At 58.1% G+C, this 227,403-nt stretch carries 209 protein-coding genes, 2 tRNA genes and 12 pseudogenes (2 of these 223 only partly in view); 110 read left to right on the top strand and 113 right to left on the bottom strand.

All coding sequences use genetic code 11. From position 1 onward, the window contains the following. A protein-coding gene (locus ACZ1HM_RS09570) for an ATP-dependent Clp protease proteolytic subunit (protein ID WP_472742580.1) crosses the window boundary here: on the bottom strand, nt 1-285 show its 5' end (the start). 348 nt of this gene lie to the left of the window's left edge; only the first 285 of its 633 coding nucleotides appear in the window; its start codon is at nt 283-285; the stop codon falls past the left edge of the window. A gap of 127 nt (nt 286-412) precedes the next feature. On the opposite strand from ACZ1HM_RS09570, the pseudogene ACZ1HM_RS09565 reads away from it, so the two are divergent. The 3 genes and pseudogenes from ACZ1HM_RS09565 to ACZ1HM_RS09555 all read left to right on the top strand — a co-directional run. After that, nucleotides 413-886, top strand: a pseudogene (locus ACZ1HM_RS09565) (FAD-binding domain-containing protein); the annotation flags it as partial. A gap of 55 nt (nt 887-941) precedes the next feature. Continuing rightward, entirely contained in the window at nt 942-1,631 is a 690-nt protein-coding gene (locus ACZ1HM_RS09560; protein ID WP_472744684.1) for a hypothetical protein, read from the top strand. Between the two features lie 343 nt (nt 1,632-1,974). Then, complete coding sequence (locus ACZ1HM_RS09555) at nt 1,975-2,532, top strand: DUF6434 domain-containing protein (RefSeq protein ID WP_472742579.1); 558 nt, start codon at nt 1,975-1,977, stop codon at nt 2,530-2,532. Here ACZ1HM_RS09555 and ACZ1HM_RS09550 read toward each other — a convergent pair. Together ACZ1HM_RS09550 and ACZ1HM_RS09545 are read right to left on the bottom strand one after the other, a co-directional pair. Then, nucleotides 2,522-2,740, bottom strand: coding sequence for a hypothetical protein (locus tag ACZ1HM_RS09550; protein WP_472742578.1), 219 nt, complete (start codon nt 2,738-2,740; stop codon nt 2,522-2,524). The two genes, ACZ1HM_RS09555 and ACZ1HM_RS09550, sit on opposite strands and share 11 nt — an antisense overlap. Next, nucleotides 2,674-3,708: a zinc ABC transporter substrate-binding protein gene (locus ACZ1HM_RS09545; protein ID WP_472742577.1), complete on the bottom strand. Its 1,035-nt coding sequence runs from the start codon at nt 3,706-3,708 to the stop codon at nt 2,674-2,676. Before ACZ1HM_RS09545 ends, ACZ1HM_RS09550 begins: the two co-directional genes overlap by 67 nt. 99 nt (nt 3,709-3,807) lie before the next feature. On the opposite strand from ACZ1HM_RS09545, the gene ACZ1HM_RS09540 reads away from it, so the two are divergent. The 6 genes and pseudogenes from ACZ1HM_RS09540 (at nt 3,808) to pcaG (ending at nt 8,416) form a co-directional block, all read left to right on the top strand. Further along, complete coding sequence (locus ACZ1HM_RS09540) at nt 3,808-4,287, top strand: transcriptional repressor (RefSeq protein WP_472742576.1); 480 nt, start codon at nt 3,808-3,810, stop codon at nt 4,285-4,287. Next, complete coding sequence (locus tag ACZ1HM_RS09535) at nt 4,284-5,015, top strand: metal ABC transporter ATP-binding protein (protein ID WP_472742575.1); 732 nt, start codon at nt 4,284-4,286, stop codon at nt 5,013-5,015. The genes ACZ1HM_RS09540 and ACZ1HM_RS09535 overlap by 4 nt, the downstream gene beginning before the upstream one ends. After that, on the top strand, nt 5,015-5,809 hold the full coding sequence (locus tag ACZ1HM_RS09530) for a metal ABC transporter permease (RefSeq protein ID WP_472742574.1): 795 nt from the start codon (nt 5,015-5,017) through the stop codon (nt 5,807-5,809). Before ACZ1HM_RS09535 ends, ACZ1HM_RS09530 begins: the two co-directional genes overlap by 1 nt. Nucleotides 5,810-5,923: 114 nt before the next feature. Next, complete coding sequence (pobA, locus tag ACZ1HM_RS09525; protein WP_472742573.1) at nt 5,924-7,093, top strand: 4-hydroxybenzoate 3-monooxygenase; 1,170 nt, start codon at nt 5,924-5,926, stop codon at nt 7,091-7,093. Further along, a pseudogene (gene pcaH, locus ACZ1HM_RS09520) lies at nt 7,093-7,826 on the top strand (protocatechuate 3,4-dioxygenase subunit beta). Before pobA ends, pcaH begins: the two are co-directional and overlap by 1 nt. Then, nucleotides 7,826-8,416, top strand: a complete 591-nt coding sequence (gene pcaG / locus ACZ1HM_RS09515; RefSeq protein ID WP_472742572.1) for a protocatechuate 3,4-dioxygenase subunit alpha — start codon at nt 7,826-7,828, stop codon at nt 8,414-8,416. Before pcaH ends, pcaG begins: the two are co-directional and overlap by 1 nt. 48 nt (nt 8,417-8,464) lie before the next feature. On the opposite strand, the gene ACZ1HM_RS09510 is transcribed toward pcaG, so the two are convergent. From ACZ1HM_RS09510 to ACZ1HM_RS09465, 10 genes and pseudogenes are all read right to left on the bottom strand, one after another. Further along, on the bottom strand, nt 8,465-9,292 hold the full coding sequence (locus tag ACZ1HM_RS09510; RefSeq protein WP_472742571.1) for a tryptophan 2,3-dioxygenase: 828 nt from the start codon (nt 9,290-9,292) through the stop codon (nt 8,465-8,467). Continuing rightward, nucleotides 9,292-10,908, bottom strand: a complete 1,617-nt coding sequence (locus ACZ1HM_RS09505) for an AMP-binding protein (RefSeq protein ID WP_472742570.1) — start codon at nt 10,906-10,908, stop codon at nt 9,292-9,294. The genes ACZ1HM_RS09510 and ACZ1HM_RS09505 overlap by 1 nt, the downstream gene beginning before the upstream one ends. A gap of 1 nt (nt 10,909) precedes the next feature. Then, nucleotides 10,910-12,058: an acyl-CoA dehydrogenase family protein gene (locus ACZ1HM_RS09500; RefSeq protein ID WP_472742569.1), complete on the bottom strand. Its 1,149-nt coding sequence runs from the start codon at nt 12,056-12,058 to the stop codon at nt 10,910-10,912. 57 nt (nt 12,059-12,115) lie between these two features. After that, on the bottom strand, nt 12,116-12,916 hold the full coding sequence (locus ACZ1HM_RS09495) for an enoyl-CoA hydratase family protein (protein ID WP_472742568.1): 801 nt from the start codon (nt 12,914-12,916) through the stop codon (nt 12,116-12,118). Then, nucleotides 12,906-13,358 carry a MarR family winged helix-turn-helix transcriptional regulator gene (locus ACZ1HM_RS09490; protein WP_472742567.1) on the bottom strand — a complete coding sequence of 151 codons (453 nt, stop codon included), beginning with the start codon at nt 13,356-13,358 and terminating at the stop codon, nt 12,906-12,908. Before ACZ1HM_RS09490 ends, ACZ1HM_RS09495 begins: the two co-directional genes overlap by 11 nt. Continuing rightward, nucleotides 13,355-14,073 (bottom strand): annotated as a pseudogene (locus ACZ1HM_RS09485) (SDR family NAD(P)-dependent oxidoreductase). Before ACZ1HM_RS09485 ends, ACZ1HM_RS09490 begins: the two are co-directional and overlap by 4 nt. Further along, nucleotides 14,070-16,361 (bottom strand): bifunctional salicylyl-CoA 5-hydroxylase/oxidoreductase, encoded by a 2,292-nt coding sequence (locus tag ACZ1HM_RS09480; protein ID WP_472742566.1) that lies wholly within the window; start codon nt 16,359-16,361, stop codon nt 14,070-14,072. Before ACZ1HM_RS09480 ends, ACZ1HM_RS09485 begins: the two are co-directional and overlap by 4 nt. A gap of 89 nt (nt 16,362-16,450) precedes the next feature. Then, nucleotides 16,451-17,041, bottom strand: a complete 591-nt coding sequence (locus ACZ1HM_RS09475; RefSeq protein WP_472742565.1) for a LysE family translocator — start codon at nt 17,039-17,041, stop codon at nt 16,451-16,453. Nucleotides 17,042-17,056: 15 nt separating this feature from the next. Continuing rightward, entirely contained in the window at nt 17,057-18,115 is a 1,059-nt protein-coding gene (locus ACZ1HM_RS09470) for an ABC transporter ATP-binding protein (RefSeq protein ID WP_472742564.1), read from the bottom strand. 1 nt (nt 18,116) lies between these two features. Continuing rightward, the gene (locus ACZ1HM_RS09465; RefSeq protein ID WP_472742563.1) at nt 18,117-18,935 is read right to left on the bottom strand and encodes an IclR family transcriptional regulator; all 819 of its coding nucleotides are present in this window, start codon (nt 18,933-18,935) and stop codon (nt 18,117-18,119) included. A 201-nt stretch (nt 18,936-19,136) separates the two neighbouring features. On the opposite strand from ACZ1HM_RS09465, the gene ACZ1HM_RS09460 reads away from it, so the two are divergent. The 10 genes and pseudogenes from ACZ1HM_RS09460 (at nt 19,137) to ACZ1HM_RS09415 (ending at nt 30,822) form a co-directional block, all read left to right on the top strand. Further along, complete coding sequence (locus ACZ1HM_RS09460) at nt 19,137-20,354, top strand: ABC transporter substrate-binding protein (RefSeq protein ID WP_472744591.1); 1,218 nt, start codon at nt 19,137-19,139, stop codon at nt 20,352-20,354. 107 nt (nt 20,355-20,461) lie between these two features. Continuing rightward, a complete protein-coding gene (locus ACZ1HM_RS09455; protein ID WP_472742562.1) occupies nt 20,462-21,376 on the top strand; it encodes a carbohydrate ABC transporter permease in 915 nt (304 codons plus the stop codon). After that, on the top strand, nt 21,376-22,224 hold the full coding sequence (locus tag ACZ1HM_RS09450; protein WP_472742561.1) for a carbohydrate ABC transporter permease: 849 nt from the start codon (nt 21,376-21,378) through the stop codon (nt 22,222-22,224). Before ACZ1HM_RS09455 ends, ACZ1HM_RS09450 begins: the two co-directional genes overlap by 1 nt. A gap of 79 nt (nt 22,225-22,303) precedes the next feature. Then, the gene (locus tag ACZ1HM_RS09445; RefSeq protein ID WP_472742560.1) at nt 22,304-24,304 is read left to right on the top strand and encodes an alpha-galactosidase; all 2,001 of its coding nucleotides are present in this window, start codon (nt 22,304-22,306) and stop codon (nt 24,302-24,304) included. Between the two features lie 21 nt (nt 24,305-24,325). Further along, the gene (locus ACZ1HM_RS09440; protein WP_472742559.1) at nt 24,326-25,096 is read left to right on the top strand and encodes an SDR family NAD(P)-dependent oxidoreductase; all 771 of its coding nucleotides are present in this window, start codon (nt 24,326-24,328) and stop codon (nt 25,094-25,096) included. Between the two features lies 1 nt (nt 25,097). Continuing rightward, nucleotides 25,098-25,999, top strand: a pseudogene (locus ACZ1HM_RS09435) (2-dehydro-3-deoxygalactonokinase). After that, the gene (locus ACZ1HM_RS09430) at nt 25,996-26,601 is read left to right on the top strand and encodes a 2-dehydro-3-deoxy-6-phosphogalactonate aldolase (protein WP_472742558.1); all 606 of its coding nucleotides are present in this window, start codon (nt 25,996-25,998) and stop codon (nt 26,599-26,601) included. The pseudogene ACZ1HM_RS09435 and the gene ACZ1HM_RS09430 overlap by 4 nt, the downstream one beginning before the upstream one ends. Then, nucleotides 26,598-27,443: an SMP-30/gluconolactonase/LRE family protein gene (locus ACZ1HM_RS09425; RefSeq protein WP_472742557.1), complete on the top strand. Its 846-nt coding sequence runs from the start codon at nt 26,598-26,600 to the stop codon at nt 27,441-27,443. Before ACZ1HM_RS09430 ends, ACZ1HM_RS09425 begins: the two co-directional genes overlap by 4 nt. Then, a pseudogene (locus tag ACZ1HM_RS09420) lies at nt 27,440-29,352 on the top strand (beta-galactosidase). Before ACZ1HM_RS09425 ends, ACZ1HM_RS09420 begins: the two are co-directional and overlap by 4 nt. Before the next feature lie 57 nt (nt 29,353-29,409). Continuing rightward, nucleotides 29,410-30,822, top strand: a complete 1,413-nt coding sequence (locus ACZ1HM_RS09415) for a pyridoxal phosphate-dependent decarboxylase family protein (protein ID WP_472742556.1) — start codon at nt 29,410-29,412, stop codon at nt 30,820-30,822. Here ACZ1HM_RS09415 and ACZ1HM_RS09410 read toward each other — a convergent pair. Next, nucleotides 30,819-31,694 (bottom strand): hypothetical protein, encoded by an 876-nt coding sequence (locus ACZ1HM_RS09410; protein ID WP_472742555.1) that lies wholly within the window; start codon nt 31,692-31,694, stop codon nt 30,819-30,821. The two genes, ACZ1HM_RS09415 and ACZ1HM_RS09410, sit on opposite strands and share 4 nt — an antisense overlap. Nucleotides 31,695-31,910: 216 nt before the next feature. Here ACZ1HM_RS09410 and ACZ1HM_RS09405 point away from each other — a divergent pair. Beyond that, a tRNA-Thr gene (locus tag ACZ1HM_RS09405) sits at nt 31,911-31,986 on the top strand. A gap of 249 nt (nt 31,987-32,235) precedes the next feature. Here ACZ1HM_RS09405 and ACZ1HM_RS09400 read toward each other — a convergent pair. The 9 genes from ACZ1HM_RS09400 to urtA all read right to left on the bottom strand — a co-directional run bounded on the left by ACZ1HM_RS09400 (nt 32,236) and on the right by urtA (nt 41,367). Beyond that, nucleotides 32,236-32,436 carry a hypothetical protein gene (locus tag ACZ1HM_RS09400; RefSeq protein WP_472742554.1) on the bottom strand — a complete coding sequence of 67 codons (201 nt, stop codon included), beginning with the start codon at nt 32,434-32,436 and terminating at the stop codon, nt 32,236-32,238. Between the two features lie 989 nt (nt 32,437-33,425). Next, nucleotides 33,426-34,343, bottom strand: a complete 918-nt coding sequence (locus tag ACZ1HM_RS09395; protein ID WP_472742553.1) for a DMT family transporter — start codon at nt 34,341-34,343, stop codon at nt 33,426-33,428. 485 nt (nt 34,344-34,828) lie between these two features. Further along, nucleotides 34,829-35,161, bottom strand: coding sequence for an FmdB family zinc ribbon protein (locus ACZ1HM_RS09390; protein ID WP_472742552.1), 333 nt, complete (start codon nt 35,159-35,161; stop codon nt 34,829-34,831). Nucleotides 35,162-35,220: 59 nt separating this feature from the next. Beyond that, entirely contained in the window at nt 35,221-36,450 is a 1,230-nt protein-coding gene (fmdA, locus tag ACZ1HM_RS09385) for a formamidase (RefSeq protein WP_472742551.1), read from the bottom strand. 21 nt (nt 36,451-36,471) lie between these two features. Further along, nucleotides 36,472-37,161, bottom strand: coding sequence for an urea ABC transporter ATP-binding subunit UrtE (gene urtE, locus ACZ1HM_RS09380; protein ID WP_472742550.1), 690 nt, complete (start codon nt 37,159-37,161; stop codon nt 36,472-36,474). Between the two features lie 11 nt (nt 37,162-37,172). Further along, nucleotides 37,173-37,919 (bottom strand): urea ABC transporter ATP-binding protein UrtD, encoded by a 747-nt coding sequence (gene urtD, locus ACZ1HM_RS09375; RefSeq protein WP_472742549.1) that lies wholly within the window; start codon nt 37,917-37,919, stop codon nt 37,173-37,175. A gap of 18 nt (nt 37,920-37,937) precedes the next feature. Then, a complete protein-coding gene (gene urtC, locus ACZ1HM_RS09370) occupies nt 37,938-39,074 on the bottom strand; it encodes an urea ABC transporter permease subunit UrtC (RefSeq protein ID WP_472742548.1) in 1,137 nt (378 codons plus the stop codon). A gap of 12 nt (nt 39,075-39,086) precedes the next feature. Then, nucleotides 39,087-40,013: an urea ABC transporter permease subunit UrtB gene (gene urtB / locus ACZ1HM_RS09365; protein ID WP_472742547.1), complete on the bottom strand. Its 927-nt coding sequence runs from the start codon at nt 40,011-40,013 to the stop codon at nt 39,087-39,089. An 82-nt stretch (nt 40,014-40,095) separates the two neighbouring features. Then, on the bottom strand, nt 40,096-41,367 hold the full coding sequence (gene urtA / locus ACZ1HM_RS09360; protein WP_472742546.1) for an urea ABC transporter substrate-binding protein: 1,272 nt from the start codon (nt 41,365-41,367) through the stop codon (nt 40,096-40,098). Between the two features lie 224 nt (nt 41,368-41,591). On the opposite strand from urtA, the gene ACZ1HM_RS09355 reads away from it, so the two are divergent. Then, on the top strand, nt 41,592-44,888 hold the full coding sequence (locus ACZ1HM_RS09355; protein WP_472742545.1) for a hybrid sensor histidine kinase/response regulator: 3,297 nt from the start codon (nt 41,592-41,594) through the stop codon (nt 44,886-44,888). 18 nt (nt 44,889-44,906) lie between these two features. Continuing rightward, nucleotides 44,907-45,809, top strand: coding sequence for a response regulator (locus tag ACZ1HM_RS09350; RefSeq protein ID WP_472742544.1), 903 nt, complete (start codon nt 44,907-44,909; stop codon nt 45,807-45,809). Nucleotides 45,810-46,237: 428 nt separating this feature from the next. On the opposite strand, the gene ACZ1HM_RS09345 is transcribed toward ACZ1HM_RS09350, so the two are convergent. Next, a complete protein-coding gene (locus tag ACZ1HM_RS09345; RefSeq protein WP_472742543.1) occupies nt 46,238-46,420 on the bottom strand; it encodes a hypothetical protein in 183 nt (60 codons plus the stop codon). Between the two features lie 236 nt (nt 46,421-46,656). Then, complete coding sequence (locus tag ACZ1HM_RS09340; RefSeq protein ID WP_472742542.1) at nt 46,657-47,508, bottom strand: nuclear transport factor 2 family protein; 852 nt, start codon at nt 47,506-47,508, stop codon at nt 46,657-46,659. A gap of 115 nt (nt 47,509-47,623) precedes the next feature. Between ACZ1HM_RS09340 and ACZ1HM_RS09335 the strand changes: the two genes are divergently transcribed. Then, nucleotides 47,624-48,103 carry a MarR family winged helix-turn-helix transcriptional regulator gene (locus ACZ1HM_RS09335; RefSeq protein ID WP_472742541.1) on the top strand — a complete coding sequence of 160 codons (480 nt, stop codon included), beginning with the start codon at nt 47,624-47,626 and terminating at the stop codon, nt 48,101-48,103. Nucleotides 48,104-48,486: 383 nt separating this feature from the next. Here ACZ1HM_RS09335 and ACZ1HM_RS09330 read toward each other — a convergent pair whose 3' ends face one another. Continuing rightward, complete coding sequence (locus ACZ1HM_RS09330) at nt 48,487-49,440, bottom strand: hypothetical protein (protein ID WP_472742540.1); 954 nt, start codon at nt 49,438-49,440, stop codon at nt 48,487-48,489. An 82-nt stretch (nt 49,441-49,522) separates the two neighbouring features. Between ACZ1HM_RS09330 and ACZ1HM_RS09325 the strand changes: the two genes are divergently transcribed. Continuing rightward, on the top strand, nt 49,523-50,425 hold the full coding sequence (locus tag ACZ1HM_RS09325) for a LysR family transcriptional regulator (RefSeq protein ID WP_472742539.1): 903 nt from the start codon (nt 49,523-49,525) through the stop codon (nt 50,423-50,425). Nucleotides 50,426-50,745: 320 nt separating this feature from the next. On the opposite strand, the gene ACZ1HM_RS09320 is transcribed toward ACZ1HM_RS09325, so the two are convergent. The 5 genes from ACZ1HM_RS09320 to ACZ1HM_RS09300 all read right to left on the bottom strand — a co-directional run bounded on the left by ACZ1HM_RS09320 (nt 50,746) and on the right by ACZ1HM_RS09300 (nt 55,554). Further along, complete coding sequence (locus tag ACZ1HM_RS09320) at nt 50,746-51,210, bottom strand: GNAT family N-acetyltransferase (protein ID WP_472742538.1); 465 nt, start codon at nt 51,208-51,210, stop codon at nt 50,746-50,748. A 342-nt stretch (nt 51,211-51,552) separates the two neighbouring features. Further along, nucleotides 51,553-52,809, bottom strand: coding sequence for an organoarsenical effux MFS transporter ArsJ (arsJ, locus tag ACZ1HM_RS09315; RefSeq protein ID WP_472742537.1), 1,257 nt, complete (start codon nt 52,807-52,809; stop codon nt 51,553-51,555). Further along, entirely contained in the window at nt 52,806-53,804 is a 999-nt protein-coding gene (locus tag ACZ1HM_RS09310) for an ArsJ-associated glyceraldehyde-3-phosphate dehydrogenase (RefSeq protein WP_472742536.1), read from the bottom strand. The genes arsJ and ACZ1HM_RS09310 overlap by 4 nt, the downstream gene beginning before the upstream one ends. Continuing rightward, nucleotides 53,801-54,646 carry an arsenate reductase/protein-tyrosine-phosphatase family protein gene (locus ACZ1HM_RS09305; protein ID WP_472742535.1) on the bottom strand — a complete coding sequence of 282 codons (846 nt, stop codon included), beginning with the start codon at nt 54,644-54,646 and terminating at the stop codon, nt 53,801-53,803. The genes ACZ1HM_RS09310 and ACZ1HM_RS09305 overlap by 4 nt, the downstream gene beginning before the upstream one ends. A 47-nt stretch (nt 54,647-54,693) precedes the next feature. Further along, entirely contained in the window at nt 54,694-55,554 is an 861-nt protein-coding gene (locus tag ACZ1HM_RS09300; protein WP_472742534.1) for a LysR family transcriptional regulator, read from the bottom strand. Between the two features lie 107 nt (nt 55,555-55,661). Between ACZ1HM_RS09300 and ACZ1HM_RS09295 the strand changes: the two genes are divergently transcribed. From ACZ1HM_RS09295 to ACZ1HM_RS09260, 8 genes are all read left to right on the top strand, one after another. Then, nucleotides 55,662-56,816: an ABC transporter ATP-binding protein gene (locus ACZ1HM_RS09295; protein ID WP_472742533.1), complete on the top strand. Its 1,155-nt coding sequence runs from the start codon at nt 55,662-55,664 to the stop codon at nt 56,814-56,816. Nucleotide 56,817: 1 nt separating this feature from the next. Beyond that, complete coding sequence (locus ACZ1HM_RS09290) at nt 56,818-57,783, top strand: carbohydrate ABC transporter permease (protein ID WP_472742532.1); 966 nt, start codon at nt 56,818-56,820, stop codon at nt 57,781-57,783. Continuing rightward, nucleotides 57,783-58,745 (top strand): carbohydrate ABC transporter permease, encoded by a 963-nt coding sequence (locus ACZ1HM_RS09285; protein ID WP_472742531.1) that lies wholly within the window; start codon nt 57,783-57,785, stop codon nt 58,743-58,745. Before ACZ1HM_RS09290 ends, ACZ1HM_RS09285 begins: the two co-directional genes overlap by 1 nt. Before the next feature lie 97 nt (nt 58,746-58,842). Beyond that, nucleotides 58,843-60,090, top strand: a complete 1,248-nt coding sequence (locus ACZ1HM_RS09280) for an ABC transporter substrate-binding protein (RefSeq protein WP_472742530.1) — start codon at nt 58,843-58,845, stop codon at nt 60,088-60,090. Between the two features lie 61 nt (nt 60,091-60,151). Then, nucleotides 60,152-60,979 (top strand): phosphodiesterase, encoded by an 828-nt coding sequence (locus tag ACZ1HM_RS09275; protein WP_472742529.1) that lies wholly within the window; start codon nt 60,152-60,154, stop codon nt 60,977-60,979. Continuing rightward, entirely contained in the window at nt 60,976-61,209 is a 234-nt protein-coding gene (locus ACZ1HM_RS09270; protein ID WP_472742528.1) for a metallophosphoesterase, read from the top strand. Before ACZ1HM_RS09275 ends, ACZ1HM_RS09270 begins: the two co-directional genes overlap by 4 nt. 40 nt (nt 61,210-61,249) lie before the next feature. After that, nucleotides 61,250-61,756 (top strand): metallophosphoesterase family protein, encoded by a 507-nt coding sequence (locus ACZ1HM_RS09265; protein WP_472742527.1) that lies wholly within the window; start codon nt 61,250-61,252, stop codon nt 61,754-61,756. Nucleotides 61,757-61,859: 103 nt separating this feature from the next. Further along, nucleotides 61,860-62,798: an aldo/keto reductase gene (locus ACZ1HM_RS09260; protein ID WP_472742526.1), complete on the top strand. Its 939-nt coding sequence runs from the start codon at nt 61,860-61,862 to the stop codon at nt 62,796-62,798. Here the strand turns inward: ACZ1HM_RS09260 and ACZ1HM_RS09255 are convergent. Then, complete coding sequence (locus ACZ1HM_RS09255) at nt 62,795-63,088, bottom strand: hypothetical protein (RefSeq protein ID WP_472742525.1); 294 nt, start codon at nt 63,086-63,088, stop codon at nt 62,795-62,797. The two genes, ACZ1HM_RS09260 and ACZ1HM_RS09255, sit on opposite strands and share 4 nt — an antisense overlap. A gap of 216 nt (nt 63,089-63,304) precedes the next feature. Here ACZ1HM_RS09255 and phnC point away from each other — a divergent pair, with 216 nt between their 5' ends. From phnC to ACZ1HM_RS09225, 6 genes and pseudogenes are all read left to right on the top strand, one after another. Beyond that, complete coding sequence (phnC, locus tag ACZ1HM_RS09250; RefSeq protein WP_472742524.1) at nt 63,305-64,114, top strand: phosphonate ABC transporter ATP-binding protein; 810 nt, start codon at nt 63,305-63,307, stop codon at nt 64,112-64,114. A gap of 59 nt (nt 64,115-64,173) precedes the next feature. Further along, nucleotides 64,174-65,085 carry a phosphonate ABC transporter substrate-binding protein gene (phnD, locus tag ACZ1HM_RS09245; protein WP_472742523.1) on the top strand — a complete coding sequence of 304 codons (912 nt, stop codon included), beginning with the start codon at nt 64,174-64,176 and terminating at the stop codon, nt 65,083-65,085. A 64-nt stretch (nt 65,086-65,149) separates the two neighbouring features. Beyond that, complete coding sequence (gene phnE, locus ACZ1HM_RS09240; RefSeq protein WP_472742522.1) at nt 65,150-66,025, top strand: phosphonate ABC transporter, permease protein PhnE; 876 nt, start codon at nt 65,150-65,152, stop codon at nt 66,023-66,025. Further along, nucleotides 66,022-67,336: pseudogene (gene phnE / locus ACZ1HM_RS09235) on the top strand (phosphonate ABC transporter, permease protein PhnE). The gene phnE (ACZ1HM_RS09240) and the pseudogene phnE (ACZ1HM_RS09235) overlap by 4 nt, the downstream one beginning before the upstream one ends. Next, nucleotides 67,336-67,965, top strand: coding sequence for an LbetaH domain-containing protein (locus ACZ1HM_RS09230; RefSeq protein ID WP_472742521.1), 630 nt, complete (start codon nt 67,336-67,338; stop codon nt 67,963-67,965). The pseudogene phnE (ACZ1HM_RS09235) and the gene ACZ1HM_RS09230 overlap by 1 nt, the downstream one beginning before the upstream one ends. A 102-nt stretch (nt 67,966-68,067) precedes the next feature. Further along, nucleotides 68,068-69,282 carry a glycerophosphodiester phosphodiesterase family protein gene (locus ACZ1HM_RS09225; protein ID WP_472742520.1) on the top strand — a complete coding sequence of 405 codons (1,215 nt, stop codon included), beginning with the start codon at nt 68,068-68,070 and terminating at the stop codon, nt 69,280-69,282. Between the two features lie 98 nt (nt 69,283-69,380). On the opposite strand, the gene phnF is transcribed toward ACZ1HM_RS09225, so the two are convergent. Next, on the bottom strand, nt 69,381-70,100 hold the full coding sequence (gene phnF, locus ACZ1HM_RS09220) for a phosphonate metabolism transcriptional regulator PhnF (protein WP_472742519.1): 720 nt from the start codon (nt 70,098-70,100) through the stop codon (nt 69,381-69,383). An 81-nt stretch (nt 70,101-70,181) separates the two neighbouring features. On the opposite strand from phnF, the gene phnG reads away from it, so the two are divergent. Genes phnG through phnN form a run of 8 tightly spaced genes read left to right on the top strand, consistent with a single transcriptional unit; the run spans nt 70,182 to nt 75,794 of the window. Next, nucleotides 70,182-70,637 carry a phosphonate C-P lyase system protein PhnG gene (gene phnG, locus ACZ1HM_RS09215; RefSeq protein WP_472742518.1) on the top strand — a complete coding sequence of 152 codons (456 nt, stop codon included), beginning with the start codon at nt 70,182-70,184 and terminating at the stop codon, nt 70,635-70,637. Next, nucleotides 70,637-71,200 carry a phosphonate C-P lyase system protein PhnH gene (gene phnH / locus ACZ1HM_RS09210; RefSeq protein WP_472742517.1) on the top strand — a complete coding sequence of 188 codons (564 nt, stop codon included), beginning with the start codon at nt 70,637-70,639 and terminating at the stop codon, nt 71,198-71,200. Before phnG ends, phnH begins: the two co-directional genes overlap by 1 nt. After that, the gene (locus ACZ1HM_RS09205) at nt 71,200-72,288 is read left to right on the top strand and encodes a carbon-phosphorus lyase complex subunit (protein WP_472742516.1); all 1,089 of its coding nucleotides are present in this window, start codon (nt 71,200-71,202) and stop codon (nt 72,286-72,288) included. The genes phnH and ACZ1HM_RS09205 overlap by 1 nt, the downstream gene beginning before the upstream one ends. Further along, complete coding sequence (locus ACZ1HM_RS09200; RefSeq protein WP_472742515.1) at nt 72,285-72,878, top strand: HAD family hydrolase; 594 nt, start codon at nt 72,285-72,287, stop codon at nt 72,876-72,878. The genes ACZ1HM_RS09205 and ACZ1HM_RS09200 overlap by 4 nt, the downstream gene beginning before the upstream one ends. Next, nucleotides 72,875-73,786 (top strand): alpha-D-ribose 1-methylphosphonate 5-phosphate C-P-lyase PhnJ, encoded by a 912-nt coding sequence (locus ACZ1HM_RS09195; protein ID WP_472742514.1) that lies wholly within the window; start codon nt 72,875-72,877, stop codon nt 73,784-73,786. The genes ACZ1HM_RS09200 and ACZ1HM_RS09195 overlap by 4 nt, the downstream gene beginning before the upstream one ends. Beyond that, entirely contained in the window at nt 73,783-74,565 is a 783-nt protein-coding gene (gene phnK / locus ACZ1HM_RS09190; protein WP_472742513.1) for a phosphonate C-P lyase system protein PhnK, read from the top strand. Before ACZ1HM_RS09195 ends, phnK begins: the two co-directional genes overlap by 4 nt. 3 nt (nt 74,566-74,568) lie before the next feature. Beyond that, nucleotides 74,569-75,252, top strand: coding sequence for a phosphonate C-P lyase system protein PhnL (gene phnL / locus ACZ1HM_RS09185; RefSeq protein ID WP_472742512.1), 684 nt, complete (start codon nt 74,569-74,571; stop codon nt 75,250-75,252). Next, nucleotides 75,249-75,794, top strand: coding sequence for a phosphonate metabolism protein/1,5-bisphosphokinase (PRPP-forming) PhnN (phnN, locus tag ACZ1HM_RS09180; protein ID WP_472742511.1), 546 nt, complete (start codon nt 75,249-75,251; stop codon nt 75,792-75,794). The genes phnL and phnN overlap by 4 nt, the downstream gene beginning before the upstream one ends. Here the strand turns inward: phnN and ACZ1HM_RS09175 are convergent. Next, nucleotides 75,776-76,447, bottom strand: a complete 672-nt coding sequence (locus ACZ1HM_RS09175) for a DUF1045 domain-containing protein (RefSeq protein ID WP_472742510.1) — start codon at nt 76,445-76,447, stop codon at nt 75,776-75,778. The two genes, phnN and ACZ1HM_RS09175, sit on opposite strands and share 19 nt — an antisense overlap. Between ACZ1HM_RS09175 and ACZ1HM_RS09170 the strand changes: the two are divergent. Next, nucleotides 76,446-77,640 (top strand): annotated as a pseudogene (locus tag ACZ1HM_RS09170) (alpha-D-ribose 1-methylphosphonate 5-triphosphate diphosphatase). The gene ACZ1HM_RS09175 and the pseudogene ACZ1HM_RS09170 sit on opposite strands and share 2 nt — an antisense overlap. A gap of 11 nt (nt 77,641-77,651) precedes the next feature. On the opposite strand, the gene ACZ1HM_RS09165 reads toward ACZ1HM_RS09170, so the two are convergent. The 6 genes from ACZ1HM_RS09165 to ACZ1HM_RS09140 form a co-directional block, all read right to left on the bottom strand. Next, nucleotides 77,652-77,858, bottom strand: a complete 207-nt coding sequence (locus ACZ1HM_RS09165; RefSeq protein ID WP_472742509.1) for a hypothetical protein — start codon at nt 77,856-77,858, stop codon at nt 77,652-77,654. 693 nt (nt 77,859-78,551) lie between these two features. After that, nucleotides 78,552-79,625, bottom strand: a complete 1,074-nt coding sequence (locus ACZ1HM_RS09160) for a hypothetical protein (RefSeq protein ID WP_472742508.1) — start codon at nt 79,623-79,625, stop codon at nt 78,552-78,554. Nucleotides 79,626-80,106: 481 nt separating this feature from the next. Continuing rightward, complete coding sequence (locus tag ACZ1HM_RS09155; protein WP_472742507.1) at nt 80,107-84,075, bottom strand: toprim domain-containing protein; 3,969 nt, start codon at nt 84,073-84,075, stop codon at nt 80,107-80,109. A 186-nt stretch (nt 84,076-84,261) separates the two neighbouring features. Beyond that, nucleotides 84,262-84,492, bottom strand: coding sequence for a helix-turn-helix transcriptional regulator (locus ACZ1HM_RS09150; protein ID WP_472742506.1), 231 nt, complete (start codon nt 84,490-84,492; stop codon nt 84,262-84,264). Nucleotides 84,493-84,656: 164 nt separating this feature from the next. Further along, complete coding sequence (locus tag ACZ1HM_RS09145) at nt 84,657-85,400, bottom strand: hypothetical protein (protein ID WP_472742505.1); 744 nt, start codon at nt 85,398-85,400, stop codon at nt 84,657-84,659. Continuing rightward, nucleotides 85,393-86,577, bottom strand: coding sequence for a tyrosine-type recombinase/integrase (locus ACZ1HM_RS09140; RefSeq protein ID WP_472742504.1), 1,185 nt, complete (start codon nt 86,575-86,577; stop codon nt 85,393-85,395). Before ACZ1HM_RS09140 ends, ACZ1HM_RS09145 begins: the two co-directional genes overlap by 8 nt. A gap of 832 nt (nt 86,578-87,409) precedes the next feature. On the opposite strand from ACZ1HM_RS09140, the gene ACZ1HM_RS09135 reads away from it, so the two are divergent. Further along, nucleotides 87,410-87,802, top strand: a complete 393-nt coding sequence (locus ACZ1HM_RS09135) for a DUF1348 family protein (protein WP_472742503.1) — start codon at nt 87,410-87,412, stop codon at nt 87,800-87,802. A 204-nt stretch (nt 87,803-88,006) separates the two neighbouring features. Here ACZ1HM_RS09135 and ACZ1HM_RS09130 read toward each other — a convergent pair whose 3' ends face one another. From ACZ1HM_RS09130 to ACZ1HM_RS09120, 3 genes are all read right to left on the bottom strand, one after another. Next, nucleotides 88,007-89,113: a mandelate racemase/muconate lactonizing enzyme family protein gene (locus ACZ1HM_RS09130; protein WP_472742502.1), complete on the bottom strand. Its 1,107-nt coding sequence runs from the start codon at nt 89,111-89,113 to the stop codon at nt 88,007-88,009. Nucleotides 89,114-89,453: 340 nt separating this feature from the next. After that, a complete protein-coding gene (locus ACZ1HM_RS09125) occupies nt 89,454-89,852 on the bottom strand; it encodes a thioredoxin family protein (RefSeq protein WP_472742501.1) in 399 nt (132 codons plus the stop codon). 14 nt (nt 89,853-89,866) lie between these two features. Continuing rightward, on the bottom strand, nt 89,867-90,580 hold the full coding sequence (locus tag ACZ1HM_RS09120) for a cytochrome c biogenesis CcdA family protein (protein WP_472742500.1): 714 nt from the start codon (nt 90,578-90,580) through the stop codon (nt 89,867-89,869). Nucleotides 90,581-90,762: 182 nt separating this feature from the next. Between ACZ1HM_RS09120 and ACZ1HM_RS09115 the strand changes: the two genes are divergently transcribed. The 4 genes from ACZ1HM_RS09115 (at nt 90,763) to ACZ1HM_RS09100 (ending at nt 93,502) form a co-directional block, all read left to right on the top strand. Next, nucleotides 90,763-91,671, top strand: coding sequence for an MBL fold metallo-hydrolase (locus ACZ1HM_RS09115; RefSeq protein ID WP_472742499.1), 909 nt, complete (start codon nt 90,763-90,765; stop codon nt 91,669-91,671). Nucleotides 91,672-91,673: 2 nt separating this feature from the next. Continuing rightward, nucleotides 91,674-92,618 (top strand): MBL fold metallo-hydrolase, encoded by a 945-nt coding sequence (locus ACZ1HM_RS09110; protein WP_472742498.1) that lies wholly within the window; start codon nt 91,674-91,676, stop codon nt 92,616-92,618. Further along, nucleotides 92,615-93,238, top strand: a complete 624-nt coding sequence (locus ACZ1HM_RS09105; protein WP_472742497.1) for a Crp/Fnr family transcriptional regulator — start codon at nt 92,615-92,617, stop codon at nt 93,236-93,238. Before ACZ1HM_RS09110 ends, ACZ1HM_RS09105 begins: the two co-directional genes overlap by 4 nt. Before the next feature lie 75 nt (nt 93,239-93,313). Continuing rightward, on the top strand, nt 93,314-93,502 hold the full coding sequence (locus ACZ1HM_RS09100; RefSeq protein ID WP_472742496.1) for a YgaP family membrane protein: 189 nt from the start codon (nt 93,314-93,316) through the stop codon (nt 93,500-93,502). Here ACZ1HM_RS09100 and ACZ1HM_RS09095 read toward each other — a convergent pair. Further along, a complete protein-coding gene (locus tag ACZ1HM_RS09095) occupies nt 93,480-93,653 on the bottom strand; it encodes a hypothetical protein (RefSeq protein WP_472744683.1) in 174 nt (57 codons plus the stop codon). The genes ACZ1HM_RS09100 and ACZ1HM_RS09095 overlap by 23 nt on opposite strands. Here ACZ1HM_RS09095 and ACZ1HM_RS09090 point away from each other — a divergent pair. Then, the gene (locus ACZ1HM_RS09090) at nt 93,640-93,978 is read left to right on the top strand and encodes a rhodanese-like domain-containing protein (RefSeq protein ID WP_472742495.1); all 339 of its coding nucleotides are present in this window, start codon (nt 93,640-93,642) and stop codon (nt 93,976-93,978) included. The two genes, ACZ1HM_RS09095 and ACZ1HM_RS09090, sit on opposite strands and share 14 nt — an antisense overlap. Then, a complete protein-coding gene (locus tag ACZ1HM_RS09085; RefSeq protein ID WP_472742494.1) occupies nt 93,975-94,403 on the top strand; it encodes a rhodanese-like domain-containing protein in 429 nt (142 codons plus the stop codon). Before ACZ1HM_RS09090 ends, ACZ1HM_RS09085 begins: the two co-directional genes overlap by 4 nt. On the opposite strand, the gene ACZ1HM_RS09080 is transcribed toward ACZ1HM_RS09085, so the two are convergent. The 14 genes and pseudogenes from ACZ1HM_RS09080 to ACZ1HM_RS09015 all read right to left on the bottom strand — a co-directional run bounded on the left by ACZ1HM_RS09080 (nt 94,400) and on the right by ACZ1HM_RS09015 (nt 106,491). Continuing rightward, complete coding sequence (locus tag ACZ1HM_RS09080; RefSeq protein WP_472742493.1) at nt 94,400-94,849, bottom strand: methyltransferase family protein; 450 nt, start codon at nt 94,847-94,849, stop codon at nt 94,400-94,402. The two genes, ACZ1HM_RS09085 and ACZ1HM_RS09080, sit on opposite strands and share 4 nt — an antisense overlap. After that, nucleotides 94,849-96,066, bottom strand: coding sequence for a 5-aminolevulinate synthase (hemA, locus tag ACZ1HM_RS09075; RefSeq protein ID WP_472742492.1), 1,218 nt, complete (start codon nt 96,064-96,066; stop codon nt 94,849-94,851). The genes ACZ1HM_RS09080 and hemA overlap by 1 nt, the downstream gene beginning before the upstream one ends. Beyond that, nucleotides 96,066-96,479, bottom strand: a complete 414-nt coding sequence (locus ACZ1HM_RS09070; protein WP_472744590.1) for a DUF302 domain-containing protein — start codon at nt 96,477-96,479, stop codon at nt 96,066-96,068. The genes hemA and ACZ1HM_RS09070 overlap by 1 nt, the downstream gene beginning before the upstream one ends. An 80-nt stretch (nt 96,480-96,559) precedes the next feature. Further along, nucleotides 96,560-97,824, bottom strand: a pseudogene (locus ACZ1HM_RS09065) (FCSD flavin-binding domain-containing protein). Between the two features lie 25 nt (nt 97,825-97,849). Then, the gene (locus ACZ1HM_RS09060) at nt 97,850-98,539 is read right to left on the bottom strand and encodes a c-type cytochrome (RefSeq protein WP_472742491.1); all 690 of its coding nucleotides are present in this window, start codon (nt 98,537-98,539) and stop codon (nt 97,850-97,852) included. Between the two features lie 7 nt (nt 98,540-98,546). Beyond that, nucleotides 98,547-99,845 carry a c-type cytochrome gene (locus ACZ1HM_RS09055; protein WP_472742490.1) on the bottom strand — a complete coding sequence of 433 codons (1,299 nt, stop codon included), beginning with the start codon at nt 99,843-99,845 and terminating at the stop codon, nt 98,547-98,549. Next, nucleotides 99,829-101,091 carry a sulfite dehydrogenase gene (gene soxC / locus ACZ1HM_RS09050; protein WP_472742489.1) on the bottom strand — a complete coding sequence of 421 codons (1,263 nt, stop codon included), beginning with the start codon at nt 101,089-101,091 and terminating at the stop codon, nt 99,829-99,831. Before soxC ends, ACZ1HM_RS09055 begins: the two co-directional genes overlap by 17 nt. A gap of 21 nt (nt 101,092-101,112) precedes the next feature. Beyond that, nucleotides 101,113-102,810: a thiosulfohydrolase SoxB gene (gene soxB / locus ACZ1HM_RS09045; protein ID WP_472742488.1), complete on the bottom strand. Its 1,698-nt coding sequence runs from the start codon at nt 102,808-102,810 to the stop codon at nt 101,113-101,115. Between the two features lie 93 nt (nt 102,811-102,903). Next, entirely contained in the window at nt 102,904-103,734 is an 831-nt protein-coding gene (gene soxA, locus ACZ1HM_RS09040) for a sulfur oxidation c-type cytochrome SoxA (RefSeq protein ID WP_472742487.1), read from the bottom strand. Nucleotides 103,735-103,767: 33 nt separating this feature from the next. Beyond that, nucleotides 103,768-104,097 (bottom strand): thiosulfate oxidation carrier complex protein SoxZ, encoded by a 330-nt coding sequence (gene soxZ / locus ACZ1HM_RS09035; protein ID WP_472742486.1) that lies wholly within the window; start codon nt 104,095-104,097, stop codon nt 103,768-103,770. A gap of 23 nt (nt 104,098-104,120) precedes the next feature. After that, the gene (soxY, locus tag ACZ1HM_RS09030) at nt 104,121-104,540 is read right to left on the bottom strand and encodes a thiosulfate oxidation carrier protein SoxY (RefSeq protein WP_472742485.1); all 420 of its coding nucleotides are present in this window, start codon (nt 104,538-104,540) and stop codon (nt 104,121-104,123) included. 23 nt (nt 104,541-104,563) lie between these two features. Continuing rightward, nucleotides 104,564-105,019, bottom strand: coding sequence for a sulfur oxidation c-type cytochrome SoxX (gene soxX, locus ACZ1HM_RS09025; RefSeq protein ID WP_472742484.1), 456 nt, complete (start codon nt 105,017-105,019; stop codon nt 104,564-104,566). A 151-nt stretch (nt 105,020-105,170) separates the two neighbouring features. Further along, nucleotides 105,171-105,731, bottom strand: a complete 561-nt coding sequence (locus ACZ1HM_RS09020) for a thioredoxin family protein (RefSeq protein WP_472742483.1) — start codon at nt 105,729-105,731, stop codon at nt 105,171-105,173. A gap of 19 nt (nt 105,732-105,750) precedes the next feature. Then, entirely contained in the window at nt 105,751-106,491 is a 741-nt protein-coding gene (locus tag ACZ1HM_RS09015) for a cytochrome c biogenesis CcdA family protein (protein ID WP_472742482.1), read from the bottom strand. A gap of 83 nt (nt 106,492-106,574) precedes the next feature. On the opposite strand from ACZ1HM_RS09015, the gene ACZ1HM_RS09010 reads away from it, so the two are divergent. From ACZ1HM_RS09010 to ACZ1HM_RS09000, 3 genes are all read left to right on the top strand, one after another. Further along, on the top strand, nt 106,575-106,937 hold the full coding sequence (locus ACZ1HM_RS09010) for a hypothetical protein (protein ID WP_472744589.1): 363 nt from the start codon (nt 106,575-106,577) through the stop codon (nt 106,935-106,937). Between the two features lie 96 nt (nt 106,938-107,033). Next, nucleotides 107,034-107,327 carry an ArsR/SmtB family transcription factor gene (locus ACZ1HM_RS09005; protein WP_472744588.1) on the top strand — a complete coding sequence of 98 codons (294 nt, stop codon included), beginning with the start codon at nt 107,034-107,036 and terminating at the stop codon, nt 107,325-107,327. 38 nt (nt 107,328-107,365) lie between these two features. Beyond that, the gene (locus ACZ1HM_RS09000; RefSeq protein ID WP_472742481.1) at nt 107,366-108,418 is read left to right on the top strand and encodes a YeeE/YedE family protein; all 1,053 of its coding nucleotides are present in this window, start codon (nt 107,366-107,368) and stop codon (nt 108,416-108,418) included. Nucleotides 108,419-108,655: 237 nt separating this feature from the next. On the opposite strand, the gene ACZ1HM_RS08995 is transcribed toward ACZ1HM_RS09000, so the two are convergent. Further along, on the bottom strand, nt 108,656-108,853 hold the full coding sequence (locus tag ACZ1HM_RS08995; RefSeq protein WP_472742480.1) for a hypothetical protein: 198 nt from the start codon (nt 108,851-108,853) through the stop codon (nt 108,656-108,658). Between the two features lie 746 nt (nt 108,854-109,599). On the opposite strand from ACZ1HM_RS08995, the gene ACZ1HM_RS08990 reads away from it, so the two are divergent. Further along, nucleotides 109,600-110,073: a sulfatase/phosphatase domain-containing protein gene (locus tag ACZ1HM_RS08990; RefSeq protein WP_472742479.1), complete on the top strand. Its 474-nt coding sequence runs from the start codon at nt 109,600-109,602 to the stop codon at nt 110,071-110,073. Between the two features lie 435 nt (nt 110,074-110,508). Beyond that, nucleotides 110,509-111,057: a MarR family winged helix-turn-helix transcriptional regulator gene (locus ACZ1HM_RS08985; protein WP_472742478.1), complete on the top strand. Its 549-nt coding sequence runs from the start codon at nt 110,509-110,511 to the stop codon at nt 111,055-111,057. Here ACZ1HM_RS08985 and ACZ1HM_RS08980 read toward each other — a convergent pair. The 7 genes from ACZ1HM_RS08980 to ACZ1HM_RS08950 all read right to left on the bottom strand — a co-directional run bounded on the left by ACZ1HM_RS08980 (nt 111,054) and on the right by ACZ1HM_RS08950 (nt 121,585). Beyond that, nucleotides 111,054-112,397, bottom strand: coding sequence for an aminotransferase family protein (locus tag ACZ1HM_RS08980; protein ID WP_472742477.1), 1,344 nt, complete (start codon nt 112,395-112,397; stop codon nt 111,054-111,056). The two genes, ACZ1HM_RS08985 and ACZ1HM_RS08980, sit on opposite strands and share 4 nt — an antisense overlap. Nucleotides 112,398-112,415: 18 nt before the next feature. After that, nucleotides 112,416-112,784 (bottom strand): nuclear transport factor 2 family protein, encoded by a 369-nt coding sequence (locus tag ACZ1HM_RS08975; RefSeq protein ID WP_472742476.1) that lies wholly within the window; start codon nt 112,782-112,784, stop codon nt 112,416-112,418. Beyond that, nucleotides 112,771-114,273 (bottom strand): tripartite tricarboxylate transporter permease, encoded by a 1,503-nt coding sequence (locus ACZ1HM_RS08970; protein WP_472742475.1) that lies wholly within the window; start codon nt 114,271-114,273, stop codon nt 112,771-112,773. Before ACZ1HM_RS08970 ends, ACZ1HM_RS08975 begins: the two co-directional genes overlap by 14 nt. Then, entirely contained in the window at nt 114,274-114,819 is a 546-nt protein-coding gene (locus ACZ1HM_RS08965; protein ID WP_472742474.1) for a tripartite tricarboxylate transporter TctB family protein, read from the bottom strand. Nucleotides 114,820-114,824: 5 nt separating this feature from the next. Next, on the bottom strand, nt 114,825-115,757 hold the full coding sequence (locus ACZ1HM_RS08960; protein ID WP_472742473.1) for a tripartite tricarboxylate transporter substrate binding protein: 933 nt from the start codon (nt 115,755-115,757) through the stop codon (nt 114,825-114,827). 646 nt (nt 115,758-116,403) lie between these two features. Further along, complete coding sequence (locus ACZ1HM_RS08955) at nt 116,404-120,654, bottom strand: DUF4214 domain-containing protein (protein ID WP_472742472.1); 4,251 nt, start codon at nt 120,652-120,654, stop codon at nt 116,404-116,406. Nucleotides 120,655-120,967: 313 nt separating this feature from the next. Next, a complete protein-coding gene (locus tag ACZ1HM_RS08950; RefSeq protein ID WP_472742471.1) occupies nt 120,968-121,585 on the bottom strand; it encodes a helix-turn-helix domain-containing protein in 618 nt (205 codons plus the stop codon). A 97-nt stretch (nt 121,586-121,682) separates the two neighbouring features. Between ACZ1HM_RS08950 and ACZ1HM_RS08945 the strand changes: the two genes are divergently transcribed. The 7 genes from ACZ1HM_RS08945 to ACZ1HM_RS08915 all read left to right on the top strand — a co-directional run bounded on the left by ACZ1HM_RS08945 (nt 121,683) and on the right by ACZ1HM_RS08915 (nt 126,544). Further along, entirely contained in the window at nt 121,683-122,873 is a 1,191-nt protein-coding gene (locus tag ACZ1HM_RS08945) for an LLM class flavin-dependent oxidoreductase (RefSeq protein WP_472742470.1), read from the top strand. Then, nucleotides 122,866-123,543, top strand: coding sequence for a glutathione S-transferase family protein (locus tag ACZ1HM_RS08940; RefSeq protein WP_472742469.1), 678 nt, complete (start codon nt 122,866-122,868; stop codon nt 123,541-123,543). The genes ACZ1HM_RS08945 and ACZ1HM_RS08940 overlap by 8 nt, the downstream gene beginning before the upstream one ends. After that, nucleotides 123,543-124,028, top strand: coding sequence for a flavin reductase family protein (locus tag ACZ1HM_RS08935; protein ID WP_472742468.1), 486 nt, complete (start codon nt 123,543-123,545; stop codon nt 124,026-124,028). The genes ACZ1HM_RS08940 and ACZ1HM_RS08935 overlap by 1 nt, the downstream gene beginning before the upstream one ends. Continuing rightward, nucleotides 124,025-124,663: an alpha/beta hydrolase gene (locus tag ACZ1HM_RS08930; protein ID WP_472742467.1), complete on the top strand. Its 639-nt coding sequence runs from the start codon at nt 124,025-124,027 to the stop codon at nt 124,661-124,663. Before ACZ1HM_RS08935 ends, ACZ1HM_RS08930 begins: the two co-directional genes overlap by 4 nt. A gap of 13 nt (nt 124,664-124,676) precedes the next feature. Continuing rightward, a complete protein-coding gene (locus ACZ1HM_RS08925; protein WP_472742466.1) occupies nt 124,677-124,907 on the top strand; it encodes a hypothetical protein in 231 nt (76 codons plus the stop codon). A gap of 11 nt (nt 124,908-124,918) precedes the next feature. After that, nucleotides 124,919-125,290, top strand: coding sequence for a nuclear transport factor 2 family protein (locus ACZ1HM_RS08920; protein ID WP_472742465.1), 372 nt, complete (start codon nt 124,919-124,921; stop codon nt 125,288-125,290). Between the two features lie 408 nt (nt 125,291-125,698). Next, nucleotides 125,699-126,544 (top strand): MurR/RpiR family transcriptional regulator, encoded by an 846-nt coding sequence (locus ACZ1HM_RS08915; protein WP_472742464.1) that lies wholly within the window; start codon nt 125,699-125,701, stop codon nt 126,542-126,544. Nucleotides 126,545-127,168: 624 nt separating this feature from the next. On the opposite strand, the gene ACZ1HM_RS08910 is transcribed toward ACZ1HM_RS08915, so the two are convergent. Next, complete coding sequence (locus ACZ1HM_RS08910) at nt 127,169-127,369, bottom strand: hypothetical protein (RefSeq protein WP_472742463.1); 201 nt, start codon at nt 127,367-127,369, stop codon at nt 127,169-127,171. 1 nt (nt 127,370) lies between these two features. Next, nucleotides 127,371-127,538 carry a hypothetical protein gene (locus ACZ1HM_RS08905; RefSeq protein ID WP_472742462.1) on the bottom strand — a complete coding sequence of 56 codons (168 nt, stop codon included), beginning with the start codon at nt 127,536-127,538 and terminating at the stop codon, nt 127,371-127,373. A 136-nt stretch (nt 127,539-127,674) separates the two neighbouring features. On the opposite strand from ACZ1HM_RS08905, the gene ACZ1HM_RS08900 reads away from it, so the two are divergent. From ACZ1HM_RS08900 to ACZ1HM_RS08890, 3 genes are read left to right on the top strand one after another with little or no spacing between them, the layout of a single operon-like run. Continuing rightward, nucleotides 127,675-128,283 (top strand): amidohydrolase family protein, encoded by a 609-nt coding sequence (locus tag ACZ1HM_RS08900; RefSeq protein WP_472742461.1) that lies wholly within the window; start codon nt 127,675-127,677, stop codon nt 128,281-128,283. Between the two features lies 1 nt (nt 128,284). Continuing rightward, nucleotides 128,285-129,268, top strand: coding sequence for an amidohydrolase family protein (locus tag ACZ1HM_RS08895; RefSeq protein ID WP_472742460.1), 984 nt, complete (start codon nt 128,285-128,287; stop codon nt 129,266-129,268). Further along, a complete protein-coding gene (locus tag ACZ1HM_RS08890) occupies nt 129,237-129,356 on the top strand; it encodes a hypothetical protein (protein WP_472742459.1) in 120 nt (39 codons plus the stop codon). The genes ACZ1HM_RS08895 and ACZ1HM_RS08890 overlap by 32 nt, the downstream gene beginning before the upstream one ends. A gap of 1 nt (nt 129,357) precedes the next feature. Here ACZ1HM_RS08890 and ACZ1HM_RS08885 read toward each other — a convergent pair whose 3' ends face one another. The 7 genes and pseudogenes from ACZ1HM_RS08885 to choX form a co-directional block, all read right to left on the bottom strand. Further along, nucleotides 129,358-129,750, bottom strand: coding sequence for a hypothetical protein (locus tag ACZ1HM_RS08885; protein WP_472742458.1), 393 nt, complete (start codon nt 129,748-129,750; stop codon nt 129,358-129,360). A 201-nt stretch (nt 129,751-129,951) separates the two neighbouring features. Next, the gene (locus ACZ1HM_RS08880) at nt 129,952-130,737 is read right to left on the bottom strand and encodes a caspase family protein (RefSeq protein ID WP_472742457.1); all 786 of its coding nucleotides are present in this window, start codon (nt 130,735-130,737) and stop codon (nt 129,952-129,954) included. Next, the gene (locus tag ACZ1HM_RS08875) at nt 130,727-130,873 is read right to left on the bottom strand and encodes an OmpA family protein (protein ID WP_472742456.1); all 147 of its coding nucleotides are present in this window, start codon (nt 130,871-130,873) and stop codon (nt 130,727-130,729) included. Before ACZ1HM_RS08875 ends, ACZ1HM_RS08880 begins: the two co-directional genes overlap by 11 nt. Next, on the bottom strand, nt 130,858-131,802 hold the full coding sequence (locus tag ACZ1HM_RS08870) for a YceI family protein (RefSeq protein WP_472742455.1): 945 nt from the start codon (nt 131,800-131,802) through the stop codon (nt 130,858-130,860). The genes ACZ1HM_RS08875 and ACZ1HM_RS08870 overlap by 16 nt, the downstream gene beginning before the upstream one ends. Before the next feature lie 219 nt (nt 131,803-132,021). Then, nucleotides 132,022-133,037: pseudogene (choV, locus tag ACZ1HM_RS08865) on the bottom strand (choline ABC transporter ATP-binding protein). After that, nucleotides 133,034-133,867 (bottom strand): choline ABC transporter permease subunit, encoded by an 834-nt coding sequence (gene choW / locus ACZ1HM_RS08860; protein ID WP_472742454.1) that lies wholly within the window; start codon nt 133,865-133,867, stop codon nt 133,034-133,036. The pseudogene choV and the gene choW overlap by 4 nt, the downstream one beginning before the upstream one ends. Nucleotides 133,868-133,947: 80 nt before the next feature. After that, nucleotides 133,948-134,871, bottom strand: coding sequence for a choline ABC transporter substrate-binding protein (gene choX / locus ACZ1HM_RS08855; RefSeq protein ID WP_472742453.1), 924 nt, complete (start codon nt 134,869-134,871; stop codon nt 133,948-133,950). A 204-nt stretch (nt 134,872-135,075) separates the two neighbouring features. On the opposite strand from choX, the gene fnrL reads away from it, so the two are divergent. Beyond that, nucleotides 135,076-135,822 (top strand): transcriptional regulator FnrL, encoded by a 747-nt coding sequence (fnrL, locus tag ACZ1HM_RS08850; RefSeq protein ID WP_472742452.1) that lies wholly within the window; start codon nt 135,076-135,078, stop codon nt 135,820-135,822. Nucleotides 135,823-136,168: 346 nt separating this feature from the next. Here fnrL and ACZ1HM_RS08845 read toward each other — a convergent pair whose 3' ends face one another. Then, on the bottom strand, nt 136,169-137,008 hold the full coding sequence (locus tag ACZ1HM_RS08845; RefSeq protein ID WP_472742451.1) for a universal stress protein: 840 nt from the start codon (nt 137,006-137,008) through the stop codon (nt 136,169-136,171). A gap of 213 nt (nt 137,009-137,221) precedes the next feature. On the opposite strand from ACZ1HM_RS08845, the gene ccoN reads away from it, so the two are divergent. The 10 genes from ccoN to ACZ1HM_RS08795 all read left to right on the top strand — a co-directional run bounded on the left by ccoN (nt 137,222) and on the right by ACZ1HM_RS08795 (nt 148,213). Beyond that, nucleotides 137,222-138,823, top strand: coding sequence for a cytochrome-c oxidase, cbb3-type subunit I (gene ccoN, locus ACZ1HM_RS08840; protein ID WP_472742450.1), 1,602 nt, complete (start codon nt 137,222-137,224; stop codon nt 138,821-138,823). 11 nt (nt 138,824-138,834) lie between these two features. Further along, complete coding sequence (gene ccoO / locus ACZ1HM_RS08835) at nt 138,835-139,593, top strand: cytochrome-c oxidase, cbb3-type subunit II (RefSeq protein WP_472742449.1); 759 nt, start codon at nt 138,835-138,837, stop codon at nt 139,591-139,593. 13 nt (nt 139,594-139,606) lie between these two features. Beyond that, nucleotides 139,607-139,810 carry a cbb3-type cytochrome c oxidase subunit 3 gene (locus ACZ1HM_RS08830; RefSeq protein WP_472742448.1) on the top strand — a complete coding sequence of 68 codons (204 nt, stop codon included), beginning with the start codon at nt 139,607-139,609 and terminating at the stop codon, nt 139,808-139,810. Next, nucleotides 139,807-140,694 (top strand): cytochrome-c oxidase, cbb3-type subunit III, encoded by an 888-nt coding sequence (gene ccoP, locus ACZ1HM_RS08825; protein ID WP_472742447.1) that lies wholly within the window; start codon nt 139,807-139,809, stop codon nt 140,692-140,694. The genes ACZ1HM_RS08830 and ccoP overlap by 4 nt, the downstream gene beginning before the upstream one ends. A 263-nt stretch (nt 140,695-140,957) precedes the next feature. Next, on the top strand, nt 140,958-142,364 hold the full coding sequence (ccoG, locus tag ACZ1HM_RS08820) for a cytochrome c oxidase accessory protein CcoG (protein WP_472742446.1): 1,407 nt from the start codon (nt 140,958-140,960) through the stop codon (nt 142,362-142,364). Further along, nucleotides 142,364-142,828 (top strand): FixH family protein, encoded by a 465-nt coding sequence (locus ACZ1HM_RS08815; RefSeq protein WP_472742445.1) that lies wholly within the window; start codon nt 142,364-142,366, stop codon nt 142,826-142,828. The genes ccoG and ACZ1HM_RS08815 overlap by 1 nt, the downstream gene beginning before the upstream one ends. Continuing rightward, nucleotides 142,825-145,011 carry a heavy metal translocating P-type ATPase gene (locus tag ACZ1HM_RS08810; RefSeq protein ID WP_472742444.1) on the top strand — a complete coding sequence of 729 codons (2,187 nt, stop codon included), beginning with the start codon at nt 142,825-142,827 and terminating at the stop codon, nt 145,009-145,011. The genes ACZ1HM_RS08815 and ACZ1HM_RS08810 overlap by 4 nt, the downstream gene beginning before the upstream one ends. Continuing rightward, nucleotides 145,008-145,196: a cbb3-type cytochrome oxidase assembly protein CcoS gene (gene ccoS / locus ACZ1HM_RS08805; RefSeq protein ID WP_472742443.1), complete on the top strand. Its 189-nt coding sequence runs from the start codon at nt 145,008-145,010 to the stop codon at nt 145,194-145,196. Before ACZ1HM_RS08810 ends, ccoS begins: the two co-directional genes overlap by 4 nt. 7 nt (nt 145,197-145,203) lie before the next feature. Beyond that, the gene (gene hemN, locus ACZ1HM_RS08800) at nt 145,204-146,556 is read left to right on the top strand and encodes an oxygen-independent coproporphyrinogen III oxidase (RefSeq protein WP_472744587.1); all 1,353 of its coding nucleotides are present in this window, start codon (nt 145,204-145,206) and stop codon (nt 146,554-146,556) included. 61 nt (nt 146,557-146,617) lie between these two features. Then, nucleotides 146,618-148,213, top strand: coding sequence for a gamma-glutamyltransferase family protein (locus tag ACZ1HM_RS08795; protein WP_472744586.1), 1,596 nt, complete (start codon nt 146,618-146,620; stop codon nt 148,211-148,213). Nucleotides 148,214-148,293: 80 nt separating this feature from the next. Here the strand turns inward: ACZ1HM_RS08795 and hpaH are convergent, their stop codons facing one another. Genes hpaH through hpaE form a run of 4 tightly spaced genes read right to left on the bottom strand, consistent with a single transcriptional unit; the run spans nt 148,294 to nt 152,442 of the window. Then, on the bottom strand, nt 148,294-149,094 hold the full coding sequence (gene hpaH / locus ACZ1HM_RS08790) for a 2-oxo-hept-4-ene-1,7-dioate hydratase (RefSeq protein WP_472742442.1): 801 nt from the start codon (nt 149,092-149,094) through the stop codon (nt 148,294-148,296). Continuing rightward, nucleotides 149,091-149,951, bottom strand: a complete 861-nt coding sequence (locus ACZ1HM_RS08785; protein WP_472742441.1) for a fumarylacetoacetate hydrolase family protein — start codon at nt 149,949-149,951, stop codon at nt 149,091-149,093. Before ACZ1HM_RS08785 ends, hpaH begins: the two co-directional genes overlap by 4 nt. Next, nucleotides 149,948-150,931, bottom strand: a complete 984-nt coding sequence (hpaD, locus tag ACZ1HM_RS08780) for a 3,4-dihydroxyphenylacetate 2,3-dioxygenase (protein ID WP_472742440.1) — start codon at nt 150,929-150,931, stop codon at nt 149,948-149,950. Before hpaD ends, ACZ1HM_RS08785 begins: the two co-directional genes overlap by 4 nt. After that, entirely contained in the window at nt 150,931-152,442 is a 1,512-nt protein-coding gene (hpaE, locus tag ACZ1HM_RS08775) for a 5-carboxymethyl-2-hydroxymuconate semialdehyde dehydrogenase (protein ID WP_472742439.1), read from the bottom strand. Before hpaE ends, hpaD begins: the two co-directional genes overlap by 1 nt. A 144-nt stretch (nt 152,443-152,586) precedes the next feature. Between hpaE and hpaR the strand changes: the two genes are divergently transcribed. Then, the gene (gene hpaR / locus ACZ1HM_RS08770) at nt 152,587-153,024 is read left to right on the top strand and encodes a homoprotocatechuate degradation operon regulator HpaR (protein WP_472742438.1); all 438 of its coding nucleotides are present in this window, start codon (nt 152,587-152,589) and stop codon (nt 153,022-153,024) included. Between the two features lie 355 nt (nt 153,025-153,379). Next, complete coding sequence (locus tag ACZ1HM_RS08765) at nt 153,380-154,726, top strand: aminotransferase class III-fold pyridoxal phosphate-dependent enzyme (protein ID WP_472742437.1); 1,347 nt, start codon at nt 153,380-153,382, stop codon at nt 154,724-154,726. A gap of 18 nt (nt 154,727-154,744) precedes the next feature. Here ACZ1HM_RS08765 and ACZ1HM_RS08760 read toward each other — a convergent pair whose 3' ends face one another. From ACZ1HM_RS08760 to ACZ1HM_RS08715, 10 genes and pseudogenes are all read right to left on the bottom strand, one after another. Next, complete coding sequence (locus ACZ1HM_RS08760) at nt 154,745-155,407, bottom strand: class II aldolase/adducin family protein (RefSeq protein WP_472742436.1); 663 nt, start codon at nt 155,405-155,407, stop codon at nt 154,745-154,747. After that, on the bottom strand, nt 155,404-156,459 hold the full coding sequence (locus tag ACZ1HM_RS08755; protein ID WP_472742435.1) for a 2-hydroxyacid dehydrogenase: 1,056 nt from the start codon (nt 156,457-156,459) through the stop codon (nt 155,404-155,406). Before ACZ1HM_RS08755 ends, ACZ1HM_RS08760 begins: the two co-directional genes overlap by 4 nt. Beyond that, a complete protein-coding gene (locus ACZ1HM_RS08750; RefSeq protein ID WP_472742434.1) occupies nt 156,456-158,018 on the bottom strand; it encodes an FGGY family carbohydrate kinase in 1,563 nt (520 codons plus the stop codon). Before ACZ1HM_RS08750 ends, ACZ1HM_RS08755 begins: the two co-directional genes overlap by 4 nt. Nucleotides 158,019-158,049: 31 nt before the next feature. Continuing rightward, complete coding sequence (locus ACZ1HM_RS08745; protein WP_472742433.1) at nt 158,050-158,778, bottom strand: SDR family oxidoreductase; 729 nt, start codon at nt 158,776-158,778, stop codon at nt 158,050-158,052. 1 nt (nt 158,779) lies between these two features. After that, nucleotides 158,780-159,714, bottom strand: a pseudogene (locus ACZ1HM_RS08740) (formylglycine-generating enzyme family protein). After that, nucleotides 159,698-161,965: an arylsulfatase gene (locus ACZ1HM_RS08735; RefSeq protein ID WP_472742432.1), complete on the bottom strand. Its 2,268-nt coding sequence runs from the start codon at nt 161,963-161,965 to the stop codon at nt 159,698-159,700. The pseudogene ACZ1HM_RS08740 and the gene ACZ1HM_RS08735 overlap by 17 nt, the downstream one beginning before the upstream one ends. A 22-nt stretch (nt 161,966-161,987) precedes the next feature. After that, nucleotides 161,988-162,992, bottom strand: coding sequence for an ABC transporter substrate-binding protein (locus ACZ1HM_RS08730; protein WP_472742431.1), 1,005 nt, complete (start codon nt 162,990-162,992; stop codon nt 161,988-161,990). Nucleotides 162,993-163,034: 42 nt separating this feature from the next. Continuing rightward, nucleotides 163,035-163,826: an ABC transporter ATP-binding protein gene (locus ACZ1HM_RS08725; RefSeq protein WP_472742430.1), complete on the bottom strand. Its 792-nt coding sequence runs from the start codon at nt 163,824-163,826 to the stop codon at nt 163,035-163,037. A gap of 7 nt (nt 163,827-163,833) precedes the next feature. After that, nucleotides 163,834-164,658 (bottom strand): ABC transporter permease, encoded by an 825-nt coding sequence (locus ACZ1HM_RS08720; RefSeq protein WP_472742429.1) that lies wholly within the window; start codon nt 164,656-164,658, stop codon nt 163,834-163,836. 2 nt (nt 164,659-164,660) lie between these two features. Further along, complete coding sequence (locus tag ACZ1HM_RS08715; RefSeq protein ID WP_472742428.1) at nt 164,661-165,452, bottom strand: ABC transporter permease; 792 nt, start codon at nt 165,450-165,452, stop codon at nt 164,661-164,663. A 237-nt stretch (nt 165,453-165,689) separates the two neighbouring features. Here ACZ1HM_RS08715 and ACZ1HM_RS08710 point away from each other — a divergent pair, with 237 nt between their 5' ends. Beyond that, nucleotides 165,690-166,727, top strand: coding sequence for a LacI family DNA-binding transcriptional regulator (locus ACZ1HM_RS08710; RefSeq protein ID WP_472742427.1), 1,038 nt, complete (start codon nt 165,690-165,692; stop codon nt 166,725-166,727). Nucleotides 166,728-166,730: 3 nt separating this feature from the next. Further along, nucleotides 166,731-168,260, top strand: a complete 1,530-nt coding sequence (locus ACZ1HM_RS08705; protein ID WP_472742426.1) for a sulfatase — start codon at nt 166,731-166,733, stop codon at nt 168,258-168,260. Between the two features lie 14 nt (nt 168,261-168,274). Here ACZ1HM_RS08705 and ACZ1HM_RS08700 read toward each other — a convergent pair whose 3' ends face one another. The 6 genes from ACZ1HM_RS08700 to ACZ1HM_RS08675 are packed head-to-tail and all read right to left on the bottom strand — an operon-like array spanning nt 168,275 to nt 175,717. Further along, nucleotides 168,275-169,228: a formylglycine-generating enzyme family protein gene (locus ACZ1HM_RS08700; protein WP_472742425.1), complete on the bottom strand. Its 954-nt coding sequence runs from the start codon at nt 169,226-169,228 to the stop codon at nt 168,275-168,277. Continuing rightward, nucleotides 169,221-170,213: a sugar-binding transcriptional regulator gene (locus tag ACZ1HM_RS08695; protein ID WP_472742424.1), complete on the bottom strand. Its 993-nt coding sequence runs from the start codon at nt 170,211-170,213 to the stop codon at nt 169,221-169,223. The genes ACZ1HM_RS08700 and ACZ1HM_RS08695 overlap by 8 nt, the downstream gene beginning before the upstream one ends. Beyond that, on the bottom strand, nt 170,206-170,871 hold the full coding sequence (locus ACZ1HM_RS08690; RefSeq protein ID WP_472742423.1) for a class II aldolase/adducin family protein: 666 nt from the start codon (nt 170,869-170,871) through the stop codon (nt 170,206-170,208). Before ACZ1HM_RS08690 ends, ACZ1HM_RS08695 begins: the two co-directional genes overlap by 8 nt. Beyond that, nucleotides 170,871-171,923, bottom strand: coding sequence for a zinc-binding dehydrogenase (locus tag ACZ1HM_RS08685; protein ID WP_472742422.1), 1,053 nt, complete (start codon nt 171,921-171,923; stop codon nt 170,871-170,873). Before ACZ1HM_RS08685 ends, ACZ1HM_RS08690 begins: the two co-directional genes overlap by 1 nt. A gap of 4 nt (nt 171,924-171,927) precedes the next feature. After that, nucleotides 171,928-173,436, bottom strand: a complete 1,509-nt coding sequence (locus ACZ1HM_RS08680) for an FGGY-family carbohydrate kinase (protein WP_472742421.1) — start codon at nt 173,434-173,436, stop codon at nt 171,928-171,930. After that, nucleotides 173,411-175,717 (bottom strand): molybdopterin-dependent oxidoreductase, encoded by a 2,307-nt coding sequence (locus tag ACZ1HM_RS08675; protein WP_472742420.1) that lies wholly within the window; start codon nt 175,715-175,717, stop codon nt 173,411-173,413. The genes ACZ1HM_RS08680 and ACZ1HM_RS08675 overlap by 26 nt, the downstream gene beginning before the upstream one ends. A gap of 82 nt (nt 175,718-175,799) precedes the next feature. On the opposite strand from ACZ1HM_RS08675, the gene ACZ1HM_RS08670 reads away from it, so the two are divergent. Both ACZ1HM_RS08670 and ACZ1HM_RS08665 read left to right on the top strand, forming a co-directional pair. Continuing rightward, entirely contained in the window at nt 175,800-176,723 is a 924-nt protein-coding gene (locus tag ACZ1HM_RS08670; protein ID WP_472742419.1) for a transketolase, read from the top strand. A gap of 11 nt (nt 176,724-176,734) precedes the next feature. Then, nucleotides 176,735-177,739: a transketolase family protein gene (locus tag ACZ1HM_RS08665; protein ID WP_472742418.1), complete on the top strand. Its 1,005-nt coding sequence runs from the start codon at nt 176,735-176,737 to the stop codon at nt 177,737-177,739. Nucleotides 177,740-177,745: 6 nt separating this feature from the next. Here the strand turns inward: ACZ1HM_RS08665 and ACZ1HM_RS08660 are convergent, their stop codons facing one another. The 5 genes from ACZ1HM_RS08660 to ACZ1HM_RS08640 form a co-directional block, all read right to left on the bottom strand. Continuing rightward, nucleotides 177,746-179,365, bottom strand: coding sequence for an FGGY-family carbohydrate kinase (locus tag ACZ1HM_RS08660; RefSeq protein WP_472742417.1), 1,620 nt, complete (start codon nt 179,363-179,365; stop codon nt 177,746-177,748). 213 nt (nt 179,366-179,578) lie between these two features. Then, entirely contained in the window at nt 179,579-180,046 is a 468-nt protein-coding gene (locus tag ACZ1HM_RS08655; protein WP_472742416.1) for a DUF427 domain-containing protein, read from the bottom strand. A 32-nt stretch (nt 180,047-180,078) separates the two neighbouring features. Then, entirely contained in the window at nt 180,079-181,386 is a 1,308-nt protein-coding gene (locus ACZ1HM_RS08650; protein WP_472742415.1) for an alpha/beta hydrolase family protein, read from the bottom strand. A 136-nt stretch (nt 181,387-181,522) separates the two neighbouring features. After that, nucleotides 181,523-182,152: a LuxR C-terminal-related transcriptional regulator gene (locus tag ACZ1HM_RS08645; protein ID WP_472742414.1), complete on the bottom strand. Its 630-nt coding sequence runs from the start codon at nt 182,150-182,152 to the stop codon at nt 181,523-181,525. Beyond that, complete coding sequence (locus tag ACZ1HM_RS08640) at nt 182,149-184,164, bottom strand: sensor histidine kinase (RefSeq protein WP_472742413.1); 2,016 nt, start codon at nt 184,162-184,164, stop codon at nt 182,149-182,151. Before ACZ1HM_RS08640 ends, ACZ1HM_RS08645 begins: the two co-directional genes overlap by 4 nt. A 175-nt stretch (nt 184,165-184,339) precedes the next feature. Between ACZ1HM_RS08640 and ACZ1HM_RS08635 the strand changes: the two genes are divergently transcribed. Together ACZ1HM_RS08635 and ACZ1HM_RS08630 are read left to right on the top strand one after the other, a co-directional pair. Next, the gene (locus tag ACZ1HM_RS08635) at nt 184,340-185,098 is read left to right on the top strand and encodes a hypothetical protein (RefSeq protein ID WP_472742412.1); all 759 of its coding nucleotides are present in this window, start codon (nt 184,340-184,342) and stop codon (nt 185,096-185,098) included. After that, the gene (locus ACZ1HM_RS08630; protein ID WP_472742411.1) at nt 185,046-187,565 is read left to right on the top strand and encodes a DUF4214 domain-containing protein; all 2,520 of its coding nucleotides are present in this window, start codon (nt 185,046-185,048) and stop codon (nt 187,563-187,565) included. Before ACZ1HM_RS08635 ends, ACZ1HM_RS08630 begins: the two co-directional genes overlap by 53 nt. Nucleotides 187,566-187,718: 153 nt before the next feature. On the opposite strand, the gene ACZ1HM_RS08625 is transcribed toward ACZ1HM_RS08630, so the two are convergent. After that, nucleotides 187,719-188,402: a type 2 periplasmic-binding domain-containing protein gene (locus tag ACZ1HM_RS08625; protein ID WP_472742410.1), complete on the bottom strand. Its 684-nt coding sequence runs from the start codon at nt 188,400-188,402 to the stop codon at nt 187,719-187,721. 256 nt (nt 188,403-188,658) lie between these two features. Between ACZ1HM_RS08625 and ACZ1HM_RS08620 the strand changes: the two genes are divergently transcribed. The 9 genes and pseudogenes from ACZ1HM_RS08620 (at nt 188,659) to ACZ1HM_RS08580 (ending at nt 196,846) form a co-directional block, all read left to right on the top strand. Beyond that, on the top strand, nt 188,659-189,075 hold the full coding sequence (locus tag ACZ1HM_RS08620) for a hypothetical protein (RefSeq protein WP_472742409.1): 417 nt from the start codon (nt 188,659-188,661) through the stop codon (nt 189,073-189,075). Then, nucleotides 189,072-190,376, top strand: coding sequence for a glutamine synthetase family protein (locus tag ACZ1HM_RS08615; RefSeq protein ID WP_472742408.1), 1,305 nt, complete (start codon nt 189,072-189,074; stop codon nt 190,374-190,376). Before ACZ1HM_RS08620 ends, ACZ1HM_RS08615 begins: the two co-directional genes overlap by 4 nt. Beyond that, nucleotides 190,376-191,439 (top strand): annotated as a pseudogene (locus ACZ1HM_RS08610) (ornithine cyclodeaminase). The gene ACZ1HM_RS08615 and the pseudogene ACZ1HM_RS08610 overlap by 1 nt, the downstream one beginning before the upstream one ends. A 2-nt stretch (nt 191,440-191,441) precedes the next feature. Beyond that, the gene (locus ACZ1HM_RS08605; RefSeq protein WP_472742407.1) at nt 191,442-192,206 is read left to right on the top strand and encodes an N-formylglutamate amidohydrolase; all 765 of its coding nucleotides are present in this window, start codon (nt 191,442-191,444) and stop codon (nt 192,204-192,206) included. Then, nucleotides 192,203-193,366: a branched-chain amino acid ABC transporter permease gene (locus ACZ1HM_RS08600; protein ID WP_472742406.1), complete on the top strand. Its 1,164-nt coding sequence runs from the start codon at nt 192,203-192,205 to the stop codon at nt 193,364-193,366. The genes ACZ1HM_RS08605 and ACZ1HM_RS08600 overlap by 4 nt, the downstream gene beginning before the upstream one ends. Then, nucleotides 193,363-194,037, top strand: a complete 675-nt coding sequence (locus ACZ1HM_RS08595) for an ABC transporter ATP-binding protein (protein ID WP_472742405.1) — start codon at nt 193,363-193,365, stop codon at nt 194,035-194,037. The genes ACZ1HM_RS08600 and ACZ1HM_RS08595 overlap by 4 nt, the downstream gene beginning before the upstream one ends. A 40-nt stretch (nt 194,038-194,077) precedes the next feature. Further along, nucleotides 194,078-195,229 (top strand): ABC transporter substrate-binding protein, encoded by a 1,152-nt coding sequence (locus ACZ1HM_RS08590; protein ID WP_472742404.1) that lies wholly within the window; start codon nt 194,078-194,080, stop codon nt 195,227-195,229. 12 nt (nt 195,230-195,241) lie between these two features. Beyond that, nucleotides 195,242-195,955: an ABC transporter ATP-binding protein gene (locus ACZ1HM_RS08585; RefSeq protein ID WP_472742403.1), complete on the top strand. Its 714-nt coding sequence runs from the start codon at nt 195,242-195,244 to the stop codon at nt 195,953-195,955. A gap of 3 nt (nt 195,956-195,958) precedes the next feature. Next, entirely contained in the window at nt 195,959-196,846 is an 888-nt protein-coding gene (locus ACZ1HM_RS08580) for a branched-chain amino acid ABC transporter permease (RefSeq protein WP_472742402.1), read from the top strand. Between the two features lie 213 nt (nt 196,847-197,059). Here ACZ1HM_RS08580 and ACZ1HM_RS08575 read toward each other — a convergent pair. Continuing rightward, a tRNA-Ser gene (locus ACZ1HM_RS08575) sits at nt 197,060-197,149 on the bottom strand. 225 nt (nt 197,150-197,374) lie between these two features. Here ACZ1HM_RS08575 and ACZ1HM_RS08570 point away from each other — a divergent pair. From ACZ1HM_RS08570 to ACZ1HM_RS08540, 7 genes and pseudogenes are all read left to right on the top strand, one after another. Beyond that, the gene (locus ACZ1HM_RS08570; RefSeq protein WP_472742401.1) at nt 197,375-198,259 is read left to right on the top strand and encodes an SPOR domain-containing protein; all 885 of its coding nucleotides are present in this window, start codon (nt 197,375-197,377) and stop codon (nt 198,257-198,259) included. 18 nt (nt 198,260-198,277) lie between these two features. Further along, the gene (locus ACZ1HM_RS08565; RefSeq protein WP_472742400.1) at nt 198,278-199,429 is read left to right on the top strand and encodes a D-alanyl-D-alanine carboxypeptidase family protein; all 1,152 of its coding nucleotides are present in this window, start codon (nt 198,278-198,280) and stop codon (nt 199,427-199,429) included. Then, a complete protein-coding gene (gene tmk, locus ACZ1HM_RS08560) occupies nt 199,426-200,055 on the top strand; it encodes a dTMP kinase (protein WP_472742399.1) in 630 nt (209 codons plus the stop codon). Before ACZ1HM_RS08565 ends, tmk begins: the two co-directional genes overlap by 4 nt. 145 nt (nt 200,056-200,200) lie before the next feature. Continuing rightward, a pseudogene (locus tag ACZ1HM_RS08555) lies at nt 200,201-201,312 on the top strand (DNA polymerase III subunit delta'). A 15-nt stretch (nt 201,313-201,327) separates the two neighbouring features. Next, nucleotides 201,328-202,134, top strand: a complete 807-nt coding sequence (locus ACZ1HM_RS08550; RefSeq protein ID WP_472742398.1) for a TatD family hydrolase — start codon at nt 201,328-201,330, stop codon at nt 202,132-202,134. Next, complete coding sequence (locus tag ACZ1HM_RS08545) at nt 202,134-202,934, top strand: MBL fold metallo-hydrolase (RefSeq protein ID WP_472742397.1); 801 nt, start codon at nt 202,134-202,136, stop codon at nt 202,932-202,934. Before ACZ1HM_RS08550 ends, ACZ1HM_RS08545 begins: the two co-directional genes overlap by 1 nt. Before the next feature lie 22 nt (nt 202,935-202,956). Further along, nucleotides 202,957-203,886 (top strand): AEC family transporter, encoded by a 930-nt coding sequence (locus ACZ1HM_RS08540; protein ID WP_472742396.1) that lies wholly within the window; start codon nt 202,957-202,959, stop codon nt 203,884-203,886. A gap of 33 nt (nt 203,887-203,919) precedes the next feature. Here ACZ1HM_RS08540 and ACZ1HM_RS08535 read toward each other — a convergent pair whose 3' ends face one another. From ACZ1HM_RS08535 to ACZ1HM_RS08525, 3 genes are all read right to left on the bottom strand, one after another. Continuing rightward, nucleotides 203,920-206,040, bottom strand: coding sequence for a DUF4214 domain-containing protein (locus ACZ1HM_RS08535; protein WP_472742395.1), 2,121 nt, complete (start codon nt 206,038-206,040; stop codon nt 203,920-203,922). 130 nt (nt 206,041-206,170) lie between these two features. Continuing rightward, the gene (locus tag ACZ1HM_RS08530) at nt 206,171-207,409 is read right to left on the bottom strand and encodes a CoA transferase (protein ID WP_472742394.1); all 1,239 of its coding nucleotides are present in this window, start codon (nt 207,407-207,409) and stop codon (nt 206,171-206,173) included. Beyond that, nucleotides 207,406-208,239, bottom strand: a complete 834-nt coding sequence (locus ACZ1HM_RS08525) for an HTD2 family dehydratase (RefSeq protein WP_472742393.1) — start codon at nt 208,237-208,239, stop codon at nt 207,406-207,408. Before ACZ1HM_RS08525 ends, ACZ1HM_RS08530 begins: the two co-directional genes overlap by 4 nt. A gap of 381 nt (nt 208,240-208,620) precedes the next feature. On the opposite strand from ACZ1HM_RS08525, the gene ACZ1HM_RS08520 reads away from it, so the two are divergent. After that, a complete protein-coding gene (locus tag ACZ1HM_RS08520) occupies nt 208,621-209,781 on the top strand; it encodes an iron-containing alcohol dehydrogenase (protein WP_472742392.1) in 1,161 nt (386 codons plus the stop codon). 60 nt (nt 209,782-209,841) lie between these two features. On the opposite strand, the gene ACZ1HM_RS08515 is transcribed toward ACZ1HM_RS08520, so the two are convergent. Continuing rightward, nucleotides 209,842-211,011: a 4Fe-4S double cluster binding domain-containing protein gene (locus ACZ1HM_RS08515; protein ID WP_472742391.1), complete on the bottom strand. Its 1,170-nt coding sequence runs from the start codon at nt 211,009-211,011 to the stop codon at nt 209,842-209,844. A gap of 128 nt (nt 211,012-211,139) precedes the next feature. Beyond that, a complete protein-coding gene (locus tag ACZ1HM_RS08510) occupies nt 211,140-212,699 on the bottom strand; it encodes a sensor histidine kinase (RefSeq protein ID WP_472742390.1) in 1,560 nt (519 codons plus the stop codon). A 16-nt stretch (nt 212,700-212,715) separates the two neighbouring features. On the opposite strand from ACZ1HM_RS08510, the gene ACZ1HM_RS08505 reads away from it, so the two are divergent. The 3 genes from ACZ1HM_RS08505 (at nt 212,716) to ACZ1HM_RS08495 (ending at nt 214,499) form a co-directional block, all read left to right on the top strand. Then, the gene (locus ACZ1HM_RS08505; RefSeq protein ID WP_472742389.1) at nt 212,716-213,108 is read left to right on the top strand and encodes a response regulator; all 393 of its coding nucleotides are present in this window, start codon (nt 212,716-212,718) and stop codon (nt 213,106-213,108) included. Beyond that, nucleotides 213,105-213,377 (top strand): response regulator transcription factor, encoded by a 273-nt coding sequence (locus tag ACZ1HM_RS08500; RefSeq protein ID WP_472742388.1) that lies wholly within the window; start codon nt 213,105-213,107, stop codon nt 213,375-213,377. Before ACZ1HM_RS08505 ends, ACZ1HM_RS08500 begins: the two co-directional genes overlap by 4 nt. Nucleotides 213,378-213,479: 102 nt before the next feature. Further along, complete coding sequence (locus tag ACZ1HM_RS08495) at nt 213,480-214,499, top strand: porin family protein (RefSeq protein WP_472742387.1); 1,020 nt, start codon at nt 213,480-213,482, stop codon at nt 214,497-214,499. Between the two features lie 56 nt (nt 214,500-214,555). Here ACZ1HM_RS08495 and ACZ1HM_RS08490 read toward each other — a convergent pair whose 3' ends face one another. The 4 genes from ACZ1HM_RS08490 to ACZ1HM_RS08475 form a co-directional block, all read right to left on the bottom strand. Then, a complete protein-coding gene (locus ACZ1HM_RS08490; RefSeq protein ID WP_472742386.1) occupies nt 214,556-217,138 on the bottom strand; it encodes a DUF4214 domain-containing protein in 2,583 nt (860 codons plus the stop codon). Between the two features lie 248 nt (nt 217,139-217,386). Further along, on the bottom strand, nt 217,387-222,351 hold the full coding sequence (locus tag ACZ1HM_RS08485) for a DUF4214 domain-containing protein (protein ID WP_472742385.1): 4,965 nt from the start codon (nt 222,349-222,351) through the stop codon (nt 217,387-217,389). Between the two features lie 272 nt (nt 222,352-222,623). Next, a complete protein-coding gene (locus ACZ1HM_RS08480; protein ID WP_472742384.1) occupies nt 222,624-224,186 on the bottom strand; it encodes an acyl-CoA carboxylase subunit beta in 1,563 nt (520 codons plus the stop codon). After that, complete coding sequence (locus ACZ1HM_RS08475) at nt 224,174-224,374, bottom strand: acyl-CoA carboxylase biotin carboxyl carrier protein subunit (RefSeq protein WP_472742383.1); 201 nt, start codon at nt 224,372-224,374, stop codon at nt 224,174-224,176. Before ACZ1HM_RS08475 ends, ACZ1HM_RS08480 begins: the two co-directional genes overlap by 13 nt. A 172-nt stretch (nt 224,375-224,546) precedes the next feature. On the opposite strand from ACZ1HM_RS08475, the gene ACZ1HM_RS08470 reads away from it, so the two are divergent. Continuing rightward, nucleotides 224,547-226,106 (top strand): long-chain-fatty-acid--CoA ligase, encoded by a 1,560-nt coding sequence (locus ACZ1HM_RS08470; RefSeq protein ID WP_472742382.1) that lies wholly within the window; start codon nt 224,547-224,549, stop codon nt 226,104-226,106. 57 nt (nt 226,107-226,163) lie between these two features. On the opposite strand, the gene ACZ1HM_RS08465 is transcribed toward ACZ1HM_RS08470, so the two are convergent. Next, on the bottom strand, nt 226,164-227,057 hold the full coding sequence (locus ACZ1HM_RS08465; RefSeq protein WP_472742381.1) for an AraC family transcriptional regulator: 894 nt from the start codon (nt 227,055-227,057) through the stop codon (nt 226,164-226,166). A 154-nt stretch (nt 227,058-227,211) separates the two neighbouring features. On the opposite strand from ACZ1HM_RS08465, the gene ACZ1HM_RS08460 reads away from it, so the two are divergent. Beyond that, on the top strand, nt 227,212-227,403 hold the 5' portion of the coding sequence (locus ACZ1HM_RS08460; protein ID WP_472742380.1) for an SDR family oxidoreductase. Its footprint extends 759 nt past the window's final position; the window shows 192 of its 951 coding nt (coding positions 1-192); its start codon is at nt 227,212-227,214; the stop codon falls past the right edge of the window.

Raw genomic sequence — 227,403 nt, 5'->3', positions numbered from 1 at the left:
GGGGCGGATGTACTGCATGGTGTCGTAGATCGACAGGCCCGCCGTCACCTCACCACCTGGTGAGTTAATGTACATGCTGATTTCCTTGGAGGGGTTTTCCGCCTCCAGGTGCAACAGCTGGGCCACGACCAGGTGGCTCATGCCAGAATGGATGGGGCCGTTGATAAAGATAATCCGCTCTTTCAGCAGGCGGGAAAAGATATCATAGGCGCGTTCGCCGCGGCTGGTCTGTTCGACCACCATCGGCACAAGGTTATTGGTGAAATTGTCAACGGGATCGATCATGATGCTTGCCTGTCTTTTGGTGTGCAGGACCATACCTGCACATCCGTTAGCATCAGATTAGTCGCGGGGTTGGGGAGCTTCAAGGGGGGTGCTTGCCCCCGCGCCCTTGGGTCCTATCTGCCCTGCGATGAACGATAGACTGATCCATCCCGCCGCAACATCTGCCACGGCCCAGGCGGCATTGGCCCGCTTTGTCCCCCATGCCGGGCGCGCCTATGCCGCAAAGCGCAACTTTGATTTTGGGCCGGGCAAGCACGACAGCGTGTCCTGCCTGTCGCCTTTCGTGAAACTGCGCCTGCTTGATGAGACCGCGATCGCGCGGGCTGTGTTGGCAGAGCATACCGCGCAGGATGCGGAGAAGTTTCTGGCAGAGGTATTCTGGCGCACCTACTGGAAAGGCTGGATGGAGCTGCGCCCTTCCGTGTGGCACATGTATCTAAATGATCTCAACCGCTTGCATGACGATGTTCAGACACAATCCGGCTTGCGGCAACGCTGGGAAGAGGCCTGTTTGGGCCAAACAGGGATCGCGCCCTTTGATGCCTGGGCGCAAGAGCTGGCGCAGACAGGTTACCTGCATAACCACGCGCGCATGTGGTTTGCCTCCATCTGGATTTTTACGTTGGAGTTGCCCTGGCAATTGGGGGCTGACTTTTTTGCGCCACTTGCTGGACGGGGATGCGGCGGTGAACACGCTCAGCTGGCGTTGGGTTGCAGGGCTGCAGACGCGGGGCAAAACCTATCTTGCCAGTGCAGACAACATCGCGACATTCACCGCTGGCCGCTTTGCGGATGTCAGCGGGCTTGCGCCCTTTGCTGTGCCTGCGGAGGGGCCAGAAAACCCTCCAGCGGGGGAGCTGCCTGCGGTACCCGCGCTGCAAAAAGCCGCGCGCACGGGTGTTTTGCTGCATGATGATGATGTGGATATGGCACCTGTGCTGGCGGCTTTGCCTGATCCGGTGGCGGTTGCCTATCTGGATGGGACGGCGGCGCAAAGCCCGTGGCAAACCGCCGCGCATGTGAGCCGCTTCCGGCAGGCCGCAGCAGCGGCATCGGCATCAGAGGGGCATGAGATCACTGTGCTGTCAGGAGCAGACGAGATCGCAGATTGGGCGCGGGCACAGGATCTGGACCAGATCCTGGCCCCCTATGCGCCCGTTGGTCCGGGGGCCGATACGCTTTTGCGCTACAGCGCGCGGCAGGATGCGGTGCATGTCGCACAACTGCGCCGACCGTTTGATAGCTTTGCCTGGCCAATGGCGACCAAAGGTTTTTTCCCGTTTCGCAAACATATTCCAGCGTTCCTGCAAACCTTCGTTTGCGGGGGATTGCGTTTGATTGGGTAAAGTTTGCCCGGCAACCCGTTGAAGTGTTTAAACTTTGATTGATCATTCGGCGCAGATCAAAGCCTCCGCGCCCTCAGCGAGGTGAACAGAGCCGCGCCATAGAACCCACGCCGTGTCGCAGACCCGTTACAATCGCGGTGCATGTTGCGGAGGCCGCCCATTTTGATGCGGCTAACATGCAAAACCGTCTTTGACGGGATTACCCTGTTGAATTTTGATAGTTTCGGCCCCGTCAGTCCCCCCTGCGGGGCCTTTTCTATTGCGCCACATCGCCTAAGTTTGACCTATGACAGATGCACATGAAACCCGACCGCCCCTTGCCTCATTGAGTACAGGACGAGAGGTGCGCAGGTGGTATTGGACCAAAGATGAGCTTTTGGCCGAAACCCGGCGCTTGGGGCTCAAGACAACGGGTGCCAAGTTCCGCCTGCTGGACCGGATCGCGCATTTTCATGACACGGGTGAGCGGGCCTTTCCCGGGGATGTCCGGGTCAAGACGACGTCAAAGTTTGATTGGCATTCCGAACCGCTCAGCCCGGAGACTGTGATCACCGACAGCTACAAGAATTCCCAGAACGTGCGGCGGTTTTTTCGCGCGCAGGTGGGGGAGCATTTCAAATTTGACCGGGCTTTTATGGCCTGGATGAAAAGCAATGTGGGCAAAACGCTGGCCGACGCTGTGGATCAGTTTCACGCCCAGGCGGCGGAAAAGGCGCAGCCTGGTTTTCAAACTGAGATTGCCGATCACAACCAGTTCAATCAATACACCCGCGATTTCATGGCCGATAACCCGGATATGGGCATGAAAGAGGTGCGCCATTTTTGGGCGCTGAAGCGGGCGTTGCCGTCAGAGGACGGGCGGCATCGCTACCACCCGTCCGATCTGAAGCTTACTCCGTAAGGCATCCTGCGAGGCTGGTGGCCATCTCGCGTAGCAGGGCGGGATAATGATCCGGCCCCAGAGGCAGATCGACCCCCAGAGGATCAAGGATCGCGATCTTGGTGCCCTGCCCTTCGACAACGGTGTTCAACAGGCCCTGGTTCATCTGAGGCTCTGAGAACGCGCAGACGGCGGCGGCATCTGAGACCTGCGCGCGCAGCTCAGCCATGCGCGCGGCCCCCGGCGTTGCGGCGTCGCCCGCCAGAACTGAGGCGACAGCCCCAGGCCAAAGCGGTCCTCAAAATAGTGGTAGGCGTCATGGAAGACGATAAAGGGCTGGTCTGCGGCAGGGGCCACGGTGGCTTGGATCTCAGCCGAGAGTGTCGCCAGGCTTGCCTGCCCTTCGGCGGCATTGGCCTGGTAGGTTGCGGCATTCTCCGGATCAACCTCTGACAGCGCTGCGGCGATTGCGGCCAGAGCGACAGAGCCATTCATCGGGTCCAACCAGATATGCGGGTCCGTTTCGCCGTGCGCGGCGTGATCATGGCCTGCGTGATCGTCGTGACCCTCGTGATCGGAGTGGCCATCCTCTTTTGCATGGTCATGATCGTCGTGGTCGTCATGCTCTTTGTGCCCATCATGGTCATGATCATCATGCGCGTCTTTTTCGGCTTGGTCGTGGTCATGATCATCTTTTTCGGCGTGATCATGGCCGTCGTGATCGTCGTGACCATGCTCTTTATCATGGTCGTGCTCCGCGTGATCATCATGGCCATGCTCTTTGTCGTGGTCGTGATCATCATGACCTTCCTCATCGCCGTGACCGTGATCATGGTCGTGCGCTTCAAACCCGGCCCCTTCGCGGAATGGCAACAGCGTCATGCCTGGCGCGTCCATCAGCTCCAGCTTGACCGCGTCGGGGGCAAGGTTTTCGATGGGTTCCTCAAGCCAGCCGGTCAACGCGGGGCCAACGATGATCACCAGATCTGCGTTGCTCAGGGTGCGGGCCTCTGAGGGGCGCATCGCATAGCCGTGGGGCGAGGCTGAGGCCGGGATGATCAGATCAGGCGTGCCCACCCCTTTCATCACCTGAGAGACAAGCGAATGTACAGGCGCAATATCGGTGGCCACATTCGGCACATCCGCCAAAGCAGTGGTGGCCATCAACATGGAAACGGGGGCAAGCCAACGGAACATCTGAGGTATCCTTTTTAGAAAATGACGGACTGTTATAACATTACATTTGCGCCTCAGTATGTGATAACATATCAGAACGTCAACACAGGAGTTGCCCCAATGTCCGCCCTTGGCTTTGTCCCGCATGACCACAAAAGCTGCGTCTCGTCCACGATGGCGCGGGCGGAGGCGCATTGTGCCGCGGAAGGCCTGCGGCTGACACCTGTCAGACGCCGCGCGCTGGAGCTTTTGCTGGCAGAGCATCGTGCGATGGGGGCCTATGATCTGCTGGCGGGCTTGGCGGCCGAAGGTCTGGGCGATCAGCCCCCTGTGGCCTACCGCGCGCTGAATTTTCTGGTCAACGCCGGGTTCGCTCACAAGATTGAGGCGTTGAACGCCTATATCGCCTGCGCGCATCTTGGCAGCTGCACAAGACCGGCTTTCCTAATTTGCACGGCCTGCAAATCCGTGGCCGAGGCGGACACAAATCCCACCTTGGGGCGGCTGAATGATGCCGCGGCACAGGCCGGATTTGTCATCAAAAGAACCGTTGTTGAGGCCGAAGGCCTTTGCCCGCAATGCCAGGATGCTGCTGCATGAGATTGATCGAAACGCAGGCGCTGACGCTGGGCTATGACGGCAAGACAGTATTGAAGAACGTGACCTGCCACATCGACGAGGGTGAGATTGTCACCATCGTGGGGCCAAACGGGTCCGGCAAATCGAGCTTGCTGCGCGCGCTCATCGGGGCGCTTGCGCCAACCTCTGGCACTGTCAAACGCGCGGAGGGTCTGCGGGTGGGCTATGTCCCGCAAAAGCTGCACATTGACGCCACGCTGCCGCTGACCGTGCGCCGCTTTCTTAACCTGCCCAAGCGCCAGCGCGCTGATGACGTGCATGAGGCCTTGGCCACCGCGGGCGTGGCCGAGCAGGCCAATGCGCAAATGACCCAACTATCGGGCGGGCAGTTTCAACGGGTGCTGTTGGCGCGCGCGTTGCTGAGCGCACCGGACATTCTGATCCTAGATGAGGCGACACAGGGTCTGGACCAACCGGGGGCGGCAGCGTTTTACCGCCAGATTGATGAGGTGCGCCGCGACAAAGGCCTGGCCGTGCTGATGGTCAGCCACGATTTGCACGTTGTCATGGCCGCCTCTGACCGGGTGTTGTGCCTGAATGGCCATTTGTGTTGCCAGGGCACGCCTGAAATTGTCGCAGATGCGCCGGAATACCGCGCCCTTTTTGGCACGGGCACACAAGGCGCGCTGGCCCTTTACCGTCATGATCATGATCACAGCCATGATCCGCATCATGGGCACAAACACTGATGTTGGATGATTTTCTGGTGCGCGCCCTGCTTGCAGGGATCGGCGTTGCGGTGGCGGCGGCCCCGTTGGGGTGTTTTGTTGTGTGGCGGCGCATGGCCTATTTTGGCGACGCCACAAGTCATGCGGCGCTCTTAGGCGTGGCGATTGCCTTGGCCACCGATTTGCCAGTGATGGCTGGGGTCTTGTGCATCGCGTTGGCGATGGCGCTGATTATCACCAGCCTGTCTGAACGGTTGGTGAGCACGGATGCCTTGCTGGGTGTGTTGGCCCATGCCGGATTGGCCTTTGGTCTTGTGGCCATTTCCATGGTGCCGGGGCAAAGGGTGGATCTTTCTGCCTACCTTTTTGGCGATATTCTGGCCGTCTCAAAGCAGGATGTCGGGATCATCTGGGGCGGTGCGGTGCTGATACTGGTGCTGTTGGTGCGGCGGTGGCAGGCGCTGCTGACCGCCACGCTGAACCCAGACCTTGCCACGGCCTCTGGCGGCAAACCGGTGCAGGAGCGGCTGGTGTTGACCCTGGCCTTGGCGATCATGGTGGCGGTGGCCATCAAGGTGGTGGGTGCCTTGTTGATCGCGGCAATGTTGATCATCCCCGCTGCCTCCGCTCGGCCTATGGCGCGCTCTCCTGAAGGTATGGCCATGGTGGCAACGCTGTTGGCGGCATTGGCGGTGTTGGGCGGATTGGCCGCTTCGCTGTGGATCGACACGCCGACGGGCCCAAGCATCGTGTCGGTATCCGCGCTGTTCTTTTTGATCTCAACCTCTTTGAGCGGCGTGCTGCGGCGCAACTAATCGGGCCAAGCGCGTTCTTTTGGCCCTATCCTGAGCGTTTTTTCAGTGGCTTAGCCAATATCTGCTATTTCCGAGTTAGGTAGGTGATGTAGTGTTGCCCCAAGGGAGGACCGGATGAAGACGCAGGTTGTGATCATCGGCGGCGGGCCGTCGGGGCTGTTGCTGGGCCAACTGCTGCACAGCATTGGCGTGGACGCTGTGGTGCTGGAGCGCAAGACCAAAGAGTATGTGCTGGGGCGCATCCGTGCGGGCGTTTTGGAACGCGGAACGGTCAACCTGCTGGCGCAGGCCGGCGTTGACGGCAGGCTGAAACAACAGGGGCTGCCCCATGACGGCACGCTTGTCGCTCATGATGAGGGCGCATTCCGCGTCGATTTCAAGGAACACACCGGCCATGCGGTGATGGTCTACGGCCAGACCGAAGTCACCCGTGACCTTTATGAGGCGCGCGAGAGCGCGGGGGCGGCGACGTTTTTCAACGTGGAGGACGTGACGATCATCGGCGCAGACACCGACGCGCCGCAGGTGGATTTCCGCCAAGGGGATGCAAGCCACAGCATCCGCTGTGACTATATCGCTGGCTGTGACGGGTTTCATGGCGTCAGCCGCAAATCCATCCCTGAGACGCAGCGGCGCGCGTTTGAAAAGGTCTATCCCTTTGGTTGGTTGGGCATCCTGTCGGAAACGCCGCCCGTGGATGATGAGCTGATCTACGCCAATTCGGAGCGGGGTTTTGCCTTATGTTCCATGCGGCACGCAAACCTCAGCCGGTACTACATCCAATGCTCCATGGCCGATCATGTTGAGAATTGGTCAGACGCGGATTTCTGGCATGAGCTGAAACGGCGGCTGCCCGCCGCTGTCTCAGACAAGCTGATCACCGGCCCGTCGATTGAGAAATCCATCGCGCCGCTGCGGTCCTTCGTGACCGAGCCAATGCGCTGGGGGCGGTTGTTTTTATGCGGCGATGCCGCGCATATCGTGCCGCCCACCGGGGCCAAGGGGCTGAACACGGCCGCCTCGGACGTGCATTACCTCTTTGAAGGACTAAAAACGTGGTATGGAAAGGGCGATCCGGCTGGGCTGGATGGCTATTCTGCCAAGGCGCTGGACCGCGTTTGGAAGGCGGAGCGGTTTAGCTGGTGGTTTTCAACGCTGATGCATCGCTTTCCTGATCAAAGTGATTTTGATTTGCGGATGCAGCGGGCGGAGCTGGAATTTTTGCGCACGAACGCGGCGGCCCAAAAGGCCTTTGCCGAAAACTATGTAGGATTGCCGTACTGATGACTGACACCCCCAAAGGCGGCTTTGCCGCGCGGCAGCCGCAACATCATCCGGTTGCATTGCATCCCCCTATCGCACCTCCGTCAAGCGCAGTCCGCAAGCGGCGCCCTTGTCCTTTCCCAGCAGCCCAAGTGAAGAAACCGGGCCCGTCTTTGGCCCGGGCCTGTTGGGGCCGCTGGATGCGGATTTGTTGCACAACTTTGGCCCGCAGGATCAATCAGCGATTGGCCCGCGCATCATCGTGCATGGCAAGGTGCAAGATCAATTCGGACGCGCCGTCCCTGGCGCGTTGATTGAGGTGTGGCAGGCCAATGCCGGTGGGCGCTACCGCCATGCAAAGGAAAGCTATCTGGCCCCGCTGGACCCTAACTTTGGCGGCTGCGGGCGGGTGATCACCGATGCGGAGGGATGTTATGAATTCCGCACAGTTCTGCCCGGCCCCTACCCCTGGCCCAATGGCCCGAATGATTGGCGCCCCGCGCATATCCATTTCAGCGTCTTCGGCAATAGCTTTGCCCAACGGCTGATCACACAGATGTATTTTGAGGGCGATCCGCTGATCTGGAAGTGCCCTATCGTCGGCAGCATTCATGACGCAGCAGCGGTGGAACGGCTGATCGCGCCGCTTGATATGGCGCGAACCGTGCCGATGGACGCGCGCGCCTACCGCTTTGACATCACACTGCGTGGCCGCAGGCAGACGATGTTTGAAAACCGGATGGAGGGGCTGTGATGAGCGATCACCCAGAAACGGCAAGCCAGACGGCAGGCCCCTATGTTCACATTGGCTGCACCCCAAATTTTGCAGGCATCAATGGCGTTTATGCCGAAGACCTCGGCTCACGTATGATCACCCGCGAGGTGCAGGGAAAACGCATTTCGCTGACGGGACAGATCTTTGATGGGACGGGCACGCCGCTGAAGGACGCGATGGTTGAGGCATGGCAGGCCGATGCCAATGGGCTTTTTGCGGGCCAGGCGGGGGCCGATCCGAATTTTCTGGGTTTTGGCCGCTGTGCCTGCAGCCCTGAGGATGGCAGTTTCCGCTTTGAAACCGTCCGCCCCGGTGCGACGCCCTGGCCGCAGGGCGGCATGCAGGCCCCCCATATCACCCTTTGGATTGTGGCACGCGGGATCAATCTGGGTCTGCACACGCGCGCCTATTTTGCGGATGCCCCTGAGAATGACACCGACCCGGTGTTGAACCGGATTGAGCATGCTGTACGGGCAAAGACTTTGCTGGCCGCTTCTGATGATGCGTTAATGTACCGCTTCAATATCCACCTGCAAGGCGCTGAAGAAACGATATTTTTTGACGTTTGATTGGTTAACGAGCGCTGGTGCTAAGCTGTTTTGCGAGGTGCTTGCCCCCTAAAGCACACCGCGCACGTTCCATAGCTCTGGAAACAGCTCGACCTCCAGCATCTTGCGCAGATAGGCCACGCCGGATGTGCCCCCTGTGCCGCGCTTGAAGCCGATGATGCGTTCCACTGTCGTGACGTGGTTGAACCGCCAGCGCCGGAAATAATCCTCCAGATCGACAAGCTTCTCAGCCAGTTCGTAAAGCTCCCAATGGGTCTGGGGATCTTGGTAGATCTTTTGCCACACATCCTGGATCGCCGGGTCCGCCTGCCATTTGTCCGACCCGGGCGGCCCTGCAAGCGGCAGCTGCCCCAACCGGTCGCAGGCCACATCAATGGCTACTTGATACAGGCTGGGTTCGCTCAATTCCCGCGTCAGCGCGGCATGAGCCTCGGGCCGGTGGGCGTGCACCTTCATCAACGCGCCGATGCGGTTGCCCAACAAGTATTCCACCAATCGGTACTGATGAGACTGAAAGCCGGACGAATTCCCAAGCGAAGGACGGAAGGCGGTGTATTCGCTGGGCGTCATGGTCCGCAGCACGTCCCAGGCGGAGTTCAACTGCTCAAATATCCGCGCCACGCGGGTGAGCATCTTAAAGGCGGGCTGCAATTCCCCCTCTCGCATGACCTGCCGGGCGGCATGCAATTCATGGATCGCCAGCCGCATCCACAGCTCAGAGGTTTGATGCTGAACGATAAACAACATCTCATCATGCGCCTCTGACAGCGGATGCTGTGCGGACAGGATCGCCTCAAGCCCCAGATAATCGCCATAGGACATGTCCGTGGCGAAATCCATTTTCGCCCCTTGGGCGGCTTCTTCGAAATCGGTCATTATTCTCCTCTCAGCGCAAAGCGCTGGATCTTGCCGGTGGCCGTTTTGGGCAGTGCGGGAATGAACCGAATATCACGAGGATATTTATAAGGGGCTATCGTGGCCTTCACATGCTCTTGCAGCTCTTGGATAAGGGCGGCATCGCCCTGCACCCCCGCCACCAGCACCACATGGGCTTGCACAATGGCGCCGCGCGCCTCATCGGGGGCCCCCACCACGCCGCATTCGCTGACAGCGGCATGGCTGAGCAATGCGGCCTCAACCTCAGGTCCTGCGATGTTATAGCCAGATGAGATGATCATATCGTCGTTGCGTGCGGCGAAATGCAGATAGCCTTCGGCATCCATGCTGAAACTGTCGCCGGTGATGTTCCAGCCGTCTTGGACATAATCGCGCTGGCGCGCATCATTTAAGTAGCGGCACCCCGTCGGCCCGCGCACGGCCAGCCGGCCCACCTCACCGCGGGGCAACTCTTGCCCTTCTGCATCAATAATCTTGGCCTCATAGCCCGTCACGGGTTTGCCCGTGCAGCCCGCCTTGTGGTCATCAAAGCGGTTGGAGATGAAGATATGCAGCATTTCAGTGGCACCGATCCCGTCCAGCATCGGCTTGCCGGTTTTGGCTTTCCAATCATGATAGACCGGAGGCGGCAACGTCTCGCCTGCGCTGACCGCCGCGCGGAGTGAGCTGAGGTCCGCCCCATCCTCCATCGCCTGCAGCATGGCGCGATAGGCCGTGGGGGCGGTGAAACAGACGGTGGCTTTGAATTTCTCAATGATCTCAATCATGTTGGGCGGGCTGGCTGTTTCAAGCAGCGTGGCCGCCGCCCCAAAGCGCAGCGGAAAGACCGCCAAGCCCCCTAACCCAAAGGTAAAAGCCAAGGGGGGTGAACCCACAAAAACGTCATCTGGGCTGACCTGCAGCACTTCCTTGGCATAACCATCGGCAATGATCAGCAGATCGCGGTGAAAATGCATGGTGGCCTTGGGGCTGCCCGTGGTCCCAGAGGTGAAGCCCAGCAAGGCAACATCGTCCTGCGCCGTGGCAACGGCGTCAAATTGCACAGGTTTTTCAAGGGCCAGCCGGTCAAGCTCTGCGTCATGGTTGGAGGTGCCGTCAAACCCCACAACCGTTTTAAGATAGGCGGAAGACTTGGCGCATAGCGTCATTTCATCCATCAGCCGCGTGTCACAGAGCGCATGGGTGATCTCAGCCTTGTCCACAATGGCCGACAATTCGCCCACCCGCAGCATCGGCATGGTGTTGACCACAACCGCGCCAGCCTTTGTCGCGGCCAGCCAGCAGGCGACCATGGCGGGGTTGTTTGCCGAGCGGATTAACACGCGGTTGCCGGGTTTCAGCCCAAGGTTTTCCACCAGCACATGGGCCAGCCGGTTGGTCCAATCGCTGAGTTCTTTGTAGGTCCGCCTGCGTCCATTGCCGATCAGCGCAGTGTGATCGCCAAGGCCGCTTTCCACCATCTTATCAGTGAGTTCTACACCTACGTTCACGCGTTCTGGATAGTCAAAACCGCTCAGATCCAGGTCAGGCCAAAGCCCAGGGTCCGGCAAATGATCCCTTGAGAATGTGTCGACATGCGCAGACGGTCCCAGCATCTCAGCCTCCTTGCAATGTTTGGCGGGCAATCACCACACGCTGCACATCTGACGCGCCTTCATAAATGCGCAGCGCGCGGATCTCTCGGTAGAGGCTTTCAACCATCTGCCCGTGGCGCACCCCGTCACCACCATGCAGCTGCACGGCCTTGTCGATCACCTGCTGGGCGTGATCCGTGGCAAAGAGCTTGGCCATCGCAGCCTCACGCGTGACCCGCGCGGCACCGCTGTCCTTAGCCCAAGCCGCGCGGTAGACCAGCAGCGCAGCCGCATCCACATCCAGCGCCATATCCGCAATATGCCCCTGCACCATCTGCAACTGGCTCAGCGGCGCGCCCTGCACCTGGCGGGTGGTGACACGGGCAATCGCCTCATCCAGCGCGCGGCGCGCAAACCCAAGTGCGGCGGCCGCCACGGTGGCGCGGAACACATCCAATACCGACATCGCAATGGCAAAGCCCCGCCCTGCCTCTCCGATTTGGGCACTGGCCGGGATCTTGACGCCGTCGAAATGCAATGTGGCCAGGGGATGCGGTGCCATCACCTCCAGCCGTTCCTCCACGATCAGACCAGCTGTGTCCGCAGGCACCACAAAGGCCGACAGCCCCTTAGCGCCCGGTGCCTCACCCGTGCGGGCCACAACGGTATAGACATCAGCAATGCCACCGTTCGATATCCAGGTTTTGCGCCCGTTCAACACAAATCCCGCACCGTCCCGCTCTGCAGTCATGGTAGAGGCCGCAACATCCGAGCCTGACTGCGGTTCCGTCAGCGCAAAGGCTGAGATGGCTGTGCCGCCCCGGGTCTTGGGCAACCACGCCGCTTGCTGCTCAGCCGAGCCAAAAAGCGATATCGCGCCTGTGCCCAAGCCTTGCATGGCAAAAGCAAAATCCGCCAACCCATCATGCCGCGCCAGTGTCTCGCGGATCAGACAGAGCGTGCGGACATCCAACGCCTCTCCGGCCATTGCGCCTGAATGGCGAAGCCACCCGCCCGCGCCCAAAAGGGCAACCAGCTCGCGGCAGGCGGCATCGGTATCGCTGTGATCAATACCCCCAAGGTTCTGGCCCGCCCAGACCTCAAGCGCGTCCGCCAACGCGCGGTGGTGGTCCTCAAAAAACGGCCAGGTCAGAAAACTCCGGTCAGGCATGGGGCGCACCCCCGGCTTCATCTTTCCAATATAACTTCAATACCGCCATCACAGCCTTCAATTCCCTTCGAAAACCGGGTGCTCCTTGGCCACAAAAGCCTGATAGGCCCGCTCAAAATCGCCGGTCTGCATGCAAATCGCCTGCGCTTGGGCTTCAGCCTCAATCGCCTGTTCGATCGACATCGCCCATTCCTGGGCCAACATCGTCTTGGTCATCATATGCGCAAAATTGGGGCCCGCTTGGATCTTCTGGGCAAAGGCCAGCGCCTCAGCCTCCAGCGTCTGGGCAGGCACCAACCGGTTGAAAAACCCCCAGCGCTCGCCTTCCTCTGCGCTCATGGACCGGCCTGTATAAAGCAGGTCCGCCGCACGGGTCTGACCAATAATGCGCGGCAGGATTGCGCAGGCACCCATGTCACAGCCCGCCAGACCCACACGGGTGAAAAGAAACGCGGTCTTGGCCTCGGGCGTTGCCATCCGCAGATCAGAGGCCATTGCGATGATCGCACCAGCGCCCACGCAAATCCCATCCACCGCCGCAATCACCGGCTTGCCACAATTGACAATCGCCTTGACCAGATCGCCCGTCATCCGGGTAAATTGCAGCAGTTCTTTCATGCTCATCTTGGTCAAAGGGCCAATGATATCATGCACATCCCCGCCGGAGCTGAAGTTGCCGCCGTTTGAGGCAAAGATCACCACATCAACATCATCGGCATAGACCAGATCACGAAACCAATCGCGCAGCTCAGCATAGCTTTCAAAGGTCAGCGGGTTTTTTCGGTCTGGCCGGTCCAGCCGAACGGTGGCAATGCGATCTTCAATCTGGCAGCGGAAATGGGTGACGTCACTGCGCATCAGCAGGCTCCCTTTCATGGGCGGCGATGGCATTCAGCCGCGCGGCCATTTCACGGGCCTCTGAGTCAGGGATCGCGGCCAGCATGGCGTCGATCCACTGCTCATGTTTGGCGGCCTGGCGGGCAAATTCGGCCTGCCCCGCTTGCGTCAGGCGCAACACGGTCGCGCGGCGGTCTCCGGGGACGGCGACACGTTCTACCAGCCCCTCATCGCTGAGACGGTCTGCAATGCCCGTCACATTGCCGTTGGACACCCGCAAAACCCCGCTGAGCTTGCTCATCTTCAGGCCCTGCGGATGGCGGGACAAGGCCGCCATCACATCAAAGCGGGGCAGCGTGGTGCTGTGATCCCGGCGCAGGTTTTCGCGCAGCTCTCCTTCGATGCCGCGCACGACTTTCAGAAGGCTTAACCACAGACGCAATCTGTCTTTGGATGCGGTCATATCTCACCACCAGAGACGACCAGATCATGGCCGTTGATCATTGAGGCATCAGCCGAGGCCAGAAAGCGCACGGCTGCCACGACCTCATCACAGGTGATCATGCGGCGCATGGGGTTGTTGGAGACCAACATCGCCTCTGCTGTGGCCTGATCGACATTCATATGCTTCATGATGTTCTTGGCAGCCCCTGCCGCCATATCCGTATCGACAAAGCCTGGACAAACGGCGTTACAGGTAATCCCGGTTTTGGCGACCTCGACAGCGACCGACCGGACCAGCCCCAGCACCCCATGTTTTGCAGCCGCATAGGCCGCCAGGTTCCCGCCGCCTTTCAGGCTGGCAATGGAGGCCATGGCAATCAACCGCCCCCCGCTGGCATGTCCTGAAGTGCTGCGCGGAAGGTATAAAACACCCCGGTGAGGTTCACGGCGATGGTGTCATCCCAGACCTTGGTGGGCATGTCCTTGACCGGGATGCCATAGCCTGCGCCCGCGTTTGCCACGACAACATCATAGGGCTGATCAAAAAGCGCTTTGACCGCGTCTTCGTTGGTCACATCAACCTGCAGGCACCGCATGTCGCCTTTTGCATTGGTTTCCTCCAACGCCTCCATCCGGCGGCCTGCGATGGTGACCTTGTCCCCTGCCGCTGCGAAATCCTGTGCAACGGCCCGACCAATGCCCGATCCGCCGCCTGTAACCAAAACCTGTCTCATATCTTCTCCATTTCCGCGGCGCGATCTGCCAGCCGCCATGATTGATCTCGGCCCGCTTCATAGGGTTTGGGCCATGCCGCCTGACGATCACCGATGGCGGTGGCCTGATGCAAGGTCCAATAGGGATCCGCCAGGTGCGGACGCCCGACACAGACCAGATCCGCCCGCCCGGCCATAAGGATGGAATTGACGTGATCGGCCTCATAGATGTTGCCCACGGCCATGGTCTTGATCCCGCATTCGTTGCGGATGCGGTCAGAAAAAGGCGTCTGGAACATGCGCCCGTAGACCGGCTTGCCCAGGGTTGAGGTTTGCCCTGCAGAGACATCAATGATGTCGGCCCCGGCACCTTCAAACAGCGCGGCGATTTGCACCGCTTCTTCGGGGGTCACCCCATCGTCCCCTGCCCAATCGGAGGCGGATATGCGCACGGACATCGGTTTGTCCGCGGGCCAAGCCGCCCGCATGGCTGCAAAAACCTCAAGCGGATAGCGCATGCGGTTCTCAAGCATGCCGCCGTAGGCGTCGGTGCGCTGGTTTGACAGCGGAGAGATGAAGGAGGAGATGAAATAGCCATGTGCCGCATGCAGCTCAATCATGTCAAAGCCCGCCCGCTCAGCCATTTGGGCCGCCGCCACAAAATCATCGCGGATGCGGTCCATGTCTGCACGGGTGGCAGCAGCCGGGACGGCGTTTTCATCTGACCACGGGATGGCCGAGGCTGAGATGAGCGGCCAGTTGCCTTGGGCCAAGGGCTTGTCCATCCCTTCCCAACCGATGCGCGTCGAACCTTTGCGCCCCGCATGGCCAATCTGGCAACAGATCTTGGCCTCCGTTTCGGCATGGACAAAATCGGTCAATCGGCGCCAGGCGGCTTCGTGCTGAGGGGCGTAAAGACCGGGACAGCCCGGCGTGATGCGGCCCTCCGCAGAAGGACAGGTCATTTCGGTATAGATCAACCCGGCCCCGCCCTTGGCCCGTTCGCCGTAATGGATAAGGTGCCAATCGGTGGGGCATCCCTCCACCGCTTTGTATTGCGCCATGGGGGAGACGACGACGCGGTTGGCCAAGGCCATGCCGCGCAGCTGGAACAGGGCAAACATCGGCGGGCGTACGGGCCCAATGGCCGCCGCACCTGACTGCTCCATAAACCAGCGTTCGGCGGACCCAAGCCATTTTGCGTCTCTTTCACGCAGGTTTTCATGGCTGATCCGCTGTGACCGTGTCAGCAGCGAATAGTTCAACTGGACCGGATCAAAATCGAGGTAACGCTCCACATCCTCAAACCATTCCAATGAGTTGCGGGCCGCAGATTGCAGGCGCAGCACCTCTAGGCGGCGGTCTTCTTCATAGCGGGCAAAGGCGTCGGTGATGGTGGGGGCGGTACAGACCAGATCGGCCAGCGATATCGCAGATTCCAACGCCAGCTTGGTGCCTGAGCCAATGGAAAAATGCGCCGTCGCAGCCGCATCGCCCATGAGGGCCACGTTCTTATGGGTCCATTTTTCGCACAACACGCGCGGGAACTTGATCCAGGCTGATCCGCGAATGTGCTTGGCATTGGTCATCAGCGCATGACCGTCCAGATGCTCTTTGAACACCTCTTCGCAGATGGCGATGGTTTCCTGCTGGGTCAGCTCCCCAAAGCCGAAGTTGTCAAAGGTTTCCTGGCTGCATTCGACGATGAAAGTCGCGGTGTCTTGGTCGAATTGGTAGGCATGAACCCAGAGCCAGCCCTTGTCCGTTTTCTCAAATATGAAGGTAAAGGCATCATCGAACTTTTGATGGGTGCCAAGCCAGATGAATTGGCATTTGCGCAGGTCGATGTCGGGCTGGAACACCTCCTGAAACTCCATCCGGTTTTTTGAATTTAAGCCGTCGCAGGCGATCACTAGATCATAGTCTTCCATGTAGGCTGAGGCGCTTTCGACCTCAGTTTCAAAGTGCAACGTCACCCCCAGGGCGCGGGCACGGGCCTGCAACAAGACCAGCAGCTTCTTGCGCCCGATACCGCAAAAACCGTGGCCTGAGCTGACCGTCTTTTGCCCTTTGTAGATGAGCGCCATGTCATCCCAATAGGCAAAGTTTGCGCGGATTTCAGCGGCGGAGACCGGGTCATTCTCATGCAGGTTTTGCAGTGTTTCGTCAGACAGAACCACGCCCCACCCAAAGGTGTCATCGGGCTTGTTCCGCTCAAGCACTGTCACGTCTGCATCAGGATTTCGCAGCTTGAGTGAGATGGCAAAGTAGAGGCCCGCAGGTCCGCCACCCAAACAAATCACACGCATCTGAAGCCCCCGTCCAGTTCCTGACAGGAGCCTAGGACGGGGAATACATTTCTTCAAGCAAAAATATTTTATATCTAAAATTATCTCTCTTAAAGGAAGATCAACACCACCGTTGCCGCCATCAGACCGGCCATCGCGGTCATGAAGACTCGCCAGCGCGCCTCAGATTGCAGCAATCCTGACAAAAGCTGACCTGTAGAGGTCCAAAATAGGCAAACGCCCAGGTTAATGGCCGCAAAGACTGCAAAGAGCCGCAGGGCCTCGGCCGTCGGGCTTAGGCCAATGCCAAAACCGGCAGAGGCGGCGATGGTCACGGCCCAGATTTTGGGGTTCACGGCCTGAAAAAGAACCGCCTGCACAAACGTGAAGGGCTTGCCGCTGTCGGCGGACCGGCCCGCGCGCCCGGCTTGCGCCGTCTTCCACGCCAGCCACAGGATCCAAAGCGCTGCGGCCAGTTGGAAACTAAATTTGAGGATGGGGGCGGCCAGCAATACTGCCCCGATGCCGATACCGCTTGAGGCGGCGATGATGCCCGTCCCGATCGGCACGCCCAACATATGCGGGACCGTGGCGCGAAACCCGAACCTTGCCCCTGATGCGGTCAGCATCACGACATTAGGTCCGGGCGAGAAGAGCCCAGCAAAAACAAACAGGATCAGCGGAAGCGATGCGCTCAGCACGGGCGGCGGCCTGTTCTAGCGGATCCGCATCTCCGTTTTGGCGTCAAAGAGCATGGCGCGGCGCGGCTCAAAGCTGATGTCGACAGTGTCGCCTTCGCTGGCCCGCTCATCGCCACGCTCTTCGCAGATGATCCGTTCGTCGGTGTGCGTGGCCAGGTGCAGATAGCTGACACCGCCCAGCGCCTCTGAAATATCCGCAGACAGGGCACCTTTGCCGATTGTCACCTCAATATGCTCGGGCCGGACGCCCAGAATGACCTCACTGCCCTCGGCAGGCAGGTTGACCTCAACCTTAACCGAGCGGCCCAGCGCGGGCACGTCCACTTCGCCGCCCTTAACGGTGCCATTGAGGAAGTTCATCGCAGGCGAGCCGATGAAACCTGCCACAAATTTGTTGTCCGGGTCGCGGTAGAGGTGCAGAGGCGCGCCGACCTGTTCAATATAGCCCGCGCGCAGAACGACGATCTTGTCGGCCAGGGTCATCGCCTCAACCTGATCGTGGGTCACGTAAATCATGGTTGCGCCGATTTCCTTGTGCAACCGGGCAATTTCTACACGCATTTCCACGCGCAGCTCAGCGTCGAGGTTGGACAGCGGTTCATCAAAGAGGAACACCTCAGGCCCGCGCACAATCGCCCGGCCAATGGCCACCCGCTGACGCTGCCCGCCCGAGAGGTTGGCTGGCTTGCGTTTGAGATATTGATCCAGCTTGAGAATGTCAGAAGCGGCCTGGACCTTTTTGTTGATCTCCGCCTTGGGCACGCCGTTCATCTTAAGGCCAAAGCCCATGTTTTCAGCCACCGTCATATGCGGATAAAGCGCGTAGGTCTGGAACACCATCGCCACGCCGCGCTCTGACGGGTCTGCCTTGGTCACGTCACGAGCGCCGATTTGAATGGTGCCGTCTGAGGTTTCCTCCAGCCCCGCGATCATGCGCAGCAAGGTGGATTTGCCGCAGCCTGACGGGCCGACGAAGACGCAGAATTCGCCGTCCTCCACCTCCAGATCGATCCCGTGGATGACCTGAACATCGCCATAACGCTTGATGGCTTTTTGCAGTGTGACCCCTGTCATTTTATGCCCCTATGTATTGGTGCGGCCCATCCTGGCCGGCAGGTTCAATGAGATGGACGGGAAAGCGCCAGGCTTCGGCGTCCGCAGCGATAGCACGCGCGGCAGCCTGCAAATCTGGCACCAGGGCGTCCAGTTTTTCGTAACTTGTGTGCTGGGTAGAACCGGTGATCGACAAACCGCCAAGCACCTGTGCCCGCGAGGATAGAATAGGCACCGCGATGCAGATGATCCCCGGCTCGTGTTCTTCGCGGTCGTAAGCGTGCCCACGTTGGGCGATGTTGTTCAGCTCATCCTTCAAGCTGGACGCATCTGCCAGTGTTTGCGGTGTGAAGCGGTGATAGCTTTGCTGCTCCAGCTGCGCCTGTTGCTGGCCTTCGGGCAGGAAGGCCAACATCGCCTTGCCGACGCCGGTGCAATAGGCCGGGCCAATCTTGCCCGCGTCTGAATACATCTCAACAGGCTGTGTGGCATTGCGTTTATCCACATAAAGCACCTGCCCGTGGTCCAATTGCGCCAGATGCACCGTCAGGCCCACCTTATGGCTGAGCGCATCAATATGTGGGCGCGCCAGTGGTCCGATGCTGGTTTGTTTCCAGGCCGCATGGGCCAACCGCACAAGCCGCAGACCCACCGAATAAGTTTGGTGTTCGGGATCATAGGCCAGCAGGCGCTGGTTGGTCAGGGTTTGCAAGAATCGGTAGAGCGTGGCCTTTGGAAAAGGCGAGCCTTCGAGCAACGTGCCAAAGCGCACGGGCCGGCCAAATTCGGCCACCTGCTCCAAGACATCCATTGCTTTGCCCACTGTGCCGTCACCGGACATTGTGGCACCTCCCATTTCGTGGCGTCCGACCTCCCCGTCGGTGCGCATTCTCCGCATCGCCACTTGACAAGGATGGCAGGGTGCGATGTAGTTTTCAATATATAAAACCTTGTTCCAAATAATGGAACTCAAAAGTGATCTCGGGAGGAACCAATGACATCACTGAAATCGAAGGTGCTGGGCGTATTCGCTGGCACAACCATGCTTGCCGGTGCGGCCTTTGCTGATGGCCATGCAAAGCTGAGCGGCGACCTGGTCATTTTCTCTGATATGTCCAACCCAGCGCCCCGTGCGGTGATGGAAGGCATGGTTGAACGCTTTGGTGAAATGCATCCTGATCTGAACATTGAGCTGACGGTCATCGACCGCGAAGCTTATAAGACGCAGATCCGCAACTTCCTGACCGCTGACGCGCCAGATGTTGCCAACTGGTATGCCGCCAACCGCATGCGTCCTTACGTGGATGCGGGCCTGTTTGAAGACGTCTCTGACGTTTGGGAAGGCACGCTGAGCGAAGAGCTGGCGTCGACCAAAGGGGCGATGACACTCGACGGTAAGCAGTGGGGTGTGCCCTATACCTACTACCAGTGGGGCGTCTACTACCGCAAAGACATCTACGAAGAGCTGGGCCTGTCTGAGCCTTCCAACTGGGAAGAGTTCAAGGCCAACTGCCAGGCGGTGATCGATTCGGGCAAAAAATGCTTCACGCTGGGCTCCAAATTCCTGTGGACGGCAGCAGGCTGGTTTGACTACCTGAACATGCGCACCAACGGCTATGACTTCCACGCGGCCCTGACCAATGGTGAGATTTCCTGGACAGACGACCGGGTCAAAGCAACCTTCGCCAACTGGAAAGAGCTGCTGGACATGGGTGCGTTCATTGACGATCACACCGCATACAGCTGGCAGGAATCCCTGCCCTTCATGACCAATGGCGATGCGGCTGCGATCCTGAAAGGCAACTTTGCCGTCGCCCCCCTGCGCGAAGCGGGTCTGGACGACAGCAAGCTGGACTTCCACCAGTTCCCAGCGATCAACGGCGATGTGGCCCTGGCCGAGGATGCGCCAACAGACACGTTCCACATCCCGTCCAACGCCAAGAACAAAGACAACGCCCGCGCGTTCCTGAAGTTCGTGGCCTCTGCTGAGAACCAGACCATCATCAACTCTGGTGACGCGCTGGGTCAGTTGCCTGTGAACAACCAGTCCTCCGTGGACCAAGACAAGTTCCTGCTGGAAGGCTTTGAAATGCTGTCCTCCAACAGCCCAGGCGGTGTGGCGCAGTTCTTTGACCGTGACGCGCCTGCGGAGATGGCCAAGGTTGCCATGGAAGGCTTCCAGGAGTTCATGGTGAAGCCTGACAGTCTGGACCGGATCCTGGCCAAGCTGGACCGTGCCCGCGAGCGGATCTACCGCTAAGACCTTTGGGCGCGCGCGGTTCGCTGCGCGCGCCTGCAAGCACCTTTGGTGCTTTTGATCTCAGACCGATTTGGTGCGCATGCACCCTTGCCCGCTGAGGACAGCTCATGTCAGACGCCGCCGCAGACCGTAGTTTTTGGGAACGCAATCAGCAGACGCTTGCGCCGTGGTTGTTCCTGGCTCCGGGGATTTTGTTCTTTGTCTTTTACGTCATCTATCCGGTGTTCCAGTCGTTTAACCTGTCGCTCTACGAATGGGACGGACTGGGGGCCAAGGAATACGTCGGGCTGCGCAACTACGAAGACCTCTATTGGGAATACGTCGACCAAGACGCTTTCTACGTCTCTTTGAAAAACAACATCATCTGGCTGTTCCTTTATCTGGCGGCGATCCCTGCGGGGCTTTTCATTGCGTTGTTTCTCAATCAGACGGTGACGGGCATCCGGCTTTATAAGTCACTGTTTTTCTTTCCTTTCGTGATCTCTCAGGTCGTTGTGGGCCTGGTGTTCACGTGGTTTTATGACCCCGCTTTTGGCTTTTTGAACGTCTTTCTGGGATGGTTCGGCGCGGGCCCCATCAACATGCTGGGCGATGAACGATACGTCACCTACGGCGTGATCATCGCAGGCCTGTGGCCACAGACCGCTTATTGCATGATCCTCTACCTTACCGGCCTGAATGCCGTGGACCCAGAGCAGATCGAGGCCGGGCGTCTGGACGGGGCCAAGGGCTGGCGGATGCTGTGGCATGTGGTGCTGCCGCAGCTCAAGCCTGCGACCTTCATCGCTTTTGTGGTCACGATCATCGGCGCGCTGCGTTCGTTTGACCTGATTTCTGTCATGACCAGCGGCGGGCCTTTCGGGTCGTCCCGCGTGTTGGCCTATTACATGTTTGAGGTGGCCCTGTCTGAATACGGTTTCCGCATGGGCTATGGGGCGGCCATTGCTGTGGTGCTCTTTGCGATCATGATGGTCTTTATTGCCTACTTCCTCTTCTCCATGTACCGCGAGGAGAAACGCTGATGTTCCCTACCCCGCTTGATAAACGTGGGCCCATGGCCAAGCCGATCTATCAGGCCGTGTTGCCTGTGGCGCTGCTGGCCTGGTTGTTGCCGCTGCTGGCTGTTGCGATCTTTTCGATCAAACCGGGTGCGGATTTCACCAATGCCAACTACTGGGGCGTGCCCTCGTCCTTCAACTTTGTTGAGAACTACGGCCAGGTGTTTTTCAATTCTGACATGCCGCGGTATTTGCTGAATTCTTTCATGATCACCATCCCCACGGTGATTGGTGCGGTCGCACTGTCGGCCATGGCCGGGTTTGCCTTGGGCGTTTACCGGTTCAAGGCCAACATCTGGATCTTTTTCATGTTCGTGGCGGGCAACTTTGTGCCCTTCCAGATCCTGATGGTGCCGGTGCGTGATCTGACACTCGACATGGGGCTTTATGACACCAAGCTGGGGCTGATCCTGTTCCATGTGGCGTTCCAGACCGGGTTCTGCACGCTGTTCATGCGCAACTTTATCCGCGCCCTGCCCTATGAGCTGATTGAGGCGGCGCGGGTTGAGGGGATCTCAGAAATTCGCATCTTCTGGTATGTGGTTCTGCCCTTGATGAAACCTGCGCTGGCGGCGCTGTCGGTGCTGATCTTTACCTTCATCTGGAACGATTATTTCTGGGCGGTGGTGCTGACCCAGGGTCCAGACAGCCAGCCTGTGACGGCAGGCATCACGGCATTCAACTCAGAATTCCGCGCGATGTATCATCTGATGAGCGCAGGCTCACTTGTGGCGGCTCTGCCCCCGGTGGCGATGTTCTTTCTGATGCAAAAGCACTTTATTGCAGGTCTAACACTGGGTGCCGTGAAGTGATCAAAACATGGAGGCTGGACGGCCCGCGTCAGACCTTGGCTCTGGCGTCGGTTGAAGATCGCTGTCCTGAAGTGATCTATTGGGGGCACCCCTGCCGTTGGACGAAAACCTGAGCGATCTGGCGGCGTCCACGCAGCTTGACGTCACCGGCGGCATGTTGGACCGCAACCCGGATCTGTCGATCTGCCCTGAGGCCGCGCGCAGCTTTCATGGCCAGCCGGGCCTGATTGTGCGGGATGCCGACGGCACGCCGCTGTTGCCGCAGTTCACCCTGGCCGATGCCCAGCAAGACGCGCATGAGCTGCGGGTCGTCTGCGCGGATCTGATCAGCCGGTTGACCTATACCGCGACCTTCACAATGGACCCCGTGACCCATGTGATCGCGATGACCGCAACGCTGACCTCTGACAGACCGCTGCATCTGCATTGGCTGGCAGCGCCTGTGTTGCCTGCCCCGCAGGCGGCGGATGAGATGATAGATTTCGCCGGGCGCTGGTGCGGAGAGTTTCAGACCAACCGCACGCCCTGGTCTGCGGGCATCCGCTACCGCGAAAACCGCACGGGCCGTACGGGCCATGAACATTTCCCGGGCCTCTTTATCCCCTGCCGGGGGGCCACCAATGCCAGTGGCGAGGCTTATGCCTTTCACTATGGCTGGTCCGGTGGTCACCGGATGATCGCAGAAGAGCTGCCAGACGGGCGTCGCCAAATCCAGTTTGGCCATGCCGCACGCATGGAAACCGCGCCTGCAACTGAGTTCAAGACAGCGCCGCTCTATGCGGTCTATTCGTCTGATGGGTTGAACGGATGCGCGGTGTCCTTTCAGCGCCACTTGCGCGACCGGATCGTGCCCTGGACCAAACCCGGCATCCCGCGCCCGGTGCATTACAACTGCTGGGAAGCGGTCTATTTCGATCACAACCTTGATAAGCTCAAAGAAATCGCCAGCCTGGCTGCCGGGCTGGGGGCGGAGCGCTTTGTGCTGGATGATGGCTGGTTTGGCCAGCGCGACGATGACACCTCATCGCTTTCAGATTGGGAGGTGGATCCGCGCAAATACCCTGACGGGTTGGGGCCGCTGATTGATCACGTGCACCGCGAAGGCATGTCTTTTGGCATCTGGTTTGAGCCTGAGATGATCAACCCAGACAGCAACATCCACCGCGCCCATCCCGATTGGGCGCTGGGATCGGATGATCAAATCCTCGGGCGCCAGCAAAAGGCGCTGAATATGGCGATGCCTGAGGTGCGCGACTTTATCTATGAACGCATGGCCGCGATCCTGTCTGCGCATGAGATCGAGTATATCAAGTGGGACCATAACCGTGTCCTGCCGATGCCGGATGCCGATCAGACGCGTGGGTCTTATGCCTTGCTTGATCGTCTGCGCGCCGATTTCCCGCAAGTGGAAATTGAAAGCTGCGCGTCGGGCGGTGGGCGCATTGACTTTGGTATCCTGACCCGGACCCAACGCGTATGGCTCAGCGATAGCAACGACGCGCTGGAGCGGTTGCGCATGCAGCATAACGCGGCACTTTTCCTGCCCTCTGCTGTCACAGGCAGCCACGTTGGGCCGCGCCATTGCCACACCTCTGGGCGCACGCTTGATATAGAATTCCGGGCCTGGGTGGCAGCACAGCGCCACATGGGGTTTGAAATGGACCCGCGTGAGCTGGACGCGCGCGAAACTGAGGTGCTGCGCGATGTCACGGCATGGTGGAAAGCCAACCGCGATTGGATGTACAGCGCCGATATCTTGCGCCTTGAGGCCGCGGACCCGGCCATTGTGGCCGAACAGCAGTTGGCCCAGGACGGCAGCAGGTTTGTCACCTTTGTGGGAAAGGCCGCGACATCTGCGCAGATTGCGCCGCGTCCCTTGCGTCTGACCCGGCTTGATCCTGGCGCACGCTATAAGATCACGCTGCGCAACCGCGCCTCTGCGTCTGAGCTGTCACGCGGTGATCATATTCTCAAGAACGGGCCGCTTACCTTGACCGGTGCGGCGCTGATGAACGCGGGCTTCACCCTGCCCTGGAGTTTCCCCGAAACGATGTGGGTGTTGGAAGGCGAACGGCTGTGAGCCTCGCCAAAGGAGAATGACATGACCCAAACAGCAACGTTTCACGACCTCAAAGGCAAATCCGTCTACATCACCGGCGGTGGCTCTGGCATAGGCGCTTCGCTGACGGACGGCTTTCTGGCACAGGGGGCCAAGGTGGCCTTTATCGGCCGCTCGGATGCGTCGGGCTTTGTGGCCGAGATGGAGGCGAAACACGGGGTGGCCCCGCATTTCTTTCAAGGCGACATCACCGATATGGACCGCCTGCAAGGCACCATCGCTGAGGCCGCAGAGCGGCACGGGGCCATCGACGTGCTGGTCAGCAATGCTGCGAATGATCAGCGCCACAGTGCCACGGAAATCACCCCTGAAACCTGGGACAACCTGCAGGCCATCAACCTCAAGGCCTACTTCTTTGCCGCGCAGGCGGTGGTGGCTGGGATGCAAGGCAAAGGCGCGGGCAGCATCATCAACTTCAGCTCGATCAGCTATATGATGGGCAATGCAGGATACCCTGCCTATACCACCGCAAACGGGGGGATCACCGCCATGACCCGGTCGCTTGCCCGTGAGTTCGGGCCGGACGGGATCCGGGTAAACGCGCTGGCACCGGGGTGGGTGCTGACCCAAAAGCAGCTTGATCAATGGGCCACACCCGAAGGGCTGGCGGCGCATCTGGAACGCCAATGCCTGAAAACCCATTTGGTGCCGCAAGATATTGTCGACGCCACCTTGTTCCTGGCCTCAGAGGCCAGCCGCATGATGACCGGCCAATGTATGGTCGTGGACGGCGGCGTGGTGACGACCGGTTAATATGGCAGAGGCGATCACACCCGAATGGATTGCCGTTGACTGGGGCACCAGCAACCTGCGCGCTTGGGCGATGCGGGGCAGTCAGGTTTTGGCCACAGCACACTCCGGTGACGGCATGGGCGGTCTGGAAAAATCCGGGTTTGAACCCGCTTTGACTGCGCTGCTGGCCGGGTGGGACGTTGGCCCTGGTACAGACATTCTTGCCTGTGGAATGGTAGGCTCGCGCCAAGGCTGGGTCGAAGCCCCCTACCGCGCAGTGCCCTGCACGCCGCTGGCGGATGAAACTGTGCCCGCCCCGGCACAATCGCTAGCGGTCCGCGTCATCTCAGGTTTGCGCCAGGACAGCCCCCCGACGTGATGCGCGGCGAGGAAACGCAGATCGCGGGTTTTTTGGCGTTGAATGACGGATGGGACGGTGTTGTCTGCCTGCCCGGCACGCATACCAAATGGGCGCAGGTATCAGCGGGCGAAGTCGTCAGCTTTCAGACCTTCATGACCGGTGAGCTTTTTGCCACGCTGTCGCGCCAATCTGTACTGCGCCATTCGGTGGCGGGGGACGGTTGGGACGACGCCACCTTTGATGAGGCCGTCAACGAAGCGCTGAGCAAACCCGAAAAGCTTGCCGCACGGCTCTTTTCCATTCGCGCCAGTGATCTGCTAGAAGGGGCCACCCCTGACAGCAACCGCGCGCGGCTTTCGGGATTGCTGCTGGGGGCTGAACTGGCCGCGGCCCGCCCCTATTGGCTGGGCACGCAAATCGCAATAATCGGCGATGATCGCCTGGCGACCCCCTATGCCCGCGCCTTGCAGGCCCAGGGCGCGCCTGCGACCATCACAGATGCCGAACGGATGACGCTCGCCGGGCTGACCGCGGCGTTCCGACCTCAAAAGGACACGGTATGACATTGCCACTGATTGCCATCTTGCGCGGCCTGACCCCAGCCGAGGCTACGGCCGTGGGTGCCGCCATTGTTGAGGCGGGCATCACTACGATTGAGGTGCCGTTGAATTCACCAGATCCGTTGCAAAGCATCGAAGTTCTGGCAAAAGAGCTGGGCCCGGACGTCACCGTGGGCGCGGGCACGGTGCTGAGCGTGGCGCAAGTGGACCAGGTGGCAGACGCAGGCGGGCAGATCATCGTCTCGCCCAATTGCAATGCGGCGGTGATCGGCCAAACCAAGGCACGCGGGCTACAAAGCTGGCCGGGCGTCTTCACCCCGACTGAGGCTTTTGCCGCGTTGGAGGCCGGGGCGGACGGGCTGAAGCTTTTTCCCGGCGCGATGGCGGGCACGGGCGGGCTGTCTGCGATGCGGGCGATCTTGCCCCAAGGCACGTTGGTTTATGCGGTTGGCGGCGCGGGGGCGGACAACTTTGCCGAATGGATTGCCGCCTCAGCCGATGGGTTTGGCATCGGGTCTGCGCTTTATAAGCCGGGGCTTTCTGCACAAGACGTGGGCACGCGGGCGCGGGCCATCGTGGCCGCCTACCGCCAGGCCACCGCATGAGCGTTTTTGACCCCACCCAATGTGATCTGGGCGAAGGACCGCTGTGGCACCCTGAACGGCAAGAGCTGTTTTGGTTCGACATCATGGCAAAGCGTCTATTCGCGCGCGGCAACGGGCCGCTGCGGCAGTGGCAGTTCGATGAACATTGCTCAGCTGCGGGGTGGATTGACCGGGACCATCTGCTGATGGCCTCAGAAACCGGGCTGTGGCGTTTCGGCATCGAGGACGGATCCCAAGAGCTGGTCTGCGCCTTGGAGGCAGAGAACCCCGTCACACGGTCAAACGATGGCCGCGCGGACCCCTGGGGCGGGTTCTGGATTGGCACCATGGGCAAGATGGCCGAGCCGAAGGCGGGCGCCATCTTCCGGTTCTATCAAGGGGAGCTGCGCCAGATCGCGCCGCAGATCACCATCAGCAATGCCATCTGCTTTGCCCCAGACCGCAGCTGTGGCTATTACACCGATACGGTGACGCAACAGGTGATGCGCCTGTCGCTTAATCCAGATACCGGATGGCCTGACGGGCCTGCAGAGGTGATCATTGATCTGCAAGGCACGCGTCTGAACCCCGATGGTGCGGTGACGGATGCGGACGGTCAGATCTGGATTGCGATGTGGGGGTCCTCTTGCGTGGTGTGCTTTGGGCCGGACGGCGAAGAGCGTTCACGCATCGAGGTGCCGGGCAAGCACACCACCTGCCCCGCTTTCGGTGGCCCTGACCTGCGCGATCTGTTTGCCACCTCTGCCACGCAGGCGTTGAAAGACCCCTCTGCCCCGCAAGGTGCCACTTTTGTCACCGGGGATGTGGCGCAGGGCGTGGCGGAACCTCGGGTGATCTTGTGAAACGCGCGCTTGGGGTTTGCTATTACCCTGAACACTGGCCCGAAGACATCTGGGCCAAGGACGCCGCCCGCATGGTGGCGGCAGGTATTTCCTGGGTGCGGATCGGGGAGTTCGCCTGGTCCAAACTGGAGCCTGCCCCCGGTGCATTCAGCTGGGACTGGCTTGACCGCGCGGTTGAGGTGCTGGGCAACGCTGGATTGCAGATCGTCATGGGCACGCCGTCGGCCACGCCGCCGCGCTGGATGCAGGAAAAGTTCCCGGACATGCTGGCCCATGACGCCGCAGGCCGTGCGCGCACCTTCGGATCAAGGCGGCACTATTGCCACAGCCATCTGGGATACCGCACAGCCGCCGCAGATATGGCTGCTGCGATGGGGCGGCGCTATGGGCGCAACCGGCATATCGCGGCCTGGCAGATTGACAATGAATACGGCTGTCACGACACGGTGCTGAGCTATTCAGACGCCGCGCGGCGCGCGTTTCGCGATTGGCTGGCGCAAAGGTATCAAAGCATTGATGCGCTGAACCGGTCCTGGGGCAATGTGTTTTGGTCGATGGAATATGACCATTTTGACCAGATAGAACTGCCCAACCTCACCGTCACACAGCCCAACCCGGCGCATGAGATGGCGTTCCGCCGCTTTGCCTCGGATCAGGTGGTGGCCTGGAATGCAGCACAGGTGGCGGCATTGCGGCCGCACACGGATGCGCCGCTGATCCATAACTACATGGGTCGGGTGCTGGAATTTGACCATTTCGCACTGGCCGCGGACCTCGATATCGCGTCATGGGACAGCTACCCTATTGGGTTTCTGTCGGACCGGCTGGAAGGGGATGCCACGCACAAGGCCACCTACCTGCAACAGGGCGATCCTGACATGCAGGCGTTTCATCACGATCTGTACCGCGCCTTGAATCAGGGCCGTTGGTGGGTGATGGAACAGCAGCCGGGGCCGGTGAACTGGGCACCTTACAACCCCGCCCCCTTGCCCGGCATGGTGCGCCTGTGGTCGTGGGAGGCATTTGCCCACGGTGCAGAAGTTGTCAGCTACTTCCGCTGGCGCCAGGCCCTTTTGCGCAAGAGCAGATGCACGCAGGCCTGCTACGCGCAGATGATGCTGAGGCCCCGGGAATGGCAGAGGCCGCAGAGGTGGGACGCGAACTTGCCCAAATGCCAGAGGTGGCGCTTGCGCAGGCACCGGTGGCCATCCTTTTTGACTATGCCTCGGACTGGGCTTGGAAGACGCTGCCGCAGGGGGCGGATTTTGATTATTTCCGCTTGGTCTTTGACGCCTATAAGGCGCTGCGGCGGCGCGGGCTTTCGGTGGATTTTCTGCCGCCCCATGCCAGCATCGATCAGCTTTCAGCCTACCGGGCGGTATTTGCGCCGGGCATCGCCGAGATGTCGGGTGGTCTGATGGACAACCTGGCAGCCGCCAAGGTGCCCGCCTTGATCGGCCCGCGCAGCAATCTGATGAGTGCAGAGATGTCGACAGCCCTGCCCCTTGGGCCTGCCATACCAGGCCTTGATGCGCGGGTTAGCCGGGTGGAAAGCCTGCCGCCTGGTGTATCACGGCCTGTGTCGGGTGGTGGGGCGCTCAGACACTGGGTGGAACATGTTGAGGGGCAGGCACGGTCTGTCTTTTCCCAAAACGATGGCAATCCCGTTTGCGTCGCCAAAGACCACCTGCACTATCTTTGCGGCTGGCCGGATCAGGCGCTGTGGGATCGGTTGGTCAGCCAGCTTTGCCAGGGTCTGGCGCTGTTGTCATTGCCGGAAGGCCTGCGTTTGCGCGACACGGAGACCCATCAGTTTGCGTTTAACTACGGACCAGAACCCGTTGATTGGCATGGCGAAACACTCCCTCCAGCAGGGGTGTCCTGGTATCCTAAACCCGCACCCCTTTGACAGGGAGGCTCCCGTTAATTAACATATTAAGTAACAGGAGCCGACGGGGAGCATCACATGGATTGGGAAGAGTATCGCGCACGGGGGGCTGCAGCCGCCGATTGGGCCGCCGATTACCATGCGGACCTGCGCAACAGATCCGTGCGCGCCCAGACCAAACCGGGTGACATCCTGGCCCAACTGCCCGCCAGCGCCCCTGAGACGGCAGAGCCCATCGACAGCATTATCGGTGATATCGACACCAAGATCATGCCAGGGATGACGCATTGGCAGCATCCCCGCTTTTTTGCCTATTTCCCCGCAAATGCGGCCCCAGTTTCCGCCTTGGCCGAAAGTTATGTCAACACCATCGCGGCACAATGCATGTTGTGGCAAACCTCGCCTGCGGCGACCGAGCTTGAGACCCGCGTCTGCGATTGGATGCGTAAGGCAGTGGGGTTGCCAGAGGGCTATGCCGGGGTGATCCAGGACAGCGCCAGCACGGCCACGCTGTGTGCGGTGTTGACCATGCGCGAAAGGGCTTTGGCGTGGCAAGGCAACACCCAAGGGCTGAGCGGTCAGCCAAGGCTGCGGATCTATGCCAGCGCTGAGGTGCATACCTCTATCGACAGAGCCATTTGGATTGCCGGCGTGGGTGAGGAAAATCTGGTGCGCATCCCCTCCTCCGGCCCGTCGCGGGCGATGCAGATTGACGCGCTCAGGGATGCCATCGCTGCAGACCGTGCGGCGGGGTATCAACCTGCGGGCATTATCGCCTGCGTGGGCGGCACCAGCGCCGGGGCGACGGATGATGTCAGCGCCGTGATGGACGTGGCCGAAGCCGAAAACCTGTATGTCCATGTCGACGCCGCCTGGGCCGGAGCGGCGATGATTTGCTCCGAATACTGGCCGATGTGGCACGGCGTGGAACGCGCCGACAGCATCGTTCTGAACCCCCATAAATGGCTGGGCGCGCAATTTGATTGCACGACGCATTTTGTCAAAGACCCCAGCAGCTTGGTCAAAACGCTGGCCATTCAGCCTGAATACCTCAAGACCCATGGCGCGGATGGCATTATCAACTATTCGGAGTGGTCCGTACCCTTGGGCCGCCGGTTTCGCGCGCTCAAACTGTGGTTTCTGTTGCGCGCACATGGGTTGGAAGGCCTGCGCGAGATGATCCGCAACCACGTTACCTGGGCCGAAAACCTTGCCGCGCGCATCGCCGAGACGGACGGGTTTGAGATCACGACGGCCCGCATGCTGTCGCTCTTTTCGTTTCGCTATGCGCCTGCTGGGGTGCAAGACCCAGATGCGCTAAACCAGCGCCTGATTGAGGCAATCAACAGCGACGGCAGGATCTACCTGACCCAAACCCGGATTGATGGGCAATTTGTCATTCGTTTTCAAGCCGGTGCCTTCAGCGCCACCAAAGAAGACGTCGATATGGCCTATGATGTGATCACCGAAATCGCGGGCAAGATCGCCTAAGGGGCGATGAGGGTGACACCCGGCATCCGCTCGATGACACTTACGTCATCGTCATAAAGATCCGTAAGCTCATCCATCAACTCTTCGGTCCAGCCGGGCATGTCGAGCTCTTCTTCGATTTCGTCCTCCAGCGCGAATTTGTCCAGGAAGGCACCGATCACCCGCCGCTTTTGGATCTCTGACATCTCGGGGTGGCTGTGCAGGTAGCTGCGCAGCCGCTCCATCCCCTCTTTGCTCATGATGGAGGACAGAAGATCAAACCCGCCTTTGACCTTCTCTTGCGGGTCCAGCCCCGCAATTTCACGCAAGACTTGCGACCACAGCAAAGGCAAATCTTCCGCACACCAGACCGTGATAGGAATATGCGGCACGGCCTCACGGATCCGGGCAACAGTATCTGACCACCGGATGTCATGCGGTGTCTTGTCGTCCCAAAAATAATCCTCATCCTGCCTGGTCGCATTTGCAAATAGCAAGGGGATCAAAGTAGCCGGGTTGCGGATGCCCAAGAAAATCTCAAGCTCATCATCCGGAAAGAGCTGCGCCATCGACGCCATCCTGTCAGCCGCCGCCGGGTAAAGCACACCGTACTGGATCGCCGTACCTGCGGTGCGAAAGAAATTTGCATCTGACAGGATCACACGGTCCGCGCTGGCCCCATCCAGGATCACATCCAGCAACACATCACGTGCGTCTGGTCCCGCAGGTGCCTTGCCCATCGCGTTCAACGTATCCCGCAGTGTGCCGCGATAGCTGTTGGGCCCGGGCACGGCGACGCCACGCGCGCGCAGCATGTCCACGTTGCGCAGCACCGATTTGATCAGCCGTTCTTGTTCTGTGAAATGTGCACCTGTTTGCAATGCAAGTTGCATATTGTCCTGCTCTTATCCACTTGCTTAGCCCTGTAGATAACGATTTTCAGCCCATCTGTAAAACCTGATCACGGCCCCAATTCGGGCGCGTTTACATTTGGCAAAAAATCCTCAGATTTTGGACGTGACAATGCTTGCATCCACATAAATCATCTACTAAAGAACGCGGCACGTCAGAGGTGGCAACGCGTCTGACCCGCGTCTGTGATGACGTTGGCCCCTATAGCTCAGCTGGTAGAGCAACTGATTTGTAATCAGTAGGTCCGCGGTTCGAGTCCGTGTGGGGGCACCATAAAATCATTAGAAAATATTTAATTACAATTTCTTAGACAAACCGCACTGTAGATCGTCGACCAATATGTCGACCTTTGGTTCCGACTTAGAAGGCAATCCCCCCGCCAAACCAAAAACCCCCGCCAGATCGACAGGGGCTTTGGGGTGGAGCGGCGTCCGTGGCCGTGCTGAGGTCTGTCGCTGGTGGGTGCTATGCCTGTGGACTGCCGTAGTGGCGATGCGCCGCCCCTGCCAGAATCTTGGGCGCTCAAGTGGCGGGGTTCAACCGCTCCTGCTTTTCCATGTGCAGCCGCTCGTATGTCTTGGCGGCGTTTACAAAGGTCTGGCGTTCGGACTCAGGTACCCAGATTGTCAGCCGGGTCATGCCTGTGGCTTCCCGGCGGGCCTCATAGTCGCGGTTGTTGCGGACCTTGCGGGCTTTGCGTTCTTTGACGGGTTTGCGTGGCATACGGTGTTCTCCTGCCCTGGATCATACCAGATGCACCCCAGAGCGAGAAAGCCCCAACCGCATTGGCAGGGGCAGTCAGATAACCTGCGAGGGGGCTTACACCCGGCTGTGCTCCAGATTCTCTATCACCCCCTGAACCCGATAGGCTGCGGCCTCAGCTCTCAGGGCGTGGCCGCATATGGCATCAGCTTCCGCCCCGTCCATCTCAGCGATGATAAAGCGCATGGACGCTGCAATCCCGGTCAGGTGGTTATGCACATCAGCGGCGCCATTAAGCGCGGTAAGGCGGGCGTAGTGCTCTGGGGTGTTGATCGCTGCATGGGCGTCGGTTTGGGTCTGATGGTCATCATTTCCTCTCCTGTTTGGATGATGCCACCACCTTAACCGATACAGGGGATAGAGTAATTAAAATATATTAATTACAATATTTTATTAGATTCCCAGATTGTTGGATAGCTTCAAGTTCAACGGCATCAGGGGCTTAGGATGCGGTGCGGATTAGATAGTCTGAGGATGGCAAGGCAGGCTTGGGGATGGCCGGGGGTGCGGGGTGGCCGTGATGCGCCTCAGTGGCCCGCTCTGCGCTGTCTGGGGTGGTTGCGCCGGCCCGGCCCGCCTGCGCGCGCCCCAGCGCCTTGGCGCGCCCCTAGAATGTCTTAGGGGGCACCCCAACTTTTCTGTTGGACCCCTCCCCCCGGTCATTTCCCCCAAGGGGCGCCTTTGTATATGATATCACCCCCTCTCCCTGGCCGCACACATTTCTGGGGCAATTAGAGGTTAGATTTTCTAACTTCTGTGGCTGCAAGTTACGGGCAGTGGAGCCTTCGGTCCAAAGGAGAAATCTGGCGGCTGGCCAAAATGCCGCGGTCGCAGCCCGCATTGCAGCCATTCGCTGAGAGCGCTCAATCTAAATCTTTCAGGATGTCCGTTGTGCGGGACTTTGCAGCCATTCCCTCTATCAATTCGAGTGTCCGCTTGCGGTCCCAGAATCAAGCTCGACGGACAGCCATCACGCCTGCAACAACGATGAGAGCGATGCCAGCCAGTGCTACGTTGTCGGGCCTTTCGGAAAAGAACAATGCACCCCAGACTAGAGCAAACCCAACATAGGCAAAATCGAATGTCCCAACAGTCGAAGCGGGTGCCGCCTGATAGGCAACAGCAGTTCCAACAGAGGCTACTAGAATGAGACTGGCAAGAATGGCTGTGGTTAGCCATTCGTCCAGTCCCATAACCGTCCAATCGGGTGACAGGAACGCAGACGTTTCAAGGGAAAACCTCCAGCCAAGCAGCAACCCCGTGACGCCAACAACGACAAAGGTTGCATTCAATCCCAATGCAAGCGTGGCCGGATGTTCATTGCGGCACTTGGTGCGGGTCAAAATCATCGCCAAGGCATAGAGAATGGCCGAAAAGATCGGAAGCAATGCGGCCCAGACAAAAGCTTCACTACCGGGGCGCAAGACCAGCAGTATCCCAACAAAGCCAAGTACAACGCCCACCCATTGAGACCGCCCGACAGTTTCGCCCCCAAACAGCGCGGCAAAGGCTACAATGAAAAGTGGTAAAGTGTAGTAGGCCGCCGCCGCAACAGCCAACGGAAGAAGCGGCAATGCAAGATAATAGGCGATCCACATGGCGGTCAGTAGAAGAGATCGAATTGCAATCCACCCGACCGACTGTGGGGCGAGGCGCGTCCTGTTAAGAAAAACGAGCGCACCGACAAGAAGAACCGGAAAAGTAAGCGCTGACCGAACAGCGAACAGCTGCCACAGCCCCATACCTCCGTCCCCACCAAGAGACTTGATCAGGGCGTCACCCAGTGACAACGCAAGCACCGTTCCAACAATCGTAGCCACACCCAAAGGCACGTTGTCGGGTCGATGAATGTCAGAACTGCTGGCCATAGCTGGACGCTAGACCGAAGTGACTTGATTGACCATCAATTGCAGACATTCACGTACGGAGCAGCATCGGTGAGAATGGGCTCTTTGCTGCCATTAGGTCAGTCGCAGCATTCGCGGCGAACTGCCAAGACCGTGTCCACACGAACGGCCCAAAAGGAGACATCCAGCCATCACCTGCGACGCTGCGGCGCGGCCCGTCGAACCTGACATTCGCTGCGCGAGCGAAATTCGACGTTAGTCGAACTCACCCAGTGCGGACAGCACTGCCGTTGCCCCTTTCAAAACGAACGGCTGCAATGAAAGCTTTGCGACAGCCGCGAAAAACAGCAAAAAAAGTGCAGAAGCTTGCTACGTCGCGGCATTCGTCAATGCGCTTAGCCGAAGCCGACATTCTGTTCAGCCAATAGCTTGGTCACTGCTGGTAAGGAGAATGACTTTTGTCTCAAAGAGCACTGACGAGGGAGGACGCCTCATACACCTCTTTCTCAGTGAGAGATCATCCAGGGCCTTTTCGTCGGAAAGCTTTTTGATCCATCTGGGCGGTACAATGTCTTGCTGGATTTCTTCGAACCACCGCTGCAACAGCCGCAACCCGGCCCGTGGGTGTTGGTGCGCTTGGGGCTGTCGGCCGCGCGTTCGTTGGTTTCGTGAGCCCGCCGCGTGGCACTGGAGACGGCGGACAAGGCTGGAACGCTGAACATCACGCGGGGCGCGCTGGTGCCGCAATCGGGACAGGTGCAGGGCTCAGAAAAGCGGCTCATCGGCATCATCTCTTCAAAGACGCCGCAATCATCGCAGAGGTATTCATAAACGGGCATGGGAAGGCCTTTGCATGTTGAGGGGCGGCCACCAGTCATTGGTGGCCGCTGGTTCTGGCTCAGAGATCAGGAGCAAGCGGGATGTCAACCGATCCATCCAGATACGTCGTCGGACCATCGGCATTTGGCATCATATCCCACTGGAAAATGTCATTGGGCAGCCAGAGCGTTGCGCAGGCGTTTGGAATATCCACCACGCCGGAGATGTGACCCTGCACCGGTGCGGTGCCGAGGATCGCGTAGGCCTGCGCGCCCGAGTAGCCGAATTTCTTGAGGTACTCGATCGCGTTCAGGCAAGCTTGCCGGTAGGCTACATGCACATCAAGGTAGTGCTGCCCGCCGTCCTCATCGACGCTGATACCTTCAAAGATCAGATAATCATCGTATTTGGGCGTGATCGGCGAGGGTTTGAAAATCGGGTTACGAATGGCGTATTTGGTCATCCCGTCTTTGATCAGGCTGACCTTGAGTTGCAGCCACCCAGCCATTTCGATGGCGCCGCAGAACGTGATCTCACCATCGCCTTGGCTGAAGTGCAGATCGCCCATCGAAAGGCCCGCGCCGTCCACATAGACCGGGAAATAGCAGACCGAGCCGCGGCTGAGGTCCTTGATATCGCAGTTGCCGCCATGTTCGCGCGGCGGCACGGTGCGCGCCGCTTCGGTCGCGGCCTTATCGCGTTCCTCGCCCTTCATGGCCCCCATGTGCGCACTTTGCGTGTTGGGTAGTGCGGCCAGCGGTGGCACGCGCTCGGGGTCGGTGTCGAAAAGCGCCGTCTCGCGGGTGTTCCACATATCCAGCATCTTGCGGTCCGGCAGACAGCCGATCAGGCCGGGGTGGATCAACCCCGCATATCTGACGCCGGGCACATGGCGGCTTTCGGTGAACATGCCTTTGAAGTCCCAGATGGATTTCTGCGCCTCGGGGAAATGTTCGGTAAGGAAACCGCCGCCATTCTGCTTGGAGAAGAAGCCGTTAAAGCCCCACTGGCTTTCGTCCTTGGCCCCGATATCGAGGATCTCCACGACCAGCAAATCGCCGGGTTCCGCGCCTTTGACGCCGATCGGACCTGACAGGTAATGCACTTGCTCAAGCTCAACGTCGCGCACATCACTGGCGTCGTCATCGTTCTTGATCTGGCCGCCGGTCCAGTCATAGGTTTCGATCTTGAACTCATCCCCGGGTTCGACCCAGACATTGATCGGGATGTCGGGGTGCCACCTGTTGTGCACGTTCTCGTTTGTGTGCGGGCTCTCGTTCAGATCGACCGAGATCAAGGTATCCGTCATAGTATCCTCCTTGTTGGTTGCTTAAACGGAAAGAAACTTCGAGACCTTCGCCTCATCGATGCCCTCGCGGGGGCTGTCGTGTACAAAGGTGCCGTTCTCCAGAACCATGACCCGGTCTGCCACATCCAGCGCAAAGCTGAGCACCTGTTCGGAGACGATGATGGAAAGCCCTTTCTGGTCACGGATCTGGCGCAGGGTGCGGGCCATGTCGCGAATGATCGAGGGCTGGATGCCTTCGGTCGGCTCATCCAGCAACAGCACCTTGGGGTTGGAGGCCAGAGCGCGGGCGATGGCCAGTTGCTGCTGCTGGCCACCCGACAGGTTGCCGCCGCGCCGGTCCTTCATCTCCAGCAGCACCGGAAAAAGTTCGTAGATGTCATCCGGCACTGTCTTGTTGCCGGTCACGGTCAGCCCCGTTTCCACGTTTTCCCTGACGGTCATGGCGGAAAAGATCATCCGCCCCTGCGGCACATAGGCGATGCCCTTGGCTACGCGTTGGTGCGACTTGAGGCCCGTCACCGGGGTCTCTCCGACTGCGATCCTGCCGGATCGTTCCTGCATGATCCCCATCAGAGTCTTCATCAGCGTGGTTTTGCCCATGCCGTTGCGGCCCATGATGGCGACGATTTCACCCGGTTTGACGCTCAGGTCCAGCCCATGCAGGACCTCGCTTTCGCCGTAAGAGGCTTTCAAGGCGGAGATGTTCAGCATGTTGATGCTCCTTAGTGGCCCAGATAGACTTCGATGACTTTCGGATCGTTCTGCACCCGCTCCATGGAGCCTTCGCTGAGCATCTTGCCCTGATGCAGTACGGTGACCCGCGTAGCGATGTCCGCGACGAAGCCCATGTCGTGTTCGATCACGATGACTGAGCGGTCCTGAATAATCCGGTTGAGCAGTTCGGCGGTCTTCTTGCGCTCGGCGACAGACATCCCTGCCACCGGCTCATCCAGCATCAAAAGCTCGGGGTCCTGAATGAGCAGCATGCCGATCTCGAGCCACTGCTTTTGTCCGTGGCTAAGATAGGCCGCCTTTTCGTCAAGCTGATCGCTAAGAAAGATCGTTTCCGCGATTTCCTCGATCCTTCCGTTTACCTCTTTGTCCCGTTTGAAGGCGAGGGCGCCAAAAACACTATGCCCCTTGGGGAAGCTGAGTTCGAGGTTTTCGGAGACGGTCAGGTCCTCATAGACACTGGGCGTCTGGAACTTGCGCCCGACGCCAGCATGCACAATCTGGTCTTCGCGCATGTTCAGCAATTCCTTGCCGGCGAAGGTAACCGAGCCTTCTGTCGCTTTGGTGCGCCCGCAAATGAGGTCCAGTACTGTTGTTTTGCCCGCGCCGTTGGGGCCGATAATCACGCGGCATTCATTGCGCTGCACCGCAAAGCTGAGGTCATTCACCGCCTTGAAACCATCAAAGGACACGGTGAGCCCTTCGACCTGCAGGATATAGGGGGCTGTTGCATTCATCTTACATGCCTTTCCGGATCATTCCGCAGGGGTGCTATCGGTCGCGGTTTTGGAATTGGGGGCGGTCCCTTGCATCTTGCGCAGCTGCGCGGTGAACCATGGTTCCAGCTTTTCCGACCAGACACCGGCCAGACCGTTTGGAAAGAACATGACCACAGCGATGAAGAGACCACCCAGGCCTAGGAGCCATAACTCTGGGAAGGCTTCCGAGAAGGAAGTCTTGGCCCAGTTGACCAGCAGTGCGCCATAAACCGCGCCGAGAATCGACAGCCGCCCACCCACGGCGCAGAAAATCACCATCTCGATTGACGGGACGATGCCAACGAGTGTGGGCGACATGAAGCCCACTTGCAGGGTAAACATTGCTCCGCCGATCCCGGCGAAAGCGGCACCAAGACAGAAGATAAAGATCTTGAAGTTGGCGACGTTGTAGCCCGAGAACCGCACCCGGTCTTCCTGATCGCGCATGGCGATAAGGAGTTTGCCCAGCTTGGATTTTCGAACGTACTGCGCGACAAATAGAACGGCAAAGAGCAACACACCATTCACAAAGTAGAGCGTCGTTTTTGCCTCGTCGGTGCGAATGTCCCAGTCCAGAAGGGTGCGCAGATCGGTGATGCCATTGACACCACCGGTGTAGCCCTGCTGCCCGATAATTAGGATTGTCAGGATGGCGGCGAAGGCCTGTGTGATGATTGCGAAATAGACACCGCCCACACGCCGGGTGAACATGGCAAACCCGATAATGAAGGCAAAGATCACCGGCACCACCACCACCGCCAACAGGGCGAAGGCCAGCGAATAGAAAGGCTGCCACCAGACGGGCAATTCCGTCAGCTGGTTCCAGTCCATGAAGTCAGGGATGCCCGGCGTGGACTGGATCGAGGTGTTTTCAGGTGTTGACGCCTCAAGCTTGAGAAACATCGCCATGCAGTAGCCGCCAAGGCCAAAGAACACGCCCTGGCCAAGGCTGAGGATGCCGCCCGCGCCCCAGCACAGCGACAGGCCGATAGCAACGAAGGCATAGGTCAGGTATTTGCCAAAGAGGTTGAGGCGGAAGCTGTCAAGAACCGCGGGCAGGAGCAGGAAGATCACCGCAGCAAGGATGGCAAAGCCGATCATCTCTTTGCGGGACATGAAGGAGGAAAGGGACATTGGTGCGGCTCCTTACTTGCGCAGTTTCAGAGCAAAGAGACCTTGCGGGCGGATCATCAGGATCCCGACCACCACCAGCAGGGTCAGCACCTTGGCCATCGAGCCGGAGAGGAAGAACTCCATGATCGATTGCGCCTGAGAGATCGAGAAGGCAGAGGCGATGGTGCCCAACAGGGACGCAGCACCACCAAAGACCACCACAAGGAAGGTGTCCACGATGTAAAGCTGTCCGGCCGTCGGCCCGGTTGACCCGATCATGGTAAAGGCAGAGCCCGCAACACCCGCAACGCCGCAGCCGATGCCAAAGGTCAGCCGGTCGGTCCATTCGGTGTTGATGCCGACCGCCCCGGCCATCACTCGGTTCTGATTGATCGCCCTGACCTGCCGCCCCCAGTTCGATTTGAACATCAGGACGTAAACGCCCACGGAGATACTGACCGCGAGGATCATCACGAAAATACCATTGACTGGCACCTCGATCAGGTCGGTCAGCGGCAGTGACCCCATCATCCAATCCGGGATCGACACCCCCACCTCGCGCGCGCCGAAGATGCTGCGATAGAGCTGTTGCAGGATCAGGCTCAGCCCCCGGGTGGCTAGCAGCGTATCAAGGGGCCGCTTGTAGAGGTGGCGTATCATCCCCCATTCCACCAAGAGGCCCAAGGCCCCTGAGGCAAGGAACGCAAAGATCATCGCGACAAAGAAATAGATACTGTAAAGCCCCGGAATATAGGCCGAAAACAGGTTCGACATCAGGTAGGTGACGTAAGCCCCGAGGATCATGAATTCGCCGTGGGCCATGTTGATCACGCCCATCTGGCCAAAGATGATCGCAAGCCCGAGGGCCATCAGCACAAAGACGGAAAACAGGATGAGGCCGGCAAAGCCCTGCATGGCAAAGATGGCGCCCAACTCGGGCCAGGAATAATCGGCGAACATAGGACCTCCGGCATCAAGGGATATTCAGTCGTCAGGGGAAAGAAGCGGCCCGGTGAGGGAAGCAAACCGGGCCGCGCGCGTGTTACTGATAGCCTTCGGGGAAGGGATCAGGCTCAACCAGTTCAGCGGTCTCAAAGACCACTTCGTACTGGCCGTCGGCTTGCGCCTTGCCGACGCGTGTCTTGGACCACAGGTGATGGTTTTCGTGGACCTTCACATAGCCTTCGGGCGCGGTCGTCAGCTCAATGCCCGGGCTGGCCTCACGGACCTTGTCCACGTCAAAGCTGCCCGCCTTCTCAACCGCTGCTTTCCACAGCCATGGGCCGAGATAGGCCGCCTGGGTGACGTCGCCCACGACGATGTCGTCGCCCCACATTTCCTTGAATGCCTTTACAAAGGCGATGTTGTTTTCGTTCTCCAGCGACTGGAAGTACTTCATGCAGGCATAAGAGCCCGCGATGTTTTCGCCGCCGATGCCGCGGATCTCGTCCTCGGTCACCGAGATGGTCAGAACGATGGGCTTTTCCGCTGCCGGGTCGATGCCCGCCGCGGTCAGCTGCTTGTAGAACGCCACGTTTGAGCCACCCACGACGATGGCATAGATCACGTCGGGCTTGCGCAGGCGGATCTTGTTGATGACCGAGTTGAACTGCGTGTGGCCGAGCGGGTAGTATTCCTCGCCCACGACCTTGCAGCCTTCCATGAAGTTCTCGATGTGCTTGCGCGCGATCTTGTTGGAGGTGCGCGGCCAAATGTAGTCAGAACCGAGCAGATAGAAGCTCTTGGCACCCTTGGTCTGGTTGACCCAGTCGAGACCCGCGATGATCTGTTGCGTGGCTTCCTGACCGGTGTAAATCACGTTCGGGCTTTCTTCGAGGCCTTCATAGAAGGTGGGGTAGTAGAGGAAGCCGTTGTGCTGTTCAAAGACCGGCAGAACCGCCTTGCGGCTGGCGGATGTCCAGCAGCCCATAACACTGGCCACCTTGTCGTTAACCAACAGTTTGCGCGCCTTTTCCGCGAAGGTCGGCCAGTCGGATGCGCCGTCTTCCTGAATGTATTCGATCTTGCGGCCCAGAATACCGCCCTGGGCGTTGATCTGATCAATCGCCAATTTTTCGGCCTGTACCGACCCGGTTTCGGAAATGGCCATAGTGCCGGTGATTGAGTGAAGGATGCCGATGGTCACGGTGTCATCTGTCACCGCCAGGCCGGTGGTGTTGACTTCGGCCGTTGGGAAATCCGCCGCCCGCAGTCCCTTGGGCGCAAACAGCGATGCCGTCAGGGCAGCACTGCCCGCCAGCATCGCGCGGCGGCTCATGCCACCATTTAACTTGGTTGGATCGTTCTTAGACATATCGCCTCCTTGTCATTGTGCTGAACAATCAGGCGATTCCACCTCGCCCGGCTCCAACTCAGGATCACGGCGAATGCTGCGGTGCAGTATACGTCAAATGACGTATACCGCTGCGCGTTTTGCGCATTAGTATTTTGCAAGGTTGAAGAACGGACACAGGGAGGCCGGGCCGCGCCAAGCACGCGGCTGGGGCGTTTGTTCATCACGCGCTGATGAGGTGAACGATGACTGTTGCACTGGGGGCCACCCGAGAGAAGCGGACCTACAACCGTTGGGTGGCCGATGAAACCATGGAAGACTTCGCCCTGCGCTTTACCGCGCGCCGTGCGCGCCGCTGGAGCTATCGGCGGGTCGCGAATACCGCCATCGGCTCAATCTCCTTTCTGGCGCTTGAGGCAATCGGCGCGGTCCTCACACTGACCTACGGTTTCGACATCGCGGTTGTAGCGATCATGGGGGTGGGTGCGATCCTGTTTCTGACGGGCTTTCCAATATCCTACTACGCAGCACGCTATGGCCTTGATATTGACCTGATGACGCGCGGTGCCGGTTTTGGCTATCTCGGCTCGACGATCACCTCGCTGATCTATGCCTCCTTTACCTTTATCTTCTTTGCGCTTGAGGCGGCGATCCTTGCCCTCGCGCTGGAATTCTGCCTCGGGGTCCCTCTGTTTCTGGGGTATCTTGTCAGCTCGCTTGTCGTGATCCCGCTGGTGATCAACGGCTTTTCCAGGATCTCCAGTTTTCAGACCGTCACCCAACCGTTCTGGGTGCTGCTGCACGTGCTGCCTTTCGTTTTTCTGGCCTTTGTGGGCTATGACATTGACGCTTGGACCTCCTTCAGTGGCTCGGCAGAGGCACCCGACGCCGCGCGGCTCTTGATGTTCGGGGCGGCGACCGGGGTGGTCTTTTCGCTGGTGGCGCAAATCGGCGAACAGGTGGATTTCCTGCGCTTCCTGCCCGAACCCAAGACCGAAGCCGACCGGCGCAAATGGTGGCTGTCAGTGATTGCGGCGGGCCCCGGCTGGTCGGTGCTGGGCGTGCTGAAGATGCTGGCGGGATCCTATCTTGTCACGCTTGCTGTCCGCGAAGGCATCCCCCGTGATGCAGCCACGGACCCGACGCAGCTTTACTATGTTGCGTTCGGCCAGATCCTTGAATCCCCCGCACTTGTTCTGGCGATCACGGGTATCTTTGTCGTGCTGTCGCAGATGAAGATCAATGTGACCAACGCCTATGCAGGCTCCATCGCATGGTCGAACTTCTTTTCGCGTCTGACGCAATCGCATCCCGGACGGGTGGTCTGGCTGGTGTTCAATGTGGGCATTGCGCTGATGCTGATGGAACTGGGCGTGTTTACCGGGCTGGAGCATGTGCTGGGCGTCTACTCCCACGTGGCGGTGGCGTGGATCGGAGCGCTGGTGGCAGATTTGGTCGTGAACAAGTCACTCGGCCTCAGCCCCAAGGGGATCGAATTTCGCCGCGCGTATCTTTATGACGTCAACCCAGTTGGGATCGGGGCGATGGGCCTTGCCTGCATGCTGGCCTTTGCCTCTTATGCGGGGCTTTTCGGAGAGCTGATGCAGGCTTTCTCGGCCTGCGTGGCCCTGGTGTCGTCCTTTGTGCTGGCACCGGTCATCGCATGGGCAACCAGCGGTGCCTATTATCTGGCGCGCCAGCCTGATGACCTGCCGCAGCACATGCACAGCTGCGGCGTCTGCGAATACCGGTTTGACGCCGAAGACATGGTTGCCTGCCCGTTTCATGGCGCACCCGTCTGTTCGCTCTGCTGCACGCTCGAGACCGCTTGCCACGACACCTGCAAGCCCCACGGCACCGTCGATCACATGGCACGGCGCTGGATATTCAGCGTCTTTCCCGGCCACATCGCGAAAGCGATGATGACACGGCTGGCGAAATTTGTCGGCGTGACAGCCATCATGTCGCTGGTCTTCGGCTCACTCCTGCTGGCGATCCGGGCATTTTCGGGGGCGGCAAACTTCGACGGGATCCTTTGGGTGATCTTTGGCGCGATGATGATCGTGATCGGCATCACGGTTTGGATGTACCTGCTGATCGGGGAAAGCCACCGTTCTGCGGTTGCCGAAGCCGAACGTCAGACCGAACGCCTGCGCAAGGAAATCCGCGCCCACGAGCGCACCGACCTGGCGCTGCAGGAGGCCAAAAACAAGGCGGAGGCTGCGAACCTTGCCAAGACCCGCTACATGTCCGGCCTCAGCCATGAACTGCGCACACCCCTGAATGCGATCTACGGCTTTGCGCAACTTCTGGAAAAGGAACAGGACCTTGAACAATGGCGCCCTTCACTGACCAGCATCCGGCGCTCCAGCGAACATCTGGCCGGGCTGATCGACGGTCTTCTTGATATCGCGCGGATCGAGGCCGGGCGCATCGAGATCATGCGCGATCAGATCAACCTGCGCGTTCTGCTGGGCCAGATCGTGTCGATCTTTCGCGAAGACGCGCGCCGCAAGGGCATTGATTTCAACGTCGAAACCAAGGGCCGTTTGCCCAGCTTCGTGCGGTCGGATGAAAAGCGTCTACGCCAAATCCTGATCAACGTGCTGTCCAATGCGTTGCGCTATACCGATGCCGGATCGGTCACGCTGAGCTTTACCTACCGCAGCGAGACCGCGATCATCCGCGTGACTGATACCGGCATCGGCATCGCGCCCGAACACCTTGACCGGATATGGCGGCCCTTTGAACGGGGCGAGAGGCGCGATCAACAGGGCTCTGGCCTTGGGCTTACGATTACCAGACTGCTTGTCGAAATTCTGGGGGGCGAGATCGAGGTGGAAAGCACGCCCGGCGTAGGCAGCACCTTTTCCATCCGCCTGATGCTGCCCTCTGTCACCCCAAGCGCCTTTGATCCGCAAAGCCTTGATGCGCAAGGCGTGCCCCTGCCCGTGCTCGGTTATGAGGGGCCTCGCAAGACTGTGCTGGTGGTTGACGACGATCTCAACCACCTCGCATTGGCTGAGAGCTTTCTCAGCAAGAGCGGCCTGATCGTAGTTGTCGCCCATTCCGTCGACATGGCAGAGGCCATTCTTGTCGATGCGCGCCCGGACATTATCCTGCTGGACATCGACATGCCTGGGCGGGACGGGTGGCACTTTGCCCGTGCGCTGCGCGACGGGGGCTATCCGACGACGCCGATTGTCATGATTTCGGGCCATGCCCATGAAGAAGGGCTGCACCGCAACGAGCTTGGCATTCACGACGCGTTCTTTGCAAAGCCGTTCAATCTTGATGACCTTCTGGTGCAAATCGCCGAACTGCTGCGCGTGAAACTCGTCCCGCAGCAGGAGGACACCGGCACTGCAGTGCGCGCACTGACCCCGGATGAAAGGGCGCGTCTGATCGATACGGCAAAGATCGGCCATGCCAGCGGTTTCCGCAGCATGCTGCAAGAGCTTGAAAGCGCGGGCGCGGGGATCCCGATCTGCGCCGCGCGATGGCAGAGCGGCTTGAGCGGTACGACATGGAAGGTCTGGTGAGACTGCTGGAGGTTGGCCATGAACCTGCCTGAACACGCCGACAAAAGCATCGCTCTGGTGGTTGATGATAACCCTGAGTCCCTTGGCATGGTGGCTTCGGCGCTTGAGGCGCAGGGCATGACGGTTCTTGTGGCGCGCGATGGCCGTGCGGCGATCAACCTTACCAACCGCGTGCAACCGGATGTGATCCTGATGGACGCGGTGATGCCTGATCTTGACGGGTTCGAGACCTGCCGACTGCTTAAATCCGGCCCCAACCCGACGCTGGCCCCCATCATCTTCATGACCGGCCTCAAGGAGCAGGAGAATGTGGTCAAAGGGCTGAAAGCGGGTGGTGTGGATTACATCACGAAACCCGTCGAGATCGACGAGATGCTGGCCCGCCTGACTACGCATGTGGTGAATTCAAAACTCCTGAAGAGCGCGCGGCAGGCGATAGACGCCTTTGACCGCGCGGTGCTGGCATTTGACGGTGCCGGAAATTTCGCATGGGGCTCAGAGATGGGGATGGTTGTCATAAACGGCGGCCCTCTTGATCTGCGGGACCCTGCGTTCAAGGCATGGCTTTTGTCCTGCGCAGGTCAGCCGGTTTCGGCCTGCGATCCTTTCAGCGGTGGTGATGTCGATTTTCTCTATATCGGCGTCTCGATCGCGCAGGAAATACTGGTCAAAGCCGTCTCGCAACAGGGGGCGAGCAACGAGGAAACCCTGCAGCAGGCGTTCAACCTGACCCAACGGGAGAGCGAAGTGCTCTACTGGTTAACGCTCGGGAAAACAAATCGGGACATCAGCACCATTTTGTCGCTGAGCGCGAGAACTGTGAACAAGCATCTTGAGCAGGTTTTTCAGAAGATGGGTGTCGATAATCGGACATCAGCGGCTGTCATGGCAGATCGAAAGATCAACGATATCCGTCAATAATACCGGCCCGCGAGAACCTGCTCGGATTGCTCATTCCTTAGATAAAAGGCGGAAGTAGGTCATTCTCTCACCTCAAATTCATGACAGGTCGAATTCGGGTCAGACGAAAATCCGCTTTTGCCGATCACGCCTTAGCTTTGAGTTCATGTGTGAAAAGTCCGCTTCGTGCCGTCCTGACCAAGGTCAATGACGGCTTTTTGTGATTTCCCACCGTTGGTGCGGTGTGCAGCATTTTGAACTTTGGGCTCCAGGCGGTCATTCGCGGCACTCAGCATCAACGTCTTCTGAGCGGACGAAGCGGACATCGATGTCCGCAGCACAAATGGCGGCTTTCGGAAATCGAGAGTTGCCAAAAGTGAGCAATAACGCCTTCGGCTGAATTCCCATGTTCTTTTCGCTGTGCAGTCCAGATGACAATAGAAGAGCCCTCAGAGCTCACCAGCATCCGAGGCGCGCAGTTGGATCAACATAACCGCCTGCAGCGCCGCCGCGCCAAAGCCAATGAACACAATCGGGGTATTGCCGCCAATCAGGGCATGGGTGCCATCCAAGAAATCCACAACGATGCGAAATACCAAAAAGCTCTCCATCATCGGGCGCGATTTTTTCACAAGGGCATATGCCCCCATGGCGGCTGTGCCAAGATTTCGGGCGCAGAACAGCCCGGCCGGTCCGGCCAGACAGAACGCGTCCTCGGCACTTGCCGCTGCCCAGTGCCCCCACATCGCCGCGGGTTGGTGTAGATGACGACCGCAAACACCACCGAAACACAGGTGACAAACCACAGATAGTAGTAAATCCAGCTGGGATAGGTTTGATCAGACATCGCGGTCGTCCCTTCTGGGCCTCAGAACTTGCCTGGATAGCCATCCGGCAGGTTTTCGGTCGGGATCGGTGCGATGATGTCCCAATGTTCGACGATCAGGCCATCCTCCAACCGCCAGAGATCATAGAACGCTGTGGGCTGTTCCCCCAGAGCGCCCTCGGCACCTGTCAGAACGAAATTGCCCTCTGCCACCGCAATACCGACGCGATCATAGCGCATCTTCTGTCCCTTGGCGGCATTGGCGGCCATCAGCTCTTGAAGCCCCTTGAGTCCGTCGCCTGCATCCGGGTTGTGTTGCAGATACTTGGCCGGGTTGATGTATTGCGTGATGTCGAGCCTTTCGCCTCCGATGAACATCTGTTCCAGCAAGTCGAGCACAAGTGCCTTGTTGGCCTCGGTCCGATCCCGATCAGTCACGTCCGTGGCTCCATCGACCTGACTACGACCTGCTGGGTTTGGCACATCTCGCAAAGGGATAAGGTTGTCCCAATGCTCGGCGATCAGGCCGTCTTCAATACGAAAGATATCAAAGGCAACCAGGGGCTTTGGCCCAAAACTGTAGATTGTCGAATGTGTTGCAACCAGATCGCCTTCGCCAATGATGCGGTGCATTTCAGCAGGTCGAAACGGCGGCGCATCTGCGTCAACGGGCCTGCTCAGGAACTTCTTTATAACCGCCGAACCGGATGGCAACATCGGGTTTCTTTGAATGTAGTCTTCAGCGAAATAGGTGTCGACGGCATCCGCGTCGCGCGCCGCAAAGACGTCTGCCATCATGTTGAGAACAAGGTCCTTGTTGGCAGCTACATCTGCAAAGGCGGTGGATACGCTGAACACAACGACCGAGGCCATGGTGGCAAGTGACTTGAACATACTTAATCTCCTTAGAGCGAATCTATCTTTCTGGAAAGATATTTTCGCTAACGCCAGATGACAAGTCTTTCTGGAAAGATTAATTTGATCGCGCAGACAGGAGGCGCAATTGACAATGTCAGATGAACCCAGTTGGCCCAAAGAGCGGCCTGCAGAGGCGCGGATTGTCCCCGGCCTCTTCCGGAGCCGAAACTACATCTGGGATAACGATCACCGCATCGTTGAAAGCCATGGCGTAAGCTGGTCACAGTTCCTTGCGCTGTCCTCCTTGCGGTCGGCATCACCGGACTACGTGTTGTCACCCACCCAGCTTTATACCGCCGCGCAGGTCACATCCGGCGGGATGACGAAAATGATGCACGGGCTCACCGATGCAGGGCTTATCGAGCGCATCGACAACCCTGATGACAAACGCAGCCGCCTGGTGCGCCTGACGCCACGAGGGGCAAGTCTGGCTGAAAAGATCGTTGAAGAACTGATCTCGCAAAACAAAGCGCTGATTGGTGGCATTCTTTCCCCAGAAGAAGCCGAACAGCTTGCGTCTCTTCTGCGGAAACTCAGTGTTGGTCTTCAATTCCGATTGTCGGACAAGTAACAAATGCCCTGCAGCAAAAACCATGCGTCCAAATCGGGGGCATCTGTCGCGACCAGCGGTGTGACTACAAGCGTTGGCAAATCTTGCGCCACAAAACCTAGGCAGAACTCGGTTCGGTTATTGTTTTTTCGTCCTTGGTAAGAAAGCGGACGTTGGCGCTCACCGCAGCATTTGGGCTTGTTCTCTGGCTCGCGCAGTTTAGGACGGCCCATTCCTGCCGTTGGCCAGTTGGGTCAAGATGCTACGGTGGCAGCCCGCATTCCTGCCATTCGCCGCGCGTGCGAAATCGGCATATGGTCGAGCTCACAGTCTGCGGGACGAAGCGGCCAACCGATCCTTTCGTATGAATGGCCGCTTCTGGAGGTTAAGAAGACTCGGATTGGTTACAAACCAGTATCGTAACTGGTCAGCCGGAAGCTGCTTGGATCAACCAGTTCCGCCATCGCAGCGAATTCCTCTGCCCAGTTTTGTGCCTGCGCGTTTAGAGTTTCCATATCGGGGCGGCTGGTCCAATAGTTCACGCAAAGCCAAGAACCGTCTTCGCCTTGCCCTACGGTGCGATACAGCAGCGTGTCGTTCTCGTTCATTTTCTGCGTAATGGTCTCAAAGAACGCGCGGACATCTGCTGGGTCGGCGCTTTCGGCCTGATTGAACAATACGATCTCGACATGTTTCGGCACCCTCAGATCGCCTACACCTACTTTCTGGGTCATTCCACCCTCCAAACGTTTGAGTGGCATTTGCAACGCTGTTGGACGGTCGTCCGGTTTGGCGAGCGGTAGTCCATCAACCGGCCTTGCTCCGAAGTACAAGTGTCCGGCAGAGACATGGAGCACCTCGTATTCCGTGGTCGGAGAATTAGCCGCCACACCCATGACAGAACACCCGGTCTCAAACACATCCTGTCCTTCTCCGATGGACCATTCCTTGGCGCCACAGATTCCCGCCTCGGCAGAGTTCAGAATTCCTGCGAACCCCTCCATTTGTGGTGTGACGGTAAGGTAGTCGTTGACAATCAGATCAACCTCTCGCGCGCCCGGTGCCACGTCAGAGGCACCAAGGATGTTGACGTCGCCGCCAAATTTCAGCTCCAACAGCGGCGCGCTGCATGTGGGGTCAGCAAAGGTCGTGAAATGCGCGTCGATGCGGCCCGGCGCGAAAGTGATCGAGCGTTTCAGATACCAAGGGGCTATCCCATCCTGCCCCACTTGGGGCCGTAATTCGCAGGCAATGCTCTCCCAAGTTCCTCCGAGGTCGAGTGTGCTGTCCTTTGCTGATGCGGGTGCTCCTAGCGCAACTGTTGTCGTCAGGTATAGAAGAGTTCGGGCGAGCTTCATGGTTGTGTCCTCTTTTGTGTCATTTGGCACAAAGGCTGACAGGCAAGATGGCGTGAGACAAATTAATGCTTATTATAAGGACATGAATCAGAATCATGTTAATCTTGCATCCCTTGATCTGAACCTCATTACAGGATTGAGCGCTCTGCTGGACCGACGATCGGTGACCGAAGCGGCAGACGCGGTCGGTCGTACGCAATCAGCCATGTCGCACAGCCTGTCGCGTTTGCGGGAACACTTTCGCGATCCTATCCTAGTGCGCGACGGCAGGGAGATGCGGCTCACGCCTTTCGGCGAAAACCTGCATCCTCGAGTCACGGCGGCAGCAGAGGCCGCAAAACAAATGTTCGCGGCAAGTTTCGAATTTGACCCGGCAACGACAACACGCCGCATTCGAATATCGGCGCCGGATCTCTGTTCATCCCTGTTTACGAATCTCATCACCAACCTCGGTGAACGCGCGCCGCTTGCCTCCATTGAATTCGTCCAAACTAGCTCTGCGCGAGATGCTGTTCTAAGATCCGAGGCGGATATCGGGTTAGGGTTCGGCCATGCGAAATCAGACGCGAATTTGTTGCTACACTCGATTGCTCCACTCGATTGGTGCGCATTCGCGCCGAAAGCCCATCCCTTCTGCAATAGACCCTCGGCGGATGTCTGGAGCGCTTCCCGCCATGTTATCGTGGGTCAGGGTGGCACGCGGGAAGGTCCGGTGGAAAAGGCGCTGCGAAAGAATGGGATCAAACGCCATGTTGTGGTCTGCGTATCGAATTTCTCGGCGGCGCTTATTTTGGCTTCAGAAACGGGCGCCCTCTTTACGACGCTACGCGCACCATTCGAGGAAACGGCCGCGCGCCTCGACATGTCGGCTCTTCCTCTTCCATTCCACATGCCCGATGCGCCGGCAACTTTGATGTTCCGCGCCGACTACGGCAACCCGTTTGACATCTGGCTGCGGGAACTCTGCGTAATGTCGCTAAGCTGACATTGATGTGCGGTGCAGCACCCTGCACGTTGGGCTCTTAGCCGACCTCGGAGGCAATGCAGCATCCTTGGCGACGAAACGAGCCCGTCGCGAGCGGCCCAAAGGAGACATCCAGCCATCACCTGCGACGCTGCGGCGCGGCCCGTCGAACCTGACATTCGCTGCGCGAGCGAAATTCGACGTTAGTCGAACTCACGCATCGCGGGACAAAGCAGCCCTCAGCCTTGCGGAAACGAATGTCTGCTCCGACCTGAGGCTTCAACAGGCGTCCGCAACACTATGGCAAAAGTCACTGCCGGTCTTTCGTGGTGCAAGGTATTTCACGGGTGCACATTAAGCGGCTTTCTCATCAAGACGAATGGCCCTTCCGGGTATGATTGCAGTTCCACAAATTCATAGCCAAGAGCCGCGTAAAACTCCCGCGCTGTTAGTGAGGAATGAAGCATCATTTCCGAGATTGCTCTTCGTCGCGCTTCTTTTTCAGTTCTCGCAACCAGCACTTTGCCTAAACCTTGCCCTTGAAACGCTGGGTCAACGAACAAAGATCGCAAATAGTTACCTTTCAGCCCCACAGTGCCAACAAGACTGGCACCCGAGAAACACAACAGAATAGCCTCATTTTCGAGTCTTTCGACGAGCGGCTCCGGTTCAAAAATCGCGCACAGCATATCAATTGATTTTTGACCATAGTCCCTGGCATTTGAAACGCGGATTGTGCGCTGGATCAACCCGCTGAGCGGTACCACATCGGCAACGGTAGCCTTAAGGAATTTGAGCGACTTCATCACCTCAACTATATTCCGGGACATGGGACATCGACAAGCCGACAAAGATGGCGGATTCATGAACTCCATGGCGTGTCCTGTCGGCTATCGGATTAAATGACGCCATCGCGATTGCAGAGGTTCGTGCGTAGCGCAGCATTTGTCACATTGGGCTATTCGCGGCCGTTAGATCGGTCGCAGCATGTTAGTCCTTCAAGCCGAACCGCTCCGGTCAAGACGGCCCATTGCGGACGTTGAGGTTGCCTTGCAATGCTGCATCGCAAGGTTCCCGAAAGCAGACATTGCCTTACGACGCAGAGTCGATCTTATGTAAATTATAGTCCAAAGTTGTAGGATTTGCCGTCACGATGGCTTTAGCCGTCCTGCAAGTATGCTCGCGAAGCCGACCATGGCGGTTGCCGTCGCAAGCATCATAGGCAAGCCGCCCATTTGATAGGTCGCGCCAGACAGCAAGGTTCCCAACAGGCGGCCACTAGCATTCGCCATGTAGTAAAACCCGACATCCATCGTAACGCGTTCCGATTTGGTAAAAGCCAGGATCAAGTAGGAATGAAGCGCCGAGTTGATCGCGAAGAGCGCACCGAACGCGAGCAATCCGGCAACCAGAATGACACTTAGCCATGGCTGCGGGCCGCCCGATACGAAGGCTGCAACCATCAACGCAGCCGGAACAATCGCGAGCAACCATGACCACATTTTGGCCGCATACACCAGGTCTGCCTCATCCCGGGCGGAAGCGCGCAGGATCCTTGGCGCGAGCGCCTGAACGACGCCGTAGAGGATCACCCAAATGGCCATGAAAGTTCCGATCAGGAAAAAGGCGGCCCGGTTTCCGGACACGGTGCCGTCCGACAACACCGCATAGAAATAGATCGGGATGCCGACGACGAACCACACATCGCGCGCGCCGAACAGAAATACCCGCGCAGCCGAGAGCCACTTGATGTTGGCGGATTTGGAAAAGACCTCTGAGAACTTCGCGCCTTTGCGCCCCTTGGGCAAACCGGGCGGCATGGCGACCAACACGGCAATCAGAATGACAGCAAGGATCGCAGACATCCCCAGAACGGCCCAGACGAAGCCGAGGGTTGCCAGAAGCGCCGCGCCTAGCAGGAACCCGAGGCCTTTCACGGCGTTCTTCGAGCCAGTCAGCAACGCCACCCAGCGGAACAGCCCGCCGTCTTCCGACGGGGCCAAGAGTTTGACTGCGGATTTCGATGACATTTTGGCCAGATCCTTGGCCACGCCGCTCGCCCCTTGCACGATCATCACAATGGCGACAGACAGGCCGACAGTCCAGGTCGGATCAAGCTGCGCCAAAGCAAGAAGGGCCAGAACCTGAAGCCCGAGGCCGGCATAAAGCGTCGAGGTCAGCCCAAATCTGGCCGCAATCCACCCCGCGCAAAGGTTCGTCACCATGCCCGCAATCTCATAGAGCACGAAGAGATAGGCAAGCTGAACCGGGCTAAACCCCAACATATGAAAGTGCAAAAGCACCAACATCCGCAGCGCGCCATCCGTGAGCATGAACGCCCAATAGGCCGCCGTCACAGCGATATAGGCGGACAAACCCTCTGGCCGCCCAGAGGTATCGGTCACACCGTGGCTCCAACCATCATTGTCACGTCGACAAGCCGATAGGCATATCCCATCTCATTGTCGTACCAGGCATAAACTTTCACCTGCGTCCCGTTGATCACCATGGTGGATAGCGCATCGACAATGCTGGAGCGTTCGTCATTGGTATAGTCGGTGGAAACGAGCGGCCGTTCCTCATAGCCCAAAATGCCCTTCAACGGCCCATCAGCCGCAGCTTTGAACAGCGCGTTGACCTCTTCAGCCGTGGTCGCGCGTTCGACCTCAAACACACAGTCCGTCAGTGAGGCATTCAAAAGCGGAACGCGCACTGCATGCCCGTTCAAACGCCCCGTCAATTCCGGATAAATCAGCGTGATCGCGGTCGCGCTGCCTGTCGTCGTCGGGATGAGCGAGTTCAATGCCGAGCGCGCGCGGCGCAAGTCTTTGGCCGGACGATCCACGATAGTTTGGGTGTTCGTAACGTCATGGATCGTTGTGATCGAGCCGTGTTTTATTCCCAATTTCTCGTGAATGACCTTCACAACCGGCGCAAGGCAGTTCGTCGTGCAGCTTGCAGCCGTTACAATCCGATGTTCGCTCGCGTCGTAGATGTCGTGGTTCACGCCATAGACAATGTTGGCCGCATCGCCTTCTTTGACCGGGGCTGACACGACGACTTTCTTCACGCCTGCATCAAAATACGGGGCAAGCTTTGCCTCTGACTTGAAGACCCCAGTGCAGTCGATCACCACATCGACACCGCCCAGCGGAAGGTCATTGATGTTCTTCGTTCCAATAAACGGGAGCCGCGTGCCGTCGATCGTTACACTATCCGCATCATGCGAAAAGCTGGCCTTCCAGCGGCCATGAACCGTGTCAAACTCCAGCAGATGGGCGTGCATCTCAGGATCGCCCACGGCGTCGTTGATCCAGGCAATCTTGGCCCCACGCGCCAGCAGCGGTTTCAGGGCAAGTTTTCCGATCCGGCCAAGGCCGTTCAGGGCGTAAGTCGTCACGCAGAGGCTCCCTCTTTGGATTGTGCGATGTCATCAATGGCGCGTTGCAGGGCGATCCGGTCAAGCGACGCGATTGGCAAGGCCTTGAAGGCTTTGATCCGGGTCAACAAAGCGCCATAGCACTGCTGAAATGCCAAGCTCTTTTCCGCATCAGTCCCTTCGGCCTTCACCGGGTCCGGCATCCCCCAATGGGCGCTTATCGGTTGGCCGGTCCACGCCGGACACTCCTCATTTGCAGCCTGATTGCAGACGGTAAAGACAAAGTCGAAATCAGGCGCATCGTCGCCCTGGTAGTCGGCGATGTTCTTCGCTTGCAAAACAGACAGGTCGTGGCCCTTCTGCTCCAGAACGTCGAGGGCGAATGGGTTCAGCTCTGAGCGGGGCTTGGTGCCTGCCGAATGGGCCACGAACCTATCCCCAGCCTCTTTGCGCAAGATCGATTCTGCAAAGATCGAGCGCGCGAAATTGCCTGTGCAGATGAAAAGAACATTGAATTTGCGATCCGGGATTGGGCCACCTTCACCCGCTGCGCTTGATGTGAGGGGTGAACAGATCTCGGGGCGACCACGACAGCAATCGCGCAGCAGGTAGTCGACTGTTTCGCCCGCGGCCTCCATGTGTATTGCATAGCGCAGCGAGGTTCCAACACGCTCTTGTGTGATCAGACCCGCCTGCATCAGCGCGTTCACATAGGTCGAAAGTGTGTTGGGCTTTAGATCAAGCGCCTGCGCCAGCTCGGTTGCAGGCACGCGATCCGGGTAGCGGCGCATCAGCAACCGAAACACGGCCAGCCGGTGCGGATGACCAAGTATCGAAAGGCGGCTGGCGACAGTTGATTCCATAATTCATGAATTACGGAAATATAGACGCTTGCGCAACCAGATTCACGTCACGCAATGGAATTGATGAATTCGGCAACCAACTTTAACCTAACCCTGTCTTTGGTGGCGATCAGGTGGGTCTTGTGGCGTTGGGCCATTTCACGGATCGGGACTTCGGCAACAGAATTGTTGATCAAGCTGCTGTTGCGCAGAAAAATAGCAACGCCGATGCCTTGAAGTACAGCCTCGTACATCAACGGGAAGGTTGTCATCGTGACTATTCGTTTCAGCTCAATTTCATTTTTGCGACAGGATTCTTCCAAGAGCCTACGCGTCAACGCGCCGTGTTCAGGAACGATCAGCGTTTCGGATTGCATGTCTCTTAGAGATACAATGTCATTCCCAGCGAATGGATGACCCATAGGGCAATACAGAACATACTGCGTTTCTTCTATAAAAATGCTCTCCCACATATCTGAGACAGGGGCGTCCGTGATTAAGCCAACGTCAGCGAGCCGATTGCGCAGCATGCCTGTAGCGGTCGTCCAGTCATACAGACCAAAGTTAACTTGTATGTCCGGAAAGCGCTGCCGGAAATTGGAAATAATTTTTAGAGCAGGTTGAGGGGCGTTTGCGATTACGTTCAAGCGCCCGTTTTTCATAGCGTTGAACCCTTCTACGCGTTCGGACACTTCGGCTTCCAAAGATACCATCCGGTCCGCCAGATCATATAACTCCCGCCCCGCTGGCGTAAGCTCGACCCCATCGCGCCCGCGGCGCAAGAGCAATGTGCCCACCGCCTTTTCAAGATTTCCAACATGTTGTGTGATTGTGGATTGCGTCACGCCCATTCGGGCCGCCGCAGCGGAAAAGCTACCCTCGCGGACAACATAGGCGAAGGCGATGAACTGATGGTGGTTGGGGCGCATAGAGCCTCCTTTCGCGCAACCCATAGACCCCATCGGTTTCACTAATATGACGTCACAAAATTGTGGCTCAGCACCAGTAGCCCTGTGTCAACGAATGGGGGAATTGCATGGCTAGCCTGTCGATCTCATCGGTGACCAAACGCTTTGGGGACACCGAGGTGCTGAAAGGTGTGACACTGGACGTCGCAGATGCGGAGTTCGTGTCGCTTGTTGGGCCGTCAGGGTGCGGGAAGTCGACATTGCTGCGCATCATCGCAGGTCTTGAGGATCCGACCAGTGGCGAGATCGCGATTGATGGCAAGGCCGTCACCGGGACGCGCGCGGCAGATCGAAACCTGTCGATGGTGTTCCAATCCTACGCGCTCTATCCGCATCTGACCGTGGCCGAAAACATCGCTGTGCCTTTGCGGATGCGGGCTTTGACGGCCACGCAACGGCTCCCTTTGATCGGCCCTTTTCTTCCGGGTGCCAAAGAGCAGCGGTCTGAAATCACCAATGCGGTTCAAAACGCGGCCGAAATGCTTGAGATCGGCCCACTTTTGGACCGCAAGCCCGGTCAACTTTCGGGTGGGCAGCGTCAGCGTGTCGCCCTGGGCCGTGCTTTGGTGCGGGAGCCTGCTGCGTTTCTGCTAGATGAACCGTTGTCAAATCTGGATGCCAAGCTGCGGGTCCAAACGCGTGCCGAGATCGCGCAGCTGCACCGTCGCCTCAACGCGACATTCATCTACGTGACTCACGATCAGGTCGAAGCGATGACGATGTCAGACCGGATAGCGGTCATGATGGGCGGAGAGATCCTTCAATGCGACGCGCCCAGTGTCATCTATGAAGATCCAAATGACATCCGCGTGGCCGAGTTCATTGGTTCGCCAAAGATCAATATCCTGCCGATTGAACTTGCCAATGGCGAATTGACCCTGTTTGGCCACGTATTGGGCCATGCCAACGAGGCGGCTCAGTCTGGCATCTATCAATTGGGCCTGCGCCCCGAAGCGCTGAAACTCACGCAGTCAGAGCCGGTGATGACCGGAACGGTCGCGCATATGGAGAACCTCGGGTCCGAGGTTTATGCGCAAGTCGCGTTGGCCGATCAAACCTCGCGCGTGACCCTACGTGCGGCTCCTGCGGAGCGTCACAATTTGCGACAGGGTGCCGAGGTGGGCCTTGGCTTTGATCTGCAGGACGGTTTGATTTTCGACTCGGTTGGTAAGCGTCAGCGGCGCGTCGAAGTCGCTGTAGCGCATCAGCGAGAGGTAGCCTGACATGGCTGCGATTGACGCGCCAGCCGCTGGGCGCGCGCCGCGCGAAGTGAACCGGCAGGCCCGGACGGCCTGGGGTTTGGCCACGCCGGCGCTGGCATTGATGTTCTTGATCCTTTTGGTGCCGGTTGTCGTTGCGGGCGTCTTGTCGTTTACGAACTACTCGCTTGGAAACTCCGGCTTTGACTGGGTGGGGTTCAAGAATTACGACCGCCTGTTTTCCCGCTCGACTTATGAGAAGATGTTCATCGCGACCTTTACCTATGTGGCGGTGGTCGTGCCGGTCTCTGTTGCCCTGGGGCTGGGCGCAGCGCTGCTCGTGAATTCGCTGGGGCGGATCGGGGATATCTACAAGACGATCTATTTCCTGCCGGTTATGGCGACATTGCTCGCGATGGCGATTGTTTGGGAATTCATGCTGCATCCGACGATCGGCGTAATCAATCAAATGCTTGAGCTGTCCTGCGGGACCTTTCTTGAGGTGATCCCTTTCCTAGCCAATGGCTGCGCCGACGGTTTCCCGCTGTGGCTCGGGGATCGGGACTACGCCATCTGGGTGCTCTGTTTCATCGGCATCTGGCAAGGGTTTGGCTTCAACATGGTGCTCTACCTCGCGGGGCTAACGGCGGTACATCGCGAGCTTTACCATGCCGCAGAAATGGATGGGGCCAAAAGCGCATGGGAACGGTTCCGGCTCGTTACATGGCCCGCGCTTGGGCCGACAACTGTGTTTGTGGCGACAATCTCTTGCATCCGCGCCTTTCAGGTTTTTGACACGGTCGAGGCGTTCTGGCCCCAAGGCGGCGGGCCGAACAAATCCACCTATGTGATGATGTTCGCGATCTTTGAGAAAGGCGTGCAGCAGAACCTGATCGGCATCGGCTCGGCCATCACCATGCTGTTTCTGGTCTTCGTGATGTTTCTCACCCTGATCCAGCGCTGGCTGGTCGAGCGGAAGGTGCATTACTGATGACCCGCGATATCTGGAAACACATGATCCTGATCCTCGGCGCGATCATCGTACTGGCGCCGTTCTACATGATGCTCAGCTATTCCTTCAAAAGCCCCGGCGAGATTGATCGGGGTGTGGGCGGCTTCTTTGGTTCGCAGGAGATGATGGTCGACCCGCGCTGCGTCAAACTGCGCGACCCAAACCGCGATGAAGTAGCAGCCGCCGCTCCGCAATATCCCGGCAAATCTGACAGCGAGATCCGCGCGGCCATCATGGCGCAGGCCGAAATCGACTGTTCCATGCGCCCTGTTGTATTCAACTATTCCAAAGCCTTCATCGAGGCGCCACTGCTGCGCTATTTGCTGAACGGGGTGATCGTCACCGCGTCGATCTTCGTTATTCAGGTGCTGGTCGCCCTGCCCGCATCTTATGCGTTGGCCAAGCTAAAATTCTGGGGCCGGGAGGCAGTGTTCGGGCTGGTTCTGTTCTGCCTGCTGATCCCGGTACACGCGATTGCCCTCCCGCTTTACATCATGCTGGCCAAGGTTGGGCTGACCAATACCTATGCCGCGTTGGTGGTGCCCTGGACGATCTCGGTCTTTGGGATTTTCCTGATGCGGCAGTTCTTCATGACCGTGCCGGATGATCTGATCGATGCCGCGCGCATGGACGGGATGACCGAGTTCGCCATCGTCTGGCGCGTGATGCTGCCCACTGCCATCCCTGCCCTGCTCGCCTTTGCCATCTTCAGCATCGTCGCCCATTGGAACGACTATTTCTGGCCGCGCATCGTGGTCACCGGCAGCCGGGACCTGTTCACCCCGCCTCTTGGCCTGCGAGAGTTCAAAGGGGACGCGGATGGATCCTTTTTTGGGCCGATGATGGCCACCGCCACCATTATCGTCACACCGCTTATCGTCGCATTTCTGGTCGCACAACGCCGCTTTATCGAGGGGATCACGCTGTCTGGAATGAAATAGGGTGGGATTGCTCCCACCCTACTTGTCGCCCTTTCGGGCTCATCACCGGGGTCTGCCAATCGCCAAACCGTCAGCCCCAACAACTGGAGTACATGTAATGAAATACACGCTGACCGCAATGGCTGTGGCCCTTTCTGCCACCGCCGCTTTTGCTGAAGACAAGGTGACAATCGAGTTCGCCTATCCTTATAGCCACCTGTTTGACGTCACCTATGAGGCGATGATGCCTGCCTTCAAAGAAGCGCATCCTAACATCGAGGTGAAGTTCCGCGCGACATACGAGTCCTATGAGGACGCCACTAACACCGTTCTGCGTGAAGCTGTCTCCGGCAATCTGCCAGACGTGACTATGCAGGGTCTGAACCGTCAGGCACCGCTCGTGGACAAGGGCATCGCCCAGTCGCTTGAGCCGTTCATCGCCGCCGAAGCCGATTTCGAGAAAGACGGCTACCACGAAGCGATGCTGGCGCTGTCGACATTCAATGACGAAGTGCACGGGCTTCCATTCTCGATCTCTCTGCCTGTTGGTTACTACAACATGGACATCCTCAATGAAAGCGGCATCACTGAGCTGCCAACAACATGGGATGAAGTGATCGCGGCCTGCAAAACCATGAAGGCCAACGGGATCGACAACCCGATCTTCTGGGGTTGGAACATCACGGGCAACTGGTTCATGCAAGCGCTGTTGTGGTCGCAGAATAGCGCGATTGTCGACAATGGCAAAGTCACAATGGACAGCCCCGAAGCGCTTGTCGCACTGGAGCAGATGCAAGAGATCTTTACCGAATGCGAGATGAAGAACCTCGAATGGAAAGCGGCCCTCGCGTCCTTTTCTGCTGGTGAAATCGGCATGATGTTCTGGTCTACGTCGGCTCTGGGCGCAGTTGAGCGCAGCCAGGGCGATTTTGAATTGGTTACCGGCCCTTTCCCGGGGTTGGAAGGCGCGCCGAAAGGCCTGCCCGCAGGCGGCAATGCAGCGATGCTGACATCTACCTCCGACGATCCGAAAGTGCGCGAAGCCGCCTGGACCTGGCTGAAGTACATCACCTCGGGTGACGGTGCGGCCGAAGTGGCCAAGACCACGGGTTACATGCCGCCGAACAAAGCTGCGAACGAAATCATCCTCGCGGATTTCTACGAGCAGAACCCGAATAAACAGACCGCCGTGGACCAACTCCCGCTGCTGCGCGACTGGCTGGCCTATCCGGGCGACAACGGCTTGGCGATCACGCAGGTGATCTATGACGGGCTCGAGCGGATCGTCACAGGCGATGCGACCGACATGAAAGAGCTGCAAGAAGAGCTGGTCGAGGAAATCGCTGACCTGCTGCCGAACGGTTAACCCCTTTTGTTGGCCGCCCGGCACCTCTGGGCGGCCAATGAGCTCTTTGAAAGGCGCTGGAATGAAACTCGTCCATATCTCAGACATCCACCTTACCTGCCCCGGCGAACGAATGGGTGGGCTCGACCCCCATCGCCGTTTTGCGCAGGCCTTGGACGAAGTCCGCGCAAAGCACGCCGACTCCGACCGCATCATCATCACTGGCGATCTCACCCATTGGGGCGAACCGGACGCCTATGCAGCGCTCAAAGACGCACTTGTCGATTTGCCTTGTCCAGTGCGTTTGCTGGTTGGCAACCATGATGACCGAGGAAACTTTCTGTCAGCTTTTCCGGATCATCCGCGCGATGAAAACGGCTATATAAACTACGCTGAAGAACTGTATGGCACCCGTCTGATCTATCTCGATACCACTGCGCCGCGCACCCATGCGGGCCATTTTGGGGCGGACCGGCTTGCTTGGCTCGACGCGCAGTTGCAAGATTGCACCCGCGCGCGACTGTTCATGCATCACAACGTCATGACACTCGGCCAGCCCGCCGAGGATAAGATTGCACTGGATCAAACTGACCGTCCGCGTTTCGCGGCGTTGCTCCGGCGTCATGGGGCCAAAATCGACTATCTGCATTTCGGCCATATCCACGCGATCTGCACTGGCACCTTTTTCGGCATTCCGTTTGCTTCCGTCCGTTCAACCGGCAATCAGTCCCTGCCCGACTTCACTGAGACCGAACTCCTACATGGTGGGCCCATGGCGCCGTCTTTTGCGATCATATCAGCGGCTGACGACATGACTGTCATTCACGACATTCCCTTCACCTACGACGGGCCGGTCTTTTCCTCCGGTACGGGCTGGGATGACTGGGCCAAGCCTGTCGCAGCGGAATGAAATTTATTCATCTGACGGATACGCATGTTGTCGGCTCCGGTCTGCTCTACGGTCGAGACCCGGCAGAGCGACTGACCGAGGCAGTTGCATCGATCAACGCCGAACATGGCGATGCGGAGTTTGTGATTGTCACGGGTGATATGACCCATTGGGGCGATGCTGCGGCGTACGCGCGATTTGCAGCCGAGATCGTAAAGTTGACCATGCCTTTTTCATCTTTTGGTTGGTAATCACGACGACACGCCGTCGCATATGCAGGCTTTTCCAGATTTGCCGCGCGACGAAAACAAATTTGAGCAACGGGCCATTGTGACACCGCATGGGCGATTTCTGCTCCTTGACACAACGGCACCTCAAGGCCATGCCGGAGCTTTTTGCGACAAGCGCTGTGACTGGCTGTCCCGCCAGCTGGAGGCGCCCGGCCCCGTCTATCTGTTCATGCATCACCCCCCGTTCGAAGTCGAGATCAAAGCGATGGACACGATCATGATGCATGATTTCGAAGCGTTCCATGATGTGATCGTTCCGCAAAAGGCCCGCATTCGCCACCTGTTCTTTGGCCATGTGCATCGGGCGATCTGGGGCACTTGGCGCGGCATTAGCTATTCGTGCATGCGGGGACTGAACCATCAGGTGGCCTTGGATCTCGACGCGCAAGCAGAAAGGATCAGGGGCAATTTTGAACCGCCCGCCTACGGGGTTATTCTACTTTCCGACGACCAGGTTACAATCCACCTCAACGACTTCACCAGCTCGCCAGAAAACTTCAACCTTTGAAGAATGGAGGCAAAACAGAAGTCAGGTGCTGCGCAAACTGTCATAAATCGGTCATGAGAAAGACTTAACGGAGCATTCCGGAACAATTGAAAAGGGTGAGCTCATGTTCAGTTTGAAAGCACAAGACGGCTCTGATGCCGCTCCTATGTGTTTTGGCTGTATGCAGTTCGGGGGTACCGCTAACGACTCTGCAAGCCGCGCCATGTTCGATGTATGCCGCGAAGCGGGTATCACCTTTTTCGATACGGCGCATACTTACACCGGCGGTGCATCGGAAGACATCTTGGGCAGCCTGATCAAACAGGACCGGGACACTCTGATCATTGCAACCAAAGCCGGCTACACCGGGGGAAGTGGTCGCGAGAATATCCTTACGCAGTTTGAGGAAAGCCGGTCCAGGCTGAACCTCGACATGGTCGACATTCTTTACTTGCACCGTTGGGATCCCAACACCCCCCTGCTGGAGACATTTGAGACGCTGTGTGAGCTGCAATCCCAAGGCAAGATCCGACACATCGGCGTATCCAATTTTGCCGCGTGGCAAGTGATGAAGGCGCAGGCCGTTGCCGAAGGGCTTGGTACGCGCATAGATGTCATCCAGCCTATGTACTCGCTAATCAAACGGCAGGCAGAGTTGGAACTTTTTCCAATGGCGCTATCCGAAGGCATTGCTGTGGTGCCCTATTCGCCGCTTGGCAGTGGCCTTCTGACAGGAAAATACCTTGCAGGCGGCAGCGGGCGCCTTTCCACAGATACCAGGTACGCCGCACGCTATAGACAAACATGGATGGTTGAGACGGCAAAGGCTTTGTCGAACTGTGCCGATGAGATGAGAGTTGATCCGGCCACTTTGGCTGTCGCATGGGCCGGGCACCACGCTGCTATCGCAGCGCCAATCATTAGCGCCCGGAATGCAGAACAGTTGGTACCATCGCTCAAAGCAATGACTGTGCTGCTGAATGCTGAACAATATGCTGCTGTTGAGGCGTTGTCACCACGCCCAGCCCCCGCAACCGACCGCTTGGAAGAAGCTGTGGCTTAAGCTGGTCCCGTTCGCGCAGGTTCCCAGTGTTCGCCCATGGCAACGATGCAGGACGTGCCGTTTGCGTAGTTCTGGACGATCATCCAATCTCCGCTCCGGCGGGTGACCCAAACCTCCAGCATGGTTTCCGGATCGCGCAGTCCCATGCCCTGACGTTCCGCGCCCAAAACCTTAGTGAGCATGTTTATCATCCGTGCGCTGTCATCGCAGCTGACATCGGCCATTTTCGCATCGGCAAGTGTTGGCAGGGCGGCAGTAATCGCCAGAATAAGAAAAGAGCGTGTAAGCATGACAACACCATAATCGGATCGAACCCAATTTTGTAACAGAATTATGACGCCCTGTGGATAACTGTCGCTGACCAGGACATATGGGCGTCGGTTGAAATCAAGCCGCGAGAACTATCTGTCACAATTCTTTTGCCATATTGCCAAGAAACTGAATCAAATCCGTCACACAGGTGTAGCGTAACACCCATATTCAGCGCCCTCAAGTACGGGGGCGATATGCTGACAATTGATACACTGACAAAGCGGTTCGGGAACAAGACGGCTGTTGATGCCGCCAATATCTCAGTAGACAAACCAACCATGATCGGGATCATCGGCCGATCCGGGGCCGGCAAATCCACTCTACTCCGGATGGTCAACCGCCTGAGCGACGCCACCAGCGGGACAATCACGTTCGAAGGTGAAGAGATTAGTGCTCTGCGCGGTGCCGCCAAACGGGACTGGCAGTCGCGCTGCGCGATGATCTTTCAGCAGTTCAATCTGGTGCCGCGAATGGATGTGGTGTCGAACGTGCTGCACGGCATTTTGAACAAGCGCTCGACCTTTGCAACGATGTTCAACCTTTATCCGCAATCGGACATTCACAAAGCCATCGAAATTCTCGACCGGCTGGGCATCGCCGAGCAAGCACCTAAACGCGCTGAGGCCCTTTCAGGCGGGCAGCAACAACGCGTCGCCATTGCACGGGCACTGATGCAGGACCCCAAAATCATTTTGGCGGACGAACCCATCGCATCGCTCGATCCAATGAATGCGCAAGTTGTAATGCAGTCTCTTCGCGAAATTCACGAACAAGACGGCCGCATGGTCATTGCCAACCTGCACACGCTGGACACGGCTCGGCGCTATTGCGACCGAGTGATCGGAATGCGCGATGGACGGATCGTTTTTGACGGCACACCTGCGCAACTGACCACGGGTGTCGCGCGCGATATCTACGGCGCAGGTGCGGATTTTTCCGAGGCCGCCACATCCACCGAAATTGAAACACTGGACAGGTCAGCGGCGGAGAAAGCCTACGCCTGAGCCAGCTGCCACCCGCGCCTTCTCGCGGGCCACCTTCATCTCATCTAACGGAGAAAACGATGAAAAAGACCCTCGCATTGGCGCTTGCCGCCACCACTACCCTGAGCGGTGCTGCTTTCGCCGAAGGCATCAAAGAATTCCGCATCGGCATTCTGGGCGGCGAAAACGCTCAAGATCGCATGAACTCATACCAGTGTCTGGCGGACTACACGACCGAAGCACTTGGCGTTGAAACCAAGCTGTTTGCTCCTGCCGATTATAACGGTGTGATCCAGGGCTTGCTGGGCGGCAACATCGACATGGCTTGGCTGGGCGCATCGGCTTATGCCGCGACCTACCTGCAAGACCCCGAAGCGGTTGATCCGGTGCTGATCAAGGTCAACGTAGACGGCTCTGTCGGCTATCATTCCATAGGTTTTGCACGCAAAGACAGCGGCATCGCTTCGCTGGACGACATGGAAGGTAAAGTCTTTGGCTTTGGCGACCCGAATTCCACATCCGGTTACCTTATCCCCTCCATCGAGATCCCGCAGTACAAAGACGGCGTGACCATGGAGAGCGGCGAATACTTTGGCGAGGTCAAGTTCACTGGCGGCCATGAGCAAACCATCGTTGCGGTTAACAACAGCGACATCGACGCCGGTGTGACCTGGGCCGACGGTCAGGGTAACTGGGAAGACGGCTACAACTCCGGCGCGCTGCGCAAGGCGGTTGATGCGGGCCTCGTTGACATGAACGATATGGTCCAGATCTGGAAATCCAAAGTGATCCCGGAAGGACCAATCGTTCTGCGCAAGGCTCTGCCGGCAGACGTGCGCGCCACGATGACAGATCTGGTCGACGGCCTGTATGAAGCGGACCCGGATTGCGCATATGGCGTGGCCTCTGGCGACACACTGGGCTTCCAGCCGGTGACCCACGACACCTACATCTCGATCGTCGAAGCGCGCAAAGCGAAAATCGGCGGCTAAGTCATTTTCATGACGTGCCCGGCAGGCCTTTGGGCCTGTCGGTATTTTTGTATCCGGGGGCAGCATGGCTGACATTTCCGTAGGCGACGCGACGCAAAGCGTGGGCAGCATCCAGTCAAGTTATAGGGCGCAGATTCAAAGGCGCAGGCTTTATGGTGGTCTGACGCTGCTCATCTTTATTGTCCTGATGGTATCCGGGTTCAACATCGCCGACGAACGCAACGCCGGCGGTTTCTGGGAAGGTCTGCACCAGATCGGGGACTATCCTGCCGATGTGCTGTCAGAGGCATGGGAAAAACGTGCCGACCTGCCCGGTTTGATCGCCAAATACTTCCCGGCCCTTATTGAAACGATCAACATTGCCGCTGTCTCGACCTTGATCGGTGTCGCCGGCGGTATCTTTTTGTCTCTGCTGGGCACGCGCGGCTTGGCCAAATGGCCACGTCTCATCCCGCTTTTTCGCCGCATCTCGGACATTATGCGCGCGGTTCCTGAAATCGTAATCGCTCTGGTTCTCATTTTTGTCCTTGGTGGAGGACCAGTACCTGCAATGATCGCTATTGCCATCCATACAGCTGGTGCCTTGGGCAAGATGTTCTCGGAGGTCACAGAAAACGCCGACCTGAAACCGGTGGAGGGCCTCGCCTCGACAGGCGCGACATGGTCGCAGCGTATGCTGCTCGGCGTGCTGCCGCAGGTCGCACCAAACTACATCAGCTATTCCCTACTGCGGTTCGAAATCAACATACGCGCCTCTGCAATCCTTGGTTTTGTGGGCGCAGGCGGCATCGGATACGAGCTGCGCAATGCCATGGCCTGGGGGCCGGGACGGTTTGACGAAGCTGCTGCGATCTTCATTCTCCTGTTCGGAACAATCGTCTTCTTTGATCAAGTGTCCAGCCGCTACCGCAACAAATTCACCGAAGGGCAAGGCCAATGACCGCAACAGACTTGAGCCTGACAAAACACAACGCCGACAAACTGTTTCAGCGTAAGCGTCTGATCAGTTTTGGCATCCCGACCGTCATTTTTGCCTATTTCGTCTACATCTTTTTCGCGTTCGATATCCCCGGTCTCGCAGGGCGTGCCAATCTGGACAACGCGGTCACTCTCGCCTCTGACAGCTGGTCGCATAAGGTGCATGTCACACGCGACAATCGTTCGGGTGAGATCAGCTATGCCGTTGAGGGAGAGCGCAAAGGCCGGTACCCGGAAGGCCAGCGCCCCGATTGGGTCAGTGGCGATGAGGTCGTCACTATCGATTTAGGGGGCGGTCACTTTGTGCGCTACCTGCCTGAAAACCGGACAGAGATTGAGGTTCCCGGTTTCCCCCAGATCGAAGTGCGGGCCGAAGGCCGCAGCCTGACCAGCAATTTGCCGGAAGATTTGCCGGAGTGGATTTCGGCGTCAAACCGGCGCATTGGCATCACAACGTCCGAAGGCCGCATCACGCTGACCGGGGCGCGGACCGAGGTATTCAACTATTTCCCAGTGGTGGGAACTGTTTTGGTTTACACTCGACAGCCCGTATCACGGGCAAGGTCTTGGCACGATCCTGTTCGGCGAACAAATCGATCCGACGCGCTCCAATATCGCAGGTGCCATTTCCGACTGGTGGAACAATGCCATGTGGCGACACAAGGACGTCGCCTGGGCAATTGGCGAGACGATCCTGATGGCCTTCCTTGGCACGATGGGCGCTGCGATCATCGCGCTGCCGCTGGCGTTCATGGCGGCGAAACGCTTTTCACCTGTGATGATGTTGCGTGCTGCAACCCGCCGCGTCTTTGATTTTGTCCGCGGTGTGGATGCGTTGATCTGGACTGTGGTCCTGTCGCGGGCTTTTGGCCCCGGCCCCCTGACCGGGGCGCTGGCCATCCTTATTACCGACACAGGGACATTCGGAAAGATCTTCTCTGAAGCGTTGGAAAACGTGGATCAGAAACAGATCGAAGGCGTGTCCTCGACCGGTGCCAAACCACTGCAACGCTACCGCTTTGGTGTGATCCCGCAGGTGGTGCCGGTGTTGCTGGCGCAGATCCTCTATTTCTTAGAATCCAACACGCGTTCAGCAACCATCATTGGCGCAATCACCGGCGGCGGGATCGGTTTGATGCTGACCCAAGCAATCCAAACCCAGAAAGATTGGGAAGAGGTCGCCTATTACATCGTTCTGATCGTTGTTATGGTGATGTTCATGGACTGGTTCTCGGGCTGGCTGCGGGGCAAGTTGATCGGACGTAAAGACTAATGGCACGTCTGAGCGCGACAGAGCCTTTCATCCATCTGGATTGCGAAATCACCGACAGTACGTTTGGTGCCTTTGTCGAGATCGGCAAAGGCAGCCGGGTGAACAACTCCGCTTTCGGTGATTATTCCTATTGCGACCGCTATGCCGACATCGCCAATGCGCAGATCGGCAAATTTGCGAATATCGCCGCGTTTTCTAGGATCGGCGCAACGGACCATCCGCTGCACACCGCGTCTTTGCATCATTTTATGTATCGCTCTGATGACTATTGGCCCGATGCGGGACGCGACGCGGAATTCTTTGCGCATCGCAAGTCCCGCACGGCGTATATTGGTCACGACACCTGGATCGGGGCTGGTGCAATGATCAAACCCGAGGTCACATTGGGCCACGGGGCGGTGGTTGCCGCGGGCGCGGTCGTCACCAAAGACGTCGATTCCTACACCATCGTCGCAGGCACCCCGGCCAAACCTTTGCGCTTGCGCCAGCCGCGCGAGATTGCAGATCGGTTGATTGCTTTGGCCTGGTGGGATTGGTCTCATGAGGCGGTGAGGGACGCGCTTCCAGATTTTCGGGCGATGCCGGCGGAAGCCTTTCTTGAAAAATACGAGGACCAGGGGCGCGTGTAGCAAAACCGTTGCGCAGCTGTTGTCCATGTTTCATGTGCCCGTCACGCGATCGTCATTTCCCTCAAAGATACGTGGACCGCACGACATCCAAAGGAAAAACCCATGCTTCGTACATTGCTTGCGGCGACAGCTGCACTCACCGTATCGCCCGCACTTGCGCAATCCGTTGACCGCGTGGACTACGGCCCGCGCCCCTTCTATCTGATCGACCGGATGGAAGACGGACCGCTCAAGTCCAAACTTCAATCCTGCGCCGCGCAAGAGGCCAAGCCGTCGCTCTTTTCCATTGGCCATCGTGGTGCGCCGATGAAATTCCCGGAGCATACTGCCGAGTCCAACCTTGCCGCTGCCCGCATGGGGGCAGGTATTTTGGAATGCGACGTCACGTTCACCAAAGACCTTGAACTGGTTTGCCGCCACGCGCAGAACGATTTGCACACAACGACCAACATCCTGACAACTGGCCTTGCAGACACCTGCAAAGTGCCGTTTAGCCCGGCAAATGGTGATACGTCGGCCGCTGCAGAGTGCCGCACATCCGAGATCACGCTGGCTCAGTACCGGACACTGACGCCCAAGATGGACGCAGCGGATAAGACCGCGGCGACGGTCGAAGCCTATCAGGGCGGCACAGCAGACTGGCGCACCGATTTGTACAGCGTCGAAAAAGCGACGATCATGACCCATGCCGAGTCGATCGAGCTGTTCAAATCGCTGGGCGCGAAGTTCACGCCCGAGCTGAAAACGCCATCGGTCGAGATGCCCTTCAACGGGTTTAGCCAAGAAGACTACGCGCAAAAGTTGGTGGACGAATACAAAGCCGCAGGCATCCCAGCCAGCGATGTCTGGCTGCAATCCTTCAATCTTGAAGACGTGCTTTATTGGATCAAAGCCGAGCCCGAATTTGGCGCTCAGTCTGTTTATCTGATGGATGATTACAACATCGAAGGGTACTCCCCGATGGACCCGGCCACATGGCCCAACACCATGGAAGACCTGAAAGCCATGGGCGTGAACTATATCGCGCCGCCCACTTGGATGCTGGTGACATTGGATGGGGAAGAGATTGTGCCCTCTGAACTGGCAATCCAGGCTAAAGCCGCAGGTCTCAAAATCATCACCTGGACGATCGAACGCTCGGGTCCGCTGGTGCGCGGCGGCGGCTGGTATTATCAGTCCATCGCTGATGTGACGGACAGCGATGGCGTTATGTACGAGTTAATCGACGCGCTGGCGATGGATGTCGGGGTCGAAGGGATCTTCTCAGACTGGCCCGCGACAGTGACGTATTACGCGAACTGCATGGGTCTGGAATAGCCGACACTATGGTAGTTTAACGAGTGTGGCCCCTATCATCTCGATGGGGGCCGCTATTTTTCTGCGGCATGGATGGCCTAGAAACGAGGAGCATGATCTTAAGGCTCCAGCGTCAACGTGACCCGATCCCCAGCAAACCATGTTCGCCCATATTCAACTGGTACACTTGTATCGTCTACATTTACACTGGTCGACTTCAGCAGCGGGTCTCCTTCCGCAACTTGCAAGTGCAAGGCTTGCGTCGCGGAGGCACGGACCGCAGTGAGACGGGTTGACGCACGGGTATAGTCCGTGACGCCAACAGTTTCCAAAGCTTCTGTAATACTCGTATGCGAGCTGAGGGCTTTTGCCACGCCGGTAAGACGGACGGCAGGAAACACGCTTTCAACGACGGCTATGGGCTGCCCGTCGGCCAAGGAAAGTCCGTGATACGCGCAAATTGCTTCCGCCGGAGCGATGCGTAAAGCCTGCGCCTCGCCCACCGTCGCAGCGCGGGTTTCAATCTGCAAGACCCGCTTCTCTGGGCGGCGTCCGGCAGCAATTAGGTTTTCGTGGAACCGCACCCGCTTCCCAATCGCGTAGTCCGTCGGGGTTGCGGCAACAAACGCGCCAGATCCTCGTCTCGTTCGGATAAGCCCCTCTTCGACCAAAGCCGAAATGCCATGCCTCACGGTGTGCCGGTTGACGCCGAACCGCTCTGCCAGGGCCGCCTCGGTCGGGAGTTTGTCACCGGGCGCATATCGACCCTCGGCCAAGTCGCTGCGGAGCGCATCAGCGATGGCCGTCCAGATCGGGGTGTTCGCTGAAGTGTCACGCAATTTTCACAAATCTTTTCTGTCATGAGTGGGGGAATCTGTTATGATGTGTATAGTTGTATAGGATATGAAGAAGTTGTCGAGATGAAAGACACATTCGACGGAAACGCTGAGCGAAAAGCTTGGATGGGTCTACTTGCCAAGGCGCCGGAGAGCCGCATTGCCGCTTTGCTGGATGCCGCTATGGCGCGACCCGAATTCACATGGCTGCGCGCACCCGAGATCGGCAGCACCATGGTTCGTGGCCGCGCCGGTGGGACGGGCGCTCCGTTCAATATCGGAGAGATGACCGTAACGCGTTGCGCGCTAACACTCACAACCGGTGAAGTAGGCCATGCCTATATCCAAGGCCGCCGCAAGTCTGATGCTGAAGCCGCCGCCCTTGTTGATGCGCTGATGCAGGGGGCAAGTGCCGAGGCGATCCGCAAGGCCGTTCTTGTGCCGCTTGAGGCGGAGCAATCCGCCGCAAAAACCGCCCGTGCCGAAAAGGCCGCGGCGACAAAGGTCGAGTTCTTTACCATGGCGCGGGGAGAAGACTAATGCAAGCAACCGCCCTGGCAGGTGGGTTCGACAATCCCGCCACCCAATCCGCCCACGCGTTCCGCAGTGTTATGGAATCCATGTCGCGCCCCGGCACGGTTCAGGATATTCAGGGTGCCGCACCGCCCGCGCCGCTTTCCGTTGCGGCCGGCACCGTTCTGTTGACCCTTTGCGACACCGACACGCCCGTCTACCTCGCTGGCAAGGTTGACACGGACGATGTCCGCAAGTGGCTGGCCTTTCACACAGGTTCACCGCTGACAGGCCCATCACATGCAATGTTTGCTGTTGGCGACTGGGACGCATTGATGCCTCTCAGCAGCTATCCCATCGGAACACCGGAATACCCCGACCGCTCGACAACCCTGATTGTGGAATGTGCTGAGCTCGAAGCGGCGGGCGCGACGCTGCGCGGACCCGGGATCAAATCCGAGGCCGCGCTGTCCCTGCCAGAAACCCGAGCCTTCCAAAGCAACCGCGCACTGTTTCCGCTCGGGCTCGATTTCATCTTCACCTGTGGCGACAGGTTGGCGGCACTGCCGCGTAGCACGGAGGTCCTCTGATGTATGTGGCTGTAAAAGGTGGCGAGCGAGCAATTGAAAGCGCCCATGCCTGGCTTGCAGAGGAACGCCGTGGCGATACGGATGTTGCCGAACTAAGCATTGCGCAAATCCGTGAACAGCTGAAATTGGCCGTGGATCGCGTGATGGCCGAAGGCTCGCTTTACGATCCTGACCTTGCCGCGCTCGCGATCAAGCAATCGCGCGGTGATCTGATCGAAGCGATCTTTCTGATCCGAGCCTATCGGACGACGTTGCCGCGTTTCGGCGCTTCGGAGCCTGTGGATACGGGTGCGATGGCCTGCGACCGGCGCATATCAGCTACATTCAAGGATTTGCCAGGTGGACAGGTTTTGGGGCCGACCTTTGACTACACGCACCGACTGCTCGATTTCAAACTAGCCGCTGATGGCGAGGTTCCCGAAGCACCGACACGGGAAAGCGTCCCGGGCGATGTGCCCCATGTGACAGAGTTCCTGAACCGCGAAGGCTTGATCGAAGAAGCCCTACATGATGACACGCCGCCGCCCGACCTGACTCGCGAGCCACTGGAGATGCCGGCCGACCGCGCTCTGCGCCTGCAGGCACTGACCCGCGCCGATGAAGGCTTCACGCTTGGTCTCGCCTATTCCACGCAGCGCGGCTATGCGCGGAACCATGCCTTTGTGGGAGAGTTGCGGATTGGGGCGGTTGCCGTTGAAATGGACATCCCCGAGTTGGGCTTTGCCATCGAGATTGGTGAATTGATCCTGACCGAATGTGAAACCGTCAACCAGTTCAAGGGATCAAAGACCGAGCCGCCGCAGTTCACCCGCGGCTATGGACTGGTATTTGGTCAATCCGAGCGCAAGGCGATTTCCATGGCACTCGTTGACCGCGCGCTCCGGTGGGAAGAATTGGGCGAAGACAACGTCCGCGCGCCCGCACAGGATACGGAATTCGTCCTCTACCACGCCGACAATATCCAGGCGACGGGCTTCCTCGAACACATCAAGCTGCCCCACTACGTCGACTTCCAATCCGAATTGGAACTGGTGCGGAAGCTACGACGCGAGGCAGGGGCGGATCGGGTTCAAGAGGCGGCAGAATGAAACACGTTGTCTTTGACATCGGTGCTGTTCTGGTTGAATGGCAACCTGAATTAGCTTGGGCCGACGAACTTGGGCTGGACGGCGCGCACGATTTCATGAGCCGCATAAGCTTTGACAAGATCAATGTTGCCTGCGACGCAGGGGCCAGCTTTGCAAAGGCAAGCAAGCAGATCGCAGACCCGGACGACGCTGCGCGGCTCGAACGGTATGTTGACCTCTATCACTTGACGGTACCAAGCAAGATCACTGGCACGTGGGATTGCCTATACGACCTGAAAGAGCGTGGCATCAGCTTGCATGCCATCACCAACTGGTCCGCTGAAACCTGGCCGGAGGGCCTGAAGGTTCATCCAGAATTGGGCGAGACTTTCGAGACGACGATCGTGTCTGGACAAGTCGGCATGATCAAACCCAGCGTAGCCATCTTCCAACTTCTTTGTGACCGCGCCGGTATTGCCGCGGAGAGTTGCATCTTCATTGACGATGGTTTGCACAATTGTGTCGGCGCTAAGGCTGCCGGGATGGACGCGATCCACTTCACAAATCCTGAAGCGCTCAGAGCCTCCCTAGAGGCAAAGGGGGTCCTATGACCGATCAAGCTTACAACTTCGCCTATCTCGACGAACAGACAAAGCGGATGATCCGCCGCGCGATCCTTAAAGGGCTCGCTATCCCCGGGTATCAGGTGCCCTTTGCCAGCCGCGAGATGCCGATGCCCTATGGCTGGGGGACCGGCGGTGTGCAGGTATCGGCCGCCGTTCTTACGCCAGACGACATATTCAAGGTCATTGACCAGGGTGCCGATGACACGACGAATGCTGTCTCAATCCGCTCGTTCTTTGAACGCACCGCTGGAGTCGAGACCACCACCACGACCTCAGAGGCGAGCGTCATCCAGACCCGCCACCGCATTCCCGAAGAGCCTCTGACCGAGGATCAGATCCTTGTCTATCAGGTGCCGATCCCCGAGCCTCTGCGATTTCTGGAACCGCGTGAGAGCGAGACGCGCAAGATGCACAGCCTTGAAGAATACGGTCTGATGCATGTGAAGCTTTATGAGGATATCAGCCGTCACGGCCACATTGCGACCTCCTACGCCTATCCGGTGAAGGTCGAAGAGCGCTATGTGATGGACCCTTCCCCGATCCCGAAATTCGACAATCCAAAATTGGGCGACATGGCCGCGATCCAGCTTTTTGGCGCGGGGCGCGAACAGCGCATCTACGCGCTGCCGCCCTATACGCAAGTTGTTAGTCTCGACTTCGAAGACCACCCGTTTGAAGCCAGCAAAGCCGATCACGCATGCGGTCTGTGCGGTGCCACGGACAGTTATCTGGATGAAGTGATCACAGATGATCAAGGTGGGCGCATGTTTGTCTGCTCTGATACCGATTATTGCGAAGGGCGCCGCGCAGTAGGTTTTTTCGGCTCAATCTCAGCTGAGAACCAAGGACCCGCCACGATCACCACTCAGCGCAACCTGGAGATCCAAACATGAGCACAGATCTCATTCCACTGTTGTCGGTTCAGGGAATTTCCAAATCCTACGGCGCGCATATCGGCTGCGCGGATGTCTCCTTTGACCTTTATCCCGGCGAAGTCATGGGGATCGTGGGCGAGAGCGGATCGGGCAAGTCGACGCTATTAAACTGCATGGCGGGGCATCTGGCCCCCGACGCCGGACAGGTCGTGTTCGACACCCGCGCTGACGGGCCCAAAGACACCGTTACCATGTCGGAACCCGAACGCCGGATGCTCGGGCGAACCGATTGGGCTTTTGTTCATCAGCACGCCCGTGACGGGCTGCGCATGGGCGTCTCGGCGGGCGGCAATGTCGGCGAGCGGCTGATGGCTGTTGGCGAACGGCATTACGGCGACATTCGCGGTAAGGCGACGGATTGGTTGGAGCGGGTCGAGATTGATGCAGACCGCGTCGATGATCGCCCAACAACCTTTTCCGGCGGCATGCAGCAACGTCTGCAAATTGCCCGCAATCTGGTGACCGGGCCACGTCTGGTCTTCATGGATGAACCCACTGGCGGTCTCGATGTGTCGGTGCAGGCCCGGCTGCTGGACCTGCTGCGCGGATTGGTGCGGGACATGGGCCTGTCGGCGATCATCGTCACCCACGATCTGGCCGTGGTGCGTTTGCTGGCTGACCGGCTGATGGTGATGAAATCGGGCCGTGTGGTCGAGGCGGGTCTGACGGACCAGGTGCTGGATGATCCGCAACACGCCTATTCCCAACTTCTTGTCTCTTCCGTTTTGCAGGTGTGAGCGATGATCGAGCTTAAAGACGTCTCAAAAACCTTCACGCTGCACAATCAGGGCAGCGCTGTGATCGAAGTCATCAACGATGTGTCCTTGTCCGTTGCACCCGGGGAGTGTGTAGCGCTGACCGGAGCGTCAGGTGCGGGTAAATCGACCCTGATGCGGATGATCTACGGCAATTACCTTACACAATCCGGATCTATCCGGATCGGCGATGTGGACATCGTGCAGGCCGAGCCCCGAGAGATCATTGCCCTGCGCCGCGAGGTGCTGGGCTATGTCAGCCAGTTCTTGCGCGTCGTTCCGCGCGTCCCGACGCTAGACGTTGTCGCAGACCCCTTGCGGGCCCTGGGTGTGCCTGCCGAAGATGCGCAAGAAAGAGCGCAAAACTTGCTAGCCCAGCTCAACATCCCACAGCGGCTCTGGTCTCTGTCCCCGACAACCTTTTCTGGAGGCGAGCAGCAACGGGTCAACATCGCGCGCGGTTTTGCCCACGCATATCCCTCTATGCTCTTGGACGAGCCCACGGCAAGTCTGGATGCGACCAACCGCGAAGTTGTGTTGTCCCTGATAAAAGAGGCCAAGGCGCGTGGTGCGGCGATCATTGGCATTTTCCACGACGAGGCTGCACGTGCGCGTGTCTGCGACCGCGAAATCGACGTTAGCGCGTTCACACCGGGACTAGCGGCATGACCGAGGGCCGCCTCATCGCAGTTGTTGGCCCCTCTGGTGTGGGAAAGGACAGCGTGATGCAAGGCGTGGCTGAGGTCATGCCGAAACTACATCTTGTCCGACGTGTTATCACGCGCGCTCCGGGTCTGGGCGGCGAGGACTACGACGCTGTTTCCGAGGCGCAGTTTCAGGATCTCGTCAGCGACGATGCATTCGCCGTTCATTGGGGTGCGCATGGGCTATTCTATGGCATTCCGCAAACAGTGAGATACCAATTGAACAAGGGTACCGACTGCCTTGCCAACTTCTCGCGGAAAGCGCTTCAGGCAGGTGCGGATGCATTCCCCAACTTCGTCGTTCTGAACATCACGGCCGAGCCCGAGACTTTGGCTGCCCGGTTGGCAGGACGCGGCCGCGAGTCGGAGGCCGATATTGCCAGACGGCTCGCGGAGGCGACGAAGCCACTACCGGCAGATGTGGATGTCATCACGCTGTCCAATGACGGGCCGCTGAATCAGACCATTGCGCGTGCGGCTCAGCTGCTTCAGCCGGTGAGCGTATAGCGATGGATCAGTTCAAAGCGCCCATCCTGCCGTTCGCCGCAAAGCGCGATCTGGTCAATCACGAAGGGTGTGGGCAAATCCGGCAGGTGGCCCTGCAGCGTATCCGTCCAACCGCTCAAACCCTCGGCGGGCAATCGCCCCGAGAGGGTCAGATGAAACCGAAACTCTTCGAAAACATAAGGGTAGCCCCACTGCGCCAGCAGCGTTTCTTGCCGGGGGTTCAGACCCGCCTTGCGGCGACGCGCAAGCTCTGCTTCGCTCGCAGGCGCGCGAAACCCGTCGAGGTCACGCACGCAGGCCTCAGCGACACGTTGCAAGCCATCCAGTGGCCCAAACGGCGTGAGCGCCAGAAATCGACCCAACTGCGTCAATTTCAATCCGTTACAAGCTGCAGGAGAAAGCGTACCCGCCAAGCCGGACACAGCCGCTTCAAGAGCCTCAAGCGTTTGACCCTCTTTCAAGCGGAAAGGCGGTTTCAGGGTTCCGTGAAAGCCATATTTGCGTGGTGTCATCGTGATGTCATGCAAACCCGGCACATCGAATTGCGACACCTCACGGCCTGTCACAACATCCCAGCCCAGCCATTTCGCGCCGAAATCGGCGAGTGGGCCATCGGGCGGCACATAGTAAATTGCGAAACGAGCGTATGACATGAATTCCCCTTTTCCTGCATCGTCTTTGACAAACGCATGTGACACCCAAGTGTCAGCAGACCTATGTCTTGCCAATGCCCAGCTTGTTTTACCAGATCAGGTCATGCTTGGGTCGATCACAATCGAAGCAGGCATAATTTCGGAAATCAGGGAAGGGGACAGCAACCCGTCAGGCGCAGTGGATTGCGGTGGTGATCTGGTTCTTCCTCGGGCTTGTGGAGTTGCACACCGACAATGTCGAGCGCCACATCGAGCCGCGCCCCGAGGTCGATTGGCCCCATCTGCCTGCGCTTCTGGCCCATGATGCAGAACTGGCCTCTACCGGGATCACAACGGTATTTGATGCTATGCGCGTCGGGTCCATCCATTCAGGCAAAGGCCGCTACATCGACTATGCCCGCAAACTGGCCGACGAGCTCTTGGCCGCGCGCGCGGAAGGTATGTTCAAGATCAGCCACTTCCTTCACCTGCGCGCCGAGATCTGCTCTGAGACGTTGCTTGAAGAATTGGCCGCCTTTGGCGCGCAAGATCGCGTCGGTATTGTCAGCCTGATGGATCACACACCCGGACAACGGCAGTTCCGTGACCTGACGGCGCTCAAGACCTATGTCGCCAAGAAGCGCGGTATGAACGATGCCGAATTTGCCGAGCATGTCCAAAACCTGCTTGGCCTCCAAGAGCGGTTCGGTGCCAAGCACGAAAAGGGCGCGGTTTCAGAAGCAACGCGTCTGGGTGCCGTTTTGGCCAGCCATGATGACACAACGGCAGAGCATGTCGCAATATCAGCCACCAACGGCGTTGGATTTGCCGAATTCCCAACAACGGTCGAGGCCGCACAGGCCTGCCGAGAACACGGTATCGCCGTGATGATGGGTGCGCCGAACCTAATCAGAGGTGGATCACACTCGGGCAATGTCGCGGCTGAGGAGTTGGCGAAACAGGGCCTTTTGGATGTCGTTTCATCCGACTACGTCCCTTCAGCGCTACTGCTTTCTGCCTTCCGTCTCGCTCAAATTTGGGATGATCTGCCGCGCGCGGTTGCAACTGTGACCCGCAACCCGGCCCAAGCTGCACGCCTTGATGATCGCGGCGTGCTACAAGTCGGGATGCGGGGAGATGTGCTTCGGGTTCGCCAAACCGAAGCGGCGCCCCTTCTGCGTGGGGTGTGGAGCCAAGGAACAAAAATTGGTTGAGCAGGGTGTCGTCACTCTGAGTACAGTTTTGATCGCGCAAACAGCCATCGGGTAATCTCTGCTTCAGAAGCCCCCGAATACTCAGCTGCCTCGTTCGGGTCGAACCTATCTTTGGCGACGTCAAACAATCTGGGCGATTTTCGCCCTTTCGGCTTGAACCAGATGGCAGCAATGGCGTTTCTGCCGTCGGTCTCGGCGACGTAGTGCGTGATGTTCATGGCAAGCAGCTTTGTAGCAGTTTAATGAAGATTAACCGCGTTCAGGCTGCATGCCAACGGCAGATCGTTGATGCCAATTTTTGCTTAGTTTTTCGGATCTAAACCCAATCGGATCGATTGAAATCCGAAGCGATGCGTCGCGAATCGACCTATTGTTTGAAGGTCGTGTTCACTCCACCAAGCTGAGGCCTTTTAGATAGGCAAAGCCCTGAGGGATGTCTGATTTGCGACGAAGCTCCAGCACCAGATGCGGATCGGATGTGCATTCTGACAGTACGTGGAACACCTCTAGCCAATGAGTTGCGCAACCGGTTGTGCAAATTCAGCGTTTAAGCGGTCATATGTTCACTATTTCTTTAACCCGATGGTCGACGAACAAATTTGGTGTTTTCGAAGCGCTACATAAGCAGTCTTATCAGATTCCGACTTGTTAGAATCCGACGAAACGAGATCAGACTTGTTGACCTTGCCCGAAACTCAAACGCAACTTGGCAACGAAGGTCCGCTCTTGTGAACTTGAAAATTGCCCTTTGTACCCGCAGCGAATGACCGGTTTCCGCCCTTCCTGAATGGCACGCATGTGCTGCCTTCAGTTCCAGCTAGGCAAACAAATAGAACACGCCCTCCCTGCAATGCAGCGCAGGCATCCATTGATGTGTGGCTTGCGCTGCGTTTAAAGAGTTCGGGGGGCAGCTAGAGTTCAGGCTTTATGCCTTCTCTCTTAAACAACCACGCGGCGTACCCTTGCCCTTGAGCGCCGGGGGAATGCTTGTCAGGTTCTTGGCTTAACTGCCCGGCCAGCGCCATCGACACAAAGTCGTAATAGCTTAGATCGCTCCGGTTGCTGGTGACGCAAAAGCTGATCCAGCCTGCAAGCGGGTGGCCCTTATGACGGTGCAAGACATAGCCGTGCCAGCTTTCGGGCGTGCCAGCGTCTGCGCCTTCATCTTTGAACATCCCCAAAAGTGTTTCTGCGCTCCAGTCACCGCCCATCGGATAAACGCCGGGTAGCTTGTCGCTGTTGGGCTTCTGCCGCGCCTTCTCAATGTCATCAGTGCTCATTGGCCCCAACAGCGGGTTGTAACGCAGTGTGATAGCCCGTGGCCCCACCTGAAGGCTTGCACTCTGATCGGGATTAGGCGCGCATGGCTTTGGGGTGCCTGGGGGCATGATGCGGGATTGCTCAAATTCCATCGCCACCTGCATCGCCTTTGATGTCCACGCAACGCTGTCAGGCCCCGCCCAATCGTTCGATGCTTTGGATGGGACAAGCAAACCCAACTCGCGCGCTGCAGCTTTCACGGCAGCGGCAATCTGTTTATCAGACGGCACCTGGCCCTCTTTCTTTGGCACGGCCTCAAGGGCTTTGGCTGCCATCAAATCGACACGTGCCTTGGCGGAATACCCCCCGACATTGATGATATCTTCTGCCGCCGCGCGTTGATCGGCTGCCAGATCGCCCTTCATGGCCTTACGACATTTCCCAATGTCTGAGACCACCAAATGCACCGCTGCCAGTGTGAACGGTGCGAGCGGGTCGGCGCTTTCGGTCAATGCGTTCAAGCGCTGGTGCGCTTCGAGCGTCCGTTCGGCCAAATCAGCAAGTTGACCTGGTGCGGTGTTTCGGCCCCTATCACCCAGAAGCCCTTGGCACTCAGCGATGGGCTGGACCCGTTCCACCAGTGCGTCGACAGCATCCGTTTCCTGCGTGCCAGTCTCAAAGACGAGTTCGAAGATGCGGTACAACGCTGCATGGATCGTACTCATGTTTTCTCTCACCTCCTTTGCGTATTCGTTGGGAAACGGCGACCCAAGCCCAACGTCAAAGCCAAGGGCCTGCGCTAGCTGTGTGCGGATTTGCGAGTCGAATGGCACACGGGGTTTTTCATTCAAGATGTTTTCGAAGTTTCTGCTCATAGCAATATTTCCTCATTTAGGATTTCTACTTTTAGTCCCCGCCGCCCTCTTAGCGGTCAGGGATGACGAGCCTTGGAGCCCGTCAACATATTGTCGGCACAAGGTGGGGGTGCCCTAATCGCCATGAAAACAAAGGGTTTAGGCGGTGTGTAGGAATCCTCTGACGGGCGGGTCAGGGTTAAATTTGGAAAATCTAAGATAGGTATGTTGTTGGGGGTGGTGTGGGGCGTGGTTTTACCCGCCGCGCCGCCACGTCTTGGAATGTCTACACGGAAAGGGGTTAGGTTTCCTACGCTGCCAAGGCTTAGAAAACCTAAATTCTGCATCGGGGTCATGTCACACCCCCGTCATTCTTAGAAAATCTAAAGCACCTGATGATTTCTGCAGACGAGCCAATTCTATGTTTTATGATTTCTATGGCGTTGAAGTCTGTGGAGGCAGCAACCCAGGCTGTGACTTTTCGGGGCTGTGGGTGAGCAGCTGTGCTCTCTTGCTTGTAATCAACTGAAAAGACTGAAAGACTAGATTTCTTATGCTCAGCAAGTTTGGCCGAACTTCCTATAAATATAGTATATAGGGTTTCCGGCCAATCTTTGCCCTCAGCCTTGCCCAGCTCTAAAGCCGCAAAAACCCTCGCCCTTTCACGGCGTGCGCGCCCTGCATCTTCAGGGTTTGCGCTTGTCTGATCCTTCCATGCCGGGGCTAATTCTTTGAATACATCCTTGACGGTGGAACGTCCTCCCCAGATTAGCTCAGCACCTTCGTGCTGGGACACGTATTGCTGATCAAGCCGCCATGCCTCAGATGGAGAGTGCGGTAGAAACCCAAAACGCCGGACAAACCTTTCCAGCGCGGACCCAGCATTGAGCGCATCTCTGTAATCGATCACGACATCCGGCGTGCAGATGGGCGTGTTGCCAAAGCCGACGATCAGCTTGCTGTCGTCTTCTGCGTTGATCGGGCGAATACGCTCTGCAGTCTGAACCAGCTCTGCATCTTCAAGCTGCTCACGGATCGCTTCAACAAGTGGGCATGGATGGTAAGCCTGATTGACTTCAAGAGCCACGCCGCGCCTGTCTACGATTGTGGCTTTGCGGGTGGGCAAGCTTGAGTCTGCAGGTATCTCCGCGATGGGTTGCCCCTTCTGAGCTGCGAAGGCCCGCGCCGAGTCCTCCAGTGCATCCACCGGCAACGCGAACCTTCCTACTGTTACAACCGTGCGGAAATCTTGAAAGTCGTTCCTCCCGCGTAAGTTGTTGAAGTGTGCCCCCACGACATGCCACTGCGACAATTCCTCTGGGGGTGCCCACAGCCCTGTCGTGACATCGTGAACAAACCCAAGCCCCTGCAGCGCCGGGATGGTCGCGACCAGCAGCAGAGATCCACGCGAGGCGAGCGCCGCTACCGTGTCCTTGACCAGGCCTCGCGCTCTGTCGCCGTCGCTTGCCAGCAGCCTGCTATTGGAGAAGCTCTTGTTCGCGATCTGCAGCACCGTGGCCCGACGTTGCACATCGTGCTCGCGGACCCTCATGGGGCCCAGCACGGCTTCTGTAAGGTCTGCGTTCGCGGTAGCGTCAAGCACTTGCGTCGGGCGGTCCATGTACCGGGCTTCTTTCTGCCGCCACACATGCACGCACTGACTGCTCTCCCCGGCTTCAGCCCGCACGGCAATCGTCTCCTGCGCCCCGTGCACCAACTCCGTCTGCAGCGCCTCTATGAGCGTCAGGAACCGATAGACGCGCCCAGCATCCTCTCTGTCCAAGAAATCATCCCAGCGCTTCGCCAGCGATTCCACAGGCTCGTTGGGTGCCCGTACGGGTAGCCCTGACCCCTGACACGCCCGCAACGCCCCAGAGGCAGCCTGTAGGCCCTCCATGGTCACTCCGTACCCCCTGAGCGTCGTAACGCTCGCAGAGGCGCTCCCTGAGCGCGGGATGAACTTCTCGCGGCCCTTGGTTGCCCCTACCCTTGCTTTGGCTTCCTGCCACGCTGCCTGTGCATCGCTCAGCGCCGCTGTGAGCACGTCCTTCAAGATCGGTACAAGGGGCTCAACAAAAGCCACGAGATCAGCGACCAAGTCCGCCTGCCGTTCAGCGGGCATACCCAGCGGCAATGTCGGGGCGGCAATGTCTTCAAGCGTCAGTCGGATGTGCTCGACAGCTGAACCGTGACAGGCTTCGTCAATGACCACGGCATCCACGGATACACTGCCAGGCAAAGGTAGAAACCCATAGCTATGCGAAGCAAAGATCATCGCGCCATCAGGGCTCCGCACAGCCTCCTTCAGCTCAGCCTCCTGAGACAGGAAGCCATCGATCTTGCAATGGCCAGAGTGCGGGCACTTTCCGCAAACATCCCGCAAGACGTGCAGACCCTTTTCGCCAGCCTTGCCAGCTTGCGCGAACATCCGGCAATTCTCAGCATTGCGGCCCTCAACCAGCACCGCGCGCGGGGATGGGCAGCTCACATCCCATGACGCCTGCGCTGCGACATACGCATCCCGGGATTCAGCAGCCTTCAACAACGTGGGGGAAAGCCCCAGAATAACGCCGCCCGCACCCGCAATATGGACGGCACCTGCCTGACCTTTGCGGCCAAAGAAGGCTGTGGTCTTGCCCAAACCGGCCGGAAATTTGGTAAGCTCGCGATCTTCAGGGCTAAACGTGATCGCGGCATGTCGAACCGTTGGCAGCCTTTTCAATCCGTACTTCTTTTGGACCCTCTTGCGCGCAAGGCGGCGCTGCCGGTGCATCTCCCGCTTGGTGATCTCTCCATCTTCGAGCTTCTTGCTCAGCTCTTCGTAAACGCGGCCCAACTCTCTTGACGGTGCGCGATGCGCAATCGCGCGCGCCACCCACGAAATTGCAGAGTCGAGCATGTTTGCGCGGGCTTGCGTTTTGGATTCCTCGCGCTCCACCTCAGGCTGTTTGACCCGGTGCGGTAGATCGATCGCTGCGGAAATTGGTGAGGGTGCCGGCTCATGGAAATCAAGCTGTGGCATCAGTGCGGCCTTCGCCGCAACCCAGCCTTCAGACTTCAAAACGTCGAGCCAATCCCCGCCACATTTAGTGGTGGGTGGATGCAGCACAGCCGAGGTCAGACCCATAGAGATTGCGTGCCCGATATTGGTGATCAGTGACTTTGCACCGCTTGAGCCTGGCTCATCATGCTCAGCAGCGATTCCGACACGCACATCTTCGGGAACCACCACAAACGCGCTGCGAAAGTTTGATATCGATAGCACGGCCCAGCACTCATGGCCGGTCATGCTCCACATCGCTAAGGCGGTTTCTGGGCCTTCAGCGATTAAGACCGTCCGCTTGTCGTCGCCCTCCTTGGCCGGGAAACGCACCGGAAACCCACCACTTGATGCAAAGCTCCACTTTGCTTTGAGCGCACCCAGTTTGGCCTTGTTTCCAAACGCATCAAGCAAGACTCTTTGCCCGCCTCTGACAGTGCCAAACTCATCAGAGCACCAAAAAACAACGCTTGCATATTCGGTCCAGCTCGGCGCGTGGGGCACGCCTGTCAATGCGTGGGCCGGGATGAATCCTGCTGTGATGTTTGGTGGAAGCTCATGGATTCCGCGGCTCCGTAAGTAGATCTCACCAATCGTGTCAGCCAGTGGTATGGTGCGGCTTTGCACGGCAGCGACGGTCGCGGCTCTCTCAGCGGCCTCATGCTTCTCGGCTTCCTGATCAGCGCGCTTTTTCGCAGCCATACGGGCCAATTCGCTGTCAATCTGTTCTTGGTTGCGCTTGCCGCCGTCTACGCCAAGGAAGTCACCCAATGATTTTAGGGTTTCACCGAATTGGGTGCTGAGATTATAGCCCTCGTGATAGGCCCACATTGCAATGACGCCGCCATACTCATTGGTCTTGAAATTATACCATCTCCCAGCCTTAGATCCGCTGAGTTTGACAGAGATAAAGCTGTCGCCTTTGACTCTCCCGAAGCGTATGAGATCGTTCCCACGCGAAAGAACTCGCAGGCCATTTGCCATGAACACGTACTCGGCCAACCATTCAATCCGAAGGAGGGCTTCGTTTATGACGCGGCTTTTGAAATCTTCACGATCCGCGTTTGTGACGGTGTGAGCCTTCGCAGCTTCGGCTTCGATGTTCTTGCGCGCGGGTTCATTGAAGATAAAGCTCGTGCCTATGTACCGGCCTTCTGCGTCGAAGTGGGGGATCGTCTCGAAGACTGGCTCTGCGCTGGCATCAGCCCGCCGTTTGGCGTCCAGTGCGCGCGCCCGCTGAGACAGGTCATACTCCAGCAAGTCCCCAAGGTCAGCCGCCATTAACCGCACCCCCACAGCATGATGTGGCCGGGACTCTCCGAGACGCGAGATGCTGCGCTCTCAGGGGATAGATCGTAATTTTTCTGCATCACCGCGTCCGCTGCGTGTCCTGTTTCGCATGGTTTTTCGTGGAGTTTTTTGCGGTCACAGAATTTAGGGGTCGGAACTCGTGCTGGAGTACCGGCCCTATTCGTCTGAGGCTCTGGCGGCTTGGGTTTTCTGGTCGATCCAGCGGTCGAGTTCGTCAACCTCAACGCGTGTCGAGTTATTCACCTTGACGAATTTCAACTCGCCTGCTGCCTGCGCTGCGTAAAGGGTGCTGCGGCTTGTCGCGGAGTAGATCGCGCCGTCCGGGATGCTCAAGAGCCTGGGCGTGATTGAAACCGCAATTCCGTCTAGGATTGGCTGTGCTTGCATGCTCTGTTCTCCTGCGTCTCTACATGTTCAGGGAGAACATGCGCGGTCAGAGAACCTGTTTCGAAAGGAGTTTATCGCTCAGGCGAAATTTTCAGCCAAAAGGGATGACATTTCAAATTTAATGAACGTTTTCAGATACTTAAATTGCGCACCTAAACAACAATTCACTTTTTGAGAGAATTTTTAAACTCCGTCTGCGCCGTTTTGGCATAATGCTCTGGCTTGGCTTCAAGTTTGAGCGCGGCAAAAATGTCCGACACAAGGTCAAAGAAGGGACCACCGGCAACGGTTGTACTACCTTCGCTGCTGTGCGGTGCGGGAATCGTTTTGGGGATTACCGCTGGGTGTTGCTCCGTCAACTCGAAGAAAATATCCGCCAGATAGCGTGCCAGTGGCATTGCAACATGATCAGTTGGTTTCTTGACCCGGTAGGGCGCTTTTTCTGGCAGTTGATCAACTATCTCTGCCGCCTTGCTGAACGTATCCGACAAGGTCCTAGCTTGCTGCATCAATTGGGCGACTGTTTCGGCAGACAGATCATATGGGTTTCCTGCGGCCTGATTTAAGGCCTCCAAACCGTAGCGTCCGATATTGTAAGGAGAGATACCCCGTTGATTTATTTTCTTTCTCTTGGGGTCGTCTTTCTGATTTTCATACTGAGATTCCGGCTTCTCGATCAGATGCGCAGCCTCATTCATCATTGCGGCAAAAGCCAATAGAAGGTCTCTGTCAGTTTGGGGGTTGGTGCGGTGGTACTCCAACATGTCGACGTTCTTGTGAATTGCCACACACAGCATCACGCCTTCTAGTTTGTCTCGCATTGTCTCGGCAGGAGCGTCTGCAAAGTGCCTTCGCAGCACGTCTAAAACCTGTTCGGAACTTTTGGTATCAGGCAGACTCTCAGGCATTTAGCTGAACTACCCTATCGGCGCTCTGCCCGGTGACATGCGCGGCCCAGCTTTCCATCAGTGGTCGGCGGGCATCTAGCAGGTCTGAACGCTGATATGCCCTAGAGACATTGCCTCCGACTTTGTGTGCAAGCGTCACCTCAGACAGTTCAAATGAAACGCCTTGATCCGCCATCCATGAACGCAAGGATGACCTGAACCCATGTGGCCGCGCTTCGAATTTCCTGCGTCTCAGCCACATGGAAAGAGTCATGTCTGAGATAACTTTGCCCCTTGGACCGCAAAATAACTGCCCTCCAATGCTGTTAGCTTGCGCCAGTTCGATCACTTTCATCGCTTCGCCAGATAAAGGGATACGAAAGTCAGACACCTTGCCTTCCGCGCCCTTCATATGGGCAGCAGGGATGGTCCAAATATTGTCGTCAATCTGATCCATGTGGCAGTGGCGAACCGAACCAGATCGCGCACCAGTCAGGACCAACAAGCGCAAGGCAAGTTCTGTGGTGCTTTCGCCAAGTGCCCCATAGAAGTCCGGCACATCTTTCCATTCCATCGCCGGGATGTGCTTTGTCGTTTGACTCTGCGCGCCCAAAAGCAGCTTTGCTCTCCGCACCGTCTGCCGGGAAACATCCCGCCCGCCCGCCTCTGCATAATCGAAGATCATTGCCAATCTGTTGATCGCCTTCTTGGCTGTTTCCGGCTTTTCATGCCAGATGTCTTTCAGCGTATCCTGAATGTCATCTGTGCCGATTTGCTCAATTGGCTTGCCTCCCAGCTTTGGCAGCACATGCAGGCGCAGAGGGCTATCCCAGCGGGCAGACTTGCCACCATTGCGCAGTTTGGGTTTCAGCGCCTCAAACGTCAGATCAGCCCAGACATTGAGCGTGTTCTCGGTCTTTCGCGCCTTCTCGACCTCTTGGCGTTCGCGTACCAGTTTGGGGCTTTCCCCCTGCTTGAGCACCTGTTCCCATTCGTCTCGGAGATCACGCGCCTCAGCCAAAGACACGGCGGGCCAACCACCTAAGCCCATAACCTCACGCGCTCCTGAGAAGGTGTAGCGAAAGTACCAACGGCCTGAGTCCTTGCCCTCTTTGCGCAGGTAGAGCCTCCCGCCATCTGCGAGAGTCGTTTGCTTGCCAGCCTTGATTGCTTTGTCTGTCAGCTTGTTTTTTGCCATGTGAGCGCTCACAAAATCCGTACACCACTATGTCGACCAATTTGTAGACCATTTGGTCTCTGCTGTACATGCACACCTGTGGACACAAGTAGATAAGAGACAGAATATTTCTCATATTTATCATTCCAATGTGGATCATTATGAACAACCTTGGATACGTGTTCTATGCCGTGTGGGGGCACCATTATTTTCCAAGCAGTTAGAAGATAGCCGAGCTTTCCTGCACCCTACCGGGCTGACGTGGGCTGCCATTTTTCGGTGAGTTCGGCCTCTGATCACTTCCATAATCAGAAAGCCCATCCACATGGTGGGAAGGTTTTAGGTTCGACGCGATTTCTCTTCCTGGGAGAAGTCTGTCTGAAATCGGTGCCTCCCCGTTAGACGCAGGCAAAGACAATGCCGTAACCTTCTATTTCAAATCGGTACTCGTCCCCCGGACGGTAACAGGCTCATGCGCTCTTTATGCTTCGCCACATAGGTTCGCGCGGCGTTCGCAAGCCTCTCCTTGTCGCCTTCTGGCAACCAAATATTAAGGCACACCAGACCATTCATATTCTACCGCTGCTCACATTTCCGGTTCGTCCTTTTTGATTGCGGCTCTCCTTGGCTTGTTTTGGCCTGGCACCCCTCTTCGTTTTCAGCGGCCCATTCTCGCTCATTTTTGGATGTTGGTAGAGTTTCAGCGAAGGCTCGGTTTAGCAGACCTGCGTCGCGCAGAGAGTTCGGATCAACTTGCGGACGAAGCCTCGCTGCCATTTCTTTTGCCGCATGGCGGCTTCTTGTCTCTGGGTTGCTCCAAGGATACCGTTTTCCAAGCAGAAAGGAGAAACCAATGGCATTTCCACAAAGTGATTTAGATGCGCTGGCGCAGCGTTATACCGATGCTTGGAATTCGAAGGCCCCCGAAAAAGTCGCTTCCTTCCACACGCAAAACAGCAGCATTATAATCAATCGGGGTGAGCCATCAGTAGGTCATCCAGGGCTTACCGAGATGGCGGCTGGTTTCCATGCGGACGTGCCCGATTTGCACCTTACATGTAACGGTATTCGCGGCGCGGGAAATCACGTGATTTATCTGTGGACATTCACAGGGCATCACGCTGAAACCGGTAATGCACTGAAGGTGCAGGGATGGGAAGAGTGGGAACTCGACGACGATATGAAAGTCACGTCCGCATTGGGTTGGTTTGACGGAGCAGATTACGAACGACAAGTCGCTGGCTAACACGAACCATACAGCACGGCTTAAGAAGTCGACCTAAAGCCGACATTTGAGCAAAGCGGAACCTCTGTTACTACGGGCAAAAGTGATTTTTCGCTGCTGACTGCCCCAATGACCGCTCTGCGGACGAGGCAGACCTTCGTTGCGCCTGCGCTAAGATCGGCTTTGCAGCAAGAGGCTCGATCCCGGCGTGTTGTTTTACCGCGGCTACGCCTTGTAAATCGCTATGGGATCGCCAAGTGCTTCAAAGTCGGGTTCGACCCCGAGGCCAGGTTCATCCGACGCAAACAGCTTTCCATCGCGAACTGTTGGACCTCCGATGCCGGTCGAACGTGTATTGTAGTTGTGCAGGTCGGTTGAATTCACCAGATAGTCCTCCGGCGTCGAGGCCGCAAAATGAGCGACTGCAGAAGATGTGATTTCACCCCCCCAAGTATCCTCAGATACGACAGGTATCCGGTTTTCGACCAAGAAATCCCGGACTTTTCGTGCCTTGGCCAAACCGCCGAGGTTTGAGATTTTCAGACAACAGATTTCCGCACCCCGGTCCTGTACGATACGTTGCGCTGCCAACAAACCTGTAACGCATTCATCCAGTTTCATTGGCTGAGCCACGTGCGGTCGAACGTGCTGGCATTCTTCGTAGGTCCGACATGGTTGCTCGAAAATGTAGTCGAGGTCGCGGGTGGCGCGCGCAACCCGGATGGCATTATCAACGCGCCAACCTTGATTGGCATCCGCCATCGCTTTCTCACCTGTTTTCAAAAGTGGTACGGTTGAACGGATGCGCTCAATGTCCAATTCCCAATTCGCACCGACCTTGATTTGGAACTGACGATATCCCGCCGCTCGATGCGCCTCGAGCTCATCGGTTGTTTCCTTGACACTTTTCTGTGGCGCTACCCGATACATGGGCGCGCCATCAGTCTGTTTGCCGCCCAACAACATCCATACCGGCAGATCAGTAGACTTGCCAAAGATGTCATAGCAAGCCGCAATGACTGGCGACTTGGCGTAGCCATGGCCCTGAACGGCATGATCCATCCTTCGGTCAATCGTTTCGATCTGTCGGGGGTCCTGACCGATCAAGTGCTGTGCAAGAAGCTTCATTGTTGCGGCGACGCCTTCGGAATGAGCGACCATGTAATTCTCGCCACATGGAGTAAATTCGCCACACCCTGACAACCCACATTCAGTACCGATAACCACGACCGTTGCCTGCGCTATCGAGATTGCATTTCCAGCACCCCAGCCATAGCTCCCACCGACGTAGGGAAGCTCCGTTCTGTAAACCCTTACCTGATTGATCTTCATCCGTTCACATCCCCAAGGCGATGAATTCGCTCTTGGTAGTGGTGTCTACATCACTTAGAAAAAGCAATAGTAGACGTTCGCTGCAGCTTTGTACGCAAGTAGGTTAGGGCTCTTTGCTGCCATCAGCCGCTGCGCAGCATCATTACCGATGCTCCAAGCTCGCGGCGTCACGGACGGCCCAGAGCCGACGTTCGACATGCCGTTTCGATGCTGCGCCTGCACCCCGTTTTCAAGACATTCGTTGCCTATGCAAAGAACCAAAACGGGAAGGCACACAGCTTAACATGCGACGACGCCCAAAGACTAAGAAATCAGGCGGTATGGGCGGTCTTTTTCCCGCTTACAAGCCTTTGTCCATCAAAGCCTTAATCTGCGATGTCCCCGTTCCTGCGACGATGCGGCCGAGTTCTTCGTCACCGCGCAACAGGATCAACGTTGATCGCCGCGGAATGCTGCGAAACACTGTCACTTCGTGACTTTTGTAGGTATCCCAGTCGACCTTAACAAAGGTCATCGCCGCATCATATGCCGGGTCATCCGCGCGCAACCCATTGATAACGCGTTCCTGACGCTTACAGGTACCGCACCACGTTGCAGAGTAGTCAACAAAGACAGTTTTTCCATCCTCCAGCGCGCTTTCGATAACCCCAGGCGTGTAGTCCACAAAGTCAGCTGCCAATGCAGATAGCGGTGAGAGAACAGTTGCAATTGCCGCTGCGATCAAATGGCGTCGTTTCATGAGAATTCCCTATTTTATAGTGCTACAGAAAGGTCTTGTAGCCAGATTGGCATGATATCCAAAAGCCATCCCTCGATGACGTGATGGAACTGGAAGAAGAGCATAGCGCCGATGGCGACAAAGGTAGCGCCAATGATGGGTTTCGAACGCTCAGCGACACCGCGCAAGGCCTGAGCGCGGGTTCTGATTGCTTCTCGCGCGCCCAGTCCCAAACCGATAATCAGCGTGGAAACGCCCAAAGCAAAAGCACACATGATCAGCGTCACATAGCCCAGGTTTTCGCCCTGAGATGCAAGCGCTATCGCACCGCCCAGCGTAGGTCCGATACAAGGTGACCAAACCGTACCCAAGAGCAAACCACCCAGAAACTGACCCCGCAGCGATCCAACATCCACATCATTCATGCGTGCATCTGCACCCGCCGCCACTCCAGCCGTTGCCATTTCAAACCGGGATGCCAACATCGGGACAAGCAGGATCAGGCCAAAGACCATCATGAGCACCGCACCAATTTGTGCGAGCCGATCTTGTGTCAGACCGATGCCTGCACCGAACGCTGTAACGAGAACTCCAAAAACGACAAACGAGACACTCATTCCTGCTGCCAAAGCGAGTGGACCCGCTTTGTTGGCATTGAGCGCACCGACAAGCACAATGGGCAGAACAGGCAAGACGCATGGGTTTATCAGCGTCAAAAGGCCGGCAAGATACGCAAAGATGAATTCCATGATCGGGGGTCTCGGGTCTTTCGTTGTTACGTCCCTACTTAGACGATGCTCGCGATTTGTAAGTGACATTGTCACACATGATGACTTCACATTTCTGTGCGCTCCGGCACCTGCTGCAATTTCTTGCGTTGATCGTAAAATACATTCATATTCGCATAAAAGAATTTAATGGGGAGGTTGTCATGACCCTAACACGTCGATCCTTTGTCCAAGCCGTTGCTGCCGCACCCTTGGTGACCGCACTTCCAAGTTTCGCAAAGGCAGAACTTTCCTTTGGTTCTGCGACGCTGACAACAGTAAGCGATGGTAGTTTGATGCTGCCAGGCGAGTTCATTTTTGAGCCGATGCCAAAAGATGAATTGGCCCCGATCCTCACGGAGTTTGATCTGTCTGCTGATCGTCTGACACCAGAATGCAATCTTGCGCTTTACCGTGATGGCACAAACACCGTCCTGTTCGATGTCGGATCTGGCCCAGATTTCATGCCAACGGCTGGAACCATAGTTGACAGTTTGGATGCGCTTGGGGTGGCGGCAGAAGACGTCACGCATGTCGTGTTCACGCATGCTCACCCTGATCACATATGGGGGCTTCTTGATGAATTCGATGACCCGCTTTTCTATGAGGCGACCTACATGATGGGGCGCGCAGAATGGGATTATTGGTGGAACCCTGAAACTGTAAACTCTATTGGCGAGGCACGCGCGGCCTTCGCGGTAGGTGCCAAACGGCGGATGGAAGCCATTGAAGATGCGGTTGTGCTCTTCGACGACGGCGACGAAGTCTTGCCCGGCATTGCAGCGCTTTCATCACCGGGTCACACACCAGGACATATGGCCTTTGAGGTGCGCCAAGGCTCGGAAGCGGCACTTATCGTCGGTGATGCGATTGGCAATCACCATGTGGCGTTTCGCAAACCGAGCTGGGAAAGCGGTTCGGATCAGGACGCGGCACGCGCCGTTGAAACCAGGAAAATGCTGTTTGATCGCCTAACATCCGAAAAAATGGCCGTTATTGGCTTCCACCTGCCCGGAGGTGGATTGGGACGGGTTGATCGCGATGGTGATGGCTATCGCTTTGTGGGGGTGTAGGGATGTTTCGTTGGCTCGCTCCGCTTCTTATTGGCCTCTCCCCTGCCCTTGCAGATGAGAATATCCCGGATCAGTATCCAGGTTCTCCTCTTTATTCCAAGCCTGTCGAGGTCATCCCCCACGTATGGTCGGCGATCGGTGCCACAGCCCCACCGACCTACGAGAACTCGGGCCACAACAACAATCTCAGTTTTATTATCACCGGCGACGGCGTGATCGTTGTGAATGGTGGTGCCGCCTACGTCCTCGCGGAGGCGTTGCATGAAGAAATCAAATCCATCACCGATCAACCGGTAAAATTGGTTATCGATGAGAATGGCCAGGGCCATGCCATACTCGGAAACTCCTACTGGTCCGAACAGGGCGTTCCAATTCTTGCACACGTGGATGCCGCGCATGAGATTGAGGAGCGCGGCAATCGTATCCTTGAAGGGATGAAACGGTACAACCGGGATAAAGCCGAAGGGACATTTGTTGCGCCTCCGACAGAGACATTTGAAGACCGCCATGTCATCGAGATGGGGAATTTCACGATAGAAGTTTTGCATCTTGGACCAGCGCACGGACCTGGCGACACTCAGGTTTGGCTTCCTGAACAAAGTCTGGTGATTGCTGGGGACATGGCCTTTCATCAACGCATGCTTCCGATATTCGAAGACACAATTGTCTATGACTGGATCGAAACTTGGGAGAATGAATTTGAAGCCTTGAATGCAACCTACGTTATCCCAGGTCACGGAACACCCACCAACATGGCGCAGGTCCGGCGCTACACGCGGGACTATCTGGTTTACCTGCGCGAAAAGGTAGGTGAACACTTGGACAATGGCGGCGACTTGTCAGAAGCCTACTATGTAGACCAAAGCCCTTATGCGCATCTCCATACATTTGAGGAACTCGCAACGCGAAACGCGGGCCGTGTATATGAGCAGATGGAGTTCGAGTGACAGACAAACCCACCGACGACTTAACGTCTTACCTGTCACAAGGTGATGCGCTTGAGGTGCCGGATGGAACATGCTTGTTCCGACCTGGCGATGAAGGACGCGCTTTCCTGATCGTGAAATCAGGCTCGGTCCGGGTTGAGCAGACAAATAGCGCCGGTCGCACAGTCGTTCTATACCGCGTCGAGGCCGGCGACAGCTGCGTCCTGACAACGACGTGTCTGCTCTCTGGGGTTCCTTATTCGGGATACGGATATGCCGAGGGGGTTGTAAACGCAGTCGCGATATCGCCCGACAGGTTTAAGAAACTACTTGGGTCGGACCCTCGCTTTCAAGAAATGGTGTTTCGGGGTTTTGCCTCTCGCGTGGGTGAGTTGACGAATGTCATCGATGAACTGCTCGAACACAGAACGGATCTCAGGCTCGCCAGATGGCTTGCAAACAGACAACGCTCTGACCTTCAAATGACGCAGCAAGAATTAGCCCAAGAGCTGGGAACAGCGAGAGAGGTCGTCTCGCGCAGCTTGAAAGCATTTGAAACGAAGGGATGGATTCAGCTTGGCCGGGGAACCGTCAAGATCTTGGACCCTTCAGCGTTGCGCGCGCACGGGGATGCTACATGATTTGTGACACAGTCACTGACGCTGCCGGTGAGAGCTGCTTGTTTAAGAGCAGTTCAAACACAGGAGAAAAGCACAATGACACGCAACCTTGGACAATTCGACCGTATCGCCCGCTTCGTACTCGGAGCGTTACTGGTGGTGTTGGCGGCAATGGGCACCATCGGTATTTGGGGATATTTGGGTCTCATTTTCGTTGGCACCGCTTTCGTCAACTTTTGCCCCATCTACCGCATACTTGGCCTCAAGACTTGCCAAGACTGCTAATACGTCGCCTGCTTTGGGCCTTAGGGCTTGTCGCAGCCTTTGCGGTCGCATTTTTCATTGCGGCCGCCGCTGCTTTTGCTGAAACACGAGTTTTTTCCGCACCAGAAGCAGCGGCGAAAATAGCATCTGGTGACTTGGTGGTTTTGGACATCCGGTCGCCTCAAGAGTGGGACGAGAGCGGTGTCGCAGATGGCGCGTGGCCTGTATCGATGCACAATGAGGACTTCCCCAAGCGCCTGCAGGCTATATTCGCACAATACCCTCCCGAGAGAGTAGGCCTCATCCGCGCAACAGGCGGCAGGTCAGCCTATGTTATTGAGGTCCTTGCGCGCAATGGGATCACGGGTTTGGCTGACGTGTCCGAGGGCATGTTTGGCAACGAAAAGGGGGCAGGTTGGATCGCACGCGGCCTACCAACTGTTTCTCCAGATGCAGCGATGCTGAGATACAACTCAGCGGTGGAGACTTGGGAATGAAACTTTGCCTATGTACCGGCCTATTGATGTCGGCCCTTGTCGCAATGCCAGCCGTTGCAGATGACGCAGTTCGCGAAGCCATGCAAGACTACTCTGAATTTGCGCCCTATGATGCCGGCATCATTCTCCCCGAGCAGATCACCGAAGACATCTTTGACAGCGTGACATTCATAGACACGCGCACAGTTGCTGATTTTACCGAGGCAACAATTCCGGGAGCGAAGCATGTTGAATGGCGCGAGGTCTTTGGTCAGATCGACGAAATTCCAACAACTGGTAAGGTCGTTCTGTTTTGCAATACCGGTGCTCTGTCTGCGCAAGCTGCGTTCGGATTGCGGGTTTTAGGCAGAGAAAACGTTCTGGTCCTTCAAACTGGCTATCACGGCTGGCTCGAAAATGCCGCATACGTCCCGAACCAGTCTTAGATCCATCGCTTTGAAACACTGAGATAGTGTTCCGCGTCTTCACCAAATGTTTGGACAAGTAACGCTTCTTCTTGGGCCGCAAAACGCTGATCGAGGACACGCCACAGGCCATACGCGCACAACAGCCCAACTAACGACCCGTGGCCTGCGGCCGATGCAACGGTCAAAAGAACCAGTGCGAGGTAGATGGGATTTCTGGAGAGCCGATACGGTCCTTCCACGATAAGCGACTTGGGCGTGTGATGCGGCTCGATCGGCGTGCGCTTGCGCCAAAACCAAATTGCCGACCAGGCGATTATCGCTAAGGCACCGACCAACAAAACCCATGAGGTGTATTCTAGAAACGTGGACTGAACATGAACTTGTGGCGCAAGCCATTTCGCAAAGTAAATGACCGCGATGCTGCACGCCCACCAGATCGGCGGCAAATCTGGGAAGCCTTTCACTATTGGGCGGCCAACGGGCGTCGCGCCAGTTGGCACTGCGTCCACAAGTCTTCCAGCGCATTTAGCAGTCTATCTACGTCCTCTTTTGAATGAACCGGAGACGGCGTAATCCGCAATCGCTCCGTGCCTTTTGGGACCGTCGGATAGTTGATGGGCTGGATGTATATGCCGTGCTCATTCAGCAGCGTATCCGAGATGAATTTGCACTTCACTGGATCGCCAACCATCACCGGTATGATGTGGCTTGGATTGTCGATATGCGGGAGCCCCAAAGCGTCAAGACGCATGCGCACTTCTGACACGCGCGCCTTTTGCTGCTCTCGTTCTTCGCAACTTTCCTTGAGGTGCTTGATAGAAGCCGCGGCACCTGCCGCGACGGACGGCGGCAAGGCGGTGGTAAAGATAAAGCCGCTGGCGAATGATCTTACGAAATCACAAAGCTCTTCAGACGCAGCGATATAGCCGCCTACCACCCCAAACGCTTTGCCCAATGTCCCCTCAATGACCGTCACGCGATCCATCAACCCTTCCCGTTCGGCGATGCCACCACCACGTGGGCCGTAGAGCCCAACTGCATGAACCTCATCGAGATAGGTCATCGCACCGTATTTGTCCGCCAGATCGCAAATCTCTTTGATCGGGGCCACATCACCGTCCATGGAATAGACGCTTTCGAAGGCAATCAGTTTTGGCTGATCCATTGGAAGACTTGCCAACTTTGCTTCCAGATCTGCGAGGTCGTTGTGCTTCCAGATCATCTTTTGGGCTCGGGAATGGCGGACGCCCTCAATCATCGAAGCGTGGTTCAATGCGTCAGACAAAACAACACAGTTCGGTATCTTTGCAGCCAAGGTCCCCAACGCCGCCCAATTGGAAACATATCCTGAGGTAAACAGCAGTGCCGCTTCCTTGCCGTGCAAATCCGCAAGTTCGGCTTCAAGCAGGACATGATCATGCGTCGTACCAGAGATGTTACGCGTACCGCCTGCTCCGGCCCCAGTTCTGTCCAACGCTTCGTGCATCGCCGCCAACACCTTTGGGTGCTGCCCCATGCCCAGGTAGTCGTTTGAACACCAAACCGTAACTTCGCCCGGACCATTGTGACAGGTCGCCGTTGGAAACGCGCCTCGATGGCGCTCCAACTCGGCAAAATCGCGGTAATTGCCTTCCGCTTTGAGGTTCAAAAGTTCGCCTGCGAAAAAAGCATTGTAGTCCATCAAAATTCACTCGCCTCTTTCGCGATCTCTCGGAGCAAGGTCTCAACTCTCTGCATGGGACCCGCCGGGTAGCTTTTATGACCGATCATGACCTCGCCATCTATTTCGGTGACGAAAATCCCATAAGGACAGTGCTGGATATTGGTTGGGTCTGCTTCCATTACTTCTCGGGACACAACGGCCGAGCAGAACAGAAAGATATTTGCCGCATCGAATATCTTGGCGCCGCTACCAACGTCGGCCCCTGTACGGCTCAGCATGTCTCCTACATGACTGATAAAGTCGATAACCAGTCCTCGGTCGACGATCGCGCTTTCAACAGCAAAGGACGCATCGTCAAAACTGCCATCGTAGGGAAGCAGTATTGGGGAGTCCGCCAACACTGGTGAGGCCAACAAGACCAAAGCAGCTATCGTATGTCGCAACTGATTTCCCCCTATGTGAGTACCTCCGGGCCGCCTTACGGCCCGAAGGACAACTTGCTGTCGACTGCTTAGCCGAACATGTCCGCTGTGATACCGGAATACCAACCTTCGGACTCTTCGTATGTGGCCTTACGAACGTCAGAGCTTTCGCCGGTCTGCGAGATGAACCCGTCAACTTTGGCAATTTTCTCTTCAGTCGCTTCGTAGGTTGCCCCAACTTTCACACCGTCATTTGTGTCGATCAAGGACCAGCATGTGTTGGAGAATTTGGCCGGGAACACCTTCGAGCCGGTGAGCGCGCCGCGCACCGCATTCGCGCAAACCTTGGCCTGGCTATTGGCAGAGAAGCCGGATTTCGGCATGTCGCCCTGCTGCGAGGCATCGCCCAAAACATACACGTCAGGGTCTGCCTTGGTGGACATGTCGGCCGCATTAACCGGTGCCCAGTTGCCGTCGGTAACGCCTGCGATGTCTGCAATACGTCCCGCTTTCATCGCTGGGATGACGTTACACACGTCGACGTTCTGAACTTCACCATCAATGCTGAGCGTCATGGCACCTGGATCAACTTCGACAACGCCGCCGCCAAAGTCTTCGCCAACCCACTCAATCATACCGTCATAGTGGTTTGACCAACCTTCCTGGAACAGGCCCATCTTTGAGAACTTCGGCTTGGGGTCTGCAATCAGGATTTTTGCCGTAGGATTGTTGGCTTTGAGATAATGCGCGATCATCGAAACACGCTCATATGGTCCTGGAGGGCAGCGATATGGGTTCGGCGGGGCGACCATCGCGAAAGTGCCACCTTCCGGCATCGCCATGAGTTGCGCTTTCAAAAGCTCCGTCTGAGAACCGGCCTTATACGCATGCGGCATCGCATTTTGCGACGACACGTCCCAACCCGGAACAGACATATCAACGAAGTCGATACCTGGGCTCAGGATCAGTTTATCGTATTTGATGCTGGAACCACCGGCGAGGGTCACTGTCTTGGTATCGCGGTCAACACCGACCGCCCAATCGTGCACGACGTTCACACCATTTGCAGCCAGACCACCGTAGGAATGGCCCAGATCGTCCATTTCCTTGAACCCACCGAGGTAAAGGTTCGAGAAGAAGCAGGTGTAGTAGGTGCGTGTTGGCTCGATCAGCGTAACGTCAATCGCGCCTTTGCTATCTTTGGCGATATAGCGGGCAGCTGTTGCCCCCCTGCCCCGCCACCTACGACAACCACGCGTGGTTTTGCATGGCCATCAGCCAGAACCATCGGCGCAGCCAGAGCAGCTGATGCCGCCGCAGTTGTGCCGAGGAACGCTCTTCTGTTCATCGTCATTTGGGTTCTCCTCCCTGTTTGCGCCTCAGTTTTCGAGGCTTTTAAAGTACGCCGCCAAAGCAGCGATTTCGTCATTGGCCAGGCGGCCAGTGACCATCTGCATCACCGGATTTTCGCGATGCTTTTCTTTGTAGGCATGCATTGCCGTCACAAAATCCTCGGTTTCCCAGCCGACGATTCCAGGAATACCGTCGTTGTCACCGTCAGCTTGATGGCAGGTCGTGCATTCCGACGAGAGATACTCGCCGTATTCAAGATCCCCTTCGAGTGCCAAGATGTCGGCGGAAACTGTGAAGCCCTTATCGACTTGTGCAGCCATGCTGCCACCCGAGAAGGTCCCAAGATATGCGATCAAATCAATGCGGTCTTCTTCACTCTTGAGGCCGCGAAAGCTCATCTTTGTCTTTGGGATTACTGCTTTCGGAGCTTCGAGAAACGCATCAAGCGTTTCAGGTGTCCAATGCAGACCATCATCCGCTGCGGCCTTCATAGCCTTCGAGTATTTGAACCCGGCCACACCGCCAGCTTTCGCTGACATTATGTTGTTGAGAGGAGGTCCAACTCTGTTTCGCGCATCCGGGCCAACCATATGGCAGCTGGCGCATTTCTTATAAACTTGTCGACCACGATCCGGATCGCCCACAGACCCAGCCGCTGCGCCCATGGCAAGCATGGACGCAGCAACCGACAGGGAGAACTTGATAATGTTCTTCATGTGCACCTTATTCCCCAAACGTCTTCAGGTACTCGGTGATGGCTGTCAGATCGGATTCTTTCTTGAGGCCAGAGAACGCCATCTTGGTGCCTTTCATGTAGCTCTTTGGCTTGGCCAAGAATTCCGCAAGGGCTTCTTCATCCCAAACCCGGCCTTCTTCCAAAGCTGCCATGAATACTTTTGAGTATTTGAAGCCCTCAACAGACCCCATCGTCCGGCCAATCAAACCATTCAATTGCGGGCCTGATCCGTTTTTCGCACCGTCTCCAACCTTGTGGCACGCCGAACATTTCTTGAAGACTTTCTTACCAGCGGCGACCAACTCTGCGTTGTCGTCCGATGCTTCAGTTTCCTCAACAGCAGGCTTTGCGGCTGCAGTCGGAATGAATGTTGGGCCGTCCGCTGTGAAACTTGGGAGTTCTTCGCTGGAAGCGTGGTTCATCACCGAGTTAGATCCCCCTTCCGGTGGGGTCTCCACCAGGAAAACGGTCCGCATTGTCACATCGACTTTGTCCTTGCAGTTTTCCATGCAAGGCTCAGACCGCCACTGGGCGTATTCCTGCTCTGGTCGGTCATCAATCACGAAGCCTTCCATGTTGTACATGTTGAAATCAGCAAAGTTCTCGTGATTCAGCTCAAAGTCATCATCGACCAAATCGTTGGAATAAAGGATGTACGCCACAATCGCGTAGGTCTCATCGGCGGTGAGTGTCCCGGCTTCGCCAAACGGCATCGACCGCGAGATATAGTCCCAAGCCGTCGACAGATGCGGCCAGTATGATCCTACGGTTTTGACCGGATCGTCATCGGCAAGTGTGTCGAAACCGCCCGCGAGGACAGGCCAGTTATCGACACCTTCAGCGAAATCGCCGTGGCATGATGCGCACCGGTCAGCAAAGACTTCCTCTCCTGTCCAGACATCGCCTTTGCCTTCGGGAAGGCCGCGGCCATCTGGAAGGACATCAACGTCCCACGCGGCGATTTCTTCAGCTAAAGCGGTCCGCCCGATGCCATATGCACCCTCAGAGCTTGGCGCAGGCGCAGTAAGGTTGGCTCCGGTTGCAACCCGTTCGGCGGCGGCGGCTTGAACTTCCGCAATCCTGAGTTCCAATTCTGCAACCCGCGCGGCTTCCGCTTTCGCCTTTTCCTGGGCTGTTTTTTCATGCGCTTCGACTTGCCCAATTCGATCCTGCAACAGCGCGATCTCTGCCTCGCCGGAGTTACGATGCATAGACGCCACTGCCAGGCCGCCGACCAGAGCGATACCGCCGACAGTGGGTAAGAGAATATTAGGAGACTTCGACATTCTCGGCGATCCCTTCAGCGTTCACGTACCAAGTCTGGATACAGTTGTTGTGATAAACGGCGTTTTCGCCGCGTTCTTCGCGCAGCTGGTCTTTGGTGGGCTGCACATAGCCGGTTTCATCCATAGCGCGCGCTTGGAGCAGCATGGGCTTTCCGTCCCATTGCGTGTCGAGATAGAAACGGGTCAGTGCTTTGGTATCGCCCTGCTTACCCAGGCGCGCCGTCTCCCAAGTGATGCCCCCATCTTTGGACACATCAACGCGCGTAATCTGACCGTGCCCAGACCAAGCGAGGCCTGAGATCACCATAGGGCCCGCCCCATGCTTGATTGGCATTTGTGGACTGGGAGACGTGATTACGGATTTCGCGTCCATCACCCAGGTCCATTTGCGCGCCGTACCGTCCTCATAAACGTCAGTGTATTTGGATGTTTCCTCACGGCTCTCAACGGCCATATCGGTCACTTCGATACGGCGCAGCCATTTGACCCACATGTTGCCTTCCCATCCCGGGACGACAAGGCGAACTGGATACCCGTGTTCCATACGCAGGGCTTCGCCGTTGGCCTTGAACGCGACCAACACATCATCGAGCGCCTTTTCCATCGGGATCGAGCGGCCGTTAGAGGAGGCGTCCGCACCTTCGACATAGACCCATTTGTCCGCCGAAATGTCGGCACCAGCCTCTTTCAACAACGTCCGCAGCGGGATCCCGGTATATTCCATATTGTGGATCATACCGTGCGTGAACTGCACACCATTCAGCTGTGCACCTGCCCACTCCATACCAGTGTTGGCAGCGCATTCGCAGAAATAGACGTGGTTCTCTCGTGGGAAGCGCTCAAGGTCGTCATATGTGAAGACCAAAGGGCGATCGACCAGCCCGTTGATCATCAAGCGATAGTCTTCCTTACGCAGTTCAATAGCACCGGAATGGTGACGCTCAAACGCGCAACCCTGCGGCGTGATTGTCCCGTCCAGAGCATGGATTGGTGTAAAGTTGATCGAGCTGATCGGCGAGGCTGTCAGCCATTCCACATTGCGGCGTACGACATGGCTTTCAAAACTGATCGGCATTCCGTAGGGCGTTTCGTCCACGCCTGCACCGGTATATGACGCCCAGTCTTGAAGCTCCGTGATCAGCGGGTCGGGGCCTTCGGCCGCGGCTGCGCCAGCGACTGACCCCGCAGCAACTGCTGCACTGCCTCTCAGGAAGGCCCGACGGGACGGTTTAAACATCTCATCCATTTCTCAAGGTCTCCGATTTCTTTAGACGCCAACAACGTCGACGCTGTTGTTTTCTTGCACTGTGACAGTGCCAAGCTTGCGGACATGACTTTCCACCACGTCCCAAATCTGTGGGCCTTCGGTGCCCTCATTGACGCTGGCCCAACCTGCCACCACGTAGTTGCGCGCCGGATCAATCGGCTCGCCGGTCTTCAAAAGCGTCATGTTTGAAATTCGCTCGCCCTGCGGTTTGGACACGTCGATCCGGTATCCAAGGCCACCCGTGCGCACCATGTCCCCGCCCTGCTGGTAGTAGGGATCGGGGTTGAAGATGTTGTCGGCCACATCCTCGAGGACGACCTTCAAAAACTCTCCGGTGAACTCAGTGCGGTATGCCTCGCCATAGCTCATCGACGTTACCCCAAAGATATCTTCACGCGTGATATCTTGTCCCGGGATCAAGGAAGGTCCCCAACGCACACCCGGGCTCAAGGCGATCTCAGCGTCCCGCTCGCTCAGGAGCGCATCGCAGATCAGATCGTCCCAGGACCCATTAAAGTTCCCACGACGGTACAGCAGGCTGTCGGTCTGCCCAATGACCTCCGTCATTTCCACTTCATAGGGCGCGCGTTCGGCATCAATGATCGCAGCCACTTCTGCGTCCGGCTCGATAACGTCCGAGAGTATAGGGATCAGTTTCGTCCGATAACCCATCATTCGGCCATCTCGGATATCAAGATCCACGCGGCTGACGAACTTACCGTTAGATCCAGACGGCAAGATTATTGTGCTGCCAACCACCACGGGTTCTGGAAGTGCGTCATGCGTGTGCCCTGACAAGATAACGTCAATGCCCGGCACGACGCTGGCCATCTTTTTGTCTACGTCAAACCCATTGTGGCTGAGGACAACGACGCATTCCGCGCCTGCTGCACGAACCTCTTCCACCATCGCAGCCATGTTTTCATCACGAATGCCAAAGGAAAACTCGGGGAACATCCAACGTGGGTTCGCAATTGGCATGTATGGGAATGCTTGGCCGATGACAGCAATCTTGCTGCCCCCGCGTTCAAACATTTTATACGGTGGGAACAGCTCTGCCGGCTCGTCCCATTCGGCGTCAAAAATGTTCTGACCTAGGGCTGCAAAAGGCAGTTGCTCGACCAACTCCTGGACACGTTCGCTGCCAAGTGTGAATTCCCAGTGGAATGTCATCGCATCCGGTGCGAGTGCGTTCATGACATTGAACATATCCTGCGCCTGGGTTTTCCACGTGGTGTAAGACCCATGCCAAGTATCACCGCCATCAAGGAGGATCGCATCTGGTCGATCGGCGCGAATGGCTTTGATCACCGTCGCGACGCGGTCCAAACCACCCACCCGGCCATAGCCCTGCGCAAGGGAGGAGAAATCGCCTGAACTGAGGGCGTAATGGCTCGGGCTGCCATCGGCGATGCCATAGAGTTTTCGGAAATCAGCGCCCGTTACATGCGGCACAGCTCCTTTATTCTCTCCAACGCCGATATTGATGGAAGGTTCGCGGAAGTAGATTGGTTTGAGCTGACCGTGAATGTCAGTGATGTGGATCAAGGACACATTGCCGAATGTGTCGAACTCCAAAAGCTGATCTTGTGTCAGGGATTGCTGGGCCGCAACACGCGCCCAATTTCCAAAACCGGACGCTCCATAGATGGCCGAAGCCGCCATACCTACTTGCAGAAAATCGCGACGCGAAATCATGTTTGTCTTGGCTCCCTAAGACATATGCGCATAAGTGAATATAGCGCCGATGAAAAAGGCCCCGCGCAATGACGCGGAGCCTTCTTTGTTTGATTAGTTACGGACAGATGGCGTTTCGACAGAAAGACCTTGCCCGCGTGATGCCAGATACAACTCAAGCGCTTTGAACTCATCGCCACCCTCGGCGAAGGGCGTTGCACGAATGTTTTTCATGCAGCCTTTGAAGCGACCGTGGATCGAGTTCAGCTTGGCGTTTTTCAGACGGTACGTCGGAAAGCCATTGATCTGGCCCTGGCTCAGATGGTCGGCGCGGATCATTACGCCGTAGTTGTCTTCATGGCAGCTGGAGCAAGCCATATCGAGCTGGCCGACGCGCGTGTAATATAGATCTTTGCCTTGCTCCCAGAACGAAGCCGCGTCGCCATCGATTGACACGTTCATTGGCATCCCTCGGGACTGCAGTCCGATCAGTGCAGTAACAGCCGTCATCTGCCCACCGGACCATTTCCAAGCGTCTGCCCCCATGCGCTTGGTGCGACACTCATTCACCAGATCTTCCATGGCAACAAGTTCGCCGCCCTCTACACGTGGAAGCTGTGTACGAAGTCCTGCGAAATCCTCGACGTCCTCATGGCAAGAGGAGCACGATTTACCTTCAGCACCTTCAACTTTGTCCCAAAGATCAATGCCCTGATCCACGAAAATCATCGCCGGATTGTCGAAGTCATCCATTTCAAGAGCTTGCGTCTCTTGTGAACGGAAACGCCAACCCGAGTAGATCGTATCGACGTTTTCCATATGTGCGGGTGCCGCAGTTTCGGTGATCATCGCTTCGCCATCGATGCTCAGCGAGTTGCTGTCCTGAGCAAACGCAGCGTTGGCCAGACCGAGCGCTGCAATTGTCATCCATGGTGTCAGTTTCATTCTCGTCCCTCCCTAGGCGAGACCCGCGTCTTCTTACGAGACGGTGATCTTCTTGCTTGTGTCGTAAATGTCTCCGTCGTCATCGTACCAAGTGAACGTGAACTCACCGGACTCTGGCACAACCGCTTCAAACTCGAAGAAGGGGTTGGTGGAGATCGCGGGCTCAAGCGTCACATCAATGACGTTCTGGCCATTAAAGTCGGCTGTGAAGCGATTGATGATCGAGCGCGGAATAATGTTGCCATCGTCGTCTTTACGCTGGCCGCTTTCCATTTTGTGGCTGATCAGAGTTTTGATGGTAATCGTCTCACCAGCTGCTGCTGTCTTCGGGACTTTAACCCGGGGCTTTACACCAGATGCCATGATGTCTCTCCTCTATCTCTGCTTCAGCCGCCGCAGCCGCCGATTGTCACTTTTACTTCGGCCTTGGCCATCTGGAACGAACCGTCTTCCATCTTTGCGACGGCAACTACATTTTGCGTCGTCGCAAGACGGATACGCGTCGACGCGCTCCGGGATGCACTCAATGGCCCGAAGTTGAATGTCGCTACGTTTGGCACTGGGTTGCCATCAGCGAATAACGTGATCTGCACAGCGCCTGGCGCATCAACGCCAATAGGAACAGTGTTGCCGTTCTCCGCAATTTCCGGAGCGGTCAGCGTAATCGCGCCGCTCCCCACCTCTGCACCGCCGGTGAAGGCGGCAATTGCATCATCGGTCAGCGAAGCAAATGCAGGCAAACCTGTGAAGCTTGCCGCGAATGCACCGGAGCCGATTGCGAGTATTTTTCGCCGTGTCAGTTCCATTTTTGAACTCCGTGTTTGGAAGATCACTCTTCTTTCAGTGTCATCAAATAGGCGACCACATCTTCGACCTGCTGTGCGGTCAGGATGCTTTTGCCTGCAAAATTATCGAGCGGACGCTCATATCCACCGTCGACGTAAAAGGCCGGCATGATTGTCCCTTCGAACATCATCTTCGAATTTGTGACGATCCCGCGCAGCTCTGCTTCGGTCCAGCGATCAGCGACACCGTCCATCGGCGGGCCAACTTCGCCATGAAAGCTTTCTTCGGACAGGTCAGCGTTCGTGTGACATGCCAAGCAGTTACCCTGCTTGCGGTTCGCAAAGACCTTGCGCCCCATTGCCGCGTCACCAGCCACCCCTGTTAAAGAAGCCTCAACTGTTCCATCGGTGAAAGCAACATTCATTGGCTTAATCTCTTCTGCAAATGCAGATGACGCCAACAGAAACGAAGCCAGCCCAAGTCCCAATGTACGTGTCATGCGCCCTCCCTAGGTCGATTCCAGCCTTGGTTTTTTAGCACACTACGGCACCCAATCTCATTGACGCAACAACAAATTCAACTAAATGAATTTTAATATCTGTTCGCAAGCGCAGCATTTTGCGCAGGTTTGTTTTGCACGCGCGGCAAAACTAGCCCTTTTGGTCTTCAAATTTGCGCGCGTGATACTTCTGGAACGGCTCGTCACCTTCATAGCCCTTTTCCACCACCCAGTTCAGCATATTGAACGTCGTCCAACGGCCAAACGCACCCGGCATATTGGCGACTGCGGCTTGCGTAGCGATCTGATCAGAGCCGACTTGCTCTGGAAAAAAGTAGATGCTGGGTGTGAAAAGCGCGCTCCAACGTTTGGCCATATCTTTCTCAGGGAGCGTCGTGCCATCAAAGTCCGTCACCTCGACGTCTCCGAACATGTTGATTTGCACGACAAAGAAGTTTTCTTCGATATAACTTGCGATCTCGGGAACAACGAACACCTCTTCGTGCATCTTCTTGCAGTAAATGCACCCGCGTTGTTCGACTAGAACCATCAACCGCTTTCCTTCCGCGGTTGCCTCTGCCAGATCTTCGCTCAGGTCTTTGAACGTGTCCCGCATCCAAGGCGCTTTATGCAAACCATCGTCGCCCAACTCTGCAGCCAAGGCGGCAGATGCAAAGACAATAGCCAGCAAAGTTATCAGAAATCGTTTCATGTGAGGTCCTCCCTAACATTCATCCAATGGTGCTGAACCATGGTATGTTCTCCAGCATCCACTGAGCGATAATATTGATGGAATTGGTGGCAATGAGCACACCGAACAGAATGAGCAGCGCGCCCATCAGTTTTTCAATGAGCCCCAGGTGACGTCGAAACTTTGCCATCCAGGTCATAAAGGGCCCAATGAATAAAGCCGCCGCGATGAACGGCAGGGTCATCCCAAGCCCATATGTGAACAACAGCGATGCCCCCTGCCCCGCCGAGTCCTGACCCGCAGCAGTAAACAAAATGGCCGCTAGAACCGGACCAACGCATGGCGTCCACCCGAAGGCAAAAGCGAGACCAATCACAAAGGCCCCGACGTATCCGACATTGCTGGTATCCCCAGTATCCGCACGCAACTGGCGGTAAAGAACTCCAATTCTGATCACGCCCAGAAAGTGCAGCCCCATCGCTATGATGATCGCAGCCGCGATCCATCGTAAGATATCAAAATACTCTCGCACCAAACTTCCGAATGCGGTTGCGGTCGCCCCAAGTCCGACAAACACAGTGATAACCCCTAGGGCGAAACAACATGCTGCTAAGAATGCGCGCATACGCACCGCGCCCGACACCTCGGTATCAGCGGAAATCTGGTTCATGCCCACACCGGCAAGGTAGCTCAGATAAAACGGAACTATCGGCAAAATGCAGGGTGATAAAAAAGACAGCAAACCCGCCACCAATGCGCCAAAAAAAGTGACATCAAACATGTCGTGCTGCCCCTTGTCTTGAGATATTCACAAATTAGATTATGATATATTGAAGACATGCGTCAACGGAGGTGACCGCACAGATGCTGAGGGTGCTCCTTGTAACACTGTTAGGAATGCTGCCACTCGCAGCGGAAGCTGAACCGCAACTGCTCATGGCAGAAGAAAGCGGATGTTACTGGTGCGCAAAGTGGAATGAAGAGATCGCCCACATCTATCCCAAAACGGCCGAAGGTCGTACCGCACCCCTGCAACGCTACGACCTTCATTCCGAAACGCCCGATGTCGAATTCGCAAAGCGTGTGCATTTCACGCCCACCTTCATTTTGGTGGATGACGGCAAAGAAGTTGGCCGCATTGAAGGATATCCGGGCGAGGACTTCTTTTGGGGCTTGCTAACACTTATGTTCGAGCGCGCCGATATTCCCTTGGATCAAGCGAGTTAACTCATTATGACCGTTCATATGACAGCTGAAGTTGACACCCAAGCCGAACCGACATCGCGTTTGCCCGTGTTCGACAAGAACATTTGCCCCGAGGATATGGAGAGGATGATGGAAAACGCGATGCGCGCTTCCAACTTCCTGAAAGCCATTAGTCACGAGGGGCGGCTGATGATCCTTTGCCACCTCGCATCAGGCGAAAAGTCGGTCACCGAGCTCGAAGAGCTGCTCTCAGCCCGTCAGGCGGCGGTTTCACAACAGCTTTCGCGTTTACGTCTTGAAGGGCTCGTGACCCCGCGCCGAGATGGCAAAGCGATTTACTACAGCTTGACAGATGACCGTCCAAAGCAAATCATGGAAGTGGTCTACGACCTGTTCTGCAGGGAAGACTAGCCAAGCGTCTCGCCAGCGTTTGGTTCGGGAGGGAACAAATGCTGGAATTGCTCGGAGAAGCGAATTCAACCGCGCTTATTGGACTTGTTGGTGGCATCGCACTTGGCCTTGCCGCGCGAATAGGGCGTTTTTGTACCCTCGGCGCAATCGAAGACGTGCTGTACGGCGGTGATGACCGTCGGCTTCGGATGTGGGCAGTTGCCATAGGCGTTGCGATCATCGGTACACATTTGGCTATTGGCTCAGGCTTCTTCGACGCCGCCGAAAGCGCATATCTCGACAGAGTATGGGACCCAATCGGTACGATTGTCGGCGGTTTGATGTTTGGCTACGGCATGGCCTTAAGCGGGAATTGTGGGTACGGCGCGCTCGCCCGGCTTGGTGGTGGGGACCTGCGATCGTTCGTTATTGTCCTGGTGATGGGATTATCTGCCTACTTTGTGATGTCAGGGCCCTTAGCCCATGCGCGCGTTTGGCTCTTTCCCGCTGAGACAGGAGCAACGTCGCCACAAGGCTTATCGCTGTTGCTATCAACCGTTGGCGTCTCACCGATTGTTACGGGACTTGTTGCGGGCGGTGTGCTTCTGGCAGTGGCACTTTCCAAAGCAGACATGCGGGCGTCTTACGGCCATATCTTTTGGGGGTGTGTTGTTGGTCTTGCCGTTGTCTCGGGTTGGGTCGGGACATACTGGGTCGCAATGACAGGTTTTGAATCCGAACCTATCGAAACCCACACATTTGCAGCGCCAATCGGCGACACGATTTTCTACACAATGACGGCATCCGGAAATGCGCTTTCGTTCAGTGTTGGATCCGTTGTGGGTGTGGTCATCGGCGCGGCACTTGGATCTTACTCTAAGGGTCATTTCCGCTGGGAGGCCTGTGAAGATCCCCGAGAGTTGCGCCGCCAGATCTTGGGCGCGGCCATTATGGGCCCTGGTGCGATCCTAGCAGTCGGCTGTAGCGTCGGCCAAGGCATATCCGCTTTCTCGGTACTGGCCTTCAGCGCTCCGCTTGCGTTCGCATCCATCTTTCTCGGTGCTGCTTTCGGGCTGAAACAGCTCATCACTGGATTTGCTCCTGCTGAGTAGTCTGGCACATGCAGATCGCTGCCCTCACTGGGCTGTCAGCGCCAATGCCGGATGCTGCAGTCCCATCCCGCTATGCGGACATGTGCTTGGACCAACCACATTGGATCCAAATTCGAGCTTCTAAAGCGACAGATGTCGTTACTCGCGGGATTTTGGCACTTTAACGAAGCGATTTGACGGCAGCGCTGTCATCGTCCGAGACATCTCGGCCGCGTCGACAATTGCCCTACCAACCCATCAAGGCATCCGGCCATCGTCAAACTGGAAGCGATACAGATCGGCGCCCCACATCCGAAGCTCAACAGCGTTCTTGAACCTGTAATCCAAATCATTGCGCGCACCTGCGACTGATCTATTTTCATTGGTGATCAGGCCTGCAAAATTTCTCCGGAATGCGGCGGAAAGCCCTGCATCACCTTTCCAGAGTTCCTTCAATACTTCCCGGTCCTAGGAATCCGCAGTCAGATGACAGAGAGACTTTTCACAAAAAGTCTCTATCTCACAAACGCTTATCTCTCACTCGGACAGAGACCATAAAGTTCGGCTGAACCGTCTGGTCCCAGAGTGTACACCGCGATGACTGTTCCAGTCTCAGAGTCCCCCCGGGGCGAGCACCACTATCGCCGAAGTCACCGATCCTTTCGACCGCTTCAACACGGCTATCTTTCGTCAAGCCGTTGTCAGCGGCACCTCGACAATATGCACTGACTGTTGGGGACTGGGTCACGTCGATCTGACTAGAAGGCAGTGCGTGCGGCGTACACTCAATACGACAAACGCAAGCTACTCAAATCTATGAAAAGACCGGAGATCTGCGCGCAGTACAGGTACTGTTGGATCAGACAAGGATGGACAGTACTTCCCCATTCCTTAGCGTTTAGCTTCAAGATGCACTGGCCATTCTGGAAGCAACTGAAACCTAACATCACCGGGCCGTCGTCGCAGGCCGCCCACTACTTCCGTTGCTCACTTATTCAAGCGCTGAAGCGCTGTTTGCCCAAACCGGACTTTCGTTTTCGCGATACCTTGATGCGGTCGAAGCATCGCCTACTGGCGCTCAGCGCGGCGCACAGGACTGCAAGGTTTGGATCTCATATGATGTCTAGGTCCTTTTCAGCCGCTGATGCGAGCCGGTCGAAAATCGAACCAAGTTTTTCAACGTCACCCGGTTTCAGTTCAGCTTGGAGGGCCCGCTGACTTACGAAGGTCTGTTGCGCGTTCCCATGATCGTGAAAGGGCCAGGCGTTCCTGCAGGTAAGGTTGTCGATCAACCGGTGTCGACCATCGACATTGGACCCACCCTTTTTGACCTAGGCGGTGCCGCGCCCATGCTGCCACAGCATGGCAAAAGCCTGCGACCTCTGGGTGAGTCCGCAGACGCCACTCGCAACTTTGCCATAAGCGAATGGGAGCTGTTGCCAAACCGGGTCGGCGTTGCGCTGTCATTGCGCTGTGTGCGCACGCGCACCCACAAGCTGACAATGGACATGTGCAGCGAAACAGGTGAACTCTATGATCTGATCAATGATCCGGACGAGATGCAGAACGTGTTTGAGAACCCGGATTACTCAGAAATACGGCAAGAACTCACCGCTTTTCTCCTTTCCCGTCCTGACGATATCGGCCCAAACCGAGTGCCCATTGGACCTGCATGAATACCCTGGTTTGGCTTCGAAGTCAGTAACTTCGACGTTGGAGGCGACCTTCGCAGGAAGCCCTTACCGGACGTTCTTCCCACTTTCATGATGCTGCGGTGGCAATCCGCCTACCGGTCATTCGCCGCACTTGCGAGCAATGGCGCTGTCCGAACCCACTGATGGCGTACGATGCCAGGGTGACGTTTTCTGGCATCCAGGTCTTCATGGCTTGCATCGCGGCGACAGCAAAACATAACGCTGAGGAAAACCTGGTTTTCTTTGCAGGTGCTAGATCACCAACGTCGTTTGAACGATAAGAACCTTCAGCGCAATCTAGCTAGGCTTTGCTCACTTGTTGTTTGTCCAAAGATGCGAAACCTGCGAAAATGACCCTGCCCGGGGTCGCAGCACTTTGGAAAACCATCTTTCAGCCACACAATACCAAGACGAGATATGGCCAACTTCGATCAGCAAAAAGAAGATGCGGATATTCTAGACGTCGATCAGGCCGATAATATTTTGGGTCTTTTGGGGTTCTTGTTGGCGCAAGCGGTAACGCTGAACGAGAAGAAAGGGCAATACTGGACCCGCGAGTTTGGCTTTAATCTGACTGAATGGCGCGTTCTTGCGCTGGTCGCTTGCATGGCGGAACCAAACATTCAGGCGATCCGGCAAAAGCTGTATCTCGACAAGGGTTTGATGAGCCGCATGACCAAGCGGCTTGTTGATGAAGGGTATCTTCTTGTCTCGCAATCGAGTGCGAACCACCGGGTCAAGGCCTTGAGCCTCACGCCGAAGGGCGAGAATTTGTATCGCGCGATGTTTGCCGTCGCAAAGGAGAAGAACGATCTGTCCGCAGAACTGCTGGAAAAATCCGAGGCCGAAGAGCTGAAACGGCTATTGGTGAAGTATGAGCGTCGGTTGCGGGAGGCTGTGGATCAGTTGGATCAAGAGCTTACGAAAGACAGCATCTTGCAAAGCACCCGTCGCGAAGCGCTTTAGTCTGGCAGTCGCAGACTCTTTTGATCGATTTGCGCGATGGACTCGCTCAGGGCTTGGCAAACCTGGGTCACTTCCTCAGCTGTTATTACTAGCGGCGGCGTCAGGATGATCACGTTTGCCCTAAGCCCCAGCAGAATGCCGTGTTTGCGCCGCATATACCTTGGCAGATCGGCGAAAAGCCAAGGCGCGTCTTTGATCAGAGGTGCCCGCGTTTGCTTGTCAGAGACCAGCTCGATCCCCATCATCAAACCGCGCCCACGGATGTCGCCGACAAAAGGATGGTCCAGAAGCGGTGACAGTTCTTCCAGAAACTGAGCCCCGCGGGCGTTTGCATTGTCCAGCAGGTTTTCCCGCTCGATGATGTCGAAGTGTGCCGAAGCCACAGCCGCGCCAACAGCGTGACCCGCGTAGGAATTGCCCGGGCCCAGCCCGTTCACCGCGTTTGCGACATCTTCGCTCATCATGACGGCGGCCATCGGCACGTAGCCACTGCACATGCCTTTGGCCAAAACGATCATATCTGGTGCAAGCCCGAGTTCCGATGACATAAACCAAGCACCCGCGCGGCCAAATCCCGTGACCACTTCGTCAGCCACAAAGAGGATGCCATGTTCCTGCAAGACGGCGGTCATGGCAGGCCAGTAGTTGTCTGGCAACGGGATCATGCCGCTGGGACCGGGCATGAGTTCCGCAAACATCGCAGCAATCATCTCTGCCCCATGCTCCGCAATCACGCTGCGCAGTTCATCGACGCAATAATCAACCATGTCCCGCCCACCGTAGAGTTCGGTGTGGTACGGGCGTGGCGGCGTCAGAACGATGGTATCAGGGGAGCTTGGCGGAACACCCGGTTTCCCGCCGGTAAGTTCCACGCCGGCCAGCGTGCTGCCGTGATACGCATCGCGGTGGATCAGTATCTTGCGGCGCTGGGGTGCGCCCTGTTGCGCGTGATAGATACGGGACAATTGCAGCGCATGGTCGTCCGCTTCGCCGCCCCCAGTTTCAAACCGCACCTTTGCGATATTTGCCGGTGCGCGCGCGACCAGCTTTTCGGCAAACTCAATCGAAGGTGTGTTGGTGTAGTCGAACCCGAATGCAAACGTAGCCAGCTTCTCCATTTGCCCTGCAGCGACCTGAGCCAGATCCTTGCGCCCATAGCCCACCTTGTTCAGCCACGCCCCGCCTTGCGCGTCGAGATAGCTGTTCCCATCAACATCCCAAACCCGGCAGCCCACGCCATGGGACAAAACCAGCGTATGCGCTCCGCCACCACCACCCGGGTGCTGCACGACATTTGCGTCGCGGGCGATCCAGTCCTTCATTGTGTTGGGATTGGTCATTGGATCACGCCCCTAAGCTCAAAATGTCGAAAAGGTCTTGCTGATGATCTGCCACCGACCATCGCGCTTCAAAAGATGCATGTAGTCGGTGAAATTGAGATCACCGAAGTCATATTGCGTCACCGTGACCGCAGCGGCATGGCCGGTGAGTTGGATATCACCAATCTCGTATCGTGGGTTCTGGCAACGCGAAGCGATCGACGGCGTATCACCAACCTTCTGAATGAAGATCTCGGGCGCGCCTTCCACCAATCGCTCACCGACATAGCCGTTCATGACCGCATCGGGCGCGAAGACATCGCGCAGAGCATCAACGTCGGCTTGCAAATAAGCCTCCGCGTACTGCGTGACGACAGCCGTGATTTTTGCCCGGTCATCCGCCGACATTGGCACGGCCTTTCTTTCTTCCTGTGACCGCATTGCGCAGCGCCAGTGCTACAAGGGCGACAATTGTCATCAGAAACACCAAAGAGATCGGGCGGCTGACAAATACCGTCAAATCGCCCCCGGCAGCACCTATGCCCTGACGGAAATACCGCTCCATGATCGGACCCAGCACAAGGCCCAGAATGATCGGCACCATCGGGATATTGGCCCGGCGGAGCGCAAAGCCCAAAACACCAAAGGCAATAGCGATGATCGTGTCGGTAAGGCGGTAGTTGGTCGAATAGGAGCCGACAAGCGCAAGGCACAGAATGATGACGCCCAGCAAGCGGTCGGGAATGTTCGACAGTTTCGCGATCCAGCGTGTACCCGCGAGCAAAAGCAGCACGATAACAACGTTCATCACCAGCAGCGTCATATAGAGGCCCGCGACAAACTCTCGGTTTTCCTGAAACAGCGTTGGGCCCGGGTCAATCCCGTGAATGATGAACACAGTCAGCATCATCGCGGTAAAGGCCTCACCCGGGATCCCCAGCGACAACAGGGGCACAAGGGCTGCGGGAGGCACCGCGTTGTTCGCGGTTTCCGAGGCGATGATGCCTTCCGGCGCACCTTTGCCAAATTTCTCTGGCGTTTTTGAGGACGCCCGCGCGCTGGTATAGGCGAAGAACTGCGCGAGGAATTCGCCCACGCCAGGCAAAACGCCCATGCCGACGCCAAATCCGGCAGAGCGGAACAGCGTGACGGGATATTTGAACACCTCGACAAAACCGCCCAGCAATCCGCGGTCCATTTCCGAATTGCCCTTGTCCACCTGACGGTCAGAGAAAATCAGTGTGAACGCCTGCCCAATGGCAAAGAGCCCAAGGATGACTGCAATGAGTGGCACACCGGCCAGCATCCACGTTGTATCAAATGTATATCGCGCGGACCCATAGGCCGTCTCCAACCCAATGGTGGAGATAAAGAGCCCCGCACCCAGCAAGGCGAAAGACGCCAACTCGCTGCCACGGTGTGCGACGACCACCAGCACCATCGCCAAAAGGGCCGCCATGCCCAGATCAATTGACGTCAGATACCGCGACAGGGACGCAATCGGCCACGCCGCGACCATCAGCACCAGCACGGCAAAAACCCCGCCCACGAAACTAGACGCATAGGCCAGCGACAGAGCGCGCTGCGGCTCTCCGTTTTTGGCCATGGGATAGCCGTCATATGTGGTCAGCACGTTCACGCCCGTGCCCGGCGTATTGATGGTGATCGCGGGAATGGCTCCGCCGTACCACCCGGCAGCGTAAAGCCCCATCAGCAGTGTAATGCCCGCCAGCGGGTCCATGCTGTAGGTGACGGGCAAAAGAAGCGCGATGCCAACGCCCGGTCCGATGCCGGGGATCGCGCCCAAGATGATCCCCAGAACGCTGCCACCAATCAAAGCGATCCAAACCATCGGATCGCCCAGTTGCTGGATCCCAAGTAGGATTGTGTCGATCACCTAAAGCACCCCTTGCAGCCAGAACGGCAGGTCAATCAGTTTGAACAGCTCAGGTCGCGGGAACCAAACGGAGAACCCGACACGGAAGATCAGTACCATCGAAACACTGGCCGCAATCGCAATGGCGGCCAGACGTCCACCCCGGAACCCGGCGATGAATGCCACGACGCCCGCAAAGACAAGGATCGACAGCGCGAACCCGATGATTTTCAAAAGGAACACCGTGCCTATCATGCATCCCGACAAGAGTGCGACGCGACCATAGTCCCCACCAACCTTTGTCCAATCGATGCTGTCGCGCTTGGCCGCAAAAAACGCGGCCAAACTTGCCAAGACGGTGAGGACCAGAAAAACGGCGGGGGTCAGGCCCGGCTCCGCCCACCAGCCGACATCCGCATTTCCACTGACCGTCACACCATCGACAGTCTGGGTGCCATGCAACGCAAGCAGGAGGGCGGCCGCAGCCGCCATCCCACCCAGCAGATATTTGCCCCCGTGCCGTTCTTCTTCGAACGGAGACTCTGCCTGTTTTTTGTCCTCAGACACGTGCGTCAGTTCCCAAGCAGGTCCGAGATACGATCGTAGAAGACATCCGCGTAGGCAGCCGCTTCATCCGCAGGCGTCCACTTGATGACCGATCCTGTTTTTGCTGCCAGCTCTTGGGCTTCTTCGCTCTCAACCACCTCTTTGGCGATGCGCGTAATCACCTCGCGCGCTTCTTGTGGCGTGTCCTTGCGCACGAAAATGCCCGCCCAACCGGGTGTTGCAAAGCCGGGAACCTGCTCGTCCAAGGTGGCCACATCTTCGTAGATCGGGATGCGCGCGGTGGTCAGCGCAGCAAGGCCCTTCGCCTCACCACTGGCCATGCAGGGACGCATGGTTGCGCCGCCTAAAAGGACGTCAACTTCGCCGTTGAACAGCAACTGGCACGAGGCTTCGTCATAGCCCGCAATCGACGCGAACTCGAAACCCAGCGTTTCGGCCATCTTGCGCACCTGCAAGGCGGGCGGCGCGTTGAGGCCGACGACACCCAGCGTGACATCGTTCGATTTGGCGTGCTCTGCGAGCTCTGCCAAGTTGTTGAACGGGGCGTCCTTGTTTGCGGCAAGCACCTGCCCATAACCGATGACCCCTGCGATTGGTTCAAATTCAGCCCGGTCGTATTTCGCGTTGCCGCGCATGATGTGGACCGAGATGATGTTGGCGGTGAAAACACCAACGGTATAGCCGTCTGCAGGCTGGCTGAACACGTGCGTGGCACCAACAAGGCCACCGCCACCCGCGATGTTGACGGTGCTTGCGGGCACGCCAGTTTCATCCCGCATAGCATCCGCAATCATCCGGGTCAGCGTGTCTTCGATATCACCCGGAGGCCACGGCACCACGAATTCCACGGGCCGTTCAGGGTATTCCGCCAGCACTGGCGTTGCTGCCGTCATCATGGCCAAAGCGATCGAGTAGCCGATTTTCCTTAGATTGATCATTTTGAACTCTTTCCTCCCATTTGAAGTTCAGTCTTTCGTCATCGCGTGAGCGATTTTGGTGCGTTTCGTGCAGCGAATTTCTGTGTTGCGAGGGGTCGTGCCCACCAAAGCTGCGTCCGTCTTAGCGACTCTGAGGTATGCTACCTTTTGAGTTGACAAAGTCAACTGTGGTCCGTTGCATGCCCACCAGAGCGCACAGCGCAATTCCAAACAGAGGCCGCTTAGAGTATGGCTCATGGCCGGCGAGTGGCCGTTTTAGCTGCCGTTACTGCCCGCTTCCGGCGCATAAGAACTGTTTGTTAACTTTTCAGAAATTGAGAGAAGAAGACCCCCGGCCGACCGCAGAGGCAGCAAAGCAACCTGGTGTTATGGTGCCTTGTCAACGTCGCGTTGTCGTTGTGGGAGGGCATGACGGATCGTAGGATCAGTCAGGGCAACACCAAACCTACCGACCATTCGGGCACTACGCCCTGCTTGGAACAAAGGCAGCATCGTCGGTCAGAAACAACCACAGAGGCCAAAACACGCGCGGTCAATTTGCGTTCGGCTTGAATTGGCAGAAAATTTTGGCGACCGCGCACTCTTCAATATGGCGATCGACTGCAGGCTGTGCGGCTAAGCGTTTAACTTGGCGTTCTTTTCCAGGTTACACGAACGGATCATCCAACACCCCAACAAGAGGCATCAAGAACTCGCCCGTGGTGCTGCTGAGCGCCGCCTGGTGATACGCGTCAATTGCGGCAACGGCGCTTTCGAGGCTTTGCTGCGATCCGTCGTAAAGTGCCATCGCTGCAGACGCATTGCCGACATCGGACATACCCTTGTGCACGGCATAGTAGGCACCAAGATCGGTCTTGTTCGACAGATAAGCCTGATCTGCCAATTGCTGTGCGATAAAGTCCGGCGTCGCGTCATTTGGAGGAGCGGCTTTGGCCCCGCCAAGGATCGCGAGAATGAACTGATCCCGCCCGACAGAACCATCGTCGAGAACGCCAACCCAGAAGTCAAAGCCGACCTGATCGGCCACACGGCCCAGAACATTTGCATAGACCGCAGTTGCAAAGTCCGCATTGCTGAGTGTGCTTGGGTATGTTGCGCGGGTTTCGTCCTGATCAATGAAAAGGCTGGCCGTCTGCTCAAGCGACGTGCCATTGGCAAAGGCCGTGCCCCAGAAGTTCAGGCCAACGGCATCGGGGGCCCGATTGAAATACGCGATGTAGAGTTCGATGAAGCTTTCGAATTGGGTCTCAGAAAGGCTCGTGGGGCCGCCAAAGATACTCAGGTTGAAAGGACCTCCAAAGCTGTCGGTATCAAAGTCGAGAAACTCGATATCGTTAAGCTGATCGGTGCCGTTGCCACCTGTACTGCGGTCGGTCAACGTTGTGCCCGCGGCACTTAAGGTCAGGGTATAGGACGCCTGATTGCCGGAATAGAGCGCGGTATCCGTGCCGCTTCCGCCGTCAATTGTGTCATCCCCGCTCGCGCCAGTTGCCGTGTCATCGCCGCCCCCGCCCAAGATCATATCGTCTTGCGTGCCGCCATTGATAAACTCGGCCCCATCGCCGCCACGCACGAAATCATCACCCGCACCGGTGAAGATGCGGCTATCGTCCTCAGTGCCGCCATTGGGATTGATCCGCACGACCGTGCCCGGCAGCGCATCGACCACGATGATATCGTCATCGCTGCCCGCCACGTTGGGCCAGTTTGCCAGCAGATCAGTGACCTCAACCGGTCTGCGGGAATAATCGAGGCTCATTAGAAGGGAGCCCGCAGTCGAGAACACCTGCATTCCTGTTGCTGCACCGGTCAGATCACTGAGCGCACCAAGGTTCGATTTGTCAAACGTGCCTGTCAACTCGATCAACAAGTTGTCCCCGGTCACCCCTTCGAAGAACAGAACCGACGTGCCGGTTGCGCTAATCAGCGCCGTGTTTGCATCACCCAAAGCGGCATTGATGGGTTGTTCAGACAGGGTATTGGGACGGGCATAGATCGTTGCGATACCGGGTGGAATTTCGTCATTGTTTTCCAAATCGGCCACCACACGCCGCGCTATTGCCGACTGGTCAAGGGCTTCGACGGTTTCACCGTTCTGCACCTTTCGCGTCAACGGGCGAAATAGCAGGCTGAACGGATCCGCTGCGTCGTAGTTCACCTCATAGCCAAGGTCTTGCATTGCGGCGATCGTCAATGCGCTGATCGGGTTGTCTGATCGCCCAAATGGTGCGGGGCCATCATCCGTCCTGCGCAAACCAACACTTGGCGTCATCAGTTCCGCGTCCAGGTTCGCCTCGCTCCAATATTCAGCGGCAAGCGCGCCATCATCGCCGTCTTCGAGGACGTTTTGGCCATTCAGGTCGTCGGACAGTTCCTCCATTTCGCGCAGTGCGTTTGATCCGGTATAAGTTGCCACACCGTCGATGTTGCGAACCAGACCAAGCTTTTCCCAGAGCGCACCAAACCCCAGCGCTCGTCCGATGGTATTTTGCGCAAGTTCATCAAGATTGAGGAGTTCTCCTAACTCTTCAGAGTTCAGAACAATACGCGAGTGGGTCGGCAATGCGCCCGCGCCGGAGGTCGCGTCGTCACGTTGGTCAAGCACACTCGAAATGGCTAGAATTGTCTGCTCAACGCCTGCAACTGTCAGATCAATGTCCTGCACGGCAACTTCAATCAGGATATCATCGACAAATCCGTACCCTTCGACAAATCCGTAATCGAGATCGCCAGTGATGACTTCTTCCCACCGTTCAACCGCCTCCTCGAAGGCGTCGAAATATGCGTTGGGCACGTTATCCGACGTGTATTCGATGGTGATGTCAAAGCGGTCATTACCCACACGACCTAAATCGTTCAGCTCAAGCCGGTAGTCGCCTGTGTTATCGCCAAATCCGCCTGCGGAAAGATAAAAGGTGCCCGTTACATCGGTGACAAACTGCAGTTTGCTGTTTGTGCCTGTGCCGCCATCGTCGTTATCGGTGTTCTGGATCAGGTTGCCATTACTGTCATAGACACCCCAAAACAACGGATCACTCAAGGCCGATCCGTCTTCTGTTGATACAAGCTCGATCTCGTACAGGCGGTTGGCACTCAGGCTCGCCTGAAACCAGTCTTGGTCCTGTGCAAAATCAACGGAGCCTACCGCGCTGCCATTCGGTGCGATTGAGCCTGAAGTAGAGATATCGGCGGCAAAATCGTCGCGGACCCCGATGTCACTGATCGCAACCGTATAGGTGCCAAGCCCGCCAAATCCGTCCTGAACGCCGATGAAATAGTCGCCCGCGCTGGTCGGTGTGAAATAGGATGTGCTGTCGTTATCCATAAATTGAGCATTGAGCGTTTGGACCGATCCGATTGGCGTTCCGGCGAAATTGCTGTCCGTAAATATGCCTAAAAGACCTGGATCGCGCAGCGTGCCATTGTTTGAATCGCTTCCCAGAATATCAACTCGATAGGTCGTGTTATTATCCAGCGTGACGCGGAAACCGTCGATGTCGCCGCTGGTTTCAATCTCGCCCGTGGTGGTGCTGCCGACTGAAACAGTGCCAAGGCCGGAAGCGCCGCCGGGCAGGAAATCATCTACAAAGCCGTTGGTTTCGATGGTGAGCGTGTAATCCCCAGTACCCAAATCAGATGTTGAGGCAACCTCGACCTGATAGGTGCCGGATAAACTTACAACGACGCGCTCGGCTAGCGCATTCGCCTCCACGCCGCTGTCCCTGTCAGCACTATTTGCAACAAGCGCTCCATCACCGCGGTAGAGGCCGATAATTTCGGGATCAATAAGCGATCCACCTCCGGTGGCGACACCTTCCAATGAAATGTCATATAGAACGCCCGCCTGAAGCGTGATGTCAAAGCGGTCGCGGTCGCCTGCTGTCTCGATTGACCCGATTGCGGGGGTGCCTATGTCGATGCTGCCGAAATCTGTGGCCGTGACACCGGGCAGGAAATCATCATCGGGAGTATTGGCAACGCCCAGCAGGGTCACACTCGCCCCGCCGATGTTGACCACGCGGTTGCCACTAAGGTCTTCGGAGATTGTCTGCGCGTCGATCTGCGACTGGGTAAAGGCAGAAAGGTCCAATACGTCATTACCGACGTCAAAATCGGTGATCGTATCATCACCGCTGAGTGCATTGATGATAAAGATGTCCGCACCGCTGCCACCTGTTATCAGGTCATCGCCCGTGCCACCGTCGATGGTATCATTGCCCCCGCCACCATCAATAGTGTCGTCCCCGGCCAGCGCGTTCAGCACGTTGCTGCCGCTGTTGCCTGTTAGGACATTGCCGACCTCATTCGCGGTGGCATTGATCGACGCAGAGCCCAGCAGGGTCAGGTTTTCGATGTTGAACCCATCGTCGTTCCAGTCCCGCAAGACCCAAGAGATTGATGCGCGAATTTCATCCACATCGCCGGTCGCCGTGTTGCCGGAACCCATCGTGTCGTAGGTGAATTCCTGTACATCATCGCCGAGGTTATCGACGTAATAGACGTCTGCCCCGCCTTGGCCCCAGAGCAGATCGGCACCCGTTCCGCCGTCCAACGTGTCGTCCGAAGATCCTGGACCGCCATAAAGCGAGTCGTTCCCAGTACCGCCCTCAGCAAAAGTGTTATTGCCAAAACCGTTGATGGAGTCGTCCCCGGCACCCCCAATCAACGTATCCGCCCCGATCAGAGAGGTTTCTTCGTCAGCGGTTAGACCCGTAGTGCCGATGATGGTATCGTTGCCCGCGCCGCCATCGATGCTGTCAGCCCCAAACCCGCCGACGAGGCTGTCAGCGCCACCCAGCCCATTGATGGTGTCGTTTCCACCGGCACCGTCCAATGTATCGGCAAGCGCCGAACCCTCAAGAAACTCATTCGCTGATGTTCCCGTTTCGACAACCATTTCGATTCCAATATATTATGTTAAAAAAGGGCAGTGGTGGACCTTGCGCGCCTAAGCACAGACATGTCCAGCTATTTGTGCCCGGCCCGACCAACGATGTTTCGCTTCCAGCCGAGAGTTAAGTGTCAAATGTCACAGAACTCGAAGTTCACGTTTGATGGGCGCGGTAGCTGGTAAAGTCGTCCTTTTCACCAGCGGTCAGCAAAACGGCCAGCATCGCGCGCGGCCTCTGTGACCTAGCTTCCCATCACGCTCCCATAGGTCCAAGCACGGAACGCGCTGCATGGCACCACTCGCCCTCGCGTCGCCACACCTACCAACTGATCCGCACGGGTGACATGGCCCAAACCATTGTCGCTTCTTCATTCGTTCGGTTGCGGAACCGGTGCGCAATCATTGAGGGGTAGGAAAAGCTGTCGCCCTTGCGCAGAACAATCAGCTCATCCCCCAGCCGCAGCTCCACCTCTCCGCTCAGCACAATTGCGTGCTGTTCGCCTTCGAAAACATAACCCTCCATTGGCTCAGGCGGCGCACCCGTGCCGGGCGCGAACCGGGACAGGATCAGGTAACACTGCCCCGACAACGTGCTTGAAAGCAGCTCATCGCGAAAGCCCAGCTCCGCCTCGCTTCGGGTGTACATGTCAGATAGTAGCCGGCGGTTATCTGCGCGCACAACGTGGTTTCGCTCAAGTGGCCCCTCACCTGTTCTGATCGGTGAAAACCATCCGCGGTCCACGTTCAAAGCAGTGCTGATTTCCTCCAGCAACACGTCTGAGGCTTTGGCCGTGCCCAATTCAATCCGGCTGAGATAGGCCGTTGAGCATGACACTTGTGCACTGAGCGCATTCAGCGTGAGGCCCCGCGCTTTACGGATTTCGCGGATCTCAGCGCCCAGCTGCATGGCTGCGTCGGGTGGCGAATTTTTGTTCATGCAAAACACTAGTTGATTTTTGACGTCAAATTCAATCAAGTTGAATTACGGGTGAAAATTCAACTGCACCTGAGTCGGTCCATTGGGAGGTGGCACCATGCGTTTTGATTTGATCGCCAATTTCAGCCCTGGTGAGACAATCCCCTGGACCCGTACGCTTGAGATGATCCTTGAGCAGTGCGCCCTGGCCGAGGACGCCGGTTTCACCACCGCCTGGTTCACCGAGCACCATTTTGCCCACAACGGATATATGAACGCGCCGCCCAACCCGGTGCAGATGTGCACCCATGTCGCAGCGCATTGTAAGAAGCTGCGTGTGGGGACCGCGCCTATCATCTTGCCCGACTGGCATCCGTTGCGAGTGGCCGAAGATGTGGCGATGCTGGATAACATGACGCTGGGCCGCGTGGATTTTGGCGTGGCCAAGGGGATCAACGAACGCTCTACCATCCAATTCAACCCCGATGCGGACCGCCGCGACAACGCCAAGGTGATGCGCCTCTATCAAGAAAGCCTTGAGGTGATCCTGAAGGCCTGGACGAACGAAGCCTTCACCCACAAAGGCGAGTTCTATGAATTCCCCGTGCCGGGCTGGAAAGAGACCAACCGTTTCTTTGACCCGCTTGATCCGCGCTATCATGGGCCGGATGGCGAATACAAAGCCATGTATGTCCACCCCCGCCCCTACCAGGACGGCCATCCGCCCGTTTGGCTGATGTCTAACGCGCCGCCAACCTTCAAGCTGGCAGGTGACAAGGGCTGGGGCGTAATCTCAATGGCGGCAGGGGTTGAACGCACACGCGCCTGTTGGCAGCCTTACCGCGACGCCTTGGCCGCCAGCACCGGGCGCGATGTGGCCCTGGGCGAAGGCGTCGGGGTTTGTACCGCGTTTTATGTGGGCGAAAGCATGCAAGAGGCAGAGGCCACCATCCGCCCGTCCATCAACGCCTATTACGAATTCCTTGGCGGATCGCGCCCCGCAGGGGAGTGGACCAAGCACGGCTATCTCGACATTGGTGAGGAAATGACACCCCAGGATGAGGATGGTGACTGGTTTGATTTTCTAAACAAACGCGGGATCATCATGGTGGGGGATGCGGAATTTGTCGCGGACCGGATCGCGGAACGGCAGGAAACGACGGGCCTCGATCACCTGATGCTAATGCAGCAATACACCGGGGTGCCTTACGAAAAAATTCTTGCCAGCTGGCACCGGCTTTTTGACCATGTGGTGCCCCGATTTGGCACGCAGTCCATCGCACAAAAACGGGAGCTGGCAGATGCTTGAAATTTGGGGACGCCCCTATTCGTCCAACGTGATCCCGGTCATCTGGACCGCGAATGAGCTGGGGGTGCCCTATACCCTGCAACTGGCCGGGGGCAGCTTTGGCAAACTCGATACTGACGCCTATGCCCAGATCAACCCCAACCGGATGATCCCCGCCATCCGTGACGGTGATTTCGCGCTATGGGAAAGCCTGGCGATCGTCAGGTATCTGTCTGACCGCTATGGTGCTGGCACGCTCAGCCCGGCGGATCCACAGACACGCGCGATTGCCGATCAATGGATGGAATGGTCCGCCTCCAAGGCGTTTATGCCGGTGATCTATCTGTTCTTTGCCACGGTGCGCACGCAACCCGCTGACCGGGACCCCGCCAAAATCGCAGCGTTCAGAGACGAAGCGCATGCGGCGTTGACCATCCTGGACGGGCATCTGGCATCGCAGCCTTACGTCTGTGGTGCGCAATTCAGCATGGGGGACATCCCACTGGGCTGCGTGGTCTACCGTTATTTCAACGTGGATGTGGACCGCCCCGCCCTGCCCCATGTTGAGGCATGGTATCAGCGGCTGGCAGAACGCCCCGCCTACCGCGATCATGTCATGCGCCCCTTTGGCACGACCCCCGATGAATGGGCAGCACTTGAGCGGGCCTGCGCCTCAGAGGGTGTGATCTGATGGATGCCAAAGCCTACCGCCGCGCGCTGGGTAGCTTTGCCACTGGGGTCACCATTGTCTCAACCTTTGACGCGCAGGGCGCGCCATGGGGGCTGACCGCGAATTCCTTTACCTCGGTTTCGCTTGAGCCGCCCTTGATCTCGGTCTGTATCGCCAAAACCGGGCGCGTGTTCCCGACCCTTGCAGTGGCTTCGCGCTTTGCGATCAACATACTGGCCGCAGACCAACAGGATTTGGCGCGGCATTTTGCCAGTGATGTTGAGAACCGGTTTGACGGCACGCATTGGGTCGCCAACCCCGGCGGAGCACCGCTTTTGCCCGGCACGTCTGCGCAGTTGGAGTGCAAGGTGCACGCCCGTTTTGACGCCGCCGACCATGAAATCCTGCTGGGGTTGGTGGACAGCTACACCCAGACGCCCGCAGCCCCCCTGATCTACTGCCGTGGCACTTTCTTTGCAGCCCCTCAAGCGGAGGTTTCCCTATGACCGATCCCCTAACCTATCACGAAGGGCATCCGCCCGAATGGTTTGACGCCCAATATAACCTGCGCGCGGGCAGACCGGATTACGAAGAAACAGTCATTCCAAGCTGGATGGCCGCCAGTGCACGCGCGCGCGATACGCTCGATTGCGTGCTGGACGTGCGCTATTCGGAGGGTGAAAAGCAAAAGCTTGATGTGTTTTTATGCGGGGATGCCGGGGCCCCCACCCTGATCTGGATCCACGGCGGCTATTGGCAGCGCGGTGACAAATCAATCTACAGCTTTCTGGCAAGCCCCTTCGTTGAGGCCGGTGTGAATGTAGTGGTCGTGGGGTATGACCTGTGCCCCTCGGTCAGCATGACCCATATTTCAGAGGAACTGCGCGAGGCTGTCACCTACATCTGGCAAAACGCTGCCGCCTTGGGCGTAAACCGCGACCGGATCACGGTTATGGGCCATTCCGCAGGCGGGCATCTGACGCAGATGATGATGGCCACGGACTGGCCTGCACGCCATGCCGCGCTGCCCGCCGATCTGATCAAGGCTGGCATCCCTGTGTCCCCCTTAAGCTACCTTGAACCTGTGCGCCTGACCACTGGCGCTGAATGCCAACCTGCGGATGGACCCCTCAGAGGCTGACCGCGAGAGCCCGATGACAAATCATCCGCCTCAGACAAACGCGCCGCAAATGGTTGTGGTTGGCGGCGCTGAAACGGCTGAGTTTCACCGACAATCGCAGATGTATCTGGACAAGTTCGCGACCGCTACCCGGCCGATGGAGATGTATGTTGTCCCGGACGTGGATCACTTTGATGAACTGAATGTGCTGGCGGACCCTGCCAGCCCGTTTTTTGCAAAAACCTGCACCATGCTTGGCCTGTAAAGGATAGATGAATGACGGATTTGACCCGAGACCTAGTAGATGCAGTGGGCGACGCGTTCAATGCAAACGATATCGACGCGGTGATGCAGTTCTTTGCCGCCAACGCCACCTTTGATCACGCGGTTGGGCCAGACGCCCATGGCGTGCGTTTTGAGGGCGCGGAGGTGATCCGCAGCGTCTTTGCCGGATTGTTCGAGAAGGTCGAGAACGTGCATTGGGAAACGCTCGACTGCGCGTTGACGGATACCAAAGCCTATTGCGAATACCGCCGCACGGCCCGCCATAAGGACGGCACGACAGAGGCGTTTTTGAGCGTGGACATCCTGACCTTCAAGGACGGGCTGATTGTGCATAAGGACACATACTACAAGCAACGCACTTAAGCGGCTTTGTCTCTGCCGCGCATTTGCGAAAACGTGGATGGCAGGATGCTGGCCCTCTTGCTGTTTTGATCTTGGTCAGAGGCCAGGATGGCCGGATCATATCACGGCCACGGACAGGACGTCGGCCGTTTTGGCCGTCAGATCCAGGGCATCCTTACCCTCGCCTCGACCACGCTATCCCAATGGACCTAAACGCCCGAGAACCTCCAAAAGTCACGAACGGACGGCCTCGCATGTTCACAATTCCCGCCTTGCCATCTGCACCAACAAGGTCCACAGGCTTAGGACCGTCTGGCGCATCACTGTGTTGGCCCAGTCAGCGCACGTAAATCAGCCTCGGGAAACACAAAGTTCAAAGTCGAAAAAAATCATATTGACTGAAAATATTTTTCCAGAAACGATCAGCACATGACAGTACGTGACCAAATCGAAACCGCGTCGGCACAACTGACCCAATCCGAACGCAAACTGGCGACAGCGCTTTTATCAGATTACCCCTATGCGGGTCTGATTTCCATCCAGGAACTGGCAGAGCGTGCAGAAGTCTCTGCACCGTCCATCTCACGCTTTGTGACGAAGATCGGATTAAGTGGATATCCCGACCTTCAAAAGCGGCTCTTGTCCGAGCTGCGACAAGGCGATCGTTCGCCCGTTGATCTTCACGCCAACAGCTCGCGGATTGAAGGGGGCTATCTTGCCGGGTTCCTAACCCGTGCTGCTGAACAAATGGCCATGGCGGGCGGGGCTGTCACAGAGGGACAGTTTCAGCGTGTCTGTGACCTGCTGGGCGATCCCAAGCGCAATGTGTTCGCCGTGGGCGGGCGCATCAGCGACACCATTGCCCAGCATTTGTCTTTCCACCTCAGGCAATCGCGCGAAGCGGTCTATCATCTGCCGCGTGATCCAGAAACATGGCCTGAGTATCTTTTGCGCATGAAGGCGGGCGACATCTTTTTTCTGGTCGATTTTCGCCGCTATCAGCAAAACCTTTGCCAGCTGGCCGAGCAGGCCAGCGAAAAACAGGTGCAGGTCATTTTGGTGACAGACAAGTGGCTATCGCCCGCCACCCGAAACGCATCTGAGGTGTTGGCCGTGCCCATCGACACAGGCACCATCTGGGACAGCTATTCTGCAGCGCTTGCCGTGACCGAAGCCCTCGTGACGCGGGTTGCCGAGCAAAACTGGGAAAAGACGAAAAAGCGGATTGAAGCCTGGGATGCCATGCGCCCCACCTCTTCCCCAGATGAGCCGTGAGCGGCCTTTGATCTTTGCCGCCCCCTGCGGCTGACGCCGGACTGTGGGTCAGCAGACTTGTAACAATCAGGGATTTCGCGACCGTGAAGCATCTTAGCGGGTGTGCCCGTTGACGGGCCAATGATCCTGCCTGCATCGCCCGACTGCTCAACATCGAATACACCGCCGCAGACGCCGCCGCTCGCCTGTATCTTGGCCTTGCCGCAATATTGCATGCGATGCGTCACAGCGTCGAAGACGGGCTGACGGCCCCTGCCCGAACGGAGGAAGGTCTGTCCCTTTCATAGCCCAATGCGTTGGGCGCGCGCGGGTTCGTTCGGGTGCCTAAGACACTGGAGGCGGCCCTTGCTGCGTGCGCGGCAAATGCGTCGGCGAAGGGGTGGTTTTCAGATGGCTTTCCCGCCGCTTGATACGCGTATTAGCAAAGCGAAATGGACCATGTGGCAGAGATGGACGTCATGGCACGCTGCGCGGCGTATTGCGCGACTTTATGGCGTGTGACTGCATCGCCCCGCAATGGGAAACCCGGCGTGCCGGTATTTATATCAACGGGTTACGTGCTGTTCTTAAGGGAAAGTGTGATCCCCGTCAGGCTGCACGTTGATACAACTCCCGCTCGATATCCTACGCAGTCTCTGCCAAAGAGATCGATATTTCCACAAAATCATCCGCGCCGTTCTCTAGGCACATATAGGCATGCACATCCGCGTCCCGGCGCGTGACGACAGAACACCACTGCACCACCGTCCCCTCCCCGGTGGCTCCGTAGCAGCCGGATGATGGATAGCCCCCCAGCTGCCAAAACACATCGGCTTCGTCGGGCATTTCAAGATAGAAAAAAGCCGTCCACGGGGCGGGCATCATCTTCCAGAAATGACTTGATCTCATCCACAGACGCCAGGGCCACAACCTCATGCGCATCTGACAGCTTCTTACTGAGTGCATGAAGGAACACTTGATCATCGTCGATCAGAACGATCCTGAACTTTTTCATCCCACGCTCCACTTAACCTGTTAATCGCGCGGTTTAGTTCCGAGGGAATGACGGCTAAAAAACTACGGAAAAGCACTGATTGAAGTCACCATACGGGCGCTGCTAAGCATGACGGAGACCCGCAAACGGAACCGCCATGGCCGCTGATATCATCATCCACAACGCCCGCATCACCACATTCGATCCCGCACAGCCGAAAGCTGAGGCGCTGGCCATATCCGGGCGACACATTCTGGCCGTGGGCAGCGATCAAGACATGCAAAAGCACGCCGGATCAAAGACCCGGCACATTGATGCGCACCACGCCACCGTGTTGCCGGGGTTTATTGACAGCCACGTCCACCTGTTTGTGGGTGCTGTCGAAATGGACTGTCTGAGCTTGTACGGTGTCAGCGGCCTTGAGGCGATGAAGGCCGCGATCCGTCCTTATGCAGATGCCAACCCAGAGGACGCGATGGTTTTCTGCATCATGGCTGATTACGATATTCTGGGCGCGGGCACGCCTTTGACCCGTCATGCGCTGGATGCGATCCTGCCGGACAGGCCGCTGGCCATGTTCGCCGCCGATCATCACACCATCTGGGCAAATACGCCCGCGCTGAAGGCTGCGGGACTGCTGCAGGGCGGCAAGGTGGATGCCGGATCAGAGATCGTGATGGGCCCCGATGGCCTGGCGGATGGCACCCTGCTAGAGCACTGGGGCCTATGGGCCTGTTCTGGCGCTCACCCGGCACGGGGGGCGTGAGATGTTGGGGCTGACCACGGGCAAAGACCCTGAGCCGCTGGTGAGCGCATCCGCGCGCCAAAAGGACAAAGACGTCATCGCCCGCGGCTTGGCCCATTGCGCGGCCCAAGGTATCACCGGATTGCATCTGATGGATGGCAACACCTATCAGTTGGAGCTGCTGTCAGAACTTGAGGCCGAAGGCCGCCTGCCCTGCCGCTGTGATGTACCGTTTCATATGAAGGGCACCGACCCGCTCAGCCGCATTGCGGACGAAGCACCGCAGATGCGGGCGCTTTATCAAGGCGACAAGCTGCGCTGCACGCATGCGAAGATGTTCATTGATGGCGTTGTTGAAAGCGGCACCGCGCTGATGTTGGAGCCCTACCCCGGTGCGTTGGGGGCCAATGGAAATGCAGGCGAAGAGGTCTTTACCCAAGACCACTTTGTCGCGTCCTGCAAAGAAGCCGACCGCTTGGACTTTCAAATCGCTGTGCATGCCATCGGGGATGCGGGCGTGCGGCGCACGATTGATGCCTTTGCTGCCGCACAGGCCGCGAACGGGGCCCGCGACAGCCGCCACCGCATTGAACATGTTGAAGTGATCCACCCCAGCGACATCCCCCGCATGGCCGCTTTGGGGATCGTCGCATCGCTCCAGCCCGGGCATTCACCGGCGGGGCATATTTTCCCCACCGAAAGCGTCAGCAAGTATCTGCACCCCCATCAAATCCCACAGACCTATGCCACACAGACCCTGCGCGATGCGGGCATACCGATTGTCTTTTCCACCGATTGGCCGGTGATGCCGGTGGATGTGATGCCCAACATCAAAGCCGCGATTGCGCCGCTGGATCTGGGCCCCGACTGGCCCGATCAAACGCAAACGCTGGAGGATACGCTCAAAAGCTATACCCACGACAACGCACTGGGTCGGATTTCGCGAAGACACCTTGGGCACCTTAAAGCCCGGCATGTTGGCCGATGTGGTTGTCATGAGCCATGATCTGCACGCCCTTCCCCCAGATCAGATTGACGCGGCGCAGGCTGTCGTGACGATCTGCGATGGGCAGGTCACCCATGATATCACTTGAGCTATTTGCAGCCGCCCTCAGCCCAGGACCGCACGTTCGCTTTGAAGACGCCGCCAAAAGGGTGCGGCTTGCTAAGCGCCCGGTTTTGGGGATCGTTCAAATAGGTCACCCCCTGATCGCATAGGGCTTCGGGGGTCCATTGATGGCAGGCGGCGCAGTCTTGCTCTTTCCACAACGTCTCTGGCAGCCCTTCGATGGGCGGAAAGTCTGGGAAGGCTTTTACCAGCTCAGCGATGCTTTTGCCTTCTAGGGTTTCGCCACCGTTGGTAAACGGCATGGTCCAGGTCAGTTCAGGCCCCATCGCAACGCCCGCAGCCCGAGACGTGGTGGCGGCGGCAACGACCGTGTCATCGCCTGATTGCCCGGCAGCGCGGCGCGCTTTTTCTGCAATCACGCTTAGCTCAAACGCGGCGTATTCGGCGTAGACCCCTTGCGGGAAACGGTCGAGATAGGCACTGGAAATCCTGCGCAGAACCGCTGGCCTGCGCGGCCGCGATCATCTGCTCTTGCGTTGCTGTTGTGTTTTGGGCGGGCGCGGATGGCGTCGTTGCATCTTCCGACAGGGTAAGCCCTGCATTAAAGACAAAGTTCGACGTCAGCGACGATGTATCCCAGGGCGTTTGCTGGCCCCCGTCTCTTCCAGCACCTTGATGCGCACGTTCTTGAAAACCTGTTCAATCGGCAGACCGGATGCCGGAATTTCGCGCGCCAGTGCTTTGGTAAAGGGGCTGTTACCATCGGTGCCATCCAGCGCCACCGCACCTGGCGCAGTGGAGTATGACAGGAACGTGCCAGTGGGCGCGCGCATTTCAGCCAGACCGTTGTCGATCATATCTGGAATGGTCGCGAAAGGATTGTTCCGGCACGCATCAAAGATCACGATGTTGGTTTGGTTCCGGGCTGAGAACATCTGCTGCAAAACCGCCTGAGCATTTACCGCCACCAGGCTGAGGTCTGCGGCATCGGTCAGGCTGGCATCCACTGGTAGCAGGTAGTTGTTGCCAAATGACTGCACCGCGTGACCTGCATAATAGAAAAGCCCCGTTGCATCCCTGCCCGCGTCGCGCAGATCACGCCCAAAACTGGCGATGGCGCGGTTCAGCTGGATCTGATCCGCGTCCATGATCAGCGTCACCTCAAAACCTTGCTGGCTGAGCGTGCGGGCCATCAACTCAGCATCTGAGACGGGATTGTCCAACGGCTCAAGCGCGCCGTAGCTGGCGTTGCCAACGATCAGCGCGACCCGAGGGCCAGAAGTGTCGGCAGCCACTTGCGTCGACATCAGCAAAATGCCCCATGCCATAACCGCCCAGAGGGCAGAGATGCCCCGTGCAACCACCGATTTGCGCATTTTCAACCCAAGCACCATGTCAGTTGCCAATCACCTTAAATTCAATCCGGCGGTTTTTGATGCGGCCTTCTTCGGTGTCATTTGTGGCAATGGGCGTGCTTTCCCCATAGCCTTTGCTGACCACGGCAGCCGCCTCTACGCCTTTCCCAATCAGATACCTGCGCACAGAGCCTGCCCGCAATTCGGACAGGCGCTGGTTTGCCCGTCTGTTCCAACTGAATCGGTATGTCCACCAACCTCAACCACCATATTCGGGCAACGGGCAAAGATGTTGGCAAGCGCGTTCAACAGCGGCTCACTTTTGCTGTCCAGGCGGGAACTGCCGGAATTAAAATAGATATTCCCGGTGCGCGACAGAATTTCAAAGCGCCCCTTGCACGCCTCCCGGTCAAAATCGCCCGCGTCCTCCAATGCGACGGAGGCGGCGTTGCCCGTGGCGGTTTGGGACGGGGCTGTTTGGGCGGTCGTGCTGTTGCGGGCAAAGACAAAGTCAAAGGACACGATCCCGGCTGGCACGATCTCAACATTGGCGGCGTCTTGAAGTTTGCCCAAACCTTCCATCAGGTTGAAATCCTCCACGGAAAGCGCGATGGGCGCTGTGCTGGAAACGGACACCAGATCAGGTGTCATTAGCGTGATGGCAACATCTGCGCTTAGCGATTTGCGGACCCCGTGCAGATCCAAGGTATAGCTCAGCGGCAGCGTTTTGCGCCGCACGTCGGTCAGATCCTGCAGCAGCGCGGCGTCAAGCTGCGTGGTGATGGTGGCCTGAGGGTGGTTGAAGGTTTCAAAAAACAAGAACCGCATCCGCACGTTGCGCAGGTCAATTTGCGTATCGACTGAGTCCAAAAGCACTCGGACTTGCGTTGCACCACTGCTTGATATGTTGCCTTCAAGGGCGGCAAAACTGCTGGCCTCAACGATGCTTTGTTGTTTGACCGATTGGAAATTCAGGCGCGACATTTCAGGCTGCAGGGTCCAGCCGCTGGCAAAGGGATCTTGCGCATGCACCGTCTGCGCGCCCCCTACGAGGACCGCGAGGCTGATCAGGCAAAGCCATGCACGCCAGAATGGAACCGTCCCAAAGACTTTCATCGCATTTCCCCTGTGTTGCCTATCGGAACAGCCACGCGTCAAAATGGGACGCACGGGCAGTCACGGGGAAAGTGTTGCATGCCAGGCCTCTGCCAAACAAGTTTAATCAGGGAGATTGGCGGACAGGCCAACGCGACGCATAATCAGCAACCCATTGGAAAGCCTGAATGCGGGCAAGGCGGCGCTTCGCCGCCTCAGCCCAAAAGCTGCCCGCGCCGCCTAAGAGTTCAGCCGTTGCACAATGCTTTGAGCGGTCACGGTGCCCAAGGTTTTCTCACCCTCAACCACGGCAAGCTCTTGTGGCCCATCGCTCAGCTTTTCAATCAACTCCGCCACGGGCATTTCCGCAGGCACCGACCCATCTGCCCCGCCGGCACTGTCCTGCATCACATCGCGTGCGGTCAGAACCCCAAGCGGGTTCATGTTCGCGACGAAATCCGCGACATAGTCTGACGCGGGGTTCGAGAAAATCTCACGCGGGGTGCCAAGCTGGACAATGCGCCCGCCTTCCATGATGGCGATACGCCCCCCAGCTTGAACGCTTCATCCAGATCGTGGCTGACGAAGATGATGGTGCGCTTCAGCTCTCTTTGCAGATCAAGCAGCTCATCCTGCAACCGGGTGCGAATGAGCGGATCAAGGGCCGAGAACGGCTCATCCATCAGCAAAATGGGGGCCTCAGTCACAAAGGCGCGCGCAAGGCCCACGCGCTGCTGCATGCCACCTGACAGCTCACCGACTTTGCGGTCCGCCCAATCCGCCAGCCCGACAAGGGCCAGCTGCCGGTCCGCGCGTTCCAGACGCTCTTTTTTGGGCACGTCAGACAACTCAAGGGCGAGTGCGACGTTGTCCCGGACCGTGCGCCAGGGCAGCAGGCCGAACTGCTGAAACACCATCGACACGCATTCACGGCGCACCTTTCGCAGATCAGCGTCGTTGCAGGTCTGCACATTGGCGCTCCAATTGCCGTCGTGGACGTCAACATGGCCTCGCACCACGGGGTTCAGGCCGTTCACGGCGCGCAAAAGGGTCGACTTGCCAGAGCCCGACAGCCCCATCAGCACCAGGATTTCACCCTGAGCCACATCTAGCGAACAGTTGTGGACCCCCAGCACCTGACCGGTGGCAGCCTCAATTTCAGCGCGCGATTGGCCGTCGTCCATCAAAGGCAAAGCGTTTTGCGGTTTGTCACCAAAAACGATGGAGACGTTGTTGAAGGAAACAGCCTTGGTCATTTCTCACCCACCCGCAACATCCGGTCGAGCATGATGGCCACGACCACGATGATCAATCCGCTTTCAAAGCCAAGCCCAGTGTTCACCTGGTTCAACGCTCGTACCACCGGCACCCCAAGGCCGTCCGCACCCACCAGTGCCGCAATCACCACCATGGAGAGCGACAACATGATGGTCTGGTTCAGCCCGGTCATGATTTGCGGCAGCGCATAGGGCAGCTCAATTTTCCACAATGTCTGGCTGGGTTTGGCACCAAAGGCCTGCGCGGCTTCCAAAAGCGCCTTGGGTGTCGAAGATATCCCCAGTTGCGTCAGGCGAATGGGGGCGGGCAACACGAAAATGACCGTGGCGATCAGCCCCGGCACCATGCCAATGCCGAAAAACACAATGGCCGGGATCAGGTAGACGAAGGTCGGCAAGGTCTGCATCAAATCCAGCACCGGTCGCATGGCCCGGTAAAGCCGTGGCCTGTGTGCCGCAGCGATACCTATGGGCACACCGATCCCCATACACACCACGCAAGCCGACAGCACCAGCGTCAGGCTTTCAGTGGTTTCTTCCCAATAATCCTGGTTGAGGATGAACAAAAAGCCCACGACGACAAATGCCACCGTCTTCCAATTGCGCTGGATCAGATAAGTGAGCGCTGCAAACAGGGCCACGATGATCAGCGGAGGCGGCGTTTGCAGCACCCACAGGATGGCGTCAATCAGTTGTTCCATCACCAATGCCAGCCCGTCAAAGAACCAGCCGCCGTTGATTTGCAGCCAGTCAAAGGCGGTCTCGGCGATGTCGTCGATGGGGATCTTGTTTTCAGTGAGAAAATCCATGTGGTGGTCCTGATATCGTGAGCCCAATAAAAAGATGCCCGCTTATGGAGGAGCGGGCATCTTTGCGTCTTAGTGGTGTCTTATTCCATTGCGGCCTTGGCGGCGGCCATCGCGTCACCACCATCTTTGGTGGTCACCCCAGCAAGCCAGCCGTCAAGAACACCGGCGTTGGCCTTGATCCAGGCGGCTGCCGCCTCTTCGGGGTCTTGCCCGTCATCCAGGATTGCGCCCATGATCTCGTTTTCCATCGCCAGCGAAAACTCCATGTTTTGCAGCAACTTGCCAACGTTTGGGCATTCCTCAACATAGCCCGCGCGGGTGTTGGTGAATACGGTCGCACCGCCCAGGTCCGGGCCAAAGAAATCATCGCCACCTTCCAGGTAGGTCAGCTCAAAATTGGCGTTCATGGGATGGGGCTCCCAGCCGAGGAAGACGATAGGATCGCCCTTGCGGGTTGCGCGCTGGACCTGTGCCAGCATGCCCTGCTCAGAGGATTCGACCACCTCAAAGCCCTCAAGATCAAAAGCGTTGTCATCAATCATGCTTTGGATCAGACGGTTGCCGTCGTTGCCTGGCTCAATCCCGAAGATCTTGCCGTCCAGCGCATCTGATTGCGCGGCGATGGCCCCAAAGGATGTGATGCCCAGATCCGCAGCAGCTTTGTTCACCGCGAGGGTGTATTTCGCCCCTTGCAGGTTTGCGCGCACGGTATCGACGGTGCCAGCCTCACGGTAGGGGGCGATATCGGCCTCCATCGTTGGCATCCAGTTGCCCAAGAAGACGTCAATGTCGCCAGCGGCCATTGAGGTATAGGTTACAGGCACAGACAAGATCTTGGTCTCTGTGTCATAGCCCAGCGCGTCCAGCACGATGCTTGCAGCGGCGGTGGTGGCGGTGATATCTGTCCAGCCAACGTCAGAGAACGTGACCTTGTCACAGCCAGCGGCTGCCACAGACGTGCCAACGGTCAGCAAAAGCGCCGTTGATGCCAGCAATTTTTTCATGAAAGTAACTCCCTGAGTTTTTATTGATTGATGGGCCAATAAAAAACCATGGGGGCAAGCATTGCAACTGTCTTTAGGGCCAAAGCTGCATTTTCATGCAAGTGCGGCCTTTCCAAAACCTCAAATCGTGCTAGCGCGCGTTGATTTCACCCTGTCTGCCGTATAGCTTTAGATCAGCCAACAAACGAATACATGAGCCAATTAATGACACAGCTGCGCAACAGCACTGAATTTATTGCCTGTGCTGACTGCAACATCCGCAACCGCGCCGTTTGCGCCACCTGCGATGCGGATGAACTGCGGGCCTTGGAAGACATTAAGTTCTACCGCAGCTTTGAAGCGGGCCAGCAAATCATGTTTGAGGGCGATGAGATGCATTTTGTTGCCTCGGTTGTCACAGGAGCGGCAAAGTTGTCGCGCACCCTGCCCGACGGGCGTTTGCAGATGTTGGGGCTGCTGCTGCCATCTGACTTTATCGGACGCCCCGGGCGCAGCACGGTGGCCTATGACGTTGAAGCCATCCAAGGCGTGACACTGTGCTGTTTCCGTCGCAAACCTTTCGAAGACATGGTCAACCGCACCCCCCATCTGGGCCAACGTTTGTTGGCGATGTCGCTGGATGAGCTGGACGTGGCGCGGGAATGGATGATGTTGCTGGGCCGCAAGACAGCGCGCGAAAAAATCGCCTGTTTGCTGTCCTTGATCGGAAGGCGCACTGCCGCTTTGCATCTGCAACCCTTGTCGGATGGGCTGTCGTTTGAGATGCCGATGTCACGTGAGGCGATGGGTGAATATCTGGGCCTGACCATCGAAACCGTCAGCCGCCAGATGACGTCGTTGCGCAAAGACGGGATCATTTCGCTTGATGGATCCAGAACGGTCACCATCCCGGATCTTGCCGACCTGATGGCAGAGACCGGGGATGATACTGACGGTGGCTTGTTGTTCTGACGGGCTTGGGCCACAGGGCCATTTTGACCTTTAACGTCAGGCCGATGCAGTCGCTAACTGCATGTAATAGCGCACCTTCGCCTTAGGGTCAGGACCCATTCATCTCGCGCCAATGGCGTCAAAACCGCGAAGTTTCAGTGGTTTGAGACATGTCCGCGCCGAACGGGTTCATTGCAAATGGCTCACGCCGCTGAAAGGAAGCGGTTTTGTCGTCCTTCGGATTTGACGGATTGTCCTCGCGCGCTGCGTTACATCTGCTTGAAATTCAACCAGAGTTCCCGCGCAGATGTCCCTTTCACTAGAGAAATCTGTCAAACCAGTGGTGCGAGATGAATGGGTCCTGACCCTAATGCGCCATCAACACCGGTATCTTTGCGTGCTCCAACATATCGCGGGTGGCACCCCCGAATATCGCCTGGCGCAAGCGGGAATGCCCGTAAGCGCCCATTACGATCATCTCACAGCCCAGCTCAACCGCGCGCCGCTCCAATGTGGCGGAAATGCTGGTGTCGTCCTTATTGCAGACTGAGACCTGTGACCGGATCCCATGACGCGATAGGAATTCCGCAAAAGCACCGCCCGGATCAGACCGGTCAGGGGCATCTCGTGGCGGCTCCACCATGACGACATGCACATAAGAGCCCAGCGCCAGCAGCGACAGCGATTGCCGCGCGGCACGCAAGGCTGGTGTGCTTTGATCCCAGGCAATCATGATCTTGCTCGGAGGGGCTGCCATCTCGGCTCCTTCTGGCAACAACAAGAGCGGACAGTCGCTGTCAAAAAGGATCGCCTCGGCCAGCACTTTTGTCTGATCACGCAGATGTGGTGCCGCCATGCTTTGATGCACCACCAGATCGCTGAACCGCGTGTGGCGGACGATCTCGGCTGACATCTCTGCCCCGTTCACCGTGGTGGCATCCATGTTCCAGCGCACGTCTTCTTTTTTCAGCTGCGCGCTGGCCAGCGCGACCAGCTCTTTTACCAGCGCTATGCTTTCTGCCATGCCGGCACCCGAGGGCACAGCATCCAGTACCGTTGGGGCAACGCCGGCCTGGTTTATGCCAACGACCAACCCCAGAACGTGCAAATGCGCATCAAGCGCCCGCGCAATGGCGCAAGCGGCGGCCAGTTGTGTTTCAACCTGATCTGTGTCCGTCAGGATGGTGGTAACAGTATTGATCGCCATCACAGGCTCCCTTGTTCAACGGGGACGCACGCCGCCCCCTCGTTGTCCTCCAAACTGTCAAACCGGGTCAATGCCGTCTTTGACGTGACCCAAACAGAAACCTGCCCCCTCTTGATGCAGATCAAAGACCCCGTGCAGCCGCTTTGAAAAAAGAGGGGCATAGCGAACAGGCACGGCCCCTGACGTGGGCCGGGTGAAAGAAGGGACAGAAATATGGCTGATTACTTCAAGCTCATTCTGCTGGGCCTGATCACCATCCTTGCGGCACTGGCCGCAAGCTGGGGTCGAGATCTGGCATATCAGGTGCATGCCATCCTGATCATGGTCATCTCTGCGGGGATGTTCATTTGGGTGCTGCGCAACACAGATGAGCCGCCAAAGGCAATGGTGGATGCAAACGGATATATGGACGATGTTGTCCGCGCCGGGGTCATCGCAACAGCCTTTTGGGGCATCGTCGGGTTCTTGGCGGGGGTTTATATCGCCTTCCAGCTGGCCTTTCCGGCGCTGAACCTGGAATGGGCACAACCCTATGCGAACTTTGGACGTCTGCGTCCCATACACACCTCAGCGGTGATTTTCGCGTTTGGGGGCAATGCCCTTTTGATGTCGTCCTTCTACATCGTGCAGCGCACCTGCGGCACCCGGCTTTGGGGCGGCAACCTGCGCTGGTTTGTGTTCTGGGGCTATCAGCTTTTCATCGTACTGGCGGCCAGCGGCTATCTGCTCGGCTCAACCCAGTCCAAAGAATACGCAGAGCCTGAATGGTACATCGATATCTGGCTGACCATCGTCTGGGTGGCCTTCCTGGTGATCTACATGGGCACGCTGATCAAGCGCAAAGAAAAGCACATCTACGTCGCCAACTGGTTCTTACTGAGCTTCATCATCACAGTGGCGATGCTGCATCTGGTCAACAACCTGTCCCTGCCGGTCAGTCTTTTGGGCTCCAAATCAGTGCAGGTCTTCTCAGGTGTGCAAGATGCGATGACGCAATGGTGGTACGGCCACAACGCGGTGGGCTTTTTCCTGACCGCCGGTTTCTTAGGCATGATGTACTATTTCGTACCCAAGCAGGCCGAACGCCCGGTCTTTAGCTACAAGCTGTCGATCATTCACTTCTGGGCGCTGATCTTTCTCTATATCTGGGCGGGTCCACACCACCTGCATTACACCGCACTCCCTGACTGGGCGTCCACGCTTGGGATGGTGTTCTCCATCATCCTGTGGATGCCCAGCTGGGGTGGGATGATCAACGGTCTGATGACCCTCAATGGGGCCTGGGACAAGCTGCGCACGGATCCGATCATTCGGATGATGGTGATCAGCCTGGCCTTCTACGGGATGTCCACCTTTGAGGGGCCGATGATGTCGATCCGCGCGGTCAACTCTCTGAGCCACTATACCGACTGGACCATTGGGCACGTGCACTCTGGCGTGTTGGGATGGAACGGGATGATCACCTTTGCGGCGCTCTATTTCCTGACGCCCAAACTGTGGGGGCGCGCGCAGATGTATTCCATGTCAGCGATCAACTGGCACTTCTGGCTCGCGACCATCGGCATCGTCCTTTACGCGGCGTCCATGTGGGTCACCGGAATCATGGAAGGCCTGATGTGGCGTGAGGTGGATGCGCAAGGTTTCCTCGTGAACTCCTTTGCCGACACCGTGGCCGCGAAATTCCCAATGTACATCGTGCGCGGTCTGGGTGGGGTCATGTACCTCGCGGGGGCTCTGCTGATGTGCTGGAACCTCTGGATGACCATTCGCGGCGGCGCACGTGTGACCGCGCCCGTCGGTGTCCCAGCTGAGTGAGGATCAAGCAGATGACTGATACACCTAACCCACAACCGCAAAAGGGCTTTCTGGCCAAACACGCGCTGATTGAGCGGTCTGCGACCTTGCTGATGGTTCTGTCCCTTTTTGTGGTGACCATCGGCGGCATCGTCGAAATCGCGCCGCTCTTTTATCTGGAAAACACGATCGAGGAAGTCGATGGCATGCGCCCCTACACCCCTTTGGAGCTGGCGGGACGGGACGTCTATATCCGAGAAGGATGCTATGTCTGTCACAGCCAGATGATCCGGCCCATGCGTGACGAAGTTGACCGGTATGGTCACTATTCGCTGGCTGCGGAAAGCATGTATGACCACCCCCACCAATGGGGATCAAAACGCACCGGGCCAGACATGGCGCGGGTGGGCGGACGGTATTCGGACGCCTGGCATGTTGATCACCTGGTGAATCCACAGTCGGTCGTGCCGGAATCCATCATGCCAAAGTATGCCTTCCTGGCCGACACGCGCATTGAGGCAGAGCATATTGAGGATCTGGTGCGCACGCACCGTATCGTTGGCGTGCCCTACACCGATGACATGGTTGAGAATGCCGCGGCAGACTTTCTGGCCCAGGCCGACCCGGACAGCGACTTTGACGGTTTGCTTGAGCGCTACGGCGAGGCTGTGAATGTGCGCAACTTTGACGGCCAGCCCGCGCTGACCGAGATGGATGCGCTGGTGGCCTATCTGCAAATGCTGGGCACTTTGGTTGATTTCTCGACCTTCACCCCAGACGCAAGCCGGTAAGGAGGCACACGGTATGGAAACCTATTCCTGGATGCGGGCCTTTGCAGACAGCTGGATGCTTTTGGCGATGACCCTGTTCTTTCTTGGCACCATCGTCTGGGCCTTCCGGCCCGGCAGCAAGAGCATTCACCGCGACATCGCAAACATCCCCCTGCGCAACGAAACGCTGCCCCGCGAAGGGCAAAGCGATGAGACCAAGATCGGAGGCGCATCATGAGCAATCCAAATGCACAAAAACCTGTCGATGAGCTGACAGGCACTGAGACCACAGGACATACCTGGGACGGCATCGAAGAGCTGAACAACCCCCTGCCCCGCTGGTGGCTGTGGTGCTTCTATATCACGATCGTCTGGGGCATCGGTTATACGATCGCCTTTCCGGCCTGGCCATTGATTTCAGGGGCCACCGCTGGGGTGCTGGGCTATTCCACCCGCGGCGAAGTGGCCCAAGACATTGCAGCCGCCCGTGCCGCAAACGCCGATCTTGAGGTGCAATTGGCAAGTGCTGACCTGAGCACGCTGGCAGAAAACCAAGAGCTTTACCGCTATGCGGTATCTTCGGGTGCTGCGGTTTTTCGCACCAATTGCTCTCAGTGCCACGGCTCTGGCGCGGCTGGGGCAAAGGGCTATCCCAACTTGCTTGATGACGACTGGCTTTGGGGCGGCACCTATGAAGACATCGCCTATACCATCCGCCACGGCATTCGAAATGAAGCCGATGACGATGCGCGATACTCCGAAATGCCGGCCTATGGCACGTTCATGGAGAAAGATGAGATCGCGGGCCTGGTGGAATACGTGCGCAGCTTGTCCGGGCTGGAATACGATGCCGCCCTGGCTGAGGCTGCCTCTGAGGCGTTTGCCGACAATTGCGCGGCTTGTCACGGCGATGCAGGCATGGGCGACCGCAGCCAGGGTGCGCCGAACCTGACAGATGCGATTTGGCTTTACGGCGGGGACCGCGCCAGCCTGACAGACACCATCACCAACGCCCGCTTTGGCGTGATGCCACCCTGGGGCCCGCCGCGCATGACAGAAGCGCAGGTGCAGGCGGTTGCCACCTATGTGCACCAATTGGGCGGTGGTGAGACTGAGAACTAAGAGAACGGCAGGTGGTTCTGTTCGCACCAATCCCGCCTGCTGTTTGGGGTGCTTCCTTAGGGGAGCACCCCTGCTTTTTTATGAAAGCCGCCAGGGCGATTGACCCAGATCAAAGCAGGCACAGCCCCCGCGCGGCATATCTGAGGTGCGAACAGAAACAGGATCCAAGCGATGTCTGATGCCCCCCTTCCCTTTACGCGGCCCGCGAGCCAATTTTTCCGCGCCGGGTCAGCGGGTTTTTCCGCCGGTTCAAGTGGTGGATCATGATCGTGACCTTAGGCATTTACTATGTCACGCCCTGGATCCGCTGGGATCGCGGCCCCAATATGCCCGATCAGGCGGTACTGGCCGATCTGGCGCACCGGCGGTTCTTTTTCTTCTGGATTGAGATCTGGCCGCACGAATTTTACTTCGTCGCTGGCCTGTTGATCATGGCCGGGCTTGGGCTGTTTCTGTTTACCTCTGCGCTGGGGCGCGTCTGGTGTGGCTACGCCTGTCCGCAAACGGTCTGGACCGATCTGTTCTTGCTGGTCGAGCGGCGCGTTGAGGGGGACCGCAATGCGCAAATCCGGCTACACCGCTCTAACTGGACGATGCAAAAGCTGCGGCTTCGGGTCACGAAGTGGCTGATCTGGCTGGCTATTTCTGTCGCAACTGGCGGGGCTTGGGTGTTCTATTTCACCGATGCGCCCACACTGGCCGTTGATCTGGTGAATTTCGCGGCCCCCTCCGTGGCCTATGTCTCCATCGCGATCCTGACGGCGACCACCTTCATCTTCGGGGGGTTCATGCGCGAACAGGTCTGCATCTATATGTGCCCCTGGCCGCGCATCCAGGCTGCGATGATGGACGAAGGCACGCTAACAGTTGGCTACCGCGAATGGCGGGGGGAGCCACGGGGCAAACACCGCAAAGGGGCCAAGGCCGCAGCTGAGACCCGCATTGCCACGGCCTATGCCGAAACCACGGACCTGCCAGAGCTGGATCAGGGCCACGGCGATTGCATTGACTGTATGGCCTGCGTGAACGTCTGCCCCATGGGCATCGACATCCGCGACGGCCAGCAGATGGAATGTATCACCTGTGCGCTGTGCATTGATGCCTGTGATGAGATCATGGGCAAATTGGGCAAGCCGCGTGGGCTGATTGATTATCTGGCGCTGGAAGATGTGCCGCCGCCTGCTGATGCGCCCGAACGCGCTGGCTGGAAACCGCGGCCCCTATGGCAGCATGTGCTGAAGCCGCGCACCATCCTTTATACCATTCTATGGTCTGCCATCGGTGTGGGCATGACCATCGCCTTGTTCGTGCGCACAGACATTGAGCTGACAGTCTCGCCCGTGCGCAACCCACAGTTTGTGGTGCAAAGCGATGGATCGATCCGAAACATCTATGACGTCCGGCTGCGTAACAAATCCGGCGATGACAGGTTGTTCCACCTGTCCCTGACATCGGATGAAACGCTGCGGATCGGGCTGGAAGGCACCGCTGAGCTAAGCGTGACAGTGCCCGCCAACCAGACCTTGCTGCAGCGCGTCTACGTCACGGCCCGCCCCATCGATACGGCAGCCAAACAAGAGCGCACAGACCTGCGGTTTTGGGTCGAGGACCTGACAACCAACACGCGCACCAGCAGCGCCACCATCTTTAACGGACAAGGAGAGCTTTGATGAAACGCACACTTACCGGCTGGCATGTCCTGGCCATCTTTGGCGGTTGTTTCAGCGTGATCATTGCCGTGAACCTGACCCTTGCCTTTCAGGCGGTCTCCACCTTTCCCGGCCTCGTAACCAAGAATTCATATGTCGCGTCGCAGAAGTTTGAAACGGACCGGGCAGCACAAGACGGGCTTGGCTGGACGCTGGAGACTGCCCTCCTTGCCGATGAGCTGTCATTGCGCATCACCGCAGCTGACGGCACACCGGTTCAGCCCGCCTCTGTCAAAGCAACGCTGGGCCGGGCGACCCATGTGGCCGATGATCTGATCCCGGCCTTTGTCTGGACTGGTGAGCACTTTGTCGCGCAGACGCCGGTTGCCCCCGGATATTGGACGCTGTGGTTGGAGATGACCGCAGAGGACGGCACCGCCTTTCGCCGCCGCATTCCCCTGACCGCAGAAGAACACGCGTCATGACCCTGGCCGAAACCCCGCAAAACGCGGCCTGCCCCGGTTGCCTTGCCCTGCCTTCGACAGGTCCTCAAGCCTCAAACGCGGTGGGTGAGACGTTGCAGCTGTCCTTGCCCGGCATTCATTGTGCCGCCTGCATCGCAGCGGTTGAGCGTGGGCTTTTGGCGCGCGATGACGTTTATGATGCGCGGGTCAATCTGAACCGCAAACAAGTGCGGCTGACCCACGCACCCCTGACCACCCCCGAAGCCATCATTGATCATCTGCGGTGTCTGGGGTTTGAGGCGCGGTTGCTGGACCAAACTCTGTTGGGCCAGGTCGAAGACCGCACAGGCCGCACGCTGCTGTTGCGGATCGCGATTGCGGGCTTTGCGATGATGAACGTAATGCTGATGTCGGTCGCGGTCTGGTCTGGCGCAGACGATGCCACGCGGACCCTGTTTCACTGGCTTTCAGCGGCCATTTCCCTGCCCGCGGTGCTTTACGCCGCACAGCCGTTTTTCCAAAAGGCCTGGCAAGCGCTGCGCGTGGGGCGGCTGAACATGGATGTGCCGATTTCGCTGGCCTTGATCCTGGCCTCTGGCATGTCGCTTTATGAAACGGCGGCGGGGGGGCATACCGCCTATTTTGACGCCGCCCTATCGCTGACTTTCTTTCTGCTTTGTGGTCGGTATCTGGATCACCGCTGCCGCAGCTCTGCAAGGTCTGCCGCGCAAGAACTTGCCGCCCTTGAGGTGCCCCGCGTCCAGCGGCTGACCCCAACGGGGCGCGAAACGGTTGATCTGGTTGATGTAGTGGTCGGCGATCACCTGCTGGTTCTGCCCGGTGCACGGATGCCGGTGGACGGGCATGTGGTGGAAGGCACCAGCACGTTAGACCGCGCCTTGCTCACCGGTGAAAGCCTGCCTGTATCCGCGTCGGCGGGCACCGCGATCAGCGCAGGGGAGGTCAATCTTTCCAGCCCCCTCACCATTGAGGCCACCGCCGTAGGCGCGCAGAGCAGCCTGCGCCGCATGGTCACCATGATCGACGCGGCAGAATCCGCACGCAACACCTACACCGCGCTCGCGGACAGGGCCGCACAGGTTTACGCGCCCGTTGTCCACCTTTTGGCCTTTGCGGCCTTTGTGGGTTGGTATCTTGGTGCAGGGGACGCCCGGTTGGCGCTGAACATCGCGATTGCGACCTTGATCATCACCTGCCCCTGCGCGCTGGGTCTGGCCGTGCCTGCCGTCTCAACAGCCGCTGCGAGCACGCTTTTTCGCGCGGGCTTTCTTGTCAAAAACGGCACTGCGATGGAGCGGGTGGCCGAAACAGATGTGGTTGTCTTTGACAAAACCGGCACGCTGACAGACGGCCAGTTGGAAGTCGCAGCCCGCGAACAGCTATCGGAGGTGGAACAAGGCATCGCCCTGGCGCTGGCGCAAAGTTCAACGCATCCCGTCTCACGCGCGCTGGCTTTGGGTCTGGCGGGTGCCAAGCCGCAAAGGCTTGACGATGTGGTCGAACACCCCGGCCAGGGACTGAGCGCGGATTGGCAGGGCACAAGCGTTCTATTGGGATCTGCCGCTTTCACCGGTGCGCCGCCCAGTGATGCGCCTGGCGCTTGGCTTAAGATCGGCGATGCCCCGGCGCGCCCCCTGACCCTAACCGCCAACTTGCGCGACGGCGCGCTTAAGATGGCACAGACACTGGCGTCTGAGGGGGTGGAAATGCACCTGATCTCAGGCGACACACCTGCCGCGACACGTGCCGTTGCCGACACGCTTGGCATTCCGGTCTGGCATGCGGAACAAAGCCCAACCGATAAAATCGCCTACCTCAAACAGCTGGCAGAAGGCGGGCGCAAAGTGTTGATGGTGGGGGACGGCCTGAATGATACCGGCGCGCTGGCCAGCGCCTATGCCTCTGTCGCACCGGCGTCCGCGGCGGATGCGGCGCGCTCGGCCTCGGATGTGGTTGTGCTGGGCAAAAGCCTTGCATCCCTGCCGGGCCTCATCACCACCTCCAGACAGGCCAAGCGGCGGATTCTGGAGAACTTTGCGATTGCGGCAGGCTACAACGCGCTGGTGATCCCGCTGGCGGTGGCGGGCTATGTCACGCCCCTTTTGGCGGCCATCGCGATGTCCACGTCTTCTATCACGGTGCTGCTGAATGCCCTGCGCCTGTCAAGAAAGGGGTTGTCATGAACGTTCTGGCCCTCCTGATCCCAGTGTCCTTGTGCCTTGGCGGGCTTGGCCTTTTGGCCTTTTTGTGGAGCCTGCGGGCCGATCAATATGAAGACCTCGACGGTGCAGCCTGGCGCATCTTGCTGGACGATGATGCAGCTGCGGTTGATCAGGATCAAAGACAGGACCGGCGCGAAGATGGATGATCAGGCTATGTTGAGTTTTGACACCCTCAAGGCCCGTGGCCTTTTTGATGAACGCCTGCCGCGCTACACCAGCTATCCCCCGGCACCCGCCTTTCACGACGGTATTGGGGATGAGTTTCAGGCCAAGGCGTTGCAAGCGCTTGATCCCGCCAGGCCCATATCGCTTTATCTGCACATCCCGTTTTGTGAACGGCTTTGTTGGTTCTGTGCTTGTCGGACCCAAGGCGTGCGCAGCCTGGCCCCGGTTCAGCACTACATTGAAACGCTGGAGGCCGAACTGGCGCTTGTCGCGCAGCAGCTTCAGGCCAAGCCCCGGATCAAACACATGCACTGGGGCGGCGGCACGCCCACGATTCTACCGCCCGCGCTGATCGCCAGACTGGGTGCAGCGCTGCAAGACACCTTTGCCTTCGATGACGACACCGAGTTTTCCGTTGAGATTGACCCGACACTGGTGGACGCCAACAAGATCGCCGCGTTGCGCGCGCTTGGTATGAGCCGCGCCAGCATCGGCGTGCAGGACTTTGCCGAAGTTGTGCAGTCTTGCATCGGACGCATCCAGACGTTTGAACAAACACAAAGCGTGGTTGAGATGCTGCGCGCGGCGGGCGTTGGATCACTGAACATCGACCTTGTCTATGGCCTGCCCTTCCAGTCGCTGAGCGGCTTTGGAAAGACCCTTGATCAGATTTGCCAGCTGGACCCGGACCGCATTGCGCTTTTTGGCTATGCGCATGTGCCCCATATGGCCAACAGGCAGCGCCTGATCCCGGAGGCTGCGTTGCCCAATGACCGCGCCCGCTTTGCCTTGTTCAACCGCGCCACCGATCAGCTTGGCGCACACGGGCTGGTGCCCATCGGCATCGACCATTTCGCAAAACCCACCGACAGCATGGCGATTGCCGCATCAGACGGCAGTCTGCGTCGCAATTTTCAGGGTTACACCGTGGATGGGTGCGAAACGCTTTTGGGGCTGGGGGCCTCTTCGATATCTAAATTTGCTGAAGGTTTCGTGCAGAACGCCGCACAAACCGGGCCCTATTCTAAACGCATCCGGGACGGGCATCTGGCCGGTGCGCGGGGCTATGCCTTATGCCCGGACGATAGGTTGCGCAGCCGGATCATTGAGATGCTGATGTGCGATTATGCCATCAACTTCAATGAGTTGGCGCTGAGTTCTGAGGAAGAGGTTCAAATCGAACCGGCCCTTCAAGCCCTGCGCGATGAATGCGCGGGCCTCTTTACTGAAACGCAAGGCAAGCTGGTCTTGTCTCCACAAGCGCGGCCTTTGGTGCGCAGACTGGCGCATTTCTTTGACACGTTCACATTGCAAAATGTCGGGTTCTCGCGCGTGTCCTAAGGGCTTGTCCTAGGACTTGATGGCGATAGATGTGGCAGACGTCCAACCGCTTGAGGTCCATTTGCAACTAAGCGCCCATCATCCCTATCCGTCCCACCGTTCAGCCGTTTTGGCAGACAACGTCGTGGCCACCTCACAACCCTTGGCCGCGCAAGCAGGCATTGAGATTTTGGCGAAAGGGGGGAACGCGGTTGACGCGGCCTTGGCCACGGCCATTGCCCTGACCGTGTTGGAGCCGACCGGTAACGGCATCGGCTCTGACGCTTTTGCCATTGTCTGGGACGGCCAGCGTTTGCACGGCCTGAACGCATCTGGCCGCTCCCCCAGCGCGTGGAATGCCGCGCGTTTTGCCGGGCAGGCCAGCATCCCCTATCGGGGCTGGGAAAGCGTGACAGTGCCCGGTGCGGTGTCAGGATGGGTCGCGCTGTCTGAGGCCTTTGGCACGCTGCCGTTTGAACAGGTGTTTGAACCGGCCGTGCGGTATGCCGAGCGGGGCTTCCCCGTCTCGCCGATTATCGCCGCTCTTTGGGCGCGTGCGGGACAAGAGCTGAAGACACAGCCGGGCTTTGCGGATTGCTTTATGCCTGGGGGCCAAACCCCTGCTGCGGGGACATATTTTTCCAGCCCCGATCATGCCCGAACGCTGATTGAGATCGCTGAAAGCAAAGGGCGCGCCTTTTACGAAGGCCGTCTGGCCAACCAGATCGCTGATTTTGCAAAGAGCCATGGCGCTGCGCTGACGGCTGAGGATTTGGCCGCGCATCAGCCAGACTGGTGCGGCACGATTTCGCGCCGTTTTGATGATGTCACCCTGCATGAGATACCGCCAAACGGGCAAGGCATCGCGGCATTAATGGCCTTGGGGATGCTGGAGCATACGGACATCCGAGAACACGGCCCCGATGATCCACAGGCCCTGCATTTGCAAATCGAAGCCATGAAACTTGCGCTGCGCGATGCAGAGGCCTTTGTCGCCGAACCGCAAGCCATGCGTAAGGTGACGGTGGAGGATCTGCTTGATGATGGGTATCTCGCCCGCAGAGCGGCCTTGATCAACCGCGACACCGCGCAAGACATTGAACCCGGTGCGCCCAAAAGCGGCGGAACCGTTTATCTGAGCACGGCAGATGCCAACGGCATGATGGTGTCCTTTATACAATCGAACTATGCGGGGTTTGGATCAGGCGTGGTGGTGCCGGGCACTGGCATTGCCTTGCAGAACCGCGGCGCGGGGTTCTCGCTTGATCCTGCGCATCAGAACTTTGTCGGCCCCTCAAAACGCCCGTTTCATACCATCATCCCCGGCTTTCTGATGGGGCCTGACGGCCCAAGGATGAGCTTTGGCGTCATGGGCGGGCCGATGCAGGCGCAAGGGCATGTTCAGATGGTTTTGCGCACTCAGATTTGGGGGCAAGACGTGCAAGTTGCCGCAGATGCCCCCCGTTGGCGGGTGACAGAAGGGCTTGGCGTGGCCTGTGAGACGACATGGCCCGAGGCCACCTTGGACGCCTTGAAAGCACGGGGGCATCAGATTGCGTTGGAGGCCCCGGACAACGCCTTTGGCTTTGGTGGCGCGCAGCTGATCCACCGTTTGGGGCCACGCGGCTATGCCGCAGCATCTGACCCCCGCAAGGACGGTGCCGCCATCGGGTTCTAACGCCGCGCTTTGAGGGGCCGCTGTCATCTTTAACCTCGGGTCAGAATATGGTCCCTGCCCCCTTCAACAGTGCGCCCCGTTCAGGCGAAGGAGATCGCCACCTCTCCGAAAGCCCCGAAATCTGCGTGGATATGACTGCCCGGCGGGCATTCGATTGGCCTGATAAAGCTGCCGGACAAGATTACCTGCCCCGGCTCAATGCTTTGACCGTACTGCGCCATGCGCCGGGCCAGCCATACCACGCTTTCCACTGGATCATTCAACACGCCCGCGCCCAGGCCGGTTTCCTCAACCTCATCTTGACGCGACGTGATGGCCCCAACCCAGCGCAAATCAAAGGCGTCCACGGTGTGCCGTTCGGCCCCAAGAACAACGCCTGCATTTGCGGCATTGTCGCTGATCGTGTCAAAGACGTTCCGGGTCTGACCGGTGTCAGGATCGGCCCGCAGGATGCGCGTATCAAGGATTTCAATGGAGGGGGCGACAAACTCCGTCGCGGCGATCACATCTTCGCGGCTGACCTCATGCCCGCCAATCGCGGATTTCATGACAAAGGCAATCTCAGCCTCAATGCGCGGCTGGATAAAGCGGCCTTTGGGCACATGGGCACCAGTGTCAAACCGCATGTCATCAAACAAAATGCCGCTGTCTGGAATGTCGATGCCCAAAGCGTTCTGCATCGCTTTGGAGGTCAGACCGATCTTCCAGCCGATCACATGGCGGCCCGCATCAAGTTTTGCCCGGTAAAGCGCATTTTGAATGGCATAGGCGTCATCCATCGTCATTTCGGGGTGACGCCGTGACAAAAGACCAATTTGGGTGCCAGAGGTTTCGGCCTCCAACAAATCCGCGGCGGCCTTGGCGTGCTCTTGTGGGGTCATTGCGCTTCGTCCTCTACGGTGTTGCGCAGGGTGCCGATGCCTTCGACGCTGACCTCAACCACGTCACCGGGTTTTAGAAACCGTGGCGGATCAAAGCGCGCGCCAGCCCCCGTGGGTGTGCCTGTCACAATGATATCGCCTGGCTGCAGGGTCATGAAGGTGGAGATATAGGCCACCTCTTGCCGCACCGGGAACATCATCCGCGACAGCACATCATCTTGGCGCAACTCTCCGTTGACATGGGTGGTCAGCCGCGCGGCATCCAGTTGGGCGGGGTCCGTGAAAGGCACCAGCCATGGCCCCATCGCACCAGAACAATCCCAGTTCTTGCCTTGCGTGACGTTGAACTTGGCGTGGCGCACCCAATCGCGGATCGTCCCTTCGTTGCACAAGGTCAGCGCCGCGATGTGGTCATAGGCGTCCTGAGGTTCAATGCGCCGACCCGCCTTGCCAATCACAATGGCGACCTCGCCTTCGTAATCCAGCATATGGCTTTCGGGTGGGCGGATCAGGGGCCGATCATGGCCGGTAAACCCGCTGGCAAAGCGCGGGAACAGCGACATGTATTCGGGCTGGGCGCTGCCGTCTTTATATTCGGCGTTTCGGTCAGGGAAATTCACCCCAACACATAAGATACGCCGTGCGTTGGGCAGGACCATTTCATACTGGACGTCGCGGTGCGTCACCTCAGCCCCGGCCGCCGCTTGGCCCAATTCATCCAACCCCCCGGCCTGCACCGCGTCCAGCAAGCTGGGCCATTGTGGAAACACCGGATCAAGCGCGATCATCCCGCCTTGGGTGACGGCACCGTAATGCATCTGCCCTGCGGCGCTGTAGGTTGCGAAACGATGGGTCATGGCGCGATGATCGGGCTGGCGGCAAGATCTGATGCGCGCGGCTCTTGGCCCACGAAAGGGGAGCCGTGTTCAAACCAGCTTTGGGGCGCGGGTGCCCCCCAAAGCGTCTGACGCTGGGGATCCTTCAGATCCCATTTGATCGGCTCCAGGTCGGGATCGACAGTTTGATAATCCGAGCAATAGATCTCAATCCGGTGCCCGTCAGGATCGAGGATGTACAAAAAGAAAGCATTCGAAATCCCATGCCGCCCCGGCCCACGTTCGATGTTGGACACAAAGCCCGTTGTTGCCATCAAATCCAGCAGATCAATGATGTTCAGCGGCGTTGGCACCCAGAAGGCCACGTGATGCATCCGGGGGCCGGTGCCGTTGGTAAAGGCCATGTCATGCACCCCGCCCTTGCGGTGCAGCCAGGCCGCCCAAAGCCGCTTGCTGTCTTCGTCTTCGGTGTATTCGGTCACGCGAAAGCCAAAGTCGCTGTAGAAGGCGACAGAAGCGTCCACATCTGGGGAGAAGCAGTTGAAATGATCAATCCGAAGCGGTTTGACCCCACGGTAGAGCGCATATTGCTGGTGGATCGGCGGCAAGCGATCCATCTTGTGGTAAAACTCCAGCGGAATGCCGGTGTTGTCTGAGGTCAGCAGGGTGCGGCCTTGATAGGGGCGCTCAACCCATTCTGTGCCCCTGCCCTTGGCTTCAAAATAGATCTTTGCCTTGTCCAGATCTGCCTCATCAAAGGTTTTGAACCCCATCACTTCAACGGTGCCGGGCGCATCTGATTTTTGCAGCACCACACAGTGATGCCCTCGCTCTTCCATGGCGCGCAGGTAGACATGGCTGTCACTTTCGTCGGTCACCTGAAGCCCAAGAATTTCGGTATAGAAGTGTTTGGAGGCCGCCAAATCCGCCACATTGAGGCAGACATGGCTAAGCCGGATGGTATTGAAATCAGGATAGAGGTTCGGCGCAGGCACAGGCATCAGAGCGCTCCTAACTTGGTGATTTTGTGACTGCCGGTGGCAAAACCGATGTGTTTTTGTTCCATGTAGAATTCAAATGACCAATCCCCGCCATCGCGCCCGATCCCACTGGCTTTGACGCCGCCGAAGGGTGTGGGCAGATGGCGGACGTTCTCTGAGTTCACCCAGATCATGCCCGCTTCCAATTTATCCGTAAACCGCAAGGCGCGGGTCAGATCGTTGGTCCAGACATAGCCGGTCAGGCCGTATGGAATGTCATTGGCCATTTGCAGTGCCTGCTCTTCCGTCTCAAATGGGATGGAGGTTAGGACGGGACCAAAAATCTCTTCCTGGGCGATCCGCATCTGGTTGGTGGCACCGGTAAAGAGCGTTGGTTGCACGAAAAAGCCCGCATCACCCGTAGCCTTGCCACCTGCCGCGATCGTGGCACCGTCTTCGCGCGCGATGTCAAAATAGCCCGTCACCTTGTCAAAGTGTTCTTGGGTCACCAGCGGCCCAATCTCTGAGGCCGGATCCAGAGGGTGGCCCACCTTGATGGCGTTGACCCTTTCGATCAACCGTGCCTCAAACGCGTCCCGAATGCTTTCCTGCACCAAAAGACGGGAAGAGGACGTGCAACGCTCACCGTTGATCGAATAGATCATAAAGATCACCGCATCCAAGGCCCGCTCAAGATCCGCGTCCTCAAAGACAATCACAGGGTTCTTGCCGCCCAGTTCCAGGTGGTTCCGCTTAAGCGTATCAGCCCCCTGTTTGGTGATCATGCTTCCGGTTTTGCTTTCACCAACAAAGGCAATGGCGCGGATCAAGGGATGTTCGCACAGCGCTTTTCCCGCTTCCTCACCATAGCCATTCACCATGTTCAACACACCCGGCGGCAGGCCTGCTTCCTCTGCGATCTCAATCAACAGCCGCGCGGTCAGCGGTGAGGCTTCTGCAGGTTTGTGCACCACCGTGCATCCCGCAGCCAGCGCTGGCGCGATCTTCCAGGTGGACAGCATGAAGGGCGTGTTCCAGGGCGTAATCACGCCCACCGGGCCAATAGGCACGCGGGTTGTGATGTTCATCAAAGTTGGGGATTTCAGATGTTGCCCATCGCGGGCCTGTACGACTTGATCGGCAAAATAGCGAAAGTTCTCCGCGCCGCGCAGGGCGGCCTTTGACATGAACTTGTAGGTCTGGCCGGTGTCCCAACATTCGCAAAGCGCGATTTCTTCTGCGCGCGCCTCAATCCCTTCAGCCACTTTGATCAGGATCTTGCGCCGCTCAGTTGCGGGCAGGTCGCGCCAAGCTGGGAAAGCATCCGCTGCGGCCTGCGCGGCCTGGTCTATGTCGCTTGCCCCGCCTTTGGCCACCGCGCAAATCCCGCGCGCATCCACGGGTGAGACTGTTTCAAACGTGCCCAGGGATCCTGCCACATCGGCCCCCGCGATACGGTTCTTGATCCCTGCGGTTTGAAAGCGGGTTAGGAAACCGCCAAGTTTTTCAATGTTTTCGTCAAGTTTGTTCATGCTGCCCCCCCGGTTGACCGTTGCAAAAGCGGTTTGTACCACTCACGATCCATCAGCCATTTTAATTGCGATGTTAATTAAATCAACCTTGCATTGTCAAGATCGAATTGGCAGCACTGAGGGCAGTAAGCCCAAGGCCGAGCAATGCCCGACAGACTGCCCAGCACAGACCGATCCCTGCCTATCGCACTGATCCGCGCCCGCGAGGGCGTGATGGGACCGATCCGGCAAATGCTGACTGACAGTGGCATCACCGAACAACAGTGGCGGGTGTTACGGGTCTTGGCTGAGCATGGTGCGGTGGATACCTCAACACTCGCCGACCGCGCCAGCCTGCTTTACCCCAGCCTGACCCGCATCGCGACATCCATGCGCAAACGGGGCCTGCTGACCCAGACCCGCGATGCCAATGATGGCCGCCGCCAGATGGTTGAGATCACGCCCGCAGGTCAGAAGATCATCGAGGACAACGCAGCACAGGCGGCTCAGATCGTGTCAGACATCAAAGCGACGCTAGGGGTTGAGCACTATGAGCAACTGCTGGATTTGCTGGCAAAGCTGGACCCGCAGAACCGGTCTTAGTGGGCGGGTGAAGGGGCGGCACCCTTTGCTCGAATGATTCATCAATGAAAGACGAAACTGCCCGGGTATGATGTGCGGCGGGTTACACGCGACTGACGTGCTTGGCGATTGCCCGACTGCTTCCTGGGTTCAAACCTTGTCGGTTCACATATTGAACCGGTGTTTCAAAAAACTGTTGTTTTGCACCGGAGATTGTGGCACGTCAGGATGAGAGAAGTTTGCGGCGTGACCGTGAGAACACCTTTTGACATGACCGGCGCGCCGCTGTGGTCGCCTGATAGGCGCAGGTAAGCGGAACCATTTGCGGCCAAGCGTCGGGCCTGTTGATCGGAGATGGAAAAGTGGAGCACATCACATGAAAGATTCAAACTTTCTAAAAGAGCATAACGGACGGCTGATGTGGCATCCGATGACATCGCAACACGACAGCATTGAAAACCCGCCCATCATCATCACCGAAGCCAGTGGCGTGACCATTCAGGACATCGACGGCCATGAGGTTGTCGATGGTGTTGGCGGGCTGTGGAACGTGAACCTTGGCTATTCCTGCCAACCGGTAAAGGACGCGATCACCCAGCAGTTGGCGAAACTGCCCTATTATTCCACCTTCCGGGGCACCTCTAATGACTCGGCGATTGAGCTGTCTTATGAGCTGAGCGAATTCTTTGCGCCCGATGGGATGCAGCGCGCCTTCTTCACCTCTGGGGGGTCTGATTCAATTGAAACATCGCTGCGCCTTGCCCGCCAGTATCACAAACTGCGGGGCGAACCGGGGCGCACCAAGTTTCTGAGCCTGAAAAAAGGCTATCACGGCACCCATTTCGGCGGGGCCAGCATCAATGGCAACGCCAATTTCCGCACGGCCTATGAACCGCTGTTGCCGGGCTGCTTTCACATCCCTGCCCCCTACACCTATCGTAACCCGTTCAATGAAACGGATCCCGAAAAGCTTGCGCATCTTTGTGTCGCGGCGCTGGAGGATGAGATTGCCTTTCAGGGGGCCGGTACCATCGCGGCCATGATCATGGAGCCGATCCTTGGCGCGGGGGGCGTGATCCCGCCGCACAAATCCTTTGCCCCGATGGTTGCAGAGATTTGCCAGCGCAACGGGATTTTGTTGATCACCGATGAGGTGATCACCGCCTACGGTCGCACCGGCGCTTGGTCTGGCGCGCGTCTGTGGGGCATTCAGCCCGATATGATGTGCACCGCCAAGGCCATCACCAACGGGTTCTTCCCCTTCGGCGCGGTCATGCTGGGCGCGCGGATGGTAGAGGCCTTTGAGAACAAACCCGAGGCCAAGATTGGCCATGGCTACACCTATTCCGGCCACCCCGTTGGCGCGGCCGCCGGGCTTGCCTGTCTGGCAGAGACCCAGCGCCTGAATGTCACTGAAAACGCCGCGGCGCGCGGTGATCAACTGTATCAAGGATGTTTGGCCCTGCAGGAAAAATACGATGTGATCGGGGATGTGCGCGGCGGTCATGGATTGATGACCGCGATTGAGATGGTCAGCGACCGGCAGACGAAAGCGCCCGTTGGCGCTGACGTGGCCAGCAAGGTGCAAGAGGTCGCCTATCAAGCGGGTGCCATGGTGCGGGTGTCAGGCCCCAACCTGATCCTGTCACCGCCCCTTATCATCAGCGACGCAGAGGCGGGCACGATCCTGTCTGCCTTGGATGCAGGATTTGCGGCGGTCTGACGTGCCGCGCCACGTTACTCAGGCGGTCTTTTCGTTATCGCCTGGGCCATAGCTGGAAAAGGATTTCGCTGTTACCGCGATGTCTTCGTCGGTCAAAATATGCGGATCACCCACCAACAGGGCGTGGTAGTATTGGCTTGCCAGCAGCTCCAACTCTCCAGCCAGCCACATGGTGCGCTGCATGTTGGGGCCTGCCACAACCATACCGTGGTTGGCCATCAAACAGCCCGCAGCACCTTGCATAGCATCCGCAACCATCTGGGACAGCGCATCTGTGCCAAAGGTCGTATAGCCGCAGCATTTGATTTCCGTCGTCCCAAAGGCTGCCATCATGTAATGCACCGCTGGGATCGGTTTGCGCAGGATCGACAAGATCGTCGCGAAGGGCGAATGGGTATGCACCACAGCGCAATCCTCAGGGCGCGAGGCCAGGATGCCACGGTGAAAGCGCCACTCCGTTGACGGTTTGCAGGGGCCTTCCCAATGGCCCTCGGTGTCGTTGAGCGCAATCTTAGCCACTTGTTCCGGCACCATCTCAGCGCTGGGAATGCCGGAAGGCGTGATCAGCATATGTTCGCCACACCGGGCGGACACATTGCCGGAAGCCCCCTTGTTCATCCCCTGATGGCTCAGATCCTGATAGGCTTTGACAACGTCTTTGCGGATGTCTGCTTCGATCATCTCAGGTCTCCATATGGGTTGTTGAGGGGCGCGCCGGTCAGGTAGTTCTGCACGTCCTGCGCCAGGGTTTCAGCCGCATAGCGCGCCGTGCGGACAGAGGCGCCGGCGATATGCGGGGTGATGGTCACGTTATCTAATTGCAGTAGCGGCCAGTCTGGCGGCGTCGGCTCTTTGGCGAACGTTTCAAGCATCGCAGCGCCGATCTGGCCAGAGACCAGCGCATCATAAAGATCATCATAATTGCACAGCGGACCCCGGGCGGTGTTGACCAAAAGCGCGTCGCTCTTCATCAGCGATAGGGTGTCTTTGTTGATCATATGTGTGGTTTCTTCGGTCACTCTTGGATGCAGGGTGACCACATCGCTTTCGGCCAGAAGCGTTTCCAATGATACTTGGGCAACCCCTGCGGCATGATCTTCTGGATCAAGCTGGACATAAGGATCAGCGACCAGAATGCGGCAGCCAAAGACACGCAGCAGCTTGACCAACCGGGTGCCGATCTTGCCGTAGCCAATGACCCCCACGGTAAGCTCATTCAGCTCTCGTCCGGTAGTGTCCGCGCGGTAGAGATCGCCACGCCAGACGCCACCGCGCAGGGTTTCATGGCCCAGCCGAATGTTGCGGGTTTCAGCAAGGATCGCGCCGATGGTGAATTCGGCAACGGCTGAGGCATTGCGCCCCGGGGTGCGCACCACTTTGACGCCGTGGGCTTTGGTTGCGTTCACATCAATGTTCACGGGTCCCCCACGCGAACAGGCTATGAACTTGAGGTTTGGCATCTCCTTCAGCATGAAATCCGTGATGGGCGTGTGATGAATGATGGCAATTTCCGCGTCACCGACAAAAGCCACCGTTTCATCAAAATCGCCCAGGAACTCCTTGATCGGCAATTCGCTTTCACCCGAATAGCCATGCAGCGTTGGCGTATCGGGCCAGTCTTCCTGGCGCAGGCGCACGTCAAGCGCATGATCGCTGCACGCCTTGCGCAACGCCTCTTCAAACATTTCGGGTAGGATGAAATTGTCGCCGATAATGGCCACTTTCTTGGTCATCGTTGTGCTTCCGTTGATTGAGCCAGCTGTTTCCAAACAGGTTGCAAGGCCTCACGGGCCTCGACATAGCTGGGGTAAAGTTGGGCATATGTTGCCATCAGGCCTGCATCCGCCTGCACAGCAGGGCCCAGTGTTGGTGTGACCCATGTCTCAACACAGCGCGCCATATCGGGATAAATACCCAGAGAGACCGCAGCGATCATCGCCGCACCTGCGGCCCCCGTTTCATCGCGCAACGACTGGCGCACTGAGGTGCCTAAACTGGCCGAGATAATCTCACGCAGCACGTCCGATTTCGCGGCCCCACCGGTCACGCGCACTTCGCCCGGCATATCGCCCATCGCGGCATAGCAATCCCGGGCCGACAGCCCCAACCCCTCAGCCGTGGCGCGCAGCAGATCGCCAAACTGGTGGTGCGTGCTAAGGCCGATGAAACTGGCGCGCGCGTTGTGGTCAATGAAGGGCCCGCGTTCCCCGGCGTCTGAGATATAAGGGTGATAGAGGCAAGCCCCGGGGCGGGCCTTGCGGATGGCGTCATTCATCACCCTCAGACGGGCGGCATCATCAAGGCTCACGCCCGCCATTTCGGCCATCTCAGCGGCCAGGCCAAGCACCCAGTCAAAGTTCAACGTGCCCGCCATTGAGGTTTGAAGCTGCACAACCGTGTCTGCCACAGGCATCGCGATGACATAGCCTGACCTCAGCCCATCCTGCAGCACGACATCCTCTGCCCTGCAAGACCGCATATGCACCGCAGTGGTGCCCAGGATGGTGCACCCCGCCTGATTGTGCGGATCATACGCCCCCGCCCCAAGCGCGCTGCAGACCACATCCATATAGCCCAACACCACCGGCGTGCCTGCAAGCAGGCCCGTTTGTTTAGCCGCGGCGGGGGTCAAAGGATGATGCGCCACTGTGCCATCGCACTGGGGCGGGATCAGCGCCTGATGCGCACCCAGGCCGAAAAACGCGATGACGTCATCGCTGTAGGTTCGCGTTGAGAAATCGCCAAAGGACAGACAGCCCTCAGACACATCCGTGGTGCGGACACCAGTTAGTTTAAGATACAGCCAGTCTTTGCAGTGCAGCGCGACCTCTGCCTGGGCAAGATGCTCGGGGTTGTGTTTTTGCAGATAGGCCAGCTGTGGCCCCTGCTGACACCCGGTCAGGCCGGTGCCTGTGGCGGCAAACCGGGCCGCGTCGCCTTGCTGTTGGCGCAGCCTGTCGGCAATGGGGCCTGCACGCGAATCCAGCCATAGCCAGGCGTCCCCCACCGGTGCATCCTCTTTGCCCACCAGCCAGGTGCCATCGCCCTGCCCGGTCACCGCAAGGCCCGCCACCCGTTGGGCAAGCTGTGGGACATCCTCTGCCAACTTGCGCAAAGCGGATGCGCAGGCCTGCCAGGTTTGATCCATGTTCTGCGTGGCCGCCCCGTTTTGCGCGGTTTGGTACTGATTTGGCACTGCTGCCATGCCGACCTGCCGACCTTGAAAATCAAAGGCGACCGCTTTGATCACCGATGTGCCGGCATCAACCCCTATGAGGATGTCGGCGCTCATGCCGCTGGATGAGGGTGGGCTGCAGCGTGGCTCATAAATCCACCCCATTGGGCAGCACCACAATATCGCGGATGGTGACCGACGGGTTGCGCGTCAGCATGAACAGCACGCAATCGGCGACTTCCTCGGGGGGCATCAGGCTGTTACTGGCGATGGCTTCATCCATCTTTTCCTTGGGCCAATCATCCAGCAACGCGGTGATCACCGGACCGGGCAACACGGCGCCCACGCGCACGCCGTGGGGCGACATCTGCCGGCGCACCGTATGTGTAAAGGCCTGAACCGCATGTTTTGATGCGGTATAGATCGGCTCCCATATCACCGGGACAACGCCAGCAATCGAACTGGTCATAATCACATCACCCTGCCCGCGCGCCTTCATATGAGGCAGCACGGCATGCACCGTCCTGAAGGCCGCGTTGATGTTGAGGTTCAGCATGCGGTCCCAACTGTTGGGATCACCTTGGGTGACATCGCCGCCAACGTAAGCCCCTGCATTGGCGTGAAAAATATCAAGATGCTCAAACCGGTCCAGAATGCGGGGCAGCATGGCGTCCACGCTTTTGGCATCCAGCAAATCCGTCACGATCGGAACGGCGTTTTCCCCCAGTTCGGCGCAAAGCTGATCCAGCTTTTCCGCGTCCCGGTCCACAAGCGCCACCCGCGCGCCACTGTCCAACAGCGCCTTGGCACAGGCCAACCCGATGCCAGAGGCCGCGCCGGTGATTGCTGCAGTTTTATGGGCAAGAGATTGCGTCATGTCAGTGCTCCGACAGGTTGGGATGATCAAAGGCCACCCGAAACCCCTGGTGCGATGTCGTCATGTCCCGTCCCGCGCCAATGCGCGCCGGGATGCGATAGCGAAAGCAATAGCTGGGGTGACACAGAAATGAGCCGCCCTTTAACACGTGGCGGTTGGGTTCCGGTCCGATGCCGTTGTGAAACACGTCATCCGTCCATTCCCAGACATTGCCGCACATGTTGAAAAGTCCGTATCCGTTGGGCGCATACGAGGTGGCAGGCCGGGGACCAGCGCCGCCCGGTTGTGAGGTGCCCGGAAACGCGCCTTGCCAGATGTTGCACTTAGTGCCGCCGCCCTCTTGTGGGTCTTGATCGCCCCGAGGGTATCTGACATCGCCAAGCCCCCGCGCGCGGCATGCTCCCATTCAGCCTCTGACGGCAGCCTGCCCCCGACAGATCGCGCAAAGCTTTGCGCATCTCTGAGCGATACATGGGTGACTGGCATATCTGGCTGCAACGGATCGCCTTCGCGCGCTCCAGAGGGGTTGCGCCAAGAGGCCCCTTTGACATCTCGCCACCAGGGGGTGCCCAACAAGGGGCCTTCGTCTTGGGCATCCGCGGCAAGCAGGTCTTTGAACACAAACGACCGCCCCCGCCTTTCGGCGTCGGTCACATATCCGGTGGCCGCGACAAATTCGGCGAATTGGCCCACGGTGACCGCTGTTGCCATCATGCGGAACGCGGCCAATTCAACGGGTTGTGCCGGTGCCTCGCCATCAGAGGGGAGCAGCGGATCATCTGTGCCGCGAAACGCAGCACCACCGGGAATGACCTGTGCTGCATCCGCCAGGTTGCACCATCTGGGCACATCCGCGATGTCAGCCCCAAGTGCGCTTGGGGTGTCCTGCACACAGCAACTGGATATGTCCGCGGCGGCGTCAGTCACCGGTTTCATAGTCCCCTGGCCCGGCAAGATCCGTGCCCAGCGCCATCTTGACCCACTTGTACTGGCCGTTGAACGCAAACGCGCCCCGATCCGCGATGGACGGCGTGACGGCCGTGCCTTCACTGCGCCCCACTGAGAAACCTTCCCAGTCCATGAAATACTTGTAGGTCTTGGGGAAGGCACAGCTGGCCACTTCTTTGCCATCGATAAAGAGCCGCCCCGTCCCCTGACACACGCCCGTTTTTTCAAAGTCAAAGGCGATGTCCGCCCATTGATCTGACGGCGGCAAGGGGGCCTGACAGCGGTAGATCTCTTCGTAGAAGTTATAGTCAAAGACGATCTGACCATCGCGGACATAGAGGGCATAGCCGCCACAAAGCCCGCCGCAGGTCACAAGCACCCCTTCCAGACCAGCGGTGCATTTTACCGCTGTCTCAATCCGGTAAGAGCGGTCCATGATAAAGGGCGCAGCCCCGCCAGGCACAAAGGTTGTGCCGGGATAGAAGACATATTTGTCCTGAATGCGCGGCGAATCTCCGCGTGGGCGCGCCATCGCACGGCGTTCGGCAAAGCCACGATCATCCAGCGGCAGCACGTCGTATTTACCTGCATCCGCCCACCATTGATCGACCATCTTGGCCAAACGGTCAGGTTCTTTCTGCGCCAGGTCGTGGGCCTCAGCAAAGTCTTTGGTGGTGTCGTAAAGCTCCCAGGTGTCATCGTCATAATCACCATAGCGCCGGTGCCAGGACACTGCTTTCCAGCCATCCATCCAGATGGCGCGGTGACCGAACATCTCAAAGATCTGGCTGCGTTTGGCGGTGGCAACCTCTGCATCATCGAACGAATAGGCCATGGATTTGCCGTGCATTTCCATCTGCGGCACCCCATCGATGCTTTCAGGGGGGTCGTAATCCAGCACTTCCAGAATAGTGGGCACCACGTCCATGACGTGATGAAACTGATTGCGAATGCCCGTTTCCTTAAGGCCCTTTGGCCAATGGATCACCAGCGGGTCTTGCACCCCGCCTGCGTGGGTATTCTGTTTGTAGCGGCGCAGAGGCGTGTTTTCGACCTGCGCCCAGCCAATGGGAAAGTTGTTCTTGGCCTCTTTGGTGCCGATCTTATCAATCCGCTCCAGGTTAAATTCCAGCGTCTCAGCTTCCATGTTTTCATAAAACGTCGTGCTGGTGGATCCATGCACCTGCCCTTCTTGGCTGGCCCCGTTGTCAGACAACAGGAAAATCAGCGTGTCCTCTTTCAGCCCTAAGGTATCAAGATGGTCAAACACCCGCCCAAGCTCTTGGTCGGTATGCTCCAGGAAGGCGGCATAGGCTTCTTCAAACCGGGCATAAAGCCGCTTTTGATCTGCCGACAGCGTTTGCCATTCCTCAACACCGTCGTTGCGCGGCACCAGGGCGGTGCCTTCGGGGACGATCCCCATCTCCATCTGCCGTTTCAGCCGTGCCGCGCGCATGTCGTCCCAGCCGGCGTCAAATTTGCCCCGGTATTTTTCCAACAGGTGATCAGGGGCCTGATGCGGCGAATGCATGGCACCCAGAGCGTAGTACATAAAGAACGGCTTATCCGGGGCCAGTGACGCGTGATCTGTGAGGAACTGCATGGCGTTGTCGGCCAGATCCTCGTTCAGGGTATAGCCGTCTTCTGCCGAACGCGGCTGTTTGACGTGCTGGTTGTCACGCACAAGGTTTGGATTGAACTGGTCGGTTAACGCCTCAAGAAAGCCGTAGTATTTCTGAAACCCGCGTCCCAGCGGCCAGTGTTCAAACGGGCCAATCGCCGAGAGCTGATCTGAGGGCGCAAGATGCCATTTGCCGATCGCGTAGGTGGCATAGCCACGGTCGCGCAGGATTTCCGCAATGGTGCCTGCGTTATGCCGGATCACACCGCGCTTGGATGGAAAACCACTGTCAGCGTTGGCGATGGTGGACATGCCTACGGCATGATGATCGCGGCCCGTTAGCAAAGATGCCCGCGTAGGGGAACACAGCGCAGTTGTGTGAAAGTTGTTATACCGCAGGCCTTTATAGGCCAGCGCGTCAATGTTGGGTGTTTCGGCGTCTCCGCCGTAACACCCAAGACTTCCGAAGCCCATGTCATCAAACAGGATCACCAGAACATTTGGCTTGTCAGAACCAACCTCTTCGGGCTCTGGCCACCAGGGAGAAGATGATTGCCAGGTCCGCCCAACATGGCCCTGAAAATCCTCAACAAGCGTTTTACGTGTTCTTTGCGACATCGACATGGGCTCCGAAAACTGGTTAGCGCATCGCCTGCGCGGCCTTGAGGATCTCAAGCGCCAGCGGCTGCATCGGACCGAAATCTGGCACCTCATCGCGTGCCCCGCCGGCGACCAGGATTTCCGCAGCACCGGTTAGCGTGCTGTTGGTCAGCCCGGATTCCACGTCCGAGATCGCCTCGTCCAAAGACACCCAATCGCGCATTTGCATCGCATAGGCGGCTTTTTCCGCGTCGCCCTCAATGCCGGTGTCGGCATAATAGGCCAACACATGCTCAACCACTTTGGCAGGGTCGGTTGCGTTGATGTATTCATTGGCGCGGAAAGACGCCTCAACAAAGCCAGCAGCGGCTTCTGGGTTTTCGTCCCAGAACGTCTTGGTCACGATCCAAGGCGCGATGATGTTGGCACCTGCGATCTTGCCGTCGCAGACCTTGGTGTAGGTATCTGGATCTTTGGCCAGAACCAAATCGGCAGAGGCGGCTGTTGTGCCCGCACCCAAATCACCGTTCTGGATGGACTGCAGCGTCACAGCCGGGGTCAGTGGCACCACGTCCAGGCTCTGTGGATCTGCCACGCCCAGATGTTCCGCGCAGGCATAAAGCACCTGGCTCCAGGTGGAGTTTGGCACAGTGCCAACCTTGGTGCCTGCCAGTGCTTCGCCAGGTGTTTTGCCTTCCAACACGTCATTGCGCATGAACAACTTCAGGTTCTGGCTTTCTTTTTGCATCGCCGCGACTGAGATCAGCTGGAACTTTTCCCACCCGGACACCGCAGGAGGACCACCGGTCCATCCAGCTTGCCACTGGTTGGTGGCACCCGTGGCCAAAGCCGCGCCGCCGTTGGGAAAATACTCAATCTCAACCGACAGGCCGTTGTCCGCATAATAGCCCAGGTCGTTGGCCAACCACATGGGAAAGCCCGCTTCATTGGGTTGGCTGTTCAGGTTCAGTTTGGTTTCGGCGAAAAGCGCAGTGCCCGATAGGGCCGCTATCGCAGCCGCCGCCACGATGGATGTGAATTTCATTGTTAGTTTCTCCTCTCTGTTTAAGTGCACTCATCCGCCAACTCAGGTGGCGGTGATCTCCTCCCGCACGAGCCCCCAAATCTCGCGCCGTGCTTCGATAAAGTCGGGGTGTTCTGCCGCCTCTTCGATGTCACCTGTCTTCCAGACGACATCACGCGGCAGGCTGATCTCTTTTTTGATTTTGCCGGGCCGCTTGGTCATCACAACAACGCGGTCGCCCAGATAGACGGCTTCTTCGACGGAGTGGGTGATGAACAAAACGGTATAGTGATGTTCCCGGCACAGCCGCTGCACCTCTTCTTGCAGAATGGTCCGGGTCTGGGCGTCAAGGGCCCCAAAGGGTTCGTCCATCAGCAGGATTTCGGGCCGCATCACCAAGGCGCGGGCGATGGCCACGCGCTGTTGCATCCCGCCCGACAGCTCAGACGGATAGGCCTTGCGGAATTGCTCCAGCCCCATGATCCGCAACTGATCAACCAAACGTTTTTCCTGTTCGGCCGCAGGCACGCCGGTCATTTGCAGACCAAACTTGATGTTGCTCTCAACCGTCTCAGACGGGAAGAGCGCGAGTTTTTGAAACACCACACTCCGGCGCGGACCGGGCGGGCCTGCGGGCTGACCGTCAATCAGGATTTCCCCTTCGGTGGCCTGTTCCAAACCGGCCCCCACCGTCATCAGGGTTGATTTTCCGCACCCTGACGGGCCAACCACCACAACAAACTCGCCCTTGTTCACGGTCAGTGATGCGTTGTCGACCGCAAGCACACCCGTTCCGGGCGGGCCGAACCACTTCGTGATGTTGCGCAGCTCAAGCTTTGGAGGCTCAGACGTCATGGCTTGGTCATCCTTGATTGATGGCGACGTTCTTGCGCCAGGGAAGTACGTATTTTTCGGAACGCTGGATCAGGAAATCGATTGTCACGCCCAAAGCACCGATGGTGATCAGGCCAACAAAGATCGTCGCGACAGAGGCGTTTTCCTGGCCTTGGGCGATCATGAACCCAAGACCGACCTTGCCCACCACAAGCTCAGCCCCGACCAGCGCCATCCACCCGTTACTGATGGCGATGCGCAGACCGGTGTAGATGCTGGGGGCAGCAGCAGGGATCACAACCCGGCGCAGCGTGGCAGTTTGGCTGGCACCAAAAACCCGAGCCGCGTCGACATAGATCTTTTCAACCTGGGCCACGCCCAGCTGCGCGTTGATCACAAATGCAGGAAAGGCCGCGACAAATACCACCATCGCCTGCGTTGCGGTCGACGCGCCAAACCACAGGACCGCCAGGGGGATGTAGGCAAAGGGCGGGATGAAATGCAAAAGCTCAAAGATCGGGTTCACAAAGGTTTTGAACCACGGGGCCCAGGCAAAAAAGACCCCCACCGGTATCCCGATGATGCCCGCAACCAGCACGCCCCACCCCCAGCGTTCGAGCGAGGAAAGGATGTGCCCATCCAGTGTCAGCCCGCTGAAAGGCGTTGAGATGATCCAGGCAAATTGGTCAATGACCTGCCCCGGTGAGGGCAACACTCTGGGTTCAATCCAGCCAAAGACGCTGGTGGACAGGAACCACAACAGCAGCAAGCTTGCCAGCGACGTGCAGCCGTAGGCGACAGAGAGGCCGCGATCACCGGTAATGCCCATTTTGCCAAAAAGACGCTCAAGCATGATCAATGCCTCCCCTTGCCCTTGACGGACCACGGGGCAAGGATGTGCTGCGTCCATTCGATCATGTATGTCATCGCGATGCCCAAGACGCCGATGGTGATCATCGCGACGATCAGAACATCCGTATCCAACAGCTGTGACGCATTCACAGCGACATAGCCAAGGCCCGCCGTCGCCGCGAGAATTTCTGCGGCCACCAGTGTGGACCACGCGTTGCCCAGCGCCATGCGCGCAGCCGCCACCAGCGTCGGCAGTGCCGTGCGGCAGACAATCCGGGTCAGAATTTGACGGTCGCTTGCGCCCAGGGTTTTGCCGGCGTCAATCAGCAGCTTATCGACCGAATAGACCGCCAGCATTGAATTCATCAGCCAGGGCACGAGGGCGGCAATGAAAACCACAGACATCCGCGCCGTATCCCCAATGCCCAGCCACATGATGGTCAACGGGATCCACGCAAGCGGCGGTACCGGGCGGATCAGCTGGAAAATCGGAAAAACGATCCACTTAAGCTTTTTCGACCAGGCCATCGCGATGCCCAGCGGAATGCCGACAATCGCCGCAACGCTCCATCCGAACAATACGATATAAAGACTGCTGCCGATGTGCCCCAGCAAGGTACTGCCAATGTAGGGACGTTCCCACATCCGCACGAACTTGGCCCAGACATCATCGGGTGAGGGAAACATCAATGACGGCACAGGCCCGCCTGAGCGGGTCAGCCATGCCCAAATGCCAATCCAGACCAGAATGGCCCCGATACCAGCCAACAGCCGCGTAAGGTCGCGTTGGATCATGGTTCCTCCCTCGGGGCCCAGATTCTGCCCCACTTCAGCGTATTCTGTTAAACGTTTAACTGTCAACGATGATGAATTCCGCGAGGAAACCACTCAATTTCCTTTGAAAAATTGCCTCCCTTCAAGAAAATACTGGCGATATTGCGCGCATATGCTGTAATTTAGGCAAAACTTGCATCACGCACAAAGTTCGGCATTATTGAACTGCAAAACGATTAACAAGCGAGCCTCGCCGCGATGAACACACCCCGCAACAAACGGCCCTCCATTAAGGATGTGGCGTCTCTTGCTGGGGTATCGACAGCGACGGTGTCGCATGTGTTTTCCGGCAAGCGGCGGGTGAATACGGATCTGTCTGAGCGCGTGCGCAAGGCCGCAGATGAGCTGGGGTATTCTGTTGACCGGGTTGCATCTCAGCTCAGGTCCGGCAAAGCGAACATCGTCGCCGTTATCGTACCGGACCTTGAAGACCTGTTTTTGAACCGGCTGGTGGCCTTGCTAGAGCAACAGGCGCGCCAAGCGGGGTATGAGCTGATTGTGTCGTCCTCAGGCAATGACCAGGAGGTGGAAGCGCTGCGCATCCGCTCCTTGATGGCGTGGCGGCCTGCAGGCGTGATCCTGGCCCCCTGCCGCGAAGACGTGCCAGAGGATGTGATCCGGGATCTGGAAGATACGCCCGTTGTGGCTGTGGACCGGATCAACCCAAGCCCTACAGTTTTTGATACCGTAACCGTGGACAACTTTGGCTCTGGCCGCATCACCGCGCAACATCTTGCAGAACAAGGCGTCACATCGGTTCTGGCCCTGGCGGGTGATGCATCTTTGCTGTCTTTGAAAGAACGTCTGCGTGGGATGGATGAGGTGCCGTCTGTGACGGCCCATGTGCTTGAGCTTGGTGCCGACCCGGCGCTGGGGGCGGCAAAGCTCACAAAGCACCTAAAAGCGGCCCCCTGCCCGGATGCCGTTGTTGGATTGACCAATGTCACAACCCTTGCCTCGCTTTCAGCCTTTGCTGAACTGGGGTTGGAAGTGGCCAGTGATGTGTTGCTTTTGGGCTTTCACGACTCGCTTTGGATGACGGCACGCAAAACGCCAATCACCACCGTGGCGCAGCCGGTGGATGATGTGGCCAGAACCGCTTGGGGCCGGCTGATGCGGCGGATTGAGGGCGAAACATCCCCGCCGACAAGCGTGACACATGCCGCCACGCTGATCCCCCGGGCCTCGACCAAAACCGGGCCCGCAGGTGCGGCGCTGATGCAGAATGAGACGTGATTTATGAATATCATCCTGGTGCTTGTTGACAGTCTGACCCGCAATGCCCTGCGCTGCTATGACCCGGAAAGCGCCTGCGACACCCCCAACATTGACCGCTTTGCCCAGCGCGCGCAGGTCTTTGACAACCACTTTGTCGGCTCTTTGCCCTGCATGCCGGCCAGACGGGAACTGATCGCGGGGCGCAAGGAATTCATGTGGCGGCCCTGGGGATCGCTTGAGGTCTTTGACCCGCGCCTGCCTGCTGAGGTCCGCAAGGGCGGATATCACACGCATATCGTCACGGACCATTATCATTACTGGGAAGAAGAGGCGAACGGCTACATCCAAAGCTACGACACCACCGAAATGATCCGCGGCTATGAGGTGGATCATTGGCAGCCCATGGATCCAAACGAAGACAAACCGGCCTGGGTCAAAAAGGTGGAAGAGTTCCGCGCCCCCGAACACATTGGCCAATATTACGCCAACACCAAAGACTGGCAGAGCGATGATCAGTTCTTTGCCGCGCAAACCTTTGGCGGGGCCTGCGATTGGTTGGACAAACACGCTGCAAAAGGCAAGTTCTTCATGCACGTGGAAACCTTTGACGTGCATGAACCGTTCCACGTCCCCGAACCTTACGAAAGCATGTACGCCGAAGGGGCCAGCAAAAACGAATTCAACATCTGGCCCCCCTACCAGGTCTATGATGACCTTGACGCCTTTATGGATCAAACCAGTGACGCTGAGCTTGCGTTTCTCAAGTCGCAATACATGGGCAAGCTGACCATGATGGACAAATGGTTCGGCACGCTGCTGGACAAGCTTGATGATCTTCACCTGTGGGACGACACGATGGTGATCTTTACCACCGATCATGGCCACGACATGGGCGAGCGGCGTGCGTTTGGCAAACAGCACCCGCATTTTGACAGCCACGCCAATATCCCGTTGCTGGTGTGGCACCCCAAGGTGCCCGGCAATGGGCGGCACGTCGCGGGGTTGACGCAGACGGTGGACCTTTTTGCCACAATCATTGACGCCGCCGGTGTTCCCCTGCCTGAGAGCAACCGCCACAGCCGGTCGCTTTTGCCGATGATCGCGGATGGCGCGCCGTCACCGCGCGATGCGCTGCTTTACGGCACGTTTGGTCAGGGCATTTGCGCCACCGATGGCACTTGGACGGTGATGAAGGCACCACATCCCGATCAACCGTTGTTCATGTATTCAACCAATATTTTCCGCCCCTTGATCGTGGACAACCCGGTCGACGGCAGGCTGGGCAAGCCGCCGAACAAACCCGTGGATCAGGGCTATTTCGACCCGTCTGTGGACCTGCCGATGTGGAAAACGCCGATGAAGGTTGATCCGCGCAGCTTGGAGAACTTCTTATTCCACCGCGCTGAGGATCCCGCGCAGGAAAGCAACCTGTGGCAGACCGCACCCCAGGACCGTGCGCGGATGCTGTCACTCATCCGTCAACTGATGGACGAAGAAGGCTACCCGCCAGAACAACTGGCGCGGTTGGGGCTGGAAGAGGGTGTGGCCTGATCAGCTGGGCCTGATCAGCTGGGCCTGTCCCAGACTACTCTGAACCCCATATGGGTTGTGGCGCTGTCAGGTGAATTGCCGCTGCGCGCCGCAATGCGGTAGCGGTAGCAATAGCTTCTGTGGCACAAGAACGACCCACCTTTGGCGACCTTATAGCCCCGCATCGCCGCCTGGCGCTGGCGCGCCGCTTTGCGTTGGGAGCGGATCACGAGGGGGTCTGCGGTCCACTCCCAGGTGTTCCCCGACAGGTTATAGAGCCCATATCCATTGGCCTCAAAACTCTTGGCGGGGGCCGTGGTGATGTGGCCATCTGCCCCTGTGTTGACATCAGGAAAACGGCCCTGCCAGATGTTGCAGGGGAAATGCTCATGGTCATCGGGCTCCGCATCCCCCCAGGGAAACCGCACATCCCCCTGCCCTGCCCGCGCCGCATGTTCCCATTCGGCCTCCGTTGGCAGCCGCCCGCCGCACCACGCAGCGAATGCACGCGCATCATGCCATGAGACATGCACCACCGGGTGATCCGGCAAATCCTGCGCCAGCACCGATGCGGCCCCGTGAATGTCGCGCCAATAGGCACCATCAACCCGCCGCCACCAAGGAATATCCCGCATCGCCGCGGTGGGTCCGACGGCTTGGGGTACTTGCGTATGAAAAACGAAGGACCAGCCGAACTTTTCGGCATCTGTCACATATCCGGTATCCTCCACAAAGGCCGCGAATTGTGCATTCGTCACAGCGGTTTGCGCCATGCGGAAGGGTTTGAGGCGTTTTGTGCGCAGCGGGCCTTCGGCATCTTCAAGGATTACCGGCGCATCTGTCCCGATCAGCGCCGTTCCTCCTGGAATATCGGTGCAAGGGATATCCAGCGCCCCGTCTGACACCCCCGGCAAGGCCTGTCGGACAATGGGACTACGGGCAACCGGTGGGGGGCAGCAGCTGGTCTTTTGGCGTGGTGTCTCAGTCATCCAGCAGCGCCTTTGCCAGATCCCTGTCGACACAGAGATGCGTCACACAGCCTGCCTTAAGCGCGGCCTGCGTGGCCGCCCGCCGGTCCGTGCCGCAGACAACCAACAGCCGCTTTTTCGCAGCACGCAAATCCGCCAGGCTCGCGGCGATCAAGCGTTCCTGTGGGGGCAGCTCAAGCGGGTCACCATTGGCATTCAGATACCGACAGCACAGGATGCCGACCGCCCCTGCCGCTTGCGCGGCTTCAAGATCCGACTCAGAAGCCATGCCTGCTGCCGCCAGATGGGTGTCGGTGTTGACATGTCCGATGGATGCGATCGTCATATCAAGCTGTCCCAACCGGGCCAGCTGCGCCTTTATCGCAGGCTCAGCGCGCAGCGTACCTGCAAGGCTTGCAGACGACACCAACCCCGGGGCGTGCAACGTATAGCAAGCTGCGGCATCCAGCCGTTCGGCGATTTGGATGGTGCATTGTTCCGACGCGGGGACGCGATCAGAAATCATCGACCCAATAAGTTGGCACACCTGAACCTTTGGCACCGGGTTTCGTGGCAGCGCATTGGCCACGGCCATGATCGTCTCTCCCCAGGCGACGCCAACCCGGTCACCGGGGGCCACCAGATCAAGGATGGCCATTGCGGCCACACGCGCCACCTGGACCAAAGCGTCAGCGCGCGCCACGGTCTGCCCGTCGGCTGCACTTTGGGCGATGTAGACGTCGGCGATTTGGTATTTGTCACACAACCGCCGCGCCAGGTCAGAGCCTTTGAGGTGCCTGCCATCGACACGAATGTCGACAATGCCCAGCGCGCGGCTTTCGCGCAGCATGTTCACAACCGTGGCCCGGCTGACCTTCATGCGCTTGGCAATATCGCTTTGCGTCATGCCTTCGCCGTAATAAAGCAAGGACACATTGGACAGCTGCGCCGCCTTTTCAGCACCGATGCCAAGCGATACATCCTTTTGAGAGGTTTTTTCAGGCATTAACCTTCTTCTGTCCGCTCTGACCATAGTTCTGCTGGAACCAGGCATAACAGCGGTCAATCTCTTCCTGGCTTAACTCTTCTACTGGACCGCGCAACATCGCAAGATGTGTCGTCATCGCGGCTTCTTCCAGATACATCGCGATTGAGGTCGCCTCGGTTGCGGATTTGCCCATGGTAAAGACACCGTGGGCTTTCACCAAAGCAGCCATGCCCCCTTCGGCGGCTTCCAGGATGGCGGCCCCGGTGTCCACTTCGCCAGGTGTGGCATAGCGCGAACAGGGCACATCGCGGCCAAGGATATGCGTGATCGGCGTCAACACTGCCGGGATCCGTTCACCCCTGGCCGCAAAACTGGAGGCATAGGGCGAATGGGTGTGACAAACGCCGCGCACGTCCGCACGGTGCCGGTAGAGATAGAGATGCACGCCAGTATCGACGGAGGGTTTCATCTGCCCTTCGATGACGGTGCCATCAAGATCGACAACCACCATCGTGTCTGGGGTCAACTTGGCAAACTTCACGCCAGAGGGTTTGATCACAACAAGCCCCGTCTCAGGATCACGTCCCGACACATTGCCCCCCGATCCAACGACAAGCCCGTTGCGGGGCAGCTCATGGTTTTGCTCGCACACTTCTTCTTTCAGCGCTTCCAGCATTACTGAGCCTCCGCAGGGATTTGATCGGGGTAGATCACGATTTTCAGGGATTTTTCCGCCTCTACCAGCATTTGAAAGGCCGCCGCCGCGTCCGCGATGCCAAACCGGTGCGAAATTGCGGCGTCCGCTTTGATGCGCCCGGCCTCCAACAGGCGAATGTAGCTGTAGGTGTCGGTGTGATCGGACGAATAACGCGAGGTGACCGTGATCTGATCGAAATAGGCGGCATTGCCATCGCGCACCCAATCCGTGTCCGGCGGCAAGGGCGCGCCAAGATGCAGGCACCCCCCAACCTCAACCAGCGCCAACGCCTGTTCCCAGGCCGAGGCAAAGGGCGCGATCACGATCACCGTGTCGGCCAGCCGCCCGTTATTCAGTGCGCGCATGGCTTTGACCGCATCTTCTGCCTTTGGGTTGATAGTATGCGTGGCACCAAATTCGCGGGCCCGGTCCAACCGCCACTCAGAAAAATCCAGCGCCACCACTTTGCCTGCGCCAAACAGCGGGGCCAAATGGACAAAGCCCTGCCCCATAAATCCAGCACCCACTACCGCGACCGTATCGCCAGGCTGAATGTGCGACACCTTGAGCCCCGAGAGCACGCAAGACCATGGCTCAATCGTCACTGCCGCTTCGGTTGAGATGCTGTCCGGCAAGACATGCGCATCCATCGCCAAATGCTGCGCGGTGACGCGGTAGTATTCGCAGACCCCGCCGGGATCGAGCTTCATTTGTTTGTAGAAAGGATCACGCGTGAAATGCCCCCGGCGTGACAGATGTGAATTAACGCGTCCGACGTGGTGATTGACGAACACTCTGTCGCCCACTTTGAAGTCAGCAACACCGGCACCGATCTCAACAATCTCTCCGATAGGTTCATGTCCCAGAACCTTGGGTTCGGATTTATACCACGCCATCGTTTCGCCGCCGCATAATCCGCAGGCCAGCATCTTAAGCAGCACCTCGCCCGGGCCAATCTTAGGCACGGGGCGTTGTTCGATGCGGATGTCATCCAGCGCATGATAGACGGCGGCGTTCATCATCTTTGTCATATCTTTATTCCTGTAGTTTTCTGAGCTTTGCCCGCGTTTCACGTGCGATCTGCGACAGAAGGGCATAGCGCGCATAGGCGTGCTCATAGGATTGGTGGGCTTGGGGCTGCGGTGCGTAGGTTTTGAGCGTTGTTTCCCGTTTTGCCAGGGCCACGGGGTCGCCCAGCTGGGCTGCGGCGGCACCAATGCAGGCAGCGCCCCAAAGCCCCTGATCAGAGGCATCGCTGACCAGCACCTCCTGGCCGAGTATATCGGCAATGATCTGGCACCAGACATCGTTTTTGGAGCCCCCTCCGGTGAGCTGCACAGGCAGGCTTGGCAAGCCGCCCTGCATCTCAAAGCAGTGGCGCAGGCTGAAGGCCGCACCCTCCATAACGGCGCGGCCCATTTCTGCGGTGGTGGTGGCCGCACTCAGGCCGTGAAACGCGGCCCGGACGTCAGAGGCCACGAAGGGCGCACGCTCGCCGCTGAGGTAGGGCAAGAAGGTCACGCCGTTAGCGCCCGGCGGCACCGCGCGCACCATTGCGCTGAGCTTTTGCGCAGTCTCACCCGGAGTGTCGCCGCCCAATGTTTGCGGATGCAGGCTGTTGAACCAATCAAGGGCTGATGCGCCGCTGGTGGGGGCAAAGACCTTGATTGCGACCTCAGCTGTTGGGTGCAAGACCGCAGCACCAATGGGGTCACCCGTGGGGTGCAGATCATCCGTCAGGATGCTGATCACGGCGGTGGTGCCCATGATCATCATCGTCTGACCGGCTTTATCCATGCCCATCCCGACGATCATCGCCCCCAGATCTAGCGTGCCCACTGAGACCGGCGTGCCCTCAGCCAAACCGGTCAGTTGGGCCGCTTCTGGGCTAAGTCCGCCCAAGCTTTCTGCCGCGCTGCGGGGGCGCGCCAGTTTGTCCGAAAGATCTTCGCATCCCAGGGCGGCCAATTGTGCGGGGCTGTAGGACCGTGTGCTGAAATCCAGAAACGGGATGGCCGCGTTGGACCAATCTACGGCCGATGCGCCGGTCAGCTTGTAGGCCACCCAATCTGCGCAGGTCATCACCCGCGTCACGCGGGCCGCCGCCGCAGCCTCATGTGCGCGCAACCAGCGCCACAGCACGCCAGAGGTGCCCGCCCAAAGCGCCGTATGGCATCCACGGCCCACGGTTGCAGCGGCCCCCGTTTGCGTCAGATGCTCCACATCCTCTCCGGCGCGGGTGTCATTCCAAAGCATTGCTGGCGCTAACGGAGCACCCTGCGCATCCACGGCCCAAAACCCGTCTCCCTGCGCCGCCACACCGATTGAGAACACGTCCGAGACGTCGATGTCGCGGGCCAGTTCTGCCAGAACCTGCGCCACCGTTTCCCAGACGGTGTTCATGTCTTGCTCACTGCCCCCATCCGCGCGCTGGATCACGTGGCTGTCGGCCTGGGCCATGCTTTGACACGTGCCATCCGCCCGGTAGGCCGCGGCCTTTACCGCTGTCGTTCCGACATCAAGACCGATCCACAAACCGCTCATGCCTGCCCTCCTTCTTCATAGGTTTCGATCTTAGGGGGCTGCCTATGGTCAGCTGTGGCAAGGCGGCCTCCCATTTCTCAACCTGCACCCATGTCGAATGCGCGGTGTTGCCTTGTGACAGTTCCGAACACCCCACATCACGCGTCAGCACATTGGGATTGCCGTGCACCTCAAGGAACGCCCCTGCAACGTGCTGCGGATCGTACCAGGCCCCCGTCGGCAGTGAGATACAATCGCGGCGCATCTCCGGTTGCAGGGTAATGCCAACCAGACAGGCCCCCCGTTCGTTATACAGCCGGGCAATATCCCCCTGGGCCAGCCCGAGATCTGCGGCAGTATCGGGATGTATCTGCGCCGGTTCACGCCCCTTGATTTTGCTGCGCAAGGACTCAGCACCCCGGTCGTTCTGAGCGTGCAGACGCGTGTCGGGTTGCCCCGAAATCAGATGCAGCGCGCCAGCCGGTGCGCTTGCTAGACCTTCAACCGGTTCGATCCATGTCGGATGGCCGGGGCACCCCACCAGATTTGCCTTGGCAAGCTGGTCATTGAAAAGGGTGATCTTGCCGCTTTCAGTGCGCAGCGGGTTGCCATCTGGATCTTGGACGAAGCCCGCCATCAGCCGCCTGTGCTGAACCGCGTTCGGCACGTCAAAGCGTCCGGTGCTTTGGAAATCTTCAAACGACGGCAGGTCAAACCCATGCTCGCGGGCCACGCCTTGGGACTGCGCCCAAAGCAGCCGCAGCCAATCATCCGCGCTGCGCCCTTCGGTAAAGGCCTCAAGCGCGCCCATACGGGCCGCGATGCCACAAAAGATGTCATGATCATTCAGCGCCTCGCCAATCCGGGCCATCGCCGGTGACATCCAGATCAAGCTGGGGTCGCGCCGGTTTGCCATGATGTCATGCCGCTCCAACGGTGTGGTCGCGGGCAGTACGATGTCAGCGCGCCGCGCTGTGGCTGTCCAACTGTGGTCATTCACGATGACGGTTTCGGGTCGTGTCCAAGCCTGCTCAAGCCGGCGCAGGTCCTGATGATGGTGAAACGGGTTGCCCCCCGCCCAATAGACCAAGCGGATATCGGGATAGGTTCTGTCCTTGCAATCGTAGCGATACGCGCCACCCGGGTGCAAAAGCATATCCGCAATCCGGGCGACGGGGATAAAATCATCCACCGCATTTTGCCCCTGCGGCAAAGACGGCCATGGGATCAACCGCGTGGGTCTGCCCACAGGGGTGGTGGATCCATAGCCAAAGGCAAATCCGGTGCCGGGTTTGCCGATCTGGCCCAGCATTGCCGCAAGGGCCAGCGCCGCCCAAACCGGCTGCTCCCCATGTTCGGCGCGCTGAAGGGACCAGGCCACGGACACCATGCTGCGCTTGCGTGCCAGATCAGAGGCCAGTGCACGGATGGCAGCCGGGTTGATGTCGCAGATCAGCGCGGCCCACTCTGCTGTTTTCGCAATGCCATCCTTCTCTCCCAGAAGGTAGGCCCGGAAGGCGGGCCAGCCGCTTGTATAGCGGTCCAGAAACGCCTGATCTGCCTGCCCGTCCACCACCAGCCTGTGACACAGCGCCAGAATCAAGGCGGTATCGGTCCCAGGCCGGATCGCCATCCACTCAGCCCCCGGCGTGTCCGTCCCAATAGGAGAGACCAGCACAACCCGTGTGCCCCGCGCCTTGAGGGTCTCAAGCCACGCGCCCACCTCATGACGGCTGGCACCCGATGAGGTGATCTGCGCTGTGCGGGTGGAAATACCTCCAAACGACAGCAACAGCTCACAATGCTCAGCCACCTCGCCCATGCTGGTGATGCCATCCTGCACCTCGCGCTGCGGCATGCCTAAAACATGCGGGAACAGAACCTCCGCTGCGGCATGCGAATAGGTGTTGCGCGCGCCAACATAGCCGCCGATGCAGTTCAGGAACCGTCGCAGCTGGCTTTGGGCGTGATGAAAGCGGCCCGCACTGGACCAGCCGTAAGAGCCGCCGAAAATCGCCCCGTTGCCATGGACGCCCCGCACGCGCGTCAATTCTTTGGCGACCAGATCAAAGGCCTGATCCCAGGAAACGCTGACAAAGCTGTCGTCGTTGCGTCCTGCGCCTGCGTCTTGGGCCAGCCAGCCCTTGCGCACGCAGGGCGTCAAAATCCGGCTGTTTTTATCTTGTGCAGCCGAAAGCCAGCCCCGCCCAATGCGGGAGGGCAAAGGATCATCCGCGAGCGGCACAAGCGGTCCGCCCTCTTCAAACGTGTAAGACCCCCAATGGGACGCGGTGTAAGGCATCTCAAATCTCGTCTGACCAAAGCCACTTGATTTTATCATATGACCTAAATATTGACATATGTAAATCAGCGAGGAGCGCATCATGCGAAATGAACGCACAACACAAGAGGTAGCCCTGGGCATTCGGCGGAGGGTTTTTGAGCATTCCATTCGCAACAACGGCGGCTATCTCAGCCAGGCGTGCTCAGCAGCCGAACAACTTGCCTGGCTCTACAACGAGGCGCTCCATCTGGGGGAACCGACGCTGCCGATGATCCCTAAGGACTTTGCTGGCGTGCCCTCGCCCACCAATGCCGATTACCACACGGGTGCGGGCTATAACGGGCCTGCGGCACCTGAGTATGACCGGCTTTTCATTGCACCTGCGCATTACGCTCTGGTCGCCTACGCCACATTGATTGAAACCGGCCGCATGGCCCCCGAAGGGTTGGAGATGTTCAACCAAGATGGCTCATCGGTCGAAATGATCGGCGCGGAACACTCCCCGGGGATGGAGGTTCACAACGGGACCCTGGGCATTGGCCTGTCCACAGCCGCTGGCCTGGCCTGGGGCCGTAAGAGGCGGGGCGACACCGGGCGCACCTGGGTCTTTATGTCAGATGGTGAGGTGCAAGAGGGCCAAACCTGGGAAGCTGTTCAGGCCTGCGCCCACCACGGGGTTGAGGTGAAGGCGATCATGGATGTGAACGACCAGCAGTGTGACGGTGCCATGTCATCGGTCATGGAGGTCGGTGACATTGCGACCAAGTTCCGCAACTTTGGTGCCGCCTGCGTTGAAGTGGATGGCCATGATCTGGGCGCGATCCGTGAGGCTGCAGATACACAGCACGACGGCAAACCGCTGATCATCCTGGCGCGCACAAACCCGTTCCATAGCATGTCCATCTTGGAAGAACGCTTTCCCAGGCTGCATTACGTCCGGTTCAAATCCGAAGACGAACGCGCGCGCTTTAACACATCCATCGCAGCAGACCTGGGCGTCGCCCCTGTCGCCTACGACCATTGAGGAGAGATACCATGGTAGAAATGGTCAACCGCCCCTACGCCACTGCGTTCGAAACCTTCGCCGCTGGCAACCCGGACATCCTTTGCCTGTCAGCAGACCTTACGTCCTCTTGCGAAATCGACGGCTTTCGCGACCGCCACCCCGATCAGTTCCTGTCGCTTGGTATGGCTGAGCAAAACATGATGAGCTTTGCCGGTGGGCTGGGCCTGGCGGGTTACCGCCCGTTCATCCACACCTTTGGCGTTTTCATGTACCGCAGACCTTATGATCAATTGATGGCTTCTGTTGCCTACCCACGGCGCAAAGTACGTCTGATGGGGTTCTTGCCCGGTGTCACCACGCCCGGCGGCATGACACACCAGTCCATCGAAGACATCAGTGTGATGCGCTCCATTCCCAACATGACCATCCTGGAAACCGGCGATGCGACTGAGGTTGAATCGATCTGCGAAGCCGCCGACAACATTGATGGGCCTGTGTGGTGCCGGGTGCTGCGCGGGTCTGTGCCCCGCCTTTTTGATACGCCAATCAAGGTTGGAGAGATGCGGGTGTTATCCGAAGGCGATGACGTTCTGGTCGTGACCGCTGGCATCTGCACCGAAGAAGCGATGCGCGCCCGCGCGGCCTTCGCCAAGGCGGGCTTGTCCATCCGGCATCTGCACCTGCACACAATCAAACCCTTTGATGCGGGCGCGCTTCTTGATCACATCGGCAGTATCAAACATGGCGTCGTCACCTTGGAAAACCACGTCACCGAAGGCGGTATTGGATCGCTTGTCGCGGAAACGATGGCCGATGCGGGGGTGGGCAAACGTCTTGTGCGGCTTGGTTTGAAAGACACCTATGCGCACGGCGGATCGCGCCCCTATCTGATGCGGTATTATGGGTTGGATGCGCTGGCGCTTGTGCGCGGGATCGAAGACCTGATGGATCAGGATTTCGGCATCTCTGAGGATGATCTGGACACCGCCCGCGTTGAGGATGTGCATTCGCTGGTCAAAGCCGAAGCGCTTTAGGGTCTGCTATGCAGGGGGGCCGTTCAAGCGCGCGGCGGCTTGCAACGCCTCAAAGACGGCAAACCGCTGAGCATGGCGTTCAGCTGTCGCCCCCGCCTGCGGCGCATAGATCTGCCCCAGAGACGACATGGCCACCATCGCCTGTGTCAGATCCTTGTGCGCACCGGCGGCCACCGCCCCCAAGATGGCTGAACCCAGCAGCACCGGCTCCTCTGATCCGGGCGCGGCAAAGGGAATGCCCGCCGCATCCGCCAAAAGCTGGCGCACAACGGGGTCGGCCCCGGCCCCGCCGCTGATCACGACCAGTTCCGGTGTGACACCGTTTTGCGCCTGCACAATCACGATCTGGCGCAGGCCGTACCCCAAACCACAAAGCCCCGCGACGTAAAGACCCGCCAATGCCGCTTCGCTGGGATCAAGATCCAGGCCTGCGATGATCGCCCTTGCCCCCGGATCAGCAAAAGGCGCACGGTTGCCCAAAAACTCGGGCACCACCACCATGCCGCCCGCCAAGGCCAAGGGGGTGGCATCAGCAGCGTTGATCATGCCCAGCAGATAATCGAGGATGTGCTGCCCGTTTGCCTTTGCGCGGGCGGCGGTTTCTGGATAGGCGGGGTGGCATTTGACAAGATGGGCGATGGCTTCGCCAGCGGCGGATTGGCCGCCCTCGCTCAGCCAAAGTCCAGGCACCATGGCGGAATAATACGGGCCCCAAACCCCCGGCACAAAGGCTTGCTCAACTGAGGACGACATGGTGCAGGCGGAGGTGCCAAAGACATAGGCCAGGCGCGCGGTCGGCCCCTCGAATGCGCCACGTGCGCCCACTGTGCCAACACCGCCCGCATGCGCATCTATCAGCCCCGCAGCCACGGCGGTGCCCGGCACCAGCCCCAGGTCTTGCGCCGCTTGGGCCGTAAGCCCCTGACCAAGCGCTGTGCCGGGATCCACGATGGTGCTGCCGATCCGCTGGAACCCCTCCTGGGCCAACACACCCAACCCAATCGTCTCAAAAAAGCTGGCGTCCCAAGCGCCCTCATGGGCCAGATACGTCCACTTGCAGGTCACCGTGCACACAGATCGCGCCCGGTCACCGGTGGCGCGCCAGGTCAGGTAATCCGTCAGGTCAAAGAAATCGCCCGCCGCGTCAAAACTCTCGGCCATGTTTTCTTTGAGCCAGAGCAGCTTTGGCGTTTCCATCTCAGGTGAGATTGTGCCGCCCACATAGTCCAGCACGCGGTGGCCTGTCGCGTTGATGCGCGCCGCTTGGTCGGTTGCGCGGTGGTCCATCCAGACGATGATGTTGCGATCTGGCGCGCCTGACGGGCTGACCGTGAGCGGTCTTTCAGATCGGTCCAACACCACCAGCGAACAGGTCGCGTCAAACCCCAAGCCAGCAATCTGCGCAGGTGCCAGCCCGCTTTGCGCCATCGCATCACGCACAGACGCGCAGACGCAGTCCCAGATATTGTCGCTGGATTGCTCAACGATGTCGCCGTCCATGCGAAAGATCTCAATGTCTCGCTTGGCGCTAGCGATCAATGCGCCTGCGGCATCAAATATGCCAGCCCGGGCGCTGCCAGTGCCGACATCGACCCCGATGAAATGCTGCGCGCTCTGTTTGTCCACGGGCTAACCCTTTCGCAATTTCCGCAGTTGCTTGGCCTTATCGAGGACCAGCAAAGATGGCGGTTAAACGATTAACACAAGGCCAAGTTTTGTCAAACGAAGCGGGCTTTATGGTCCCGTGGGGTCAATGGCAGATAAGCGCGCGTAGCGACCCTTTGCTTCGCCCGTAGTGAGACGTAACCGCCACCGCAGCGCAAGAGCCACCAGGCCGGGCTACCAGCCTTCGGTGCCTGGCGCCCCTTTGATCTGCCCGCGCAGGTTATCTGTGACCCAGCCACCGTAGAAATCGCCCGGTTGTGGCCGCACAGGCTCAGCGCCCACGTAACAGGCATCAAACGACGTGGCATAAAACGCCAGGTGATCTGCAATCGGCTCAAACGCGGGCGTCGGGCCTTGATAGCTCCAGGCAGCGCGCTTGGTCGCAACACCGGCGACCGTCACATCCCAGTAAGACGCGATGCCCTTCCATTCGCAAAACGACCGGCCCGCAGCGGCCTGCAGTCCGGCCAAAACATCACTGGGTGGGAAGTAATAGGTAGGTGCGTGGTGGGTTTCGAGAACACGAAACCCACAGGTTGTTTCAGCCACAACCGCCCCGTTCAATTCAACACGCAGCGTTTGCGCAACGCGCTCAAGCGCAGGCGGCCGGGGGTAGTCCTGGACGTTTTCAATTGCCAACATCTATGTTCGCCCCGCGGCTGCCCTTTGAACGCCTATTCGCCCGCTGACTTGCTTTCAAACCGCAGGCCTGCCGCGGTGCGCGGCGCAAAACCCGCCCAATAGCTGTGGTCTTCTTTGGGTGTGCCGTCTTCGTTCAACGAAATCACACCGTCATCTGCTGCTGGCACCAGATCGAAATACGCCGCTTTGCCAGCCTCCCCTTTGACATGCAGATCCATGAAAGCGGTGGCAAAATGCTGAGTGATGTTGTTCATGCGCACGTTGTCCCAGACCGCATCGGCGTAATGCTCAAAGGGGACGAAATCCAACCCTTCGACCGGCGCATAGCTTTCTTTCGGCGCAGGCATGGGGGCGGCGGCATTGTGGTTGGCGTGATTGAAGGTCAGCAGATGGCGGTCTGTGCCGGTGGTTTCTTCAAAAATCCCCCGCATCGCCGCATAGATGGAAACATCGTCAACACTGCCCGCCATCAACATCAACGGACGGCTGAACCCGGCCAGACCGGTGCTGTCCCAAAAACCGGTGTTGCGCCCCCAAGGGCCGATGGCAATCACAGCCTTAAGGCGTGGATCATCCGTAAGCGCCGCATGGGTGTCAGAGCCGGCAAGGTGCTCAGCCAGCAACCCGCGCGGCGTGCCCCAAGCATATTCGGTTGAGGCTTGCGTGACCCCGCCACCGCCATAAATCAGCGCCCCGTAGCCGCCCATCGAATACCCGATAAGCCCTGCCGTTTGCGCATCCGTGATCGCCGCGATGTCTTCGCCGATGACCGATGCATCGCCCATCTGGTCCAACACGAAACGTTGATCCAGCGGGCGGTTCAACAAGGTTGAGCCAAAGGCAGCCTGATCCGAATAGGTGCTGTCTGTGTGATCAATACTCACCGTCACATAACCCTTGGATGCCAGGTTTTCGCCAAGATGGCTCATCAAGAAACGGTTGCCAGGATAGCCGTGTGAAATCAGGATGACGGGAAAGCTTCCCTCACTCACCGGATCAGCGTCGCGTGCGGCCATGCCCTGCAATTGGGTGGCGACGGAGGGCGCGCGGGTGACCGTTTCGTAGACGGTGCCAGCCTCAGTGCCTTCGGCGGCTGGATACCAGACTTCTACGGTGAGTGGACGGTCATAGGTTGGGATCGCGTCTTCTGTGACGTTCAATACATCAATGCGGCCCGGATCGCTGAGCGTATAGGTGCGCACGCCGACAGCAAATTCACCATGCGCGGCCAGCTCGGGCGCGTCAGGACGCACCACATCAATTCGGTTTTCCGCAGAAAGGGTCGTCGCGGTCAAAGCGGATGCCAGCCCCAGTGTCAGGACTTTGGTGGGTGATGTCATGTGGAAACCTCATTTTTGCGAAGACGTGCCAATCGGGCGGCTAGGACATTGAACCTAACCTACAACACAGCATTCGCCAGCTTCATAATGTAAGCAACCCCAGCTGCCCCTACGGCAGGCACAGACCGGCCGACCTCTAAACCTCTCGGTTGGCGTCCAGCAGCCCTTCGCGCATGGCATAGGTCAAAAGATCTGCCGCTGAATGTGCGCCGACCTTGCGCATCAGATTTGTGCGGTGATTGTCGACCGTTTTCAGGCTGACACCCAAACGTTCTGCAATTTCCTTATTGGTCAGCCCTTGGGTGACCAGGCTGAGGATCTGCCGCTCACGCGACGTGAGACTGTCCGTGGATTGATGCCCGGCCAAGAGCTCATCTATGCCGGGGCCCAAGATCCGCTCTCCGTTCAGGACACGGGGGATGGCATCGGCGAATTCAGTGAGCGACTCGCGCTTGAGAAAAATCGCATCCGCGCCAGCGGCCTCCAGTTCAGACAAAAGCCCGGTTGAGGTCATGCCGGAAAAGACAATGATCCGCGTATCTGGTGACCAGCGGCGTGCCTCGCCGAAAACCTCAATCCCGCGCGCATAGGGCATCGCAATGTCGAGCGTCAAAAGAGCGGGACGGTGGCTGCGCACCATGGCAATCGCTTCCAACCCGTTCTCAGCCTCGGCCACGACCTCAACCCCGACGGAGGTCAGGATTTGACGGATGCCCTGGCGTATCATCCCGTGATCATCTGCGATCACCGCGTTGGCTGTAATCATGAAGCCTGTGCCACCTTTGACGTCTGCGCGACATACGGGGTGCCGACATTGGTTGTCGGCACCGTCACCCGCACCACTGTCCCCTGCCCTTGCTGGGACGCCAGATCAAACCCCAGACTATGACTCTCCGTCAACTCCTTGGCGATGGACAGGCCCAGACCGTGCCCTTCTGAGGCCTCCCCTTTGGTGCCGGGCTCCAGCGATGCGGCGCGCATTTGATCGCTCATGCCGATGCCGTTGTCATGCACTTCAAACCTGATCCCCTCCGGGGTTCGGCGACAGCCGACCAACACCTTCTCTGCCTGCCCATGCCGCAAAGCGTTGGAGACGAGGTTGCCCAATATCCGCATCAGTGACAGCGGATCGGCCATGATCTGGGCCGTGCTTTGCACAATCCGCAAATCGGTGCCTTGCCCTGCCGCATCCGTTTGAAACATTGATCCGAGGTTTTGCAGAATGATCTGAGCGGAAAAGACCTCTGACGCGCCCTTTTGCGGCGGATCTTCCTGACCTGATCCAAGGGGCTGCATGCTGTCTTCGAGGCTGGCGCGCAGGATACCGTCAAGATAAGCCAGACTGCCTTCTATCCGCCCTCTGGCCGCCTCGCCCCCCTCAAGCGCCATTTGAATGGAGGCCAAGGGTTGGCGGATATCATGCGCCGCACTGGCCAGCGCCTGACGGGATTGCTGCGCGATCTCTGACGCCTTCTGCCGGTCCGTTTCTGCCCGGCGCAGGGCCTCAGAAAGATGCAACCGGTCTTGGGATAGCTGCAGCTGTGCGCGCAGTGATGCGTCGCGTTCGCGCACGGCTGAACGGATGCGCAAGGCAATCGCAGCCGAGAACGCCAGCGCTTCTGCCAAAAACCCGCCGCGCATCACGGCACCTGCCACCTCTTGCTGAAAGAGGCCTTCGGTCAGATATCCAACAGCGGCAAAGATGAACGATCCCGCAAGCAGCCCAAACCCGATGAGCAACATCAAGGAACCCGATGCCCGCCTGCGGAACGCCACAACCGCCAGCGTCACCTGGGTAAGCGTGGCAACGATGACGGCGACCAGGAAGGTGATCTTGTACCACAAGGTGCTGATATAGAACGGTATCAGCATCGCAATCAGCGCGAACAAAAGGATGGTGCCAAGGGCAAAGCGGTTCAGGGACGGGTTGTATTTGGCCGTCTGGGTAAAGCTGCGCACAAACAGCAACCCCAAAGAGATCGACACAAGCGCCAGAATGGCCAGCGCAAATTGGTTAAATCCGGGTGCTGCGGGCCAAAGGTATTGGAACGCATAGCCTTCCATATGGACCAGTAAAAGCCCGCCGCTCAGCACATAAGCCCCGTAGATAAACGCCTGTTTGCCTGCCAATCCATAGAGATAGGTCGTGGAAATGACGCCCATTCCCAGGATTAGCGCGGTCAACGCCATGATCTGCACAGTGATGTCTTGGGTCCGGGCGAAAAAGCCGGGGACAGTCTCAATGAACAGCGGCATTTCTGTCGCTTGATCGGTGACGTATTCGATGTAGATCCGCGCGGTTTCGCCCGCCGCGAGCGGCACAGCCGAGACAAGGTGGCGGTAGGGGATTTGCCGCCCGCCAAAGGGATCACTTGAGGTGAGCGTCAGCAAGGTCTCAGGGGCGGGCGCGTTTTCCCCCACAAGGTGGACTTTCAGAACATCCGCAACCGGGATGTCATGGGTGATCCACCAGGTGCCCGCTGTGGTGTCTGCGTTGTGCACATCGACCCTGACCCAATAGCGCGCTGTGCCAAAGCCGAAATCAATCAGCCCGCCTGGAACTGGCTCAAACAGGGCATCGCTTTGCGGGGACAGTACATCCGACAAGCTCAGTTGCCGGTTCTGATCGGCGAAAACGCAAGCATGGCTGCCAAGATCCAAGGGCCCATCAAGGCTGCGCGACACCTCAGCCGGTGCGCAGGCCTTCACATCCGCCAGCACAAGGCCGGGCAGAGCCACAAAGAGAGCGATCAAAACGGTAAGGCGGAGTGTCCACATGGGATCAAGCGACACCCTGAACCCCCGGTTCGTCAAGAAAAATACTGTAAAACAGACAGATATAGGGGAAATACCCTAAGGCCTGCCCGCCCAATTAGGGGATCAACCCTATAACCTTAGCCGGTGTCATTGCGTAGTCTGGGCGCATAGCTTCTGGATTTTTTGGAGAACCCAAATGGGCACCGCATATTTTAATGACGATTATGAAGACGAACGAAATGGCGATCTGACGATCCCTGAGGGGCGCAGCTACACGTACTTCAATCCATCAGGTGATCCGTTGAATGCCGAAGTGGAAACGGTGCGTTTCCGCCTGCACGTCGATCACAATGGCGGCCAGGCGTTTGATCTTGGGGATGTGGACATGTGGATCCAATCTCCGGACGGTGAATTGAACCGGATTTATTACAACTTCGATGGGTTCGGACGGGACAAGGATGATGGCAACGACAGCGACCGCAGCAATGATTACGACATCAGCTTTTGGGGTGACGATCTGATTTCATCCATTAACTTCGGATTGGATGGCAACCGGGTCAATGGCAACTGGGCGTTGGTGGTGGACAACGAGGTCGGCCATTCGCTTGACCTGAATTACATGGAAGTCTGGGTGGATTTTAACGCCCCGCCTGAGCTGTCGATCCGTGACATTGATTTGGCAGGCGTCCGGTCTGTTGGCTTGCCGGTGATCATTGAAACCTGGGTTGAGAATACCGGCGATCAGCGGTCTGACCCCTTTACCCTGCAATACCTGGTGAACGGCGAAGAAGTGGGGCGCAGCATCCTGCCCGGCGGCTTGGGCGGGAACCGCGTCAACTACGAAACCGACGCCACCGTCTTTGATCAGGGCGGTGCCAACGAGGTTGAAGTGCGCATCCTGAATGCGGCGCGGGATCAGGATCTCGTCCAACAACACCCGCACCGAAACCTTTGAGATCAGCGATCCGCGCCCGGATGTGGTGGTGGGCGATGTGCAGATCTTCAGCACATGGCAACCGGGCAGCGAAGTGACGGTACGCAGCTTTATCGAAAACCAAGGCGACGCACTGTGGAACCCGTTGGTTGGGCCCATTAACGTGACCTATCTGCTGGATGGGCAAGCCATCGGCACCGATGTCCTGCTTGGCGGTCTGGTGCCCAACATCGGCTGGTGGGAGGAGTTTTCTTTTGAACTGCCCGACGGAGATCCACAGACCTTCACCGTGGAGCTGAGCGGTGCAGAGCTGGAGCACAGCACCGACAACAACACCTGGAGCGAACAGTTTCACAATGATCAGTTCAGTGGTGGCGACAAAGACATCAGCAACGCCGCTTGGGAGGTTGAGGTTGGTGCCTTTATGGCGCGCGCGGTTTACGGCAAGGACAACATCCCCGAGGCTTATCGCGACACGGACCGCGCCAACGGCATTGATGACCTTTACGATGATTATCTCGATCAGGTCGGCTGGCAGCTTGTCTCGCCCGGGGCCCTGGCCAGCCGGGGGTATCTGACGAGTGAGGCCAACAAAGTTGATTGGGGCGCAGGCGGTCTGTTCCGTGGCGACAGCCCGGATGAATTGTCGTTAACGCAGCCTTTCTCGGCCCAGGGTTTGTTGTCTTTGGGCACCTCTCCTGATGGAGAACGCACCCTGGCGCTGACCTTTCGGGGCACGGATGATCAGTTGATTGATGCCCTCTTTGGCCAGGCCTTCACCGGCAATGGGCAGTATCACTATTATGAGGCGATGCGTCCGCTGATCAACGCAGCCTTGGCTTACGCAAATGACCCGGCAAACGGCGTTGAAAAGCTGGTTGTCTCGGGTCACAGCCTGGGCGGGACAACAGCTGATCTGTTTATGTTGGCCGATGCCCACCGCCTGGATGAAAGCGTGGATCTGACCGTGGTCTCCATCGCGTCAGCTGGCGTGCACCCCGACGTGCTGAGCGACCCCTACAGCGCAAAAGGTCTGCAGCTGCAGGTCGATCCGCGTATGGTCAACACTGACGGGGACGGCCAGATCACGGGACTGAATGCGCCGGGCAACTACATTGGCCTTTCATTCACCAATGATCCCGTCACCTTTGACCAGCAAAACCCAACCGAGCTGCCGCTGTCACCGAACGGTGCGCTGAATGACAACCTGCATTTCTTTAACGAACTGACGCCCGTGGATCTGCCCAATGTCTCTATGACCGCGCAAAAAGAGGGCGGCTTGCTGGATCAGTTCGGATTTGGGGCGGAGCATAACCAAGGTCTTTACTGGGCCATGCTGAGCGGCGTGACCGACGATCCGCTGTTGGATTTATGGAGCGGTCAGCCCATCACAGTTGGGGAAACGGATTACGCGCGCACACCGGATTTGGATGACAAGGCCTTTGGCGTCTTTGGAGAGTTTCTGACCGAAAGCGGCCAAACACGCACCGCAGAAGATCCTTCTCTGACGGGGACGGCATTCGCGGACTACATCGTGGCATTGGCCGGAGATGACGGTCTGGCGGGCCAAGCGGGCGACGATTTGTTGTCAGGTGGCGCTGGCTCGGACGAGATCTTTGGCGGGGACGGCAATGACATGTTGTCCGGCGGCGCGGATGACGATGTGATTGATGGAGGGGCTGGTGCCTCTGACACGGCCTATTATGCAGGCCCGCAAAGCCGCTACACGCTGGAGATCGCTGAGGGCGAAGCCACGCTGACAGACAGAGCAAGCGATGGCGACGGCCAGGATACGCTTAGCAACGTGGAATTCCTGTCCTTCGACATGGGGAGCGAGACCTTCAACCTGGCGTCACAAACCGGCATCGCGGACCTGAGTGTCGAAGAAATCACCATATTTGTCGAACTCTACATCGCCTATTTCAACCGCGCACCAGATGCGATCGGGCTGAATTTCTGGGGATCGGTTTATGCCGATGGCCTGACTTTGGAAGAGATTGCCGCCGACTTCTTGCAGCAACCCGAAACCCAAGAGACCTATCCAGCCGGATTGAGCGCGCTTGAATTTGCCACAGCGGTCTACAACAACGTGCTTGGCCGGACACCGGACGAAGGCGGGCTGACCTTCTGGGCCAACACCCTCGACAGCGGAGGGGTCACGCGGGATCAGTTTATTCTTGAAGTGCTGCGCGGTGCCAAGGCAGAGCCTGCGCCAGGAAGCGACGCAGAGTTCATCGCACTGCAAGCCGCTGATCAAGCCTATCTCGAAGCAAAGACAGACGTGGGCATGCATTTTGCGGTCGTGCACGGGATGTCTGATGTCGACAGCGCGGCTGACGTCATGACGTTGTTTGTCCGGGACCAGGCGGACAGCTTTGACAATGCGGTATCTGCGACGGATGCGCTTTATGAAGATGCCATCCAAGTGGACAGCGGCGCGTTCCTGGTACAGCTGACCGGGGTGATGGATGACATCGCTTTGGTCTGATTGCCCAAAGCGGGGGCTGCTTCGCACGGAAGGGGCTGCGCCCGGGCGAAGTATGCCACCACCGACAGCCCGGGCGTTTGCGGCCTAGGTAACGCCCGCCACTGATCCCCTGCGGCAAGGCGTGTCCCCTCCAAAGGCGGACACGCCAAACGCCTACTCCATCAGCGGACCCAGGATCGCCTGTAGCTGACCGCTCGCCTCCAGCGACCTGATACCGTCGCCCAGGATTTGATCAAGCTCTGCATTCCCGTCTTGCAGCACGAACTTCACCGGAAAACGGCCATAGGGGATCTTAGCCAGACCTTCGATCCCCTCCGCCTCAATCGTGCCGTCGACAACAACGGTCGCAAAGATCACCGCATCCCCGCGCCCGGCAGCCACCTTTTTCAACGCACATGGAATGCAGCTGGTGCCTTCAGTCTCAAAGTCGAAAACCTGCGTGTGACCAATGTCTGTTACGACATTAAGCTCAGAGAGGTTATTGGGACCGATGGGCGTGTCGCTGCGGTGGTAAATTGAGAAGGTGACATGGTAGAGCGGCGTTGTGCCAAACACGAGCCCCGGGCCAGGTGTCGAGCCGTTTTCGGGATCAAGCAGTGGAATATGCGCCGCACTTTCACCCGTCGAAACGGAGCGGATAGACCGCGCAAAAGGCTGCAGAGTGATCGCAAAGTCGCGCGCTGTCTCAGCCTCCAAGGCCTGAACAAGGTTTGGGAAAATCCCTTCTTCTGCAGATGCAGACAGGCCCGGAATTTCAGGCAGTGAGATCGTCTGACTTGCCTGCACCGCCCCCGTCATCAGTGTAAGCGCCAGCGCACAGAGTGAGATCATTTTCATCAAAAGCACCTTGCCTCGTTGTTGGGATGCAGCCTCGATTAGCTTTGAAGTGTTAATGCGGCGTTATTGGGCATCAGGTTGGCAGGACACCTCATCGACACAGGTAACATCGACGGCGGAAGCTGAAGGTCCGGGACATCATCTTCGTGGTGGGTCAGCACCTCGAAAATCTTACGGTGATAAGATCCTGTTGGCACGGCCACGCCATTGTCCTTGTCGTCCAAAAATTGCTGGTGTCCGCACCCTTTGACACCAAGTGGCGTTCATTTCAGCAGCATCCGAAAATAGGAAACAAATTTACAAAAAGATGTTAATTGATCTTGACGTGAAAATTATTTTCACCACTCTGGTGGCCATGTTGACGGATATTGGCATCGAGAGCACAGTCGTCGCGCTCCCCTGTGGAGAGTGTAAACACGCTCCGGCGATGTTGTTGGATCACCGCGTTCCGCTGCTTTGTGCGATTGAGGAACGGGTCGGAACATCTCCGCCATCCCCATCACGCTGCGTGTCTCAGCCGATCCGCAGTCGGAGGCAGGAAGAACCGCGCCTTAGTGGCGGCACTCTCCTGCGCAACAGCCCCAAATCCTCCGTTCCCAATAACACGTGCGCCCACGATAACACCCAGGCCGCAGCCCCCCTGCGCCTGACCTCAAAGGAAACAAAAGAATGACCCTGCCGCTGATATTTGCCGCCACGTCTGATATCGCCGGGAAGGTGCGCGGCAAGGCGTTTCCTGCCGACCAACTGGAAAAACGTCTGCTGCGCGGCGTTGGTTGGACACCCACAAACGTGCAAATCACCTGCTTTGATACAATCGCTGAAAGCCCCTTTGGTGCGCTTGGCGATCTGCTCCTGATCCCTGACGCGACGGCCCAGGCCAAAGCGCGTTTTGGTGAAACAACTGAACATTTCATGTTGGGCGACATCGTCACGCTGGAGGGCGCTCCATGGGCGTTTTGCACCCGCGCGATCCTGAAAGCGGCGCTGAAACGTCTTCATGACGTGGCCGGGGTCCACCTGATTTCGGCCTTCGAACATGAATTTCAGCTTAAAGCCACGCCCGCGATTGAAAATCAGGGATACGGGCGTGACGGGTTTGAATTGCAGCGGGGCCTTTGTGAGATGCTGATGGCGGTGCTGGCCGAAAACGGATTGGAGCCGGACAGCATCATGAAGGAGTACGGCCCCAACCAATACGAAGTTGTGGTGGGCCCCGCCAAAGGCGTGCGTTCGGCGGATGAGGCGGTCATCCTGCGGGAACTCACACGCTCAACGGCCCGTTTTTTGGGAGAGTCCGCCACCTTCACCCCCATTCGCGATGTGCAAAGCGTGGGCAATGGCGTGCACATCCACATGAGCTTTGTCGATGATGACGGCACGCCTGTCACATATGATGCGGACGGGGCCTGTGGCATGTCCAAACTGACCGACAGCTTCGCAGCAGGCGTGTTGAAATACCTGCCGCAGATTCTGGCGCTGACGGCCCCGTCGGTTGTGTCTTACGAACGCCTGACCCCGCACCGCTGGTCTGCTGCCTATAACAACCTTGGGTTCCGCGACCGGGAAGCATCGCTGCGGGTGTGCCCAGTGACGGCCAAAGACCCCGCCTCTATCTCAAAGCAGTTCAACATCGAATACCGCGCCGCAGATGCAGCGGCCTCCCCCTACCTCGCGCTGGCTGCTATTGTTCATGCAGGTGTTCAGGGCATCGAAGACGGATTGAAAGCCCCCGCACCAACCGAAGAAGATCTATCGCTTTTGCCTGCGGATGAATTGGCAAGCCGGGGCTACGTCCGCCTGCCCGAGACATTGGAGGCCGCTCTTGCAGCCTTCCGCGCAGATCCAACGGTTACTGGTTGGTTCGGGCCAGAGTTTGCCAGCCTCTATGAGGCGCATAAGGCCGCCGAAATTGAGGCGGTGAAAGGCATGGATACGGCCCAGAAATGCGCCGCCTATGAAAGCACCTATTGATGAACGGCCCTTCGGACAAAGCCCTGGTGCCTTTCGTAAGCGTCGAAAACATGCTGGCGCTGATCCATGGGCTCGGCATTCACCGCTGTCTGTGCGAGCTTGCCGATATGATCGAGGCGGATTTCAAACGCTGGGACGCTTTTGACAAAACCCCGCGCGTGGCGTCGCATTCCAACATTGGTGTGATCGAATTGATGCCAACCTCGGATGGGGTGGATTACACGTTCAAATTCGTGAACGGCCACCCGGCGAACACCAAGGTGGGTTTGCAAACCGTCACCGCTTTCGGCGTGTTGGCCCGCGTTGAGACGGGCTATCCTGAGCTTTTTGCGAAATGACCCTGCTGACCGCGCTGCGCACGGCGGCGACCTCGGCCATGGTGACGCGGGCGCTGGCCCCAAGGGGTGCCAAATGCGCCGCGATCATCGGCAATGGGGCGCAATCAGAGTTCCAGATCCTTGCCGTGGCCGCAGTCTGCGGGATCACCGAATTCCGCCTGTTCGACATAGATCCAACAGCCACCCAACGCTGCATCGGCAACCTGGAAGGGCAAGGCCTTGGCCTGACCGCCTGCACCTCAATCCAAGATGCGATGCAAGGGGCCAACGTGGTGACAACCTGCACGGCGGACAAAAGCTATCAAACGATCCTGACAGACAACCTTGTGGGCGCGGGCCTGCACATCAATGCCATCGGCGGGGATTGCCCAGGCAAGACCGAATTGCACCGCGATATCCTGCTGCGCAGCGACATTTTTGTGGAATACCCTGAACAGACACGGATTGAGGGCGACATTCAGCAGTTGGACCCCGACCATCCCGTAACAGAGCTGTGGCAGGTGTTGACCGGCGACCAGCCCGGACGGACATCCGCCGATCAGATCACCGTTTTTGACGGCGTAGGTTTTGCGGTTGAAGATTTCTCCGCCATGCTCTGGCTGCGCGAAAAAGTGGCCCAGGGTGCGCGCAGTGAAATGCTCGATCTGATCGCTGACCCGGATGATCCGCGTGACCTTTTTGGCATGACAAAGCGCTTTGCCCACCGCACAGAGCAAGCGGCTTGAGCATGCAGTTGCAAACCCTGCTAGGGCCGAAAGACCCTGTGCCGATTGAAGTTGTCGGCGCTGACCGTGCCTCAGACATCGTTTTGTTGTGCGAACATGCGGGCAACGCAATACCGGCGGCTCTTGGTGATTTGGGCATGTCGCGCGCCGTGATCGAAAGCCACAGGGGCTGGGACATCGGCGCGCAGGCCCTGGCGCGTGCATTGGCAGAACGTCTGCAAGCGCCCCTGGTGATCCAGAACTATTCGCGGCTGGTGCTGGACTGCAACCGCCCGCCCCAAAGTGATCTGGCAATCCCAGCGATCAGCGATGAAGAGCCGGTGCCGGGCAACGCCACCCTGACCGACAAAGCGCGCGCCATGCGCGTGGATGAGATTTTTCGCCCGATGGATGCGGCGTTGAACCGGCTTTTCCTGCACTTCCCACGGCGTGCGGCGTTTTCGATCCACTCCTACACGCCGCTTATGAATGGAACCGAGAGGCCGTGGCATGCAGGTTTTCTCAGCCGTGCACAAACCGGTGTCGCGCAGCATTTGATGGATCATATCGCGCGGCAGCACCCCGAACTGTTGCTTGCGGTGAATGAGCCCTACCAGATTGAAACAGAGGGCGATTGGTTCATTCCGGCACATGCCGAACGGCGCAATCTGGCGCATTGCCTGATTGAAATTCGCAACGATCAGCTTGTCACTCAGGCAGGCATAAACGCCTGGGCCGACCGGCTTGCAGGGGCCATCGTGGCCTCGATCGACGGGGCCAGCCAATGACCGACGCAGGCCTTCACGCCCATCCCAGCCGGCTGCGCGCATCGAACGTGTTGCGGACCGTAGCGGCTGTTGCGGTGCTGCTGGTGGTGGTGGCAGGCCTGGCCGCGATTTTCGGGCGCACCGGCGAACGTATTGCTGTACAGATGTGCGTTAACGTCGTCGCTGTTGTGGCTCTTGCCATCTATTGCGGCAACACCGGCATCGTCTCATTTGGCCATGGCGCGTTTCTGGCGCTGGGGGCCTATTTGTCGGGCATTCTGACCATGCCTGCGGGACTGCAACGCTCTGCCTTGCCAGATCTTCCGGCGTTTCTGGCAGGGCATGAGGTGACGATCTGGCTGTCGCTGCCTTTGGTCGCTTTGGCCGGTCTGGGCTTTGCTGCTGTCACCGGCAGCGCCATCGCGCGGCTTGTGGGGGCCTCGGCCACGATTGCGACGCTGGGTTTGCTGATCATCGCCCACGGCGTGGCCATCGCCGCGCGCGAAATTACGCGCGGCAGTCAGACATTCTACGGCGTCCCACGGGTCACGGATCTGGCGCTGGCGCTTGGCGCGGCGGTGGTCGCGATCCTGCTGGCACGCTGGTTTCGCGAAAGCAGGTGGGGTCTTTTTGCGCGCGCGGCGCGTGACGATGAGGATGCAGCGACCGCTTTGGGGATCCACGCCCGGCGCACGCGGTTTTTCGCGTGGTGTGCATCAGGGGCGATGGCCACCATCGCAGGCGCGCTTTACGGCCATATGCTGGGGGCGTTTTCGCCTGCGTCTTTCTATCTTGGGCTGGTGTTCGCGCAAGTCGTGATGATGATCGTTGGCGGCATGGCATCGGTGGGCGGCGCAGTTGTCGGCGTGATTGCTGTGACGCTGCTGCAAGACACGGTGCGTCAGTTTGAAGGCGGCGCAACCGTTTTGGGCATACCTTTGCCAGAGGTTTTTGGCCTAACCACAATTGTCCTAGGGCTGGCCATCCTGCTGGTGATCTGGGCACGGCCACAAGGCCTTGTCGGAGGGTTTGAGCTCGGCCCCGGCGCAGATGCGCGCATGCTCAAAGGTCTGAAATCGCAAACAGACCTAGCACACCCCCTGAACCTGTGTCCCCTGCCACGCTCAAGGCTTCCGACCTGTCCAAGAGTTTTGCAGGCGTCAAAGCCGTCAGAGGGGTGAGTTTTGAAGCCCCGACGGGCCGCGTCACGGGGCTGATTGGCCCCAACGGCGCGGGCAAGTCCACCCTCGTTAATCTGCTCACCCGCGCCTACCAGGCCGATACGGGCTCTGCTGAAATCAGCGGCATCGACCTGACGCGCATCGCCCATCACAAGGTGCCAAGCCACGGCGTTTCGCGCAGTTTTCAGAATTTGCGTCTTTTCAGCGGTTTGACGGCCTATGAAAACGTCCTCGTCGCGGCTCTGGCCGCCGGGCATGACCGCAAGACCGCCGCTGCCATCACCCTGCGCGAGCTCAGTGCCTTTGATCTGGGCGATGTTGCCGGATACCGCGCCGATGGCCTGCCTTATGGTGCGCGCAAGCGGTTGGAGATTGCCCGTGCGCTGGCGCAGGACCCCAAGATCCTTTTGCTGGACGAACCCGCCGCAGGGATGAACCCGAGCGAAACAGATGATCTGGCAGACCGCCTGACCGATGTTGGCCGGACGCGCGGCATTGGCGTCTTACTGATCGACCACGACTTGCGGTTCGTGAACCGCCTGTCGGACTGGATTGTGGTGATGCACCAAGGTGCCGTCATCGCCCAAGGCACGCCCGAAGACGTGCGCTCAGACCCCAAAGTCATTGAGGCCTATATCGGCAAAGGGCGCACCGCCCAAAAGCAGCAATAAGCGAACCTAGCTAAAATCAACCAACAGAGGACGTACCATCATGATCCGTAACACACTTTTCATTTCCACCGCCCTCGTGACCGGCCTGGCCAGCGCGGCGATGGCCGACGGCTACAAGATCGGCGTCATGTCCGCGCAATCGGGCTATCTGGCGCCCTATGACGGGCCAGCTTATGCCGGTTTTCAGTTTTGCATCGACGAGATGAATGCCAATGGCGGCCTCAACGGCACGACGCCCGTTGAACTGATCGTGCGCGATACGCGCTCAGACATCGCCGAGGGCGTCAAGGTTGTGCAGGAAATGATCGACGACGGCGCGCAATTCATCGTGGCCTCCGCTGACGCGGACCCGACCATTGCAGCGGCTCAGATCACCGCCGCCGATAGCATCCCGACGATGACATTCGCGGGCACGGCACCCGTTCTGACGCAAGTGGGCCCGCATGTCTTTGGCAGCTATCCCGCTGACAACCAACAGGCCACCGTGCTGGCAGGCCACGCCCGCGAACTGGGATTTGAGAAGGTCTGGTTGGTGAAATCCCCAGACAGCGCCTATACGCTGGGCGGGCCTGAATACTTTGGCGAAGCCTTCTCCACCCTTGGCGGCGCTGTGGTCGGCGAAAGCAGCTATTCGCTGAACCAGCCTGACTTTTCCGCAATCGTGACCACAATCAAGAATGCGGATGATGCCCCTGACGTCATCGTCACCTGGGCGTGGGAGCCAGACTTTCCGGCATTTATCCGTGCGCTGCGCGGTGCCGGCGTTGAGACACAAGTGATGGGCGGTGACGTCCTGGATTCGCCCACCGTCCGCGGGCTGGGCGATGTTGTGACAGGCGTCACCCATACCTCAGGCGGCTTCCCCGACGAAGGCTCCGCCTATGCGGATTTCATTGACCGTTTCACAGCGGCAACCGGGACGACGCCGGACAACAACTATTATGTCAACGGCTGCGATATCGCGCATATGATTGAGGATGCCGTGGCTGCAGCAGGCACAACCGATCCTGCCGCTGTGACCGCTGCCATGGCAGAGATCAAGGATGGTGAGGGCATCATGTCCAACTTTACCTTTGCTGGCACAGACCGCATGCCACTGCGCGACGTTGTGGTGGCGCGGATCAGCGCGGCAGGCGAAAAGGAGTTCGTCCTGCGCAGCACGGCGGATCCTGCTGTCCTGCCGCAACCGTAAGGTCTGAGCACAATGGAAACAGCGCTTAATATTCAGGGGCTGCATGTACGCTATGGTCCCATCCATGCGGTGCAGGGCATTGACTTGAGCGTCCCGAAGGGCGGCATCACCGCGCTCTTGGGGGCCAATGGCGCGGGCAAGACCACGACCGTGATGGCCATTGCTGGTGCATTGCCCGTCGCGTCAGGGGCTGTTTCCTTGTTTGGCACAGATATGACAGGGGCCGCGCCTGACGCCATTGTGCGGGCGGGCGTGGCCATTTCACCCGAAGGGCGGCGCATTTTCGCGCAGCTGACGGTGGAAGAAAACCTCGTGCTCGCAGGTTCAATCCTGCGCGATGACACGCTCAGCGCCAAGCGCGTGGCTGAGATGAAGGAACGCTTTCCGATCCTTGGCGAACGCAGCCAGCAAATGGCCGGGCTTTTGTCAGGAGGCGAGCAGCAGATGCTGGCCGTTGGCCGCGCCCTGATGAGCGGTCCGCGCCTGTTGTTGCTTGATGAGCCGTCTTTGGGCCTGGCCCCACAGGTGGTCGATCAGATTTTCGACATTGTTGAAGAGCTGAAATCGGCTGGCATTTCTATCCTGCTGGTGGAACAGAACGCGGCGCTGGCGCTTGATATTGCTGATCATGCGGTCGTGCTGGCCAATGGAACGGTTGCGGCGGCAGGCGCACCTTCGGATCTTGCAAATGACGCGGTCTTGCAAGCCGCCTATCTGGCGGCGTGATCGGTGGATATTCTCTTTCAACAACTCATCAACGCGCTGAGCCTTGGGGGCATCTATGCGATGCTCGCTTTGGGCTTGGCGATTGTGTTTTCCATCGTGCGTTTGATCAACTTCGCACATGGTGAAATCATGACCTTCGGCGGCTATGGCATTTTCCTGGCCATGAGCTTTGGCATGCCGCCCGTTGCGGCCATGACCATAGGTCTGGGGGCCGCGGTTTTCATGGCCATGGCAATGGAACGAACCGCCTTTCGCGCAATGCGGGGCGCCGATGTTGTTGCATTGCTGATCACGTCTTTTGCGGTGTCGGAAATCCTGAAGGTGTTGTTTCAAAACGGGATCTCTGCGCGGCCTGTACCGATTTCTTTTCCGGCCTCCTGGTCGGGCACCTATCAGATTGGCCAAACCACGTTTGGCATCATCCCGACCGTCTCTATCATCGTCACGCTGACCGCCCTCGCGGGCCTCACCTATGTGTTGCGCCGCACGACGATCGGCATGGCCATGCGGGCCGCCGCCGAAGACATTGAGATGCTCAAACTGTTGGGGATCAAGGCCAATCGCGTGGTTGCAGTGGCCTTTGCGCTGTCGGGGCTCTTGGCCGGAGTGGCGGCTGTGATTTGGACGGCGCAACGGGGATCGGTTGATCCGATCATGGGCTTTTTCCCGGTGCTCAAAGCCTTTATCGCGACGGTCCTTGGCGGCCTGGGCAGCCTTGGTGGAGCTGTGCTTGGCGGTTTTATCGTCGGCGCGTTAGAGGTGCTGCTGCAAGCCTTCCTCCCAGATAGCCTTGCCCCCTACCGCGACGCTATTGTGCTGGGCTCCGTGATCGCCCTGCTGTTGTGGAGACCGGACGGTCTGCTGCCTGCGGCAAATGCGAACCGGTCTTAGGGTTTTGCCTCCTGCGGATTTGGTGGCAGGGTGGCGCGCGGGCTTTTGAGGGTCTTTAGGTATGCCATGCGCCTAAGGGTATTTGATGTTTTCGTGTGACCGGTCTGACCTGAGCTAAGGCTCGCTTGCGCGCTCAATCAGCGATGATGAGTGGGAATTACATTCTGGGGGTCAGAGCCCGCCATTTGGCACCAACAGCCCTCACAGAATAACTGGCGGAGGCTCAGGGATTCGAACCCTGGGGACGCTCTCACGCCCGCCGGTTTTCAAGACCGGTGCATTCGACCACTCTGCCAAACCTCCGCAGTCCGCCCGTCCTAATCCGCAATTTTTGATTCGGCAAATAGGCAATTGCCTCAGAATGCGGATTTCCAAATCGTGGAAATTTGCCGATGCCGCGCGCGCAGGGTTTTCAGACACCCCGTAGCAGGCTAGTGTAGCGCCAAGATCCCCTGCAGGGGACCAAGTGGTGTGCCGCAAGTTGCGGTCAGGATGAGGCCGAAACGGCCCGCAGGCAAGGATGTGACCATGACGAGCAGTACCATGGACATAGCGATCAATTCAGGGATCCTCAAAAGATCAGGCCGCATCAGCGCCTTGGCGATTGCCGTGGCTTTGATCGCTGGCTGTGATGAAAACGGGCAATTCAGCTTGCCGTTCCCGCAAGGCGGCTCTGAAAATGCCGCTGCTGCCACCACCGCCTCGGGGCAAGTGGTTGAACGGGACGTGGAAGCGCCAGAGGTTTTTTCGGCCACGGATGAAGGGCTTTGGGATGGCAGGCCGTCGCTGGGCGGTGTTTGGGTAGCACATCCAGATGTGACCGAGCCTGAGCGGGTGATCATCCGCAACCAGGCCAACAACAAATTTGTGATCGGCGCGCTTTTTCGCAAAGAACGCGATCTGCCGGGGCCAAAACTGCAAATCTCATCTGATGCCGCGGCCGCGTTGGGCATCCTTGCAGGTGCCCCCGCCCCGCTTAATGTAACAGCACTGCGCCGCGAAGCGGCACCGGTTGTTTCTGACGAAACCCCGCAAGAGACCGTGGATGCGGTTGCAGCCCCCGCAGATGTTGCTGAAACGACGCTGGATCCGATTGCTGCGGCGGGCGCTGCGATTGATGCCGCACCCGAGACAGCGGCCCCTGCGCCGAAACCTGCAGCACCTAAGCCTACTTCATCCCTGCCCAAACCCTTTGTGCAGATCGGCATTTTCAGCGTCGAAGCCAACGCGGAACGTGCCGCCAAGCAAATGCGCGGCGCTGGTATGATCCCAACTGTCAAAAAGTCTGAGATCAACGGCAAAGCCTTCTGGCGGGTTGTTGTTGGCCCTGCGTCCACGAAATCTGAACTCAACACATTGACCAAAGCCATCAAGGCAGAGGGCTTCTCAGACGCCTATGCCGTGAGCAACTGATAGGAGCCTTCTCGCATCATGATCCGCCTCCTTGCTGCCAGCCTGGCGCTGATCCTTACAACCACATCTCTCTTTGCGTTTGAGACGAAGGCGACCGCCGCTTATGTGATCGACCAGACCACAGGCACGGTGCTGCTGTCCAAAAACGCGGATGAGCCGCTGCCGCCTGCCTCCATGTCCAAGCTGATGACCCTCTACATGGGGTTTGAGGCGGTCGCTAAAGGCCGTCTGGAGCTGGACCAACAGCTGTTGGTCTCTGCGGATGCCGCGCGCTACGGCGGCTCAACGATGTTCTTGCAAGAAGGGGAGCGTGTGACGGTCGAAAACCTGCTGCGCGGGATCATCGTGCTGTCTGGCAATGACGCTTGTGTTGTGTTGGCCGAGGCTTTGTCGGGGACTGAAAGCCGCTTTGCACGCGACATGACAATGCGCGCACAGCAGATGGGCATGACCAATTCGACCTTCATGAATTCCAATGGCTGGCCTAAGCCTGGCCACCGTATGTCGATGCGGGATCTGGGGCTTTTGGCGAACCGGCTGATCACGGATTTCCCGCAGTTCTACCCCATGTTTGCTGAGCGCGAGTTTCTTTTTGACGCAAACGAAAGTGCAAACCGGTTCAACCGCAACCCACTTCTGGGGCTCGATATTGGGGCAGACGGCCTTAAGACCGGCCATACCAAAGAGGCCGGGTATGGGCTTGTCGGCAGCGCCAAGCAAGGCGACCGCCGGGTGATCTTTGTCATCTCTGGTCTGACAAGCGTTGCAGACCGCGCGCGCGAATCCGAGGCCATTGTGAACTGGGCGTTTCGCCAATTCAGCCAACGGTCCTTGGGCACCGCAGGCACGCAGTTGGCACAAGCGCCAGTGTCCATGGGCGCGCAACCCACCGTTGGCCTGGAGCTGGCCGAAGATCTGACCGTGCTGGCCCCGATCACCACAAGCGGTGCCATTGACGGCGAAGTTGTCTTTAACGGCCCCTTCCGTGCCCCCGTGGAAAAGGGCGATACCTTGGGCGAATTGATCTTGAAACGGGAAGACCTGCCAGAAGTGCGCGTCCCACTCGTGGCCTCCCAGACCGTTGAGCCGGGTGGTTTTATGGTCAAGGTCACGGCCGCTGCGCGCTATCTCTTTGCACGGCTGAACGCAGGGCCGCAGGACGCTTCGTGAGCGGCAAGGGCCTCTTTATCAGCTTTGAAGGCATTGACGGGTCAGGCAAGTCCACGCAGGCCCGGATGCTGCACGACCATCTGGTGCCTTTGGGCCGGGATGTGATCCTGACCCGTGAGCCGGGCGGATCAACCGGGGCCGAGGAGATCCGCGCCTTGGTACTACAAGGCGAGCCTGACCGCTGGTCCGCTGAGACGGAGCTGTTGCTGTTTACCGCCGCCCGGCGCGATCATCTGGAACGCACCATCCAACCGGCTCTTGCCGCGGGCAAGATCGTGATCTGTGACCGGTTTGCAGATTCAACGCGCATGTATCAGGGGCTGTCGCGCGGAGATTTACGCGGCACCGTGGATCAGCTGCACAAGTTGATGATTGGCATCGAGCCTGACCTGACTTTGCTCATCGATATGGATCCAAGCCAGGGGCTGTCCCGCGCGCTGTCCCGGCAAACCGCCGATGAACGGTTTGAGGCCTTTGGTGAGGATCTGCAAACCGCCATGCGCGCAGGGTTTCTGTCCCTTGCAGATGAGTTTGCCGAGCGATTTGTTGTGATTGACGGGGGCCGTGATCTGCAAGCGGTGCATGAAGATGTCGTCTCAACCGTTATGTCCCGATTGGCGGAGTGAGCCGGTTCGCCCCTGAGATGACGGCGCATTAGCACGCCGATCTTATGCTCCCCACTATCTGCACTCCACCTGCACCAGACCGGGCATCGCGAGATGGCGTGGCGATGCTCTTTCCTCTCTTGGCAAACATGCTACACCCTGCCTTATGAGTGATGATGCCCCCCAACCTGACCGGATCGACGGTGCGTTGCACCCCCGTGATACGCCGCGTCTGATCGGGCAAGAAACGGCTGAGCGTGTTTTTCTGGATGCCTTTAACGCAGGCAAACTGCACCACGCCTGGCTGCTGACAGGCCCGCGCGGTGTGGGCAAGGCTACTCTGGCCTGGCGGATCGCGCGTTTTTTGCTGGCCACACCTGAGGATGACGGCGGGATGTTTGCAGCCCCGCCCCCCGACAGCTTGGACATAGATCCAGATCATCCCGTGGCCCGGCGCATCGCCTCTGGCGGGGAAGGCGCCTTGAAATCGGTCACCCGTACCATCAACCCAGACACAAAGCGGATGCGCAAACAGATCGTGGTCGATGACATCCGCGCCTTGAACGGGTTCTTTCAGATGTCAGCCGCCGACGGCGGCCGGCGGGTGGTGATTATTGATGACGCCGATGAAATGAACGTCAACGCAGCCAACGCGTTGCTGAAAATGCTGGAAGAACCGCCCGAGCGCGCGACACTGCTGCTGCTCAGCCATCAGCCGTCAAGCTTGCTGCCAACGATCCGCTCCCGTTGCCGCACGCTGCGTCTGGGGACCCTCACAGCGGCGCAGATGGCCGAAGCCTTTGCGCTATCTGACACAGCGCTTGAAGGTGATCCAGCGGCCCTTGCGGACCTTTCAGGCGGCTCAGTTGGCGGTGCGATGCGGCTGTCGCTGATGGGGGGACTGCAGATTTATGCCGAACTCATTGGGTTGATGAATACCCTGCCCCGCCTGGACCGCGCGCGCGCCATCAAACTGGCCGAGGCTGCAGCGCAGCGGGGGCGGAAGAAAAACTCGTGCTGCTTTTCTCACTTGTCGATTTGATGCTCAGCCGTCTTGCGCGCACGGGCGCATTGGGCCAGCCTCCCGCGGTGGATGCCGCCCCCGGCGAGGCCGCGTTGATGATGCGGCTGGCACCAACACCGCAACAGGGGCGCAAATGGGCTGATTTGGCGCAAGAGGTCTCGGCCCGGGTGCAGCATGGCCTGGCCGTCAACCTTGACCCTGCTGCGCTGGTCCTAGATACCCTGCAGAAGATGGGCGATGCTGCCCCGCGCTAACATTCACGGACAGGCATGACCGACGCACCCCAGATAACCGACAGCCATTGCCATCTTGATTTCCCGGACTTCGAAGGGCGGTTGCCGGAAGTCATCGCAAATGCGGCTGAGGCTGGCGTGACACGCATGGTGACGATCTGCACGAAAATGGCGAACCTTGCAGGGGTGCAAGCGATTGCAGAAGCCCATGCGCCCGTTTTCTTTGCCGCAGGGACCCATCCGATGTCTGCAGCCTCAGAACCGTTGGTCACAGTGGATGAGCTGATCGCCCTGAGCGCACATCCCAAAATGGTCGGGATCGGAGAGACCGGTCTGGATTATCACTACACCGCTGACAGCGCCGACATTCAAAAGACATCGCTTCGCATCCATATCGACGCCGCGCGCGTGACCGGCCTGCCGCTGATCATCCACGCCCGCGATGCGGATGACGACATGGCCCGCATCCTGAGCGAGGAATACCGCAACGGCGCCTATTCCTGTGTGATGCATTGCTTTTCCTCCTCTGCCGCATTGGCCAAGGCCGCGCTGGATCTGGGGTTCTACCTCAGCATGTCCGGCATCACCGCCTTTCCCAAATCAAACGAGCTGCGCGAGATTTTTGCCGCAGCCCCGGTGGAGCGCATTCTGGTGGAAACCGATGCGCCCTATCTGGCGCCACCGCCCCATCGCGGCAAACGCAATGAACCGGCCTATACCGCGCATACCGCGCGCCGGGCGGCCGAAACCTTTGGCATGGATTACGCAGAGTTCGCCGCACAGACCCAACGCAATTTTGACCAGCTCTTTTCCAAAGCAGCCAGCTTTCAGGCGGCAGCGTGATGGCTGAGGTCAAGATCACCATCCTTGGCTGCGGATCCTCTGGTGGCGTGCCCCGGCTGGGCGGTCACTGGGGGGCCTGCGACCCGGATGAGCCGCGCAACAGGCGCAGCCGGTGTTCCATCCTGGTCGAACGCCAGACAGAGGATGGCCGCACCAGCGTGCTGATCGACACCTCTCCGGACATGCGGAGCCAGCTGCTGGCGGCGGATGTTGGGCGGCTTGATGCGGTGCTTTATACCCATTCGCACGCCGATCATGTGCATGGGCTTGATGACCTGCGGATGATCGTGATCAACATGCGCGCACGCCTGCCAGTTTGGGCGGACGCCCCGACAAAGGCCGCATTGATTGAACGGTTTGGCTACGCCTTTGTGCAGCCCAAAGGATCAATGTATCCGCCGATCCTGGATATGAATGACATCACCGGTGACGTGCAGATCGACGGGCCTGGCGGCACGCTCAGCTTTACGCCCTTCTTGGTCAATCATGGTGGCATGGATGCCCTGGGATTTCGCTTTGATGACATCGCCTATTTGCCGGATGTGGCCAAAATCCCCGATGATGTGTGGCCGCACCTGACGGGTCTGCGCTGTTGGATCGTGGACGCGTTGCGCCGGGATCCGCATCCCACGCACAGCCATCTCGATCAAACCTTGGGATGGATCAAAGACATGGCACCGGATCAGGCTGTGCTGACCAACATGCATAACGATCTGGATTACCGCACGATCGCGGCTGAGACGCCCGCGCATATCCACCCCGCCTATGATGGCATGACCCTGACCTTCCCGCTGCCTTAGACAGCCAATCAGAAAGCACGCTGTGCAAACCCTTCTTGACGTGATCCTGCCGGTCTTTTTGGTGATCGGTTTTGGATATGTGGCCGTCTGGCGCGGCTTGTTCCCGATGGAGGGGATTGATGGGGTGATGCGGTTCACCCAGAATTTCGCCATCCCCTGCCTGCTGTTCCAGGCCATCGCCAATGTTGATCTTGATGCCACCTTTGACGGCGGGCTGTTGCTGAGCTTTTACACCGGCGCAGGCATCTGTTTTGCGCTTGGCATTTTCGGCGCACGCCTTTTGTTTGGACGCGACTGGGAAGACAGCGTTGCCATTGGATTTTGCTGTCTCTTTTCAAACTCCGTCCTGTTGGGATTGCCCATCGCGGAACGCGCCTATGGTCCTGATGCGCTTGCGGGCAACTACGCGATCATCGCGTTTCATTCGCCGTTTTGCTATGGGTTGGGCATCACCGTGATGGAATTTGTGCGCAACCGCGGACAATCTGGCGTGATGCTGGTGCGCGCCGTGGGGCGTGCGATGTTTCGCAACGCGCTGGTGATTGGCATCCTGGCGGGGTTTGCTGTGAACCTTTCCGGCCTCACAATCCCGTCGGTGGTGGATGACGCGCTGTCGCTGATCGTTCGGGCCGCTTTGCCGGCGGCCCTTTTCGCCTTGGGTGGCGTGTTGATCCAATACCGGCCTGAGGGCGACATGAAGGCCATTGCGATGGTCTGCGGCATTGCCCTGCTGGTGCACCCGGCCATCACCTATGCCATGGGCCAGACGCTGTCGCTGGCGCAGGCAGAATTCCGGGCCGCCGCGCTGACGGCTGCGATGGCACCGGGGTTTAACGCCTATATCTTTGCCAATATGTACGGGCGCGCGCGGCGGGTCGCTGCCTCTTCGGTGCTGATCGCCACGGGGGCCTCTATCATTACCGTTTGGTTCTGGCTTTGGGCCATCGGCTGAGGCTGCATCTGTGCCTCAGCCAATGACGTCAGATTAGGCGATGAACGGGGTGTCCAAGACGCCCACAACCTGCATCAAAAACGCACCGTTATCGGCATCTTGTGCCTGCTGGGCATAACCATCAATCGCGGCAATTGCCTGACCGATGCTTTCCTGTGAGCCATCAAAAAGCGCCATTGCCGCCGCTGCGTTCTGCACATCAGACATGCCCTGATGCACCGCATAATAGGCCCCCACATCCACCTTGTTTTCAAGATAGGCGCGGTCAGCCAATTGCTGATCGACAAAGGCCTGCCCCTCTTCCAGCTTCAGCTCAGATTTGGCCCCTTCCAGAATGCGCAGGATAAAGGTGTCGCGGTCCACACGGCCTGAATCCAGTTCGGCAACCCAAAAATCAAACCCCTCTTGATCTGAGGCACGGCCAAGGACATTGGCGTAAACCGCCGTGGCAAATTCGGCGTTTGTGGTGCCTTCTGGATAGGTCGCGACGGTTTCCTCTTGTCCGACAAAGAGGCTGGCCATCTCATCCAGCGTCGTGCCCTTTGCAAAGGCTGTGCCCCAGAAGTTAAGCCCAATCGCGTCAGGTGCGCGGTTAAAGTAGGCAATATAAAGCTCAATAAAGCTTTCGAAGTTTTCAGCAGACAAAGTGCTAACCCCGCCAAAGGTCTCCAGATCAAAGGGCGTCCGGAAAATGTCAGCCTCAAAATCAAGCCGCTCAATGCTGGTCAGGGTATCGGTGCCATTGCCATCGGCGCGCCGGTCCGTCACCACAGTGCTGTCAGGTGTCAGCGTCAGGGTATAAGTGCTCTGGGCACCGGAAAAGAACGCCACATCCGTGCCCACGCCGCCGTCCAGACTGTCATTGCCTGTCCCGCCGGTCAGCGTGTCGTCGCCTTCCAGCGCGGACAGCATATCATCACCTGCGGTGCCCGTCAGAATGTCGGCGGCGTCACTTGGCGTGGTGCTGGGGGGCACGACCACCACCGATGCCAACTCGCTCCCCTGAAGGCCGTCCCCAGACAGGGGAACGATCACCGGATCCAGCCCGTGCTTTTCAATGGAGGCGGTGCTGATGGCCACCACTTCTGAGGGCAACGCGCTGTTTTCAAAGGTCAATTCCACATTCGTGGAAAGCGCGCTTACCGCGTTTTGAACCAGTTGCGAATAGGCTGGCGGAACAAAGGTTGTTTCATCAAAATCCTGCAACCGCTGCCCTTGGGCATTCAGATCCGTGATGATGTCATTGACCAGGTTTGTGAATTCAGCCGCCAATGTTGGCGTGGCAAAGGACGTACCAAAGTTTGACCCCCAATCGGCCCTCTCAATATAGCCGTTGCCGGCAATATCGACGTTCGGCAGGCTTTCGACTGAGGATACCAAAAGCTCGCCGTCTGGCGTCTGGTTCCAGGCCCCCACATTGACGACCGTTTCATAAACGCTGCCCCAATCAACACCGCCCTGCCCGGTGTTGGCCGATGCTTGGAAAATCGGCACCTCATAGCTTTCCAGATAGGAAAGCGCTGACACCTCTTCTTCATAGACCTGGTCCAACCCGAAAGAGGCGGACAGAACAGAAGGCAAATAGTAATTCTGGGCTTGATCGTTAAACCGGACGTCATTGACCTCAAGAAAGTCAAAGACGGTCGTGACCAGCTCGGGTTCAAGAAATGTCTCGCCATCAAGCTCCACATCCCGCAGCTCAACCGCGACCCCCCATTGGGCCATCATGGCAATCGCGTCGAGGTCGATGGCCAGGATCTCCGTTTTGGTGGGATCCTCAAGCGCTTGGTGCATGGCTTCGATGACCCAATCGCCATGCTGCGGATCAGGTTCTTCGTCCTGATCCACCCGCATGAAATCCGAATAGACCGAGGTGATCACATCGTTGCCGTCAGCATCCTGGGTGGTGGTCTGGCTGATGAGATCAATGTCGCGGTCGATGCTGTAGAGGGTATCGTCCGGCGTGACGCGGTAAAAGCCGCCCAGCTCATCGGTGAAGGTAACTTCGCTGACATCCACGTTGCCGTAACCGCCAGCGATCGTGTCTGTTTCGGTTACTTCGTTAAAAAACCCGTAGTCGAAAAGCGTGACGTTGTCGTATTCAAAAACCCGTTCTGAAAAGGAATCCAGAACGATAATCAGTGTCTTATCCATAAAGGCCCCAAGTGCTTAAACCGCGACCGAATCCCATCGGTCTGTGGCGTGAGCTTCAAGGAAACCGCCAAAATGCATAGCCTTATTATGTGAAGAGCCAACCAACCCACCAGCCTGCGATAAAAGGCCGTTAAGCTGCGGACTGCTGCGTGCGCCGCCTTGGTGCATCCACCACACCTTGGTCAAACAAGCGCGCAATCGTGCGGTCGCCAAGCCCCAAAAGATCGCCCAGAATTTCCTCAGTATGCGCGCCCAGAACCGGTGCCGGGCTGGCCTCTTGGTTGGGCACTTGCGAAAACGCGGCAGGATGGCGCGGGGTCAGATAGGAGCCCACACCCGGCTGATGCAGATCAGCGAACATGGGGTTTTCGGTGCTGAGATCGGTATCCTCTGCCAAAGCCTCTTTGACAGTGCGGAACTTTGACCAGGTCAGACCGCGTTTGTTGAACTCTGCCTCAAAATCGGAAACCTTGCGCGCCTCGAACCAGGGTTTGAGGATCTTGGTAATCTCGTGGCGATGGGTCCAGCGGTTGCCTTCCTCCGCCAGCGAAACGCGCAACCGCCGTTCCAGAACGCGCATGCTATCTTCCGTACCGGTCGCCGCCACCAGCCCAGACCACTGCCGCGCAGTTAGGCCAATCACCATCACGCGCACGCCATCAGCGCAGACAAAGTCTTGGCCGTAAGCACCATAAAGGGCGTTGCCCGCCTTTGTGCGGTCCGCGCCGTTTAGCGTCGCATCCGCGATCATGCCAAGATGGCCTAACGTGGCCGCAGCAACATCTTTCAAAGCCAGTTCAACCTCCTGGCCGCCTTGGCCCAGCAACCGGTGCCGTTCCGCCGCCAAAAGCGCTGACACACACATGTTGCCCGCAATCAGATCCCAAGCAGGTAGCGCGTGGGCAACCGGATCTGTATCGCCTTCAGCACCGGTCATATGCGGAATGCCCAACGACGGATTGACGGTGTAGTCCACTTGTGGCCGCCCATGCCGGTCCCCTGTCAGTGTCACCATCACCAGGTCTTTGCGCCGCTTGCTTAAGGTTTCGTAGTCCATCCAACCCCGGACCCGCAGATTGGTGAGGAACAGCCCCGCGTTTGGGCCAGGCGCTGTCACGATGTCTGAGATCAATTCGCGCCCTTCGGGCGATTTCATGTCCACCGCGATGGATTTCTTGCCCTTATTCATTCCCGCCCAGAACAGGCTTTGTTTGTTTGGGGCCACCGGCCAGCGGCCTGCATCCAATCCGCCGCCGATGCGGTCAAAACGTATGACCTCCGCGCCCATTTGCGCCAGGGTCATCCCCGCAAGCGGGACAGCCACAAAGGCGGACCCTTCGACAACGCGCATGCCTGACAGAACACTCATTGGCTTTGCTCCCAGACCGCGTTGGCCTGCATGCAGTGATGCCCGCCCTGCCCCGTCCAAAGCTGCAGCCCCTCATCCCCTTCTTGTAGGGCGATGTCGCAAGGCGTGCCCGCAAACATCGGGTGCACGCCCCGAAAATCGAAAAACAAGGGCGGCCTGCCCTTGTGACGTGTGGCGGCGCGCATCAGGAAAGTGGCTTGCATGGGGCCGTGAACCACCAGGCCTGGGTATTTTTCGACCTCTTGCGTGTAGGGCAGATCATAGTGGATCCGGTGCGCATTGAAGGTCAGTGCTGAATAGCGAAAAAGCAACGTCTCTGGGGTTTCAACGCTTTCGGTGACTGGCGCCGGTACGGGCCGCTTCGCCGGAGGCGTGAAGCTGTCGGGGATTTCCAGATAGACGATGTCTTGCATTTCTTCGATCGCCAGGCCGTCCTCGCCCCAGACCTGATGGCTGAGCGTGACCAGCACCATGGGTCCGGCACCGCCCATTTTCTCTGTGACCGAATGCACGCGGGATCGTCGCTCCAACATCTCGCCCACGTGGGTCATCCGGTGAAAGGACAGCGACCCGCCTGCCCACATGCGGCGGGGCAAATGCACGGGCGGCAACAAGTTTGATCCTCGCGCATGGCCGTCTTTGCCCAGCGATGCGTTCTGCACAACGGTTGGGAAGGTACACCAATGCCACAACAACGGCAGCGCTTCGCCGTCTGCCGGGGCATCCCCTTCGCCCAAAGTCGCATGTATCTGACGGGCTTGCGGTGCTGTCACACAGCCCCGGGTCAACGTTTCGCGGCCGATCCATGCCTCTACGTTCAACTTATCCATAATACATGTTCCTCCTGTAGCACGCTAAAAACTGACGCCGCAGAATAAAAAATCAAATGAAAATAATGACTTAAATGAATACCACTGTATGCAGAACGCCGCATTTTGCAGGCGCCGCATCTGAATTAAAACGATTTTTCTGAAATTTCTGCACCCGCAGCATGGTACGAAATGTCGCAAATTTATTAGCCGTCTTGGCGGGTTTCAGCGTGGTTTTGTCTACCTTCACCCGGCGGCGTGGCCTCATTCTGATAGGTTGCGCATGGCCAATGGGCTGAGGCCGCCGATTGTCTTACGATAATCCAGCCCGTGCGTTCAGCGGACAGTTTTCACTTGTTTGCCCCTGCCGTCTGCGATTTTTTGCGGCAAGGGGGCGCAACCATGGAAACAGGCTCAATTGGACGCGTGCAATCGCCACGCATCATCCGCATCGGCGGCGGTGCCGCGCGCGAAACGGCTGAGGTTTTGGACCAACTTGGCCTTTGCCGGCCTTTGATCGTCACGGACCCAACCGTCGCGGGGCTATACCTTGGCCAACTGACCGACGTCCTGGCAAAGAGCGGCATCAGCTGCGGCGTCTTTGATCAGGTGGTCGAAGACCCCACAGATGTCTGTTTGGACGCAGCACTTGACGTGTTTCACGCCGGTGACTTCGACTGCGTCATTGGCTTTGGCGGCGGCAGCCCGATGGATACCGCCAAAGCAGTGTCCTTTATGGCCGTAAATCCAGGCCATGTGCGGGACTACAAAGCGCCCGCCCAAATTGACCGCTGCGGCGTGCCCATTGTCTTGATCCCGACGACCGGTGGCACTGGCTCTGAATTGACGCGCTGGTGTGTGATCACCGACACGCAAAGCCCTGAGAAATACAATCTGTCGGGGCTTGCCTGTGTGGCGACGGCTGCCCTTATTGATTGGACCTTTACGCTGAGCAAGCCTGCCCGCATCACAGCGGATACGGCTGTGGATAGCCTGACCCATGCGATTGAGGCCTATGTCAGCCGCAAGGCTTTCGCCTACACTGACGCCTTTGCCCTGTCTGCAATGCCATTGATCGCCCGCTATGTCAGGCGCGCCTATACTGATCCTTCCGATGCGGAGGCACGCGAGAGTTTGATGCTGGCCGCGTCTCAGGCGGGGATGGCGTTCTCCAACGCGTCTGTCGCGCTGGTTCACGGGATGAGCCGCCCCATCGGGGCGCATTTCCATGTCGCCCACGGGCTGTCGAATGCGATGTTGTTGCCCACGGTGACAGCCTTTTCGGTGAATGCCGCACCTAAGCGCTACGCTGATTGCGCAAGGGCCATGCAGTGGGCCACCCAAGCTGACACCGACATCACCGCTTGTGCAAAACTGGTGGAGGGGTTGCGCCAGCTGAACCAAGACCTGGCCGTGCCCAGCCCAACAAATCTTGGGCACCAGGTGGATGAGGCGATGCTGACGCTGATGGCTGAACAAGCGCTCGCCTCAGGCTCGCCCGCCAACAACCCCAAGGTTCCCACGGCTCAAGAGATTGTTAGCCTTTATCAAGACATGTGGTAGCAGTTTGCCCAAAGGGTTGAGAGTGCTGCGCGGACACCATGGTGGCCACGCAGCAGAACGCTACCCGCGCCACCACGTGGCGGGTTTCACCCGCGCGCCCCTTTTTCGGTCCAACCACAAGGCCAGCTTGCGCCATGACGATAACGCCAGCTTAAGCCAGACCCGATGGTGCCATCTGCTAAAGTCCCGGTTGAACGGACAGACGCGCAAGCAGATCGCGCAATCCGTCGATGTCTTTGCCCAAAAGCTAAAACACTTCTCCGCGTCCGACGTCCATTTGCGCACGCCCTTTATGGCCGAAGCGTTGGTGCCACCAACCGCGGGCGGCCCGAAAGGCAGCGCCTTGACCGGACAGGCATCGGCACATTTGGTGCAGATGTCACAAAACGCCCGGACGCCTTGCGGCTTGGGGGCATCATGGGCCAAGGGCAGGTTTGTGAAGATCTTGGAGAACCGCAGCCTTGGACCAAACTCAGGCGTGATGACCATTTGGTTTCGCGCATATTCCCCCAAACCTGCTTTGACCGCATAGGGGATCACAAGCCCGGTGTCGTTCATGGAGGCGACCGCCTCATAACCCAGGTTACGACTATAGGCGGCCAACTGCATCACGATGGCGGCTTCGTGTGAATATTCACGCCCGGTTGCTGCCCCTGCCAAAGCCGACGGATAGGTGGCCACAAGGTCTGCGTCCATTTCATGGCCCAGCACAATCACTGACGTCATCCCTGCCGGCAGATCATTCGGGGCCTCTGACAAATCCCGTGTGTCGACACGGGTGGCATAAAGCCACCTGCGGTCCATCTCCGTCACACCGCACAGGTCTGCGCCAAAGAACTTTGCAACGCGCTTGACCTCTGCCGTCATGGCGGCCGGATCTTCGACCGGAAGCTGCATGGGGGCCACCGGCGTGTCATAGCTGATGGGCGCTTGAAATCCCTCGCGCCGCCCTTGATCTGCAAAACGTTCCGTCATCACGTCAGAGATCAGCCAAGACGCATTCCTCAGCGCAAAGTCGCGCTGGGTAAAGCCATCGCCACGCCGCGGCGTCGCCTCCATCCGGTAGGACGCAAAAAAGGCATCGGCAGCTTTGGATTTGACCGTCTCATCCCAGAACGCACGGGTAAAGACATCATTACGCTGCGCGAATTGTTCAAACTCTTCAGTGATTTCAATGCCTGCGGCGGCATCGCCTGATTGCGGGCCAAACTGATTGCGGGGATAGGTCATGCAAGCAGGCTAGTGGGTCATACGCCCTTTGGGCAACTTGTTATTCCAGTGGTGATGCGCGCTGTACCAATGTCAGGAAACCCGCGCCGCTTGAGGCGAGACGCATTCAGCGCTGAGAGAAGGATAGATCACACCAGAACCGTAAAGACCGTCCCGACATCGGCATCACTTTGCCAGTCAATCTTCAGCCCACTTGCTTCTGACAGCTGTTGAATGATGGCCAACCCAAAACCTGACCCGTCTGAGGTCTCTCCCTTGGCGCCATGAACAAATACATCCGCCCCATCGACACCCGTAGGCATCGCTGCGGAATTGCGCACGACAAAGGCATAGCCGCGCGTGTCTTCTGCGGCCGTCAGGCTCACCTGCCCTGCCTGCGTGTGCTGGATCGCATTGGACAGCAAGTTGCTTAGGATGCGGGTGAGCACCAAGGGAGCCACGCGGATGATCTGATCTTGGACGCTGACGTCAAACACCAGCCCCTTCCCTTCTGCTTCTTTGCGAAACATCCGGTCGAGCGTTTCGCCCAGCATCCGCGTAGAGATGCGTTCTTTCCCATCCTCAGACCGCTCTGGCGCAGGGGCATTGGGCGGCTCATCCGTCTCCATGTAGCTTTGTGCAAGCTGGTCCAGATAATCAAAAGCAGCGCCCAGCTGATGTTGCACATCCAAAGACTGATCCTTGGCAATTGCCGCCATCGTTGCGCGCAAAGAGGTGATGGGCTGGCGAATGTCATGCGAAGCGGTGGCCAGACGCAGCGTATGCCTTCGCGCGGCTTCCTTGGCGCGTGCGTACTTCTTTTCAGCCTCCAGCAGCGCCTTTGCCTTCTCAGCTTCCCGCTGGGCGATGTCCAGGGCACGGCGCTGGGACGCATCGCGCTCTTGCAGGATGCTCACCACGGATTGGACCAGAAAATAGGCAAAGAGGACCACCACAGCGACAAAAAGACTGCGGATGGCGAAACTTGCATCCAGGCCTTCGTCCAGTTCACCGAAGACAATGAAGGCTGTCAGCGCCAAGGCAATGCTGACCACAAACCCGTTGCGGCGGGTATAGACCGTTGGGCTTGGCCCCGGCTGATAGCCCGGCATGCTCAGCAGGTGGGCGGCCACAGCCAAAAGCGCCAGCGCAATCAGGCTTTGCGGGACGGCATTGCCGGTGTTGGACCACGACAGGGCCAAGGCCACTGGCGGCAAGATCGCCAGCCCCACCAAAAGCCATCGCATCCTGCGCCACCGCACATACCAAGAGGCGAGCACGAAGTGGGCTGAGATGATCGGCGTGCCGATGATCAAAAGCACCTCCACCGGCGGGTTCAGCCCGATCCAGTAGATCCCCGTTGCATGCTGTTCAAAACATGCAAACCAAGCAAGGCTCAGGATCGCCAGAACGGTATATCCGACCCACCGGCGCATCCGCATCGATCCGGCCAGCGCCAACAGGATCATCAAGAGCGCGAACAGGGCCGTATAAAGGATGACCGTCTCCACCACCTCATCAAAATTGAAAACCAGCGCTTCGATCTGCTCAGCCGTGCGGCCCGGCAGCGGGTCATAGTCATCGTCATCATCGTCTGTGACATCGGCCAACGTGCCCCGTGCCGTCACAGCCCAAAACAGCACAGCGACGTTAAAGCGCTGAAAAATCGCGCTCAATCGCATAAGGTGCTTGTGAATCGGCCAGCTCATTATGGGGCATCCTGTCATGAACACCGCAACATCGCAGCACTTTCGTGCGATTATCGCAGATGATCATCAGATCGTCCGCACAGGCCTGCGCATCGCAATTGAAGCGCAAGAGATGGTCAACAGCCGCCCGATCAAGGTGATAGGAGAGGCAACCAACGGGCTTGAAGCGATCACCATGGTGAAAACCGAACGCCCCGATTTGATCACCCTTGATGTGTCCATGCCAATGGCATCGGGGGCAGAAATCCTTGCCGATATCCGCCGGTGGAGCCCTGAGACCCGCATCGTGGTGTTGACGGCGGTCACCTCTGTTGGGTTGCTCAGCAGCATCGTGGAAAGTGGCGTGGATGGGCTTTTTCAAAAGCGTCTGATCATTCTGAGCTTTTCGCAAAGCTACCGCTCATCATGAGCGGCGGGCGGCATGTGGATACGGCGCTTGTCGAACTTCTGGGCGATGCCGAGCCTATTGGCGATCTTACCCCACGTGAGCGGCAAACGCTGACGATGATCGTCGCAGGCAAGACAAACGCCGAAATTGCGGAGCTTATGGGCGTTAGCATCAAGACCGCCGAAAAGCACCGCGGCTCCCTGATGGCAAAGCTCGGTGTCAACTCCATGGCCGCGTTGATGGCCAAGGCCCTGCAAGAAGGACTATTGGAAGAGCATCGGTTCCTTTAGGGGCAGGACCTTAGCCTGCAAAACACCGCGCAAAGTGAGATTGACAAGCCGTGCAGGCTCCGGCCTGCTGGGCGCAACACAGTTTGGATGAAGGTGGCCTTCATGAACAGCCAATGGATCTTGGGCGGCGTTGTGATGCCTGCGGCAATGCTCTTGGGGCAAATGGCCTTGGCCGATGATGATGACGCTGATGCTGGTTTTTCAATCGAGGCTGAGCTTGAGTTTGGCGTAGAGGCCATTCTGAGCGCGGATGATCCCGATGATGAGGTGTCCGACGTCTTTCTAAGCGCTGAGGTTGACCTGCTTTTTGCCATCAGCGATCGGATCGATATTTTCACCAGCCTTAGCTTCGAAAGCGTGACAGACGCCGAAGAGGACCGCGCGTTTAGGGACCTGGGCCTTTATGTCGGGGAACTTGGCCTGTCTTTTGATCTTGATCCCGTCACGGTAAGCGTCGGCAAGCTAAGCGTTCCTTTTGGGTCCGCCTGGGACAGCGCACCGGGATATTTCGGTGCCGATATCGCCGATGATTATGAGATCGAAGAAGCCATCGGCGTGGTGGCTGAATTTGAGCTTGGCGGCGGTGTGCTCAGCTTGGCCGCGTTCTATCCAGACGACACACGGCTCAGCGATAGTTTCGGCACACGCAGAGGCCGCAATGATCTGTCCGAAGGCGGGGTGGGCAACACGGGCAAGCTGAACAACTTTGCCCTGCAATATGATCGCGACTTTGATGCAACCACCCTGCATTTCGGCCTGCGTCATCTGGCGCAAGGTGACGAAGACCGCGATGAAACTGGCATCGCCGTGGGCGTCACCCATGCACTGGGTGAAGATGTTGAGCTGATGGCCGAATATGCGCGCTTTTCCGGCTGGGAAGGCGAAGAGGCCAACGCCCGCGTTGCAACCATCGGGGCCAGCCTGACGCGCGGAGATTTCACCTATAGCGCCGCCTATTCCCAGCGCCGCATCGCTGACGCCTCAACCGACCATCTGATCGCGCTTGGGCTGGATTATACCTTTGACAACGATTTGACGCTGTCTGTGGGGCTGGCCCAGCTGCGCGAAGAGGACGAAGACAGCACAGCCTTCGCGGTGTCGCTGACGGTTCCCTTTGAATAGAAAATGCCGCGCCCTCATGGCGGGGGCGCGGCACTTTGCTGAGATTTTCTGACAGATCAGAATTCGTACTCAACAAAGTCTGTGTTTGAAAAGCCGACCAGATCTACCAATGTGTCGACGTTATCAAAGGTTGCGACATGATCGCGGTCGTCCACATCGGCCCAGTTTGCATCAAACCAAAGCTCACCTTTGCCGCTGCTGGAATTGAACACCATGACATAGGCCTCAACATCGCTTTGCAGGGTTGTCTCTTCGATCTGCGTTTCACTTTGCGCAGTTTGCAGTTCGACAAGTGTAGCATCCTCTGCGGCGCTGATTTGGCTGATGGATTGGATGTTTTCCACATAGTCTTCGGCGTCCAACCTCCGACCATTTGTATTTTCTGCGGTATTGGCAAAGTCGATCCGCTGCAAACCGACCACGTCCTCACCGCTGGTGAAATCCACAATCTCATCCGTGCTGTCCCAGTTGGAAAGGCGGAACTGATCTGCACCTTCATTGCCAACCATCACGTCATCGCCGCCCATGCCGTAGATGATGTCGTCGCCCGATCCACCTTCCAGCCGGTCGTTGAGGTTAGAGCCCGCGATGCGCAGGTCCCCTGTGGCCCCAGAGCCGTCCAGGTTAACGCTGTCGGTGAAACCAGATTCCTTGTCGCTAGAGGTAAGTGCCACGCCTTCTTCTGCCGTGATGATCAGCCCCTGATCGCCGGTGATCAGGAAGTTTGTCGGGCCATTTTCATTGTCGAAGGCATAGTGGTTACCATTGCCGGTATCGACGCCACGAATGACGTTGGCGCTGTCGCCTTCACCGGTCGAATGGACCGTCACACTGCTGAACTGAGCATCCTGAGAAAATCCAACCGCTGCCGCACTGCCGTTGCTGCTTTCCGACCGGATGGAGATTGCGCCACCGTCCTCTTCGCTGCTGCGCAGCTCAAACGTCAGGGATTGACCCACTGTGTCAGCCTCAAAATAAAGCGTCTCATCTGTGCCCACCGCATCATCAACAAAGATAAAGCGATCTTCGTCTTCGATGCCCCGGAACTGAGCGTTGCCCGTGCCGGTTTGGTTCAGGATGAAGGTGTGGATGTCGTTATATTCCCCCGCATCAAGCTGGGATGTATTGCTTTTGGCTTCCAGTTGCTCAAACCCGCTGGCCTGATTGACCGCTCCGTCGATGTCGCTGTTCAGGCTGCTGACAATCAGCTTATCGATGCCGGCACCACCGTCCAGTTGCAGCGCGTTGGATTGCTCAAGAAGCGTATCGCTCAGCTGCAAAGCATCGTCCCCGACGCTGCCCGTAAAGGCAAAATCATTGGCTTCGACATCGGTGGCGATCAGCTCCAGACCGCCTGCGGTCATGCCACCGGCATCAACACTCACCAGCTCATCCAGATCGCCTGACAGCGCCTGCAGGTACAGCTTTTGATCACCTGTTACATTGATATCCGTCGGCCCAACGTCAGACAGGGTCAGGAAGGAGGCCTGGGTGCCGGTCACGTTTAAGTTCGCAATCTCAAAGGTTTCGTCCCGGTTGGAAAGTCCGCCTTCGCTGAGGAAAAAGCTCGCGCTGCGGGCCTCTGTGCCTGAATCCTCGATCGTCAGGGAAAAGGCATCGTCCGTGCTGTTTTCGCGATTACCGTTATAGCCGACACCAACACTGCCAAGTGCTTCGACCATGCGGATAGGAGTGCCTTCATCGACATTTTCGAAGACAAGGGTTGTGTTCACCTCTCCCCCAAAGGAGGTCAGCGCCTGCTCACCCGTGGTGCCTTGCAGATCAAGGATGAATTGCGAACCGCCGAAAACCTGGTTGGTCACATTGATGTTTTCCAGATCAGTCGCATTCAGCGTGACCACATCCGACAGAAACAGGTTCGCGCCGCTGACCAAACGCACGTCCAACGTATCATCGCCCCCTGCTGCCGCGATGGTATCACCGTTCTGCAATGTGCCGTTTCCGCCCTGTTCGACTGTGCCGGAATAGGTGTCGTCGCCCGAGCCACCTTGGGTATCTGCGCCCATCGTGGTGCCACCGGGTGCATCGGTGCTTTGGGTCAAGGTAATGGTGCGCCCCTCGTCGGCACTGATCACCGCGACATAGGCATCTGTCTGCGCCGCCGCTGCGGTAATGGTTGCGGGGTCTTCGGTCACGCCCGCCTGAATGGCTGTGGCGGCCTCGATGTCATCTGCATCAAAGTCGTAAGTGGGCAAGGCGTTGGTATCGTTATAAAAATCGCGGCCCACGGCCACTTTGTTTGCCACCACATCCTGATCAGGTGAGGTTGTGGCCCCTTCGATGATCAAGCTGATGGCCTGGCCCACGGAAAATTCACCCGAGCCTAGCTTTTCCACCCAGAAGGCTTTGCCCGCTTCGTCAGGGTTGCGGTTGAAAAGGTTCTGATAAACCGCATCGATAAAGCTGCCATAGTCTGCATCGCTTGGGTTTTCGTTTTCAAAGAAAGGATAATTCGCCAGCGTTTCTGCCTGCGTTGAAAAATCGTCAGCCATCGCGTCCAGGTCAAAGCCGTTGTCAAAGGCATCGATCCAGAAGTTCAGCCCGACAGGGTCAGGCGCACGGTTATAGTAGCCGACGTAGAGTTTAATAATTTCGCCAATTTCAGATGCGGTTGCCATGATAATTCTCCATTGGATTAACAAATGTTCTGTAAGGAGAGTTGTGCCGGTCTGAGGCGGGCAAATGTATGGGGGAAACACCTACTATTGGCGCGATCTTGCAGGTTTGCAGCGCGGCTTGCAGTGGTGCGCGCGCCGTTTGTTGGGAGTGTGGCAGGAAAGCGTAGTGCAGACGCTGAAGGCCCCGGATCACCTCCGGGGCCTTGGCGCATAAAGGGCAGATATAATGATTTTAAAACAGCATCTTATCAGGCGAACGGATTATCCAAAATACCAACGATTGGCATCAAAAACTCACCATCCACAGCGCTTTCAGCAGCCACATAAAACGTGTCCGTCAATGCAACAGCTGCGTTGATACTTGCGGCGGATCCATCAAAGACCTGCATCACCGCATTGGCGTTCTCTACGTCGGACATGCCACGGTTGACGGCAAAGTAGGTGCCAATATCGGTCTTGTTTTCAAGATAGGCCCGGTCGGCCAATTGCTGATCGATAAAGCCTTGGTCCGCGTTCGCTGGCGGTTCCGCCTTGGCCCCTCCCAGGATCGCCAGAATGAACTGATCACGCCCAACAGAGCCATCGTTGAGCGCATCCACCCAGAAGCTGAACCCATCCGCATCCGCCTCTCGGCCCAGGACGTTGTCATAAACAGCCGTGGCAAAATCCGCGTTCGACAGATCCTCAGCATAAAGCGCGCGGGTCTCTGCCTGATCGATGAAGAACGCGGCTGATTGCTCAAGCGTGGTACCATTGGCAAATGCGGTTCCCCAGAAGGACAAACCAATCGCATCTGGTGCCCGGTTAAAATAGGCGATGTAGAGCTCAATAAAGCTGGACAATGCATCACCTGTCAGCCCGCCCAAGCCGCCAAACTGCTCAAGATCAAAGCTGTCGCCAAAAAGGTTCGTGTCAAAATCCAACAGCTCGATGGAGGTGAGCGTGTCTGTCCCGTTCTCCCCGGTGCGGTCCGTCACGGTTGTCGCGTCTGGCCCGACGGTCAGCGTGTAACGCGCCTGATCGCCATCAAAGAATGCCGCATCCCGGTCGGCACCCCCGTCCAGCACATCGTTGCCCTCACGCCCGCGCAGCACATCGTCACCGTCAGATCCAGAAAGCACGTTGTCCTCAGCATCGCCCGTCAGGAAGTCTTTGGTCTGGCTGCCCACAACATTTTCGATGCTGGAAAAACTGCTGCTGTCTGTGGGTTGTTCTACCAGCACGGTTTCGATCTCAATGGCAAAGCTGGGAATGTTGGGATCATCCTCCTCGCCTGTGGGCAGGCGCAGATCCACATCCCCGGCTGAGCGGGCATAAAGAGGATCAGACAGCAACACATCTAGTGGGGTGATTTGCTGGCCGTCAAAGCTACGCGCCTCTTGGCCCCCCTGGTCCGCCCAGACGATGATGCTTTCCTCAACATCGCGCAAAAACACATCGTTGCGCAGGTCAATGATGACCGAGGCGCTGCGCCCGCCGCCTTCGGCCTCATCTGTGCCGCCGGAAAAATCGAGTGTGTCGTTGCCGGTGCCACCCTCCGCGGAAAAGGCCCCATTGCCGATGACAAAGGTGTCGTTGCCGGTGCCGCCGATTAGCTCATCAACGCCATCAAAGAAGCTGCCGCCCCCCGCGATCAGAACATCGTTGCCCCCCGCACCATCCAATCTGTCCAGACCAGCGCCCCCGATCAGCACATTGTTCTGCCCGTCGCCGGTCAGGCGGTCATTCAGATGCGTGCCGATCACGTTTTGGATGTTGCTGAGGATGTCGCTTTCGCTGCCACGCCCGCCCGTGCCAGCCCCCAAATCAACAACGGCGGCGGTAAAGGAGGAGACCGCCGTTTGCCCCTCAACCCCATCCGCTGCGGCAAAGCTGTAATCCACCGTATTAGTGCCCGCGCCACCGTCGATGTCATCGTTGCCGGTGCCGCCGTTGATGGTGTCGTTGCCTGCGTCGCCGCGCAGTGTGTCGTTGCCGCTGCCGCCTGCGATTTGATCGTTCCCGCCACCGCCATTGGCCCGGTCATTGCCCCCAAGCGTGCTGATGCGTTCGTCTGATCCGCTGCCAGTGACGATGTCCCCTTGATCAGAAGTGACCAGCGCCTCAATCCCGGTGATCCCCGATAGGGACAAGCTGCCGCTGTTGAACCCGTTTCCGGGCGAGGTCGCGGTGCCGTCAGACAGATCGACCGTAACCGCCCCGCTGACTAGTGGATCCAGGATCAGCGTGTCAAATCCATCGCCACCTGCCACCGCGCCGTTCATCCGTTCAATCAAGAACAGGTCATTGCCTTCATTGCCCTGAACCTCTTGTTCGGCGCTTGAGGCAACCTCAATCCGGTCATCGCCCAGCCCACCAAAGGCAGAGCCACCGTTGCCCAGGATGATCGTATCGTTGCCCGTATCGCCATAAAACGTGGGGCTTTGCCCGCCATCGCTGGCGACCGACGCGAGATAGTCATCGCCCCCCGCGCCGCGAATGACTGCATCGTTGCCGGTGCCCCATTCGACAAAGTCATTGTTGTCGGCCAGAAGGATTTCTTCAAACCCATCCAGATTGATGCGTTCGCCCCGCGCGTCGCGCGGCCTGCCGGTATCGTCTTTGTCGGCGATCGTCACGCTTAGGGTGCCGCTGCCGCTGTCTGTCAACAAAACGAACTTGGCATCCCCGACAGGCCGCAAATCCAAGGTGTCATAGCCGCTTGGGCCATTGCCCCCGTCCCCATCAAAGTTTGAGCCCAGTTGCCCGGTTAGCGGGTTGCGCTGTGCGATGATCAGATCGTCACCATCGCCGCCTTCGACACCCCCGGACCCCAAGGTATAAAGCGTGTCGTTGCCGCCACCGCCGTTGATCGAAATCGGATCCAGGGATGAGCCGCCGCCATAAAGCACGTCGCCGGTATCGGACCCAATATATCCTTCGATGTTCAGTGCGATATCGGTGGCAATCACGTTGCCATCGGCGTCGAGCCGGTCCACCAGACCTTCGCCCGCACGCACAACCAACGGCCCCGTAGGGCCTGCATCTGACAGCGCGCGGGTCGCAGCACCGTTGTCTTCGCGGTCGCCCATCGCGTCCAGGACATCACGCAGCGCATTAGAATAACTGAGCCGGTCTTTGCCGCCCTCCCCGTCATAAACCTCAGCCCCTCCATTGTCGGAGGTGTTGAGCGCCAGCAGCAGGTCAACGCCGTCGCCGCCGCGCAGCGTGTCGACCCCAAGACCACCCATCAGAACATCGTTGCCCGCGTTGCCGAAAATCGCATCATCTCCGGCACGGCCTGAGATCATGTCACGCCCGTCTCCGGTGAACAGGACATTGTCAAAATCATCCCCGTTCAACCAGGTCACACCGTCATGCTGGATGACGACGTTTTCGATGTTATCGAGATACGTGCGCCCGCTGCTCAGATATCCTACGCCTTCCACCAGATCCAAACGGTCAGCCGGATTGGCCCCTGTGTCAAAGATCTGGAAGGTGTCGATGCCTGCGCCGCCATCAAGCGCGTCTCTGCCATCCGGCGAAATGGCATTCTGCACCCCACGCGGGACGAGCAAATCATTCCCATCGCCACCGTAAATGAAATCTGCCCCCAAAGTGCCATGCACCCGGTCATCGCCGCCCAGCGCGTAGACCACGTTCATGTCTTGGAAGGTCTCACCGTTCAGGCTTAGACCATCCACCAGTTCCCCGCCCAGCTGCAAAAAGATCAATTCACCCTCATCAGAGGTGCGCGCGCCTTCATCGCCATCGCCGTCCAGGACCGATGGGCCAATGACCGCGTTCTTGAGCTGTTCGTAGGTAAAGGTCTCGGTCGCGAAATCGAAATACTCAACGCCTGAGACAATCTCGATCCCTTCGTTAAAGCCGTGCCCGCCCACATCCGTGTGGGTAAAGATAAAGGCACCGGTTTCTTCGTTGCGGCTGAATTCATATTCAACAAGCTCACCTGCAAAGACCAATCGGTCCTCACCCGCACCGCCGTCGATCGTGTCATCCCCTGCGCTGGCCACGATGATGTCATTGCCCGAATTTGCCAGCACCCGGTCATTCCCCATCCCGGGGTCAAAGGCTTCATGCCCGCCGGTGCCATACATCGTCTCTGAGCCATCTTCCCCAATGCGCAGTGGAATGCCGTCCAGGACGGAAAGGGCTGCAAGCTCCACAGTTTCAAAGGCTTGGTCAAAGCGGTCAAACACCTCCAACGAGATGTCCGTGAAGGTGGGAATTTCGAACATGTCGATGTCGAGCTGATCCAATGCCGCCTCAAGCTGGTCAACAACGCTGAGGAAATCATCAAAGAGGTTGATGTCCGGGAACAGCGGCTCAAGCGCGCTGGCCAAAGCGTCAAAAAGCTCATCCACGCCCAGTTCATTCACCAAATAATCAAGGGCAGGCTGGACCAAGGCGTCAAACACGGCACCCACAGTATCCAGCAACGGCTCAATCGGGCGCAGAACGGAGGTCACAATGTCTAGGATTTCCCCTAACCCATCAAAGAGGGCCTCAAACTCGGCCATGTTGCCGAAGATGTCGTTGAGCGCTGAGAAATCTGCGATGCTAAAGTCTGAAATTAGATCGTTCAGATACCCCTTGGAACGGATATAGGCGTTCAACACATCTTGCGCTGCATCGTTTGGTGCCTCTCCTAGGGCGACGAAATCATCCGCCTCGGCAAACAGGGCGTCAAAATCCGCCTTGCCGGGCCGCTCCGTTCCCGCATCGGGGTTCAACTCAGGAATGCCGTTAGGGGTTGAGACGCGGTCAAAGGCATCTACAAATTCGTCGATGCCTGCCAACACCGTGTCCAGCGTGGCATCCGCATCAATTACAACGGGCAGTATCTCACGCTCAAACTCCGTTTCAGCGCGGACAAATTTTCGCAAGATCGGTTCGAGTTTCTGCGCTCTGTCCGTGGCGTCCTTGATGTCAGCGATGCGGGGCTGCAAAACCTCCAGCACGTCTTTCAGCGCTTTGGACGGCGTGGAAAGCGGTGCGACGTTTTCCGACAGCTTTAGGGTCGTCAGAGCCGCGGCAAATCCTGCGTCCAGCACTTTGATCACTTTGCGGAAGGTCAGGTAGTTTTTCGCAGCCGTCGCCGCCTCATCCAACGTCTCAGCCAACGCCAGGATATCGTTCTTGACGATCTCAACCTGGCCGGTGGTTATGCCCAGTTCCGTCTGAAAGCGCTGTAATTCGCTGCCCGCTGCCATGGTGTTCTCCCTTTGAAATCCGCACTTTTCAAATAATCCCATGGGATTTTTGGTATGGCCATTTCCCCATGAGGCCAGGCGAAACAGCTGTGGTAAATCAAAGCCGTGGTGCCCTTATGAAACCGATCCTAGCCAAGCCTCCCGTTCAGAGCGATGGGGTAAAGACCCCATATTGGGCAAGGGCTTTGATCCTTAAGGCGGAGCCGACTTGCCCCCCTTCGGACTATCCCACCAAGGCCGTTCGCCCAACCGAAGACGCGCCGCACCGCATGTCAGCCCGCCATCCCCCCAGACGACAAAGCGCGATCAATCACATCCCGTGTCTGCGCAGGATCAATCACGGCATCGAACTCCAGCAGGCTCGCGGCGTTGAGCGCGGAGCCGCGTTCATAAAGGTCACCTACCAGTCGCTGATACTCAGCCTCGCGTGCCTCTGGGTCTGAAATGGCTGCCAGCTGCTCGCGGTAGCCCAGATGAACAGCACCCTCCAACCCCATGGCACCCACCTCACCGGTTGGCCAGGCGCAGCAATAGACAGGGCGGCTGAACCCGCCGCCTGCCATGGCCATGGCCCCTAGCCCGTAAGCCTTGCGCAGGATGATCGTCACCAAAGGCTGCCCAAAACGTGACCCCGCAACAAAAAGCCGTGAGACATGCGCCACCTGACCGGTCTGTTCAACCTCAGGCCCCACCATGAACCCCGGCGTGTCGCAGAGCGTCAGCATCGGAAGCTGCCATGCATCACAAAGCTCCAGAAAACGCGCGCCCTTAGCGGCAGCCTCTGAATCAATGGCCCCGCCCAGATGCAGCGGGTTGCTGGCGAAAAGACCCAATGCGCGCCCCTGCACACGGGCAAAGCCGCAAATCGCGCCGGTCCCAAACCCCTTCCCGATCTCAAGAAAGCTGTCCGGATCAACAAGCGCGCTGATCGCATCGCGCATGTCATAGGCCTGTTTCCGGTCTGTGGGCACGATGCTCTGCAATCGTTCGCCCTGTGCCGCAGATGGCGCAGGCGGCGGCAGCGCATCCGACAGCCCAAGGATGTCTTTGGCGGTTTTCGTGGCGGCAGCCTCATCCTGGGCCAGCACGTCAATCAGTCCGGTTTTCACCTGCGTATCAGACGGGCCGATGTCATGGGGTGCCACCTTGCCCAGGCCACCCCCTTCGATCATCGCGGGACCACCCATGCCGATAAAACTGTTCGCGGTGGCAATCCGAATGTCGCAGACGCCAAACATCGCCGCGTTGCCCGCAAAACAAAACCCATGCGCGATGCCGATCTTTGGCCCCTTATGAGCTGCGAAATGGCTGAAAGAGGTAACGTTAAGCCATGCAGACATCAGCGGGGCCACATCATAATCGTTAGGCCGCCCGCCTCCGCCTTCGGCATAAAGCACAATCGGCAAGCCATCACGCGCGGCCACATCGATCAGCCGGTCCATCTTGCGGTGGTGGTTATAGCCCTGCGTCCCCGCCATCACCATATAATCAACGGCCATCGCGGCCACCCGTTTGCCGCCGACCGTGCCGATCCCACAGATGATCCCATCGCCTTGGGTGCGGTCTTGCAACTGCGGCAAAGGGCGCTGCGTGCGTTGGGCTGCAACGGCCAGGGCCCCGTATTCCTGAAAGCTGCCAGGATCAAAAAGATCAGCGATGTTTTCCCGCGCGGTACGCCCACCGGTGGCATGGCGCTTGGCCACAGCATCAGGGCGGGCCGCATCCTCAAGCAGCGCCATACGTGCGTGAAAGGACGCAAGATCCGGCCGCGCGGCCAGTGGCACCTCCTGCGCCAGCGCGGGCCCCTCCCCCGGCACGAGGGTCACCAAGGGCATCCCCCTGCCACCTCATCGCCCAGCGCGACATGGATCTTTTCGATGGTACCGGCTGTTTCTGCGCGGACCTCATGCTGCATTTTCATCAATTCGGTCACAACCAACACAGCTCCGCTGGCCACTGCCTGCCCTTCGCTCACCCGGATATCTGAAATAATCGCAGCGCCTTGCGCCAGAACTGTGGTCATGACTTCCCTCCCAGCACACGCCAAAGGCACAGGCGCTTACCGGTCACACTGGCCCGTCGCCTCACCACTCACAACCAAAAATTCCTTTGGGCGACTGTTCATTGACAGCTGCACTTTCATGCACCCAAACTGGTCCTTGCCCGCAAGCAGCGGGCGCGACCTGGTGGGACGAATGCAGATTTCAGCGATGATCCGTCGTGCAGCGCAAATCAATCCGCGCGGCACAGCAACTATTTTCCAAGACCGTCAGCAAAGCTGGAGCGCGCTATTGGAGCGCGTCAGCCGCCTGGCCGGCGCATTGCAGGACATCGGCATGAAGCCCGGCGACCGTGTAGCGCTGCTGTCGCTAAATTCGGACCGGTTTATTGAGTATTTCTTTGCCGTGCTCTGGGGCGGCGGGGCGATGATGCCGATGAACATCCGTTGGGCCGCACCAGAATGCGCCTATGCGTTAAACGATGCAGGGGCCGAAATCCTGTTTGTGGATGACACGTTCAAAGAGATGGCGGCCCCCTTGCTGGCGGAGGTCTCAGCGCTCAAAACGGTGATCTATTGCGGCGATGGCGAAGCCCCCGCCAACGCGCTGGAGTATGAGACATTGATTGCAAACGCCACGCCCGTGCCGGATGCGGGCCGTGGTGGCGATGATTTGGCAGGCGTGTTTTATACGGGCGGGACAACCGGTTTCCCGAAGGGCGTGATGCTGTCGCATACCAACTTTTATGTGGGTGCGGTGTCCAACGCCCATGAGCTTGGCTTGCAAGACGGCGCGATCTATCTGCACGCGGCCCCGATGTTTCATATCGCGGATCTGCTGTGGTTCCTGGCTGTGACAGTGATTGCCGGCACGCATGTCGTGATCCCGGCCTTCACGCCCGAGGCGACTTTGGCCGCGGTTGAGAAACACCGCCCTTCCCATGTGCTGTTGGTGCCAGTCATGCTGCAAATGGTTTTGCAAAGCGATGCGCTGACCCGCACCGATGTGTCATCGTTGGAGTGTATCGCCTATGGCGCGTCGCCGATCACCGAAGGGGTGCTGCGCGCGGCGTTTGAAAAAATTCCAAACGCCTCCTTCGTGCAGGCCTTTGGCCAGACTGAGCTAAGCCCCGTGGCCACCTTCCTGCCCGCCGATTACCACACCTTTGAGGGGCCGATGGCGGGTAAGTTGCGCTCAGCAGGCCGGGCCACGCGGGTTTGTGAAATCAGAATTGTCGGGGCGCAGGGTGAGGACATGCCCCAAGGCGAGGTGGGACAGATCGCTGTCAAAGGCCCCATCACCATGTTGGGCTATTGGAACAAGCCTGAACTGACCGCTGAAACCATCATCGACGGTTGGGTGATGACGGGGGATGCGGGTTATATGGACGACGAAGGCTTTGTGTTCCTGATGGACCGCGTCAAAGACATGATCGTGTCGGGGGGCGAAAACGTCTACTCAGCGGAAGTTGAGAATGCTCTCAGCCAGCATCCGGCAGTCGCGACCAGTGCGGTGATTGGCATACCAAGTGCGCAATGGGGTGAAAGCGTGCATGCCATTGTGATCCTGCATCCGGGCGCGACAGTGAGCGCTGAGGAGTTACAAGCGCACTGCCACACGCTGATTGCGGGATACAAATGCCCCCGCAGTATTGATTTTCGCACCGAACCTTTCCCACTGTCCGGTGCCAACAAGGTGCTGAAAACGGAGCTGCGCAAACCGTTTTGGGAAGGACAGGAGCGGGATATTTCCTGATGGTGCCCGTGGGATGCTCTCGCGACGCGCTCAGCTGACCTGTTATGCGCAAACCCCTTACGCAACACTCAAGGGCAGTTGGTGCGCCTCGCCCCACTGCCGGGGCGATTGGCCGTACATGCGTTTGAATTCGCGACTGAATTGCGACGGGCTGACATAGCCCACCTCCATCGCCGCCTCATTCACACTCATGCCACCGGCAATCTTCATCGCGGCATTGTTCAGACGCATGGATTTAAGGAACTGAATGGGGGTCATGGTTGTGACCTGCTTGAACTTGCGGTGAAAAACAGCCCGGCTCATCCCTGCGCGACCGGCCATATCGTCAATCGTGATGGCGGTGTTTAGGTTTGATGACACGTAAGAAATAGACCGGGCAATCGCGTTTCCGGGGCCAAAGGCCTGCCGGGCAAAGGTGCCCGCCTCTCCTTTCAGAACCGCATAGAGCACCTCGCGCAGTCGCGCGCTGCCAAGCACGGCACGGTCGGCCTCGCTCTGGGTGATCTGTAACAAACGCAGCAGGGCCTCAGTGAACGCGCTGTCCCAACTTGCCAGCCTGATGCCGGGTTCAGGCTGCATGCCTTGCGCGACAAAGCCACCCCCGCCCGCCTGGTCCATTTGCATCGCAAGTTCGGTCATCACAGACGGCTCAAGTGAGATCATCACCCCGTAAAGCGGCACCTCAGGGGTGGCTTGGGGCACCCCAACCTCAACAGGCATCGGCATCGGGCAACACAAATACTGGCTTTCAGTGTAGGTGTAGCGCTGGCCGTCCAACACAGCCTCCTTGGCACCGCTCAGGATGGCGACAACGCAGGGCTCATAGACCGCAGGCACGCAAGGAATAGCTTGCGTTGCGCGAAACAATTGCACGCCCGTGATGCCCGTTGGCGTCAAGCCATCCACGTGTGTGTTGGCGGCGATAAACTGCGTGATCAGATCCTTGCTCATGCGCAGGATCTAAGAACCCCGCATCGCTCAAAGCAACCCGTCTGAGACAATCAGGCAAGAAATTGCGACAATACCGTCTGTTTTTGGAACGTCATGGGATTTACCTACACCCCCAAGACAAACCGCATCCCCTATGGCGCAAAGGAACATCACAATGCCAGATACAACTTTTGGTCCCAATGGCTGGACACCAGAGCGGCTTGGCGATCTTGCGGGCAAGACCTTTGTGATCACCGGGGCTAATGCGGGCGCGGGTTTTCAGGCGGCGCGCACCCTGCTTGCCAAGAACGCAACGGTTGTCATGCTGAACCGCTCGTCCGAGAAATCTCAGGCAGCCATCGCAGAG

The sequence above is a fragment of the Sulfitobacter sp. GN1-4 genome, from assembly GCF_055693825.1.
The sequence above is the reverse complement of the archived record's forward strand: the minus strand, read 5'-3'. Positions and strand labels throughout refer to the sequence as shown.

Excerpts from the sequence above, each read along its gene's own strand:
- urtD (WP_472742549.1), bottom strand. The coding sequence starts at position 37,919 with ATGAATGCAACAGCCCCCTATATCCTGCAGGTCGAAGGGCTCACCGTG.
- ACZ1HM_RS08670 (WP_472742419.1), top strand. The coding sequence starts at position 175,800 with ATGCGAAATGAACGCACAACACAAGAGGTAGCCCTGGGCATTCGGCGG.
- ACZ1HM_RS09300 (WP_472742534.1), bottom strand. The coding sequence starts at position 55,554 with ATGCGCCCCAACCACCATCAGTTCATCGCCTTCGCCTATGTTGTCCGC.
- soxC (WP_472742489.1), bottom strand. The coding sequence starts at position 101,091 with ATGGATGAGATGTTTAAACCGTCCCGTCGGGCCTTCCTGAGAGGCAGT.
- ACZ1HM_RS09125 (WP_472742501.1), bottom strand. The coding sequence starts at position 89,852 with ATGAAACGACGCCATTTGATCGCAGCGGCAATTGCAACTGTTCTCTCA.
- ACZ1HM_RS08980 (WP_472742477.1), bottom strand. The coding sequence starts at position 112,397 with ATGACCAATCCCAACACAATGAAGGACTGGATCGCCCGCGACGCAAAT.
- ACZ1HM_RS08730 (WP_472742431.1), bottom strand. The coding sequence starts at position 162,992 with ATGAAATTCACATCCATCGTGGCGGCGGCTGCGATAGCGGCCCTATCG.
- ACZ1HM_RS09390 (WP_472742552.1), bottom strand. The coding sequence starts at position 35,161 with ATGCCCGTTTATGAATACCTCTGCGATGATTGCGGCGTCTTTGAAGAG.
- ACZ1HM_RS08745 (WP_472742433.1), bottom strand. The coding sequence starts at position 158,778 with ATGACGCAATCTCTTGCCCATAAAACTGCAGCAATCACCGGCGCGGCC.
- phnE (WP_472742522.1), top strand. The coding sequence starts at position 65,150 with ATGGCTGACATTTCCGTAGGCGACGCGACGCAAAGCGTGGGCAGCATC.
- ACZ1HM_RS09055 (WP_472742490.1), bottom strand. The coding sequence starts at position 99,845 with ATGTCGAAGTCTCCTAATATTCTCTTACCCACTGTCGGCGGTATCGCT.
- ACZ1HM_RS08920 (WP_472742465.1), top strand. The coding sequence starts at position 124,919 with ATGACGGATTTGACCCGAGACCTAGTAGATGCAGTGGGCGACGCGTTC.
- ACZ1HM_RS09120 (WP_472742500.1), bottom strand. The coding sequence starts at position 90,580 with ATGGAATTCATCTTTGCGTATCTTGCCGGCCTTTTGACGCTGATAAAC.
- soxZ (WP_472742486.1), bottom strand. The coding sequence starts at position 104,097 with ATGGCATCTGGTGTAAAGCCCCGGGTTAAAGTCCCGAAGACAGCAGCA.
- soxX (WP_472742484.1), bottom strand. The coding sequence starts at position 105,019 with ATGACACGTACATTGGGACTTGGGCTGGCTTCGTTTCTGTTGGCGTCA.
- ACZ1HM_RS08505 (WP_472742389.1), top strand. The coding sequence starts at position 212,716 with ATGAACACCGCAACATCGCAGCACTTTCGTGCGATTATCGCAGATGAT.
- ACZ1HM_RS08665 (WP_472742418.1), top strand. The coding sequence starts at position 176,735 with ATGGTAGAAATGGTCAACCGCCCCTACGCCACTGCGTTCGAAACCTTC.
- ACZ1HM_RS08655 (WP_472742416.1), bottom strand. The coding sequence starts at position 180,046 with ATGTTGGCAATTGAAAACGTCCAGGACTACCCCCGGCCGCCTGCGCTT.
- ACZ1HM_RS08700 (WP_472742425.1), bottom strand. The coding sequence starts at position 169,228 with ATGACTGAGACACCACGCCAAAAGACCAGCTGCTGCCCCCCACCGGTT.
- ACZ1HM_RS08630 (WP_472742411.1), top strand. The coding sequence starts at position 185,046 with ATGCGGCGCGGGATCAGGATCTCGTCCAACAACACCCGCACCGAAACC.
- ACZ1HM_RS09460 (WP_472744591.1), top strand. The coding sequence starts at position 19,137 with ATGCTTGCCGGTGCGGCCTTTGCTGATGGCCATGCAAAGCTGAGCGGC.
- ACZ1HM_RS08720 (WP_472742429.1), bottom strand. The coding sequence starts at position 164,658 with ATGCTTGAGCGTCTTTTTGGCAAAATGGGCATTACCGGTGATCGCGGC.
- ACZ1HM_RS08940 (WP_472742469.1), top strand. The coding sequence starts at position 122,866 with ATGCTTGAAATTTGGGGACGCCCCTATTCGTCCAACGTGATCCCGGTC.
- ACZ1HM_RS08490 (WP_472742386.1), bottom strand. The coding sequence starts at position 217,138 with ATGGCAACCGCATCTGAAATTGGCGAAATTATTAAACTCTACGTCGGC.
- phnL (WP_472742512.1), top strand. The coding sequence starts at position 74,569 with ATGATCGAGCTTAAAGACGTCTCAAAAACCTTCACGCTGCACAATCAG.
- fmdA (WP_472742551.1), bottom strand. The coding sequence starts at position 36,450 with ATGACGGATACCTTGATCTCGGTCGATCTGAACGAGAGCCCGCACACA.
- ACZ1HM_RS09130 (WP_472742502.1), bottom strand. The coding sequence starts at position 89,113 with ATGAAGATCAATCAGGTAAGGGTTTACAGAACGGAGCTTCCCTACGTC.
- ACZ1HM_RS09500 (WP_472742569.1), bottom strand. The coding sequence starts at position 12,058 with ATGCCTGACCGGAGTTTTCTGACCTGGCCGTTTTTTGAGGACCACCAC.
- ACZ1HM_RS08725 (WP_472742430.1), bottom strand. The coding sequence starts at position 163,826 with ATGACGTCTGAGCCTCCAAAGCTTGAGCTGCGCAACATCACGAAGTGG.
- ccoS (WP_472742443.1), top strand. The coding sequence starts at position 145,008 with ATGAACGTTCTGGCCCTCCTGATCCCAGTGTCCTTGTGCCTTGGCGGG.
- ACZ1HM_RS09305 (WP_472742535.1), bottom strand. The coding sequence starts at position 54,646 with ATGGAATCAACTGTCGCCAGCCGCCTTTCGATACTTGGTCATCCGCAC.
- soxB (WP_472742488.1), bottom strand. The coding sequence starts at position 102,810 with ATGATTTCGCGTCGCGATTTTCTGCAAGTAGGTATGGCGGCTTCGGCC.
- hpaD (WP_472742440.1), bottom strand. The coding sequence starts at position 150,931 with ATGCCTGTGCCTGCGCCGAACCTCTATCCTGATTTCAATACCATCCGG.
- ACZ1HM_RS08975 (WP_472742476.1), bottom strand. The coding sequence starts at position 112,784 with ATGTCGGCGGATGACCGGGCAAAAATCACGGCTGTCGTCACGCAGTAC.
- ACZ1HM_RS08550 (WP_472742398.1), top strand. The coding sequence starts at position 201,328 with ATGACCGACGCACCCCAGATAACCGACAGCCATTGCCATCTTGATTTC.
- urtE (WP_472742550.1), bottom strand. The coding sequence starts at position 37,161 with ATGCTGAACATCTCCGCCTTGAAAGCCTCTTACGGCGAAAGCGAGGTC.
- ACZ1HM_RS08600 (WP_472742406.1), top strand. The coding sequence starts at position 192,203 with ATGACCGACGCAGGCCTTCACGCCCATCCCAGCCGGCTGCGCGCATCG.
- ACZ1HM_RS09440 (WP_472742559.1), top strand. The coding sequence starts at position 24,326 with ATGACCCAAACAGCAACGTTTCACGACCTCAAAGGCAAATCCGTCTAC.
- ACZ1HM_RS08515 (WP_472742391.1), bottom strand. The coding sequence starts at position 211,011 with ATGACCTATCCCCGCAATCAGTTTGGCCCGCAATCAGGCGATGCCGCC.
- ACZ1HM_RS08565 (WP_472742400.1), top strand. The coding sequence starts at position 198,278 with ATGATCCGCCTCCTTGCTGCCAGCCTGGCGCTGATCCTTACAACCACA.
- ACZ1HM_RS08625 (WP_472742410.1), bottom strand. The coding sequence starts at position 188,402 with ATGAAAATGATCTCACTCTGTGCGCTGGCGCTTACACTGATGACGGGG.
- ACZ1HM_RS09000 (WP_472742481.1), top strand. The coding sequence starts at position 107,366 with ATGCTGGAATTGCTCGGAGAAGCGAATTCAACCGCGCTTATTGGACTT.
- ACZ1HM_RS08755 (WP_472742435.1), bottom strand. The coding sequence starts at position 156,459 with ATGACCAAGAAAGTGGCCATTATCGGCGACAATTTCATCCTACCCGAA.
- ACZ1HM_RS08645 (WP_472742414.1), bottom strand. The coding sequence starts at position 182,152 with ATGATTACAGCCAACGCGGTGATCGCAGATGATCACGGGATGATACGC.
- hpaH (WP_472742442.1), bottom strand. The coding sequence starts at position 149,094 with ATGACCCCACAAGAGCACGCCAAGGCCGCCGCGGATTTGTTGGAGGCC.
- ACZ1HM_RS08925 (WP_472742466.1), top strand. The coding sequence starts at position 124,677 with ATGACAAATCATCCGCCTCAGACAAACGCGCCGCAAATGGTTGTGGTT.
- ACZ1HM_RS08530 (WP_472742394.1), bottom strand. The coding sequence starts at position 207,409 with ATGAGTGTTCTGTCAGGCATGCGCGTTGTCGAAGGGTCCGCCTTTGTG.
- ccoN (WP_472742450.1), top strand. The coding sequence starts at position 137,222 with ATGGCTGATTACTTCAAGCTCATTCTGCTGGGCCTGATCACCATCCTT.
- ACZ1HM_RS09470 (WP_472742564.1), bottom strand. The coding sequence starts at position 18,115 with ATGACAGGGGTCACACTGCAAAAAGCCATCAAGCGTTATGGCGATGTT.
- ACZ1HM_RS09095 (WP_472744683.1), bottom strand. The coding sequence starts at position 93,653 with ATGTCCAAAACCACCAAGTCACCAGATGCTATTTTCGCCGCTGCTTCT.
- phnH (WP_472742517.1), top strand. The coding sequence starts at position 70,637 with ATGCAAGCAACCGCCCTGGCAGGTGGGTTCGACAATCCCGCCACCCAA.
- ACZ1HM_RS09225 (WP_472742520.1), top strand. The coding sequence starts at position 68,068 with ATGCTTCGTACATTGCTTGCGGCGACAGCTGCACTCACCGTATCGCCC.
- ACZ1HM_RS09145 (WP_472742505.1), bottom strand. The coding sequence starts at position 85,400 with ATGCCTGAGAGTCTGCCTGATACCAAAAGTTCCGAACAGGTTTTAGAC.
- ACZ1HM_RS08870 (WP_472742455.1), bottom strand. The coding sequence starts at position 131,802 with ATGAAAGTCTTTGGGACGGTTCCATTCTGGCGTGCATGGCTTTGCCTG.
- ACZ1HM_RS09395 (WP_472742553.1), bottom strand. The coding sequence starts at position 34,343 with ATGGCCAGCAGTTCTGACATTCATCGACCCGACAACGTGCCTTTGGGT.
- ACZ1HM_RS09270 (WP_472742528.1), top strand. The coding sequence starts at position 60,976 with ATGAAATTTATTCATCTGACGGATACGCATGTTGTCGGCTCCGGTCTG.
- ACZ1HM_RS08510 (WP_472742390.1), bottom strand. The coding sequence starts at position 212,699 with ATGAGCTGGCCGATTCACAAGCACCTTATGCGATTGAGCGCGATTTTT.
- ccoP (WP_472742447.1), top strand. The coding sequence starts at position 139,807 with ATGAGCAATCCAAATGCACAAAAACCTGTCGATGAGCTGACAGGCACT.
- ACZ1HM_RS09015 (WP_472742482.1), bottom strand. The coding sequence starts at position 106,491 with ATGTTTGATGTCACTTTTTTTGGCGCATTGGTGGCGGGTTTGCTGTCT.
- hpaE (WP_472742439.1), bottom strand. The coding sequence starts at position 152,442 with ATGAACAAACTTGACGAAAACATTGAAAAACTTGGCGGTTTCCTAACC.
- phnK (WP_472742513.1), top strand. The coding sequence starts at position 73,783 with ATGAGCACAGATCTCATTCCACTGTTGTCGGTTCAGGGAATTTCCAAA.
- ACZ1HM_RS08640 (WP_472742413.1), bottom strand. The coding sequence starts at position 184,164 with ATGTGGACACTCCGCCTTACCGTTTTGATCGCTCTCTTTGTGGCTCTG.
- choW (WP_472742454.1), bottom strand. The coding sequence starts at position 133,867 with ATGGATTTTCTCACTGAAAACAAGATCCCCATCGACGACATCGCCGAG.
- ACZ1HM_RS09200 (WP_472742515.1), top strand. The coding sequence starts at position 72,285 with ATGAAACACGTTGTCTTTGACATCGGTGCTGTTCTGGTTGAATGGCAA.
- ACZ1HM_RS09275 (WP_472742529.1), top strand. The coding sequence starts at position 60,152 with ATGAAACTCGTCCATATCTCAGACATCCACCTTACCTGCCCCGGCGAA.
- soxA (WP_472742487.1), bottom strand. The coding sequence starts at position 103,734 with ATGAAACTGACACCATGGATGACAATTGCAGCGCTCGGTCTGGCCAAC.
- ACZ1HM_RS09535 (WP_472742575.1), top strand. The coding sequence starts at position 4,284 with ATGAGATTGATCGAAACGCAGGCGCTGACGCTGGGCTATGACGGCAAG.
- urtC (WP_472742548.1), bottom strand. The coding sequence starts at position 39,074 with ATGTCCCTTTCCTCCTTCATGTCCCGCAAAGAGATGATCGGCTTTGCC.
- ACZ1HM_RS08890 (WP_472742459.1), top strand. The coding sequence starts at position 129,237 with ATGTTGGCCGATGTGGTTGTCATGAGCCATGATCTGCACGCCCTTCCC.
- ACZ1HM_RS08545 (WP_472742397.1), top strand. The coding sequence starts at position 202,134 with ATGGCTGAGGTCAAGATCACCATCCTTGGCTGCGGATCCTCTGGTGGC.
- ACZ1HM_RS08760 (WP_472742436.1), bottom strand. The coding sequence starts at position 155,407 with ATGATCGAAGCAGACATCCGCAAAGACGTTGTCAAAGCCTATCAGGAT.
- ACZ1HM_RS08585 (WP_472742403.1), top strand. The coding sequence starts at position 195,242 with ATGGAAACAGCGCTTAATATTCAGGGGCTGCATGTACGCTATGGTCCC.
- ccoO (WP_472742449.1), top strand. The coding sequence starts at position 138,835 with ATGACTGATACACCTAACCCACAACCGCAAAAGGGCTTTCTGGCCAAA.
- ACZ1HM_RS09255 (WP_472742525.1), bottom strand. The coding sequence starts at position 63,088 with ATGCTTACACGCTCTTTTCTTATTCTGGCGATTACTGCCGCCCTGCCA.
- ACZ1HM_RS08520 (WP_472742392.1), top strand. The coding sequence starts at position 208,621 with ATGGAAACAGGCTCAATTGGACGCGTGCAATCGCCACGCATCATCCGC.
- ACZ1HM_RS08570 (WP_472742401.1), top strand. The coding sequence starts at position 197,375 with ATGACGAGCAGTACCATGGACATAGCGATCAATTCAGGGATCCTCAAA.
- ACZ1HM_RS08525 (WP_472742393.1), bottom strand. The coding sequence starts at position 208,239 with ATGGATAAGTTGAACGTAGAGGCATGGATCGGCCGCGAAACGTTGACC.
- ACZ1HM_RS09290 (WP_472742532.1), top strand. The coding sequence starts at position 56,818 with ATGGCTGCGATTGACGCGCCAGCCGCTGGGCGCGCGCCGCGCGAAGTG.
- phnG (WP_472742518.1), top strand. The coding sequence starts at position 70,182 with ATGAAAGACACATTCGACGGAAACGCTGAGCGAAAAGCTTGGATGGGT.
- phnD (WP_472742523.1), top strand. The coding sequence starts at position 64,174 with ATGAAAAAGACCCTCGCATTGGCGCTTGCCGCCACCACTACCCTGAGC.
- ACZ1HM_RS09340 (WP_472742542.1), bottom strand. The coding sequence starts at position 47,508 with ATGTTCAAGTCACTTGCCACCATGGCCTCGGTCGTTGTGTTCAGCGTA.
- ACZ1HM_RS09110 (WP_472742498.1), top strand. The coding sequence starts at position 91,674 with ATGTTTCGTTGGCTCGCTCCGCTTCTTATTGGCCTCTCCCCTGCCCTT.
- ACZ1HM_RS08495 (WP_472742387.1), top strand. The coding sequence starts at position 213,480 with ATGAACAGCCAATGGATCTTGGGCGGCGTTGTGATGCCTGCGGCAATG.
- ACZ1HM_RS08535 (WP_472742395.1), bottom strand. The coding sequence starts at position 206,040 with ATGGATAAGACACTGATTATCGTTCTGGATTCCTTTTCAGAACGGGTT.
- ACZ1HM_RS08960 (WP_472742473.1), bottom strand. The coding sequence starts at position 115,757 with ATGATCAATCTAAGGAAAATCGGCTACTCGATCGCTTTGGCCATGATG.
- ACZ1HM_RS08590 (WP_472742404.1), top strand. The coding sequence starts at position 194,078 with ATGATCCGTAACACACTTTTCATTTCCACCGCCCTCGTGACCGGCCTG.
- ACZ1HM_RS09150 (WP_472742506.1), bottom strand. The coding sequence starts at position 84,492 with ATGCAAGCACAGCCAATCCTAGACGGAATTGCGGTTTCAATCACGCCC.
- ACZ1HM_RS09280 (WP_472742530.1), top strand. The coding sequence starts at position 58,843 with ATGAAATACACGCTGACCGCAATGGCTGTGGCCCTTTCTGCCACCGCC.
- ACZ1HM_RS09085 (WP_472742494.1), top strand. The coding sequence starts at position 93,975 with ATGAAACTTTGCCTATGTACCGGCCTATTGATGTCGGCCCTTGTCGCA.
- ACZ1HM_RS08615 (WP_472742408.1), top strand. The coding sequence starts at position 189,072 with ATGACCCTGCCGCTGATATTTGCCGCCACGTCTGATATCGCCGGGAAG.
- ACZ1HM_RS08785 (WP_472742441.1), bottom strand. The coding sequence starts at position 149,951 with ATGACCCATCGTTTCGCAACCTACAGCGCCGCAGGGCAGATGCATTAC.
- ACZ1HM_RS09325 (WP_472742539.1), top strand. The coding sequence starts at position 49,523 with ATGAATCAGAATCATGTTAATCTTGCATCCCTTGATCTGAACCTCATT.
- ACZ1HM_RS09350 (WP_472742544.1), top strand. The coding sequence starts at position 44,907 with ATGAACCTGCCTGAACACGCCGACAAAAGCATCGCTCTGGTGGTTGAT.
- ACZ1HM_RS08750 (WP_472742434.1), bottom strand. The coding sequence starts at position 158,018 with ATGAGCGCCGACATCCTCATAGGGGTTGATGCCGGCACATCGGTGATC.
- hemN (WP_472744587.1), top strand. The coding sequence starts at position 145,204 with ATGTTGAGTTTTGACACCCTCAAGGCCCGTGGCCTTTTTGATGAACGC.
- ACZ1HM_RS09355 (WP_472742545.1), top strand. The coding sequence starts at position 41,592 with ATGACTGTTGCACTGGGGGCCACCCGAGAGAAGCGGACCTACAACCGT.
- ACZ1HM_RS08485 (WP_472742385.1), bottom strand. The coding sequence starts at position 222,351 with ATGGCAGCGGGCAGCGAATTACAGCGCTTTCAGACGGAACTGGGCATA.
- ACZ1HM_RS09205 (WP_472742516.1), top strand. The coding sequence starts at position 71,200 with ATGTATGTGGCTGTAAAAGGTGGCGAGCGAGCAATTGAAAGCGCCCAT.
- urtA (WP_472742546.1), bottom strand. The coding sequence starts at position 41,367 with ATGTCTAAGAACGATCCAACCAAGTTAAATGGTGGCATGAGCCGCCGC.
- ACZ1HM_RS09160 (WP_472742508.1), bottom strand. The coding sequence starts at position 79,625 with ATGAGTACGATCCATGCAGCGTTGTACCGCATCTTCGAACTCGTCTTT.
- ACZ1HM_RS09415 (WP_472742556.1), top strand. The coding sequence starts at position 29,410 with ATGGATTGGGAAGAGTATCGCGCACGGGGGGCTGCAGCCGCCGATTGG.
- fnrL (WP_472742452.1), top strand. The coding sequence starts at position 135,076 with ATGACACAGCTGCGCAACAGCACTGAATTTATTGCCTGTGCTGACTGC.
- ACZ1HM_RS09505 (WP_472742570.1), bottom strand. The coding sequence starts at position 10,908 with ATGCTGGGACCGTCTGCGCATGTCGACACATTCTCAAGGGATCATTTG.
- ACZ1HM_RS08765 (WP_472742437.1), top strand. The coding sequence starts at position 153,380 with ATGAAAGATTCAAACTTTCTAAAAGAGCATAACGGACGGCTGATGTGG.
- ACZ1HM_RS08810 (WP_472742444.1), top strand. The coding sequence starts at position 142,825 with ATGACCCTGGCCGAAACCCCGCAAAACGCGGCCTGCCCCGGTTGCCTT.
- ACZ1HM_RS08680 (WP_472742421.1), bottom strand. The coding sequence starts at position 173,436 with ATGAGCGGTTTGTGGATCGGTCTTGATGTCGGAACGACAGCGGTAAAG.
- ACZ1HM_RS08985 (WP_472742478.1), top strand. The coding sequence starts at position 110,509 with ATGGCCAACTTCGATCAGCAAAAAGAAGATGCGGATATTCTAGACGTC.
- ACZ1HM_RS08605 (WP_472742407.1), top strand. The coding sequence starts at position 191,442 with ATGCAGTTGCAAACCCTGCTAGGGCCGAAAGACCCTGTGCCGATTGAA.
- ACZ1HM_RS08935 (WP_472742468.1), top strand. The coding sequence starts at position 123,543 with ATGGATGCCAAAGCCTACCGCCGCGCGCTGGGTAGCTTTGCCACTGGG.
- ACZ1HM_RS09540 (WP_472742576.1), top strand. The coding sequence starts at position 3,808 with ATGTCCGCCCTTGGCTTTGTCCCGCATGACCACAAAAGCTGCGTCTCG.
- ACZ1HM_RS09195 (WP_472742514.1), top strand. The coding sequence starts at position 72,875 with ATGACCGATCAAGCTTACAACTTCGCCTATCTCGACGAACAGACAAAG.
- pobA (WP_472742573.1), top strand. The coding sequence starts at position 5,924 with ATGAAGACGCAGGTTGTGATCATCGGCGGCGGGCCGTCGGGGCTGTTG.
- soxY (WP_472742485.1), bottom strand. The coding sequence starts at position 104,540 with ATGGAACTGACACGGCGAAAAATACTCGCAATCGGCTCCGGTGCATTC.
- ACZ1HM_RS09320 (WP_472742538.1), bottom strand. The coding sequence starts at position 51,210 with ATGAAGTCGCTCAAATTCCTTAAGGCTACCGTTGCCGATGTGGTACCG.
- ACZ1HM_RS09155 (WP_472742507.1), bottom strand. The coding sequence starts at position 84,075 with ATGGCGGCTGACCTTGGGGACTTGCTGGAGTATGACCTGTCTCAGCGG.
- ACZ1HM_RS08895 (WP_472742460.1), top strand. The coding sequence starts at position 128,285 with ATGTTGGGGCTGACCACGGGCAAAGACCCTGAGCCGCTGGTGAGCGCA.
- ACZ1HM_RS08480 (WP_472742384.1), bottom strand. The coding sequence starts at position 224,186 with ATGCCCTTGGTGACCCTCGTGCCGGGGGAGGGGCCCGCGCTGGCGCAG.
- ACZ1HM_RS08950 (WP_472742471.1), bottom strand. The coding sequence starts at position 121,585 with ATGAACAAAAATTCGCCACCCGACGCAGCCATGCAGCTGGGCGCTGAG.
- ACZ1HM_RS08910 (WP_472742463.1), bottom strand. The coding sequence starts at position 127,369 with ATGCCCGACGAAGCCGATGTGTTTTGGCAGCTGGGGGGCTATCCATCA.
- phnC (WP_472742524.1), top strand. The coding sequence starts at position 63,305 with ATGCTGACAATTGATACACTGACAAAGCGGTTCGGGAACAAGACGGCT.
- ACZ1HM_RS09510 (WP_472742571.1), bottom strand. The coding sequence starts at position 9,292 with ATGACCGATTTCGAAGAAGCCGCCCAAGGGGCGAAAATGGATTTCGCC.
- ACZ1HM_RS08710 (WP_472742427.1), top strand. The coding sequence starts at position 165,690 with ATGAACACACCCCGCAACAAACGGCCCTCCATTAAGGATGTGGCGTCT.
- ACZ1HM_RS09140 (WP_472742504.1), bottom strand. The coding sequence starts at position 86,577 with ATGGCAAAAAACAAGCTGACAGACAAAGCAATCAAGGCTGGCAAGCAA.
- ACZ1HM_RS08650 (WP_472742415.1), bottom strand. The coding sequence starts at position 181,386 with ATGACATCACCCACCAAAGTCCTGACACTGGGGCTGGCATCCGCTTTG.
- ACZ1HM_RS09335 (WP_472742541.1), top strand. The coding sequence starts at position 47,624 with ATGTCAGATGAACCCAGTTGGCCCAAAGAGCGGCCTGCAGAGGCGCGG.
- ACZ1HM_RS09495 (WP_472742568.1), bottom strand. The coding sequence starts at position 12,916 with ATGCGCAGTGACGTCACCCATTTCCGCTGCCAGATTGAAGATCGCATT.
- ccoG (WP_472742446.1), top strand. The coding sequence starts at position 140,958 with ATGATCGTGACCTTAGGCATTTACTATGTCACGCCCTGGATCCGCTGG.
- ACZ1HM_RS09295 (WP_472742533.1), top strand. The coding sequence starts at position 55,662 with ATGGCTAGCCTGTCGATCTCATCGGTGACCAAACGCTTTGGGGACACC.
- ACZ1HM_RS09545 (WP_472742577.1), bottom strand. The coding sequence starts at position 3,708 with ATGTTCCGTTGGCTTGCCCCCGTTTCCATGTTGATGGCCACCACTGCT.
- ACZ1HM_RS08955 (WP_472742472.1), bottom strand. The coding sequence starts at position 120,654 with ATGGTTGTCGAAACGGGAACATCAGCGAATGAGTTTCTTGAGGGTTCG.
- ACZ1HM_RS08900 (WP_472742461.1), top strand. The coding sequence starts at position 127,675 with ATGGCCGCTGATATCATCATCCACAACGCCCGCATCACCACATTCGAT.
- ACZ1HM_RS08930 (WP_472742467.1), top strand. The coding sequence starts at position 124,025 with ATGACCGATCCCCTAACCTATCACGAAGGGCATCCGCCCGAATGGTTT.
- ACZ1HM_RS09430 (WP_472742558.1), top strand. The coding sequence starts at position 25,996 with ATGACATTGCCACTGATTGCCATCTTGCGCGGCCTGACCCCAGCCGAG.
- ACZ1HM_RS08635 (WP_472742412.1), top strand. The coding sequence starts at position 184,340 with ATGGGCACCGCATATTTTAATGACGATTATGAAGACGAACGAAATGGC.
- ACZ1HM_RS08945 (WP_472742470.1), top strand. The coding sequence starts at position 121,683 with ATGCGTTTTGATTTGATCGCCAATTTCAGCCCTGGTGAGACAATCCCC.
- ACZ1HM_RS08465 (WP_472742381.1), bottom strand. The coding sequence starts at position 227,057 with ATGAGCAAGGATCTGATCACGCAGTTTATCGCCGCCAACACACACGTG.
- ACZ1HM_RS08905 (WP_472742462.1), bottom strand. The coding sequence starts at position 127,538 with ATGAAAAAGTTCAGGATCGTTCTGATCGACGATGATCAAGTGTTCCTT.
- ACZ1HM_RS08675 (WP_472742420.1), bottom strand. The coding sequence starts at position 175,717 with ATGCCTTACACCGCGTCCCATTGGGGGTCTTACACGTTTGAAGAGGGC.
- ACZ1HM_RS08830 (WP_472742448.1), top strand. The coding sequence starts at position 139,607 with ATGGAAACCTATTCCTGGATGCGGGCCTTTGCAGACAGCTGGATGCTT.
- ACZ1HM_RS09115 (WP_472742499.1), top strand. The coding sequence starts at position 90,763 with ATGACCCTAACACGTCGATCCTTTGTCCAAGCCGTTGCTGCCGCACCC.
- ACZ1HM_RS09465 (WP_472742563.1), bottom strand. The coding sequence starts at position 18,935 with ATGTCCGGTGACGGCACAGTGGGCAAAGCAATGGATGTCTTGGAGCAG.
- ACZ1HM_RS09455 (WP_472742562.1), top strand. The coding sequence starts at position 20,462 with ATGTCAGACGCCGCCGCAGACCGTAGTTTTTGGGAACGCAATCAGCAG.
- hpaR (WP_472742438.1), top strand. The coding sequence starts at position 152,587 with ATGCCCGACAGACTGCCCAGCACAGACCGATCCCTGCCTATCGCACTG.
- ACZ1HM_RS08695 (WP_472742424.1), bottom strand. The coding sequence starts at position 170,213 with ATGCCTGAAAAAACCTCTCAAAAGGATGTATCGCTTGGCATCGGTGCT.
- ACZ1HM_RS09175 (WP_472742510.1), bottom strand. The coding sequence starts at position 76,447 with ATGTCATACGCTCGTTTCGCAATTTACTATGTGCCGCCCGATGGCCCA.
- ACZ1HM_RS08470 (WP_472742382.1), top strand. The coding sequence starts at position 224,547 with ATGCAGATTTCAGCGATGATCCGTCGTGCAGCGCAAATCAATCCGCGC.
- ACZ1HM_RS09410 (WP_472742555.1), bottom strand. The coding sequence starts at position 31,694 with ATGCAACTTGCATTGCAAACAGGTGCACATTTCACAGAACAAGAACGG.
- ACZ1HM_RS08715 (WP_472742428.1), bottom strand. The coding sequence starts at position 165,452 with ATGATCCAACGCGACCTTACGCGGCTGTTGGCTGGTATCGGGGCCATT.
- ACZ1HM_RS09020 (WP_472742483.1), bottom strand. The coding sequence starts at position 105,731 with ATGAAACGATTTCTGATAACTTTGCTGGCTATTGTCTTTGCATCTGCC.
- ACZ1HM_RS09530 (WP_472742574.1), top strand. The coding sequence starts at position 5,015 with ATGTTGGATGATTTTCTGGTGCGCGCCCTGCTTGCAGGGATCGGCGTT.
- ACZ1HM_RS09490 (WP_472742567.1), bottom strand. The coding sequence starts at position 13,358 with ATGACCGCATCCAAAGACAGATTGCGTCTGTGGTTAAGCCTTCTGAAA.
- ACZ1HM_RS09450 (WP_472742561.1), top strand. The coding sequence starts at position 21,376 with ATGTTCCCTACCCCGCTTGATAAACGTGGGCCCATGGCCAAGCCGATC.
- ACZ1HM_RS09005 (WP_472744588.1), top strand. The coding sequence starts at position 107,034 with ATGGAGAGGATGATGGAAAACGCGATGCGCGCTTCCAACTTCCTGAAA.
- ACZ1HM_RS08705 (WP_472742426.1), top strand. The coding sequence starts at position 166,731 with ATGAATATCATCCTGGTGCTTGTTGACAGTCTGACCCGCAATGCCCTG.
- ACZ1HM_RS08475 (WP_472742383.1), bottom strand. The coding sequence starts at position 224,374 with ATGACCACAGTTCTGGCGCAAGGCGCTGCGATTATTTCAGATATCCGG.
- ACZ1HM_RS09425 (WP_472742557.1), top strand. The coding sequence starts at position 26,598 with ATGAGCGTTTTTGACCCCACCCAATGTGATCTGGGCGAAGGACCGCTG.
- ACZ1HM_RS09400 (WP_472742554.1), bottom strand. The coding sequence starts at position 32,436 with ATGCCACGCAAACCCGTCAAAGAACGCAAAGCCCGCAAGGTCCGCAAC.
- ACZ1HM_RS09165 (WP_472742509.1), bottom strand. The coding sequence starts at position 77,858 with ATGAACATCACGCACTACGTCGCCGAGACCGACGGCAGAAACGCCATT.
- ACZ1HM_RS08500 (WP_472742388.1), top strand. The coding sequence starts at position 213,105 with ATGAGCGGCGGGCGGCATGTGGATACGGCGCTTGTCGAACTTCTGGGC.
- urtB (WP_472742547.1), bottom strand. The coding sequence starts at position 40,013 with ATGTTCGCCGATTATTCCTGGCCCGAGTTGGGCGCCATCTTTGCCATG.
- ACZ1HM_RS09480 (WP_472742566.1), bottom strand. The coding sequence starts at position 16,361 with ATGCGTGTGATTTGTTTGGGTGGCGGACCTGCGGGCCTCTACTTTGCC.
- ACZ1HM_RS08915 (WP_472742464.1), top strand. The coding sequence starts at position 125,699 with ATGACAGTACGTGACCAAATCGAAACCGCGTCGGCACAACTGACCCAA.
- ACZ1HM_RS09230 (WP_472742521.1), top strand. The coding sequence starts at position 67,336 with ATGGCACGTCTGAGCGCGACAGAGCCTTTCATCCATCTGGATTGCGAA.
- ACZ1HM_RS08685 (WP_472742422.1), bottom strand. The coding sequence starts at position 171,923 with ATGACAAAGATGATGAACGCCGCCGTCTATCATGCGCTGGATGACATC.
- ACZ1HM_RS09550 (WP_472742578.1), bottom strand. The coding sequence starts at position 2,740 with ATGGCTGAGCTGCGCGCGCAGGTCTCAGATGCCGCCGCCGTCTGCGCG.
- ACZ1HM_RS08845 (WP_472742451.1), bottom strand. The coding sequence starts at position 137,008 with ATGGCGATCAATACTGTTACCACCATCCTGACGGACACAGATCAGGTT.
- ACZ1HM_RS09260 (WP_472742526.1), top strand. The coding sequence starts at position 61,860 with ATGTTCAGTTTGAAAGCACAAGACGGCTCTGATGCCGCTCCTATGTGT.
- hemA (WP_472742492.1), bottom strand. The coding sequence starts at position 96,066 with ATGGACTACAATGCTTTTTTCGCAGGCGAACTTTTGAACCTCAAAGCG.
- choX (WP_472742453.1), bottom strand. The coding sequence starts at position 134,871 with ATGAAAAAATTGCTGGCATCAACGGCGCTTTTGCTGACCGTTGGCACG.
- ACZ1HM_RS09060 (WP_472742491.1), bottom strand. The coding sequence starts at position 98,539 with ATGAAGAACATTATCAAGTTCTCCCTGTCGGTTGCTGCGTCCATGCTT.
- ACZ1HM_RS08815 (WP_472742445.1), top strand. The coding sequence starts at position 142,364 with ATGAAACGCACACTTACCGGCTGGCATGTCCTGGCCATCTTTGGCGGT.
- ACZ1HM_RS09330 (WP_472742540.1), bottom strand. The coding sequence starts at position 49,440 with ATGAAGCTCGCCCGAACTCTTCTATACCTGACGACAACAGTTGCGCTA.
- ACZ1HM_RS09100 (WP_472742496.1), top strand. The coding sequence starts at position 93,314 with ATGACACGCAACCTTGGACAATTCGACCGTATCGCCCGCTTCGTACTC.
- ACZ1HM_RS09010 (WP_472744589.1), top strand. The coding sequence starts at position 106,575 with ATGCTGAGGGTGCTCCTTGTAACACTGTTAGGAATGCTGCCACTCGCA.
- ACZ1HM_RS08690 (WP_472742423.1), bottom strand. The coding sequence starts at position 170,871 with ATGCTGGAAGCGCTGAAAGAAGAAGTGTGCGAGCAAAACCATGAGCTG.
- ACZ1HM_RS08735 (WP_472742432.1), bottom strand. The coding sequence starts at position 161,965 with ATGTCGCAAAGAACACGTAAAACGCTTGTTGAGGATTTTCAGGGCCAT.
- phnN (WP_472742511.1), top strand. The coding sequence starts at position 75,249 with ATGACCGAGGGCCGCCTCATCGCAGTTGTTGGCCCCTCTGGTGTGGGA.
- ACZ1HM_RS09285 (WP_472742531.1), top strand. The coding sequence starts at position 57,783 with ATGACCCGCGATATCTGGAAACACATGATCCTGATCCTCGGCGCGATC.
- pcaG (WP_472742572.1), top strand. The coding sequence starts at position 7,826 with ATGAGCGATCACCCAGAAACGGCAAGCCAGACGGCAGGCCCCTATGTT.
- ACZ1HM_RS09135 (WP_472742503.1), top strand. The coding sequence starts at position 87,410 with ATGGCATTTCCACAAAGTGATTTAGATGCGCTGGCGCAGCGTTATACC.